We start from the raw sequence: 227,066 nt of genomic DNA, 5'->3' as shown, positions 1-227,066 counted from the left end.
ACAATATTCAACCCCAGGCCAAGCAGAACGTAGATCAGCCCAAGAATGGCCACGGTCAGCAGATATTTTGTGGCGAGAAACGGAAAGACAATGGCCAGCCCCACCAGCAGCGGTATTATCCAGCGCAGCCGCGAGCGGTAGCCCGGCGGCCGGACGTACACCCCGTCATCCGCCCCCTCAAAGCGGGCAATAAAGGCTTTTCCCCTGTGGCTCTGCAGCAGCAGACTGAGCGCCAGCCTGCCGGCCATCACCACCGCCACCAGAATCGCCACCCGCGCAGGCGCGAGGGTAAAACCATACCCTTTGAGCACCACGCCGACGATCGGGCCAAAGACAATTAACGCGCAAAGGCCGGCCAGTACGCTGTCGATCAGCGCGTTTTGGATAGCCCGCGCAGGCTGGCGCGTAATTTCACCCATAAAGCCTCCTTAGACCTTGGCCACCAGCGGACGTCCCAGCAGCCCCTGCGGGCGAAAAATCAGGATCGCCACCAGCAGCGCAAAGGAAAAGACATCTTTGTAATCCGAATTCACCAGCCCGGCGAACTGGGCTTCGGCCACCCCAAGCAGCAGACCACCCAGCATCGCGCCAGGCAGCGAGCCGATCCCGCCCAGCACCGCGGCGGTGAAGGCTTTGATGCCGATAATAAATCCGATATAGAAGTCGAAGGTGCCGTAGTTCATGGTCACCAGCACGCCGGCCAGACCGGCCATCGCCGCGCCGATGACAAACACCAGGGAGATCACCCGGTCGGTATTGATGCCAAGGATCGCCGCCATGCGCCGGTCCTGCTGGGTGGCGCGGCAGATGCGCCCCAGCCGGGTATACTGAATAATCCAGGTCAGGATAAGCATCCCCACCAGCGCCGCGACGAGAATAAACACCTTGGTCCAGGTGATCTGCACCACCCCATCGCCCACCGTCATGCGCAACGCGCCGCTAAGCAGCGTCGGGATCCCCTGCTGGTTCGGCCCCTGGCTCAGCTGGACATAGTTCTGCAGGATCAGCGACATCCCGATAGCCGAGATCAGCGGCGCCAGCCGCGTCGAGTTGCGCAGCGGCCGGTAGGCGATGCGCTCGATCGCCCAGCCGTATACGCCGGTGACCACGATGGTGAACACCAGGGTGGCGAAAATCAGCAGCGGAAAGGAGTGGATCCCGAAGAAAGAGAGCAGCGCCAGGCCGATGGCGCACAGGTAGGCGGAGACCATATACACCTCGCCGTGGGCGAAGTTGATCATGCCGATGATCCCATACACCATGGTGTAGCCGATGGCGATTAAGCCGTACACCGCGCCCAGCGTCAGCCCATTGATCAGTTGTTGCAGAAAAAACGCCGTCATAGCCCCTCCAGCCGCCAGGCAGACGGCCGCCGGGTTCCGTTCCCGGTCAACCGCCGTCATGTGACAATTCGCAAGTCAAAAGGACAGAGCGTCCTCAGGTCGTGGCCGATCAGAGCTGGTGATATTTGCCCTTGTCGTCCCACTGATAGACCACGTAGTCGGACACCTTGAGGTCGCCTTTGCCATCCCAGGCTTTCTTGCCCATCACCGTCTCGACGTCGTGGCTCTTCAGCCAGTCGCTGGCTTTGGCGTTATCGATACCGACGGCGTTCCAGGCCGCGGCGATAGCCTGAATAGAGACGTAGGCGTAGAGGGTATAACCTTCCGGCTCAAAGCCGCTGGCGCGGAACTTCTCGATCACCGCTTTGCCGTCCGGGAGGGTGCGCGGATCCTGACCAAAGGTCATCAGCACGCCGTTGGTGAACTGCGGCCCGCCGGCGGCCGTGACCAGCTCCTCGGTGACGATACAGTCGCCGGAGAAGAATTTGGCCTGCACCCCCTGCTCGCGCATCTGGCGCACCAGCGGGCCCGCTTCCGGATGGCAGCCGCCAAAGTAGACCACGTCCGGCTTGAGGGCGCCGATCTTGGTCACCAGGGCGTTAAAGTCTTTTTCACCGCGGGAAAGGCCTTCGTACAACACTTCTTTGGTACCCCGCTTCGCCAGCGCCGCGCGGGTGGCATCGGCCAGCCCCTGACCATAGGTGTCTTTATCGTGGATGACGGCGATTTTCTTCGCCTTCAGCACGTCCAGCATATACTTGGCGGCGATCGCCCCCTGCTGATCGTCACGACCACACATACGGAAGAGATCTTTCATGCCGCGCTCGGTGATCTGTGGGTTGGTCGAGCCGGGGGTAATGGTCAGGATCCCGGCTTCGTCATATATCTCGGAGGCCGGCATCGTTGAGGAAGAGCAAAAGTGCCCCACCACGGCGGAGACTTTCGCTTCATCCACCAGCCGGTTGGCCACCGCCACCGCCTGCTTCGGTTCGCACGCGTCATCCCCCTGCACCAGCACAATCTTTTCGCCTTTGATGCCGCCGGCGGCATTGATATCGGCCACCGCCTGCGAGGCCCCTTTCCAGTACTGGGCGCCGTAGGTGGCGTTGGGTCCGGTAAAGGGCCCGGCGACGCCGATCTTCACGTCTGCCTGGGCGTAAAAGGCCATGCTCATACAACCTGCTATCACAACATGAAGCGTCATTGTTTTCAGTTTCAAAGACATTCGGATATTCCTCAGCGATGTAAAGCCTGGCGTCATGGAATGACGCAGAAAATATCACTTACCGTGTGGTGCCGACGTTGGCGCAGCGCCAGGACGGCCAGGGTGGAAGAAGCAAAAATCCCGCCAGGAAGGAGTGGAACACCGGAGAACAGTCGCCCCGGTCGGTACGCACGCGACGGCAACCCGTGCCGCATCGGCAAGGGCGCATTCCCTTTCAGGTCAGGAGATCGGTTGCCATCACGTGGCGAGCCGGACAACGCGGTATCCGTACCGGCCCGTGAGCTAAACATAGATGCAGTTAGCGGTCGCTGCGCGCCGGCGTGGTGCAAAAATGCGAATATGATCAACAGTGGTGATTATTTTGTTGCGGTAATGTGAAGATGATAACAGGAGAGCCCAATAAAGGCTCTCCTGTGGCCCGGTGGCCGCTCAGAGTTGGCTGGTGAACGTTCGGGAGATCACATCCTGCTGCTGTTCGCGGGTCAGCGCGTTAAAGCGGACCGCATAGCCGGAGACGCGGATCGTCAGATTCGGATACTGCTCCGGGTGTTCTATCGCATCGAGCAGCTTTTCCCGGTTCAGTACATTGACGTTGAGATGCTGTCCCCCCTCCACCGTCTCCTCGTGATGGAAGTAGCCGTCCAGCAGGCCCACCAGGTTGTTTTCCTGCGCCGACGGGGCTTTGCCGAGGGCCGCCGGCACGATGGAGAAGGTATACGAGATGCCATCTTTGGCGTAGGTAAACGGCAGTTTCGCCACCGAGGTCAGCGACGCCACCGCCCCTTTCCGGTCGCGGCCATGCATCGGATTGGCCCCCGGGGCGAACGGCGTCCCCGCCCGACGTCCGTCCGGCGTATTGCCGGTTTTCTGGCCGTATACCACGTTGGAGGTGATGGTCAGGATCGACTGGGTCGGCACCGCCTGACGCCAGGTGGGGAGCGCCTGAATTTTGCGCATAAAGCGCTCCACCAGGTCGCAGGCGATGGCATCGACCCGATCGTCGTTGTTGCCGTACTGCGGATAGTCGCCTTCAATGACAAAGTCCACCGCCAGCCCGTGGTGATCGCGCACCGGCTTCACCCGGGCGTACTTTATCGCCGACAGCGAATCCGCCGCCACCGACAGGCCGGCGATGCCGCAGGCCATCGTGCGGTAGACGTCGCGATCGTGCAGCGCCATCAGCGCCGCCTCGTAGCTGTACTTATCATGCATGCAATGGATGATGTTCAGCGCGCTGATGTACTGCACCGCCAGCCAGTCCATAAAGTGGTCGAGGCTGGCCATCACGGTGTCGTAGTCCAGCACCTCATCACGCAGAGGGTCGGTTTTCGGCCCCACCTGAATCTTTAGTTTCTCATCCACCCCGCCGTTAATCGCGTAGAGCAGCGTTTTGGCGAGATTGGCGCGGGCGCCGAAGAACTGCATCTGCTTGCCGATCACCATCGGGCTGACGCAGCAGGCGATGGCGTAGTCGTCGCTGTGAAAATCGCTGCGCATCAGATCGTCGTTCTCATACTGCAGCGACGAGGTGGCGATAGAGACCCGGGCGGCATATTTTTTAAACGCCGCCGGCAGCGCTTGCGACCAGAGCACGGTCAGGTTCGGCTCCGGCGCCGGGCCCATGGTGTGCAGAGTATGCAGATAGCGGAAGGTGGTTTTGCTGACCAGGGTGCGACCATCCAGCCCCATGCCGCCCAGCACCTCCGTCGCCCAGATGGGATCCCCGGAGAACAGCGAATCAAATTCCGGGGTGCGCAGGAAACGCACCATGCGGATCTTCATGATGAAGTGGTCAATGAGCTCCTGGGCCTGCTCCTCATTCAATAAACCGGCGCGCAGATCGCGTTCGATATAGATGTCGAGGAAGGTGGCCGTGCGCCCCAGCGACATGGCGCCGCCGTTCTGCGACTTCACCGCCGCCAGGTAGGCGAAGTAGAGCCACTGCACCGCCTCCCGGGCAGTGCGCGCCGGGTGAGAGATATCGCAGCCGTAGCGGGCCGCCATCTCCTGCATCTGCAGCAGCGCGCGCCGCTGTTCGGCCAGCTCTTCGCGCAGGCGCAGGGTGGCCTCCAGCGCCTCGCCGCGCTCAAGGGCCGGCTGCAGGTCGGCAAACTGCAGCTCACGTTCGCGGACCAGATAGCGAATGCCGTACAGCGCCACGCGGCGGTAATCGCCGATGATCCGTCCGCGGCCATAGCCGTCCGGTAGCCCGGTCAGCACCCCGGATTTGCGGCAGCGCAGCATATCCGGGGAATAGACGTCAAAAACGCCCTGATTGTGGGTCTTACGCAGCGCCGTAAACTGATACTCAAAGTCAGGATCCATTTCGCGACCATAGGCCTCGAAGGCGCTTTTGATCATCTTGATGCCGCCAAAAGGATGCAGGGCGCGCTTCAGCGGCTGGTCCGTTTGCAGGCCGACGATCTTTTCCAGCGGCTGGTTGATATAGCCCGCCGCGTGGGCGGTGATGGAGGTGGCGACATTGGTGTCGAAATCCACCGGCGCATGGGTGGCGTTCTCGACGCGGATCCCGGCCATCACCTGCTCCCAGAGGGCGGTGGTCGCTGGCGTCGCGTCGGCGAGGAAAGACTCATCGCCCTCGTAAGGGGTGTAGTTATGCTGAATAAAGTCGCGAACGTCGATCTGCGTTTGCCACGCCGTACCGCGAAAGCCCAGCCAGGCGTCAGCGTATCGTACATCCTGGGTATCGATATCTAGTTTCATGAACATCGTCTCTCTACAGAATAAAAAGTCAGGCCAGCGCCGCCGCGGTGTGGATCCGGCCTAAGCGGATCGCATCGAGGGCAATCATGCGCTCTTCATTGGTAGGAATAACCGCGCAGCGCACCCGGCTGCCGTCGGCGGAGATCAGGCGCTCGCCGGCCGAATTGGGCTGCTGATTGCGGGCGGCGTCCATCGCAAGGCCAAAGACCCTCAGCCGCTCGCTCACCAGCCGACGGATCAGCACCGAGTTCTCGCCAATCCCGCCGGTGAAAATAATGCCGTCGAGACGCTGCAGCGCCGCGGCGTGGCCGGCAATATGGCGGGCGATACGATGGACAAAGGTTTTAATCGCCAGGCGGGCGCGGGCATGGCCCTCATGCCACGCCTGCTCCAGCACCCGCAGGTCGGAGGAAAGACCGGAGATCCCCAGCAGGCCGGAGGCGGTGTTGGCTACCCGCTCCAGGTCGCTGAGGGTCTGCCGGGTTTCCCCGGCAATCCACGCCATGGCGCCGAAGTCGACATCGCCGCTGCGGGTGCCCATCATCAGCCCCTCCAGCGGCGTCATCCCCATCGAGGTGTCCACGCTGCGGCCGTTACGCACCGCGCAGATCGAGGCGCCATTGCCCAGGTGGGCGATCACCAGGCCGCTCTCCTGCTCCGGCAACCCGAGCAGCGCCAGGGCGCGCTGGGACACATAGCGGTGCGAGGTGCCGTGGAAACCGTAGCGGCGTACCCCGAGATTCTGGTAATACTCCCACGGCAGACCATAGAGAAAAGCTTCCGGGGCCAGGGTCTGGTGAAAGCTGGTATCAAAGACCGCCACCTGCATCACCTCCGGGAACAGCCGCTGCGCCGAGGCGATGCCGCTGAGACTGGCGTAGTTATGCAGCGGGGCCAGGGACGATACCTGGCGAATGTTATTGATAACCTCCTCGCTAATAATGACCGACTCGGTGAACAGGTCGCCGCCGTGGGCGACGCGGTGGCCAATCAGGGCCACGCTGTCGATGAGGTCGCGTTGGGCTAATGCTCCGGCAATCGCCTGCAGGGCGCCTTCGTAGCCGCGCTGCGCCAGCGCCACCGGCTCGCCGCCGTTGAGCGAGAGAGACGCCCGTTCCGCGTTGATGCCCTCGGCCACGCCGTTGAGCAGGCAGTCGCAGCTGGCGGCGTCCAGGACGGAAAATTTGATTGACGACGAGCCGCAGTTAATCACCAGTACTACCGGAAATTCAGTCATGTTGTACTCCGCGTGGCCTGAGCCGGATTAGAACAGTTTGTAAACGATGTTGAGGATGGTCAGCAGACCAATGGCGGTCACAAAGAGGTTATCGAGACGGCCACGGTATTTGGCCAGCGAAGGCGCTTTACGAATGGCGTACATCGGCAGCAGGCACAGCAGCGAGGCGATAATCGGCGCGCCCATGGCCTCAATCAGGTCGAGGATATTGGGGTTAGCATAGGCCACCACCCAGGTCGAGCCCATGATGAACACCATGCTCAGGGTATTGAGCTTGCCGCTGGAGACCCGGGTTTTATCCCCTTTATAGCCAAAGCGCAGGATCAGACCGTTCAGCCCCTCGAGCGTGCCGAGATAGTGGCCGAAAAACGATTTGAAGATGGCCACCAGGGCGATGATCGACGCGCCATACTCCAGCAGGGTGGCAAAGGTGGATTTGGTGCCCGACATCGAGGCAAAGTGGTTCGCCAGATAGGAGAGCACCGGGATATTCTGCGCCTTGGCGTCCGCCATGTTCTGCGGTGAGAGGGTAAACAGGCAGCTGAAGGCGAAGAACATCACCACCGCCACCATCAGCATGCTGGCCCGGGAGATGATCTGGGAGCATTTGCGTTCGGTATACTCGCGGCCAAACTGCGCTTCATACTCTTCGCGTTTGGAGACCACAAACGAGGAGACGATCGGCGAGAAGTTGAAGGAGAACACCATGATGGAGATGCCCAGCCATACCGTCACCAGAATGCCGTCGTGACCGGTTAAGGCGATATCGCTGAGGTTGACCTGGTCAATCACCGCGCTATTCCAGTAGGGGATCAGGGACAGGGAGATCACCACCAGGCTGGCGATAAACGGCCACACCAGATAGCTCATCACCTTGACCATCAGGTCTTTACCAAACCAGATGACAAACGCCATCAGCAGCAGCAGGAGCAGCGCCACCACCCCGCGGTTGAGAGCCGGCATCTGCAGCTGGTTCTCCCAGAAAGTCATAAAGGTATTGGTGATCGTGACGCCATAAATCCACAGCAGTGGGCAGATGGCGAAGAAGTACAGAAAGGTGATCACCACCCCGCCGGTTTTGCCAAAATGCTCTTCCACCGTTTCGGTGATATTGCCGGAGGGGTTAGCCCCCGACAGGCATAGCCGGGCCAGCGCCCGATGGCAATAAAAGGCGATGGGATAGGCCAGCACCAGCATCACCAGGATCGGGATCAGCCCGCCGAAGCCGGCGCGGATCGGGAAAAACAGCACCCCGGCGCCGATAGCGGTGCCAAACAGGCCCAGGGTCCAGGTGGTGTCAGATTTACGCCAGGACGAAAGGCTTGTCTGGCTGGATGCAATGCTCTCAGTCGTACTCATATCCTGTCCTCACTTATGTATTGAATTAAGCGTCAACAAAACCGGTAATTTGCGATACCCGGGAGAGATCGATATTGCCCCCGGAAATCAGGCTGACCGTTTTGCGGTTCTGGATATAGCTGTCGAGTTTGCCGCTTAATAACGCGGCGCAGGCTAACGCCCCGGCCCCTTCGGTGATCACTTTATTGCGCTGAATTAAGGCGACCATGCTCTGGCGAATGTCGTCCTCACTCACCAGGACGATGTCATCCACCAGCTGGCGGGCGATTTCATAGGTCAGTTTCCCCGGGCGGGCGACGTCGCAACCATCGGCTAAGGTGCCGGCGTGGCGATGGCTGGTGATTTCCCCGGCATACCAGGAGGCGGCCATGCCGTGAACATTCTCCGACTGCACGCCGATAATGCGGATTGTCGGGTTAATGGATTTAATCGCAATCGCGATACCGGCAATTAAGCCGCCGCCGCCAATGGGCACGATGACATTATCCACGTCATACAGATCTTCTAATATTTCGAGTCCAATCGTCCCCTGCCCGGCGATAACCTGCGGGTCGTCATAGGGGGGAATAAAAATGCGGCCCTCAAGTTCAACAATATCGCTGGCTTTGGCAAGGGTATCGTTAAAGTTATCGCCATGTAGCACCACTTCCGCCGAATAATCACAGGTGGCGGCAACTTTCGATTTCGGCGCCCCTTTCGGCATCACTACTTTCCCGTCAATGCCTAGCATGGCGCAGGAGAGCGAGACGCCCTGGGCGTGGTTGCCCGCTGAGCAGGCCACCACCCCTTTGCGTTTTTCCGCCGCGGTTAAACCGCACAGTTTATTAAAGGCGCCGCGAATTTTAAATGAACCCGTGCGCTGCATATTTTCGAATTTAAGAAATATTTCGCCCTGGCAGCGCTCGCTAAAATAATTCGAACGGGGCATGCCTGTTTTATATATTTTTCCCGCGAGGCGTTGTTTCGCTTCGAGAATATCGTCAATAGATACCGGAAGATCGTAGGTAATATGCATTATGGCCTCTGTATCTTAATATAAAGTCAATGACCGGGCGTCATCCTGCTGATAACAGCGAGGACGTGTGTTGGATTATTTAACGACTTTCAGTTACGCAATAATTTGTAATGGCTGCCAGTGGCGGTTGCCCTGCCCCGAGGAATAGTGTTTCGCCATCTCCACCAGCGACGCCGCGGCGGTTTTTAACCGGTAATTTTTCGACCATACCGCCGCATAGCGCGCCACCGGCAAGGCCTCTTTAATGGGGATGGTGACAAACTGGCTCGAGCCAAACGGCGTGGTCATGTCGCAGGGGATCACCGTCAGAAAATCGGCATTGAGCACCAGGTTATAGATCGTCACCACCGAATCGGTATTAACGATATTTTCACGGCGGATACCGCTGCGCTGCAGGGTGGTCAGCAGTTCGCTGTAGTAGCCCATATTGGTCTCCGGCAGCACCCACTGCTCGTGCTGGAGCGAGGCCAGGCGGACGGTGCCGTTGCCGATCCGCGCCCGGTTCGCCACCAGCACAAACTCAGACTCAAACAGCGGCTCGACGTGCAGGTCCTGCAGTTTCATCTCATCGCTCAGCGTCCCGATGGCGAAGTCGAGGCGCCCGTCGCGGATTGCCGGCAAAAAGGCGGAGAGCTGCGCCTCATACATCGAGACCCGCGCCTTCGGGAAAGTCATTTTAAACTGATGCACCATCTCCGACATAAAGGTAAACCCGACCAGCGAAGGGAAACCAAAGGAGACATCCACCACCGCGCTGTTGGTCAGAGCATTCATTTCATTGACCATATTTTTCATTTCACGGGTGATCGCTTCTGACCAGTTGAGAAATACCTGCCCGGCCTCGGTGAGCGAGACGCCAGTATTTCGCCGGACGATTAATTCGCTGCCAAAATAACTCTCCATGTCGCCAATAATTTTACTGACCGCCGGCTGAGTGAGTCCTAACGCTTTTGCTCCGGCCCCGATTGACCCGCTGCGGATCACTTCCTGGAAAACTACCAGATGCTGTGTTTTAGGCAGAGAAAAATTATTCATCACGTCTCACTTTCATTCCTTTGTTGACGGCGGAAAGTGTAACAAATCGCAATTGCCGGGTTATGTGAGAGCTCTCACAAAGGCTCCGCCGCGGCGGATAAGCAGGATCCACGAGTCAGAATAAGTAAAGTAAAATCAATATATTAAAAGCATCATGAACGCTATTTGCGCGCCTTTTGCCGTGGCCGAATGCGGGGATAAAAATAATTGATGGCGATAACATCGACGGCGAAATGGCGATAAAAAATACGTCTTTTGTACGTTATTCGACCCGCGCTATCAGGGTGAGAAGAAAGCCGAAAATTAAATTAATGCTGTAAAGAATAAAAAGCAGACGTAATAAACGCCATTATTTAACGACAAGCTGGTCGGGCATCACATTTTATCCCCGGCGGTTGGGGAAAATGCACGGTCATTATTTACACCAAAGAAACATTAAATTCACAATTTTTCTTTTGGGTCGCGATAGGCAGCGATCTTTTTTCCGCCATAGCGCAGTTGGTCATACTTTGATTAAAATCAACCCTGGTAATTTATCTTTTACGACGGCCATTGGAGAGTCATTTGTGTTGCCGATCACAAATCCATAAAACAACGACCCGGCCTATCGTGAAGAGATGATCCCGCGGCTGCGCCAGCAGCTTAACGAGCAGCTGATGAGCGACCAGATGGCTGTCGACCTGCTCTCTTCCTATCTGCGAATGGATCTCAGCGCCCAGCCGTGGGACCAGCCGCTATAGCCCGCCCCGGCGCAGATCGCTGGCCCGGGCATTTCGCCTATAGCTGGCTGACCCCCAGCGCCGCGGCCTCATCCCGCCACGCCAGCAGCGGCGCATAGGCCTCCCGCGACATATCGCTATAGCCGCAGATCAGCAAGGCGTCGCACAGGGAACGATAGCGATCATCGCTTACCAGCTGCTGGAGCGCCTCGCGCAGGCTATTCAGCGTTGCCGCCGGGGTGGCGCCGGCGGTGATCAGCGGCAGCCCTGGCGCGGCCGGGCTCCAGCCGATCGCCACCAGGCCAGCCAGAGCCTGCGGCTGATGGCGCTGCAGCAGAGCGTAGGTCACGCAGTCGATGGCGGCGATATCGGCGTTTTCCTGCTGCAGTTCGCGCAGCGATTGCCGATGGCTGCCGCTGAACATCACCGCTGAAAAAAAACGCCCCTCCCGGGAGAGCGGCGCGACCATTTTACGCAGTACGTTGTAGCCGGACTGCGAGTGCTCGGCATTGCACACCGCCCGACGGCCAAAAAAGTCCCCCAGCATCCGGTGACTATCCGCTTCGCGGACCACCAGCAGGCTGCGATAGCGGCGCCCTTCGCAACCGGGCGCAGCGTAGTGGAAGCAGCCCACCGTCTGCACCTCCGGCAATTGGGTCACCAGCGGGTAGCCACAGGTCTGGCTCAGCAACAGCGTCGGCTGGCGCCAGTGAGCCAGCAGATCCCCGGGGTCAGCCGCCGGAGGGTCCCCCGCCACCATCACGCCGCGTTCGTCCAGCAGCGACTGCACCGCCTGCCACAGGGCCTGGGTCTGTTGGCGGTGGATGGCATACATCGGAAAAGTCATGCGTTCAGCCATGTTCTCCTCCCGCCTGCTCGCCAAAGCCCGGATGGGCGTTCACCGCCACCGCCCGGCGGCTAAAATGGCGTCGCCACTCGCCGTACCCGCGCACCAGGAACCCCTGATTACGCTGCAGATACGCCGCCTGGCGATGCAGATACAGTTGACGTAAAGCGTACCAGGGGACCCCTGGCAGATCATGATGCACCGCATGGTAGTTGAGATTGAGGAACAGCGCCCGCCAGGGGAGCCCGGCCTCGTTGATCACCGAGCGGGCCAGCGGGTCATCCGCGGCGCGGTGTTCGAGAAAAGAGCGTACTTTGGTCAGGGCCAGCGCCGGGTAGCTCACCGCCAGCACAAACCACAGCGGAGAAAAACCCTGCGCCGCCATCCAGGTCAGCAGGCCCGTCAGCAGCAACAGATGCAGACTCCACATGGCGATAGCGCGGCGGTCGCCCTCGTGGAAAGCCCGCAGCGCGCTGTTCAGGGTGTGAATAATATCCATCATCGGCGCCAGCAGCAGACGCCCCCAGAAGGTGTTGCGCAGGTGGATAAGGCGGCGCTGCCAGGCTGAGAAGCGCTGCCAGCTTTCCGCCGTTACGTAGTACGATTCGGGGTCATCCTCAGGGTGCGTCAGCAGATGGTTGCGATGGTGCGCCAGGTGGCTGTCGCGGTAGACGCCATAGGGATACCAGACCGCCAGCGGCAGCGTCCCCAACAGCTGGTTAAACCATGCCAGCCGGGTGGGATGCCCATGGATCAGCTCATGCTGTAAGGACATATACCAGGCGGTAAACCAGATCAACAGCAGCGTGGCCGGAAACAGTCCCAGCGTCCGCCAGCCCGCCACGCAGGCAAACCAGCCGCCGTAAACCGTCACAATCAGCAGCCAGGTCGGCAGCTCGCTGCGCCACAGCCAGCTGCGCGCCAGCTGGCGGATCAGGATGCGCTGTTGGTCATCCACATAGACAGCCGTCTTCTTTTCCGTCACTTCCGATACCTTGCCGTGTTGCCTCATTCCCACCGAAGATGTGAGATAACACGTTAAATAACAAAGTATTTAATTGACTTAGCTTTGCCAAAAAGCACGTTTGTGTTCAACAGGGCAAAGAGAATACCGTCCATGGCGCAACAGGTTGGCGGTGTTTAAACAGGTCCATCGCCCGGCGGCGCTGCGCTTGCCGGGCCTACGGGATAACCCCTCCCCGGGCCATCCAGGCCGGTGCAGGCGCAGCGCCGTCGGACAAGAACAGCGGCGTCGCTTTTGTGCCGGGCGGCGGCTGCGCCTTGCCCGGCCTACGATGCGTGCTGCCTGTCGTTAATTTTTTTACCGCTGTTGCTGAAATTTTACCGCCAGGTCGAGGATACTTAAGGACTCCAGCGCCTTACCCGCCTTCGCGCCGACGATACCGGCGGAGCGTCACAGCGACTACTCCTCTTCCCGCTCCGCTGGCGTCCAGGTCGGCAGAGTCTGGAAGGTGTGCAACAGCCCTTCGGACCACGCCTTGCGAATGCGGTTGAAGTAGGGATCGCTGTCGGTAATGCGATGCTGCCCGGCGCTGAAGCTGCCGCTGCGGTAGAGCAGCGTATCCAGCGGCAGGCCGACGGACAGATTACTGCGCAGCGTCGAGTCAATGGAGATCAACGCGCAGCACATCGCCTGCTCCAGCGGCGTGTCGATGGTCAGCACCCGATCGATGATCGGTTTGCCGTATTTGCTTTCGCCAATCTGGAAATAAGGCGTGTCGCGGGTGGCTTCAATAAAGTTGCCCTCCGGATAAATATGGAACAGACGATGGGTTTCGCCGGCGATCTGGCCGCCAAGCAGCAGGTTGCAGTTGAAGTTGGTGTTACTGCAGGTCTGCTGGTTGCTGCTGTCGCGCTGGATCACCTCCAGCAGCGTTTTACCGATCAGCATCGCGGCGTCGTAGAGGGAAGTGACCTGCATCAGATTCGGCTCCTGCTGGGTACGGATGCGCGCGCTGAGCAGGCTTATCACGCTCTGGGTGGTGGCCAGATTGCCGGCGGATTGCAGCACCAGCACCCGTTCCCCCTCCTGATGGAAAACGTGCAGCTTTTTAAAAGTGGCAATATGGTCGACGCCCGCATTGGTGCGGGAGTCGGAAGCAAACACCAGTCCATCCGCCAGGCACATGGCCACACAGTAGGTCATTGCGGTTATTCCCGTATTATTGCTGCTGCGCCTGCTGGCTGTGTTCGCGCACTTCAGCGTTAGTTAACATAATCTCCCCGCCGCCGCCCAGCCGGGTGCCCCGTACCGGGCAGGCATCGAGATAATCCAGCCCGGTCGCCAGCCGTAAATGCTGATTCAGGCGACGGGTATTATTGGTGATATCAAACGACAGCCAGCGGCCGTCGAGCCAGACTTCCGCCCAGGCATGCATCGCCACATGCTGGGCGTTATCGCTGTAGACATAGCCGCTGACGTAGCGCGCCGGGATCTCCAGCGCGCGGCAGCAGGCGAGAAAAACATGGGTATGATCCTGGCACACCCCCTTCGCGCGGGCGAAGGCGTCGGCGGCGGAGTCCTGCACCTGGGTCGCGCCGGGGGAGTATGGCATTCTTAACAGCAGATCCGCCATCAGTTGATTCAGACTCTCTTCCGCCGCATCGGGACGATAGAGGCGCTGGGCAAACTCACGGATCGCCGTATCGGCGCGGGTTAGCGGCGTACAGCGCAGAAAAACCAGCGGCGACAGCAGCTCGGCCTCTTCATCACGCGTCTCCTCCCCTTCGTCGGCGATATCGACAATCCCGCTGGCGCGGATGGTGATCTCCTTGTGCGGGTTATCCAGCGTCAGCACATGCAGCACATTGCCCCAGCCGTCGGTAGTGGTCACCGCCGCGCCGTCCGGCAGGGTCAGCGTCCAGGCGGTGATCGTCTGCCGGGCGGTACTGCGCGGCGTCAGGCGCAGATACTGGGTGGAAAACTTCACTTCTTCATCGTAGCCATAGCGGGTGAGATGATCGATGACCAGTTTCATAAGGCCTCCAGGTAGGTTTGTCTGATGCTGTCGGACAGCGCGTTAATTCTCGCCAGCAGCCCGTTAAGGGTGGTCTGCAGGTCCGCCTGCGCCAGGTCGTCACGGGTGCTGAAGCGCAGGTCAACGTTGAGCTGATGGGCGAGGCGCAACGGTTGATAGGAGCGATCGTTGGCGATCTTCTCCAGCTCGCCCACCAGGTCGGCAATGCTGGCGCGCAGCGAACGCGGAATATCGTTGCGCAGGATCAGCAGCTCCATCACCGTTTCGCGACTGACCGGCTGGCGATAGAGGCTGTTGTAAGCTTCGCGGGCGCTGACCGCATTGAGCAGGGTATCCAGCCGGTAGTATTCCCGCACCGGGTCCGGGTCGTTGGTCAGCTGTTGATCCTTAATCAGCAGCAGCTGGGTGGTGGCGAAGGCGCGCTCAATCAGGGTGCCGATACCGATAAAACTCAGGGCGTCGTTGCGCAGCAGCGTGCCGATCACTGCCCCGCGAAACAGATGCACCCGCTCTTTCACCCACTCAAAAAAGCCGTCGCTCCCCAGCTCGCCCAGCCCCTGCTGGCGGAGGGTCCGCAGTTCAATGCGGGTGGCATTGATGCTCTCCCACACTTCGGCCGACAGACTGCCGCGCACCGCGTGCGCGTTGTTCCACGCCATCTCCACGCAGCTGTAAATACTGCAGGGGTTGTTGCCATCAAGGGCAAAAAAGTTGAGCAGATTGCTCATGGTAAAGCGGGCATGGCGCGCCTGAAACAACTCGTGGGTCATCGACAAATTCAGCGGTAGCGCCAGATCCCGCGACTGCTGGCTGTGGCGGGGGATCATTGATAATTTCCAGGTCACGTCCAGCACCCGGGCGTAGCTCTCCGCCCGCTCGAGATAGCGGGCCATCCAGAACAGTTCACTCGCCGTACGACTTAGCATGATGCGTCATCCTCCATCACCCAGGTATCCTTGGTTCCGCCGCCCTGCGACGAGTTGACCACCAGCGACCCTTCGGTGAGGGCCACGCGGGTCAGGCCGCCGGGCACCAGCCGCATCTCCTGCCCGGACAGCACGTAGGGCCGTAAATCGATATGCCGCGGCGACAGACCTTCCTCAACGAAGGTGGGGCAGGTCGACAGCGCAAGGGTGTCCTGGGCGATATAGTTGGCCGGATTGGCCAGCAGGCGCTGGCGGAAGGCCTCCCGCTCCTCTTTAGTCGAACGCGGGCCAACCAGCATGCCGTAGCCCCCGGCGCCATGGACCTCCTTGACCACCATCAGCTCGAGATTGCTCAGCACGTAGCGCAGGTCCTCCGCTTTCCGGCACTGCCAGGTGGGGATATTGCTGAGGATCGGCTGTTCGCCGAGGTAAAAGCGGATCATCTCCGGGACGTACGGATAGATCGATTTGTCGTCAGCCACCCCGGTGCCGATGGCGTTGGCCAGCACTACGCCGCCGGCGCGATAGACGGACAGCAGCCCCGGGACGCCGAGCATCGAATCGGCGCGGAAGGCCAGCGGGTCGAGCCAGGCGTCGTCGATGCGGCGATAAATCACATCCACCCGCCGCGGCCCCTCGGTGGTGCGCATATACACCGCGCCGTTTTTAATAAACAGATCGGCGCTCTCCACCAGCTCGACCCCCATCTGCTGCGCCAGGAAGCTGTGCTCGAAGTAGGCGCTGTTGAAGCGACCCGGGGTCATCACCACGACGCAGGGATCATCCACCAGCGAGCTTTCGCGCAGGGTCTGCAGGAGGTAGCTCGGGTAGCGCTCCACCGGCGCAATGTGATGCTGCTCGAACATCTCCGGATAGAGGCGCATCATCATCTTACGGTTTTCGAGCATGTAGGAGACGCCGGACGGCGTGCGCAGATTATCCTCCAGCACGTAGTACTGACCGTCGTTATTGCGCACCATATCGACGCCGGTGATATGGGCATAGGTGTTGTTTGGCAGGTTGATGCCCTGCATGCACGGTTGATACTGCTCGTTGGCCAGCACCTGCTCGGCCGGGATCAGCCCCGCGCGCAGGATATTCTGCTCATGATAGATGTCATAGAGGAAGGCGTTCAGCGCTTTCACCCGCTGGCGTATGCCGCGGTCAATGCGCTGCCACTCCCCGGCAGGTATGATCCGCGGCACGCTGTCAAACGGGATCAGCCGCTCGGTCCCCTCATCCTCGCCGTAAACGTTAAAGGTGATGCCGATACGGTGAAAAAGCAGTTCCGCTTGCGCTTTTTTCTGCCGGATAGAGAATTGATCGGTGTTGCGAAACCATTGCCACCAGGCATTATAGTGCGGCCGCTGTGCACCCTGCGCGGTCAGCATCTCGTCATAATAATGCCCGTCAGGTAGCGTAATTTTAATCATGGCTATCCCCTCCGGTTGTACTCACTTTGTGGTAATCCCGCTAAGAGATAAGCATTAATTATGCCAGGTCCTCTGCCGCCGCGGCGTTGTGCAAATCGGTTCAGCCCCGCCGTCTGGTTGTGCAAAAAATCGCCAAAACAGCCGCCCGCGCCCGGCGGCGGCTGCACCGTCGTGAGGCAGGGCGACGTTTTTTGCGCCATCCTGGACGCCAGCGCCCTCAGCCAGGCGGCCCAGCCCGCGGCGGTCTCAGGAGACCAGGCAGGTAAATCCTCTGTTTTCGCGCAAAATGTTACCCCTGACACGCGCAGCGGCAGATATTCGTCTAAGGTTTTTGGATGGCCAAACGTCGTGGCCCGCAGTCGATAATGATAAGGAGAACTCCCCATGACGAGTACTGATGCACGTCGTCCCGCTGCTTTGTCCTGTTCCCTGCGCCTGGCGATCGGCGGCGCTCTGATCGCCCTGATGAGCCTGAACGCTCAGGCGGAAGACGGCAAAACCGCGCCGCCCCCCTCGCCGGATATTCTGCTGGGCCCGCTGTTTAATGATGTGCAAAGCGCGAAACTGTTTTCTGATCAGAAAACCTTCGCCGACGCTATCCCTAACAGCGATCCGCTGATGATCCTTGCCGATTACCGGATGCAAAAAAACCAGGCCAGCTTCGACCTGCGCCACTTCGTCGAACTGAACTTCACGCTGCCGAAAGAGAACGACACCTATGTGCCGCCCAAAGGGCAAACTCTGCGACAACATATCGATGGCCTGTGGCCGATCCTGACCCGCAGCACCGTCGAGGTGGAAAAATGGGACTCGCTGCTGCCGCTGCCTAAGCCCTACGTGGTGCCCGGAGGACGTTTCCGCGAAGTCTATTACTGGGACAGCTATTTCACCATGCTGGGTCTTGCCGAAAGCGGTCACTGGGATAAAGTCGAGGATATGGTCGCCAACTTCGCCGCAGAAATTGACGCCTGGGGCCATATCCCCAACGGCAACCGCACCTATTATCTCAGCCGTTCGCAGCCCCCCTTCTTCTCCTTTATGGTGAGCCTGCTGGCGACGCACGATGGCGACCAGGTGCTGAAAACCTACCAGCCGCAGCTGGAGAAAGAGTATCGCTACTGGATGGCCGGAGCGGACGCGCTGGCTCCCGGCAGCGCCGACAAACGGGCGGTGCGGATGGCGGACGGCGCGCTGCTCAACCGCTACTGGGACGATAACGACACTCCGCGTCCCGAGTCCTGGCTTGACGACGTCAAAACCGCCAAAAGCAACCCGAATCGTCCGGCAACCGAGATCTATCGCGACCTGCGCTCCGCCGCCGCCTCCGGCTGGGATTTCAGCTCCCGCTGGATGGACAATCCGCAGCAGCTCGCCACCATTCGCACCACCTCGATTGTCCCGGTCGATCTCAATGCCCTGATGTTCCATCTGGAGAAAACCCTCGCCCGCGCCAGCAAGGCATCCGGGGACAGCGCTGGCTCTACGCAGTACGATGCGCTGGCTAACGCCCGCCAGCAGGCCATCGAGAAATACCTGTGGAATGATAAAGAGGGATGGTACGCCGACTACGATCTGAAAAGCCACAAGGTGCGCAATCAGCTGACCGCGGCGGCGCTGTTCCCGCTGTACGTCAATGCCGCGTCACGCGAGCGGGCGACGAAAGTGGCCGCCGCCGCCGAGTCGCGCCTGCTTAAACCCGGCGGGCTGACCACCACCACCGTCAACAGCGGCCAGCAGTGGGACGCCCCCAACGGCTGGGCGCCGCTGCAGTGGGTGGCGGTCGAGGGGCTGCAAAACTATGGTCAGCAGAAGATCGCCATGGAGGTCACCTGGCGCTTCCTGACCAACGTGCAGCATACCTATGACAGTAAGCAAAAGCTGGTGGAGAAGTATGACGTGAGCTCGACCGGCACCGGCGGCGGCGGCGGGGAATATCCGCTGCAGGACGGCTTTGGCTGGACCAACGGCGTCACCCTGAAGATGTTGGATCTGATCTGCCCGCAGGAGAAACCCTGCGATGCGCTGCCCGCTACCCGTCCGGCGACAACCCCTTCACCGCAGGACAAACCTGTTGCGGCGCCCGCGGCTAACGACCCCGCCCCTGCGGAACCGCAAAAGACCGGCTCCTGACGCTTCCCCGCCCCCTACCAAAATCGGTAGGGGGAAGCGGTCTCCCTGGTCACTACCGTCCCGCGCAGACCCATTCTGCGGCTCGCGGGAAACACATCCCCACCCCCTCGCGTTGAACAGGTCACCTTTTCGCTTGATCGCACAAATACAAACAATAATAATTCGCATTACTTTTTAACGAATAATGACAGATTCGTTTTTCACGCGGCGGCGTACAGGAGTACCAGACCGCGTTGGTTCAGGATGATCTTATGAACGTGGCTATTTCTCGAAAACGCCCGGGGCTGCTGTATGCCCTTGCGGTCGCACTCCCCTTCACCGCGCAAGCCGAAGAGACGGTGGTGGTCACTGCCACCCCGCCGGCGTCCGCCAGCGCGCCGACGGAGGGCTACAGCGCCAGCACCTCGCTCGGGGCGACGAAAACCGACCAACCGTTAATCACTACCGCCCAGTCGGTGTCGGTGGTCACCCGCCAGCAGATGGCGGATCAGGGGGCGAATACCATCAGCCAGGCGCTGGAATATACCCCGGGGGTCTACTCCAGCTTCGGCGGCGGCGCCACCCGGTTCGACGCCATCTCCCTGCGCGGCTACCACGGCGGCGACGTCGATAACCTGTTCCTCGACGGCATGCGCCTGATGAGCGACGGCGGCAGCCATAACGTATTGCAAATCGACCCGTGGTTTATCGAACGCGTGGATGTGATCCGCGGCCCCTCCTCCGCGCTCTACGGGCAGAGCGTGCCGGGCGGCGTGGTCAACCTGACTTCCAAACGTCCGCAGTTCAGTCAGCAGGGCCACATCCGCCTGACTGGCGGCACGCAAAATACCAAAGGCGCGGCCTTCGATTACACCGACGCCATCAATGACCAGTGGGCATGGCGGCTGATCGGGATGACCCGCAGCAGCGACACGCAGTATGACCATACCCGCGAAGAGCGCTACGCGATTTCGCCTTCCCTGCTGTGGCAGCCGGACAGCGACACCTCGCTGCTGCTGCGCGCCTATCTGCAAAAAGATCCTTCCGGCGGCTACCACGGCTCTTTGCCGCTGGACGGCACCCGCTACGCGCACAATGGCCGTAAGCTCTCCCCCAGCACCAACGAAGGCGATCCGGGAGATGGCTATCAACGCCGCCAGCAGATCTACAGCTATGAGTTTGACCACCAGTTCACCGACGTCTGGTCGGTCTATTCCGCCGGGAGCTACACCCATACCAACGTCTCCCTCGATCAGGTCTACCAGGTCGGCTGGATAGATGACAGCGACATGCTGGCCCGCGGCTACAGCGGTTCGCGCGGTTCGCTGGACGGCTGGTCAAGCGATAACCGCCTGCGCGCCGATTTCAATACAGGCGACCTGGCGCACACCCTGATCCTCGGCGCCGAATATCATCGCTTCCGTAACGACCTGTGGACCGGCGCCGGCGGCGCGGCGCCCCTTAACCCGTTTAGCGGCTATACCGCGCAGACCGGACATACCGTTACCTACAGCGACGACAATAATCGCCGCTATTACCAGACCGGGCTGTATCTGCAGGATGAGACGGTCTGGAACCGCTGGCATGTGGATGTTTCCGCCCGCTACGACCGCATCGTTTCCCAGCAGGTCAGCGATACCCAGGGGACCTCAAACCGCCGTTCAGACGACCATATCAGCGGCCGCGCCTCGCTGTTGTACGCCCTGGACAACGGTCTGTCGCCCTACCTGAGCTACAGCCAGGCGATCACTCCGGCGATGCTGCCGGGCGCGGACGGCAAACCGTTGAAACCGACCACCGCCGAACAGGTTGAAGCCGGCCTGAAGTTCCAGCCGCCGGGCAGCAGCGATCTCTATAGCATCGCGATTTACGACCTGACGCAAAAGGATGTCGCCACTCGCGACCCGAACATCGCCACCGCCACCTATATTCCGGCGGGTAAGGTCCATTCCCAGGGCGTTGAGCTGGAAGCGCACCACCAGATCACCCCGCAGCTGAGTACTATCGCCTCGTATACCTGGAATCGTCTGCGTTTCCAGGACACCAAAGACGGGACCGACAATAACACGCCGCAGCTGACCCCGGATCAGATGGCCTCCTTCTGGGCGCGCTATCAGTTCCCGGCGGGGATCTCCGTTGGCGCCGGCGTCCGCTACATCGGTAAACAGTGGGCGGATGATGCCAACACCGCGCGGCTGCCGTCGGTCACGCTGATGGACGCCATGATGCGGGCCGACCTCGGCGTCTGGTCGCCAACGCTGAAAGGCGCATATGTGCAGGTTAACGCCAACAATATCGGCGACCGCGAGTATATTTCCGGCTGCTATGGCACCGGCAACTGTTACTGGGGAGCAGAGCGCAGCGTTATAGCCACCGTGGGCTACGATTTCTGAGGACGTGGCCTCCGGGAGACTACCGGAGGCCAAACGAGGGATTACATGGCGTCCAGCGCTTTCTGTAGTTTCCAGATATAGCGCGGCGCCTGCGGTGCCGGGTGTTTTTTCACCACATGTTCGAAGAACTCATCGGCGTCGAGATCGTTAATCTCCTCGATGGCGTCCTGGCGGTTCGAGGAGAAGGTACGCAGCAGCGCGCCAGCGCCGTTGGCATAGGAGACCACCACCGCATAGCGCATCACCTGCGGGTCTTTGATCCCCGCCAGCGGACCGTTCTCCAGAATGCTCAGATAGGCGGCCCCCATCGAGATATTACGTTCCGGGTTTTTCAGCTCACTGACCGACGGCTCGCCGCGCCACCCCATCCGCCGATAGACATCGCGTCCGGAGGTCGAGGGCTTGAGCTGCATCAGCCCGACAGCGCCGGATTTACTCACCACCGCAGGATTACCACCCGACTCGATGGCGATGATCGCCGTGATCAGCTGCGGATCCACGCCCCAGGCGGCGCCGGCTTTTTCACTGATCGGCATCCACTGCATCGCCCGCTTCACCGGGACCTCGGGGTTCCACGGCGGGTTAGTGTAATCATGTTTCGAACTACAACCGGCCAGAAAAACGACTAAAATAAGCAACCATCTCAATTTCACACATCTATCCTTATCTACCCAAACGCCATCATGCTACAGAACGACGGCCGCGGTACGTCTCCCGCCTGCCGACAACCTGAAGGATGACGGGTGCGGACTGAAGTTAGCCACCTGGAGATGACAATCGCCATTCCAGGCGGCATCATAACCCTTTCATTCATAGCAAGGAATTATCATGTCTCAGTTTTATCTGGTCGCGCCATCCGGGTATTGCATCAACCAGCAGGCGGCAGCCCGCGGCGTCGAGCGTCTGCAGCAGGCCGGACACGAGGTGGCCCACCAGCAGGTCATTCCCCGCCGGCAGCAGCGTTTCGCCGGGACTGAACATGAACGGCTGGCCGATATTAACCAGCTGGCCCAGTTGCCCGGCCGCAACCGGATCGTCCTCGCCGTGCGCGGCGGCTACGGCGCCAGTCGCCTGCTGCCGCATATCGACTGGCAGGGACTGGTTGCCCGCCAGCAGCGCGACCCGCTGCTGATTTGCGGCCACAGCGATTTCACCGCTATCCAGTCGGGCCTGCTGGCCATGGGCAACGTCATCACCTTCAGCGGGCCAATGCTCGCCGGCAACTTCGGCGCGGAGACACTCGACCCATTTACCGAGCACCATTTCTGGCAGGCGCTACGCCAGCCGGAATTCACCCTCGAATGGCCGGGCGAAGGGCCGAACTGCCGGGTGGAAGGCACCCTGTGGGGGGGAAATCTGGCGATGCTGACCTCGCTTATCGGCACGCCGTGGCTGCCGGCGATCCGCGACGGCATCCTGGTGGTGGAGGATATCAATGAGCACCCGTTCCGCGTCGAGCGCATGCTGCTTCAGCTGTTGCACAGCGGCGTGCTGGCGGCGCAGAAAGCGGTGATCTTCGGCAGCTTCACCGGCAGCGCGCCGAACGACTATGACGCGGGATACGATTTGCCGCAGGTCTTTGATTATCTGCGCCAGCAGCTATCCCTGCCGCTGATTAGCGGACTGGAGTTTGGCCACGAGCAGCGCACGGTGACCCTGCCGCTGGGCGCCCGCGCGCGCCTGGTGAATCAGGCGGCGGCCACCACCCTGACGATCGGCGGCCATCCGGTGCTGACAGAATAAATTTCCCGAACGCATAGGCGGATCCCCTGCGAATTGTTAAAATAGTGTCACTTTTAGCCATTTTTTCACGCCAGTCAGGGAGTACGTGAACATTGGACGCCGCTGCGGTCATTAGTCTGTTTATTCTGGGTTCTGTTTTAGTAACCTGCAGTATCTTATTGAGCTCCTTTTCTTCGCGCCTTGGCATCCCGATTCTGGTCATCTTTCTGGCCATCGGGATGCTGGCAGGCATTGACGGCATCGGCGGCATCCCCTTCGACAATTACCCCTTCGCCTATATGGTGAGTAACCTGGCGCTGGCGGTGATCCTACTGGACGGCGGGATGCGCACCCAGGCCAGCTCCTTTCGCGTCGCGCTGTGGCCCGCGCTGTCGCTGGCGACGGTTGGGGTGCTGATCACCTCGGCGCTGACCGGGATGATGGCGGCCTGGTTGTTCAAGCTGGATCTGATCGAAGGCCTGCTGATCGGCGCCATTGTCGGCTCCACCGACGCCGCGGCGGTCTTCTCGCTGCTCGGCGGCAAGGGGCTCAACGAGCGCGTCGGCTCGACGCTGGAGATAGAGTCAGGCAGTAACGACCCGATGGCGGTCTTCCTGACCATCACCCTGATCGAAATGATCCAGCAGCACCAAACCGGCCTCAGCTGGATGTTCGCCGTGCATATCATTCAGCAGTTCGGCCTCGGGATCGCCATCGGCCTCGGCGGCGGCTACCTGCTGCTGCAGATGATTAACCGCATCGTGCTGCCCGCCGGCCTCTATCCGCTGCTGGCGCTGAGCGGCGGGATCATGATTTTTGCCGTCACCACCTCCCTCGACGGCAGCGGTATCCTCGCCGTCTATCTCTGCGGCTTTCTGCTGGGCAACCGGCCGATCCGCAACCGGCACGGTATCCTGCAGAACTTCGACGGCCTGGCGTGGCTGGCGCAGATCGCCATGTTCCTGGTGCTGGGCCTGCTGGTGACGCCCTCCGACCTGCTGCCGATCGCCATCCCGGCGCTGCTGCTGTCGATGTGGATGATATTCATTGCCCGGCCCCTGTCGGTGTTTGCCGGCCTGCTGCCGTTTCGCGGCTTTAACCTGCGCGAACGGGTGTTTATCAGCTGGGTTGGCCTGCGCGGCGCGGTGCCCATTATTCTCGCGGTGTTCCCGATGATGGCCGGCCTGGACAACGCCCGCCTGTTCTTCAATGTCGCCTTCTTCGTGGTGCTGGTGTCGCTGCTGCTGCAGGGCACTTCGCTGTCGTGGGCGGCGAAAAAAGCCAAAGTGGTGGTGCCGCCCATCAGCTGGCCCATCTCCCGCGTCGGGCTGGATATTCACCCGGAAAACCCGTGGGAGCAGTTTGTCTACCAGCTGGGGGCCGATAAGTGGTGCATCGGCGCGGCGCTGCGCGACTTGCACATGCCACCGGAGACGCGGATTGCCGCGCTGTTTCGCAACAATGTCCTGCTGCACCCCACCGGCAGCACCCGCCTGCGGGAAGGCGATATCCTGTGCGTTATTGGTCGGGAGCACGACCTGCCGGCGCTCGGCAAAATGTTCAGCCAGTCGCCGCCGGTGGCGCTCGATCAGCGCTTTTTCGGCGACTTCATTCTTGATGCTGAGGCCCGCTTCGCCGATGTGGCGCAAATCTACGGTCTCGACGGCGGTGAGGAGTTCCGCGAGCATCAGCAGTCGCTCGGGGAAGTGGTGCAGCAGCTGCTGGGCGCCGCGCCGGTGGTGGGCGACCAGGTGGAGTTCGCCGGGATGGTGTGGACGGTAGCTGAAAAAGAGAACGATCACGTGCTGAAGGTTGGGGTGCGGGTCGCGGAAGACGAGGCGGAGTGATCCGCCCCGGAATAGGTTACAGGGTCACAACTGGCACCCGCGGCGCCAGGGCGCACATCAGCTCATAGCCGACGGTGCCGCTGCTGGCCGCCACGTCGTCGATTTTAATCTCTTTGCCCCACAGCTCGACCGGCGCGCCGATCCCGGCCTGCGGACAAGGCGTTAAATCGACCGCCAGCATATCCATCGATACGCGTCCAACGGTAGTGGTGCGTACGCCATCCACCAGCACCGGCGTGCCGCTCGGCGCCACCCGCGGATAGCCATCGGCATAGCCGCAGGCGACGATGCCGATCCGCTGCTCCTGGGTGGTGCGGTACAGGCCGCCATAGCCAATCGCCTCGCCGGGGCGCAGGTTCTGCACGCCGATGATTTCGCTGCGCAGCGTCATGACCGGCTTCAGCCCGGTGTTGGCGATGTCCTGCCACTGCCCGGAAGGCGACGCGCCATACAGCACGATGCCTGGACGAACCCAGTCAAAATGCGCTTCCGGATGCCAGAGGGTCGCCGCCGAGTTGGCCAGCGAGCGCGGGCAATCCAGCCCCTCCGCCGCCTGTTCGATACGGCGCATCGGCTCGACAATTCCCTGCGGGTTCTCCGCCTCCGCGAAGTGCGACATCAGCGTCATCTCGCCGACGTTGCTTATCGCCCGCAGCTGCTGCCAGACGGTGTGGACCCGCTCAGGCATAAAGCCCAACCGGTTCATGCCGCTGTTCACCTTGAGATAGATATCCAGCGGCGCGCGCAGCTTCGCCTGCTGCAGGGCCTTAATCTGCCAGTTGCTGTGGACGCTGGTGGTTAAACGATATTGATCCAGCACCGCCAGCTCATCGGCATGGAAGAAGCCCTCCAGCAGCAGGATCGGGCCTTTCCAGCCCTGCTCGCGCAGCAGGATCGCCTCTTCCAGGTTGAGCAAGGCGAAACCATCCGCCGCGCTTAACGCACTCCATACGCGCGCCACGCCGTGGCCGTAGGCGTTGGCCTTGACCACCGCCCACAGGCGCGACCCGGGGGCCGCGCGACGCACTATCTGTAAATTCTGCCGCAAGGCCAGCAGGTCGATGCTGGCCACTACCGGACGGGTCATGCAAGCTCCTTAGTTGTGTGCGCCGTGCAGGTGCTGCGGGCGCGCCGGGGTAAAACCGGGGCTGTAGCGGGCAACCGCCAGATCGTCGTAAGGGATCGCCGGCGTGCGGCCGGAGATCAGATCGCTGATAAGCTGCCCGGAGCCGCAGGCCATGGTCCAGCCAAGCGTGCCGTGGCCGGTGTTGAGCCACAGATTTTTATACGCTGTGCGGCCGACCACCGGCGTGCCGTCCGGCGTCATCGGCCGCAGGCCCGTCCAGAACGTCGCCTGCTCCACGTGGCCGCCGCGCGGGAACAGATCGCGCACCACCATCTCCAGGGTTTCGCGACGCGGCTGCAGCAGCGCTTTGTTAAAACCGACGATCTCCGCCATGCCGCCGACCCGAATGCGCTCATCGAAGCGGGTGATGGCGATTTTGTAAGTCTCATCAAGGATAGTTGAAACCGGCGCGCCGTCCTCCTGAGCGATCGGAATAGTCAATGAGTAGCCTTTCAGCGGGTAGACCGGTATATCCACCAGCCCTTTAAGCATCGCCGTCGAGTAGGAGCCGAAGGCCATCACATAGGCGTCGCCCTTAATAATCTCATCGCCGCATTTCACCCCGGCAATGCGATCGCCCTCGTGCAGCAGCGCATCCACTGCGGTGTTGAAGCGGAAGGTCACGCCGGCCTGTTCCGCCATTGCCGCCAGACGGGTGGTAAACAGCTGGCAGTCGCCGGTTTCATCATTTGGCAGGCGCAGGCCGCCGGTCAGTTTGTGGCTGACCTCCGCCAGCGCCGGCTCCACCTCCGCCAACCGCTTCGCTTCCAGCAGCTGATACGGCACGCCGGCGTCCTCCAGCACCGCGATGTCGCGGGTGGCATTTTCATACTGTTTGGCGGTACGGAACAGCTGCAGCGTCCCGCCCTGGCGCCCTTCATACTGAATGCCGGTGGTGTCGCGCAGCGCCTTCAGGCAGTCGCGGCTGTACTCCGCCAGGCGCACCATACGGCCTTTGTTCTCCATATAGTGGCGGGTGTCGCAGTTGCGCAGCATCTGCCACATCCACTTCAACTGGAACGAGGTGCCGTCAAGACCGATCGCCAGCGGCGCATGGCGCTGAAACATCCATTTGATCGCCTTCAGCGGCACCCCCGGCGCCGCCCAGGGCGCCGCATAGCCGGGAGAAATCTGCCCGGCGTTGGCCGCGCTGGTCTCCTCTGCCGGACCGGGCTGACGGTCGATGACCGTCACGTCATGACCCGCCTGACTCAAATACCACGCGCTGGCTACCCCAACCACCCCACTTCCCAGTATGACGACACGCATAGCGACTCCGTAACAGTTAAAGAACAATCATCTAATTACAAATTGATAACTCAGTTGAAAATATTATTCAACATACGCTTTATTTATGGTGACTTAACTCACAGCAAACCGCACCAGCCCTGCGCTGTGAGATTTACGATCTCATGCTGCGCTTTATTTTTACCCAGCATTAAATTCTGCAAACAAGGCAAAAAAACGGCTTTGAGATGGGGAAATCGCGAAGAAAAGCGATTGGCGTACAGCACAGTTTGCTGCACCGTGTTCTATGCTTGTTTAGAGGTTTTCCGTTCAGAGAAAACCAACAACAACGAGGGCGCGCTAATGGCTACGATTGACTCCATGAACAGGGACACCACCCGTTTAAGCGATGGACCCGACTGGACGTTCGAGTTACTGGAAACCTACCTGGCCGAAGTGGACCGGGTCGCCAAGCTCTATCGTCTTGACACCTACCCGCACCAGATCGAAGTCATTACTTCCGAGCAGATGATGGACGCCTACTCCAGCGTCGGCATGCCCATCAACTATCCGCACTGGTCGTTTGGCAAAAAATTTATTGAGACCGAGCAGGCCTATAAGCACGGTCAGCAGGGTCTGGCGTATGAGATAGTCATCAACTCCAACCCCTGTATCGCCTACCTGATGGAGGAAAACACCATCACCATGCAGGCGCTGGTGATGGCCCATGCCTGCTACGGGCATAACTCGTTTTTTAAAAATAACTATCTGTTTCGCAGCTGGACCGACGCCAGCTCGATCATCGACTATCTGATCTTTGCCCGTAAGTACATCACCGAGTGCGAAGAGCGCTATGGCGTCGACGAAGTAGAGAAACTGCTCGACTCCTGCCACGCGCTGATGAACTACGGCGTCGACCGCTATAAACGTCCGCAAAAAATCTCTCTGCAGGAGGAGAAAGCGCGGCAGAAAAGCCGGGAAGAGTATCTGCAAAGCCAGGTGAATATGCTGTGGCGCACCCTGCCGAAGCGCGAAGAGGAAAAAGCGATTGAATCGGCTCGTCGCTACCCTTCCGAACCGCAGGAGAACCTGCTGTACTTTATGGAGAAGAACGCCCCGCTGCTCGAACCGTGGCAGCGCGAGATCCTGCGCATCGTGCGTAAAGTCAGCCAGTATTTCTACCCGCAGAAACAGACCCAGGTGATGAACGAGGGGTGGGCCACCTTCTGGCACTACACCATCCTCAACCATCTCTACGATGAAGGGAAAGTGACTGAGCGCTTTATGCTGGAGTTTCTCCACAGCCATACCAACGTGGTGTTCCAGCCGCCGTACAACAGTCCGTGGTACAGCGGGATTAACCCCTACGCGCTGGGCTTCGCCATGTTCCAGGACATCAAGCGCATCTGTCAGTCGCCCACGGAAGAGGATAAGTACTGGTTCCCCGATATCGCCGGTTCTGACTGGCTGGAAACACTGCATTTCGCCATGCGCGACTTTAAGGATGAAAGCTTTATCAGTCAGTTCCTGTCGCCGAAGATCATGCGCGATTTCCGCTTCTTTACCGTGCTCGACGACGATCACAACAATTATCTGGAGATCTCGGCGATTCACAACGAAGAGGGTTATCGCGAGATCCGCAATAAGCTCTCCGCGCAGTATAACCTCAGCAATCTTGAGCCGAACATCCAGGTGTGGAACGTTGACCTGCGCGGCGACCGTTCGCTGACCTTGCGCTATGTGCCGCACAACCGCGTCCCGCTGGACAAAGGCCGGCGCGAAGTGCTGAAGCATGTGCATCGTCTGTGGGGGTTCGATGTGCTGCTGGAGCAGCAGAACGCCGACGGCAGCATTGAGCTGTTGGACCGCTGCCCGGCGCGGCCGAACGCGCTATAGCATTGCGGGGCGAGTAAAATAACAAAGGGGGCCATTGGCCCCCTTGTTCTGTATATCGATCGCGAAAAGCCCGCTTAACGCATATTCATGGCTAAATCACCGGGCAGCGATTTCTGCATCCGGTGCCAGATCTCGCCGCTGTCATGGCCGTAGCGACGAACCAGCTCGTAAACCTGGTCATGCAGACCGGCCTCACACACTTTCGCCAGCTGATGATAGAAACCGAGCGCCAGGCTGCGCGCTTCCGGGCTGGAGAAATAGTGGCGGCCGATGCGGGTATACAACCCCTTCATGCCGTTGAGGATCAGACCGTAGATCGGGTTGCCGGAGGCGAACGCCAGACCACGGAAAATATTATAATCAAGCTCGGCGAAGGCGTCGGCGTGATCCTCCACCTCCCGGGCGCTGTCCAGGACCGCCAGCGCTTTATCCGGATGCTGGCGAAACGCGGTGCGGATAAAAATCGTGGAAATGTTGGTGCGCACGGAGAGCAGATTATCAATCAACTGCGGCACGCTGTCGTGATCGAGGCGCGCCAGCGTTTCGAGGATATTCAGGCCGGAGGTTTCCCAAAAGTTATTCACTTTAGTGGGCTTACCATGCTGAATGGTCAGCCAGCCGTCACGGGCCAGACGCTGCAATACTTCGCGCAGGGTTGTGCGGGTGACACCGATCAGCTCAGAAAGCTCGCGTTCAGCGGGGAGAATCGATCCGGGAGGGAAGCGGTTATTCCAGATACTCTCAATGATGTACTCTTCCGCGAAACCCGCAGGGCTCTGCGCCTTAATGACCATAGTAAGATTTCCATTACACAGCGTTACAATTGCACTCATCATACCAGAGCCGCTATAGCGCAGATAGCATGGCAAGTGAATTAAAAAGGGATCGCCGTTTCATTTTCCGCTTTTACTTTGCGCTTTTCCTTATCTTCACAAACCGCCAGCGCGGCGCGAAGAAAGTTGCTTCTCATTTTGCTCAACTGGTACTCTTGCCAATCGTTATGCACAAAACCATGCACTCATTGACGGGGAAGGATTCTGTCGTGGAAATTTCTTATGGCCGCGCGCTGTGGCGCAATTTTCTTGGCCAGTCGCCGGACTGGTACAAGCTGGCATTAATCATTTTCTTAATCGTAAATCCGCTGGTGTTCGCCGTGGCGCCCTTTGTCGCCGGCTGGCTGCTGGTGGTCGAGTTTATCTTTACCCTTGCCATGGCGCTGAAGTGCTATCCGCTGCTGCCGGGTGGTCTGCTGGCTATCGAGGCGCTGCTGATCGGCATGACCAGCCCGGCGCACGTGCGGGAAGAGATCGCCGGCAATCTGGAAGTGCTGCTCCTGCTGATGTTCATGGTGGCGGGTATCTACTTTATGAAACAGCTTTTGCTGTTCGTGTTTACGCGCCTGCTGCTGGGGATCCGCAGCAAAATGCTGCTATCGCTGGCCTTCTGCCTGGCGGCCGCCTTCCTCTCGGCCTTTCTCGATGCGCTGACGGTGGTGGCGGTAGTGATCAGCGTCGCCGTCGGGTTCTACGGCATCTATCACCGCGTCGCCTCGGCGCGCCCGGACGATAGCGACCTGCTCGATGACAGCCATATCGAGCAGCACTACCGTGAGGTGCTGGAGCAGTTCCGCGGCTTTCTGCGCAGCCTGATGATGCACGCCGGCGTCGGGACCGCGCTCGGCGGCGTCATGACCATGGTCGGCGAGCCGCAAAACCTGATTATCGCCAAAGCCGCGGGCTGGCATTTTGGCGAGTTCTTTCTTCGCATGGCGCCCGTGACCCTGCCGGTGATGGTCTGCGGTCTGTTAACCTGTCTGCTGGTCGAAAAGTATCGCCTGTTTGGCTACGGCGAACCGCTACCGCCGACGGTGCGCAAGGTGCTGCAGGAGTTTGACGATCGCAGCCGCGCCCAGCGCAGTCGTCAGGAGCGACTGCGGCTGATTGCCCAGGCGCTCATTGGCGTTTGGCTGATCGTGGCCCTGGCTTTTCACCTGGCTGAGGTCGGCCTGATTGGCCTGTCGGTGATCATCCTCGCCACCACCTTTACCGGCGTTACCGATGAGCACGCCATTGGCAAGGCGTTCACCGAGGCGCTGCCCTTTACCGCGCTGCTGACGGTCTTCTTCTCCATCGTCGCGGTTATCATCGATCAGCAGCTGTTCACGCCGGTCATCGAATTTGTCCTGCAGGCCTCGCCGCACGCGCAGCTGTCGCTGTTTTATCTGTTCAACGGCCTGCTGTCGTCCATTTCGGATAACGTGTTTGTCGGCACGGTCTACATCAACGAAGCGAAAGCGGCGCTCGAACATGGCGCCATCAGCCTGCCCCAGTTTGAGATGCTGGCGGTAGCGATCAACACCGGCACCAACCTGCCCTCGGTGGCCACCCCGAACGGCCAGGCGGCGTTTCTCTTCCTGCTGACTTCCGCCCTGGCGCCGCTTATTAGGCTCTCCTATGGCCGTATGGTGTGGATGGCGCTGCCCTACACCATCGTACTGACGCTGGTCGGCCTGTTATGCGTCGAGTTCACCCTGATGCCAGTCACCGACTGGCTGCTGGCGCACGGCTGGCTGGTGACGCCCAGCCTGCCCTGAGTCAGTTTTTGCCCGGGTTCGCCCGGGCGCATCAATAACCCGTTACGGAATATTTTCCGCCGCGCCTCTGGCGTCGGTTCGGTTTTCGTTTACACTGCCATGATTTAGCATCTTCCAGGGAAATGATTATGTTGCAATATTTAAACCAGTGCTCAAGAGGACGCGGTGCCTGGCTCCTGATGGCGTTGACCGCTTTTATTCTCGAACTTGTCGCGCTGTGGTTCCAGCACGTGATGCTGCTGCAGCCGTGTGTCATGTGTATTTACGAACGCTGCGCGCTGTTCGGCATCATGGGCGCGGGACTGGTGGGCGCCATCGCCCCCAAAACGCCGCTGCGCTATGTCGCCATGGCAATCTGGTTGTACAGCGCGATACGCGGACTACAGCTGGCGTGGGAGCATACGATGATCCAGCTGCACCCTTCACCGTTCCAGACCTGCGATTTCGCCGCCCGCTTCCCAACCTGGCTGCCGCTGGATAAATGGCTGCCGCAGGTTTTCGTTGCGTCCGGAGACTGTTCAGTACGTCAGTGGCAGTTCCTGTCGCTGGAGATGCCGCAATGGCTGGTGGGGATTTTCGCCGCCTATCTGCTGGTCGCTATTCTGGTGATCGTTGCTCAGCCTTTCAAAGCGAAAAAACGCGATCTGTTTGGTCGTTAAGCCGCGGCGAGTACAGCCCACAATGAAACGCCCTGCGGGGCGTTTTTTTATGCCTCCTGCGCATCACTGAATCGTTTCATGTCTATGGTTGACCACAGCTGCCAAAAGGTGCATATTAAATACATCTTTTAAAACCCCACAGGAGCTCACATGTCATCTTTACTGATCCCCGCAGACTGGAAAGTTAAACGCTCCACCCCATTCTTTACCAAAGAGAATGTCCCTGCCGCCCTGCTGAGCCACCACAACACCGCGGCTGGCGTCTTCGGCCAGCTGTGCGTCATGGAGGGCACGGTCACCTATTACGGTTTTGCCAATGAACAGGCGACGGAGCCGGAGAAAAAAGTCGTGATTCATGCCGGGCAGTTTGCTACCAGTCCGCCGCAGTACTGGCACCGCGTCGAACTCAGTGACGACGCCCGCTTCAATATTCACTTCTGGGTGGCGGAAGAAACCGACGGTGAAAACGGGCTGTTCCACGCGAAGAAAGCGTGACGGCGCTTAGCGCGCCCTGTCAGGCAGATTAAGGATATGGTCCTGCCAGTCGACCACCGTGGACTCAGGCACCGCAATATGGCGAACGGAGATGCGTTCGCCGTGCATCGCCGCTTTTGAGCCAGTCAGCAGCGGGTGCCAGGCCGGCAGAGGCTTGCCTTCCGCCAGCAGGCGATAGGCACAGGTCGGCGGCAGCCATTCGAAGGTCGGCAGATTTTCGCGGGTAAGCTTGATGCAGTCCGGCTCATACTCAAAACGACGCGCGTAGTTACGACACTGGCAGGTTTTGATATTGAGCTGACGACAGGCGACGTTGGTGAAGTAGATCTCGTCAGTGTCTTCATCCATCAGCTTGTGCAGGCAGCACTGGCCGCAGCCGTCACACAGCGATTCCCACTCCGCGTCGCTCATGTCATCCAGTGTTTTTTGTTGCCAGAAAGGTTGTTCGCTCATCGGAGTGTCCGTCGTTGCCAGTTAAGGGTGCACCTTATAACCAGTCTGGCACGCCGATGCAAGTTTTGCCGCCCCAAAAGGCGGCAAATAGCGCTTACAGCACGCGGGTAGTGAGCGCCAGGCCGTTGAAGCCGACCTCCAGCTCGTCACCGCTGTGCAGCGGCCCCACGCCTTCCGGGGTGCCGGTGAGGATCACATCCCCGGCTTTGAGGGTAAAGAAGCGCGACATATAGGCGATCAGCGGCACAATCTTATGGATCATGTCGGCAGTGGTGCCCTGCTGGCGCACTTCGCCATTAATCTTCAGGCTTAACGACGTATTCTGCGGGTCGCCGTGGAACTCAGCGGCCGGGATAAAGCCGGAGATCGGACAGGCGTTATCGAAGCCTTTGGCCTTCTCCCAGGGTTGTCCCGCTTTTTTCATTTTCGCCTGCAGGTCGCGCAGCGTGAGATCCAGCGCGACGCCATAGCCGGCAATCCCTTTCAGCACATGCTCTTCCGTCGCCTGACGCAGCGTGCTGCCGATAAGCACCGCCAGCTCGACTTCGTGATGCACCGAGCCCAGCCCCTCAGGGAGCACCAACGGCTGACGAAGATCGCACAGCGCAGTCTCAGGTTTAATAAACAGCACCGGCTCTTCCGGCGTCGCACTGCCCATTTCCTTGATGTGTTTCGCATAATTACTGCCGACGCAAACCACTTTGCTTACTGGATAATCCAGAAGCGCACCCTGCCAGTTATGATGTTGGTACATTATTTTCCCTCGTGGGTTAATCGGATTGTTTCCCCTGTTCCGCCAGGTGTTTCTTTAGTAGATTTTCAGACGGCGGAGGCAGTTGCAGGTAATAGCCCTGTTCGCTTAACGCCTGTTTCACTTTTTCCAGATCGGCGTTAACCAGTTTTTTGCGCCCATCCAGCGGCAGCAGCATCGCCATTTGCGGCGTGCCAAAGCTGCGCATTAGCTCGTCAGGAACGCGCGAGAAATCGTCCTTTTTTTCGACGTATAAATAGGTTTGTTCACGTTTAGTACTTCGATAGATCACACAAAACATAGTTTTACTCGGAATTAGACCCGTGGTCACTTGCCTCAATATATGAGTGACTATAACATGCCTTTTAGTCTTCGGAATATCACCGCACTTCGGCGGTTGATAAACAGCAAATTGAGTAAGGCCAGGATGTCAAATACGCCAATCGAACTTAAAGGCAGTAGCTTCACGTTATCTGTCGTTCATTTGCACGATGCAAATCCCGAGGTTATTCGTCAGGCGTTAGAAGACAAAATCGCCCAGGCTCCCGCTTTTTTACGTCATGCTCCGGTGGTGGTGAATATCGCCAGCATCGAGGAGGAGGTGGAATGGCGCGCCATCAACGAGGCTATCGCCGCGACCGGTTTACGTATTATGGGCGTTAGCGGATGCAAAATTCCGCGCCTGAAAACCGAAATCGACCGCGCCGGCATCCCGTTATTAACCGAAGGGAAAGAAAAAGCCTCTCGTCCGGCACCGTCCGAACCCACCCCGCCGCCGCCAGTTGCTAGTCAGATCACAAAAACGCGTTTGATTGATCAGCCGGTACGTTCCGGTCAGCGCATTTATGCGCCACACTGTGATCTTATTGTTACAAATCATGTGAGTGCCGGTGCGGAACTTATCGCTGACGGAAATATCCATGTATATGGCATGATGCGAGGACGTGCGCTGGCAGGCGCCGGTGGCGACAGAGACGCCCAGATATTTTGTACCCACCTTGCGGCGGAGCTGGTCTCCATCGCCGGGGAATATTGGCTGAGCGATAACATCCCGGCCGAATTTTATGGCAAAGCGGCGCGCCTGCGTTTAGGTGAAAGCGCTTTGGCAATTCAACCGTTAAATTAATCCCTTTTTAACAAGGAATTTCTATGGCACGCATTATTGTTGTGACTTCGGGTAAAGGGGGCGTTGGCAAGACCACCTCCAGCGCGGCCATCGCTACAGGTTTGGCCCAGAAGGGAAAGAAAACCGTCGTTATCGACTTCGACATCGGCCTGCGTAACCTCGACCTGATTATGGGCTGCGAACGTCGCGTCGTTTATGATTTCGTCAACGTCATTCAGGGCGATGCCACACTGAACCAGGCGCTGATTAAAGATAAGCGCACGGAAAATCTCTACATTCTCCCGGCTTCCCAGACCCGGGATAAAGACGCTCTGACTCGCGAAGGCGTCGACAAGGTTCTCGAAGAACTGAAGAAAATGGAATTCGATTTCATCGTCTGTGATTCCCCGGCAGGCATTGAAACCGGTGCGCTGATGGCGCTTTACTTTGCTGATGAAGCCATCATCACCACTAACCCGGAAGTCTCCTCCGTTCGCGACTCCGACCGTATCCTTGGCATTCTCGCCTCTAAATCCCGCCGCGCGGAAAATGGCGAAGAGCCAATCAAAGAGCATCTGCTGCTGACCCGCTACAATCCAGGCCGCGTTAATAAAGGCGATATGCTGAGCATGGAAGACGTGCTGGAAATTCTGCGCATCAACCTGGTAGGCGTGATCCCGGAAGACCAGTCAGTCCTGCGCGCATCCAACCAGGGTGAGCCGGTGATCCTCGATGCCGCCTCGGACGCAGGCAAAGCCTATGCCGATACCGTTGAACGTCTGCTCGGAGAAGAACGCCCTTTCCGCTTCATTGAAGAAGAGAAGAAAGGATTCCTCAAACGCCTGTTCGGAGGATAAATTATGGCTTTACTCGACTTTTTTCTCTCGCGAAAAAAGAACACGGCTAATATTGCGAAAGAACGCCTGCAAATCATCGTCGCCGAGCGCCGCCGCGGAGACGCGGAGCCGCATTACCTGCCGCAGTTACGCAAAGATATCCTGGAAGTGATCTGTAAATACGTACAGATCGACCCGGAGATGGTCAGCGTGCAGCTGGAGCAGCGGGACGGGGATATATCCATTCTTGAGCTGAACGTGACCCTACCCGAAACGGAAGAGTCGAAATCCTGACCTGTCGCGCTATCGCGAAAAAAAACCGGCTACGCCACGCGCCGCCGGTTTTTTAATGCTCTGAACCTGGCCGCGAACTAGCGCGGATAGTCGTTTAACAGCCTCTTCAGCCGCTCGGCCATCAGCTCCCCGCGCCAACCAGAAATCAGCTCAGGTTCACCGGCTTGCGCTTTCAGCTGCCAGTGCCAGTTCAGCAGCTGGTTGATCTGCCGACGCGACGCCAGCAGCTCCGCGCTTACGCCCTTCTCCGTGCTCACTTCCTGCACCAGCGCTTTAATATCTTTAAAGGCTTTGCGGTAGCCCGGCATGTCGATCAGATTCTGCAGCGGCGCCGGCAGGGCCGACTCCGGCAGCGCCTGCGCTTTTTCGACCAGGCTAATCAGCGTTTTGCCGTGGAAGCGAATTTCGCTACCGGACAACCCGAGGCTGTCGAGCTCGCCCAGGCTGGTGGGCATATAGCGCGCCACGCTCCACAGATGCTCTTCCCGCACCACAAAGTTTACCGCCAGGTCGCGCTCGCGCGCTTTGCGCAGGCGCCACTCCGCCAACAGCTGCAGACAACCCAGCTGGCGGGTACGCAGCTGCCAGGCGTTGCCGATATCGCGCCAGGCCTCGGCCGGGTCGACCACCTCCTGACGACGCTGCTGCATCACGCGGCACTCGTCGAGCGCCGCCGGCAGCCAGCCAGCGCGATCGGTCTCCGCCATTAACTGGCTGGCGATCGGCAGCAGATACCAGACGTCGGCCGCGGCATATTCACACTGACGCTCAGTCAGCGGGCGCGCCAGCCAGTCGGTGCGGGATTCGCTTTTATCCAGCGCTACCCCGGAATACTCTTCCACCATTGAGGCGAAGCCCCAGGACATTGGGCGGCCGCAGAAGGCCGCCAGGATCTGAGTGTCAATCAGCGGCTGCGGCATCAGGTTAAATGCATTAAGGAAGACTTCTAAATCTTCGCTGCCGGCATGCAGGTATTTAGTCACATCCTGGTTGAGCAGCAGGTCGCGCATCGGCGCCCAGTCGTTAATCGTCAAGGGATCGATCAGAGAGACCTGCTGGCCGTCGAACAGCTGCAGCAGGCCCAGCTGCGGGTAATAGGTGCGGGTGCGGACAAATTCCGTATCCAGAGCGACGGCGGAGGCCGCGCTTGCCGCTTCGCAGACAGCGCGCAGGCCATCGTCGGTGGTGATCATCTGATAGTTCAAAGCATACTCTCTTAACTTGCGCCCATAAAAAACGCCGGCGTAGCCGGCGTCAGGCGACTCATTCGTTACTTAGCCTTTATTGTCCACTTTAGCGCGCGCTTCGTCACGCAGTTCTCGCCGCAAAATTTTCCCGACGTTGGATTTCGGCAGTTCATCACGGAATTCCACCAGCTTCGGCACCTTGTATCCGGTCAAATGGCGACGGCAGAACGTAATCAGCGCCTCTTCGGTTAACGCAGCATCTTTCTTGACTACGAAAATCTTCACCGCTTCGCCGCTGCTGCCGGACGGCACGCCGATGGCCGCCACTTCCAGCACCCCGCTATGCTGCATGACCACATCTTCGATTTCGTTCGGATAGACGTTAAAACCCGACACCAGGATCATATCTTTTTTGCGATCGACGATGCGCAGGAACCCCTCTTCATCCATCACCGCGATATCCCCGGTGTGCAGCCAGCCGTCTTTGATAATCTCATCCGTCGCGTCAGGGCGCTGCCAGTAGCCCAGCATCACCTGCGGCCCTTTAATACAGAGCTCGCCCGGCTGACCCGGCGCTACTTCGTTATCATCATCATCCACCAGTTTGGCTTCGGTGGAGGGCACCGGCAGGCCAATGCTGCCGCTGTGGTAGTCAATATCGTGCGGGTTAACGCTGACCAGCGGGGAACACTCTGTCAGGCCGTAGCCCTCCAGCAGATATTGCCCGGTCAGTTTTACCCAGCGCTCGGCCACCGCCTGCTGCACCGGCATCCCACCGCCGGCGGACAAATGCAGCGAGGAGAAATCAAGCTGCTGGAACTCTTTGTTGTTCAGCAAGGCGTTGAACAGGGTATTGACCCCGGTCATGGCGGTAAAAGGATACTTCGCCAGCTCCTTCACCAGCCCGGGGATATCGCGTGGGTTGGTGATCAGCAAATTTTGCCCGCCCAGTTCGATAAACAGCAGGCAGTTCATGGTCAGGGCGAAAATGTGATACAGCGGCAGCGCGGTCACCACGAACTCTTTGCCGCGATGCAGCAGCGGGCCGTAGGTGGCATTGACCTGCTCGAGGTTAGCCAGCATATTGCGGTGGGTTAGCATCGCACCTTTGGCCACGCCGGTGGTGCCCCCGGTGTACTGCAGAAACGCCAGATCTTCCGCAACGATCTCCGGCTTGACGTACTGCATGCGATAGCCGTGCTGCAACGCGCTGCGAAACGAGATGGCGTCCGGCAGGTGGTACTTCGGCACCAGGCGCTTAATGTACTTGACCACAAAGTTCACCAGCGTGCCTTTGGCGGTGGAAAGCTGGTCGCCCATGCGCGTCAGGATCACATGCTGGACCTGAGTTTTCGCCACCACTTTTTCCAGGGTATGGGCAAAGTTGGAGACAATGACGATCGCCGCCGCGCCGCTGTCGTTGAGCTGATGCTCCAGTTCGCGCGGGGTATATAAGGGGTTGACGTTAACCACGATCATCCCGGCGCGCAGGATGCCAAACAGAGCCACCGGATACTGCAGCAGGTTAGGCATCATCAGGGCCACGCGATCGCCCTTCTGTAACCCCAACCCCTCCTGAAGATAAGCGGCGAAGGCGCGACTACGCTCCTCCAGCTTACGGTAGGTCATCACTTCACCCATATTGATAAACGCCGGTTGGTCGGCGTAACGGGTGGTGGCATGTTCAAACAGTTCAACCAGGGATTGATAGCGGTCAGGATTTATCTCCGCCGGAACATCTGCGGGATAACGGTTTAGCCAAACCTTTTTCACTGCATCACCTCTGAAATAGTTATTCGTCGTCATCACAGCCCCTGGATAATACATTTTGTTAACATTATATTAACTCAGCGTACCAGTTTATTAATTAGGCAATGAGCAGGTTGCGAAGCGCGTCACTATTTTTTTTCTTATTCGACTGAAAACAAAGAAACAGCGGACCGGCCGCTGTTTCTTTGAACTAACATAAACAACAAAATCATTCGGTTACAACGTTTCTCACCTCAGCAGGGCCGGGATTGTACCAGCCCCAGCCGCCATAGCCGTAGCCCCAGGGGCGCGGACCCAGCATCCACGGGTCGATAGGTTGCGGAGGCATCACCACCTGCTGCACTACGTTCCAGCGCTTGTAGCCGGTGGCGTTCATCAGCATAAATTTATACGGCGTGCTGCCCACCTTGCCGTCAACCACCCCGGCGATCGGTCCGACCACGGTCACTAGTTGACCGCGGAAATCCACCGGATCGAGGAAGCCATTGACATCAGCAAAAATCCTTCCGCGGGACGGCTCGCCCAGCACTGGCCGCGCGCCGCTGTCCAGCGGTACGGTGGCGATTTCTAAGCGGGTTTTCCCCTGCTGGTTTTGTACATTGACCACCTTACCGCCAAAGCGCGCTTCCTGACCAACGTACAGCTGCGGGGCGTTCATCACCCGCACTAAATCCTGCTGCGGCGTCGGGCTGGTGCCTTTGATGGCATCCGGCACTGACACGCAGCCGCTTAGCGCAACGGCAACCGCCGCGGCTAACAGCCAGCGAACGCCCTGTTTTTGACCCGCCATGATGCGACTCCTTTTCTCAGTCTTCTTGTTACTGAGATTCACTCGCGGCCTGGAAGTTTCTTCCACGCCACCTCGTTTCGCAAATAAACCGGCTCCGCTTTCTCCACGGCCACGGTTTTCCCCGCCGCCAGCAGGTAACAGGCTAACGGCAGCATATCCTCCGCCGCCGGCAATTCAATTTCGCCGCTGCTTAAGGTCAGTCCGCTCGCTTTCGCCAGATCCGGCCACGCCTGCCAGCCGGTGCCGACGGTGGCCCATTCGCCGGAAAGCTGTGCCAGCCGTTCGGCTACCGCTTCCGGTTTGAGCACCGCTTCCGTCTCTTCGCCATGCCAGACGCCCTGCTCGTCGCGCTGGTACTCGGCCCAGTAGACTTCGCCCATACGCGCATCAATGGCCGCCAGCACACGGGTGGCGCCGGTTTTGCGCCAGGCGCCCTGCGCCATGGTGGCCAGCGTGGAAACGCCAATCATTGGCAGTTCGGCGCCCAGCGCCAGCCCCTGGGCGATACCGATGCCGATGCGCACGCCGGTAAAGCTGCCCGGACCGCGGCCAAAGGCCAGCGCGTCCAGCTCGCTCAGCGTGGTGCCGCTCTCGGTGAGGACCTCCTGCACCAGCGGCAGGATACGTTGGGTATGTTCGCGGGGACAAATTTCGAAATGAGCACTAAGGGTGCCATCATTCCACAGAGCCGCGGAGCAGGCCTCTGTGGCGGTATCGATAGCCAAAATTCGCATGGGTGGTCACGCTCTCGTTACATAGTTCAGGCCTTCAGGCAGCCTGATTTCCGGCAAACGGCCAACCCGCCGCCATGCCGCCCGAAGTCTATTGGGAACCGCTAATTAACAAAATGGCGCGCAGCTTAACACATTTTAGTGCGGATTACCTTGCCGGCGGTACGGCGAGAAAGCGCACCGCCCGACGGATATCGCGGGTTCGCGGCGCCGGCGGCAGACTGGCCAGGAACACCGCGCCGTAGGGGCGCATCACCAACCGGTTGTCGCAGATCACCAGCACCCCGCGATCGTCGATATCGCGGATCAGGCGACCCACCCCCTGCTTGAGGGTGATCACCGCATCCGGGAGCTGCACTTCATCGAAGGGATCGCCGCCGCGCAGCCGGCAATCTTCCATCCGCGCTTTTAGCAGCGGATCGTCCGGCGAGGTGAACGGTAGCTTATCGATAATCACCAGCGACAGCGCGTCGCCGCGCACATCGACTCCCTCCCAGAAGCTGCTGGTAGCCACCAGCAGCGCGTTGCCGGCGCTGACGAACTGCTGCAGCAGCTGGCCTTTACTGGTCTCGCCCTGCAGCAGCACCGGTAGCGTCATGGTGGCGCGGAACTGCTCCGCCAGATCGCGCATCATGGCGTGCGAGGTGCACAACATAAAGCAGCGACCATCGTTGGCCTCGATCAGCGGCTTGAGCATCGCCGCCAGGTGTCGCGCCGCGCCGGGCTGGTTCGGCAGGGGTAGGTTGCGCGGCACGCAGAGCAGCGCCTGGTGCTGATAGTCAAAAGGACTCGGCAGCAGCAGAGTCTGCGCCTCGTCGATCCCCAGCCGGGCGGTAAAGTGATGCAGATCGTCGTTCACCGACAGCGTCGCCGAGGTAAAGATCCAGCTCCCCGACTTCTGCGCCATCACCTCTTTAAACTTCTCGGCCACGGTCAGCGGCGTCAGCGCGAGAGTAAAGTGGCGCGAGGTACACTCATACCAGTAGCTGTAGCCCGGCTGGTTGATCTCTTTCAACCGCTTCAGGCGCCCGCGATAGAGGGTGGCGCGCTCAAAAGCGGCGTCGAGCAGCGCCGAGCGACCCAGCGAAAGTTTGGCGACGTCATAGCATAGTTCGAGCGCGTCATCGAGCAGCAGCAGCGCTCGCTGAATGTGGCTGTCCGCCAGCAGCTCGCGCAGATTGCCGCGGTAGCCCGGGTCTCCCAGCTGCAGGCGGAAATCCTGCGCGCTTTGCGCCAGGCGGTCGGCGCATTTTTGCAGCTGCTGAGTGTCTTTCAGTTCGGTGCGGTAGGCAATGGTGATGTCTTTCGCCAGGTCCAGCAGCTGGCGGCTGGAGAGCGACTGGCCAAAGTACTGACTGGCGATATCCGGCAGCTGATGGGCTTCATCGAAGATCATCACTTCCGCCTCGGGGATCAGCTCGGCAAAGCCGCTCTCTTTGACCACCATATCGGCCAGGAACAGGTGATGGTTGACCACCACCACGTCGGCGTCCATCGCTTTTTTACGCGCCTTCACCACGAAGCAATCTTTATACAGTGGGCAGTCGCTACCGAGACAGTTATCGTTGGTGCTGGTCACCAGCGGCCAGGCCTGAGAGTCTTCCGCGACGCTGGCGCAGGTGCTGATATCGCCATCCTGGGTTTGATTCGACCAGGAGCGCAGGAGGATCACATCGCTGAGGGTTTGCACCGGCAGATCGCCGCCCGCCAGCGCCTGCTGCTCAAGACGTTCGAGACACAGGTAGTTGGAACGCCCTTTGAGCAGCGCCAGTTTCCCGTTGAATTTGAGCGCTTTGGCGACGGTGGGCAGATCGCGGCTGTAAAGCTGATCCTGCAGCGCTTTCGAGCCGGTGGAGATAATCACCTTTTTTTTCGCCCGCAGCGCAGGCGCCAGGTAAGCGTAGGTTTTACCGGTTCCGGTCCCCGCTTCCACCACCAGCGGCCGGGAGGCCTCAATCGCTTCGCTGACCGCCACCGCCATCTGGCGCTGCGGCTCGCGCGGTTTAAATCCCGGTATGGCTTTGGCTAGCTGGCCGTCTGCTGCAAAATCGTCGATCACATTGCCCCCTGGTTATTTGGACAGTGATTATGTCAGGGAGGACGGCGTTTCGCCAGTCCGGGTAGTGACGCGAGCGGCACATTATGGCAGTCTTGCCGCAGCCGAATGGAATGCTTAAAGAGGAAAAAGCAATGACAATTACGCGTATTGATGCCGAAGCCCGTTGGTCAGACGTGGTGATCCACAACCAGACCCTGTACTACACCGGCGTGCCGGCAAATCTCGATGCCGACGCTTTCGAGCAGACCGCCAATACCCTGGCGCAGATTGACGCGGTGCTGGAAAAACAGGGCAGCGACAAGTCGCGTATTCTTGACGCCACCATCTTCCTCGCCGATAAAAGCGACTTTGCGGCGATGAATAAAGCCTGGGACGCGTGGGTGGTGGCTGGTCACGCCCCGGTGCGCTGCACGGTGGAAGCGACGCTGATGAACCCGCAGTATAAAGTTGAGATCAAAATTATCGCCGCGGTGTAATTACTCGTCCTCATCCTCATCTTCAAAGCGCGCGACGATCTGCTCGCCGGTATGCGTTGCGCGCAGCTCTTCCGCCACCAGGGCAATCGCCTGGCCGCTGCTTATCCCCTGAGCCATTAGCTCATGGATACGTTCGACCGCTTTTTGCTGTTGCTCGTGGCTCAGCGAAGGTAAACCTGCAAACATCTTTTACTCCTGCTACATTGTGGGGCGTAATTATTTCACGCCGTCCCCAACTACGCCAGAGGGGCGGCAACGTTCAGGATCGAGAAAGATGTTGTCCCCCGCGATTATTACCCTGCCCTGGCGCCCGGATGCGGCCGAACACTATTTTGCGCCGTTAAGCGCCCTGCCCTGGGCGATGCTGCTGCATTCCGGCTTTGCCGACCATCCGCATAACCGCTTTGATATTCTGGTGGCTGCCCCGCGCGCCACGCTGCTGACGCGCGGTGAACAGACGTGGGTCGACGACGGCGAAACCGTTGTTGTCTCAGCGGAAGATCCGCTGCAGCTCCTGCAGCAGCAGTTGGATCGTCAGCCGTTCACGCCGCAGCCCCATGACGATCTGCCGTTTCTCGGCGGCGCGCTGGGATTATTCGGTTACGACCTGGGCCGTCGCTTTGAGCGTCTCCCTTCGCACGCGCAGGCCGATATCGCGCTGGCGGATATGGCGGTGGGGATCTATGACTGGGCGCTTATCGTCGACCACCAGCGCCAACAGATATCGCTGCTCAGCTATGACGACCCGCAGCAGCGTCTACAGTGGCTGGAGGCGCAAACGCCGACGCCGGGTGAAACCTTCGCCCTGAGCTCTGCCTGGCAGTCAAATATGAGCCGCCAGCAGTACGGGGAAAAATTTCGCCAGGTACAGGCCTATCTGCACAGCGGCGACTGCTATCAGGTCAACCTCGCCCAGCGTTTTCAGGCCAGCTACGTCGGTGATGAATGGCAGGCCTTCCGCCAGCTGAACGCCGTCAACCGCGCCCCCTTTAGCGCCTTTATTCGCCTCGATGAAGGGGCGATTTTAAGCCTGTCGCCGGAGCGCTTTATCCAGCTGCGCCAGGGGGAGATCCAGACGCGGCCGATAAAAGGCACCCTGCCGCGGCTCGATTCGCCGCTGGCAGATGCGCAGCAGGCTGAGAAGCTGGCGAATTCGCCGAAAGATCGCGCCGAGAATTTAATGATTGTCGACCTGATGCGCAACGACATCGGCCGCGTCGCCGTCCCGGGCAGCGTGCGGGTCCCCGAGCTGTTCGTGGTGGAGCCGTTCCCGGCGGTCCATCATCTGGTCAGTACCATCACCGCCCGCCTGCCAATGACGCTGCACGCCAGCGACCTGCTGCGCGCCGCCTTTCCCGGCGGCTCGATCACCGGCGCGCCGAAAGTGCGGGCGATGGAGATTATCGATGAACTGGAGCCCCAGCGTCGCAACGCCTGGTGTGGGAGCATTGGCTACCTGAGCTATTGCGGCAATATGGATACCAGCATCACCATTCGCACCCTGACGGCATGGCAGGGACAGCTGTACTGCTCCGCCGGCGGCGGAATTGTGGCGGATAGCGAGGAAGCGGCGGAATATCAGGAAACTTTTGATAAAGTTAATCGTATCCTGCAGCAACTGGAGAATTAGACCATGGCGGATCGCGCCCTTAATCTGGATGATTTTCTGTCCCGCTTTCAGCTTCTGCGCCCGCAGCCTTCGCGCCATGCGCTCAATCAGCGGCAGGCGGCGGTGCTGGTGCCGATCGTGCGCCGGCCGCAGCCCGGCCTGCTGCTGACCCAGCGTTCGCCGCTGCTGCGCAAGCACGCCGGCCAGGTCGCCTTTCCCGGCGGCGCAGTAGATAATACCGACGCGACGCTTATCGCCGCCGCCCTGCGCGAAGCTCAGGAAGAGGTGGCGATCCCGCCGGAGGCGGTCGAGGTGATCGGCGTCCTGCCGCCGGTGGACAGCGTCACCGGCTTTCAGGTGACGCCGGTAGTGGGCATTATTCCCCCGGATCTGCACTACCACGCCAGCCAGGACGAAGTCTCCGCGGTATTTGAAATGCCGCTCGCCGAAGCCCTGCGCCTTGGGCGCTACCATCCGCTCGATATCCACCGCCGGGGCAACGACCACCGCGTCTGGCTCTCCTGGTACCAGCATTATTTTGTCTGGGGAATGACCGCCGGGATCATTCGCGAGCTGGCGCTGCAAATTGGCGCACGTCCTTAGCTATACTGATAATGAGAGGGCGCTCTCATTATTAGTAAAATCGCGGTTAGCCATTAGTTTAATTCATGTGAATAGTTGAACTGACAGGGCGCTTCCCTCTTACACTATGCGCAGTTATTACATCGTTACCGCACCCGCGGTAACCCTGTCAGGAGTATTATCGTGATTAGTCTATTCGACATGTTCAAGGTGGGGATTGGTCCCTCATCTTCCCACACTGTTGGCCCGATGAAGGCCGGAAAACAGTTCGTCGATGACCTGGTCGAAAAAGGATTGCTTAATGCAGTGACTCGTGTGGCGGTTGACGTCTACGGTTCACTGTCATTAACCGGCAAAGGCCACCATACGGACATCGCCATTATCATGGGACTGGCGGGCAATCAGCCCGATACGGTCGATATTGACGCGATCCCGGCTTTTATCCGTGACGTCGAAGCGCGCGGTCGTCTGCTGCTGGCCAACGGCCAGCACGAGGTCGACTTCCCGGCGGATGACGGCATGCGTTTTCGTAGCGACAACCTGCCGCTGCACGAAAACGGCATGACCATTCACGCCTGGGCCGGCGAGAAAGAGATCTACTGCAAGACCTACTACTCTATCGGCGGCGGCTTTATTGTCGACGAAGAGCACTTCGGCAAGGAAAACGCCAACGAACTGCAGGTGCCCTACCCATTTAAATCGGCGCAGGAAATGCTGGCCTACTGCAAAGAGACTGGCCTGTCGCTCTCCGGGATGGTGATGCAGAACGAACTGGCTCTGCACAGCAAAAAAGAGATCGAGGATTATTTCGCCAACGTCTGGCAGACCATGCGCGCCTGTATCGACCGCGGGATGAACACCGAGGGCGTGCTGCCTGGCCCGCTGCGCGTACCGCGTCGCGCCTCGGCGCTGCGTCGTCTGCTGGTGGCCAGCGATAAGCTCTCCAGCGATCCAATGAACGTTGTTGACTGGGTCAATATGTTCGCGCTGGCGGTCAATGAAGAGAACGCCGCCGGCGGTCGCGTGGTAACCGCGCCGACCAACGGCGCCTGCGGCATCGTTCCGGCGGTACTCGCCTATTACGATCACTTTATCGAGTCCGTCAGCCCGGAGATCTATATTCGCTACTTTATGGCCTGTGGGGCGATCGGCGCGCTGTATAAGATGAATGCGTCCATTTCCGGCGCGGAAGTCGGCTGTCAGGGCGAGGTGGGCGTCGCCTGCTCGATGGCGGCGGCGGGACTGGCTGAACTGCTCGGCGCCAGCCCGGAACAGGTTTGCGTGGCGGCGGAGATCGGCATGGAACACAACCTCGGCCTGACCTGTGATCCGGTCGCCGGCCAGGTGCAGGTGCCATGCATTGAACGTAACGCCATCGCTTCCGTCAAGGCGATCAACGCCGCGCGAATGGCGATGCGCCGCACCAGCGAACCGCGCGTCTCGCTCGATAAGGTGATCGAGACCATGTATGAAACCGGTAAAGACATGAACGCCAAGTACCGCGAAACCTCGCGCGGCGGCCTGGCGATTAAAGTTCAGTGTGACTAAACTTTTCGTGCCCCTCTGCGCCTGCAAAGCGCGCAGGGGGTTAACCCTGGTGACTGAAATCTCCCTGATGCGCCTTCAACGGCGCATTTTCTTTTTTCTATACCTGGCGATATTCTGCCACTACACTTGCTCTATAAAATAAGCCACGCTTAACCACTCGTCCTGTCGACAGGGTGTCGCACATGCAGACTGCACAAAAAGTCATTACGGCCTATCGTCACAAACGCATTATTGTCTGCCTGCTGGTAGCCCTGGCGACCCTGGGCGCCACATTAGCCATCCGATTTATTTCGCAGCGCAGCGTAAATGAAGATTATATTCGCACGGCCGCCAGCCAACGGGTGGCGGCGCTCAATGACATCTTGCGCCCGCTAAGCGCGCAGCGAGCCACCCTGCTCCCTCTGGTGGGCAAACCCTGCCCTGATATCCATCTGACGCTGCGCAAAATGGCGGCCTCGTTGCAAACCATTCGTTCCGTCGCCCTCGTCACGTCAGGTATCGTTTACTGTTCCAGTATTTTTGGCCCGCGACAGGCGGACTTACATCGCCTGCAGCCCGCGCTTCCTGCGCCCCGCCCTCTGCTGCTCTTCTCGAACGACAGCTCCTTGCTCAAAGGCTCGCCGGTACTGATCCAATGGTATCCAGCCGCGGAGAACGGCCTGGACGGCGTGATGCTGGTGGTGAATATTGAGCTGTTGGGAACCTTAATTCTTAATGAAAAATCGGCCCTGATCAGCGACGTCAGCCTGCAGGTTGGCGATCGTTATTTTAGCAGCCGCCATGGGCTTCTCGAAAAAGCGCATGTCCCGCAGGGCACGGTGATTTATCGCCAGCGCTCTACGGAGTTTCCGTTTACTGTCAATATTAACGGCCCTGGCGCCTCGGCGATTGCGCTTGAGGAGCTGCCCGGCGAGCTGCCGCTGGCGCTGATTTTTAGCCTGCTAATGACCGGCATCGCCTGGCTGGCCACCGCCGGCAGAATGAGTTTCTCGCGGGAAATAAGCCTTGGCATTTCGGCCCGGGAGTTTGCCCTCTGGTGCCAGCCGCTGCAGGATGCGCGCAGCGGCCGCTGCTGCGGGGTGGAGATCCTGCTGCGCTGGAATAATCCCCGCCGTGGGACGATTTCGCCGGAGGTATTTATCCCCATCGCCGAAGGCAATAATCTGATCATCCCTCTCACCCGCTATGTGATTGCCGAAACCGCTCGCCGCCTGGACGCTTTTCCTCGCGACCGCCATTTTCACATCGCGATCAATGTCGCCGCGCGCCATTTCGCTAACGGACTCCTGCTGCGCGACCTGCACAATTACTGGTTCAGCGTGGATCCGGTGCAGCAGCTGGTGGTCGAGCTAACCGAACGCGATGTCCTGCAGGATGGCGACCAGCATATGGCCGAACATCTGCACTTTAAGGGCGTACAGCTGGCGATCGATGATTTTGGTACCGGCAATACTTCGCTCTCATGGCTGGAAAAGCTACGCCCGGATGTTTTGAAGATCGACCGCTCGTTCACCAGCTCGGTCGGCATAGATAGCGTGAACGCGACGGTGACAGATATTATTATCGCCCTCGCCAACCGCCTGCATATTGTTACCGTTGCCGAAGGGGTGGAGACGCTGGAGCAGGAAAGCTACCTGCGTAGCCACGGCGTCGATGTGCTGCAGGGGTTTTATTATGCGCGGCCGATGCCGGTGGAGGCGTTCCCGGCGTGGCTGGCCAGCAGGGAGGAGAGTGAGGGTGAGAGCGAGACGACAGAATAACTCGCCGGCCGCAGCGGCCGGCGAGCCTGGCGATTACTCTTCTTCGTCGCTCGGCGGACGAGTGACCACCGCGCGCACCAGATCGACCCGGTAATCATTCGCTTCCACTACGGTAAAATGCAGCGGCGGAAGCGACACGACGTCGCCAATGCGCGGGATATGACCATTGGCGGAGATCACCAGCCCGGCAACGGTGGCAATATCCTCATCGTCATTGATCAGTGGATCCAGCCCCAGCGCCTGCTGCAGCGCATGCAGGTCGGTCGACCCCTTAATAAGCCAGCCATCGCCATCAATGACAATCTCTGGCGTCTCATCAGCGTCCGGGAATTCACCGGCAATGGCTTCAAGGACGTCCAGCGGCGTGACCAGCCCCTGCACCACGCCAAATTCATTAGTTACGATGACGAAGCTGCCGCGCGCCCGACGCAGGACCCCGAGCAGATTGATCGGGTCCAGCGTTTCCGGAACGACAATTGCCGGGGAGGCAGAAGCCAGCGCCGCGACGTTTTCCCCCGACTCCAGGGCCACCAGCATCTCTTTCGCCCGCACGATACCAATGATTTCATCCAGCTCTCCGCGGCAGACCGGGAAGAGGCTGTGCGGCGACGACAGCAGCTGACGACGAATTTCATCTTCACTCTGCTCAGCGTCGACCCAGCTGATTTCTCCGCGCGGGGTCATGATGCTGCGCAGGGAGCGCTGGGCCAGGGTCAGCACGCCATTAATCATGTAGCGCTCTTCTTCCGCAAAGGCGCCCTCAGGAACGGGCACCGCGGCTGGACTGTCTGCGTCATGGCTGACGGAGGCCTGTTTGCGGCCGCCCATCAGGCGCAGGATGGCATCCGCGGTACGAGCGCGCAGCGGCAGCGTCGACTGGTGGCGAACAAAGTTACGGCGCGCCACCTGGTTAAAGAACTCGATAATGATCGAGAAACCGATCGCCGCGTACAGATACCCTTTTGGAATATGGAAGCCAAACCCTTCCGCCACCAGGCTAAGGCCAATCATCAACAGGAAGCTCAGACAGAGCACGACCACCGTCGGGTGCTGGTTGACAAAGCGCGTCAACGGCTTGGAGGCCAGCAGCATCAAGATCATCGCGATCACCACCGCCGCCATCATCACCGGCAGATGGTTAACCATCCCGACCGCCGTGATCACGGCGTCCAGGGAGAAGACGGCATCCAGCACCACTATCTGCAATACTACTACCCAGAAACTGGCATAGCCTTTACCGTGACCGGCATCGTGCTGGCGGTTTTCCAGCCGTTCATGCAGCTCGGTTGTCGCCTTAAACAACAAGAAGATCCCGCCGAGCAGCATGATGAGATCGCGCCCGGAAAAGGAGAAATCGGCGATGGTAATCAGTGGTTTCGTCAGCGTTACCATCCAGGAGATGACCGACAGCAGCCCCAGGCGCATAACCAGCGCCAGTGACAGGCCAATCAGACGCGCTTTATCGCGCTGCTTCGGCGGCAGTTTGTCCGCCAGGATGGCAATAAACACCAGGTTGTCGATACCGAGCACAATTTCCAGAACGATAAGCGTCAACAGGCCGGCCCAGATTGAGGGATCCATTAACAATTCCATGTACGACTCCGGTTTGCGGCAAGGTCAGTCATCGCCATGCCATGCAGGGGCGCGACACCAGGTGCTGAAAGAAATGCGGGATACGTAGAGGTGGCAATCAGATGCCAGAAAGTGAAAAGACGTCGATGACGGTCCATACTGCGGGCTATGCCCTATACTCCTGAGTAATTAAACGGAAGTTAAACATAGCAAAATATAGATCGAAATTGGAAATAATTTACCTGAATTTGCAATAACTAAGGCTATTTTTTGCGCTGCAAAATTATTCGCAGACGATACGTGATTAACGGATCTTCATCACATTAATTATTTTTTCACTGTCTAAAATAATTCGCGGTAGTAACTATTTTCTATCTTACACCCTAACTGAATCGATTTTGTCCTCAAGAGTGATTCAGGATGTATCAAAGCAGATGATGCATTCACGATAATAAAGGAGGTAGCAAGTGACGATTGCTATTGTAATAGGCACACATGGTTGGGCTGCAGAACAGCTGCTGAAAACAGCAGAAATGCTGTTGGGCGAGCAGGAAAACGTTGGCTGGATCGATTTCGTTCCGGGTGAAAATGCCGAAACGTTGATCGAGAAATACAACGCCCAGTTGGCAAAACTGGATACCAGTAAAGGCGTGCTATTTCTCGTCGATACATGGGGAGGCAGCCCTTTCAACGCTGCGAGCCGCATTGTCGTCGATAAAGAGCATTACGAAGTTATCGCCGGCGTCAATATCCCGATGCTGGTGGAAACCTTCATGGCCCGCGACGACGATCCTTCCTTTGATGAACTGGTCGCCTTAGCGGTTGAAACCGGCAGCGAAGGCGTGAAAGCGCTTAAAGCCAAACCGGTGGAAAAAGCGGCCCCTGCGCCCGCGCCTGTCGCAGCGCCAAAAGCCGCCGCACCGGCCAAACCCATGGGCCCGGACGACTACATGGTAATTGGCCTTGCGCGTATAGACGACCGTCTGATCCATGGTCAGGTCGCCACCCGCTGGACCAAAGAGACCAACGTTACCCGCATCATCGTTGTCAGTGATGAAGTGGCCGCGGATACCGTGCGTAAAACTCTGCTGACCCAGGTTGCGCCGCCGGGCGTCACCGCTCACGTGGTGGATGTGGCCAAAATGATCCGCGTCTACAACAACCCCAAGTATGCCGGACAGCGCGTTATGCTGCTGTTTACTAACCCGACCGACGTTGAACGTATCGTCGAGGGCGGCGTGAAAATCACCAGCGTCAACATCGGCGGTATGGCGTTCCGCCAGGGTAAAACCCAGGTTAACAACGCGATTTCAGTCGATGCCAAAGATATTGAGGCGTTTAAAAAGCTGAACGCCCGCGGTATCGAGCTGGAGGCACGTAAAGTGTCCACCGACCCGAAACTGAAAATGATGGATCTGATCGCTAAGGTTGATAAATAACCCGGCGGATCGCGCCCCAGTTTTCACTTTAAGACTTAATCAACAGGAGAAGTACAATGGAGATTACCCTTCTTCAGATTGTGCTGGTGTTCATCGTCGCGTGTATTGCGGGTATGGAGTCGGTACTTGATGAATTTCAGTTCCACCGTCCCCTGATCGCCTGTACGCTGATCGGCGCCGTTCTCGGCGATATGAAAACCGGTATTATCATCGGCGGTACGCTGGAGATGATAGCCCTGGGCTGGATGAACATCGGTGCGGCGGTAGCCCCTGATGCCGCGCTGGCGTCCATTATTTCCACCGTCCTGGTTATTGCCGGCCATCAGAGCATCGGCGCCGGTATCGCGCTGGCTATCCCGCTGGCGGCGGCAGGCCAGGTGCTGACCATCATCGTGCGCACCATCACCGTGGCCTTCCAGCACGCGGCGGATAAAGCGGCGGAGAATGGTAACCTGACCGCCCTGTCGTGGCTGCACGTCTCGTCCCTGTTCCTGCAGGCGATGCGTATCGCTATCCCGGCCGTTATCGTGGCGATTTCCGTCGGCACCAGCGAAGTTCAGGGCCTGCTGAATGCTATCCCGGAAGTGGTCACCAGCGGTCTGAACATCGCCGGCGGTATGATCGTGGTTGTCGGTTATGCAATGGTCATCAACATGATGCGCGCAGGCTATCTGATGCCGTTCTTCTACCTCGGCTTCGTCACCGCCGCCTTCACCAACTTCAACCTGGTGGCCCTGGGTGTGATTGGTGCGGTCATGGCAATCCTCTACATCCAGCTGAGCCCGAAATATAACCGCGTCGCCGGTGCGCCGGCTCAGGCGGCTGGTAACAACGATCTCGATAACGAACTGGACTAACAGGTGAGCGAAATGGTTGATATGACTAAAAATACCACCGAGAAAAAACTCACACAGAGTGATATTCGTGGCGTGTTCATTCGTTCTAACCTGTTCCAGGGTTCATGGAACTTCGAACGTATGCAGGCGCTGGGGTTCTGCTTCTCTATGGTTCCGGCGATTCGTCGTCTGTACCCGGAGAACAACGATGCGCGTAAGCAGGCGATTAAGCGTCACCTTGAGTTTTTCAACACCCACCCTTACGTTGCCGCTCCGGTACTGGGCGTAACCCTGGCGATGGAAGAGCAGCGCGCCAATGGCGCAGAGATTGACGATGGCGCTATCAACGGCATCAAAGTCGGTCTGATGGGACCGCTGGCCGGCGTTGGCGACCCGATCTTCTGGGGTACCGTGCGTCCGGTGTTTGCAGCCTTAGGCGCCGGGATCGCGATGAGCGGTAGCCTGCTCGGTCCTCTGCTGTTCTTTATCCTGTTCAACGCGGTGCGTCTGCTGACCCGTTACTACGGTGTCGCCTATGGTTATCGCAAAGGCGTGGATATCGTTAAAGATATGGGCGGCGGCTTCCTGCAGAAACTGACTGAGGGGGCGTCAATCCTCGGCCTGTTTGTCATGGGGGCGCTGGTTAACAAGTGGACGCATGTGAACATTCCGATGGTGGTGTCAAAAATCACCGGCTCTGACGGACAGGTTCACGTCACCACGGTGCAGACTATCCTTGATCAGCTGATGCCGGGTCTGGTGCCGCTGCTGTTGACCTTCGCCTGTATGTGGCTGCTGCGTAAGAAAGTTAACCCGCTGTGGATCATCGTTGGCTTCTTCGTCATCGGTATCGCCGGCTACGCGGTCGGCCTGCTGGGTCTGTAATTTCCAGGCTGTACGCCGGGGGCTTGCCCCCGGCTTTTTTTTATCAGGAGAAACGCAAAGCAATGACCTTCACGGACCTGGTGATCATCCTGTTTATCCTTGCGCTACTGGCCTACGCGATATATGACCAGTTTATTATGCCGAGGCGAAACGGCCCGGTACTGCTGGCCATCCCCCTGCTTCGCCGCAGTCGCGTTGACGGCATGATCTTTGTCGGCCTCACCGCCATTCTGATCTATAACAACATCACCCAGCACGGCACGGCGATCACCACCTGGCTATTATCTGCGCTGGCGCTGATGGGGCTCTATTTATTCTGGATCCGTACGCCGAAAATCATTTTTAAACCGCGCGGCTTTTTCTTCGCCAACGTGTGGATAGAATATCAGCGGATTAAAGAGATGAATTTATCCGAGGACGGTGTGCTGGTGATGCAATTAGAGCAACGGCGGCTGCTGATACGCGTACGAAATATCGACGATCTGGAGAAGATATACAAACTTCTCATTACAACTCAATGACTTAAAAATATAGCCAGCGCTATATTATTCCCGTTAGCAGCGGAGAAATATTATAGCCACGGCTATATTTCCCGCCTAACCTTATCTTTTTTATTAACTATTTTTTCACTTATAAATTTAAATGAAAATCGTTATCATTTGGTTATTAAAAATAGCCCTCTTCTGTTATTGTTTTATATTCTAAAAATATGTTAAGGTTGCGCCCGTCGTTGGGGAGTAGCCGATTTCCTGCCCGCCAGGAAATGTACGTGTCAACATACTCGTTGCAAAACGTGGCACGTACGGGTTGAAGAGATTCAATCAGGCGAGACCATAGATACATCACTGCTGTACGTATTGCTCAGCCATTGAGCGGCTCCGCGTATGTTTACTGGGGGCAGCGATGTGTCATATGGATTATCCCCGGTCAGGACACGCACATGAATTTATCCGCTACCATTCTTCTCGCTTTCGGCATGTCAATGGACGCCTTCGCAGCCTCCATCGGCAAAGGCGCCACCCTGCATAAACCCAAATTTTCAGAGGCAGTACGCACCGGGCTGATTTTTGGCGCCATTGAAACCCTGACACCGCTGGTCGGCTGGGGGCTTGGCATGCTGGCCAGCCAGTTTATCCTCGAGTGGAATCACTGGATTGCCTTTATTTTACTGGTGTTTCTCGGCGGGCGAATGATCGTCGAAGGTTTTCGCGGCGACAGCGACGAGGCGTGCGAGGCGCCTCACCGACATGGTTTCTGGCTTCTGGTCACCACCGCCTTCGCCACCAGCCTTGACGCGATGGCCGTCGGCGTCGGTCTGGCCTTCCTGCAGGTCAGCATTGTGACCACCGCGCTGGCGATCGGCTGCGCCACCTTTATCATGTCGACGCTGGGGATGATGGTCGGTCGCTTTATCGGCCCGCTGCTGGGCAAACGAGCCGAAATTCTCGGCGGTATCGTGCTGATTGGCATCGGCAGCGAAATCCTCTGGAGCCATTTCGCCGGTTAAGCTTTACGCTTCGCGCTGCCAGCAGTGGATCATAAAATCGGTCTGGCAACCAAAGGTCGGCTGCTGACGCAGCGCGGCGTGCACTTCGGCTTTAGCCCGCCATGCGAACGGCGTCATCTGCAGCAGGGCCTGCGCTTCACTTCCCGTCAGGATCATCGGGTAAGCCAGCTGCTGCTGAGCCTCCAGGCGGAACCCAGGCATCGCTTCCGTCTTCAGCTCATGCAGGCGAACTTCATCGTAAATCAGCCCTTTCAGCTCCAGTAGGTGACGGGGACCCGGCGTGGCGGTGATTACCCAACCACCGGGACGCACCACCCGCGCCAGCTCTTCGGCGTTGCAGGGCGCGTAAATGCGCACTACCGCGTCGAAGCTAGCGTCGGAAAATGGCAGGCGCTGGCTGGAGGCCACGCAAAAATTCACCTGCGGGTAGCGTTTTGCCGCCGCGCGGATCGCCGGCTTCGACACGTCCAGCCCCCAGCTGCGGCTGGCGATGGCGGCAAACGCGTGGGTGTAATACCCCTCGCCACAGCCGATATCCAGTAAATCCGTAGGGGCGTAATGTCGCAGCCGCTCAGCGATAGCATCCCGTAGCGGCTGATAATGTCCAGCGTCGAGGAACGCCCGCCGGGCCTGCATCATTTCGGCGCTATCGCCGGGATCGCGCGACCGCTTGAACTGCACCGGTAGCAGATTGACGTACCCCTCTTTCGCCAGATCGAACTGGTGCCGCTGCGGGCAGGAATAGTGGTTGTCGCTACGGCTGAGCGGCGCGTGACAAAGGGGGCAACTGTATGACATGACGGCTCCGGTGTTGCTGAAAGGGCGAAAGTGTAGCGCTATTCGCCCCTGCAGACCACTGTTACAGCGCCGGCCCCTGTGGGTGGCTATCGTGCATTACGATCAGATTCTCCGCCCCTTGCGGCATGCCGTCCGGCATGACGTTCTCCAGCCGCAGGACATCGCCCATGATCTGGCTGAAGACCGGCGCGGACACAGCGCCGCCGTAATAGGAACCATTGCTCGGATCGTTCATCACCACCACCAGCGCGAACTGTGGTCGACTGGCGGGCGCCACGCCGGCGGTATAGGCCACATACTTATCGATATATTTGCCGTCCGGGCCGATTTTCTTCGCCGTGCCGGTTTTTACCGCCACCCGGTAGTCGCGTACCGCCGCTTTGGTACCGCCCCCGCCCGGGAGCGCCACGCTCTCCATCATATGTTCCACGCTATGCACAATACTCTCCGGCATCACCCGCGTGCCCATCACCGGCGGATCGATGCGGGTAATCGACAGTGGTCGCGCAATGCCGAAGCCGCCGATGGTGGCGTAGACGTGGGCGAGCTGGAGCGGGGTGACCATCAAACCATAGCCGAAGGCGAAGGTGGCGCGATCCAGTTGCCCCCAGTAGCGGCGATGCGGCATCAGCCCGGCGCTTTCGCCGGTCAACCCCAGCCCCGTCGGTTCGCCGAAGCCGAAAGCTTTATAGGTATCGATCAGATGCTGCACCGGCATGGCGAGCGAGAGGTGGGACACGCCGGTATCGCTGGATTTCTGCAGGATCCCGGTCAGGCTCAGCTCCGGATAATAGCCCACATCGCGAATACGATGGCCATCGAGGACGAACGGATGGGTATCCACCACGCTGTCTGGCTGGACAATCCCCTGCTGCAGCGCAGTCATGATCACCAGCGGTTTGACCGTCGACCCGGGCTCGAAGGTGTCGCTGATGGCCCGGTTGCGAAAATCATCCAGCGTCGCGCTATCGCGATTGTTCGGATTGAAGTCCGGATAGCTGGCCATCGCCAGGATCTCGCCGGTATCAATTTTGATCAATACCGCCGCCCCGGACTCTGCTTTGTTCCAGCGGACGGCGTTGTCGAGGGCGTCTTCCGTCACCGTCTGCAGGCGTTCATCAATACTCAGCTGCAGATTATGCGCCAGTACCGGCGGCACTTCGGTAATGTTCTCAATGACATTACCATGTTTATCTTTACGCACCAGACGTCGCCCGGGTTTACCGGTCAACTGGGCGTTAAAGCTTTTCTCCACCCCTTCGATGCCCTGATTATCAACATTGGTAAAGCCCAGCAGATTGGCAGCCACGTGGCCCGCCGGGTAGAACCGTCGCGATTCATCGCGCAGGTAGACGCCCGGCAGATGCAGTTTATCAATCCACTCTGCCTGCTCGGGATTGATCTGACGCGCCAGATAGAGAAAGCGAGCGTGGGGATGACTCTGTACCCGCTGGGCCAGCTCTCCGAGGTTGAGGTGCAGCGCTTCGGCCATCGCCTGCCAGCGGGGTCCATAGCCCACACCGCCCTTCTCCATAGTGGTCTGCGGGTCGATCCAGATAGCACTGACCGGAACGCTCACCGCCAGCGGCCGTCCTTCCCGGTCGCTGATCATCCCCCGCTCAACCGCTACGGGTTCTTCGCGCAGGGAGCGCATATCTTCTTGTTTTACCAGGTTATCGGGGGAGATAATTTGTAGCCAGCCCACGCGGACCAGCAGCAGCCCCAGACAACCGAGAATGGCCACACACAGTAACCCGAAGCGAATCGGGGTGAAACTGGCGGCGGACTTCGTTTTTTTCTTTAGCACCATAGCTCCGGCATTGTTTTGCAACCAACTGATTTAACAGAAAATTAGCAAAACAGACTGCTACACAATGCTAATAAAGATGAGTATTTGCAACAAGACGCGACGGGAGGGGGAAAAATGACATGCTTTGCAATAAAAATGCAAAAGCCCCGCGCAGGCGAGGCTTTTATACAAGAAGAGTGGTCTTGTATCAGATAGCAGTTACGTTAACTGCAGCCGGACCTTTCTGGCCGTCCTGAATTTCGAACTCAACGTTCTGGCCTTCAGCCAGAGTTTTGAAGCCGTTACCCTGGATAGCGGAGAAGTGTACGAACACGTCTTTGCTGCCATCAGCCGGAGTAATGAAACCAAAACCTTTAGACTCGTTGAACCACTTAACTTGACCTTTAATCTTTGCCATTTGCAAAATTCCTTAGACTGTTTTCTTCGCCTGCTGGCGTTTACCTAGATAAAACTGACACATAACTGCATGAGGCACTAATTTAAGGTTCGGCAGAGAAGCGGTATTCAACGACAACGTGTTTACTCAGGACTTCTTTACTGAAAATGCCACACATAAACAGAACTGTACCTCGTTTAACCCGAAACGTGTTATCACACACTACGTAAATAATGGCAAGCCATTTTTAAACGTGTCTCGATCGTTCGCACAAATTATAAGGTAATCATTTGATCGCCTGCACATTTATGCGTCTTTGCCGCCCCTGGCAAGGCGCTACAGCATCAGCCAATATCGCCCATTCGTTGCCTCATTACTGCAACTTTTTTACCATAGCTCAACAACTTCGCTTCGTCCAGGTATGTCCGTACACGAACTGCTGTGATGTAAGCGTCTGGTGGGCAACGGTGAATATTGATGCGCATAATTTGTTATAACTCCAGACTAAAAATCGCTAAGCCGTGCCAGTGTAGTGATAATAAAACCTGTTAGTCGTCACGCTAAAAATAGTGCTAATTCTGCACCTTAATAATGAAAAAAAGATGACAGTGTCACGTTACCCAACAATAAACGCGGCGAGAATGACTTTATTTACAGCGTGTAATAAAGAGGATATTGCACTAAGAAAGGAATAATGGAATAAGAATAAGATATTACCGCCCGCTATCATGCAGGTGCGCATCTTATGATGCACACCTGTCGGGTACCTTAACGTTCAGCTACCAGGCGGATAAACTCATCCTCCCCTTTCGCCTTGCCGGCGACGGTCGGCTCAGCCACATCCTCTTTCTCTGGCGCATTAGCTTCGCACAGGCGACGTAACAGCGCATTCTGCCGCTTTTGCTGATCCAGCAGCGCTTGCAGCAGCTCTATCTGCTCATTCGCCCGCGAACTGGCGCGGTTGACGAAGAACCATAACAACAGACCGACAAGCAGCAGCGCCACGGACACAGCCAGCGATGCCAGATTTAAAATCCCAGGATTTAGTAACTCACTCATTTCACCACCTCAAAGAGAAGGCGTTCATTCTACCACCCGCGGCGCAGAAGGAAATCAGTCGGCAGAAAAATGTCTTACCACGGAATAAATTTATTAATAGTGCAAATGCCGCTGAAAAACTGAACATCCTGGTCGCACATTACGTTAAGCATCTGAGTCCACAGCAACAGGCAGCCTGCTATGATGACTATCAGTAAAACCCACCGTAATTTTTTCACTCCACTCTCCGCATCAGTACGCAATGTCGCCAGGATAGCACGGCCTTCTTAAACCGCGGCTAACTGTATTACGAAAGGTAAGTTTAGGAATCATCGACTTGTTTCAAAACGTGTTCGTGTCAAAATCACGCCAGGTATCATACAAATAATGAGGCATCAATGCGATTAATCATTCGTACTATTATCTTGGTGGCTATCTTATGGATTGGCGTATTATTGAGCGGTTATGGGGTGTTATTCCACAGTGAGGAAAACGTCGGCGGTCTGGGTCTTAAGTGCCAATACCTCACCGCCCGCGGAGTCAGCACCGCACTTTATGTTCATTCCGACAGCGGAGTGATCGGCGTCAGCAGTTGCCCTCTGCTGCGTAAAAGCACAACCGTGGTTGATAACGGCTAACATCGAACCGGCGATCGCGACGTAGCGCCGCGGTCGCCAACCCGGTATCCGCCGCCTCAGAACGGATAGTCGTTGTATCCCATTTGTTCAGAAATCTTACGCGCCGCCTGGTGGAGCATCGCCACGTATTCATGCAAGCGTTCTTCAGAGAAACGTAGCGTTGGGAAAGAGATGCTCAGCCCGGCGATGACCACGCCGAAACGGTCAAACACCGGCACGCCAATGCAGCGCAGCCCCTCTTCCTGTTCCTCATTATCCTCGCCATAGCCCTGCTCGCGAACGCCATCCAGCACTTTTAGCAACTCCTCGGTGCTGGTAATGGTCCGCTCGGTGCTGCGCTTATACTCCACGCCGTCGAGGATCTGCTCCACTTCGCTACGATCGCGCCATGCCAGCAGCACCTTGCCAATCGCGGTACTGTACAGCGGGTTGCGGCGGCCAATACGCGAGTACATCCGCAGGTTATACATCGAGTCAATTTTATGGATGTAGACGATACTGTCTTCATCCAGCGCCCCAAGATGGATGGTCTCTTTCGTCAGTCGCGAAAGTTCGCGCATCTGAATATCGGCGCTGCGCACCAGGTCGACGTTCTGCAGCGCGCGCGCGCCCAGTTCGAACAGCTTGAGGGTGAGAGAGTATTTCTCAGACTCTCCTTCCTGTGCCACATAGCCCAGTGATTTCATGGTCTGTAAAAAGCGATAAACGGTGCTTTTCGACATCATGACGCGCTGGGACAGTTCGGTAATGCCAATTTCACGCTCTTCACCCAGCGCCTGTAGGATGCCGAAAACCTTCAATACCGAAGAGACAGAATCTGGCTGTTTATCCAAATCTGCACCTGCCATTTATCACCTCGTCGTAACTGTTTTATAAAAATTAGAACCGGTTTTTATTATAAATTCGCCGCCTCTGAGCCGCAATCATTCTTCTGCCACTTCGTTACAAATCTGCGACATACTGCGAATTAATCAATGCTAAACTCATCATTCAAAAAACCGTTTCATTTAAGACTCATATTCACCATGGATAAAAATTCTTCTGATGGCGTGCCGTTGCCGCAACGCTATGGCGCCATTCTGACCATCGTGCTTGGGCTGACCATGGCCGTGCTCGACGGGGCTATCGCCAACGTCGCGCTGCCGACTATCGCCAGCGATCTCAACGCCTCACCGGCGGCTTCAATCTGGATCGTTAACGCCTACCAAATCGCCATTGTCATCGCCCTGCTGCCGCTCTCCTTCCTCGGCGACATGGTCGGCTATCGGCGTATCTATAAGATAGGCCTGGTGGTGTTTATCTTTACCTCGCTGGCCTGCGCGCTGTCGCGTAGCCTCGAAATGCTAACCTTCGCCCGCGTCGCGCAGGGATTGGGCGGCGCCGCGCTGATGAGCGTCAACACCGCGCTGATCCGTCTGATTTATCCGCAGCGCTTTCTTGGTCGCGGCATGGGCATTAACTCCTTTGTCGTTGCCGTCTCTTCGGCGGCCGGCCCGACTATCGCCGCAGCGATCCTCTCCCTCGCCTCATGGCAATGGCTGTTTTTAATTAACGTGCCTCTCGGCATCGTCGCCTTTGTTCTGGCCATGCGCTTTCTACCGCCCAACAGCGCGCGCAGCAAAATCATCCGCTTTGATCTGCCGAGCGCCATTATGAACGCCCTTACCTTCGGGCTGCTAATCACCGCCCTGAGCGGTTTCGCCCAGGGGCAGTCCACTCAGCTGGTGCTGGCGGAGGTCGCCGCTATGCTGGTGGTGGGGTTCTTCTTCGTTCGCCGCCAGCTCACGATGCCCGTCCCCCTGCTGCCGGTCGACCTGCTGCGTATCCCACTCTTCTCTCTCTCTATCTGCACTTCCATCTGCTCCTTCTGCGCGCAGATGCTGGCGATGGTCTCCCTGCCCTTTTTTCTGCAGTCGATGATGGGGCGCAGCGAAGTGGAGACCGGTCTGCTGCTAACGCCTTGGCCGTTAGCGACCATGGTGATGGCGCCGCTGGCCGGCTATTTGATCGAGAAATGTCATGCCGGGCTGCTGGGGGCTATCGGTTTGCTGATTATGGCCTGCGGCCTGTTCGGCCTGGCGCTGCTGCCCTCGTCGCCCTCCGATCTGGATATCATCTGGCGCATGGCGCTGTGCGGCGCCGGCTTCGGGCTGTTTCAGTCGCCGAACAACCATACCATCGTCGCCTCGGCTCCGAGCCATCGTAGCGGCGGCGCCAGCGGCATGCTGGGCACCGCTCGCCTGCTCGGACAGAGCACCGGCGCGGCGCTGGTGGCGCTGCTATTCAATTTGCTCGGTAACAACGGCACCCACACCGCCCTGCTGCTGGCCGGCACCCTGGCTATCGTCGCCGCGCTAATTAGCGGTCTGCGGGTCACTCAGCCGCGCGCAGCCTGACGGACGGTAAAAAAAATCCGCAGCTTGCGGGCTGCGGATTGTCGTTTTCAGCGTCAGAAGATGGATTATTTCAGATATTCACCGCTACGCAGGGCTTCAATACGCTTATCCAGCGGCGGGTGAGTCATAAACAGTTCGCTCATGGATTTCGCTTTACCGTTAATGCAGAACGCCATCATGCTGCTGGCTTCCTGCGGCTCATAGCTGGTTTTCAGACGCTGCAGGGCTGCAATCATCTTCTCGCGGCCTACCAGACGCGCCGAGCCGGCGTCAGCATGGAACTCACGGTAACGCGAGAACCACATGGTGATTATGCTGGCCAGAATACCGAACACCAGCTCAAGCACCGTGGCGACCGCGAAGTAGATCAGCGGGTTGCCATTGCTGCTCTCCCCTTCATCTTCCCGGTTGCCGCCGAGGAAACCGGCCGCAATCTGCGCGATAACGCGGGAGATAAAGATAACGAAGGTGTTCACCACCCCCTGGATCAGGGTCATGGTAACCATATCGCCATTGGCGATGTGGCTGATTTCATGGGCAATGACCGCTTCCGCTTCATCACGGCTCATGTTTTGCAACAGCCCGGTGCTGACGGCGACCAGCGAGGCGTCACGACGCGCGCCGGTGGCGAAGGCGTTAATGTCAGGCGCGTGATAGATAGCTACCTGCGGCATGGCAATACCTACCTGCTGCGCCTGCTGCGCAACGGTATTCATCAGCCAGCGTTCCGTTTCGTTGCGCGGCTGCTCGATCACTTCCCCACCCACTGACTTCAGCGCCATCCACTTCGACATCATCAGCGAAACGATAGAACCACCGAAGCCGAACAGCAGGGCCATAATCAGAAGACCGGTCATGCTGCTGGATTGGATCCCCGTGAGGCTTAACACCAGCCCGAACACGACCATCACTGCCAGGTTCGTCAGCAGGAAAAGCGCGATTCGCATCATAATTTTCTTTTTACCTCAATTTAACAAAACGCACTATGCGATTACCCACATCGTATGGGTCAGGCTGCAATTTTCAACCATCAGCCCCCGCTAAGTCACGATAAAAACACAACTTTACATTTTGTAGCATCTTGCTGACAGCGGCAGCGCAGGTTGACATTTTGTTAGATAAGCTGAATGGCGATGACAACGCGCACAAAAAAAACGGGCACCTCTCAGGGTGCCCGTTAGCAACTTATTTGCTGGCCGGCGGTTCCACTGCCGGGCGCGCTTTCTCCAGATGCGCCAGGTCTACCGCGATATGGACCGTTTCATCAAGATACGGATCCGGCTCCTGGTAATCCTTCGGCAGATCGTCCAGTTTTTTCAGCGGCGGCTTGCCTTCGCGTTTCAGGCGATCGTTAATCCGCGCCAGACGAATCGCATCATCTTCTTCGTTCTCTTTCTCACGCTGGGCGTAGTTCAGAGAGACGATGTTACGTTTGTCCTTCATCGCGTTATAACGGGCAATATCCTTCATGATGTACTGGAATTCAGGATCCTGCGCAATACGCTCGTCGTGGCGCTTGAGCAGCTCCGGTCCAAACGGGGTCAGATCCCCGGACTTCACATAGGTGGCCGCGTTGATGCTATCCCACGGCAGCGCGTTGTCTTCATACTGCTCGCCGGTTTCGCGATCTTCATTGCCGGTTGGCATCATGATATCCGGCGTCACGCCTTTGCGCTGCGTACTGCCGCCGTTAATACGATAGAACTTCTGGATGGTGTACTGGACGGAACCCAACGCCGGCCACTCCGGACGCAGCATTTGATCGTAAATACGATTCAACGAGCGATACTGCTGTACCGTCCCTTTACCGAAGGTCGGTTCGCCAACGATCAGCGCGCGGCCATAGTCCTGCATCGCTGCGGCGAAGATCTCAGACGCCGAGGCGCTAAAGCGGTCAACCAGCACCACCAGCGGCCCTTTGTAATAAACCACGCCATCGTTGTCGCTGTCTTCGCGCACTTTGCCATTATTATCCCGCACCTGCACCACCGGACCGGACGGAATAAACAGACCCGAGAGCGATACCGCCTCTGTCAGCGCTCCGCCGCCGTTGCTGCGCAGGTCAATGATGATGCTGCTGACGTTCTGTTTTTCCAGCTTCTGCAGCTGCACTTTCACGTCATCGGTCAGGCCAACGTAAAAGCCTGGAATATCCAGCACGCCGACTTTTTCTTTCCCGACGGTTTTCACCGACATCTTCACCGCACGGTCTTCCAGACGAATGCGCTCGCGGGTCAGCGTTACAATACGCGTCTTGGCTCCTTTACCGGCCGGCAGGATTTCAAGACGAACCTTGCTGCCCTTCGGCCCTTTAATCAGCGCCACGACGTCATCCAGACGCCAGCCGATGACATCAACCATCGACTTCCCGGTCTGGCCAACGCCAACGATGCGATCGCCGACGCTGATCGCTTTGCTTTTCGCGGCTGGACCGCCCGCCACCAGCGAATTAATGACGGTATAGTCATCATCCATCTGCAGCACGGCGCCGATCCCCTCGAGTGAGAGGCTCATTTCGGTGTTGAACTGCTCGGTATTACGCGGCGACAGATAATTTGTGTGCGGATCGATTTCGCGAGCGAAGGCGGTCATCGCCAGCGAGAAGACATCTTCGCTGTTGGTTTGCGCCAGGCGACGGATAGCAAACTTATAGCGACGGGTTAAGGTGTCGCGGATCTCTTTATCGTCTTTACCCGCCAGCTTCAGGCTTAACTGGTCAAACTTAACCTTAGCGTCCCACAGCTTGTTCAGCTCGGCCTCGTCTTTTGGCCACGGCGCTTTGGAGCGGTCAAGATTGAAATTATCATTGCCGGTAAAGTCCATCGGACGTTCAAGCACCTTCAGCGCATACTGATAGCGCTCGAAGCGGCGCTGCTGCCCCAGGTTGTAGAGGTCGTAAAAGACATCCAGTTTCCCGCTGCGCAGCTCATCGCCAATTTGGTCTTTTTTAGCCGCAAACTTCGCCACATCGCTGGCCAGCAGCACATTGTGGCTGTAGTCCAGCAGGTTCAGATAACGGTCAAAAATCTTTGCCGAGAAGGCGTTGTCGAGATCAAACTGACGGTAATGAGAGCGGGTAAAGCGCGACGTCACGCGCTCGCTTACCGTCGCGTGCTGCGGCTCTTCTTTCAGCACGGGGATTTGATCTGCGCGGGTTATGTCATCAACAGCGAATGCATGGCCTGCTATTGCCAGCAGGCCCGCAAGCGCGGTGATTTTAAAAAATGTGTTCATGCCTGGCCCGGCCTCCGTTTCAGAACACCAGGTGTTCTGCGCGTACAATCATTGACATACCAGAAGTCAGCTGTACACGAACGCCATCTTTGGTGATTTCCAGAACGGTGGCGTCCATGGCGTTATTGCCTGCTTTTACCTTCAGCGCCTGGCCGACGGTCAGAACGGAAACATCCGATACCGGAGTAAGACGCTCTTCACGCGGGGCTTTGGCCGCAACAGGACGCGGTTTACGCTGTTCAGCGCCTTCTTTACGACGCGGCTGCTGAGGACGCGGTTTACGCTCGCGGCGAACGCCTTCATCCTGCTGGCCTGCGGCCGCAGCGGCTTCGCGTTTTTTCGCCTGCTGGGCTGCGCGCTGCGCCTGAACGCGAGCTTTCGCTTCTTCCAGCTGCTGACGCGCATGGGCAATGTGCTGCTCTTCCAGTTCGCCGCACGGATTGCCATCCAGGTCAACGCGAATAGCGCCGGCTTTTACGCCGTACAGATAACGCCAGCTGGACGTGTAGAGACGTAATGCAGCGCGAAGCTGGGTCTTGCTGAGATTCATCTCACCACCCACTCGCTCAACGAGATCCTGAAAAATTCCGATTTTCAGGGGGCGCGCTTCACCTTCAGCGCTAAAGCACTGCGGGAAACGTTCGGCCAGAAAGGCGATAACTTCTTTACTGCTATTCAACTTAGGTTGATTTTCCATGAAATTTCCTGATTACAACGGACGTAGCCAACAAGCCGCAGGCATGAACAGGCGACATTATAATGACGTCCTCGCTAAATGCTACGTTATCCGTTGATTATCCCACGACACGGGTAAAGATTTTTTGATAATCCGTGGCCGCAATGAGTTTTTCCAGATGCTCGACCAGCGTGCGCAACCCCTGCTCATCTTCAGCGGTGAAGCGCCCGTAAGCCGGACTATCGATATCCAGCACGCCGATAATCTGGCCATTCACGCGCAGAGGGAAGACAATTTCCGAATTACTGGCGGCATCGCAGGCAATGTGGCCGTCAAAGGCGTGGACGTCCTCGACGCGCTGGACCTGAGCCTGCGCCACCGCCGCGCCGCATACGCCTCGCCCGACCGGGATCCGCACGCAGGCCAGTTTGCCCTGGAACGGTCCCAACACCAGGGTATCGCCTTCCAGAAGGTAGAAACCGGCCCAGTTGACCTCGCTCAGCCGCTCGAACAGCAGCGCGCTGGTATTGGCGATCATCGCCAGAAAACTGGTTTCACCTGCCATTAATGCCTGGAAATCGCGGTTCAGATCCGCGTAAAATTCTGTTTTGCTCATTATATCTTCACTTTGTTGTCTTACTGCCTGATACGTACAGCCTACTAAAATAAGCATTAAATGCGCTTGGGCTCAAGATGAATTCATTCATAGGTTAAGATAGTGAGATACATTCATTCCTGTACGTAATAAATGCCGATAAAAACACCCACCCTCAAACCTGCGAAAAAGATGGTCGTGCATACCGTCAGCACGCCGCTTCCCTATGCGCATTATCAGCGCTGTACGCAGTGTGACATGCTCTTCCGCTTACCGGTGCTCAAACGCAACCAAAGCGCCTGGTGTCCGCGCTGTAACGCGAAGGTGCGCGATGGTCGCGACTGGTCGCTGACCCGCCTGGGCAGCATGGCCCTCGCGATGCTATTGCTCATGCCTTTCGCCTGGTCTGAACCTCTGCTGCGCCTGCATCTGTTGGGCGTACGCATCGACGCCAACGTCCTGCAGGGGATCTGGCAGATGACCGCGCAGGGCGATCCGATTACCGCCGCCATGGTGCTGTTTTGCGCGGTGGTCGCCCCGGTGCTGCTGGTGGTCTCCATCAGCTATCTCTGGCTGGGCAATGTGCTGGGGATGAACCTGCGGCCGGTGCTGCTGATGCTCGGCAAGCTTAAAGAGTGGGTGATGCTGGATATCTATCTGGTGGGCATCGGCGTCGCCTCCATCAAGGTGCAGGATTACGCCTTCCTGCAGCCGGGCATCGGTCTGGTGGCGTTTATCTCCCTGACGTTGTTGAGCATCCTGACGCTTATTCATATGAACGTCGAAGAGCTATGGGAGCGTTTCTATCCCGAGCGTCCGGCGACCCGCGCCGATAATAATCTGCAGGTGTGCACCGGCTGCCATTACACCGGCTATCGCGACGCGCGCGGCCGCTGCCGACGCTGCCACACGCCGCTGCATCATCGCCGACCGCAGAGCCTGCAGCGCAGCTGGGCGGCGCTGATTGCCTCGCTGGTTTTCCTCTTTCCGGCCAACCTGTTGCCAATCTCCATCATCTACGTCAACGGCGCGCGCCAGGACGACACGATCCTCTCGGGGATCATCTCCCTGGCCAGCAGCAATATCGCCATTGCCGGGGTCGTGTTTATCGCCAGTATTTTGGTGCCATTCACCAAAGTTATAGTGTTATTTACCCTGCTGCTCAGCATACAATTCAAGTGCGAGCAGGGATTGCGCACCCGCATCCTGCTGCTGCGGCTAATCACCTGGATTGGCCGTTGGTCGATGCTGGATCTGTTTGTTATCTCACTCACCATGTCGCTAATAAATCGCGATCAGCTCCTCGCCTTCACCATGGGGCCGGCTGCGGTTTACTTTGGCGGCGCGGTAATTTTAACTATTCTTGCAGTTGAATGGCTGGACAGCCGCTTACTTTGGGACGCACATGAGTCAGGAAACGCCCGCTTCGCAGACTGAAGCCAGAATAAAAACCAAACGCCGTATTTCGCCATTCTGGCTGCTGCCGGTCATCGCGTTGCTGATTGCCGCCTGGCTAATCTGGACCAGCTTTGACGATCGCGGATCGACGATTACGATTGATTTCCAGTCCGCGAACGGCATCGTGCCGGGACGGACGCCGATCCGCTATCAGGGGGTTGAAGTCGGCACCGTCCAGGATATTAGCCTCAGTAAAGATCTGAGTAAGATTGAGGTTTCGGCCAGCATCAAACGCGATATGAAAGATGCGCTGCGCAAAGAGACCCAGTTCTGGCTGGTCACGCCGAAAGCCTCTCTGGCCGGCGTATCGGGCCTCGATGCGCTGGTGGGCGGGAACTACATCGGCATGATGCCGGGCAAGGGTGAACCCGAAGATCACTTTGTCGCCCTTGACACCCAACCTAAATACCGCATCAACAACGGCGAGCTAATGATCCACCTGCAGGCGCCGGATCTTGGCTCTCTGAACAGCGGCTCGCTGGTCTACTTCCGAAAAATCCCGGTCGGGCGGGTGTATGACTATTCCCTGAATGCCAATAATCAGGGGGTGACCATCGATGTGCTAATTGAGCGCCGGTTTACCAATCTGGTGAAAAAAGGCAGCCGCTTCTGGAACGTCTCAGGCGTCAAGGCCGACGTCGGCCTGAGCGGGGCCAAAGTGCAACTGGAGAACCTGTCCGCGCTGGTGAACGGCGCCATCGCCTTTGACTCCCCCGCCGATTCGCATGTCGCCTCGCAAAACGATGAATATCACCTGTATGAAGATCTGGCGCATAGCCAGCGCGGCGTGGTAGTGACCCTCGATCTGCCTGATGGCGATGGACTGAAAGCGGGCTCGACGCCGCTCATGTATCAGGGGCTGGAGGTGGGCCAGTTAAGCAAACTGAATCTAAACCCCGGCGGCAAAGTTACTGGCGAGATGACCGTCGACCCGAGCGTGGTGACGCTGCTGCGAGAGAAAACGCTGATTCAGATGAAGAAGCCGAAGCTCTCCCTCGATAACCCCAGCATTAGCACCCTGCTCACCGGCAATACCTTTGAGCTGGTGCCCGGCGAAGGCGAGCCACGCAATCACTTCTCGGTAATGCCGGCGGATAAAGCGCTGCTGGATGAGCCCAACGTCGCCACCGTTACCCTCTCGGCGCCGGAGAGCTACGGCATCGACGGCGGTCAGCCGCTGGTGCTGCACGGAGTAAAAGTCGGCCAGGTGCTGGAGCGTAAACTGACGGCCAAAGGGGTAACCTTTCAGGTTGCCATTGACCCTGAATACCGCGATCTAATTCACGGCGACAGCAAATTTGTGGTTAACAGTCGTCTGGACGTCAAAGTGGGGCTCGACGGCGTGCAGGTGCTGGGCGCCAGCGCCAGCGAATGGGTGAACGGCGGGATCAGGGTGATCCCCGGCGAAAAAGGCAAAATGCAAAGCAGCTATCCGCTGTACGCTAACCTTGAAAAGGCGCAGGAAAATAGCCTGAGCGAAGTGCCGACCACTACCCTGAGCCTGTCTGCTGAGACGCTGCCTGACGTTCAGGCCGGCTCGGTGGTGCTGTATCGTAAATTCGCCGTCGGCGAGATCATCGCCGTCAAACCGCGCAAGGATGCATTCGATATCGATCTGCATATCAAGCCGGAGTACCGCTACCTGCTGACCAACAACAGCGTCTTCTGGGCGGAAGGCGGTGCGAAGGTCAAGCTTGACGGTAACGGACTCACCGTGCAGGCCTCGCCGCTGGCGCGCGCGATCAAAGGGGCGATCAGTTTCGATAACCTCAATGGCAGCAGCGCCGGAGCACGGCTGAATAACAAACGTATCCTTTATGCATCTGAAACGGCGGCGCGCGCCGTGGGCGGCCAAATCACCCTGCACGCGTACGACGCCGGGAAGATGGCGGCCGGGATGCCGATTCGTTATCTCGGCATCGACATCGGTCAAATCCAGTCGCTGGAGCTAATCACCGCCAAAAACGAAGTGCAGGCGAAAGCGGTGCTCTATCCGGAATACGTCGGCACCTTCGCCCGCGCCGGGACCCGCTTCTCGGTGATCACTCCGCAAATCTCCGCCGCGGGCGTGGAACATCTCGACACCCTGTTCCAGGCCTACATCAACGTTGAGCCCGGCCGCGGCCCGGCGCGACGCGATTTTGAGATCCAGGATACGACGATCAGCGATTCGCGTTATATCGACGGCCTGAACATCGTGGTGGAAGCGCCGGAGGCGGGGTCGCTTGGCATCGGTACGCCGGTCCTGTTCCGCGGACTGGAAGTCGGGACGGTTACCGGACTGTCGCTGGGGTCGATGTCTGACCGGGTGATGGTTAAGCTGCGCATCAGTAAGCGCTACCAGTACCTGGTACGTAATAACTCGGTGTTCTGGCTGGCCTCGGGTTATAGCCTCGACTTCGGCCTGATTGGCGGGGTGGTGAAAACCGGTACCTTCAATCAGTTTATCCGCGGCGGGATCGCCTTTGCCACGCCGCCGGGCACGCCGCTGGCGCCGAAGGCCCAGGATGGCAAGCACTTCCTGCTGCAGGAGAGCGAGCCGAAAGAGTGGCGGGAGTGGGGCACCGCTCTGCCGCAGTAATGCCCCCTTCTCCCGCCCCGGGCAACGCCGGGCGCGGGGAAAGGATAAACCGCACGCCCCGGTGTCACGCGCCGGGGCGTTTGTGCTAAACTGCGCACCCTTTTTTTCTGTGGTGCGCTGCCCGTGGCTGAAAATACTGTCTATTTCCCTGAAGCGTTTCTCGCTCAAATGCGCGCGGCGATGCCAGCGCATCTCTCTTTCGACGACTTTATCGCCGCCTGTCAGCGCCCGCTACGCCGCAGTATTCGCGTCAATACGCTGAAGATTAGCGTCGATGATTTCCTCTCTCTGGTTGCCCCCTACGGCTGGCAGCTCGCGCCGGTGCCCTGGTGCGCAGAGGGATTCTGGATCGAGCGAGAGGATGACGACGCGCTGCCGCTGGGCAGTACCGCCGAACATCTCAGCGGGCTGTTCTATATTCAGGAAGCCAGTTCGATGCTGCCGGTCGCCGCCCTGTTCGCCGATAACCGGCAGCCCGAACGGGTGATGGACGTTGCCGCCGCCCCGGGATCGAAAACCACCCAAATTGCAGCCCGAATGGGCAACGCGGGCGGCATTCTCGCCAATGAATTCTCCGCCAGCCGGGTGAAGGTGCTGCATGCCAACATCAGCCGCTGCGGCATCAGCAACGTCGCTCTGACCCACTTCGACGGCCGGGTTTTTGGCGCGGCCTTGCCCGAAACCTTCGATGCCATCCTGCTTGACGCCCCCTGCTCCGGCGAAGGGGTTGTACGTAAAGACGCCGACGCGCTGAAAAACTGGTCGCCGGAGAGCAACCTCGACATCGCCGCCACTCAGCGCGAGCTTATCGACAGCGCCTTCCATGCTCTGCGCCCTGGCGGGACGCTGGTGTATTCCACCTGCACCCTGAATCGTGAAGAAAATCAATCGGTCATTGAGTGGCTGCTGTCCCGCTATCCGCAGGCGGTGGAGATCCTGCCGCTGGGAGAGTTGTTTCCCGGCGCAGCCGACGCCTTAACCGCGGAAGGTTTTCTGCACGTTTTTCCGCAAATTTACGATTGCGAAGGCTTCTTTGTCGCGAGGTTGCGCAAAACTGCGGCGATCGATCCGCTCCCGGCGCCAGGCTATAAGGTCGGTAAATTCCCGTTTACGCCGCTGAAAGACCGGGAGGCCGCCGCGGTAACTGCCGCCGCCAGGGCTGTTGGCCTGGAGTGGGACGCAGGCCATACGCTGTGGCAGCGGGATAAAGAGCTGTGGCTGTTTCCGCTGGCTTTGGAGCCCCTGTTCGGCAAGGTGCGCTTTTCTCGCATCGGCGTGCGCCTGGCGGAGCTGCACAATAAGGGGTACCGCTGGCAGCATGAGGCGGTTATCGCCTTTGCCGCTCCGCAGCGCGCCTTCGAGCTGTCGCAGGAGGAAGCGGAGGAATGGTATCGCGGGCGCGACGTCTATCCGCAAACCGCGCCTGGGCAGGATGAAACCATTGTGACCTTCCAGGGCGTCCCGCTGGGCCTGGCGAAGCGCGTCGGCTCCCGACTGAAGAACAGCTATCCGCGCGAACTGGTGCGCGATGGAAAACTTTTTGCCGGCAAGGTGTGAGCCCGCGCAAAAAATGCGCACTTTTTGACTGGCGCTTTTCGCCCCATTGACTACGCTGAAAAATAACGGCCATAACTGGTCGTACCACAACTCAGCTGAAAAATGGGGTGAAGCGATGAGTAAAACCAATGTCCGCATCGGCGCGTTCGAAATAGACGATGCCGAACTGCACGGTGAGCATCAGGGTGAGCGAACGTTAAGCATACCCTGCAAATCCGATCCAGACTTATGTATGCAGCTTGACGCCTGGGATGCCGACACCAGCGTGCCCGCGATTCTCAATGGCGAACATTCCGTTCTCTACCGTAAACATTACGACCGCCAGTCCGATGCCTGGGTCATGCGCCTTGCCTGACACCAATGAACCCGTCGCCTGAGACGGGTTATTTATTTCCCCGTCCCGCCGTCATCCCCTACACTAAATAGTATGTGAACCCGAGCATGAGGCCAGGATGTTTGCCTTAGTGTTGTTTATTTGCTATCTGGATGGCGGCTGCGAGGACATTGTGGTTGACGTCTACCGCGAGGAAACGCAGTGCTTAGTGGCGATGGAGGATCAGCGGATCCGCCACGGTGGCTGCTACCCGATAGAAGATTTTATTGATGGCTTCTGGCAACCCGCCAGCGAATACAGCGACTTTTAGCCTGCCGACTGCAGCGCCACCAGCGTCAGCATCCCACCAAACACAGCGCCCGTATCAATATAGTGTTGATTATCGTGGTCATAACGCGCCTGAAGCGGCGTATGGCCAAACCAGAAATGGTCTGCGCCGGCAATAGCGCTATGGCGCCCCGCCAGGTGTTCACTCAAACGATGGCGGCTCCATAGTACCCGTTGGGGATCCACCGGCTGCTGCCAGCGATAGACCGGCGCCGGGTAATCGGCGTGGGCGATCACATGCCGCGCTTTCCCGCATTCCACTTCAATAATCAACGGTAGCCGCCGACAGTGCGCCAGCAGCCGATCGACGTCGGCCCGCTGCCGCGCATCGCCCTTGACGTACCAGTCGCCACCGTTCATCTGCCAGAGCCGCATATCTCCGCTCTCCAGCGCCTCCAGCGCCATCTGCTCATGATTCCCCCGAACGGTCCTGAACCAGCGACAGCGCAACAGGCCAAGACAATCGGCGCTCTGCGGCCCGCGATCGATCAGATCGCCCACCGAGATCAGCAGATCGGCCCAGGGATCAAAGCGCAGCTGACGCAGGCGATTCATCAGCAGCGCAAAGCAGCCATGCAGATCGCCCACCAGCCAGATATTACGCCAGTCGCTGCCGTTAATACGTTGATACATATAATTACCTCTCAGCGGTAATTATAGGTAATTCCAGCAAAGGTCCACGGAATTTAATTTACACCTCAATCAATTTTAAACAGACGGCAAATATAGTCCGCCAGAGGATTAAGCTTGTCAGTGGCTCGCTTTAAAATAGGGGGAAATCACAACGAGGTGTTTATCGTGACAGACAATAGCCTGCATTCATCTGGCGTGCTAGCGCCGCGCTCGCATCTTATTGCCGATCTGGTGATGGGCAGATTGACACCTGCCCCCATCTGGCGGCAAAAAAATTACCGCTTTAAGTTTTTGCTGCGCACGGCCTTATTTTATAACGCCACCAGAGCGATGCTGGAAGCGCTCAGCGCTCGGGATGATTTTAATCAGCTGCTGGCCGCACAGGCTACGCTGCCGGGCAAAGTACACCGTCAATATCTGACCCGCGATCTCAACGCCTGGCAGCGGGCGGTGGCGGTAATCAACCATTATCGCTATATCGACACCCTACGCGGATCGCGGCTGGCGCACGCTATGACCGCGGTGTCTGAGGTCCCGCTGCTGACGTTAAACGGAAAAGAGGACCGCCGGTTTACTCTTTATGCCTCCTCGGCAGGCAAAGCCGAACGTGAGGGTGAAACCACTCTGTGGCTGCGCGACAGCGACCACACCCTGCTGGCCAGCGCCACCTTCAGCGTAACCCGTGATCACGATGCCTGGCAGCTGGTTATCGGCGGTCTGCAGGGGCCACGACGTCACGTTTCTCATGAGGTGATTAAGCAGGCGACTCGCGCCTGCTACGGCCTGTTTCCGAAGCGCCTGCTGCTGGAGTTTATCTGGCAGCTGGCCGCGCGCAGCCAAATCGCGGCTATTTACGGCGTCAGCGATAATGGTCACGTGTTCCGCGCCCTGCGCTATCGCCTGAGCAAAGGCCGCCATTTCCACGCCAGCTACGACGAGTTCTGGCAGTCTATCGACGGCCAGCCAGAAAGCCCCTGGCGCTGGCGGCTACCGCTATGTCTGGAAAGAAAATCGCTGGAGAGTATCGCCAGTAAAAAACGGGCTGAATATCGGCGGCGATTCCAGCTGCTGGATCAGCTGACGGAGCAGGTGGCAATATTGACGCAGCGGCATGCCGGTGACTAAATTGCGCTGTCGGTGAAGCCGAATTACAACATGGCGTTTGCTTATTATGTCAATATTTCGCTACTATCAGGGTCCCCGAAGGCCACCGGATAGTCGCTTGCATAATGAGTAAAACCGAAATTTTTCTGCTGATTATTCTGGCGGTCATTCTGCTCGGGAGCATATGGTTTATTTTCAGCGATGAAATTTGGCTATTGCTCTGCTATCTGGAAAGCCAGATATACCCTACATTCAGCGTTCCGCAATAATATTTTCCGCCCGCAAAAGTGCTCGTGCTTATTATTTATGCCACCTCGTCAGCCGGCGAGGTGTAATCGCATGAATTGCCAAATCGTTTAGATTTTGCTTATTTTATTTATCATACAAATATGTATACTAGCAGGCTTCCGATGTTGGCCCGCCAGTTAACCTGCACGCCGGGCCTGTTTAGGTGCAGGTTTTTTCTTTTCTCCGCCCTCGTTTACGGTTCCACCTTTGCCACCTCCCCTTCCACAGGATGCGATTTATGTGTAAATGAATTGTGTATGCTAAAAACGGTGTGCTATAACGGGACATCCAGAGGCCAGCGGGTGTTTGACTGACAGGATGTCGCTGGCTATTGAGAAAGAAGACAGATAAAGATAAAAAGAGACCGAATACGATTCCTGTATTCGGTCCAGGGAAATGGCTCTTGGGAGAGAGCCGTGCGCTAAAAGTTGGCATTAATGCAGGCTAAGTCGCCTTGCACTATAAGAATAGTTTAACGCGTCAGCTTTTCCAGTCCGCGGCCAAAGTGGCTGCATAATTCCTGGAAAGGGGGCCTCTGCCAGCGAAAAAACCGCCACTGCCGTTGTCCGGTAAGGGCGGTTTTTTTAATGTTATTACAGCAGGATAGCGAGAAAGTTTAGCAGAGCTTCTGCGCTCGCTCGATAAAGGGCGCGAGGCTCATTTTTTGTCCCGGATGCTGCGGATCGTCGATCTGGATCACTGAGATCGGCTGCGCGGTAGTTTTGCCGGCTTTGACCTGCTGCTCAGCCACCTCATTGAGCGGATACTGAACCAGCGTGCTCGGGTTGATGGCGTAAAGCGCGTTACCCGGTCGACAGGTCAACATAACCTCTTCCCGGTTGAACGCCCAGCTCTCCTTCCCCACCTCAAAACGGCTCACGGTGATAATTTGCGGCGCTGCCAGAGCAGCCCCGGAGCTTGCCAGTAACAACATGGTCAGAACAATTTTTTTCATGATTTTGCCAGTTAATTCAATAAGGTTCCCAGGTGGCAAACAGACTGACGGCCAACAGCGCCAGCGCGCCCAGCCCTATTTCAGCCTGCGTGGTTCGCAGGATCAGGCTTTCCGCCCGCGAACCGCTTGCCGACATGCGCGGTACCAGAACATACCTGTTCACTAACGCAATTACCACCATCCCGGCGACCAGCGCACATTTGATCAACAACATGCGTCCCCACGGCGATGCGCCAATCAATCCTCCCTGGATCAACAGCGCATTGAGCGCTCCGCTGGCAATCGTGCCGGCGACGGCCAGATGCCCGTAACGTGAAAAGCGCGCCATGGTATAGACCGCGGCCGGCCGCCAGCGCCCCTGCGCCAGGCGCAGGCAATAGATAAAGGGCAACAGACCGCCGAACCAGCTGGCGACGCAGAAGAGATGCACAGCGTGGTTTGTCCGCTGCAGTACGCCGGTGAGACCATCGTGCATAGCGGCGTGCCCTACCCCGGCGGAAAGCAGCAGCTGTGCCGCCAGCAGGGCCACCAGCTGGCGGGCGCCGTGACGGGGACGGATCCACACTACCGCGAGTGCGATCCACGCCAGTAGGATCTGCCAGATCCACACTCCACCAAAGCGGGTCCCGGCCACCGCCTGCCACACGGCGGGTCGCCAGACATCCGTCCAGCCCTCGCCCATTATTCCTCCCTGCAGGAGATACAGCGCCAGCGTAGAGATCGCGCCGATCAGCAGCAGCGGGCGCAGTAGTGGATAAAAGCGCAGCATCAGCACGCGTCTCAGCGGTACCGGCGCCCACCAGGCGCCATACAGCACGCAGCCAAAAGCCAGCATCAGGGAGATAAAGTGCCCAAAGCGCAGGGTAATATAGAGCCCGGTCAGCATCGCTTACTTCACGCTAAAGGTATATTGCCCTTTGGTTTTATGACCATCCACCGAGACCACATGCCATGCCACGGTGTACTCTCCCGGCGGCAAGGCTTCCGCCAAAGGTAACGTGACCTCGGCCGGATTATCGGCGCTGCGGGTCAGTTTTCCGGTAGCCACCGCATGCTGCTGCGGACCGGTGACGGTCACGCCGCTGAATGCGGGTTCAATACCTTCGGAAAAACTGAGCGTCAACGTCTGTGGGGAAGCTGAAAGCTGCGCCCCGGCGGTCGGGATCTGCTGCTGCAGGTGAGCGTGGGCGAAGGCGCCCGCCGCGGTTAACATCCCGGCAAGCGCAACGGAGAGACGCAACGCGCGTCCAGCAAGAAGTCGCATATTCGTCATTCCCTTTTGTTATGTCTGTAGCACAGAGAATAACCCTGTATAATGCCAGAGTCGAGCCAGGCATCTGGCCCTGACCGGATTTATAAGCAGAGTGGAGTGGATGATGGAAAGAAATCTGGCCAAAATTTCGCAAGATGAGATGGATAAAGTCAATGTCGATCTCGCCGCCGCCGGCGTTGCTTTTAAGGAGCGGTACAATATGCCGGTGGTCGCTGATTTAGTCGAGCGTGAACAGCCTGCACATCTGCGCGACTGGTTCCGTGAACGACTGATCGCCCATCGGCTGGCCTCCGTCTCCCTTTCGCGACTACCGTGGGAGCCGAAACAGAAATAATGCGCGCTCGCCTCCTCCCCGTCGGTTGGCAAGCCCGGCCAATTCCATTACGCTTATTGTTTTGCTCTGGAGCGAGCCATGCTGCGCGTCATTGATACCGAAACCTGCGGCCTGCAGGGGGGCATCGTTGAAATCGCCTCGGTCGATATAGTCGACGGGCAAATTACCAATCCCATGAGCCATCTGGTGCGTCCCGATCGGCCCATCAGCCCGCAGGCAATGGCTATCCACCGGATCACGGAAGAGATGGTCGCCGATAAGCCGTGGATTGAGGAGATTATTCCGCACTATCATGGCAGCCCGTGGTACGTCGCGCATAACGCCAGCTTCGATCGCCGGGTGTTGCCGGAGATGCACGGCGAGTGGATCTGTACGATGAAGCTGGCCCGACGCCTGTGGCCGGGAATCAAATACAGCAATATGGGGTTATATAAATCACGTAAGCTGAACGTGACTACTCCGCCGGGACTGCATCACCACCGGGCGCTGTATGACTGCTATATCACCGCCGCGCTGCTGCTGGATATCATCAATGTTTCCGGCTGGACCCCTGACGAAATGGCCGATATCACCGGTCGGCCGGCGCTGCTGACTACTTTTACCTTCGGCAAATACCGGGGTAAGGCCGTCGCCGAGATTGCTGAAAACGATCCAGGCTATCTGCGCTGGTTATTCAACAATCTCGACCGCATGAGCCCCGAACTGCGCCTGACGCTCAGGCATTACCTCGGGGAATAGCGCCTACACTGCCGCTTTTCCCGGCAGTGTCCCCTGCGCCAGGGCGATGAAAAAGGCGTACTCCAGCGCCACCCCTTCATAGCTTTTAAAGCGCCCGGATTTTCCGCCATGTCCGGAATCCATATCGGTGCAGAGCAGCAGCAGGTTATCGTCGGTTTTCAGTTCCCGCAGTTTCGCCACCCATTTAGCCGGCTCCCAGTATTGCACCTGGGAATCATGCAGACCGGTAGTCACCAGCATGTGGGGATAGGCCTGCGCCCTCACGCCGTCATAGGGACTGTAGCTTTTCATATAGTGATAATAGGTTTCATCCTGCGGATTTCCCCACTCTTCAAATTCACCGGTGGTCAGCGGAATAGTTTCATCCAGCATGGTGGTCACCACATCGACGAACGGCACCTGGGCTATCACGCCATGGAACAGCTCTGGCCGTTCATTCACGGCCACGCCCATCAGCATTCCGCCGGCGCTGCCCCCCATGCCGTAGCAGAGCCGCGGATCGCCGTACCCCTGGGCAAGCAGCGCGTCACAGACGTCCAGATAGTCGTTGAAGGTATTTTTCTTACACAGGAATTTACCGTCTTCATACCATTGCTGACCCAGCTCGCCGCCGCCGCGGACGTGGGCGATGGCGTAGACAAAGCCGCGGTTGAGCAGGCTCAGCCGGCTGGCGCTGAAATCGGCATCGATACTCTCGCCATATGAGCCATAGCCATAGACCAGCAGCGGGTTGCTCCCTTTGCGAAAATGTTCGCGATGGTAGACCAGAGAGACCGGGACTTCGACGCCATCGCGGGCGGTCACCCACAGGTGTTCGCTCTGGTAGCAGCTCGTATCCAGCCCCTTTACCTCCTGCTGTTTGATCACTCTTCGTTCGCCGGTATCCATATCCAGTTCAAACAGCGTATCCGGCGTAGTCATGGAGGAATAGCCGTAGCGCAGTCGCGACGTTTCGGGCTCCGGATTATAGGCAAGCCAGGTGACATAGGCCGGATCGTCAAAAGCGATCCCCACCACCTCCCGGGTCTTGCGGTTAATTTGCCGCAGACTGGTCAGGCCACGCTGACGCTCTTCCACAACCAGCCAGTCGGTAAACAGGGTAAATCCTTCGAGCATAACGTCGTGACGCGGCGGGATCAGCGTGGTCCACTGTTCTTCATCACGCAGTACGGTACGGTAGAGGCCGAAATTCTTCCCCTCCCGGTTGGAACGAAGATAGAAAGCGTGCTGATAGTGATCAAGACTGTATTCATGATCTTTACGCCGTGGCAGAAAGCAGACCGGCTCGGCGTCTGGGAGTTCGGCGTTGAGCAGCAGCACTTCGCTGGTGGTGGCGCTGGAGAGATAAATTACCACGAACTGCTGGGAGGTGGTTTTATGCACGCTGACGTAGAAGGTCTCATCTTTTTCCTCGTAGACCAGCGCGTCGCTCTGCGCCGGTGTCCCGACGGTGTGGCGCCAGACCTGATAAGGGAGCAGCGTGGTGGGATGTTTACGCACATACCAAACAAAGCGTGAATCGTTGCTCCAGGCAAAGCCGGAGGTGACATTTTCGAGGATTTCCGGATACCACTCGCCGTTGCTGAGGTCGCAAAAGCGCAGGCCGTACTGGCGGCGGGAAAGGTAATCTTCCGCCACCGCCATTAGCTGGTTGTTGGGCGCAATGCCCAGTCCGCCCAGGGTGTAGAACTCGCTCTTCGCCGCCCGCTGGTTGGCATCGAGCAGGATCTCCCACTCATCCCACTCTTCTTTCAGCACCGACTGCCGCTGGTAGATAGCGTATTCGCAGCCCGGCTCATACACCTGACGGTAGCGAAAGCCGTTTTTACTGTAGGGGGCAGAGACTTCCCGCTGCGGAATGCGGTCGATAATCTCCTTCAGCAGACGCTCCTGCAGGCTGAGCTGCGAATCCATCACTTGCTTGCCGTAAGCGTTCTCCGCGTGCAGATACTCCAGCACGTCAGGTCGCGCGCGCTCATCGTCGCGCAGCCAGTAATAATTATCGATGCGTGTATCGCCATGCAAGGTCATGGCGTGAGGGATCCGTTTAGCTTTAGGTGGCATGTTATTCTTCTGCTGCTTTATCGTGACACAAGAGCATTCAGGCCGCAGGGTGGCGCCTGAATGATGACGTGTCTATAAGGGTGGCAAAAGACGCGAGCGATGCAAGCGAAACGTGATGATTTAGACGCTTAGCGCTTGTTTTTGTGACTGGATATCCTGTTCTATATCGGCCCGGACATCTTTCGGCAGCGCCAGGGCGTCTCCCAGCGCATTAAGGTAGCTACGCTCCATAAAATGGTCGATATCAATCACCGCGCAGCTGACGTAGTAGATCTCCAGCGCCTCCTGCGGGTCGATGATGCCCTCGGCGAGACGCTGCGGATCCAGCGGCTGAGCCAGCGCCTGGTCAATTAGCACCCGGGCCTGAACGTCAATATTGGCCGCCCGCAGCTGAGTTTCAATATTCGCCCGCTCGTGGTCATCAATATGACCGTCGCTTTTCGCGGCAAATACCAGGGCCGTGATCAGCCGCACGCTACGCGGATCGACCTCCGCCGGCGCCGCTGCCGTCTCAGGCGCCTGGGCGGATGTATTCTGCGCGCGCATTTTCTGCTGATACTTGTTCCATAACACCGTGCCCGCCACCGCCCCGCCGCCTGCCAGCAGCGCGCTAGTGCCATATTTCGCCAATAATTTGCGTGACGATTTGCTGGCCACCAGCAATCCGGCCAGCCCACCGATGGCGCCGGGCAGCAGGCCGCTCCCTTTTGACGACTCGCCGGACGGTGACGCACCCTGCTGCCCGAGCAGCGACTGCAGTTGATGTAGCCAGTTAGCCATGGTTTTCCTCTCAGGTGACAAACACTGTTATCAGCCTAAACGACGCGATGTCAGGAAATGTTAGATATGGCTAAAGATGCGCAAAGGTACGTGCGACGGCAGCATCGGGGCCGACCGACCAGTGACTGACCGCCAGCGTTCAGGCTGCCTTGGCTTTGCGCGCTTTGGCCGCCGGCACGGCGTCATCACCCGCCGGAGAAGTCTCGGCGGTAGCCGACGGCGCGGAGGCGTCCTGTGCAGGCGTCTCTTGCTCCGGCAGTCGGCCAACTCGCAGGATATGCTGCAGCGCTTCTTTACGCTCAGCCAGCCACATCGCCATGGTATCGCGCTGGACGTCATCCATCTCCAGCGGGGATGCCACCAGCCAATCATTCAGCACCTCTGCCAGATCGAGCATTTTGTCGTAAGCGTCGGCCTCTTTTTTGCTGGCAAAAGACATTTTTTCCTCACCTTCGCGGATCACCACATATTTAATTTCAACCGCCATACTGCAGCCTCTCAACACTGTATTTTTATACAGTATAGCAAATTTCCCTCCCGGACTCAACTCACGCGCGTTACGCGCGTAAAGACATACGCAAACGTTTTCGTTTATAATCGCTGCCATCTTTTTTTACTGCGGATGAGAGTTATGACTGTATTAGGCACCGCGCTGCGCCCGGCAGCCACCAAAGTTATGCTGTTAGGTTCCGGCGAGTTGGGTAAAGAAGTCGCTATTGAATGTCAGCGTCTGGGCATTGAAACCATCGCCGTAGACCGCTACCCCGATGCCCCGGCGATGCAGGTCGCCCACCGCGCCCACGTCATCAATATGCTGCACGGCGAGAGCCTGCGCGCCCTGATTGAACAGGAAAAACCCGATTACATCGTCCCGGAGATCGAAGCTATCGCTACCGACACCCTGGTCGAACTGGAACAGGCCGGACAGAAAGTGGTCCCCACGGCGCGGGCGGCAAAGCTCACCATGAACCGCGAAGGCATTCGCCGCCTGGCGGCGGAAGAGCTGCAGCTTCCCACCTCCCGCTATCGTTTTGCCGACAGCGAAGAAGGCTTCCGCGCGGCGGTCACCGACATCGGTTTGCCATGCATCGTTAAACCGGTGATGAGCTCCTCCGGCAAAGGCCAGAGCTTTATCCGCTCAGCTGACCAGCTCAGCGAAGCCTGGCGCTATGCGCAGCAGGGCGGCCGCGCTGGCGCCGGACGGGTGATCGTCGAGGGGGTGGTGAACTTCGATTTCGAAATCACCCTGCTCACCGTCAGCGCTGTCGATGGCGTGCATTTCTGCGCTCCGGTTGGTCATCGTCAGGAAGACGGCGACTACCGCGAGTCCTGGCAGCCGCAGCAGATGAGCGACCTGGCCCTCGAGCGTGCCCAGACCATCGCCCGCAAGGTGGTGCTGGCGCTGGGAGGTTATGGTCTGTTTGGCGTGGAGCTGTTCGTATGCGGCGACGAGGTGATCTTCAGCGAAGTCTCCCCGCGACCACACGACACCGGGATGGTGACGCTTATCTCCCAGGATCTCTCGGAATTCGCCCTGCACGTTCGCGCCTTCCTCGGGCTACCCGTCGGCGCTATCCGCCAGTATGGTCCGGCCGCCTCCGCGGTGATCCTTCCGCAGTTGTCCAGCCAGAACGTCAGCTTTGGCCAGCTGCAGTCGGCCGTCGGGGCTGGCCTGCAGCTGCGTCTGTTCGGCAAGCCGGAGATTGACGGTACCCGCCGCCTGGGGGTAACCCTCGCCGTCGCCGATTCGGTTGAGGAGGCCGTGGCGCGGGCTAAAGCCGCCGCCGCGGCGGTCATCGTCGAAGGGTAAAGACAAAAAACCCGGTCGCGTTGCCGCAGACCGGGTTGTTGACCTGGAGGCGTGGTTTATTTCGCGCCTTCCACCGCTTCTCGCGCGAGGGTGGTGATGCGATCGTAGTCGCCGGCTTCGAGGGCGTCGGCTGGCACCAGCCAGGAACCGCCGATGCACAGTACGCTGTTCAGCGCCAGGTAGTCACGGTAGTTGGCCGGAGAGATACCGCCGGTCGGGCAGAAACGAATGTGGCCGAACGGACCCGCAATCGCCTGCAGGGCTTTCACGCCGCCGTTGGCTTCCGCCGGGAAGAATTTAAACTCTTTCAGGCCATACTGCATACCCAGCATCAGCTCAGATACCGTGCTGATCCCCGGGATCAGCGGGATGGTGCCGTCTTCGGTCGCCGCTTTCAGCAGGGATTCGGTAAGACCCGGGCTGATAGCGAACTGCGCGCCGGCTTCCGTTACCGCTTTCAACTGCTCAACGTTGGTAACCGTGCCCGCGCCGACAATCGCGTCCGGAACTTCTTTGGCAATCGCGCGGATCGCCTCCAGGGCGCACTCGGTGCGCAGGGTAACTTCCAGCACGCGAACGCCGCCCGCCACCAGCGCTTTCGCCATCGGTACCGCGTGTTCCAGCTTTTTCACTACGATAACCGGGACAACCGGACCGGAGGTGAGGATTGCTTCTGCTGTTGTTTTCCAGTTTTTCATCAGGATTTTCTCTCGCCAGATCTAGAAATTAAATCGTCTTAAAAAGTGATGCAGGTTGCGCCCTGCTCCGCGCCAGAGAGCTTCTCACGCAGCGCCCCAAACATCTCCCGACCGGTTCCCACGCGCGACGCGCTGAGGTCAGGGATATGCGGCTGACGCGCCGCCAGTTCGGCCTCATCCACCAGCAGCGTCAGTTCCCCCGTCTGTCCGTTCACGCGAATAAGATCGCCATCGCGCACTTTCGCCAGCAAGCCGCCATCATACGCTTCAGGCGTGACGTGAATGGCTGACGGGACTTTACCGGAGGCGCCAGAGAGTCGGCCATCGGTCACCAGCGCTATTTTGAAACGGCGGTCCAATAATACACCAAGTGGCGGCATAAGTTTATGTAATTCTGGCATCCCGTTCGCTTTTGGCCCCTGATGACGGACCACCACCACGCAGTCTTTGTCCAGCAGCCCCGCTTCAAAGGCCGGCAACACGTCGTGCTGGCTCTCGAATACCACCGCCGGCGCTTCAATCACCTGGTTCTCCACCGGGACCGCCGAAGTTTTCATCACCGCGCGTCCCAGGTTGCCGCTCAGCACCTTGGTGCCGCCGTGGCGGGAGAATGGTTTTTCAAAGGTCGCGATGACCTGGTCGTCCAATGGCGCTGTCGCCCCTTCGCGCCAGTCCAGCTCGCCGTTATTCAGCCATGGCTCCAGGGTGTAGCGCGACAGGCCAAAGCCGGCCACGGTGTGAACATCCTCATGCAGCAGGCCGCCTTTCAGCAGCTCGCGCACCAGTACCGGAACGCCGCCTGCCGCCTGGAAGTGGTTGATATCCGCCGGGCCGTTGGGATAGAGGCGCGCCAGCAGCGGCACCACGTCTGACAGGTCGGAGAAATCGTCCCAGTTAATGATAATTCCCGCCGCGCGGGCCATCGCCACCAGGTGCATAGTGTGGTTGGTGGAGCCACCGGTCGCCAGCAGCGCCACTATGCCGTTGACCACCACTTTTTCGTCAAACATTTTGCCCAGCGGCATCCACTCATTGCCGTTGCCGGTCATGCGGGTGACCTGGCGCGCGGCGGCGGCGGTCAGCGCTTCCCGCAGCGGAGCATCCGGATGGACAAAGGACGAGCCCGGCAGCTGCATGCCCATAAATTCGACCACCATCTGGTTGGTGTTCGCCGTTCCGTAGAAAGTACAGGTCCCCGGCGCGTGATAAGAGGCGGCTTCGGACTCCAGGAGCGCCATACGGTCAACTTTCCCTTCTGCATACAGCTGGCGAATGCGAACCTTCTCTTTATTCGGCAGGCCGCTGGCCATCGGACCGGAGGGAATAAAGACCGACGGCAGATGGCCAAATGAGAGCGCCGCCATGGTCAGACCGGGAACAATTTTATCGCAGACCCCGAGATACAGGGCCCCGTCGAACATGTTATGCGACAGACCGATGGCGGCGGACATAGCGATCACCTCGCGGCTCAGGAGTGAAAGCTCCATCCCGTCCTGCCCCTGCGTTACGCCGTCGCACATCGCCGGCACGCCGCCGGCGACCTGGCCGACCGCATTGGCGCTGTGCAGCGCTTTGCGGATGATCTCCGGGTAGTGTTCATAGGGCTGGTGAGCGGACAACATGTCGTTGTAGGAGGTGATGATGGCAATGTTGTTGCGCAACATGCTCTTCAGGGAGGCTTTGTCGTCAGCCTGGCAGGCCGCGAATCCGTGAGCCAGATTGCCGCAGGCCAGTTGCGCACGATGCACGGTGTCGGTTTTGGCCTGGTTAATCCTTGCGAGGTAAGCCGCGCGGGTGTCACGCGACCGTTCGATAATGCGATTTGTTACCCGTAACATTGTCGAATTCATAAAGGCTCCTCAAATTTTTATCTGTCCGGCCGCTGCGTGATGACGTGTTGACGTGGTAAAGGCCACAAACACCAGCGCTCAGGGGCAAAATGTCTGCAGGCAGTGTAATAAAAAAAGCCCCGTGGGTGAATCCTCACGGGGCTTAAAAGATTAAAAAGCGTGCGACTTTCTGCGTCAGATCATGTTACCGGTAAAATAACCCTGACGGATTAGCCTCCAGCCTTACTCGAACTCGTTCCATGAACGACCGTCGCGAGTGATCATGGCCACCGACGCAACCGGTCCCCAGGTCCCGGCCTGATACGGTTTCGGCGCATCGCGGTCGGCTGCCCAGGCTTCGGTAATGGAGTCAACCCATTTCCACGCCTCTTCTACTTCGTCGCGGCGAACAAACAGCGCCTGAATACCACGCATGGTCTCCAGCAGCAGACGTTCATAGGCATCGGCCAGATGCGTCTGGTTGAAGGTTTCGGAGTAGCTCAGATCCAGTTTAGTGATCTGCAGGTTATGTTTATGATCGAGGCCCGGCACTTTGTTCAGTACCTGGATATCTACCCCTTCGTCCGGCTGCAGGCGAATGGTCAGCTTGTTCTGCGGCAGCTCCTGCCAGGTCTCTTTAAACAGATTCAGTTCCGGGGTTTTGAAGTAAACCACTACCTCTGAGCATTTGGTCGGCAGACGTTTGCCGGTGCGCAGATAGAACGGTACGCCAGCCCAGCGCCAGTTATCGATATCGACGCGGATCGCCACGAAGGTTTCAGTGTTGCTGGTCTTGTTGGCCCCCTCCTCTTCGAGATAGCCAGGCACTTTTTTGCCCTGGGCAAAGCCGGCGGTATACTGGCCGCGAACGGTTTTCTCGCGCACGTTGGAGCGGTCAATACGGCGCAGGGATTTCAGCACCTTGACCTTTTCATCACGGATGCTGTCGGCGCTGAGATCGGACGGCGGCGACATGGCAATCATGCACAGGATCTGCAGCAGGTGGTTCTGGATCATGTCGCGCATCTGCCCGGCCTGGTCGAAGTAACCCCAGCGCCCTTCAATACCCACCTCTTCCGCGACGGTGATTTCGACGTGATCGATGGTGCGGCAGTCCCAGTTATTGACGAACAGGGAGTTGGCGAAGCGCAGCGCCAGCAGGTTGAGGACCGTCTCTTTACCGAGATAGTGGTCGATACGGTAGACCTGACACTCTTCAAAAAACTCGCCGACCTGGTCGTTGATTTCACGGGAGGTTTCCAGCGAGGTGCCGAGCGGTTTTTCCATGACCACGCGCGCAGGCTTGGCATTAAGCTTCGCTTCGCCCAGCCCTTTACAGATCGCGCCAAAGGTGCTCGGCGGCATAGCGAAATAGTTGATGGTGACACGGTTCTTTTGATCCAGCATCTCACCCAGGCGGGTGAAGCCGCTGGTGTCATTGACGTCAAGATTACAGAACTCCAGGCGTCCGCTCAGGGTATCCCACAAACCTTCATCAATTTTTTCCTTCATGAAGGTTTCCAGCGCTTCGCGCACGACTTTGGTATAAGCCGCTTTATCCCAGTCGGCACGGCCGACGCCAATGATTCTGGTGTCAGCGTGGATCTGGCCCGCCTTTTCAAGCTGATACAGGGAAGGCAACAATTTACGCCGCGCCAGGTCGCCCTTCGCGCCGAAAATGACCAGGTCGCATGCCTGGGCCGTTTGCGTTACCGCCATGTCATTCTCCTCAGTTGATAGTCTGGTGCTTTTGCCAGGCTATATTTGTAATTTTCTTACACTGCACTGTACTGTGTTTACGTATTTCCCGAAAGCCTTCCCCTTCGTTTGCGGCGGTAAAACCGCACAGGGTGAAAACATTCGGCGATGATTTGGGCATTCGGCCGTTATTGTTCGTTGTTTGTACCTGGTTCAGGTCAGTAAAATACGACCCTGATCATGTAATGAAAAAAAACAACATCATTTCACGTCATTCCTCACCGCTTGCGCTTGCGGAGGGGTATATTCTTGCTAAAACGCCCAATGATTTCACCCATTAATGAAATCGTTTCCATTGATGAGCGCCCTGTTACTAATGAACATGCTGGAAAAAATCCAGTCCCGACTGGAACACCTTAGCAAATCTGAACGCAAAGTGGCGGAAGTGATCCTCGCCACCCCCGAGCAGGCCATTCATTCGAGCATCGCCGCCCTCGCCCTTGAGGCCGGGGTTAGCGAACCGACCGTCAATCGCTTCTGCCGTAGTCTCGAAACCCGCGGATTCCCTGACTTCAAACTGCATCTGGCCCAGAGCCTTGCGCACGGCACGCTCTATGTTAACCGGAATGTCGATGAAGACGACAGCGTTGAGTCATACACGGGAAAAATATTCGAATCGGCCATGGCGAGTTTAGATCAGGTGCACCATTCTCTCGACATGTCGGCGGTAAATCGCGCAGTGGATCTGCTGACTCAGGCCAAAAAAATCGCCTTTTTCGGCCTCGGCTCCTCAGCGGCGGTCGCTCACGACGCGATGAACAAATTTTTCCGCTTTAACGTGCCGGTCATCTATTCCGACGACATTGTCCTGCAACGGATGAGCTGTATGAATTGCGATGACGATGATGTGGTGGTGATTATCTCGCATACCGGAAGAACCAAGAGCCTGGTGGAGCTGGCGCAGCTGGCTCGTGAAAACGATGCCATGGTGATCGCTCTCACCTCCGCCGGTACGCCGCTAGCCAGGGAAGCCACGCTCGCCATTACCCTTGATGTGCCGGAAGATACCGACATCTATATGCCGATGGTCTCCCGTTTGGCCCAGTTGACCGTCATTGACGTGTTGGCGACTGGCTTTACCTTGCGTCGGGGGGCAAAATTCAGAGATAACTTGAAGAGGGTCAAGGAAGCGCTGAAGGAATCGCGTTTTGATAAAGAACCATTCGTACCCAGTGATAATCAATAAAAGTTGATAACAAGCAGTACCCCATTACACCTTCGATAACGATCCGGCTGTGCGACGTTGCAGGCTGGCGCTACCGAATCCATGTTCACGCAACACCAAAGTTGTATCAGTCAACGGAGTATTACATGTCCAGAAGGCTTCGCAGAACCAAAATCGTTACTACCTTAGGCCCGGCAACTGACCGCGATAACAACCTGGAAAAGGTTATCGCCGCGGGCGCAAACGTAGTACGTATGAACTTCTCTCACGGCACCCCGGAAGATCATCAGCTCCGTGCCGACAAAGTGCGTGAGATTGCGGCAAAACTGGGCCGTCATGTGGCCATCCTCGGCGACCTCCAGGGACCAAAAATTCGCGTATCGACCTTCAAAGAAGGCAAAATTTTCCTCAACGTCGGCGATAAATTCCTGCTCGACGCAAACCTTGGCAAAGGCGAAGGCGACAAAGAGAAAGTCGGGATCGACTATAAAGGCCTGCCGGCGGACGTCGTGCCGGGCGATATCTTATTGCTCGACGATGGTCGCGTGCAGCTGAAAGTCCTCGAAGTTCAGGGGATGAAAGTGTTCACTGAAGTGACCGTCGGCGGCCCGTTGTCCAACAACAAAGGGATCAACAAGCTGGGCGGCGGCCTGTCTGCCGAAGCGCTGACCGACAAAGATAAAGCTGATATCGTCACCGCCGCTAAAATCGGCGTCGACTACCTGGCCGTCTCTTTCCCGCGCTGCGGCGAAGACCTGAACTACGCCCGTCGCCTGGCGCGCGATGCCGGCTGCGATGCGAAAATCGTCGCCAAAGTTGAGCGTGCCGAAGCGGTTTGCGATCAGGATGCGATGGACGACGTGATCCTCGCCTCCGATGTGGTAATGGTTGCCCGTGGCGACCTCGGCGTCGAGATCGGCGATCCTGAGCTGGTGGGCATCCAGAAAGCGCTGATCCGTCGTGCCCGTCAGCTGAACCGTTCCGTCATCACCGCCACCCAGATGATGGAGTCGATGATCACCAACCCGATGCCGACTCGCGCGGAAGTGATGGACGTGGCCAACGCCGTGCTGGATGGTACCGATGCGGTGATGCTCTCCGCGGAGACCGCTGCCGGTCAGTATCCTTCGGAAACCGTGGCCGCGATGGCGCGCGTGTGTCTGGGCGCGGAAAAAATCCCTAGCCTCAACGTCTCCAAACACCGTCTGGACGTCCAGTTCGACAACGTGGAAGAAGCGATTGCCATGTCGGCGATGTATGCCGCCAACCACCTGAAAGGCATCACCGCCATCATCACCATGACCGAATCGGGCCGTACCGCGCTGATGACTTCGCGCATTAGCTCCGGTCTGCCGATTTTCGCCCTCTCCCGCCACGAGCGCACCCTGAACCTGACCGCCCTCTACCGCGGGGTGACGCCGGTGTTCTTCGACAGCCAGAATGACGGGGTGGCCGCCGCGCACGACGCCGTCAATCTGCTGCGGGACAAAGGCTATCTGGTCTCCGGCGACCTCGTGGTCGTGACCCAGGGTGACGTGATGAGCACCATCGGCAGCACCAACACCACCCGTATCCTCACCGTCGAGTAAGCACGGTAGAGATAAAAAAGCCTCCTGACGGAGGCTTTTTTTATTTCTTTTTCGGGAACAGCTCTTTGCGTTTGTAGGGCTCAATTTCACCCGGCTTGCGCGTTTTCAGCAGCTTCAGGATCCAGGTATACTGCTCGGTGTGCGGCTTAACAAACACTTCCACTTCTTCGTTCATCCGCCGGGCGATGGTCGTATCGTCAGCGTCCAGCAGATCGTCCATCGGCGGGCGCACCAGCACCGTCAGGCGATGCGTCTTGCCATCGTAGACCGGGAACAGCGGTACGACGCGGGCGCGGCATACTTTCATTAAGCGGCCAATCGCCGGCAGCGTGGCCTTGTAGGTGGCAAAGAAATCCACAAACTCGCTGTGTTCGGCGCCGTGATCCTGATCGGGCAGATAGTAGCCCCAGTAGCCCTGGCGCACCGACTGAATAAACGGTTTGATCCCATCGTTGCGCGCGTGCATACGCCCGCCAAAACGACGACGCACGGTATTCCACACGTAATCGAACACCGGGTTACCCTGGTTATGGAACATCGCCGCCATCTTCTGCCCGCCGGAGGCCATCAGCATCGCCGGGATATCCACACCCCATGCATGCGGAACGAGAAAAATCACCTTCTCATTATTGCGCTGCATCTCGTCGATGATCGCTTTCCCCTGCCAGTCAACGCGGGCAAGGATTTTCTGCGGATCGCGCAGGCCCAGCTCGGCCATCATCACCATCGCCTGCGGCGCCGAGGCATACATGGCGTCGATAATCGCTTCCCGCTCGTACTCGCTTTTTTCCGGGAAGCAGTACAGCAAATTAATCTGCGCCCGGCGGCGCGAGCTTTTCGCCAGACGCCCCACCAGACGACCGAGTTTGCCGAGGAGCGGATCGCGAAAGGATGGCGGCGTCAGCGCAATACCGGCGAAGGCAAAGACCCCCAGCCAGGCGCCCCAGTAGCGCGGCAGTAAAAAGGATTTTTCAAACTTAGGGATAAACTCAATATTATTTTTTTTCGTTTCCATGCCCAATCCGCAGATCGACTGCTTAATCAAGATAATGGGATAGTGTAGCGAGACGTCGGGTATCCTACAAAAGAAAAAGCCGGCGCCCTGGGGCACCGGCTTTCCACTGACCGGTGGTTAGTCAAACCGCAGCTGCGGAACGACCTCTTTGACCTGCGCCAGATAGTCGGTCCGGTCGGAACCGCTCAGCCCTTCGGTACGCGGCAGCTTAGCCGTCAGCGGGTTGACCGCCTGCTGGTTGATCCACACTTCGTAGTGCAGGTGTGGCCCGGTAGAGCGTCCGGTATTCCCCGACAGCGCAATGCGATCCCCGCGCTTCACTTTCTGCCCCGGCTTCACTAACAGCTTACGCAGGTGCATGTAGCGAGTGGTATAGGTGCGACCGTGGCGGATCGCGACGTAATACCCGGCAGCGCCGCTGCGTTTGGCCACGACTACTTCACCATCGCCCACCGCCAGCACTGGCGTTCCCTGCGGCATCGCGAAATCGACGCCACGGTGCGGCGCGACGCGGCCGGTGACCGGGTTCAGACGACGCGGATTAAAGTTAGAGGAGACGCGGAACTGACGCGCCGTTGGGAAGCGCATAAAGCCCTTCGCCAGACCCGTGCCGTTGCGGTCGTAGAATTTGCCGTCTTCGGCGCGGATGGCATAGTAATCCTTACCGTCAGAGCGAAGACGCACGCCGAGTAACTGGCTTTGCTCACGTTTGCCGTCGAGCATTTCGCGCGACATCAATACCGAGAATTCGTCGCCTTTCTTCAGCTTACGGAAATCCATCTGCCACTGCATGGCCTTGATCACCGCGCTGATTTCCGTGCTGGTCAGCCCGGCATCACGCGCGCTGGAGACAAAGCTGGCGCCGACGGTGCCCTTCAGCACGCTGTTGACCCAATCGCCTTTCTGCAGCTCGCTGCTCATTTTAAAACCGTTATCCACACGGGTATAGGTGCGGGTCTCGCGGCGGGACATCTCCCAGGTCAAGCTCTGCAGATCGCCGTCGGCGGTCAGGGTCCAGGAGAGCTGCTGGCCAATCTTCAGGTTGCGCAGCTCTTTATCGGCGGAGGAAAGCTGGGCGATATCGCCCATATCGATACCGTACTGGTTCAGAATACTGCTGAGCGTATCGCCGGTCGACACCACATATTCGTGCCCGCCGGCATCGCTATCGGCTTTTTCGTCGAGCTCATCCTGAGGAATGGCTTCTTCTTCCTGCGGGGCCTGATCGATCGGCTCGGAGGCTTCCGGCAGCAGGGAGCGGATCTCGCTTTTTTCCAGTTCAATGGTTCTGACGATGGGGGCGGATTCCGGGTGGTAAATATAGGGTCGCCAGACGGCGACCGCTAAGGTAAGAACGCTAAGCGACCCCAGCATAACGCGATGAGGTCGTGGCAGATTGTTGAATGCCTGAGTGACAGCGCGGGCTATCTGTTGCACGTATTCACTTCCTCGTTAATCTCCTTTCAGGCAGCTCGAATACTGATTCGCCAGTTGGGTGAGGAATTGCGGGTAACTCGTTTTACCCAGCGTAATTCCTGTCCCCAGTGGATCCAGGGTCCCCATGCGCACAGACGTGCCCCGGGCAACAGCTTCGATAACCGCTGGCCTGAACTGTGGCTCAGCAAAAACGCAAGTGGCTTTCTGCTCAACCAGTTGTGTTCTGATTTCGTGTAAACGCTGCGCACCGGGCTGTATTTCAGGGTTGACGGTAAAGTGCCCCAGCGAGGTCAAACCGTAGTGTTTTTCAAAGTAACCGTAGGCGTCATGAAAAACGAAATAGCCCTTCCCTTTCAGCGGTGCCAGCTCATTGCTCACCTGCTTGTCGGTCGCCGCCAGCGCGGTCTCGAACTGCTGCAGGTTGCTGTCGAGTTTGGCTCGACTCTGCGGCATAAGTTCCAATAATTTATCGTGGATTGCAACCGCCGAAAGCCGCGCTATCTCTGGGGATAACCACAGATGCATATTGTAAATACCGTGATGGTGATCGCCGTCACCTTTTTCTGCTGCGCCATGGTCATGATCATGGTGATCGTCATCGTCGTCCGCCCCGGTGATGAGCAGCGGTTTGACCCCATCCAGCTCGGCAATCGTCACCTTTTTATTCGCCGCAATGCTTTGCGTCGACTTATCCATAAAGGCTTCCATTTCCGGACCAATCCACACCACTAAGTCTGCGTTCTGTAAGCGTTTTACATCAGAAGGACGGAGGGAATAATCATGCTCGGAGGCGCCATCGGGCAGCAGCACCTGGGTCTCGGTAACCCCATCGGCGATGGCCGCCGCAATAAAGCCCAGCGGTTTCATAGAAGTCACCACGGCGGCGCTGGCCAGCGGTACCTGCGCGAACAAAAAAACAGCGCCAAGTCCAGCGCAAAGAAGCGTATTTTTATGTAACATAATGCGTCTAGTCATCGAAATAAGTGAGTGTGATGTGATATTATAACATTCACTAGCTTGTGCAACCCCTAAATTACTATGACAAACCTTGTAACGCTGGAAAATGTCTCGGTGGCCTTTGGCCAACGCCGCGTGTTGTCTGACATCTCGCTGGCTCTCACGCCAGGCAAAATCTTAACCCTGCTGGGCCCCAACGGCGCCGGCAAATCGACCCTTGTGCGGGTGGTTCTCGGGCTGGTAGCACCGACAGAGGGTGTTATCAAGCGTGACGCACGCCTGCGCATCGGCTATGTGCCGCAGAAACTGCATCTGGACGCCACGCTGCCGCTGACCGTCAGCCGCTTCCTGCGTTTGCGCCCGGGCACCCGTAAAGACGACATCCTGCCGGCGCTGAAGCGCGTGCAGGCGGGGCATCTGATCGATGCGCCGATGCAAAAGCTCTCCGGCGGTGAAACGCAGCGCGTACTGCTGGCCCGCGCCCTGCTCAACCGTCCGCAGCTGCTGGTGCTGGATGAACCGACCCAGGGTGTTGACGTCAACGGCCAGGTGGCGCTCTACGATCTTATCAACCAGCTGCGCCATGAACTGGACTGCGCGGTGCTAATGGTATCCCACGATCTGCATCTGGTGATGGCCAAAACCGACGAAGTTCTGTGCCTGAACCAGCATATCTGCTGCTCTGGCGCACCGGAGGTGGTCTCCATGCACCCGGAGTTTATCTCCATGTTCGGCCCGCGCGGCGCGGAACAGCTGGGGATATACCGCCACCACCATAATCACCGCCACGACCTACAGGGGCGAATTGTACTGCGTCGGGGAAACAGCCGCTAATGATTGAACTTCTGTTACCTGGCTGGCTTGCCGGGATGATGCTGGCCTGCGCCGCTGGTCCGCTGGGCTCCTTTGTGGTCTGGCGCCGCATGTCTTATTTCGGCGACACGCTGGCGCATGCGTCTCTGCTCGGCGTCGCTTTCGGTTTATTGCTTAACGTCAATCCGTTCTATGCGGTGATCGTCGTGACCCTGCTGCTGGCCGGCGGGCTGGTGTGGCTGGAAAAACGACCGCATCTGGCGATCGATACCCTGCTGGGCATCATGGCGCACAGCGCGCTGTCCCTGGGGCTGGTGGTGGTCAGTCTGATGTCTAACGTCCGCGTCGATCTGATGGCGTACCTGTTCGGCGATCTGCTGGCGGTTACGCCGCAGGACCTGATCGCCATTGCCACTGGCGTGGTGATTGTGATTGGCATTCTGCTCTGGCAGTGGCGAAATCTGCTGGCGATGACCATCAGTCCGGACCTGGCGTTTGTCGACGGCGTGAAGCTGCAGCGGGTCAAGCTGCTGTTGATGCTGGTCACCGCCCTGACTATCGGCGTGGCGATGAAGTTCGTCGGGGCGCTGATCATCACTTCCCTGCTGATTATCCCGGCCGCCACCGCCCGCCGTTTTGCCCGCACGCCGGAGCAGATGGCCGCCGTGGCGGTGGGCGTGGGCATGCTGGCCGTTACCGGCGGGTTAACCTTCTCGGCTTTCTACGATACCCCGGCCGGGCCGTCGGTGGTGCTCTGCGCCGCGGTGCTGTTTATTCTCAGCATGACGAAAAAAGCCGCCAGCTGAAAATGAAAAAGCCCGGTCACGCTGCTGACCGGGCTTCACCATGAACTGCTCAACCGCAACGCGCTACGGCATCTCCGGCGGCGTAATCCCGAAATGATTCCAGGCGCGCACCGTCGCCATTCTTCCCCGCGGCGTACGCTGCAGAAAGCCCTGCTGAATTAAGTAGGGCTCCAGTACATCTTCAATGGTTTCCCGCTCTTCGCCAATCGCGGCGGCGAGGTTGTCCAGCCCCACCGGACCGCCAAAGAACTTATCTATCACCGCCAGCAGCAGCTTACGGTCCATATAGTCGAACCCTTCCGCATCGACGTTAAGCATATCCAGCGCCTGGGCGGCAATATCGGCGGAGATGGTGCCGTCGTGGCGCACTTCCGCAAAGTCACGCACCCGGCGCAGCAGACGGTTGGCAATACGCGGCGTGCCGCGTGAACGGCGGGCTACTTCCAGCGCGCCCTCGTCGCTCATCTCCAGCCCCATATGGCGGGCGCTGCGGCTGACAATATGCTGCAGATCGGGGATCTGATAGAACTCCAGACGCTGCACGATGCCAAAGCGGTCGCGCAGCGGCGAGGTCAACGAACCGGCGCGGGTGGTGGCGCCGATCAGGGTAAACGGCGGCAGATCGATCTTGATGGAACGCGCCGCGGGACCTTCGCCAATCATAATATCCAGCTGGTAGTCTTCCATTGCCGGATAGAGCACCTCTTCCACCACCGGCGAGAGGCGATGGATCTCATCGATAAACAGAACATCGTGCGGTTCGAGGTTGGTGAGCATCGCGGCGAGATCGCCCGCCTTCTCCAGCACCGGGCCGGAGGTGGTACGCAGATTCACCCCCATTTCATTGGCGACGATATTGGCCAGGGTGGTTTTCCCCAACCCTGGCGGGCCAAAAATCAGCAGGTGATCGAGGGCGTCGCCGCGCAGCTTCGCCGCCTGGATAAAGATCTCCATCTGCGAACGCACCTGCGGCTGGCCGACATACTCTGCCAGCAATTTTGGGCGGATGGCGCGGTCAGCGGCCTCTTCAAAGCCGCTGCTGTCTGCCGATACCAGCCGGTCTGCTTCAATCATCCCTTACCTCACAACGCAGCGCGCAGCGCTTCGCGAATTAGCATTTCACTGTTGGCGTCCGGACGCGCGATCTTGCTGACCATCCGGCTGGCCTCCTGCGGTTTATAGCCCAGCGCGACCAGCGCGGCAACCGCTTCCTGCTCGGCATCGTCCGCCGTTGGGCCTGCCGGCGAGGTCAGCACCAGATCGGCCGCCGGGGTGAACAGGTCGCCGTGCAGCCCTTTGAAGCGATCTTTCATCTCAACGATCAGACGTTCAGCGGTTTTTTTGCCAATCCCCGGCAGCTTCACCAGCGAGGCGACCTCTTCCCGTTCAACGGCGTTGACGAACTGCTGCGCCGACATGCCGGAGAGGATCGCCAGCGCCAGCTTGGGCCCCACGCCGTTGGTTTTAATCAGCTCTTTAAACAGGGTACGTTCCTGTTTGTTGTTAAACCCATACAGCAGCTGGGCATCTTCACGCACCACAAAGTGGGTGAAGACGATCGCCTCCTGCCCGGCCTCCGGCAGCTCATAGAAGCAGGTCATTGGCATATGCACTTCATAGCCGACGCCCGCCGTTTCCAGCAACACCAGCGGGGGTTGTTTTTCGAGAATGATGCCTCTGAGTCTGCCTATCACGTGGGGCTCCTGCGTTATGGTCTAAGTATCAGGCGGTATCATAAAAAAAGGCTGGATAGATATCCAGCCTGATTTGCGATTATCGTAAGCGCCCCCGCGCCAGATTGAGCCGGGTCTCGCTGATCTGAGCGGCATTCTGGCTGACATGGCAATGGGTGATGGCGATCGCCAGCGCATCCGCCGCATCCGCCTGCGGATTAGCGGGCAGCTTGAGCAAGGTGCGCACCATATGCTGGACCTGGCTCTTTTCGGCGCTGCCAATCCCGACAACGGTCTGCTTGACCTGACGGGCGGCGTATTCAAACACCGGCAGCGCCTGATTGGTCGCTGCGACGATCGCCACCCCGCGCGCCTGCCCGAGCTTTAACGCCGAGTCGGCATTCTTGGCCATAAAGACCTGCTCAATGGCGAAATAGTCGGGCTGGAACTGGGTGATGATCTCCGTCACCCCGGCGTAGATGAGCTTCAGCCGCGACGGCAGATCGTCCACTTTGGTGCGGATGCATCCGCTGCCCAGATAGCTCAGCTGCCGCCCAACCTGGCGGATCACGCCATAACCGGTAACGCGCGACCCCGGGTCAATGCCGAGAATAATAGCCATCACGCGCCTCCGGTTAACCGTGGATGCGGCTGCATCACAGGGTGGCTGCGACCTCGTCGGAGATCTCGCCGTTATGGTACACTTCCTGCACGTCGTCGCAGTCTTCGAGCATATCGATCAGACGCAGCAGCTTCGGCGCCGTCTCGGCATCCATATCCGCTTTGGTGGACGGAATCATTGAGACTTCGGCAGCGTCGGCTTTCAGGCCGGCGGCTTCCAGCGCGTCGCGCACAGCGCCCATCTCTTCCCAGGCGGTGTAGACGTCGATGGCGCCGTCGTCATAGGTCACCACGTCTTCTGCGCCTGCTTCCAGCGCCGCTTCCATGATAGTGTCTTCATCGCCTTTCTCGAAGGAGATAACGCCTTTCTTGCTGAACAGGTAGGAGACGGAACCATCGGTGCCGAGGTTACCCCCGGTTTTGGTGAAGGCGTGACGCACTTCCGCAACGGTACGGTTACGGTTGTCGGACAGACATTCCACCATCACCGCGGTGCCGCCAGGGCCGTAGCCTTCATAAATGATGGTTTCCATGTTCGCGTCTTCATCGCCGCCGACGCCGCGCGCGATGGCGCGGTTCAGGGTGTCGCGAGTCATGTTGTTAGACAGCGCTTTATCAACGGCCGCACGCAGACGCGGGTTGGAAGCCGGATCGCCGCCGCCCAGACGCGCGGCGGTGACCAGCTCGCGAATGATTTTCGTAAAGATTTTACCGCGTTTGGCATCCTGTGCCGCTTTGCGGTGTTTGGTGTTGGCCCATTTACTATGACCTGCCATAAAAAACTCTCCAAAAAGCGCGCCCTTTCAGGCGGCGTTAATTACAAATTCTTCAATCGCCTGCCGGTTGCTCCACGACTTGGTCAGCGCAGCGGCTTCCGTCGCGCTGACCCAGCGATAGGCCAGATGTTCGGTGAAAGTAATCTCCCGCTCATGAGGCAGCGCAAGACAGAACCAGAATTCCGTATTGCGCTCTACACCCGGCGCATAGCGATGACGCAAATGAGAAAATATCTCGAACTCCACCGTGCGCTGACAGTCGATTAAGGTCAGTTGCTCGCAGGCAACGTCAATGGCGACCTCTTCCTTTACTTCACGCGCGGCGGCCTGCAGCGCGGTCTCTCCAGCTTCCAGGCTGCCGGTGACCGACTGCCAGAACGCGGGATCGTCGCGCCGCTGCAACATCAGCACCCGTTTCGTATCTTCGGCGTAAATGACCACCAGCACCGAAACGGGCAGCTTAAATGACATATTACTTGTTCTCCAGAGACGCTTTTGCCTCTTTCTCCACAACCTGAATACCCAGCTCACCGAGCGCCGCCGGATTGGCGAAGCTTGGCGCTTCGGTCATCAGGCAGGCGGCCGCGGTGGTTTTCGGGAAAGCGATAACGTCGCGGATGTTATCGGTACCGGTCAGCAGCATGGTCAGACGGTCAAGACCGAAGGCCAGACCTGCATGCGGCGGCGTACCGTACTTCAGCGCATCCAGCAGGAAGCCGAATTTCTCACGCTGTTCCTGTTCGTTAATGCCCAGAATACCAAATACGGTCTGCTGCATCTCGCCGCGGTGGATACGCACCGAACCGCCGCCGACTTCATAACCGTTAATAACCATATCGTAGGCGTTGGCTACAGCCTCTTCCGGCGCGGCTTTCAGCTCATCCGCGGTCATATCTTTCGGCGAGGTGAACGGATGGTGCATCGCCGTCAGGCCGCCTTCGCCGTCGTCTTCGAACATCGGGAAGTCGATCACCCACAGCGGCGCCCATTTGCTCTCGTCAGTCAGGCTCAGATCTTTACCCAGCTTCAGACGCAGCGCGCCCAGCGCGTCGGCCACTACTTTCTTGTTGTCGGCGCCGAAGAAGATCATGTCTCCATCCTGCGCGCCGGTGCGGTCAAGGATCGCTTCCACGATTTCAGCGGTCAGGAATTTGGCCACCGGGCTGTTGATCCCGTCCATGCCTTTGGCACGCTCGGTCACTTTAATATAGGCCAGCCCTTTCGCGCCGTAGATCTTCACAAAGTTGCCGTATTCGTCAATCAGCTTGCGGGTCAGAGAGGCCCCGCCCGGGACGCGCAGGGCCGCCACGCGCCCTTTCGGATCGTTGGCCGGGCCGGCAAAGACCGCGAATTCCACAGACTTCAGCAGGTCGGCGACGTCCACCAGCTCCATCGGGTTACGCAGATCCGGTTTATCGGAGCCATAGCGACGTTCGGCTTCGGCGAAGGTCATGATCGGGAACTCGCCCAGGTCGACGCCTTTCACTTCCAGCCACAGCTGACGCACCATCGCCTCCATGATCTCACGCACCTGCGGCGCGGTCATAAAGGAGGTTTCCACGTCGATCTGGGTGAATTCAGGCTGACGGTCGGCACGCAGGTCTTCATCGCGGAAGCATTTGACGATCTGATAGTAGCGATCGAAGCCGGACATCATCAGCAGCTGTTTGAACAGCTGCGGCGACTGCGGCAGCGCGTAGAATTTGCCTTTGTGCACGCGGGAAGGCACGAGGTAATCGCGGGCGCCTTCCGGGGTGGCTTTAGTCAGCATCGGGGTTTCGATGTCGAGGAAGCCATGGTCGTCCATAAAGCGGCGCACAAAGCTGGTAATTTTCGCGCGGGTTTTCAGGCGCTGCGCCATCTCCGGACGACGCAGGTCGAGGTAGCGGTATTTCAGACGCGCTTCTTCGGTGTTGACGTGATTGGAGTCCAGCGGCAGCGATTCTGAGCGGTTAATGATCGTCAGATCGGAAGCCAGCACTTCGATAGCGCCGGTGGCCATGTCCGCGTTGATGTTTTTCTCTTCACGCGCGCGAACGGTACCAGTGACCTGAATGCAGAACTCATTACGCAGTTCAGAGGCTAACTTCAACGCATCCGCACGATCCGGATCGAAAAACACCTGAACGATGCCTTCGCGGTCGCGCATATCGATAAAAATGAGGCTACCGAGATCGCGACGGCGGTTGACCCAACCACACAGAGTCACCTGCTGCCCAACGTGGGACTGTCGAAGCTGTCCGCAATATTCTGTACGCATGAGATATCCCTTAACTTAGCCGTCGGCGGATTGTCGTCTGCCCTGCAGGCGACGAGGTCGCAGCTTTAGCTGATGTCACAACTGAATGAAAAAAGGCGGCTATTATACTGGAAATTCTGTCGTTCGATAAGTCCGACGCACGATGTACGCTGCTTTGCTGCGCGCTTAACGTCCACACTCACATAAATTAACAAAATTTGTTACTCTTTTGCTGAAGCCGCAAAGGTATTGTAGCCGCCTGACAACAGATGAAGATACGGGGATACCATGTTAGAACTCAATGCAAAAAACACGGCGCTGGTGGTAATCGATCTGCAGGAAGGCATTCTGCCTTTCGCCGGCGGCCCGCATCGGGCTGACGAGGTGGTGGCGCGCGCCGCTCGCCTGGCAGACAAGTGCCGGCAACAGGGTTCGCCGGTCATCATGGTCCGCGTGGGCTGGTCGGCCGATTTCGCCGAAGCGCTGAAACAGCCTGTCGACGCTCAGGCCGGGGCGCATACGCTGCCCGAAAACTGGTGGACCTACCCGGCCACGCTGGGTAAGCAGGAGAGCGATATCGAAGTGACCAAACGCCAGTGGGGCGCGTTCTATGGCACCGACCTTGAGCTTCAGCTGCGCCGCCGCGGGATCGACACCATTATTCTCTGCGGCATCTCCACCAACATCGGCGTCGAATCCACCGCCCGCAACGCCTGGGAGCTGGGTTTTAACCTGGTCATCGCCGAAGATGCCTGCAGCGCCGCCTCCGCCGAGCAGCATCAGGGCAGTATGACGCATATTTTCCCGCGCATCGGCCGGGTGCGCAGTACCGAGGAGATCCTCACGGCGCTATGATTTATATTGGGCTTCCCCAGTGGTCGCACCCGAAATGGGTGCGCCTTGGCATCACCAGCCTTGAAGAGTACGCCCGCCACTTTAACTGCGTGGAGGGCAACACCACCCTGTATGCGCTACCAAAGCCGGAGATTGTCGCCCGCTGGTACGAACAGACCCACGATGACTTCCGCTTCTGCTTCAAATTCCCGGCCACCATCTCGCACCAGGCCGCCCTGCGCCATTGCGACGAGTTAAGCAGCGAATTTTTTGCCCGCCTGGCGCCGCTGGCCTCGCGCATCGGCCAGTACTGGCTGCAGCTGCCGGCGACGTTCGGTCCTCGCGATCTCCCCGCGCTATGGCATTTTCTCGACGGACTGCCGAAGGATTTCACCTACGGCGTCGAAGTTCGTCATCCCGAGTTTTTCGCCAAAGGGGAAGCGGAACAGCAGCTCAACCGCGGGCTGCACGAGCGTAACGTCAACCGCGTGATCCTCGACAGCCGCCCGGTCCATAGCGCTGCGGCCACCAGTCCGGCGATGATCGATGCCCAACAAAAGAAACCGAAGGTGCCGGTACATGCGGTGATGACCGCCCGGCAGCCAATGGTGCGGTTTATCGGCGGTGACGATATGGCCCATAACCGGGAACTGTTTCGCGTCTGGCTTCAGACCCTGGCGAAGTGGCATCAGTCGGGGACCCCGTGGTTGTTCCTGCATACTCCGGACATTGCTTTCGCCCCGGCGCTGGTGGATACCCTGTGGGGTGACCTGCGCGCTGCCCTGCCGGCGGCAGGAAATGCGCCGTCGATTCCGCAGCAATCTTCTCTTTTCTGATATCCTGCTATCATATCCGGAGCCATCTGCCAGAGTTAAAGGGAGTTTTCGTATGGTCAGCGCGCTGTATGCCGTTTTAGGTGCGTTATTGTTAGTGAAGTTCTCATTTGACGTGGTGCGTCTGCGCACCCAATACCATGTAGGCTACGGTGACGGCGGCTTTAGCGAGCTGCAGGTTGCCATCCGTGTTCACGGCAATGCCGTCGAATATGTGCCGATTGGCCTCATTTTGCTGTTATTTATGGAGATGAACGGCGCTCTGACCTGGATGGTGCACGTTTGCGGGATTTTATTGATTGTCGGGCGACTGATGCACTCCTGGGGTTTTCATCACCGCGTCTACTACTGGCGCCGCTCCGGCATGAGCGCCACCTGGTGCGCGTTGTTGCTAATGGTGCTGGCCAATCTTTGGTATATGCCCTGGGAGTTGGTTTTCTCCCTCCGTTAGCGCACAATACGCCGTTTTCGTTTTTTCGGGTTTAACGTTATGTCTCACCGCGATACGCTTTTTTCCGCGCCGATTGCCAGCCTCGGCGACTGGACCTTTGATGAACGGGTTGCTGAAGTCTTCCCCGATATGATCCAGCGTTCTGTGCCCGGCTACTCCAATATCATCTCGATGATCGGCATGCTGGCCGAGCGCTTCGTTCAGCCCAACACTCAGGTTTACGATCTTGGCTGTTCGCTGGGCGCCGCCACCCTCTCCGTGCGCCGCAATATTAGCCATCCGGGCTGTCGCATTATCGCTATCGATAACTCGCCCGCGATGGTGGAGCGCTGCCGTCGCCATATTGACGCTTATAAAGCGCCGACGCCGGTCGAAGTGATTGAAGGGGATATCCGCGACGTGACCATTGAAAACGCCTCGCTGGTGATCCTGAACTTTACTATTCAGTTCCTTGAGCCGGGCGATCGCCAGGCGATCCTCAATAAAGTCTATCAGGGGCTGAATCCGGGCGGCGCGCTGGTGCTCTCGGAAAAATTCAGCTTCGAAGACGCCCACGTTGGCGAACTGTTGTTCAATATGCATCATGACTTTAAGCGCGCCAACGGCTACAGCGAACTGGAGATCAGCCAGAAACGCAGCATGCTGGAAAATGTGATGCTGACGGACTCTGTCGAAACCCATAAAGCCCGCCTGCGTCAGGCTGGGTTTGAACATGCCGAACTGTGGTTCCAGTGCTTTAACTTTGGCTCGCTGGTGGCCGTGAAAGCCGGGGAGCAGGCATGATCGACTTCAGTAACTTCTATCAGCTGATCGCCAAAAGCCCGCTGTCTCACTGGCTGGAGACGCTGCCTGCCCAGGTAGCCGCCTGGCAGCGCGATGCCCTGCACGGCAAGTTTCGTGAATGGGAGCGCGCCGTAGAATTTCTGCCGGAGCTAACGCCCTGGCGTCTGGATCTTCTGCACAGCGTCACCGCCGAGAGCGAAACGCCGCTCAGCGAAGGCCATCAGCGGCGGATCGAAAATCTGCTTAAAAACCTGATGCCGTGGCGCAAAGGCCCTTATTCGCTGTACGGCATCAATATCGATACCGAATGGCGATCCGACTGGAAATGGGAGCGCGTTCTGCCGCACCTGTCCGATCTCACTGGCCGGACTATCCTCGACGTGGGCTGCGGCAGCGGCTATCACATGTGGCGGATGATCGGCGCCGGCGCACATCTGGCGGTCGGTATCGATCCCACCCAGCTGTTCCTGTGCCAGTTTGAAGCGGTGCGTAAGCTGCTCGGTAACGACCAGCGGGCGCATTTGCTGCCGCTGGGCATCGAGCAGCTGCCGGCGCTGGAGGCCTTCGACACCGTGTTCTCGATGGGCGTGCTCTACCACCGCCGCTCGCCGCTGGACCATCTGTGGCAGCTGAAAGATCAGCTGGCGCCAGGGGGCGAGCTGGTGCTGGAGACGCTGGTGGTTGAAGGAGATGAAAATACGGTGCTGGTTCCGGGCGACCGCTATGCGCAAATGCGCAACGTCTATTTTATCCCCTCGGCGGCGGCCCTGAAAATGTGGCTGGAGAAGTGCGGGTTTATTGACGTGCGCATCGTCGACGCCTGCGTCACCTCGACAGAGGAGCAGCGACGCACCGAATGGATGACGACCGAATCGCTGGCCGATTTCCTCGACCCACAGGATCAGCGCAAAACGGTGGAAGGCTATCCGGCGCCATTACGGGCTGTGATCATTGCCACCAAACCGGAAACCCAGCAGTCGCTGGCGAAAAAAGCGAGATAAAAAAAGGCCCCTGTTTAATGGGCAGGGGCCTGGTACGGGCAATCATCATATTGGGCGACATGATGTGCAGCAAAAAACCGTTTAACTTCTCCAGGCGGAGATAATCCTTTTCATCTCCGCCACCGCTGCGCCATTCACGGCGTAGCGTCTGTATTCATCGGCATCGGGATCGGCTGACATCGAAACGCCCGGATGACGAAAGCGCATTTCCGACGGCAACCAGTGGCCAGCCGAGCTATGGACCTCTTTCACCCCCGCCTGCAGAAACAGCGGCAGGTTCGCGGCGCGGACTCCCGCACCGGCCATAATGATTGGAGTATCCCCTGCGGCAATAAGTTCCGTAATTAATGAAATACCTTTCTCCGCCGAGGATTGCTGACCGGAAGTCAGGATACGTTTGACCCCCAGCTCACCCAGCGTTTTCCAGGCCTGACGCGGGTCGGCGCACAGATCGAACGCCCGATGAAAGGTCACCGCCAGCGGCCCGGCCGCGGCCATTATTTTTTTCATCCGCGGGATATCGACCTGGCCATCAGCATCCAGCACGCCGGTCACCAGCCCGGGGAAGCCCAGATCCCGCACCATGCGAATATCGTTAAGCATCGCGGCGAACTCTTCCTCGGTGTAGCAGAAATCGCCGCCGCGCGGGCGAACGATCGGATGCACCGGGAGGGTAATCGCCCCGCGGGCCGAGACCAGCACCCCATAAGAGGGGGTTAATCCCCCTTCCTGCGGCGCGGCGCAGAGCTCAATACGATCGGCGCCGCAGCGCTCAGCCTCCCGGGCGCACGCCATGCTGTAGCAACACACTTCCAGTACCGCCATTCCTCTCTCCCTGATCCAGACAACCTTTGCAGCATGTCACGATTTCACGCGGCAGACGCCGCGCGGCTTCACACTGTTACGTATCGGCTTGCTCGCTGGCGACGATTTGTTCAATAGACCACGGATGAAATTTGACCGTCACGCTGCCGTCGGTCACCGCCAGGGTGGGATTCGGCAGGCGCTCATGCTCCCCTTTCGGCGAGCTGGTTTTGACCACGATCCCTGGCTGGCTGAGTCCGTCATCGGCCAGCAGCGCCAGCGCGCGGGCATTTAAGGTTGCCGGATCGCCGGGCAGGACGATTTCGATATGCTCCCAGCCTTCATGGGGATAACGCTTTTCACCCGGCCACGGCAGCTCAACGATATGGAAGCGCCAGTGCGCCACGCAGACCGGCTCCGTCAGTTTGAACAGGCAAATGGGCCGGCCGTTGATCATATTCTCCGACAGCAGGGTGCCGCACTGCTCCAGACCGCGGCGCCAGCGTTCCGCAGTGGTATTCTGATGACAGCGCAGGGAGATATGGTCGGCGTCGAGCCCGGCGATCTCCAGTCCCAGTCGCGCAGTGAAGCGCTGAAGCGCATCGGAAAATCGCGGGAGATCCGCCGTAATATCGGCCAGTGGTTCAATTTGCTGCCAGTTTGCCATGGGTTTGCTCGTCAATAATGCTCGTCAGTAATGAAAAGGTAATTTACCGTGTTTCGGCCTGCGGACCAACCGCCGCCCCGCTGATGGGCAACTGACCGGCGATGGATTGCGCACGCCGGCGCGCCGCGCGCAATGCTGACGGACGGGGACAAATGCAGTATACTCCCGCCCTAATTTGTCCACATTATGGCGCCGCCTCCCTCGGGGGCAGGCGCATTACACTTAAGGTATTCCGGTGAATATTCAGGCTCTTCTCTCAGAAAAAGTCAGCCAGGCCCTGATCGCGGCAGGCGCGCCTGCCGATTGCGAACCCCAGGTCCGCCAGTCAGCAAAAGTTCAGTTCGGCGACTATCAGGCCAACGGCGTGATGGCTGTCGCCAAAAAGCTGGGTATGGCGCCGCGACAACTTGCAGAGCAGGTACTGTCTCATCTTGACCTCAACGGCATTGCCAACAAGGTTGAAATCGCCGGGCCGGGCTTTATCAATATTTTCCTCGACCCCGCGTTTCTGGCGGACAACGTCAACCGCGCGCTGCAGTCTGAGCGCCTGGGCGTCACGAAACCGCAGGCGCAGACTATCGTCGTCGACTACTCGGCACCCAACGTAGCGAAAGAGATGCACGTCGGCCATCTGCGTTCGACCATCATTGGCGATGCTTCAGTCCGTACCCTGGAGTTCCTGGGTCATAAGGTGATCCGCGCCAACCACGTCGGCGACTGGGGCACCCAGTTCGGGATGCTGATCGCGTATCTGGAAAAACAGCAGCAGGAAAACGCCGGCGAAATGGCCCTGGCCGACCTCGAAGGTTTCTATCGCGAAGCGAAAAAGCACTATGACGAAGACGAAGCCTTCGCCGAGCGCGCGCGCAGCTACGTGGTTAAGCTGCAGGGCGGTGATGAGTATTTCCTGCAGATGTGGCGTAAGCTGGTCGACATCACCATGTCGCAAAACCAGATCACCTACGATCGCCTGAACGTCACCCTGACCCGCGATGACGTGATGGGTGAGAGCCTGTACAACCCGATGCTGCCGGGGATCGTCGCCGATCTGAAAGCCAAAGGGCTGGCGGTTGAGAGCGAAGGCGCCACCGTGGTCTTCCTTGATGAGTACAAAAACAAGGAAGGCGAACCGATGGGCGTCATCATCCAGAAAAAGGATGGCGGCTACCTCTATACCACCACCGATATCGCCTGTGCGAAGTATCGTTATGAAACGCTGCACGCCGACCGCGTGCTCTACTACATCGACTCTCGTCAGCACCAGCACCTGATGCAGGCTTGGACCATCGTGCGTAAAGCTGGCTATGTGCCGGACTACGTGCCGCTGGAGCACCATATGTTCGGTATGATGCTTGGGAAAGACGGCAAGCCGTTTAAAACCCGCGCCGGCGGTACCGTGAAGCTGGCGGATCTGCTGGACGAAGCGCTGGAGCGCGCCCGTCGCCTGGTGGCCGAGAAGAACCCGGATATGTCGGCTGACGAGCTGGAAAATCTGGCGAAAGTGGTGGGTATCGGCGCGGTTAAATATGCCGACCTGTCGAAAAACCGCACCACCGACTACGTCTTCGACTGGGATAATATGCTGGCGTTCGAAGGCAACACCGCGCCGTATATGCAGTATGCCTATACCCGCGTGCTCTCCGTGTTCCGCAAAGCCGGCATCGACGAAAACGCGATGATCGACGCGCCGGTGGTCATCGCCGAAGATCGCGAAGCTCAGCTGGCCGCGCGCCTGCTGCAGTTTGAAGAGACCCTCTCCGTGGTCGCTCGCGAAGGGACGCCGCACGTGATGTGCGCCTACCTCTACGATCTGGCGGGCCTGTTCTCCGGCTTCTACGAGCACTGCCCGATCCTCAGCGCGGAAAGCGAAGAGACCCGCAACAGCCGTCTGAAGCTGGCGCTGCTCACGGCGAAAACCCTCAAGCTGGGTCTCGATACCCTCGGTATCGAGACCGTCGAGCGTATGTAACAAGCAACCCGGCGAAAGCCGGGTTAGTTTTATTCGGCGCCTCGCCAGCGGGGCGCCCTGCTCAGAAGTACTTGCGTAGATACTCCGTCAGACAAAGGATCGCCATCGCCTGACCGTAGGGCATCGAGGTAAGCGGGATCTGGCGATAAAAGTCGAGGTCTGACCCCATCCCGGTGCCAAATGAGGTCTGCAGCAGCTCCCCCTGCGGCGAAATATTCTGCACAATCCCGCGAATCGCTTTTTCAGCCACCCCGGCGTAGTGCTGCCCGACGTAACGCTTGCGCACCGCTTTGAGAATGCCGTAGGCAAAGCCGGCGGTCGCCGAGGCCTCAAGATAAGAGTGCGGGTCGTCCAGCAAGGTATGCCACAGGCCGCTGTCGTCCTGGCATTCTGCCAAGGCGGCAATCTGTGCGTCGAGGACTGTAATCAGATAGCGCCGTACCGCGTTCCCCTCGGGGAGATCCACCAGTTCCAGAAAATCCGGGATCACCATGGTGAGCCAGCTGTTGCCCCGCGCCCAACGCGCCCGGGCAAAGTTATGCCGCCCCTCATAGTTCCAGCCGTGAAACCACAGCCCGGTCTCCCGGTCCATCAGGTTCTGCACATGGAGCAGGAACTGGTAGGTTGCCTCCTCCACATACTGCGGGCGGTTAAGCAGCTTGCCAATTTTGGCTAACGGCAACACGGTCATCATCAGCGTGTCATCCCACATTTGCTGATGGTTCTCCTCCGCCAGAGTCATGTGCTGCATACCGCCCTGCTCGGTGCGCGGCATCTCGTGCATCGCCCACTCCGCCCAGCTCTCCAGCCACGGCAGATACGCCATACGGCCGGTCTCTTCAAAGCGGTAAGCCAGGGTCAGAAACGGGGCCATAGTATTGACGTTTTTGGTCGTTGCCCCCTCGGCGAAGCGGTCGGCAAACCAGCGATCGATGATATCACGCATCTCGATATCGCCGGTTTGCTGGTAATACTGATAGATGCCGTACAGCCCAACGCCGTGGGTCCACTCCCAGCCGGCCCAGCCTTTGGTATCGATCACGCGCCCGTCATCCAGGCGTAGTAAAAATTGCCCGCTCTCATCCTTAATATTCACCAGGTTTTGCGTCACGTTGCGGATTAGCGCCTGCAGTTCGCTGCGGGCGATAAAACGCTCAGGCTGACGCAGTAATGGGCTATGTTTGACCGGCCAAACTTTCATGTTGTTAACCTCGGGTATATGTCGAATTCAAAGCGCCGCCCTTAATGAGCGCCGGGGCAGCAGGTTTATGACGATTCAGATAGCCAATATTGTTATTGCCCCACAGACAGTCGTAAGGCATCCCCGCCAGCAGCTCGACCACCGCACGGTGTTCCGCACTGGTCTGTTCCGACTGAGCGTAGCCGAGCTCGCGCATTCTGAGGGTCTCGCTGCGCAGGACGCTGTGGGTGTGCAGGTTGAGCTTGAAGCGCAGCGAGACGAGGAAGCCGCAGGCTAACACCACCAGAGTGCCGACGCTGAGGATCAGCAGAATGGTATGGCTGACCCCTTCAGGCTGTATTTTTTGCCCGGAAACAAACCCCGACAACTGCATAATGATCCCCACCAGCATCACCGCCCCCGCCTGCGAGGCTTTGCGGGTCAGGGTCATGATGCCGGCAAAAATCCCCTCCCGGCGCTGGCCGGTGATCGCTTCGTCGACGTCGGCAATATAGGTGTAGGTATTCCACGGTACGTAATTTATCCCGCCGCGTCCCAGTCCGGCGACAGCAGAGATGAGCAGCAATAAGGAATAGACGTCGCTCAGTCCGGCGTAATAGAGCAGCGCGTAGGAGAGTGAGCTCAGGCCAAACAGGACCACCACCATGCGGTACGACGGCGCGGGGCCAAAACGAATGCACAGCGGGATCATGGCGATTACTGCAATAAACTGGAAGATGGCCATCGTCCCCAGCAGGTTCGAGGCGACGGCGGCTTCCTGCATCAGAACAAAGACCACGTAATAGGTAAACACGGCATTGAAGACGTCCTGGGCGATATAGCCCCCCAGATACATGCCGAGGTGCTGGCGGAAAATTTTTATCCGCAGCGTAGAACTCAGCTCAATCACCAGGCGATTGAGGCTCTGAGCAAGGGTTAAGTTTTGTTTTTCCGCTTCCGCCCGCAGGGCCGCTTCCGACCACGCCTCCCGCGGTCGTTCCCAGGTGAAACACCAGACCAGAGTCAGCATCACCGCGCACAGCACCGAGAACACCAGACTGGCATAGAAGAACGAGCTGGCATTATCTTTGCCGAGCCAGGAGAGAAGGATCCCCGGCAGGAAGGAGGCTAAAATCGCCGACATCTGCGCCATCGAAATGCGCGCGCCGGAGAATTTGGTTTTCTGTTTAAAGTCATCGGTCATCTCCGGCACCAGCGTCTCATAGGGCACCAGAATCATGGTATAGACCATATCAAACAGCAGATAGGTCGCCAGGTAGTACCAGAAGCCCATCTCGCCGACCCACATCGCTGAATAGCTGAATACGCAGGGGATGCCGAGCAGAATAAAGAATTTTCTGCGGCCGAAGCGCTTACCAAGCCAGGTGGTGCCAAAGTTATCGGTGAGAAAGCCCATCAGCGGGCTTACCACCGCGTCCAGCACGCGGGCGGCAGCAAAAATAAGCGTGGCCTCAATCGGGGTCAGTCCGCAAAAGGTCGTGTAAAAGTAGAGCAGCCATGCGGCGGTTAGCGCCGTCGTGCCGGCGCCGAGAAAATCGCCCGCGCCGTAGGCCAGATAGTTAGCCAGTCCAATTTTTCGTGTTTTCATCGCCGTGATCCTGTGTCTTTTTTTAAAAGAACGCCGACAATCGTTCCGGATTTGCCACCGGAAGGGAGTGGGTACCTGGCTACACTAAAAGCTGTGAAAGGAGGTTACCTTTGTACTTTTGCCACGGAACAGTCGCCGGTGGCAAAATGACAAAGAGATGACGTCGCCACTTCACTCATTTATAAAACAGCATTTCTTTTTAATCAAAAGACAGGTTCATTGATGTGATCTGGCTGGAAGGTCGCCGACTAACGAACAGGCTCGCAAATCCCGGGATCGGCCCTTGCGCAGTCGGGGAAACAGGAGTAAAGAATGGAAGAAAGGGTTATTCCGCGTATCTCAAGGAGGCCAGATGCCTTATACCCATCTGCTGGTTGCCGTCGCGCCAACGCCGGAGAGTCAGGTATTAATTAAAAAAGCGGTGTCGATAGCCCGCCCCGTTAACGCGAAGGTGAGCTTAATCACTCTCGCTACGGATCCGGAGCTGTATAACCAGTTCGCCGCACCGATGATGGAAAATCTGCGCGAAGTGATGCAGGAAGAGACGCGGGAGTTTCTCAATGAGCTGGCTCGCCACGCGGACTACCCAATAGAAAGAATGACCATCGCCTGCGGCGAGCTAGGCCATCATATTAAGGACTTCTGCCGGTCACACCGTGTTGATCTGGTGATCTGCGGCAATCACAACCATTCCCTCTTCTCACGCGCCACCTGCTCGGCGAAAAATATCGTCGGCAGCTGCGGCGTTGATGTCCTGTTGGTTTCCCTTGAAAAGGGCTAACGCCGGTTAGCCCTTTTCCTGAACTAGGCCAGTTTAGGGAAGGTGGCTATCTTCCCCCGCAGACGGCTCTCCTCGCTGCGCGGTGAAATATGCTGCAGATCCTCGACAAAGCGCGCCTGCCAGTTATGAATATCATTTTCTCTGATCACGTCCAGCATCGCTGAATGACGGGCGATACGTTCCGCCAGCGGCATGCTGAGCGCGCGATCCAGCGCGGCGGCAACCTCGTCGCGATCGTAAGGATTGACGATCAGGGCGCTGGTCAGCTCCTGCGCCGCCCCGGCAAACTGCGACAGGACCAGTACGCCAGGGTTATCCGGATCCTGCGCCGCGACGTACTCCTTCGCCACCAGATTCATACCATCGCGTAGCGGCGTCACCAGCCCGACGTCAGAGTAGCGGAAGACCTTCATCAGCAGCTTACGATCAAAATGCTGATTCAGATAGTAGAGCGGTGTCCAGCCAAGCTGACCAAACTGTCCGTTGATGCGTCCGGCTGCGGTTTCCAGCTGGTGGCGGATATCCTGATAGGCCTGCACATCGCCGCGGGAGGTCGGCGCGATCTGGGTATAACGGATTTTGCCGTGGTGCTGAGGGTACTTCTCGAGCAGCGTCTCGTAGGCGAGGAATCGCTCCGGCAACCCTTTCGAATAGTCAAGACGCTCCACGGAGAAGATATTCTTCACATTTTTCAGCTCGTTCTTCAGTTGGGCCAGCTTCGGCGGCAGCGGACCTTTAGCGTTGCGCGTAATTTCGTCCGGATCGATCCCTATCGGATAAACCTCGGTACTGAACGCCTTACCCCATGCCTGATAGCGTTTATCGCCGAGGTCGGATAGGCGAGTCTGCATAGCAATGCTGTCGAGAAAAGCGGTTCTGTCGCTTTCGGTCTGGAAGCCCAGCAGATCGTAATCGCACAGTTGCTCCAGCAGCTCAGCGTGCGGCGGCAGAGCGTTAAAAATCTCCGGCGTCGGGAACGGAATATGTAAGAAAAACCCGATGCGATTGTTCACCCCGCGCTTGCGCAGCTCGCTGGCGAAGGGCAGAAGATGGTAATCATGGATCCACAGCGTATCGTCTGGCTCAATCAGCGGCAGAAGCTTGTCCGCCAGCATGGCGTTAACCCGCAGATATCCCTCCCAGGCTTCGCGCTGAAAGCTGACCAGATCAAGGCGATAGTGGAAAGCCGGCCACAGCACGGCGTTAGAGAACTGGTTGTAGTATTCATCATGGTCCCGTTCATTAAGGTTGAACGACGCCCAGGAAATATTCCCGCGGGAGACCTGCTTGAGCGGCTGCTGGTCATCGCCAATCTCGCCGCTCCAGCCAAACCACAGACCCCCCGCCGCTCTCAGTGCCCCCAGGATGCCGACGGCCAGACCGCCAGCGCTCGATTTTTTATCGTCCGGTAAGGCGATACGGTTAGAGACTACGACTAAACGACTCATGGTCATCCCTCCTTTCGGTTTGCGCGTCATACGCCAGATGTTGCAACCACGTCCTTACAGCGGCGGCATCCGCCAACCGCCAGTGCGCCTGAGTTTCCCCGGCGCCAACTTTTACCGACATTCCCTGCAGTTGATTAACGACGCTGAATCCCGCCTCGTCGGTCAAATCATCGCCGACAAAAACCGGTTCGCGGCCGGCGAATGGCGCCTCCTGCATGAACGCGGTAATCGCCTCCCCTTTGTTGACGCCGCGGGGTTTAATCTCCACCACGCACTTGCCAAGCTGTAACGCCAGCAGCGGATAGCGCTGAACAATCCGCTGCGCCAGCTCCAGCACGGCGCTCTGCTGCTGCGGGGCCTGGCGATAGTGGAGCGCGAAAGCCATCTCTTTACTCTCCAGCTCACATCCCGGGAGCGCTTCCAGCGCCGACGTCAGCTCAGCCGCGATCTCATCGCGCAGCGCTGTCGGCAGAGAGACGATGTAGGTTTTACCATTGATATCACGGCGCTCGGCCCCGTGAACGCCGGCCAGCGGTAGCCGCCAGGGATGGGTTAGCGCGTCAAGTTCAGCCATTGAGCGCCCTGAAATCAATGCCACCGCGCCCCCCTGCTGCTGGGCCAGCGCATTGAGCGCCTGCAGCGTGCTGTCGGGTATCACCACCTGATCGGGGTGCGGCTGGATATCGGCAAGAGTACCGTCGAGGTCAAAGAAAAAAGCGTAGTTTCCGGTTAGCGCAGGCGGTACAGATATCTGGTTATCCACCCTGTTTCCTCCTTATCATGGCCAGCCGAAGCTGGTTGTTAATTATATGTGAGCCATGTAAGTATAGACAGTGTGACCAACCTCGCCATTTTTGATAGTTACCGCCAGCGAAACGGGCGCTGGCGGCAATTACTCTGTAAACTAAAAAGTTCGGTTTAAATTCAGGCCGCACGTTTGGCTTTTTGTTTGTAGCGGTCGAAGATCACCGCCGCCAGCAGGATCACCCCGCGCACGACGTATTGTGAGAATGGCGAGATATTCAGCAGGTTCATCGCATTTTCCACGGTTCCGAGGATCAGGATCCCGGCCACCACGTAGGAGATCTTGCCGATCCCGCCCTTCAGCGACACCCCGCCCAGCACGCAGGCCGAAATAACAATCAGCTCATAGCCAATCGAGGTCATCGGCTGGCCGCTGGTCATGCGCGACGCCAGAATGATCCCCGCTGCGGCCGATACCAGACCGGAGAGCACAAAGATAATAATCTTGGTGCGCACCACCGGGACGCCGGCCAGGCGCGCCGCCTCTTCATTGCCGCCAATAGCCAGCGTATTACGGCCAAAGGTGGTTTTGTTTAGTAATAATCCGAAAACCACCAGGCAGGCGACGGTCAGCCAGATCGGCGCCGGCAAACCAAACCAGTTGGCATAGCCGAGGGTGAAGAAACGTTCATCTTCGATCCCCACCGCTTTGCCGTCGGAGATAATATAGGCCAGGCCGCGGACAATCTGCATGGTGGCCAGCGTGGTGATCAGCGCGTTGATCTTAAGGCGCGCAATGACAAAGCCGTTAACCAGGCCACTAAGCGCCCCCAGCAACAGGCCTGCGGCGATCCCCAGCCACAGGCTTTCGCTGAGATTAATCACCACCGCGGTGGTGACCCCGGCGCAGGCGATAACCGACGCCACCGACAGGTCAAAATCGCCGGAGGCCAGGCAAAACAGCATGCCGCAGGCCACCATCCCGGACATCGAGATCGCCAGCCCCAGCCCTTTCATATTGACGAATGAAGCAAAGTTGGGCACAAAAATCACACAGCCGATAAACAGCACCGCAAACACCACCAGCATGCCAAACTGATCCCAGATGCGGGCAAAGCTAAAGGTTGAGCGGGTAGCCCCGGACGTAGTCACTGATGACATCATTTACTCCTTACTCAGGCGACAGCCTGGCTCACTGTTGGCATCGCAAGGCTTAACGCCTGCTGTTCATTGGCTTCTTCATGCAGCAGTTCGCCGGCGATTTGTCCTTCGCGCATCACCACGATGCGGTCAGCGACGCCCAGCACTTCCGGCAGGTCGCTGGAGGCAAACACCACGGCGACACCGGAGGCGGCGAGGCCATAGATCACATTGTAAATTTCATGTTTGGCGCCGACGTCGATGCCGCGGGTTGGCTCATCAAGCAGGATCACCTTCATCTCTTCCGACAGCCAGCGGCCAAGGATCGCTTTCTGCTGGTTGCCGCCCGACAGGTTCATAATCAGCTGTTCCGGGCCCGGCGTTTTAATATTCAGCGACTGGATATGTTGATCGGCGTTGTCCGCCTCCCAGGCGTTGTTGATCAGGCAGCCAGCGTGAATATGCTTGCGCCGGGCGCTGATATTGATGTTATCGCGAACGGAATGCACCGGAATAATCCCCTCCGCTTTACGATCCTCCGGGCACAGCATCATCCCGGCCTGGATGGCCTGGGCCGGTTTGCGAATGGAGACGGGCTGGCCATCGATATACACCTGACCGCCGGTTATCTGCGTGCCGCCAAACAGGCCTTTCATTAGTTCGCTGCGCCCGGCACCCACCAGTCCGAACAAACCGACAATTTCACCGCTGCGCACCGAGAGACTAACCGGCGTGCGCACGCCCGGCGCTTTGACCTCCTCCAGGCGCAGCCGCTCCTTGCCATAGGGGCGAGGCTTCCAGCCATAAATATCGCCCAGATTGCGGCCTACCATTGCCTGGACCAGGGCGTCGTGGCTGACGCTCGGCATATCGTCAAAGGTGCAAACGTAGCGGCCATCTTTAAAGACGGTGATGGCATCGCTGAGGGCAAAAATCTCTTCCATCCGGTGTGAAACATAGATGATGACCCTTCCCTCCTCCCGCAACTCGCGGATGACGCGAAACAGGTTGTCGATCTCTCTGGCGGAGAGCGAGCTGGTCGGCTCATCGAACGCGATAATCTTGGCGTTACGCGCCAGCGCTTTGGCAATCTCCACCATCTGCCATTGACCAATGGAGAGATATTTCAGCGGCGTCTCCGGGTCGATATCCAGACCCAGATGCTCCAGCTGCAGGCGGGCCTCATAGTTGAGCAGCGAGCGATTGACGATGCCGCCTCTGTGCGGCAGCTGACCGAGATAGATATTTTCGGCGACGGTCATCTCCGGGATCAGATGCAGCTCCTGGTAGATAATTGCCACGCCGGCGTTCAGCGCCTCCATGGTATTGGCGAATGCCATCTGCTGGCCGCCGATCTGCAGATGGCCCGCGGTCGGGATATAGTTGCCGCTGAGAATTTTCAACAGCGTCGATTTGCCTGCGCCATTTTCGCCCATCAGCGCGTGGATCTGTCCCGGGTAGCAGTCAAAACTGATATCGGACAAGGCCTTTACGCCAGGGAACGTCATGGTGATGCCGCGAAATGAGAGATAAGGGGTAGACTGTTGCATAACGACTCCGCTCTTCTGCACTCAGCCCCCGCGCCGCGGCGGGGGCCAGTTTAATCAGGCTGTTACAGCCCTTTTTTCGCCAGCTCTTCTTTGAAGTTATCGCGGGTAATCAACACCACATCGGTCACCGCCGTGAACTTCGGCGGCTCGACGCCCTTGGTGACCCAGTTGTAGAGCATTTCGCTGGTTTTGTAGCCGTGGATATCCGGGCTTGGCAGCAGAGAACCATAGAAGCCGGTCGGCTGCGCCTTCGACAGTTCGTTAACGGCATCCACGCCGTTGATGCCGATGCCAATCACATCGGGAGCTTTAAAGCCCTGACCTTCGGTCGCGCGCACGCCGCCGAGGACGGTGTTGTCGTTCATCCCGACGATCAGCCAGTGTTTAACCTGCGGATGCTGGACCAGCATCGAGTTACCGGCGTCGAACGCTCCCGGGATATCGTTGGATTTTGTCGGCACGCGGTAGATTTGCGCGTCCGGGAAGCCGGCCGCCTTCAGGGCATCGATGGAGCCGGTGGTGCGACGGCGCGCGGTATCCAGCTCATCGGCGGTGATCGCCATTACGGCGGTGTCTTTGACATCCCAGCCGCGCTTTTGCATCTCTTTATAGAGTTCCTGCCCCTGACGGGCGCCAATTTCGCTCGCCGCCATCATCACCAGCGGTACGCTCTCCATCGGTTTGCCTTTCGCATTGACGAACTGGTCATCGACGGTAATCACCTTCATGTCATAGCCACGCGCTTTGGCGACAATCGCCGACCCGAGCTTGGGATCGGGGGTACAGATGACAAAGCCCTTCGCGCCGCTGGCCGCCAGGCTGTCAATGGCATTCAGGGTTTTCTCCCCATCCGGAACCGCAATTTTAATAACGTCAAAGCCTAAATCTTTTCCTGCTTTATCAGCAAATTTCCACTCAGTCTGAAACCATGGCTCTTCCGGCTGTTTCACCAGAAAACCCAGTTTAAGATTTTCCGCCATAGCTGATTGTGACATAACCGCAGCGAGACCAATGGCCGCCAGCGCTTTAGTAAATTTGTGCATGGTAAACTCCAGCTTTAATTCGCTTTCATGTAGGGAAAAATCGGAATTAACAATTTAATCGGCATCAAAACAAGGCATTAGAAAAATCGCATTCCCCACTGCCGTTGTTAGAGTAGTAATACCCGGAAATTATTTCTCCATACGAGAGCATTATCACATCGCGGAATTACAGTAATTGCGTACATACATTTAGCAAAAAATGACATAAAAAATGACACAATTGTCATACAATTTTACCGGGGCATAGCAGGATCATCTATACCATCAGCAGGCTTATCCTTGTGTTGTCAGAGGATGTTTAACGGTGGGTTACAGCACTGTTATCATCAGCGATTGACGGCGTTGCTGCGGGCGATCGCCTGTGCGCCACTCAAATGGCAACCCACCTCGCACCGCTGAGCCACATGGCCCGCTTAATATCGCGAAAAAACGGATCTTTGGGGTAATTTATTCCGAATAGAAAAAATATATTCCTCTTGATAAAAGCGCCTGCAACAAAAAATAAAAATAATGATCATCAACCTGAAACATTACTAATGAAATAACTTATTCCGTTCTCTTCTACGACGAATCTCGTAGTCAAATACTTATATCTTATAACCAATCTGAAACCAGCGAGCCCCTGCCAACGGCGCACAATCTCAGCCCTGGTAGTTTGCACAAATAATGGTGTAACAAAACGTAAATTACCGCGCTTGAGAGTTTTCTTAATTTCGTTGAGCGAGTATTCTTAAATCGTCGGCAAATGGAAAAAATACCCGACTCATACGGAATGTGTAGAGTTTTATTATTCTGCAACAGTGCCGCGTGTCACTATTTTATCTTGTAGTTATCCGCAGGATCCGCTGACGCGCACCAGTAACCCCTTCCCGGTTAATAAGGATATTTTTTATGGCAGTTCCAGGAATGGCACAAAAGCTAAACACCCAAATGAATCTTGAGTTTCACGCCTCTAACGTTTACCTGAACTTAAGTGAGTGGTGCGCCCGGCATCGCTTCGACGGCGCCGCGACGTTTCTGCGCACCCGCGCGCAAAGCAGCATCACCCTCACCATGCGCGTATTTGACTACCTGAAAAAAGCCGGCAGCTGGCCGATCGTCAATCCCGACCACGCCTGTAACCCTGAGTGCACCTCGCTGGAAGATCTGTTTACCCAAACCCTGAGCGATTACCAACAGCGCAGTCGTCTGCTGAGCGGTCTCGCTCAGGAAGCCAAAGCGCAAAGCGATGACAGTACCTGGCGGTTTCTCACGCTGTTGGCGGAAGAGCAGCAGCAGGATGGCCTGCTATTGCAAAGCGTGCTTGAGGAAATTCGTAATGCCGATAAAGCCGGTCTCGGGATGGAGCAGACCGATCGGCGTCTGATGGCTATCGTTGGAGAAGCGCAGAAAGCGCATTAATCAAGCCTTTATCGCTCTGCCAGGGGGAGCGCGTCTGCGCTGCCCCGCCCGGTTTATTAATCCATTACGTCTATTTTTTCTCACCTATTATTCCTTTCAAGAATAAAAAAGTTTTAACTCGATCCCATTCCCTCATCACCGTTACCCCATAAGGGGGATTAGTGAGCGCGGTCACTTTTTGACGAACCATAAAGAAATATAAAAACAGTGTTTCAAAAATATAAAACACGAGGTTTATTTTTTATGGCTAGATACACGGCTTCAGCCTCTGAAGGGCTGCAGGGAAGACCGATCTTGTTACGCCATCAGTTAGCCTACGGCGGCGGAAATCTGTTAGGGAGCGGCGCACTGGCGATAAGCGGCGCATGGCTACTCTATTTTTATACGACCTTTTGCGGCCTGACGCTGATCGAGGCCTCATTTATCTTCTCCGTCGCCAGCATCATTGACGCTATCAGCAACCCGCTGATGGGCTATCTGACGGATAATTTTGGCAAAACGCGCCTGGGCAAGCGCTTCGGCCGCCGGCGTTTCTTTCTGCTAATCGGTATTCCGCTGATGATGTTCTACCCGCTGCTGTGGGTGGAAGGCCTGAGTTTCTGGTACTACCTTAGCACCTATGTGGTGTTTGAGATCATCTACACCTCTATCATGGTGCCTTATGAAACGCTGGCGACAGAGATGACCGATGATTTCTCACTGCGTTCAAAACTGACCGGCTATAAAGCTATCTTTGGTAAGCTGGCCAACTTCCTCGCGGCGTTTATTCCCGGCCAGTTCATTCTGCTGTATGGCAAAGATTCTGCCACCCCTTTCTTCCTCACCGGTCTGACCTATGGCGCGATCCTGATCGTCGCTATTTCCTGCCTGTGGTTGTGCAGCTGGGAGCGTGAGCGCGGGGAAGAGGTGGAAACCAGCGCGAAAAAAGGACTGCTGAGCACCCTGCTGTCGCTGGCGAAAGATATGCGTTCGACTTTTTATCTACGCGTATTCCGCAAACATCTTGGTATGTACCTGTGCGGCTTTGGCGCGGAATGGCTGTTTGCCTCCATCTTCACCTATTTCGTGATCTTCGTTCTACAACACGATCCAGCGATGGTGGCCGGGCTGAACAGCCTGAACTCGATTCTGCAGCTGATCTCTACGGCGCTGTTTATCGGCCTGTGCGTGAAAAAGGGCTTCAGCAAACCCTATATCCTGGCGCTGGGGATCGTCATTTTCGCGGTTCTGCTGTATACCTCGCTGTGGTTTTTCCATCTACCGTCCGGCCTGGCGACAGTGCTGATGTTCGGCATTACCGTGCTGTTCGGCCTGGGTACCGGCGGGGTTTACTATATACCCTGGACCGTTTACACCTTCCTGGCCGATGTCGATGAGATCTACACCGGACGCCGGCGGGAAGGGATCTATGCCGGCGCCATGACCTTCTCAGGAAAAATTCTGCGCTCGATTGTGGTGTTCTCGATGGGGGCGATCCTGAGCTTCTACGGTTTCCAGTCAAAAGCGCACAGCCAACCGGAAAGCGCGGTGACCGCTATCGCAGTGGTATTCTGCGTCGGGGTGATCGCATTAGCCCTGGCCGCCATCGTCTTCAGCAAGCAGATGAAGCTAGACCGGAAGGCCCATCTGGTGGTGCTGCAGGAAGTCGCGCGGATAAAAGCGGGCGGCAAAATTAGCGATATTGCGCCGGACGTGCGGGTTATCGTGGAGGATCTGGTCGGCCATCGCTACGAAGAGTGCTGGGGCAACAGCAAATTGTTCAAAGATGCTGCCCCTGCGCCTGCGCAGACCGTCGTTTCCCATTAAAGAAGAAGGCCCCGCCGGTATCCGGCGAGGCCTGGTATTAATGCGTTTCTTCCTGTGGAGTAAACTTCAGCTCAATCAACGCGATCGCTTTTTGCACCGCGCGAAGGGTCACCGGATCGGCAGAGGCCGGATGGCTGGCGAAGTCGATAGCTTTCAGCTGAGTGGTCATTTTTTCACGCACTTCCACCGGCGCAATGACGTCAATGACATCGAGGATCTGTTTGATAACCAGCTGGCAGGCAACCACATCGGAAACCAGCTCGTCGTGTTCGGTAAGATGTTGAGACATTAATTACTCCTTTTTTCAGGAGCGTAATAGTACCCTAAATCGTTAACGATAATAAAACCTGCCGTCGCAGGTTTTTTTATCTACCCTACTGGCTGGCGGGTCGTCTCCTGCCGCTTTGCACAGGATCACACTCTTGATGGCAGTGACAACATGAATACCGCGATCTCTTCCCGCGATGAACGTGCTTTTTCAGCGCCGGCGCTGCTGGTGGCAGGTGCCTTTTTTATGGAGTTTCTCGACGGGACGGTGATCGCCACCGCCCTGCCCGATATGGCGAGGGATTTTGGCGTCACCGCGGTCGAACTGAATATCGGCATCAGCGCCTATCTGATTACCCTTGCGGTCCTGATCCCGGCCAGCGGCTGGATCGCCGATCGCTTCGGCGCCCGGGCTATTTTTACTCTCGCCCTGGCGATCTTTACCCTTGCCTCGGTCTTCTGCGGCCTCTCCACCGAGGTGCATATCTTTGTCGCCATGCGTATCCTTCAGGGAGTCGGCGGCGCGCTGATGGTCCCCGTTGGTCGCCTTGCGGTGCTACGCACCACGCCGAAACACCAGCTGATCAAGGCCATCGCCACCCTGACCTGGCCGGCGCTGGTGGCCCCCATTATCGGCCCGCCTTTGGGCGGCTTTATAACCCGCTACGCCAGCTGGCACTGGATCTTCTTTATCAATGTCCCGCTGGGCCTTGCCGCCATCATCCTTTCGCTGCGCATTATCCCTGATATTCGCGAAACGGAACGGCGCTCCTTCGATCTCAGCGGATTTATCACTACCTCGGTCGCGATGGTCAGTCTGGTAACCGCGATGGAGCGGCTCGGCGATCGCCAGCCGCAGATCTGGCCGACGCTGGCTCTCGCCGCGCTTGGCTTCGGCTGTCTGTTATATTCCATTCGTCATTTCCGCCGGGCGGCGGCGCCTATGGTTCGTCTCGACGCCCTGCAGGTGCCGACGTTCCGGGTGACAATGTACGGCGGCTCGTTGTTCCGGGCCTCCATCAGCGCGGTGCCTTTTCTGCTCCCCCTGCTGTTCCAGGTGGGATTCGGTATGGATCCTTTTCATTCCGGCCTGCTGGTGCTGGCGGTGTTTGTCGGTAATTTAACCATTAAACCCGCCACCACACCGCTCATTCGCTGGCTGGGCTTTCGTCGGCTACTGCTGATCAATGGCGCGTTGAACGTCTGTTCGCTGCTGGCTTGCGCGCTGCTTACGCCGCAGACGCCGGTCTGGGCCATCATGCTGATCCTTTATCTCGGCGGTGTGTTTCGCTCAATCCAGTTTACCGGTGTAAGCACGCTGGCCTTCGCCGATGTCCCCGCCGCGCAGATGAGTGATGCTAATACGCTGTTCAGTACCGCGTCGCAGCTGGCGGTAGGGCTGGGGATCACGCTCGGGGCGATTGGCATTCGCCTGGGCGAGCAGGTCGGCGACTGGCTGCATCTTACTGAACTACCGGGGATCAGCTTCCGCCTGTCGTTTGTGTTTATCGCCTTGATATGTCTGGTAGGGATGATCGACAGCCTGCATCTGGCCAAAACGGCCGGCAGCAGCGTGTCGGAGAAGAAGAAATAGAAGAAAAAATAAACGACGGAAGGGCCAGCGGCGCTGGCCCTGATGACGGTTAAGCGACGATCTGGCGAACAAAGTCTTCGATTGCTTTATCCTGGCAGTTTTCGAAGAAGCACTGCTGGAAGCGTGGGCCGGAGACTGCGGTTTTCACCAGCTGCGGATCGATGGCGCGCAGGGTATCGAGGTAGTTCTCTTTTACTACTGCTGCTTTGACCTGGTTGAGGATCCCGGCATTGCGCACCTGCGGTTCTTTGCGCTCCGGCGGATAGCCTTCGCCGTTGCGGCCGGTAAAGGCTTTTTCAAAGATAAACCGCACATTCAGTTCGGCGCCCCAGCCGAAGCCTTTGGCAAACGGCAGCGACAGCGCATTACCGTTGTTGATCTGGGCAAACAGGAACGCATCCGCCGGATCGATACAGTAGCCGCAGACCACGCCCGGATGGATGTTCAGCGACATCAGCGCCCCCTGACCGGTACCGCAGCCGGTGACCACGAAGTCAACTGCTTTCGAATTCAGCAGAATACTGGCCATGATCCCAAGATGGATGTAGGTCAGATGATGATCGTTCTCATCGCTCATGCCGACGTTATAGACCGGGAATCCTTTTTCGTCGGCAACCGCGTTAAGCTCCTTGAGGATGATGGCGTTTTTGTTCGCCTGGCTGTTCTCCATCATCAGTGCAATCTTCATGGTTTACTCTCCTGAATGCTGTGCGGGCCTGCCCGCAGAATGTCATTGGCGTTGACTGCACTCTACTACCTTGAAAACAAACTTTCAAATTTTATGAAAAGTTGTTTTAAAATTTACGCAGTGCTTCACACTTTCGCAGGCTCCCCCTGTCTGTTGACCTCAGCCCTCTGCATGCTGGCGCATCCGCTTCGTCCTCCCTTACCACCCGCCGGCGACAAAGTCCTGACCGCCCAGGCAATAATGAATAATAAATTAAAAGCATTCTCATTTATTATTAAACTGCCAATGCGTGTTATTCCCATTAGCATTTTAAATAAAACATTTTTAAATTTACTTTTTGCAAATAATTAAATAACAAATTATAGTGGCAGCCAATAACATCTATTATTTAATTCCAGGAGTGCAACGATGCTGAAAACGGACATGATTGACAAACTCAATGAACAGATGAATCTTGAACTCTATTCTTCTCTTCTTTATCAGCAGATGAGCGCCTGGTGCAGTTACCACAGTTTTGAAGGCGCCGCGGCCTTCCTGCGTCGCCATGCTCAGGAAGAGATGACCCATATGCAGCGCCTGTTCGACTATCTAACCGACACCGGCAGCCTGCCGCGGATCAACGCTATCGCCTCCCCGTTTGCCGAATATACCTCACTCGACGAGCTGTTCCGCCAGACCTACGAGCATGAGCAGCTGATCACGCAAAAAATAAATGAACTGGCGCACGCGGCCATGACCAGCCAGGATTACCCGACCTTTAATTTCCTGCAGTGGTATGTTGCTGAACAGCATGAAGAAGAGAAATTATTTAAATCGGTGATCGATAAACTGACCCTCGCTGGAAAAAGCGGCGAAGGTCTGTACTTTATCGATAAAGAGCTGGCTACCCTCGACGCGCAGAATTAATCCCCCGCGCCGCGACAGTCCGTGTCGCGGCCCTCTTAATGTCGGCAGATCTTATTTTCTGCGGTAGTAAAACCTTCCTCTCTGGCAATAAATTTGCCTTTTTTCTCTAAAAACGCCACCAGCTGTGCGGCGCTTAGATTCTCTGCTGAACAGGTGTGAAACCGCGCCTCTTCGCCAAAGCGGCGGCGAATGGCGGCCTCCAGCGAGGCGACCGTCCAGGATTCACCCGAGGCGAGCATCATCTGTAAAACTTCATGACCATGAATAGAAGACATAACCCCTCCTGCAAAAACCGCCAGCTTAGGCCAGACCATCAACCCGCGCCTTGCGCCAGCGCAGGCTTTCGCCCTCTTATTATGTAAACATTTCATTACACAACTTGTAATCCCGATTTGACGAAAGCCGTAATATCCCCTACTCTGCGCGGCATAATTTATTGTTATTTGCTGTAGGGATAGCGAAAAGCGTGAAAAACCGCACTCTGGGCAGTATTTTAATCGTAGCTGGCACCACCATCGGTGCAGGAATGTTGGCAATGCCATTGGCCGCCGCAGGCGTCGGCTTTACCGTCACGTTGGGTTTACTTTTCACCCTGTGGGCATTGATGTGCTATACCGCCCTTTTGCTGCTGGAAGCCTACCAGCATGTCCCTGCCGATATGGGGCTCGGTTCTCTGGCGGCGCGCTATCTGGGCCGTTATGGGCAGTGGGTTACCGGATTCTGCATGCTGTTTCTGCTGTACGCCCTCACGGCAGCCTATATCAGTGGCGCCGGTGAATTACTCGCTTCCAGCCTCAACCAGTGGCTGGACTGGCAGCTACCGCCGGCCGCAGGCGTACTGATCTTCACCCTCCTCGGCGGGGCGGTAGTGTGCATTGGCACCGCGCTGGTGGATCTGTTCAATCGCTTCCTGTTTAGCGCCAAAATCGTCTTCCTGGTGATTATGCTGGCCCTGCTGATGCCGCACATTCATCAGGTGAACCTGCTGACGCTGCCGGTTGAGCAAGGCCTGGCCCTGTCGGCCATTCCGGTGATTTTCACCTCCTTTGGTTTTCACGGCAGCGTCCCGAGCATCGTCAGCTATCTGGGGGGGGATATTCGCAAATTGCGCCGGGTATTTATCATCGGCAGCTTTATTCCGCTGGTGGCCTATATTTTCTGGCAGCTGGCGACGCTGGGCAGTATCGACGCCCCGGCCTTTACCGCCCTGCTGGCAAATAACGCTGGTCTGAACGGCCTGCTGGAGGCGATCCGCGAAGTGGTGGCGTCACCGCATGTGGAGCTGGCCGTTCACCTGTTTGCCGACCTTGCGCTGGCGACGTCATTCCTCGGCGTCTCGCTCGGCCTGTTTGATTATCTGGCGGATATGTTTCAGCGTAAAAACAGCGTCGGCGGGCGTCTGCAGAGCGGGATAATCACCTTCCTGCCGCCGCTGGCGTTCGCCCTGTTCTATCCCCGCGGTTTCGTCATGGCCCTCGGCTACGCCGGGGTGGCATTAGCCGTGCTGGCGCTGATAATGCCGGCCCTGCTGGTCATGAAGAGTCGCCGAGAGCATCCGCAGGCTACCTGGCGGGTCGCCGGCGGCGCACCGACGCTATGGCTGGTTCTGCTGTGCGGGATCGGCATCGTGGCTATTCAGTTCAGCATCGCTGCCGGGTTGTTGCCCGCGGTGGGATAAAAAAGGGGCCTGCTGGCCCCTTGTTCATTTCGCTAAGCAACACTGCTTATACTTTTTACCGCTGCCGCATGGGCAGGGATCGTTGCGTCCGACTTTCGCTTCATTTCTTATTGGCTGCGGGGCCTCCACCGGCTGCGGATTCGCTATCCAGTACTGGTAAAGCGCCAGCGCCGCCGGCGTGATACGCTCGATGCTGGCGATAAATTCATCCGCCGTCAGATTATCCAGCGCGCTAAACTGTTCTTCGCTGCCGTGGAGCGCGATAGCGTCCAGCTCCGGCTGGAGTTCAGCGGGCAACGTCGACCAGTCGCTCAGCGCCACGCCGCGCAGATAGCCAAAGCACCACTCCTCAACTATGGTCAGCTCATGACCTTCCGCTTCGCGGGTGCCGAACAGCGGTTCGAACTGATCGGGATAAGACTCCAGCCGTTCGGCGATATCGCTCATATGCTGCAGCGTCAGATTGACAAAGCGATCGCGCTCGCGATCGTTGGCCCAGCGCGGGACATTATCCGCCCCGCCCCAAATCGCCAGCAGCCACTGAGCGGGTTCGATGTCGGTCGGCGCAGAGAGGATCGCCGTCAGCAGGCCATCCAGTTCAGAGACATCCAGAATGGCGCCTTCGGCGGCGTATTTCGCCAGAGTGTCATCCAGCCATTCCAGTTCGTTTTCGTTCAAAGGTCCGGTATTCATTCACAGGCTCGCATGGTAAAAATCGGGCCTACAGTAGCCGAATTGCCGACAGAAAGCCACCCGGCGATACCTATTGCGCCGGTGTCAACGATACGCGATCAGGCCAGGCCGCGCAGCGCCGACGCCACCTCACGACAGGCCTCCTCCCCTAACGAAAGCAAAGGACGGGGAAGCGAGTCTGGATCGCAGAGTCCGAGCATCGCTGCGGCGCTGGCTATCACTCGCAGGCTACCACCATAGCGATCAAAGCATCGCCATAGGGGGGCCAGATGCTCATTCAGTGCCGCAGTCTGCGCCACATCACCGCTACGTATCGCTCTTACCAGCGCCAGTGAGCAGCGGGGAAAGAGTCCGCCGCAGACCGAATACCAGGCTTCGCAGCCGGCCTGCAACCCGGCAGTGGCCCATGCATCGCCGCTGACGCCAAGCGTAACGCGAGAGGGAAGATGCTGACGCAGGGCCGCTACACGTTCGCTCGCCTGTGGCGCGGGCAGGCCGGGAATTTTAATCGAGGCAATGGCCGGTAAGGCGGCGATGCGCCCCTGCAGCTCATCCGCCAGCATTACGTGGGTAGTGCGGGGATTGTCATACAGGCAAACCGGCACCGAGACATGCCGGCAAACTTCTTCGTAAAAGGCAAAGATCTCCTCCGCGGAAAGCGGCTGATAGGACATCATCGGCAGTAATAACGCATCCGCCCCTGCCTCCTGAGCATCCTCCACCAGGCGTAGCACCTCGTTAGTCGCAATGGCGCCGACGCCGACCATCATCGGGATCGACCCCGCATGCGCCTTCGCCACCTGCACCACTCGTCTGCGCTGCTCACGGCTGAGATAAGCGTAGCTACCGGTTGAACCTAAGATGCCCAGAGAGTCGACTCCGGCATCGGTAAGACGGGCGAGAATACGAATAAACGCTTTTTCATCAAAATCTTGCTGATGCAAAGGTGTCAAAGGAAATGCGCAAAGTCCACTGAACATGCTGCCTCCGGCAGGCTGGGCTGAGAGTCCGTTTGATAGTAGCAAGGCGCGATCGTTTTGTCCTGGGACAAATGAGAAATTGACTGTAAGGCAAGAGTTAACCGAAAAACGCCGTGGCGTCAGGCTGGCGGGAAAAGTATCAGAAGGCGAAAGTACAGAAACAAAAAAACCACCCGTAGGTGGTTTCACGACACTGCTTATTGCTTTGATTATTCTGTATTTCCCAATGGTACCCGGAGCGGGACTTGAACCCGCACAGCGCGAACGCCGAGGGATTTTAAATCCCTTGTGTCTACCGATTCCACCATCCGGGCTCGGGATATAAAGTGGAGGCGCGTTCCGGAGTCGAACCGGACTAGACGGATTTGCAATCCGCTACATAACCGCTTTGCTAACGCGCCTTTAATACTGAAGCACCCGCAACTGCCGATGCTGTTAATCTGGAGCGGGAAACGAGACTCGAACTCGCGACCCCGACCTTGGCAAGGTCGTGCTCTACCAACTGAGCTATTCCCGCATCATCAAGTTATTTGCTAATCACTTGATTTTGTTATCGTCTGGAAGACTGTGCCGCCGTTCGATGCGTTGCATTCTACTTATCTCTCGCGGTGAGTCAACGGTATTTTTCGCAACTTTGTATCGTTTGCTGAAAATAACGGCGAAACGATCACTGATCAAGCAAATCGCCGCGCGCCGCGTTCAAATACTGCAGCATCGACCACAGCGTCAGCACCGCCGCCACGAGGAAAAGCGCGATCCCGGCCCACTCCACCCACGGATAAGGACGCCACAGCATCCATACCAGGGCGGTCATCTGGGCGGTCGTTTTCACTTTGCCAATCCACGAGACCGCCACGCTGCTGCGTTTCCCCAGCTCCGCCATCCACTCACGCAGCGCGGAGATAATGATCTCACGGGCAATCATGGTCGCCGCCGGTAGCGTGACCCACCAGGTGTGATAGTGTTCGGCAACCAGCACCATGGCGATAGCCACCATGACTTTATCGGCAACCGGGTCGAGGAAGGCGCCAAAACGGGTGCTCTGATTCCAGCGACGAGCGAGGAAACCATCAAACCAGTCGGTTACCGCGGCAACAAAGAAGATCAGCGCGCAGGCAAACGGCGCCCAGCTAAAGGGCAGATAAAACGCCAGCACAAAAAACGGGATCAGGATGACGCGAAACAGAGTAAGCAACGTAGGGATATTAAATTGCATAGTGACGGGTAACTATCTGTTGTAAGTAAAAATTAGCCCTATGTTGCTACAGAGCCCCTAATGTTTCAACGAGTAGAAGATCTTTTCTGCCAGAGCGTGAGAGATGCCCGGCACTTTAGCAATTTCTTCGACGCTGGCCTGCTGTAGCCCCTGCAGCCCACCCATATACTTCAGCAGCATCTGACGACGCTTCGGCCCCACCCCCTCGATAGTCTCAAGCGAGCTGGTGCTCTTCACTTTCGCCCGTTTTTTGCGATGCCCGGAGATCGCATGATCGTGCGATTCATCGCGAATATGCTGGATCACATGCAGGGCCGGCGAATCCGGCGGCAGGCTAAACCCTTCCCCTTCCGGCTCAAAGAATAACGTTTCCAGACCCGCTTTTCGATCGCTACCTTTCGCCACGCCCAGCAGCAGCGGATGATGTTTATCCCAGGGGACGTCCAGTTCAGCAAACACGGCTTTCGCCTGGGCCAGCTGTCCCTTGCCGCCGTCTATCAGGATCACATCCGGGATCTTGTTGTCATCAATCGCTTTACCATAGCGACGGCGCAGGACCTGATTCATCGCCGCATAGTCATCGCCAGGGGTAATGCCGGTGATGTTGTAGCGCCGATACTCCGCGCGCAGTGGGCCATTGCTGTCAAACACCACACAGGATGCTACGGTCTGTTCGCCCATGGTGTGGCTGATGTCAAAACACTCCATTCGCTTGACGGCCGGCAGCTCCAGTACGCTGGCCAGCGCCTGCAAACGCTGATGAATGGTCGATTGCTGAGACAATTTGGTCGTTAACGCTGTCGCGGCGTTGGTCCGCGCCAGCTTAAGATAACGCGCTCTGTCGCCGCGCGGCTTAGTCTGCACATTGATTCGACGACCCGCCAGCTCCGACAGCGAGTCGGCCAGCAGCGTCTTATCCCCAAGGTTAAAGTCGAGCAAAATCTCCCCCGGCAGCGTGCGCATTTGGCTGCCCTGCAGGTAGAACTGGCCGACAAAGGTCTCCACGACCTCTCCCAGCTCGGTGCCGCCCGGCACTTTCGGGAAGTAGCTTCGGCTGCCCAGCACTTTGCCCTGACGGATAAACAGCACATGCACGCAGGCCATGCCGGCATCGAAGGCGACGCCGATCACGTCGAGGTCGTCACCGGTGTTGGAGACAAACTGTTTCTCCGTCACGCGGCGGACGGCCTGAATCTGGTCGCGGATGCGCGCCGCCTCTTCGAACTCCAGGTTCTGGCTCGCCTTCTCCATCCGCGCGATGAGCTGGGTCAGCACCTGGTCATCCTTGCCGGCGAGAAACAGCCGCACATACTCTACCTGCTGAGCATACTCTTCTTCGCTGACCAGCCCGGCCACGCACGGCCCCAGGCAGCGACCAATCTGATACTGCAGACAGGGGCGGGAGCGATTGCGGTAGACGCTGTTTTCACACTGACGGATGGGAAAGATTTTCTGCAGCAGCGCCAAGGTCTCGCGCACGGCATAGCCGTTGGGAAAAGGACCAAAATATTCGCCCTTCGCATGTTTGGCGCCGCGATGCATCGCCAGACGCGGATGAGTATCGCCGCTGAGAAAAATAAAAGGATACGATTTATCGTCGCGTAACAGCACGTTGTAACGTGGCTGGTACAGCTTAATATAGTTGTGCTCAAGCAGCAGCGCTTCCGTCTCGGTGTGGGTGACGGTCACGTCGATTTGCGCGATCAGCGCTACCAGCGCTTCCGTTTTACGCGACGCAAGGTTGCTGCGGAAGTAGCTACTGAGCCGCTTTTTCAGATCTTTGGCTTTGCCAACATAGATGACGGTTCCGCCAGCATCATACATCCGATACACACCGGGCTGGCTGGTCACCGTTTTCAGGAAAGCTTTTGCGTCAAAAACATCACTCACTGGCTTGCTAACGACTCCGCATTACACAGGCCATGGCGAATTGCCAGGTGGGTCAGCTCGACATCGCCATGAATGTTTAATTTACTGAACATCCGATAGCGGTAGCTGTTAACCGTTTTAGGACTCAGATTTAGCTGCTCTGAGATCTCATTCACCTTCTGACCTTTGGTGATCATCAGCATAATCTGCAATTCGCGTTCAGACAAACTGGCAAACGGCGATTCTGTCTTTTCGGGTTCAATCTGACTTAACGCCATTTGCTGGGCAATATCGGAGGCAATATAGCGCTGCCCGGACGCGACGCAGCGGATGGCATTCACCACTTCCTGCGGCGCGGCGCCTTTACTGAGATAGCCTGCCGCGCCCGCCTGCATGACCTTGGCAGGTAAAGGATTCTCGGTATGCACGGTCAACATGATCACTTTGGTGCCCGCCACGGAGCGCGCGATTTTGCGCGTCGCTTCAAGACCACCGATCCCAGGCATGTTCATGTCCATCAGGACGACATCTGCGGAATTAGCCCGGCACCACTTGACGGCGTCCTCGCCGCAGCAGGCTTCGCCAGCGACTTTAATCCCTTTTATATCTTCCAGAATGCGTCGTATCCCTGCGCGCACCAGTTCGTGGTCATCAACAAGAAGAACGTTGATCAAAGGAATAATCTCCAGAATGAGGGATAACGCTACTGATACTTTATCTCCCACATATTACCGGGTTTTATTGCTATTTTAAAAGGCAAAAAAATGCCCTCGCCTCGATTTGGCTCTCATTTATGGCAATGTCTGTGCACACTAAGTGGAAAGTCATTGAGAACAGTCAGTTGCCCGGCTCTTATTTTTTAACAATACTCATACAGAAGGCACAAAAAACACAACAGATTACGTAGCGCATAAATACGAAGCAAAATATGTAACAATTATTAACGAGCTAAATAGATGGGGGAAATTATTGGCTTGCCGACGGCTATTACGTATTATCCGAAGCATCAAAACATTCACAGCTCAGATGAGAGAACAGAAATTAAGCACACCTTTTTTTTCTGTCGCTTGTGGTATACTGCGCGGCCTTCACATTGAGTAGAGCGCAATAGCGCAGCGAGTAAACGAGGATATCGATGAGCACACCAGATTTTTCCACTGCAGAAAATAAGCAGGAACTGGCGCAGGAAGTCTCCTGCCTGAAAGCGATGATTACGCTGATGCTGCAGGCGATGGGCCAGGCGGATGCGGGGCGCGTGATTATTAAAATGGAAAAGCAGATTGCACAGATGGAAGATGAGGCTCAGGCCGCCGTATTCTCCAGCACCGTTAAGCAGATTAAACAAGCCTATCGGCAGTAATCCTGTGCCGGCTGAAAGTATCACTGACAGCCGGTATCACGTCTGACACGCAGAACGGCAGGCGCATTCAGATTAGCCCAGTCGCCACGGCGTAGCAGGCAATTTGCGTTTTATTCGGCGCATTAAATTTCCGCTGCATATTCTTCTGATGGAAATTCACCGTATTTTCCGAAATCGAGAGAATCATCGCCACCTCCGCCGAAGTCTTTCCTTCCGCCGTCCATTTGAGGATTTCCAGTTCGCGGCGGCTGAACTTCATCTCCGGCGGCATCACCATCTCATCTTCCAGACGCAGCAGCGTCAGCAAGCTTAGTTCAGTCAGCGTTCGCAGACGCAGCTCAAGCTCATCTTCAGGGTAACCGCCCGGCAGACGATTGTTCGCGGAGACAGAGAGAAATCCCTGAGCATGGTTTGGCAACGTCAGGCACTGCGTCACGCCCTTTTGCAGACCATGGTCACGCGCCCCGTCCCACAGTGCCGGCGCATCACGAAACAGGCTGTCGTTCCATGGCAGATGGCCACGCATAAAATTCTCCGGCCGTAACACAGGATCTATCGCGAAATAATTTTCTGCCTGATAGTGCGACATCCATGCGCGGGGGTAAGTCGACTGGAACGTAACGCGGGGGCGGGTGAAAGGCACCGGGTGGCGCACACAAAGCGTGTAGTAATCATATTCCAGCGCTTCGGTTTCACGTTGCAGGAGATTATAAACCTCCTCGCCGGTGGCCATGGACTGAAATTGGTGCAGCATATCCCGCCGCCAGCTGAAAAAATCATTGTCCCTCATAGCTGTGCAAATAACTCCTGATTGATAATCATTATTATAAATACAGAAAACTAACACATAAATCTTATTTATATGTATAAAATATCGTAGCTGTCGCATTTATTAGTCTGAAGGCTTGCCATTTTCCCGCTCGCCGCACAGAAACATAGCGTTTTTCTCCCATCATGTTCTACACCCTGCCAAGGGCGATGGGAAGCGGTGTATACGGCCGTGGGAGTCAATAGCGCAAAGACGTGTCGCGGGGGCGTTACCCCGCCGCGAGAGTGGGCTAAACGCGGCGGCTCCCGCGAAGCTGAGCCGCCGCGCCAGCCCATGCTTTACTGCATCAGGAATTTTTCAAGGAACTGACGGGTACGCGGCTGCTGGGGCGAAGCGAACAACGCTTTTGCCTCGCCTTGTTCGACAATGCGTCCCTGATCCATAAATATCGCCCGATCGGCAACGTCGCGGGCGAAACTCATTTCATGGGTCACGATCACCATGGTGCGTTTTTCCTGCGCCAGCTGACGGATGGTGTTGAGCACCTCCCCCACCAACTCAGGATCGAGAGCCGAGGTGGGTTCATCAAACAGGATCACGTCCGGACGCATAGCCAGCGCGCGGGCAATAGCCACTCGCTGCTGCTGCCCGCCGGAGAGACGGCGCGGATAGCTATTCTCTTTTCCGCTGAGCCCCACCTTCGCCAGCAGTTCGCGCGCCCGCGCCATGGACTCCTGCTTATCTTCACCTTTTACGATGACCGGCCCTTCAATAATGTTCTCCAGCACCGTACGGTGGGGAAACAGATTAAAGTTCTGGAAGACAAAGCCGACGTGCTGGCGCAGCTGGCGAATGAGCCCTTTCTGCGGCCCGAGGCTGCGACCGGCGTCGATCGTCACATCGCCGACGCGGATAGTGCCGCTCTCCGGTTGCTCCAGCAGGTTGATGCTACGCAGCAGGGTGGTTTTGCCCGAGCCGCTGGGGCCGATGATCGCCACCACTTCCCCTTTCTGTACCTCCAGGTCGATACCATGGAGCACCGTCTGGCCATGGAATTTTTTTACCAGGCTTTTCACTTCTATCGCACTCATTTCGGATCACGCTCCTGGCGGTTCAGCTGGTTTTCAAAATAATTCTGCAGCGAGGAGAGCACTGTCGCCATTACCCAGTAGATCAGGGAGGCCGCCAGATACATGGTGAAGACCTCCAGGGTTCGCGAGGTAATTAGCTGCGCCTGACGGAACAGCTCCGGCACCTGGATCGTTGCCGCCAGCGAGGTATCTTTTACCAGGCTGATAAAACTGTTCGACAGCGGCGGCAAAGCGACCCGCGCCGCCTGGGGTAAAATGGCCCGACGCATCGTCTGCCAGGGCGTCATACCGATACTGGCCGCCGCTTCCCATTGCCCTTTATCAATCGAGGCGATGGCCGCGCGCAGCGTTTCCGCCGCATAGGCCGCAGTATTCAACGACAGGCCGATCATCGCCGCCGGGATCGGGTCAAGCTCAATGCCGAACTGCGGCAAGCCGTAGTAGATCATAAACAGCTGGGCGATAAGCGGCGTGCCGCGGAAAATAGAGATATACATGCGCGCCAGCCATTTTACCGGCCAGACTGGCGACATGCGCATCAGCGCCAGGATAAAGCCCAGCACCAGGCCGAAAAACATCCCGCCAATGCTCAGCTGCAGCGTAAAGACGGCCCCTTTCAGCAGAAAAGGGGCGGAATCAATGACCAGTTGGATACTTTCTTGCATGCTGTCGTTTCTGTATTAGAGGTGAGGATGATAGGCAAACAGCGCCGGCGCTCCGCCGGTATGGACGAACAGTATCGGCCCTTCATCCTTAAAGCGCTTCTGCGTGATGCCGTCGATAAGCCCAGCCATCGCTTTGCCGGTATAGACCGGGTCGAGCAAAATACCTTCCAGCTGCGCCAGCAGCTTCACGGCGGCCATCCCATCTTCGTTTGGCGTACCGTATCCTGGGGCAAAGTAGTCATCCCACAGTATAATTTCAGCCTTCGCCTGTAGCTCGAGACTGTTGGCCACGGCCTGCTGCAGCGCCACCACTTTCGGCAACTGGTCAGCGACCGAGCGCGACACGGTCACCCCAATCAGTTCCGCCTGCGGCATCAGCTGTTCAAGGCCGACCGCCAATCCGGCATGGGTGCCGGCGCTGCCGGAGGCGACCACGACTGACGAGATCGCCACCGCGTCTTCGCACTGCTGGCTGATTTCCAGTGCGCTTTCCACATAGCCTAACGCGCCGAGGGCATTGGAGCCGCCGACCGGAATAACATACGGACGATACCCCTGCGCCTCAATGCGGGTCGCCAGCTCATCGAGCTGGGCGGCGGGATCGGTCAGGGCATCACACATCTCAACCTGGGTGTTAAAGAGATCCAGCAGCAGACGGTTGCCATTGCTCAGATAGTTCTCCGCCCGGGTGCCGATGGGATTTTCCAGTAGCGCCACGCAATGCAGTCCCAGTTTCGCAGCGACTGCCGCCGTCTGACGCACATGGTTAGACTGGATCGCGCCGGCGGTGATTAAGGTATCCGCGCCCTCGCGCAGCGCATCGGCGGCGAGAAACTCCAGCTTACGCAGTTTGTTGCCCCCCATCGCCAGCGGCGTCGTATCATCACGTTTAATAAAAATTTCGCGCCCAAGGTGATCGGACAGACGCGGGAGATACTCCAGCGGCGTCGGCGCGCCGATCAATTCCAGGCGCGGAAAGCGGGTTAAGTTTTGCAGTGACATGGCCCCTCCTGACTCAGTTATGCTTCATTATGCACACAGTTACGCGCTAAATAAAAAAAGGCGCTTCCAGGAGCGCCTTTTTTCACCGCTGTCCGTTATTTCGTCACGTCAGCGCCAAACCATTTCTCGGACAGCGCCTTCAGGCTGCCATCTTTCTGCATGTCTGCAATCGCGCCATCTACCGCTTTCAGCAGGTCGTCGTTGCCTTTACGCAGCGCAACGCCAGCTTCCTGACGAGAGAAGGCTTCGCCGGTTACCGCCAGCGTATTGTTGGTTTTCTTCACCAGATCCAACGCCGCCAGACGGTCTACCAGAATGGCGTCAATACGGCCTACACGCAGATCCTGGTATTTGGTGGGATCGTCATCATAGGTACGGACGTCCACGCCCTGGACATTCTGACGCAGCCACTCTTCATAGTTAGTGCCCAGTCCGACGCCCACTTTCTTGCCTTTCAGATCCGCCGCGGTTTTAATCACGCCTTCGTTACCCTTCTTCACCAGCGCCTGCACGCCGGAGACGGTATATGGGGTGGAGAAATCGTATTTCTTCTTACGTTCGTCAGAGATAGTGACCTGGTTAATCACCACGTCGATACGCTTGGAGTCCAGCGAGGCCAGCATACCGTCCCACTTGGTCGGTTTGAGATCGGCCTTCACGCCAAGATGTTTCGCCAGTTCGTTAGCGAATTCCACTTCAAACCCGGTCAGCTTGCCGTCATCCCCCTGGAAACTAAAGGGAGGGTAGGTGCCTTCGAGGCCCACGCGTAGGGTGCCGCGCTCTTTAATCTGATTGAGCAGGTTTTCCGCCGCAAAAGTTTTCACGCTGACGCCAGCCATCAAAACAACGGCCATCGCGCCCATCATCGCCTGACGACCCAGAAGTGCTAATTTCATAGATACCCCGAAGGTTAGGATTTTCCTGTAGTGTAAGGCGCTTAATGCCCTGACACCAACATCGTTACGCTACATCTTATGCAAATTTATTATATATGATCCGCTTTAGGGTATAGCGAAAATCAGGGCTTTCCTCACCCTTTTTGCTGGATATCTCCCATACTGCAAAGGTCAGCCTGTTGACGTCTGGAGCATGGAAGATGAAAAACCCCACCTTATTGCAATGTTTTCACTGGTACTACCCCACCGGCGGCGAGCTGTGGCCTGAGGTCGAAGCGCTGGCGCCCAGCCTGAATGAAATCGGCATCAATATGGTCTGGTTGCCACCCGCCTACAAAGGCGCCTCGGGCGGTTACTCCGTCGGCTATGATACCTACGATCTCTTTGACCTCGGCGAGTTTGATCAAAAAGGGTCTGTCGCCACCAAATATGGCGACAAAGCGCAGTTGCTGGCGGCGATCAACGCCCTGAAGGAGCACAATATCGCCGTGCTGCTGGATGTGGTGGTCAACCATAAAATGGGCGCTGATGAAAAAGAGGCTCTGCGCGTTCAGCGCGTCGATGAGCAGGATCGTACGCAAATTGACGAGGAGATCATCGAGTGCGAGGCATGGACTCGCTACACCTTCCCGGTGCGCGCCGGACAGTATTCGCAGTTTGTCTGGGACTACAAATGTTTTAGCGGCATTGACCACATCGAGAACCCGACGGAAGACGGTGTGTTTAAAATCGTCAACGATTACACCGGCGAAGGCTGGAATGAACAGGTCGATGATGAGCTCGGCAACTTTGACTATCTGATGGGCGCCAATATCGATTTCCGCAATCATGCAGTGACCGAGGAGATCAAATACTGGGCGCGCTGGGTAATGGAGCAGACCGGCTGCGACGGTTTTCGTCTTGACGCGGTCAAGCATATCCCCGCCTGGTTTTATAAAGCGTGGATCGAGCATGTTCAGGAGGTGGCCCCGCAGCCGCTGTTTATTGTAGCGGAATACTGGTCCCATGAAGTGGAGAAGCTCCAGCAGTATATCGACCTGGTCGAGGGCAAAACGATGCTGTTTGATGCCCCACTGCAGATGAAATTTCATGAAGCGTCGCGCCAGGGCCGCGATTATGACATGAGCCAGATTTTCAGCGGGACGCTGGTGGAAGCCGACCCTTTCCATGCCGTCACTCTGGTCACCAATCATGATACGCAGCCGCTGCAGGCCCTCGAGGCGCCGGTTGAACCCTGGTTCAAGCCCCTCGCCTATGCGCTGATCCTGCTGCGGGAGAATGGCGTGCCCTCGGTCTTTTATGCCGATCTCTTCGGCGCTTCCTATGAGGATACCGGCGGCGACGGAGAGACCTATGCCATTGAGATGCCCGTTATCGAACAACTCCACGAGCTGATCGACGCCCGTCAGCGTTTTGCCCATGGCGTGCAAACCCTTTGGTTCGATCATCCTAACTGCATCGCCTTTAGTCGTAGCGGTACTGACGACGATCCAGGCTGCGTGGTGATCATGTCCAATGGCGATGAGGGCGAAAAGACGCTGACGCTGGGCGAAAACTATGGCAACAAACGCTGGCGGGATTTTCTCGGTAACCGGGAAGAGATTGTCGAAACCGATGGCGAAGGCTGCGCGACCTTTACATGTAACGGGGGGAGCGTGAGCGTGTGGGTGTTAGAGGAGGTATTGTAGTCCTCTGACGCCGGGCGGGCCAGCTATGGCCCGCCAAAATCTCAGCGCGTGGAGGCCGGCGCGCTGACGGGCCCCGTCGCTCGCGCTTTGGCCCACGCCTTCTCGCACTCCGGAGTGAGACGTTCAACACGGGACAACGTCATCCGATCGTAGGAGATCGTGTTGCCCTCGCGCTCGACAGGATAGATGTCCAGGGAAGCGGTCACGTTGTAGATCTCACTGTCACGATTCATCAGTTTCCCCGGCTGCGCAATCACGCGCTGCCACTGGCGGCAGTCGAAGGTGTCCCCTTCTTTGGTGACAATCAGGCTGGCAATGGCGTCAGGACTCATCATCGCGCTCTGCGGCCCTTTCGTTTGCCAGAAACCTGCAAGGCCAGCCGGCGCCGGCGCTTTAACGACGTCCTCATAACGATCAACCTGTACGCAACCGGCCAGCGCCACCACCATGCCAGCAAAAAATAACTTTTTCATCATTCATCCCACAAGCCGATAAAAAAGTATTGTGGCATTAAAGCGTTAAGCCTTCCACCCCCACCGCAAAGGGATAAGCGAGCAAGCCAGCAACCGCTAACGTGGGTTTCATTTGAAGTAAGGAAATTCTGAAAGTAAAAGAATACTGGGCGCGTAACCATAGCATCTATGGGCACTTTTTGTTTTTAATTCGGTCACACTACCGGTTCTTGACTTTACTTTAAGAGTTTTCCTGGCAAATTATATGCATAGATGCGGAATAGTTTAATGGAGCTAATGGGTTCTTTCTAAACCTACTATTATTATCGCCCGCAAGGACTGCTTCGCACAGCCAGTGCGAAGTGTATATCGTTACGTGTTGATTGAGGATGGGTCATGTCAACGATGATTATGGATTTGTGCAGCTATACCCGGTTGGGATTGACGGGATATCTGACCAGTCGGGGAATTAAAAAACAGGAAATCATTGAGGTCAACAGTGCTGCGGATCTGCAGAAACACTGTACGTCGTGTTGCCCGGCGGTGGTGTTTCTGAATGAAGACTGTTTCGTGCATGATGATGAAAGTAATGGCATTATTCGCCAGATCATTACGCAAAACCCGGCGACGCTGTTTGTTATCTTTATGTCGCTGGCGAACATCCATTTTGACCGCTATTTGCGGGTACGGAAGAATCTGCTAATCAGTTCAAAATCGATAACCCCAAAAGACCTTGATGTTATTCTGGTTAATTATCTTAAATACAAAAACACCAGTGTAGGGCAGTTAACTTTACCGACATTGTCACTGAGTAAAACAGAATCAAATATGCTGCAAATGTGGATGGCCGGGCATGGTACTTCGCAAATCTCAACGCAAATGAACATCAAAGCGAAGACGGTATCGTCGCATAAAGGCAATATTAAAAAGAAAATACAAACGCATAATAAGCAGGTGATTTATCATATCGTTCGGCTGACCGAAAACATCACCTCCGGTATTCAGGTAAATATGCGCTGAAACAAACTGGCGGCGCTCCCGCCAGTTCAGTTTTACGAGACCTCTTTTTCCACGAAAATCCCATCCGGGTGGCCTATTTCATTAAAAAACCAGATCCCCAGAGGATAGTCTTCCAGTGAAACCAGATACATCGTTCCTTCACTAAACGACTCAATCGCCAGCACTACCCCCGATCGACGTGGGCCACCGTCGGTCTTCACCGTGACACGATCGTTCACCTGCATAATCATCTCCTCTATATTTTCAGCCAGTGTAGAACAAAACCACGCAACTCGCAGCGTCGCGGCACGTGACTGGCGCTTTTTTAGACCGGCTATACTTAGAGAGGCTTGAGCAACGCTCAGCGAGGGGGTAATGATGAAGCACCAATTAACAGGCCAGACCGGGGACGACCTTGACGTCAACGTAGATGCCCTGCTGGCGGCGATAAATGAGATCAGCGAAAGCGAAGTCCATCGCACGCTGGACGACCCGCAGCGCGCCAGCATCGATGGCCGCGGGTCACATACCTGGCGTGAGCTGGCGGAGGCATTCGAACTCGATATTCACGATTTCAGCGCCAGTGAAGCCAACCGTTAGCGGCAGGCGAAAAAAATCCCGACTCGCAGGAGTCGGGATCAAACTTGCTAATGCAAGAAGCACTTGAAAATTCGTTACACCGGGAAATCCGATGCGTTGAAACATTATCCTCAATTATTTTGCATGACAAGAGATATTCATGACGCAAAATATTGAGAATGTTGGCGCCTGGTGACTGACCGGGCTGCAAGGCTGATGTGAGAAGGCTTAGCCGCAAACCGGTTTCATTCGATAGCGCGATCGCCTGCGATCACTTTAAGATAATTCTCATTTTGCCAATCGACATCGAAACGTTTTACTCACGCTGCGCTGCGAAAACAGACCTGGTTACGCCCATTTTGCTTGGCCAGATAGAGTCGCCCATCGGCCACCGACTGCAGCGCTTCAAACTGATACTCCCCCCGCTCTTCGCTGGCGCTCACCCCTAACGAGGCGCTAACCCGCAGCGTCACGTTGTTATGCAAAAAGACTTCCCGTCCCTGAATACGCTGGCGCAATCGCTCCGCCACCGCCGCCGCTTCCTGCAGGGTGGTATTCGGCATCACGATACAAAACTCTTCTCCGCCCACTCTGCCCAGCAGATCGCCCTGCCGAACCGCGCTGGACAGCGTACTGGCCACCATCGACAGCACCCTGTCCCCCGCCTGATGACCATAGCGATCGTTGATGTGCTTAAAATGATCCAGATCGAGCTGGATCACCGCCAGCGGCCGTCCGCTGCGCTGGCAGTCGCTGGCTACCGCCATCGCCTGTTCAAACAGCGCCCCGCGATTGAGCAGGCGGGTCAAGGCATCGTGCCATGCCTGCCACTCCAGAGAGGTTTGCAGAACGCTCATGTTGCGGACCATGCGGCGGATCACCAGCCAGGAGAGCAACAGCATCAAGGTGAAGAGGACCCACATCAGGGTCAGGGCGATGGTGATGGTGCCAAAGTTCCCGCGGACGCCTTCCCGCAGAGTGTGGATCCGCAGCAGCACGCCGTCAAAATTGCGCAGTTTGGCCCAGCTGATATAGCGCGTCAGCAGACGCAGCCCTCCCTGGTTATCATGGACAAACGCGCGGCTCAGCAGCTCCTGCTCGCGCGGGGACAGCAGGGTCAGGACATTCCCCGGCGCGGAAGAAGCCAGCAGGTTCAAATGGCTATCATAAAGTTGGTACTCTCCCTCTTGTCCCCCCTGCATGGCGCTAACCAAAAACGCTTTGATTTCACTGACTGAGAAATCCATCGCCAACACGCCGCGCCAGTAACCGGCAAAATCCAACGGTATCGAAGCGGTGACCACCTGCTCTTCCAGCTGCGGGTCATCGTCAGGAAAGGTTTGCCAGATAACGCCTCGCCCCGGATTATTTCGCTGGGTCTGGCGGGTAAACCACGGAGCGCCGAGGGCTTGGGAATAGTGCGTTATCACCTGCGACTCATCCCGCAGCGGCAGGGTCGAGGTAAAAAAGCCGCTACGAGAGATATACTGCATCCGCTCGGCGAAATCGCGATCGTGCTGCGTCAGATTTAGCAGATAACCCAGCTCGAGCGTCGCCATTAGTTCATCAGCCGCCAGCGGATCGTCCACCAGCAGGATAGGGTTGTGGCCAGCGACGCTGCCTGAGATGCCAAACACCGGCAGCGTACGCCGATTCGGTAGCGCCACCCGCCAGGCCTGCTGATGGCGCTGGCTCAGATAGCGTTGGCTGGCCTTACGCAATACATCGATATCAAGCGGCTGTTCGAGCGCCGCCTGCATCCCATGGCGAAAAAACATCATTCTGTCGATGTTGAACTGCAACAGCCCATCCATTTCATGAGCGACGTTAGCCAGATTGTTACGCTGGTTGGCCACGTAGGCCTCTTCCAGGACATTGATTTCACGCCAGATCAGCAGCGTGGAGAAAAACAGTACTGCGATAAAACAAGCGTTAACCACATGCGCCGGGCGAGCCAGGTGGTAGCACTTTTTTAACTTCAACCGCAGTGGCTTATCCATCTTTCTCTCGCAGTACGTTGCGCAAACCTCGCGGCGTCAGCGCCCCGGTCTCTGTCGATACCCGGGGCGTTTTCAGGGTAGAACACGCGGCGCCGTTACGCTGCGTTTCGCCATGCTACTTTCCAGCGCCACGCAGGCTGCTCACCGCCTTAACGCCCGCCAGCACCACCGCGCCGATGATAAAACCCAGCACCAGGTTGGCGACGACCGGCAGCGTGGAGGCCATCACCCCACCCAACCCCGCGCTCCAGTGCTCGATGGCATGATGCAGCGGCGCAATACCGTGAACGACTATCCCCCCGCCGACGAGGAACATGGCCAGCGTCCCGACGATGGACAACACCTTCATCAGCCGGGGAGCGACGGCCAGGAGCCCTTTACCCAGCCACTGCGCCAGCGCACTACGTTTTTCCGCCAGCCAGTAACCCATGTCGTCCAGCTTGACGATCACCCCCACCAGGCCATACACCCCGATAGTGACCAGAATCGCAATCCCCGAAAGAATAAGGATTTGGTTAAGCAGCGGAGCTTCCGCCACGATGCCGAGGGTAATGGCGACAATTTCCGCGGACAAAATAAAATCGGTGCGAATCGCGCCTTTTACTTTGTCACGCTCAAAGGCCAGCGGATCGCGCTCCGCCAGCGCGGCGAGACGCTGCTGCCGCCGTTCAGGATCCTCTTTGTGTTTCCGCGCTTCCAGACTGTGCAGTACCTTCTCCACCCCTTCGAAACAGAGAAACGCGCCGCCCAGCATCAACAATGGCGTAATCGCCCAAGGGATGAAGGCGCTGATCAACAAAGCCAGTGGCACGAGGATCACTTTGTTAACGAACGACCCTTTCGCCACTCCCCAGACCACGGGCAACTCGCGATTCGCCCGCACGCCGGTAACCTGTTGGGCATTGAGAGACAAATCGTCGCCCAGCACCCCCGCCGTTTTTTTCGCCGCTACCTTGCCCATCACGGAAATATCGTCCAGCAGCGTGGCGATATCATCAAGTAATGTTAAAAGACTACTTCCTGCCAAAATGATTTTCCTTCTCTTTTCATCAATGTCTCCCTCGAGTATGCGTTAAAAAACGGCCGGTGCCCAAGGTACAATTAGTCAATATAAATTTAACAACCTGACGCAAATTAACCACTCGCCAGCACGATAGTTTTCACGTTTACTATATGTCCCCTTTCTATCTCTGCACCGTCGTGAGGAAGTATGTCTACCCGTCAGCTTTTACCGCTCATCGGGGCGCTGTTTGCGCTGTATATCATCTGGGGCTCTACCTATTTCGCTATCGCCGTCGGGGTCGCCAGCTGGCCGCCGCTAATGATGGCCGGCATTCGTTTTCTCGCTGCCGGCGTGCTGTTGCTGGGGTGGCTACTGGCCACCGGCCATAAGCTACCGGCGCGTCGTCCGCTGCTTAACGCTGCGCTGATCGGCGTGTTGCTGCTTGCGGTTGGCAACGGCTTCGTGACGCTGGCTGAACATCAGCACGTCCCCTCCGGCATCGCGGCGGTGATGGTCGCCACCGTACCGCTGTTCACCTTATGCTTCAGCCGCTTTTTCGGCATCGCCACCCGTAAACTGGAGTGGCTGGGCATTGCCATTGGCCTTGCGGGTATCGTGATGCTCAACAGCGGAGGCAACCTGAACGGCAACCCCTGGGGCGCACTGCTGATCCTGATTGGTTCCCTAAGCTGGGCCTTCGGCTCGGTTTACGGTTCGCGAATCGTATTGCCGACCGGCATGATGGCGGGGGCAATCGAGATGCTCGCCGCCGGGATCGTCCTGCTGGCGGCCTCATGGCTGAGCGGTGAAACCTTAACCCGCGTCCCTTCCTGGTCCGGGATCGCCGCCCTGGCCTATTTGGCCATCTTTGGCTCGCTGATCGCCATTAACGCCTACATGTTTTTAATCCGCAATGTCACCCCGGCGGTCGCCACCAGCTACGCCTATGTTAATCCGGTGGTCGCGGTGCTCCTCGGTACTGGGTTCGGCGGCGAGAGCCTGTCGCTCATTGAGTGGCTGGCGCTGGCGGTGATTATTTTCGCCGTAGTGCTGGTGACGCTGGGGAAATATCTCTTCCCCGTCCGCAGCGAGGCTACTCCTTGTAAGGCGTCGAAGTAGTCGTCAGTTCGCGGATCCCCTGCGTATCGATCTGCGCGTCGTGTCCGGCGCCGCAGATCCACTCTTCCAGACGTTCGGTGAGCGCCGCATCACTCAGCCTGAGGCGCCCGCGCAGGGCGCATTCCCAGATGATTAATACCCGCCAGCCCTCTTCGGCCAGCTTTTGCCGGTCGCGGGCGTCGCGCGCCACGTTACCGGCGATTTTGTCCAGCCAGAATGCCGTGCGGGTGGCCGGCACCTTAAACAGATAACAGTCATGGTGATGCCAGAAACAGCCGTGAGTAAAGATAACGCAGCGGTAGTCGGGTAAGGCGAAATCGGGGCGTCCCGGCAGCGCGCGATCCTGGGCGACAAAGGTGAATCCCGCCCCGGTCAGCAGCGCCGCTATCCGCTTTTCGATCGCCGTATCGCGCGTGGCGATCGCCCGCATATTTTTACTGCGCGTCGCTTTATCGTGAACATCCGCCATCATTATCATCCGCTTCGCGGCGCGCCACCGCCTGAGCGATGCGCGGCGCCAGGAGTTTCGCCACCGCGGCGAAGACCGGAACCACCACCGAGTTGCCAAACTGACGATAGGCCTGCGTATCCGATACCGGGATGCGAAAACGCGCCCCCTGCGGGGATTCAAAGCCCATCAGCCGGGCGCATTCGCGCGGCGTCAACCGGCGAGGCCGCCGCTGTTGATTCAGCGGATCGTCAAAATGCTTCTCACCGAGCGGCCGGTCCCAGCCGCGATCGACGAGAATTTCGGCACCATCTTTATAGTAGCGGGCAGAAAGCGTCCGGGCCACGCTGTGGGGATTGGCGGGGTCAACCAGGCCATAACCAAAGCCATTGCCCCGCGCCTGATGCTTGCGGGCATAACGATAAAGATATTTCCACAGCACCGGCGTAAGAATAAATTTCGCATCGACCGTCGGCTCCAGCAGCTCGCCAAATGTTGGCCGCACTGCCGGGTACTGCGCCGCGATGTCGCGCAGCGTAAATCCAGCATGCAGCTGCAGATCGCGACGGAAACCCACCAGCACGATGCGCTCCCGGTGCTGAGGCAAGAAATGGCGCCCGTCAATCACCTTCGGGTCATCCGGCCCGGTATGCCCCGCGTCAGCTACTTCATATCCCAGCTCATCCAACGTCTGCATGATGATACGGAAGGTGCGCCCCTGATCGTGGCTTTTGAGGTTTTTGACATTCTCCAGCACAAAAATCGCTGGCTGACGAGCCGCGATAATTCTCACCACGTCAAAAAACAGCGTTCCCTGGGTTTCGCAGGCAAAGCCATGCGCACGGCCCATCGCATTTTTCTTAGAGACGCCGGCAAGCGAGAAAGGCTGGCAGGGGAAGCCAGCCAGCAGCACATCATGCTGAGGGATAGATTCGCGAATATGCCGCGCCGCCTCCTCGTCGCTAACGTCAGAGCGTTGGCTGAGGGTAATATCGCGGATATCTTCATTAAAACGGTGCTGCTGCGGATCACAGTACCAGTTGGCCTTATAGGTGCGTACCGCGTGCTTGTTCCACTCGCTGGTGAAAACGCACTGCCCGCCGATGGCTTCAAAACCACTGCGGATCCCGCCAATACCGGCAAACAGATCGATAAAACGGAACCCATAGTGCGGATGATGGGCCGGCGGCGAAGGCAGGAGCGTCGCCAGATGAGCAACTTCCTGCGGGCGCAAACGCTCCGCCACGCGGCCAAGCGCCACCACGCGCTTGAGGATCGCCGCGCTCCAGTGCTGTTCGCCGACGCTCACCAGTTCGGCAACCAGCGTTTTTACATCGTAGATCGTCATCAGCTGACGCAGCAGCGCCTCAGCGTCTTCCCCGGCCTGTTCAGCCAACGACAACGACCTGTGTTCCTTGCTTAACTTTTGCGGCATATCCTCAACCAACGCGGACGATTTTGGCAGAGAGTACCATAAATCACCGGTCGGTTGACGCCTGCGGTGCAAAGCGGCGCAAAACCGCTTCATCCAGCGCCAGCGGCTCCCCCTGCAGCTCCGCGCTGAGCTTAGCCATAAATTCGACGAGAAAACGGGCATTATGCTGCGCCATCGCTTTCCCCTTGTCAGTTTGCATGGTTTCCGGCAGGCGCAGAAGTTTGCACTGGAAATGGTCGAGGGCATATTTGCGGTCATCCAGCGCCCTCCGATCAGCAAAAGGATCTTCGGCATCAAACAAGATGGTATTCAGGGCGCCGGCGACAGCGAAGACCCTCGCCAGACCAATGGCTCCCAGCGACTCGAGTCGATCGGCATCCTGAACTATTTTCGCCTCCAGCGTGCGCGGTGGGATCGCCGCGCTGAAGCTGTGCGCCTCGATGGCATGGCTGACCGCCGGGTAACGATCCGCAGGAAAATCAGCAAAGGCCGACTGCAGAATGGCGAGGGTTTTCTCGGCGGCCATCATCGAGGATCGACTTCGCTCCGGATGATTTTTTGGCAAGCTGACGATGTCATGAAAATAGCAGGCCGTGAGGAGTACCAGCCGGTCGACTTCCTCCCCCGCGGCCAGCTGAGTGGCGGTCGCCCAGACGCGACGAAAATGGGACAGATCGTGTGCGGCGTCATCCTGCGCATGGTGCGTCAGTATCCAGCGCTCAAATCGTTGCTGCCAGTCAACCAGGTCCATAGGCTTTCCTTTAACTGAGGGTCAGCCTCGAGCATAGCAATTTTAGCGCTGATGATCCTGCTCGCCGCGGGATGGACGCGTATACCAGACGACCGCGCCAAGAATAGAGCCAATGCCGCCGAGGACCAGCATGCCCAACAGGGCGCCAAGCCATTTCCCGGCCGTTGTTCCAAAATCACCCTCCACGCTGGCGCCGGGAACGCTGTGAATTTTTCCCACTACCCACCAGTAACGCACAATGACCCAGACACAATATCCGCAAAAAGCATACAACGCCCAGAGCGCAAGTTTCCCTCCCGGGCTGCGTTTTGCCTGCTCTTCCATCTCATTCCTCTCCGTGACACAACAGACTATTGTCACTCAAAACGTGACACGCATCACATTATACCGCTAACCTGCGTCTCAGGCAGCAGTTTCATCTTCGTCTTCTGCGCCTTCTCGCGACTTATGCTGCCAATGCGCACAGGCTGAAGAGATGTCCTTATTATCTCCCGTACGCTTAAAGCTATTCATTCCTTAATTATCGCAAGCTGGGTTGATAATCCCCTGGATATTTACATTCACACAAAATAAATTCCCATAATGAATAATGTACTTGATTATTATCTGTGCAATTTATTTCATAAAATTAACAACGACCTGCAAAATATACAATAAAGCATTGCTATATAAGAAAATAATGAATTTTGCACAAACATCAAAATTTAATATAAAGAACCACTTAGAAATATTTTGAAATGTTTAACATTATTTATTTACATATTTTATTTTAAATAAAGATGAACTTAGTCGTTAGTATCGGATCGTCATTCCGGAGGGATTGTCATAATTCATAGAAATTATTATTAAAAGGGAATATATAATGAAAAGAAAAGTACTGGCACTCATGGTTCCGGCATTATTAATGGCTAGCGCCGCTAATGCCGCCGAAATCTATAACAAAAACGGTAATAAACTGGACCTCTACGGGAAAGTTGACGGCCTGCATTACTTCTCTGACGACGCTTCAGAGGACGGCGACCAGACCTATGTTCGCTTTGGTCTGAAAGGCGAAACGCAGATTACTTCCGAGTTAACCGGCTACGGTCAGTGGGAATACAACATTCAGGCGAACACCAGCGAAAAAGAAGGCGCGAATTCCTGGACCCGTCTCGGCTTTGCCGGCCTGAAGTTTGCCGACTGCGGGTCGCTGGACTATGGCCGTAACTACGGCGTGGTCTACGACATTGAATCCTGGACCGATATGCTGCCGGAATTCGGCGGCGATACCTACACCCAGACCGACGTTTACATGACCGGTCGTACTAACGGCGTGGCCACCTACCGTAACAGCGATTTCTTCGGCCTCGTCGACGGCCTGCATTTCGCCCTGCAGTATCAGGGTAATAATGAGAACGCCGGTTCTGGCGAAGGCACTAATAACGGTGGGAAACGTAAGCTGGCGCGGGAAAATGGCGACGGTTTTGGTATCTCCAGCTACTACGATCTCGATATGGGCATCAGCTTCGGGGCAGCGTATTCGTCTTCTGACCGTACCCATAACCAGCTGGCGGCCGCGCGTAGCAGCCAGCGTTATGCCAACGGCGATAAAGCCGATGCCTGGACCGTCGGCGCGAAATATGACGCCAATAACATCTATCTGGCCGCCATGTATGCTGAGACCCGCAACATGACCTTCTATGGCAACGATAGTTTTGGCGGAATTGCCAACAAAACGCAGAACTTTGAAGTGGTCGCGCAGTATCAGTTCGACGACTTTAATTTACCGCTGCGTCCGTCGGTGGCCTATCTGCAGTCGAAGGGTAAAGATCTCTACGCCTATTCTCGCTACGGCGACAAGGATCTGGTCAAGTATGTCGACGTGGGCATGACCTACTACTTCAACAAAAATATGTCCACCTATGTGGATTATAAAATCAACCTGCTGGATGAAGACGACCGCTTCTACAAAAACAGCGGTATCGCGACCGATGATATCGTCGCCCTCGGCCTGGTCTATCAGTTCTGATCCCCGTCAAAGCCCGCGTTCAGCGGGCTTTTTTATGTTCCCGCTCCGTTGAGATCACTCTTTTCGACATTGCCGCTTTCCAGGCGTACCTTCCCTCTTTATGATGCGTTTAAGCTCGTTCGGGCTAAAAGCGGCGATAAGGTGCCAAAAGGATAAAGCGCGCTACCGCGACTCTACGCTGAAACCAGGACGATGATGATGGTGATACCCCAGCGCAGGCGTTATACCTGAAGCTAACGGTGTTATTGAAGGGAAGGTTAGAGCAAGAAAAGTGGCGGAGAGAGGGGGATTTGAACCCCCGGTAGAGTTGCCCCTACTCCGGTTTTCGAGACCGGTCCGTTCAGCCGCTCCGGCATCTCTCCGCTGTGATGGTTGCTATAATGCCAGGATCTTTGGCATTTTAATAGCTCCCGTTTCGGTAATTGTGTTCAAGTGACGACTTTGCGAGCAATATGATGTTTAAATGGCCCTGGAAAGCAGATGATGAGTCCGGCAACGCAGAGATTCCCTGGGAGCAAGCGCTTGCCATTCCGGTTTTAGCCCATCTTTCGTCCACTGAGCAGCACAAGCTCACGCAGATGGCTGCCCGTTTTTTACAGCAAAAGCGGCTGGTGGCATTGCAGGGGCTGGAGCTGACCCCGCTGCATCAGGCGCGCATTGCTATGCTCTTTTGTCTGCCGGTGCTTGAGCTGGGCATTGAGTGGCTGGATGGCTTCCATGAAGTGCTGATCTACCCTGCCCCTTTCATCGTCGATGATGAATGGGAGGATGATATTGGTCTGGTCCACAACCAGCGGGTGGTACAGTCGGGACAAAGCTGGCAACAGGGTCCTGTAGTGCTGAACTGGCTGGATATTCAAGACTCTTTTGATGCGTCAGGCTTTAACCTTGTGGTGCATGAAGTGGCGCATAAGCTTGATACGCGGAACGGCGACCGGGCCAGCGGCGTGCCGCTTATCCCGTTGCGTGAAGTTGCCGGCTGGGAGCACGATCTCCACGCCGCGATGAACAACATTCAGGATGAGATCGATCTGGTCGGCGAAAGCGCCGCCAGTATTGACGCCTATGCCGCCACCGATCCCGCAGAGTGCTTTGCTGTCCTCTCGGAATATTTTTTCAGTGCGCCTGAACTGTTCGCGCCTCGCTTCCCGGCCCTGTGGCAGCGTTTTTGCCACTTTTACCGCCAGGATCCGCTGGCGCGTAGACGTGAGAATGGCCTGCAGGACGAAGGCGATCGGCGCATTGTTCACTAAAACAACGTGTTGAGCTAAATTTAGCCATTTGAATCAGCAGGTTAATTTTAGTGTTGACACAAAAATGCGAGGCCAGTAGTATGCGCCTCGTTCACACGATTCCTCTGTAGTTCAGTCGGTAGAACGGCGGACTGTTAATCCGTATGTCACTGGTTCGAGTCCAGTCAGAGGAGCCAAATTTAAAAATCCCGCTCAGGGAAACCTGAGCGGGATTTTTGCTTTCCGTGATCCTCTCCGCTCCCCAAGCATGCAATCTCATCCTGGTGTAGGTGCTATTTTCTTGCTATGAGGCAAGCTGAACGGCCGTGAGCCCCACGCTCCCGCAAAGGCTTAAATAAAGGCGGTTTAACCGTGCCGGACCATACCTGGGTGTAAGGCAATAATGCGCGGTTCCAAAAAAGATCGGCAACACCGCCGCTTCTGACATCTCTCCGCCAGCGGGTATAAGCAGCATCGTACCGTAGGTACCGTCCAAGGTTCCGTATGTGATCCCCGCAGGTGAAAAGCAGCGATGCTGCTCCCAACCTTATGGCTACAGACTTTCGATCCGGCGGTAACCGCTGGGTCTGCCGCTGCGTAGCAGACGATCCCGATCCGGCAGTTACCATTACAGACAGCGCGGGCTGCCCAAATGCATTTTCCACTGGCGGAAAGACCCGTAACGCTTAGGGTAGCCTGGCAATAACCTTAATCTCGAACTTAAATCCATAAAGCCACGTCACGCCGATCCCGGTCAGCGTAGGGTAAGGCGCTTCTCCCCAATATTCTGGCAGGATACTCCAGATAGCGTCGAGATTTGACTCAGGATCGACGACAAAGAGGGTAACATCAACCACGTCCTCAAACGTGCAGCCCGCCGCTGCGAGCACAGCATTAAGATTCTTGAACGCCAGCCTGACCTGTGCTTTCAGATCGTGCTCAGGCGAACCATCCTCGTGGCTACCCACCTGCCCCGAAACAAACAAGAAACCATTGGATTTGATGGCCGGTGAATAACGATTGCGCTCATAGAGCGCCTGACGACCGAAGGGAAAAACGGCTTCGCGTGCTGTCATGTTTGTACCTTTATGGTGGGGCGAAATCAGCCCGGTGAATGTAAAGACACTGTACAACGACGAGATCGGGCGGATAAACAAGCGACTTTGTCCCTCATTGTTTGTAATATCCAAACAATCGATGAAAGACAGGATAAGAAATGGATCGTTTCGATGCAATGCGCGCCTTTGCTCGAGTGGTAGAGGCAGGGAGCTTCACGAAGGCTGCCCAAACGCTTCATATGAGCAAAACCACGGTGACGCAACTCATTCAGCAGCTGGAATCGCGCCTGCGCGTCAGATTGCTCCATCGCACCACCCGCAAGCTCGGTGTGACTCCCGATGGCGCGGTCTACTACGAACGCGTCATCCGTCTGCTGGCGGACATGGAGGATGCTGAAAACAGCCTGTCCAGTGCGGCGATGACGCCCAGGGGACGGCTACGGGTGGATGTACCGAGTCCGCTGGCCCGCCTTATTCTGGTGCCGGCGCTACCGGCTTTCCACGCCCGCTACCCTGATATCCAGATCGACATGGGTGTGAGCGACCGGGTAGTGGATCTGATCGGCGACAACGTGGATTGCGTTCTGCGCGGTGGTCAAATCACCGACCAGTCCCTAATCGCACGCCATGTCGGCGATTTGCAAATCGGCGTCTACGTCGCCCCCAGCTATGTGGAACGCCTTGGCGCTCCCGCACACCCGCGCGAGCTGCAAAATACTGACCATTGCATAGTGGGATTCTTGTCCTCACGCACCAGTAAGATTGATCCTTTGGTACTGTGCAGTGAGAATGAACGTATTGAAATCACGGGCAACTACGTACTTGCCGTGGATGATGGCAATGCTTACCTCGAAGCTGGGTTAGTTGGCTTAGGCGTGATTGCGCTGCCCAGCTATATGGCGGCAGCGCATCAGGCCGTTGGCGCTTTGATTCCATTATTTACACAATGGCGGATTAGCCCAATGCCTCTGTACCTGGCGTTTCCACCGAACCGCCATGTCAACGCCAAGCTGCGCGTTTTTATTGACTGGATCGTTGAATTGATGCAGCAGCATGTCCCCATTGCCAACAATCAGTGACGCCATCCCCTGATTCGCTTATCAGCGGCGATGGGGTTCAGCGGTAGTGACTGTGGTTAGGCGTGTTTTGACAATAGGGATTCAGCACAACTCATCCGTCTTATATTCTGGATAATGGCTATCATAAAGGGGATCTTCGCTTTCATGGACAATGGCAGCCCCAAAAAAAATCCTCAGTAATAAGATTAAGTCCATAGGCATATTTGCAGACTTTATCATCCCCTCCTGAGCATCTCCTGGCGCCCTCATTAAAACACCATCACAGCCACTGTTGATAAGTTAAGGATCGGTTTCCCGATCCTTATTCCCAACAACGTTGAATGCATCGTCAGCAAAAGAGCCTTCTTACAATAGCCGTTAATCAGACTAAACGACCCGCTACAAACTTCCCTGCGCCGCTGTGGCGCTGATATTCACCGGCATGCCGGAGCGGCGCTGCAGGGTCTGCTCGACCTGGGCAGGGCTCACTCCCGGCCCCTGGGTAAAGTCGCGCAGCGCCGAGGTCATCGGCAAGGGGACTTTTCTGTCGGATTCAAACTCCGCGCGGTTGCGCGACAGCGGCTCGTGCACCTCCAGCCAGTGACTGCCGTCCGGCTCCACGCTGTACTTCACCGGCTGATCGATCAGCTGAACCCGCGTCCCAACCGGCACGTTATCAAACAGGAATTTAATATCGTCATTGCGCAGGCGGATGCACCCCTGGCTGACACGCAGCCCGATACCAAAGTTGGCGTTGGTACCGTGGATGGCGTACAGCCTGCCGATGTAGATCGCATACAGCCCCATCGGGTTATCGGGCCCGGGAGGCACCAGCGCCGGCAGGGTTTTGCCCTCTTTCGCATACTCGCGGCGGGTATTGGCGGTTGGCACCCAGGTGGGGCCTTCCTGCTTACGCTCTACTGCCGTCACCCAGTTACGCGGCGTTTCGCGTCCGGCCTGGCCAATGCCGATTGGCAGCACTTCGACGCTGTTGCCCAGCGGCGGATAATAATAGAGACGCATTTCGGCGACGTTGATCACGATCCCTTCGCGCACGGTGTCGGGCAGGATCAGCTGTTGCGGAATGGTCAGCGTCGAACCGGAGCGTGGCAAATAGACATCGACCCCGGGGTTGGCTTCCAGCATATTGCTTAACCCCTGGCCGTACTGGGCGGCAAAACTTTCCAGCGGCTGGGTGTTATTGTCCGGAACGGCAATGGTAAATGCGCTGCCCACCAAACGGCTCCCCTCCGGCGGCAGCGGATAGCTGACGGCCAGCGCGCCGTGGCTGGCAAGCAGCATCAGCGCCGTACAGAGTAATTTCACACGCCGCATCGTCATTTTCCCTTCCTCAGTCGCGACTCACGTGTGTGAATTATAGCGTTATTTCCACTCCCCGACCCGCTGGCCAGCATTTCCTTAAATCTGATAGTCGATTGCGGCCTCTTCCGGCTCCATCGCCTGACGCTTAATCTCATCCAGCGACAGTCCGGCATTGCACAATTCGATAAAGCGCCAAACGTAATTCCGCTGCAGCTGGCCCCGCTTCAGTCCCAACCACACGGTATTGGCATCGAACAGATGGCGGGTATCAAGACGCGTAAAGGTGTCCGCTTCCCGGGCATCACCGGACTGCTCGGCGACCAGCCCGACGCCCAGCCCCAGCTCCACGTAGGTCTTGATCACATCGGAATCCTGCGCGCTCAGCACGATATCCGGCATCAACCCCTTGCGGTTGAACGCCTCATCAATGCGCGAACGGCCAGTGATCCCCTGGCGGTAGGTGATTAACGGCCAGCGGGCGATCGCCTCCAGCGTCAGGGGAGAAACCTGCGTCAAAGGATGATCCTTCGGCACCAGCAGGCTGTGATGCCAGCGGAACCAGGGGAAAGCCGCCAGCGTCGGATCGTTGCTCAGGCGCTCGCTGGCGATGCCGATATCCGCTCCGCCGTTATGCAGCAGCGCTTCGATTTCCTGCGGGGTACCCTGCACCAGCTCGACGCGAACATCTGAGAACAGCTCGCGGAAAGCTTTAATGACCGGCGGCAGGCTGTAGCGCGCCTGAGTATGGGTGGTGGCGATGGTTAAGACGCCTGACGCATCGTTAGTGAAGAGATCCGCCAGCCGCCGAACGTTACTGGCTTCATTGAGGATCCGCTCGGCAATCGATAACAGCGCTTTACCCGGCTCGGTCATGCCTAACAGGCGTTTGCCGCGGCGGATAAAGATCTCAATCCCCAGCTCCTCTTCCAGTTCCCGGATATGGCGACTGACGCCTGACTGCGAGGTATAGAGCATATTCGCGACTTCCGTCAGGTTGTAATCCTGACGGGCCGCCTCACGGATAATTTTCAGCTGCTGGAAGTTCACCCTTTCCTCCGGGCCAATGGACTTAACGTATCTGCTATTGTTAAAGTCTGTTGTCCCAGGTAACAAATAATAAAAACCAGCAACTTATTCCTTAAGAGAATATACCCTAACTGACCAGCTGCAGTTCACGGTTTTCCAGCGATGGGCGGCTCACCAGAGACAGCAGGATCTCTTTCACCGCCTGCGCCTGCGGCGACAGACTGCCGCGAGCCGACATGTTCAGCGACAGCGACAGGCTCATTGAAGGCGTGCTGATCCGCGCCATCCAGCCGTTCGCCGCCCCGCACAGGGAACGGGCAGCGGATTCCGGTAACACCGTCGCCCCCATGCCGCTGGCGATGGCCGCGGTCAGGGTGGTAATGGATTCGATCTCGCCGATAATTTTCGCCGACAGACGACGCAGGGTGAATGCCTCAGTGACCCGCGCCCGCACTGCGCTGTAATCGCGCGGCAGGAACAGGTTCATCTCCGCCACCGCCGTGAGATCCACGCTCTGCCCCGGGCAGTCGCGGGTGCCGACCAGGTAAAGGTCTTCTTTCAGCAGCGGCTGGCTGACGATGCCTGCCACCGGCGAACGCTCATAAAGCACCGCCATATCCAGCTGGCCCGCCAGCAGCTTGTCATTCAGCGCTGTGCCGCTGCTCTCCTGCAGATAGACCATCACCTCGGGCAACTCATTGCGCACCGTTTGCAGCAACGGCATGGTAATGGCGGAGGCCGCGGTGCCCGGCGCCAGGCCGATCGACACCTGACCACGCAGCGTCTGGCCGACGTTATTGACCGCCAGCTGCGCCTGCTCGCACTGGCGCAGGATAGTGCGCGCATGGGTGTAGAGAATTTTACCGGCTTCCGTTGGCGTGACCCCTCGCTTGGTGCGTATCAGCAACTGCTGGTCCATTTCACCTTCCAGGGTCGCGACCTGTTGGCTGAGGGCCGGTTGGGCGATATGCAAGACTTCAGCGGCCTGGGTCAGACTGCCGATATCGACGATTTTCACAAAATATTTCAGTCGTCTTAAGTTCATTTTGCCTCCTGTAAGGAACGCCAGCGTCAACGCTGGGAGTATGATGCACTGGCTTTTGCAATTTGCTTGCCAGCTTTGCATTTCCTCGGCTGTCGCCCGCCACAGGCAGTGTTATAAGGGATAGTGATAGCAATTCGGTTTTTATTTGCCCGGTAAGCAGATTGTGGTATGCCCCATTAGGGGTACATTCGCACTACAACGGTGCAACATGGTGAAAAAAACAGCGCATGGGTGGCGATTGCTGAAATTGTCAGCAGTCGAACGCAATTCTTTGAATCAGGCTTTGACAAGGCCGGATGGCATCGTTAATATGCGCCCCGTTCACACGATTCCTCTGTAGTTCAGTCGGTAGAACGGCGGACTGTTAATCCGTATGTCACTGGTTCGAGTCCAGTCAGAGGAGCCAAATTTAAAAAAGCCTGCTTTCGAGCAGGCTTTTTGCTTTTCAGCGCCGGTACTTCTGCCGGAAGGCGAATGGCCACCCTCCGGCGATTGCGGCTTTAGCGTAAACTCTCTTCCTTCAGATCTATCTCCCGCAGCACCTCATAAAAAGTGATATCGCTGATGTTATGGGCGCGGCGCAGCCGGAACAGCTCCTGACGCTGGGCGATAATGACCTCTCGTTGCATATATTTCTCCAGCCTGGCGCGCTTAGCCAGCTCCAGCCCGACATCCTGCCCCTCGTCATTGTCGTTATAGTGAAGCCGCCGCTGATAGGTTTCGAGCAGCATATTGCCGGCATCGGCCCGCAGGGCCTGCTCACTGGGATCCTCCACCGGCTCGTCCAGTAGCGCGTTAAGACGGTTAATGGCCACCTCGGTCATCACGGCGCCAATGTCGTCCTTACCGGTGTCATGCGGTAGATCATCGGCAAGATAACGGGTCATAAACGGCAGACCGACAGCCGCCACCACCAGCGACATCAGGATCACCGCCATCGAAAGAAAGATCAGTAGTTCACGGCCCGGGAACGGCGAACCATCTGCCAGCACCACCGGCAGCGTCAGAATACCAGCGAGGGTCACAGAGCCCTTCACTCCCGCCAGCGCCATGACGGCGAGGATACTGAATCGTGGACGGACGGTGATGGCCTTGCCTCGACGTTTGCGGCGAAAAATTGTCAGCTTCATCGACAGCCATACCCAGGCGAAGCGCATCAGACCAAGCGCCAGGGTGATGGCCACGGCGTACAGCAGCAGATACCAGGGCGAAGAGACGCCGGCCTGGCTGGCTACCGCCGGCAGCGTCCTGAGCATGCGCGGCAGCTGCTCGCCCAGCATCAGAAAGATCATCCCGTTGAGGGTGGTCTGTAGCATGGACCATACCGCGCTGCTTTTCATGCGCGTCGCCGGAAGCCGGGGCCCCGACAGCTGCTCATAATGCATCGCAATGCCGGCGGCGACGGCGGCAAGAATGCCCGAGACATGGAACGCCTCGGCCAGCAGGTAGGCGGCGAAAGGGATAAGCAGGCTGATCAGGATCTGGATGGCTGGCTCCTCGCGGGTGCGCCGAACCAGAAAGTTATTACATTTGCCGGTGACCCACACCACCACGAGGCCACTGAGGATTCCCCCGAAGGCCATCAGGAAAAATTTCACCACCGCGTCTCCCGGGGAGAAGCTGCCGGTCAGCACCGCGGCGATGGCGAAGTTAAAGGCGACGAGGCCTGAAGCATCGTTTAACAACGACTCCCCTTCGAGAATATGCGCCATCCTTGAGGGAAGCGGCGAGCTGGCGGTCATTGCCGATACCGCCACCGGATCGGTAGGCGACAGAATAGCCGCGAGGGCGAACCCTGCCGCCACGGTGATAGCCGGGATCAGCCAGTGAATAAACAGGCCAATACCGAGAATAGTCACCATCACCAGGCCTATCGCCAGCGATAAAATCGGCTTCATATCGCGGAAAAAAGCGTCTTTGGGGATGCGCCAGCCATCGAGGAACAGCAGCGGCGGGATAAACAGCAGTAAAAAAATATGCGGGTCAAAATCGACCTGAAAGCCACTGGCGGCCAGCGCGGCGCCCGCGGCGATTTGGATCAGCGGTAGCGGCACTTTAACGGGCAGAAGATGGGACAGGAACACGGTCACCACGATGGCCATGATAAAGACCAGCACGATAGCAATTAGCGACATTCATCCCCTCCTCTGACGGCAATATTCATTCTGTACATCAGGCTGTTAATCCTTTTTCGCAGGTGTTGTTTCGGTAACAGATTATTTACCCAGTCACCGATAATTAAAGACAGACGTCATTGTCTGCCGGCGATAATATTTAAACTGAGGTGGCAACCGGTGCCGGATCAGGGGTGACAATGTCTTTTATCAAGCCGCGTTTGTCAATCCGCTATCGTCTGCAAATCATCGCCGGCCGGCATTCCGGGGAGAAGTCCTCACGGGACTGTCGACCGGGTACTTCGCAAATTAGCCTCTTCACATGGACAAAACCACTCAACCGCTCCAGCCCCCCGCTGTTTATATATTCCCAATATTATTAATTCGTATTATGCATTGTGAATATGGATATTAATGACCAGTCTAATATACCCGGCAGAGTTATATTTCGTGCCCCCGCCGGCAGTACGAACCATGTATTTGCGATAAATAATTCTTAACGCCCCCAGCCCAGAATGATTCGTCAGCCAGCCTTACGCTACGCGCAATGCTTGCCCTACCTCTGAATTGGGCGTACCCTGACCAACAATTAAACCACACGGTCTAAATCATGAATCCCGATACCTCCGCCGTCCTGAAGCCCCGCCGCGGCCGTCCACCCAAGGTCGATCGCCAGTTTGACGATACGCGTCAGGCGCTGATTCGCTCAGGCCTTGAAGTGCTGACCGAAACGGGCTATCTCGCGGCGGGTATTGATGCGGTGATCAAGAATATCGCCGTGCCAAAGGGGTCGTTTTATCATTGCTTTAAAAGCAAAGAGGCCTTTGGCCTCGCCGTGCTTGCCGCCTATGGCGACTTCTTTGCGCATAAATTAGATAAATTCCTGCTGGACGACGCCGTGCCGCCGCTGGAACGGATGGCGGCCTTTGTGCGTCATGCCGGTCAGGGAATGGAGAAATTCCAGTTTCGCCGCGGCTGCCTGGTGGGCAACCTGCTGCAGGAAGCCCCGTTGTTACCCGAGACGTTTCCCCAACGGTTGATGGCTATCCTGGCGGCATGGGAGTCGCGCGTGGCGCGCTGCCTGCGCGAAGCGCAGGCAGCCGGGGCCATCGCCAGCGACGCCTCACCGCAGGCGCTGGCCCAGGTGTTCTGGATCGGCTGGGAAGGCGCGGTGATGCGCGCCAGGCTGGTCCAGTCTGCCGCACCGCTTAACCAGTACTGGGATTTTTTTGCGCACAGTATGACAACAAAAACACCTGCACAGGACGGCGCTAGCGCCGATAACCCCCTTCCGACGAGGAATACTCTGTCATGAAAGCATTAGTTCTGGACCAGATCGACAACCGCACCGTCGCCACCGTCAAAGATATCGACCTGCCCGCTCTTGCCGAAGGCGACGTCCGGGTCGCCATCGACTGGTCGAGTCTCAATTATAAAGACGCCCTGGCGATCACCGGCAAAGGCAAAATTATCCGTCAGTTTCCGATGGTGCCGGGCATTGATTTTGCCGGTCAGGTGAAAGAAAGCCGCGATCCGCGCTTTGTTCCCGGCCAGGCCGTGATCCTCACCGGCTGGGGCGTGGGCGAAAACCACTGGGGTGGCCTGGCCACCGAAGCCTGCGTTAAAGGCGACTGGCTGGTTGCTCTGCCGGAGACGCTCAGCGCGCGCCAGGCAATGATCATCGGCACCGCCGGCTTTACCGCGATGCTATGCGTTGATGCTCTCGTTAGCGCGGGTGTCACCCCTGATAGCGGGGATATCCTGGTCACCGGCGCCAGCGGCGGGGTCGGCAGCACCGCCGTGGTGTTGCTGAAAGCCCTTGGCTACCGGGTGACGGCCGTATCGGGCCGGGAATCGACACACGATTACCTTCGCCAGCTGGGCGCCGATACGATCCTGCCGCGCAGCGACTTCGCGGAGACCCGTCCGCTGGAGAAACAGCTGTGGGCGGGCGCGGTGGATACCGTTGGCGGCCCGGTGTTGGCCAAAGTGCTGGCGCAAACGCAATATCGCGGCTGCGTCGCCGCCTGCGGTCTGGCCGGGGGCTTCGATCTGCCGACCACCGTGATGCCGTTTATTTTGCGCAATGTGCGTCTGCAGGGGGTGGATTCGGTGATGGTGCCGACCGCTGAACGCGACGCCGTCTGGCAGCGTCTGGCCCAGCTTCTGCCGGAGAGCTACTACCAGCAGGCGGCCACTGAAATCACGCTGGAGCAGGCGCCAGCGTATGCCGCAGATTTCCTCAGCAATAATATTCATGGTCGGACGCTGGTCAATATCGGTCAGTAATCCTCTTCTCCCGGCGCCCGTGCGGCGCCGGATCCCGAGAGGGATCAAGGCATATCATTTCCTTCCCCACGGGATTATGATGACGCGAACGAATAGCTCTGCGAGTGGTAAAAAAAGTAAATGGATGTCATAAGCATCATTATGGCGGCGGGCAAGTCATCCGTTGACGTCGCGCTGTATACGCTGTTGCCGATCATGGTGATCATGCTGATCATCATGAAATACCTTGAGGTCCGCGGTATCCTCGATGTGATTGTTCGCTGGGTGGCCCCTCTGCTGAAGCCCTTCGGCTTAACCGGGATGAGCGCCTTCGCCCTGATCCAGATTAACTTTGTCAGCTTTGCCGCCCCGCTGTCGATTATGGATAAACGCGGCGTCTCGGACCGACAAATGGCCGCCACGCTGGCCATGGTGTTCGCCATGGGGCAAGGCAACGTCTTCTATCCTCTTACCCCTTTTGGTCTGCACTGGCTGGCCTCGATCGTTATCTCGGTGGTCGGCGGCCTGTGCGCGGCCGCCGTCGCCTGGCACGTCACCGGACGGCGCTTATCGGTCGCCGAGAACCCCCGCGCGGAAGCGCTGCCGAACGCCGAGCAGAACAGCCAGGGAATTCTGGCCGTGATTAATAGCGCCGGCTCCGACGCCATCCGCCTGGCGCTCGGCGCGGTGCCAATGCTGATCCTGTCGTTAACCATCGTCGGGCTGCTGCAGGGCGCCGGGGCTATCGACCTGCTGCAGCAGCTGCTGAAGCCGCTTCTCAGCTGGCTGCACATCCCCCAGAACTTTGTGCTGCCGGCGCTGGTGAAGTGCGTTGCCGGGGGCACCGCCTACTTTGGCGTCATTTCCGAGCTGATCCAGCAGGGCAAAGTCACCGTCGGCCAGGTCAACGCCTCGGCAGGTCTACTGATCCAGACCTTTGATCTTCCCGGTATTGGCATTTTTCTTGGCATCAGCTCAAGGTTTGTCCGCCTGTTCCGCTTCGTGGCTCCCGCGGCGATCGTCGGTATCCTGCTGCGTACCGTTCTGCACCTGATCCTGTTTTAACGCCTCTGCTCTGGCCTGCGCTTTCAGGCAGGCCGCCACCGCCGCCTGTTCGCCGCAGGCGATGCGCTCATCGACGCGCGTCATCATCCATGGAAAGAATGGATTGGAGGTGACGCGCATTAACGTCTCCAGCCCCACGCTCAGCGTCCCGGTCTCTCCGCGCAGTGAAATGGTGCCCAGGCTAATGCCGTAGCGGTTCTTCTCGTCCGGCTCGCGACCATACAGCGAGTCGCTCAGGGGAAACGGCACCGCCACATGCGACAAAGAGTACATATCCGCCGGCCAGGCCAGGTGTAAAGGATAACGATGCTCTTCCCGTTCCTGGGCCAGCGTGGTCCGGGCGACGGTCTGCAGCGTGTGCGCCGTCGCGTTGGTCACCACCGTGGTGGTATAGGCCCGCGGCGCCGGGGGCAGCAGCGTATTCACCGCCGCATAGAGCGCAGGGCGAAACAGGACCCGGAGATCCGCCGCCTGGTTAATATCGAACACCACCAGCTCGCTGCCGTTATCCGGCAGATAGCGATACAGGGACTCCACCACCGCGCGGGTGCTGACCGTGGAATCCATCACCGACTGAAAGGTGAGGATCGGCGGCAGCGCTTTCAGCTCGCCCTGCCGGGCCGCGCGGATAATCTGCTGCTGCAGCGCCTGGCTCAATAACCACGATTGTCTCGCCGCCTTGACCGGAAAGGAGTTGTACTTGAACGGATTAAACTCAGGCGCCACGTTCAGCCAGGCCGCGCGGGCGAACGCCGGGAAGACGGACGGTAGCCCGGCGAGGCCGGCGAAACGGGCAAACGCGGTCACGCCGATCATCGGCGACAGCAGAATGATCTGCTGCGGCTGACGCAGGTGGCTATCCTCCAGGCTATCGAGGGCATACTTGAGCGCCAGCGCGCCGCCGTTAGAGTAGCCGACCAGATCGAGCGGCACGTCCGCCCCGGCAAGACGGGTCGCTTCGCGTACCGCCAGACGCGTCGCCGCCAGCCAGGTCTCCCAGTCAACCGCCGTTAACGCCCCCGGCGCGGTGCCGTGTCCCGGCAAACGCGGCACCACCGCCACATAACCCCGCTGCTGCCAGAGTTGCGCCAGATAGCGCACGCTGTAGGGCGAATCGGTCAGGCCATGGAGGAGCACCACGCTGCCGCGCGGCTTGCCCAGCGGCAGCAGCACAAAAGAACGGTTCCAGTCCTGCTGAAACTGCCCCGGCCAGACCCGGCTGTGACGATAAAAGCGGTTGACCGGAGTTTTATCTTCCTCCGGCAAAGCCTCTGTCACCTCACGCTGGAGATCGGCGAAAATCGTCTTCTCCCGCGCCAGATACTGGGCAAAGGTCGCCTGGTCTATCTCTTCGGCCGACATCTCGTTGCCACTCCAGGTATGCCAGCGATGCAGGGCCGGGCCGCGCTGGGACTCATAGATCCGCCCGGCGAGAAAGACCACCAGCAGCGCCAGTACCGCAATGCTCCCTTTTTTCAGCAGTGAGCCGATAACGGCGCCCGACGTTCGCCAGTGTCGAAATAGATGCTTCATGACGCTCTCTCTTATATTTATTGCGTAGCCGGACTTATCAGCCCTCTTCCTGACAGGCTATTCTCACGGACTGCTTTTCAGCATAGTCATCGCTTCCTGCAAATTAAACCCGGCAGATCATTGCCCCCCGGCATAAAAAAACCTAGCGCACAGATCAACAATTGGTTGCGTATTTTTAAACACTGCATAAACCAAGGGGATAATCTTATTGTCAGATTTTTAAGAAACATGAATTATCGACGCACATGTCGCTATGAGAGGATAAAAAACAGATGGAGTGGTGGGTAAAAAAAGTACAGGACAACGCTTCGGCCAGCCTCTGCCGCGTCGTGCTTCAGAGCGGTGCGCTGGAGATGATCGCAGAGATTGAAGCCTGTCGCCTCCGCCTGCGGGAAGGGGATAAACTCACTCCGCTGGCCGATGCGCGCTATTGTCTGAATAATAATCCGACGCAAACTTTGAAGATCCGCAACGCCACTCATTATAGCAGCGAGCGTTGGACAAACGCCGGCAAATAACACGAGCCCGCTCCTTTTACTGGTTATGGTCTGAGTATCGTCGCATTTGACAGATAAATTCTCCTTCGCCCTTTTCCCGCTGTGACATACTATCGGGAATGTCAGCAGACCTGAAACAAGGAGCGAATCATGAATATCAAGGCCGCCAGTCTGACCCCGGAACAAGCGCTTGCCGAGCTGGAAGCACGCTATGAAGCCTCGGTCACGGCGTTACGCAAAGCCATCGGCGACTATATCGACCATAATACGCTCCCCGATACCGAAGCCCGCGCGGAAGGTCTTTTTGTCTATCCGCAGCTGTCGGTCTCCTGGGACGGCGCCGATCATAAAGCCCTCAAAACGCGCGCCTGGGGACGTTTCACCCATGCCGGTTGCTATACCACCACCATTACGAATCCGAAACTGTTCCGCAACTATTTGCTGGAACAGCTGACCCTGCTGTATCAGGACTATGGCGCGCATATCAGCGTCGAGCTGTCGCAGCATGAGATCCCCTATCCTTACGTGATAGATGGTTCCACCCTGACACTCGACCGCTCGATGAGCGCCGGTCTGACGCGCTATTTCCCTACCACCGAGCTGTCACAAATTGGCGATGAGACCGCGGATGGCCTGTTCCATCCCACCGAGTTCTATCCGCTGTCGCACTTTGACGCCCGCCGCGTCGATTTTTCGCTGGCGCGTCTGCGTCACTACACCGGCACGCCGGCGGAACACTTCCAGCCCTACGTGCTGTTCACCAACTATACCCGCTACGTGGATGAGTTCGTCAGCTGGGGCTGCAGCCAGATCCTCGATCCCGACAGCCCCTATATCGCTCTCTCCTGCGCCGGCGGGATCTGGATCACCGCCGAGACCGAAGCGCCGGAACAGGCCATTTCCGATCTGGCGTGGAAGAAGCACCAGATGCCGGCCTGGCATCTGATCACCCACGACGGCAAAGGGATCACCCTGATTAACATTGGCGTCGGCCCGGCCAACGCCAAAACCATCTGCGATCATCTCGCGGTACTGCGGCCGGACGTCTGGTTAATGATCGGCCACTGCGGCGGCCTGCGCGAAAGCCAGGCCATCGGCGACTATGTGCTGGCCCACGCCTATCTGCGTGACGATCATGTACTGGATGCGGTGCTGCCGCCAGATATTCCGATCCCCAGCATTGCCGAAGTGCAGCGCGCCCTCTACGACGCCACCAAGCAGGTGAGCGGGATGCCCGGCGAAGAGGTTAAGCAGCGGCTGCGTACCGGGACGGTGGTCACCACCGACGACCGTAACTGGGAGCTGCGCTATTCCGCTTCGGCGCTGCGCTTTAATCTCAGCCGGGCGGTAGCTATCGATATGGAGAGCGCGACCATCGCCGCCCAGGGCTATCGCTTCCGCGTCCCCTACGGCACGCTGCTCTGCGTCTCGGACAAGCCGCTGCACGGTGAAATCAAGCTCCCCGGCCAGGCTAACCGCTTTTACGAGGGCGCTATCTCCGAGCATCTGCAGATAGGCATCCGGGCGATTGACCTGCTGCGCGCCGAGGGAGATCACATGCACTCGCGTAAGCTGCGCACCTTCAACGAGCCGCCGTTCCGTTAATCGTCGATGACGTGGGAATCGTGAGATAAACGCTGACGTTACCCGCCAGGGAGCGTCAGCGTCCGGATAAGCGAAACAAACGACCCGGCGGTGTTTGTCCACGGAAGAAAGGCGGTAGACAGAAAAGCAAAAAGCCTGCTCGAAAGCAGGCTTCTTAAATTTGGCTCCTCTGACTGGACTCGAACCAGTGACATACGGATTAACAGTCCGCCGTTCTACCGACTGAACTACAGAGGAATCGTGTGAACGGGGCGCATATTATCGATGACGCCCGGCGCTGTCAAAGCCTGTTTTCAATAAAATGAATCGTTTGCCGAATTATTCTTCACTTTGCGCAAAAAATGGCGTTTAGCCTCGCAAACGACTCAGCTTTCCTCCGATGAAGCCTTTACGCGCGGATATTTCCACAGCCAGCGGCCGCTCACCATGCGGAAATAAAACAGCACGCCGCGCACCGCCCAGTCGAGCACCATCCCTAACCAGACGCCAATCACCCCCATCCCCAGCACGATGCCCAGGGTATAGCCCGCCACCACCCGGCAGCCCCACATGCCGAGCATCGACACCCACATGGTGTAGCGTACGTCACGGGCGCCTTTAAAAGCGCAGGGTAAAGTCCACGACAGCGACCAGATCGGCATAAACAGGGCGTTGAGCCACAGCAGCTGTTTAACCACTTCTTTTACATCTTCTTCATGGGTGTAGAACGAGGCGATAAAGCCGGCGAAGGGGGCGCTGCCCCAGGCGATCAGCGTCAGAATGATCGTCGACAGCCAAAATACGTGCCAGGCCTGGAATTCAGCCTGACCAATCTGCCCTTTTCCCAGCCGCTTGCCGGTAATGATCGTCGAGGCCGAGCCGAGGGCGTTGCCCGGCAGGTTAATTAGCGAGGCCACCGAAAAGGCGATAAAGTTGCCGGCGATAACGTTGGTGCCCATCCCGGCGACAAACATCTGGGTCAGCAGCTTGCCGCCATTGAACAGGACCGATTCGATACTGGCCGGGATGCCGATCCCCATCACCTCCCAGATAATGGCGAAGTTAAAGGGTTTGAAGTAACCCTTCAGCGACAGCCGCAGCGCCGGATTGAGGCCCACCATCAGCACCCAGATCGTGGCTATCGCGCCAATATAGCGGGCAATGGTCAGCCCAAGCCCGGCGCCGACAAACCCCAGCCCCGGCCAGGAGAAGATGCCGTAGATGAGCACGCTGCTGATTAAGATATTGAGGATATTCATCCCGCCGTTGATCAGCAGCGGGATTTTGGTGGTGCCGGCGCCGCGCAGCGCCCCGCTGCCGATCAGCGCAATCGCCGCCGCCGGGTAGCTCAGCGCCGTCAGTTCCAGATAGGTCAGCGCCAGGTCCTTGACCTGGGCGGTGGCATCGCCGGCGACAAAATCAATAATCTCCTGGCCAAAGGCATGGATCACCCCCGCCAGCAAAATGGAAAACAGGGTCATAATGGCCAGCGACTGGCGCGCGGCCGCCCTCGCCCGCCGCCGATCGCGCTTGCCGAGGCTAAAGGCCACCACCACCGTGGTGCCCAGGTCGATGGCGGCAAAGAAGGACATGATGACCATGTTAAAGCTATCGGCCAGCCCCACACCGGCCATGGCCTCTTTTCCCAGCCAGCTGACAAGGAAGGTGCTCAACACCCCCATCAGCAGCACACAGGCATTTTCCAGCAGAATGGGCACAGCGAGAGGGCTGATTTCGCGCCAGTACAGCACACGATAACGCTGACGTTTTTTAAACCAGGATGTCCGTTCGACAGCCTGGCGTACGGCGGAGGTGACGTTCAAGAGAGACCTTAGTGAGAGATGTTGAAACAACATTTCAAATGATGATTGAGAAATGGATATACTGCAAAGTATTTTCCGTAATAATTGTCGGAAATGACAACAAATTGTCGATGGAAGCGGCAGTTGCACCTGAACAGGCGAATTGATGTTTGACAAAAGTTTTTTCGCCGCTAAGATACGACTCCACACGATTCCTCTGTAGTTCAGTCGGTAGAACGGCGGACTGTTAATCCGTATGTCACTGGTTCGAGTCCAGTCAGAGGAGCCAAATTTAAGAAGCCTGCTTTCGAGCAGGCTTTTTGCTTTTTTGCGTCGCTGACGTTAACTCAGCATCGCATCCAGCCTGGCAAGCACCTCGTTGACAACGACGTCAGGTATGCGTTCCAGACGCTTGCCTTTCCCTACCGCCTCCCTACGCCCCGCGTGTCCTCCGTGAACGCACCCCAGCTCAGCCTGAAAAAGCGCCTGCCAGTAGGATGAATTCACTATCGTTTGCGGGTGAGATAGCGTGGATTATCCACTCTGTCTAACGTTATACCCGGAGGCACCATGAACCTCAGACAACAGCAACAGCAGGCGTTCGATCGCAGCGGGGAACCTCTTATCGTCGGCAACGTCAGCCACTGCCCGCTGCCGCCGGAGACCCTCGCCGCACTGGGCCCCGATTCCCCCTATGTGGTGCAGGTATACGGCTCAGGCCTGACCGGCGAGGTTTATCGTCTGCGCATCGCCGGCAAGGAGTACAATTTAAAGAAACGTCGCGCCGTCGCCGGCGTTGCCAACCTCAACGGCCAGCTGTCGTTTTTAAATGAGGTACAGCGTCGGCAGGCATTGCAACAGCTGAAGGATGACCCGGTCACCGCGCCGCGCTTCACCCACATCGTCCCAACGCTGTATGCCGATTATCGCCTCGGCATCCTGCTCTCCCCCTGGATCGATGGCGAGCCGATACACCAGTTAACCCCGCCGCTGATCGCCCAGCTATTTACTACTCTGGAAGCCTGCGAAGAACAGGGGCTGATGGAGTGGGATCTCTGTAGCGGGAATCTGCTGGTGGACCGGCAGGAGCAGCTATGGCTGTTCGATTTTGGCTATATGTATCCCTTCGACCCGCTGAGAGAATTCAACAGCAATGGTCTGGCCGACCCGCTGTTCCACTTTGTCGAACGTTTTGAGACTCGCTTCTTTTTTAGCTGGCTGATGACCCGGCTCCCTGACGCCGAACAGCAGCTGGCGCACTATCGCGAGATGAAGCGGCTGGCGGTCGAAAGCTACCGCCGGAAGCTCGTCTGGCTTCGCGCCCGGCGCGCTGACCCGCTGGTGCTGGCTCACTTTCAGCAGTTGACGGCGCGCTGGGAGTCGGCGCTGGCGGACCCTGCCGCGCTGAGCCGGCTGTTTGCCGTAGAGGCCTTTCGCTCACATGTGCTGGATATTGAAGACGACCTGCATGGTCAGTCCTGTACCTTACTCACCCTGCAACGCATTGACTGGGTGATAAACCAGCTGGAACAGCATTATCGCTTTATCGCCGACGAAGGCGGCCTGTTTTACGATAACGAAGGGAAATCGCAGCAGGCGCTGCTCAGCAGCTATGCGCAGAAGCGGCAGCAGGCGCAGCAGTACCTGTTGAATGCCACCGCCGCGAAGGATTAACGGCGCTCGCGCCCCTGCTTCTGCTTCGCCTGGTACATCAGGCGGTCGGCGGTGGCCACCAGCGCGTTGAGACTGGGGTGGTGGGCGGGATCGTACTCGACGCAGCCCCAGGAGAACGCCAGCTGCCAGGGGTGAGCCGCCTGCTGGTTGAAACGCGCCACGTTGTGGCTGAGCGTCTCCATCGCCGTCGCGGCATCGTGGCGGCTGGTATTGGCGAACAGAATGATAAATTCGTCCCCCCCCTGCCTCGCGAGGATATCGGACTCGCGGAAGGCCGCTTTCATCAAGTCGGCGATGGCGATCAGCGCGCGATCGCCCTCTTCATGCCCCCAGGTATCATTGATGTGCTTGAAGCGATCGAGATCTACAAACGCCAGGCTCACCGGCTCATGGCGGCGCTGGGCCGTCAGCAGGGCATACTCTGCCAGGGTGAGGAACCCCCGGCGATTAAACAGTCCCGTCAGCTCATCCGAGGTTGCCGCATCCAGCACCTTGAACTCATCCTCCACGATCGCCGCCAGATCGCTTAAGATCTGCATTTCATGGGCGGAAAACGATCGCGGCTGGTGATCCATCAGACAGAACGACCCGACGGTCGCGCCATCCGGCAGTTGCACCGGATACCCGGCGTAAAAGCGGATAAACGGCGCCTCAATGACCAGCGGGTTATCGTGAAAGCGCTCGTCCTGCTGCATGTCGTTGACGATAAGCGGGTCGGTTTGCAGAATGGTATGGGCGCAAAATGAAATATCTCTCGGCACCGTGTCCACATCGAGACCGGCACAGGACTTGATATGCAGGAGATCTTCCCCCACCAGACTGATGGACGCCACCGGCAGGTTATACAGCGAACGGGCAAGCCTGGTCAGGCGATCGAAGCGTTCTTCTTTTCCGCTATTCAACAGCCCGGAAGAGCGTAGCGATTGCAGGCGACGCTGCTCGTCGGGATGAAGTCCGGCTAATTTCATTGTCTCTCACTTGTCTCTTGCGCAGAATTCCGCCGGGTTTCCGCAGAGAAACCCGGCGTTTTATCCTGCGAGGGGAAAATAGTCGTCAGGTACCCCATGAGTTAAGCAGATTTCCTCTGCACGTCAACCGGCGCGCCCCAGGCGACTGGCGCCCAGGGCGCTGGCGGAATGCCATTAACAGCACTCTGCCCGGCAAAGAGGGCAGATCAGGCGCGAATAAACGCCAGCAGATCGGCGTTGATAGTATCGGCGTGGGAGGTATGCATCCCGTGCGGGAAGCCAGGATAAATTTTCAGCTGGCTGTTCGGCAGCAGCTTGTCCTGCAGGATGGCCGCATTTTTATAGGGCACCACCTGGTCGTCATCTCCCTGCATCACCAGCACCGGCAAGGTGATCGACTTAAGGTCTTCCGTCTGGTCGGTCTCTGAAAACGCCTTAATGCCTTCATAATGGGCTTTGGCGCTGCCGATCATCCCCTGTCGCCACCAGTTCTGGATCGTCCCCTGAGATATCTCTGCTCCATCACGATTGAAGCCATAGAACGGGCCAGAGGCGACGTCGAGATAGAACTGGGCGCGGTTCGCCGCCAGCGCTTTGCGGAAACCGTCAAACACCTCGATCGGCGTCCCGCCCGGATTCTGCTCGGTTTTCACCATTAGCGGCGGGACGGCGCTAATTAACACCGCCTTCGCCACCCGCCCCTGCGGCTGGCCGTAGCGGGCGACGTAGCGGGCGACCTGGCCGCCGCCAGTGGAGTGCCCGACGTGGACCGCATTGTGCAGATCCAGATGTTCCACCACCGCCGAAACGTCCGCCGCGTAATGGTCCATATCGTGCCCCTCGCTAACCTGATCGGAGCGGCCATGACCCCGACGATCGATAGCGATGACCCGGAACCCTTCGGCAAGGAAAAATAACATCTGGTTATCCCAGTCGTCAGCGCTTAACGGCCAGCCGTGATGAAAGACAATCGGCTGAGCTTCCTTTGGTCCCCAGTCTTTAAAGTAAATGTTGACGCCGTCTTGGGTGGTGACAAATGCCATATTACAGACTCCTCTTTCAGGATAACCAGCCTGCAGGCCCGTGCCTGGGCTGAACGCCGACGGCGGCCGGCAGGAGTGCCGACCGCACAGGAATGTGATGCCTGTAACAGTGTAGAAGATATTTAACGCCGGGCGGGACAACTTACCCTGTCTCGCTTGATTCGCCGATCCTGGACCAGACCGCGTCTGGTATCAGGCCGCACTCTCCTGCTGGCGGATCCGCACCATCAGCGCGCCGAGCAGCGCCCAGTCAAGCAGCACGGCGAAGGCAAAGCAGACGCCATGGCGTCCTCCTCCCGCAGTATGCCAGGTCAGCAGCGTCGCCGCGATGGCGATAGCTACGCTCAGCACCGTGGCGCCGCTGACCCGCATCCCCGGCAGCGCCGTCCTACCCGCCGCAATGCGCCAGGCGACAGCCGCTCCCGCCCCACCGCACGCCACGCCCGGCAGCAGTGCCGGCCAGTCCTGCCCGCCATACCAGGCCACCAGCGCCAGCAGCCAGCCGGCCGCTGACAGCAGAAAGGCCCAGCGCGTCGCCGCCAGAGGTGAGCGATAAAGCCAGGATTGTCCGCGAGTGAATCCCCACCCGACGCCAAAGGCCGCAATCAGCGCCGTCAGCAGACTCAGCGTGCCGGTCACCCCGATAACCGGGGGCATGATTAACAGCAAGGCCCCGGCGGCGATGACCACGCTAAGGGCGATAGCGCGGCCGCGGGGGTCGATCGTTGCCGCGGCTTCCGCGGCGGTGTAGCGGCTTACAACGTGCATAGTTGACTCCTGACAGGCGAAGCTGCATGAATTTAATTCATGTCATTGTCTTTACATGCCCGTAGCCTATCGCCACAATATCGCTTTACACAAACGCATAGTTTTCAGCCATAGATGAGAAAAACTCAGCCATGAGACCGCCCCGTCTGCCGCCGCTGGGGGCGCTACGCGCTTTTCATGCCGTCGCCCGCCACCGCAGTTTTAAACAGGCCGCCGAGGCGCTCGGCGTCAGCGCGACGGCGGTCAGCCATCAGATTAAACTGCTGGAGTCGGTGCTGGAGTGCCGGGTCTGCGAACGCAGCGCGCAGGGCGTCAGTCTGACCGCTGATGGCGAGATCCTTTACGCCGCCACCCAACGCGCCTTTAGCGCCCTGGAACAGGCCGTCGTCCAGATCGCTCATGCCCGTCAGCCGCCATCCTTAACCGTCACCACCACCTCCAATTTTCTCACCCACTGGCTGGTGCCGCGGCTGGCGGATTTCACCGCCCGCTTTCCGGCTATCGACCTGCGGCTACACACCAGCGTCGAACGAGTGGATCTGCATCTGGGCACGGTAGACGCCGCGATTCGCTATCGTGAAACGTCGGAGCGGGACCTGTACTGCACGCTGCTGTATGAGGATCGCTTTATCGTGGTCGCCAGCCCAACTCTGGGCCTCAGCCGGCCTGAAGATCTGCAGCGGGTGACGCTGTTTCACGTTGCCAACCGGCGCGTGCCAGCTGATTCGCCGAGCTGGGAGAACTGGCGTCGGCGCTATGGACCGCCGACGCTGAATATTGATGCGGGGTTAACCTTTAGCGATGAGACCCATGCCCTACAGGCGGCGGTGGCCGGTCAGGGAGTGGTGATCGCCAGCGAACTGCTGGCGCGGGATCTGCTGCAGCGCGGGGTATTGTCCGCGCCGTTCAGCAACGCATTGCCTGGCGCCCGCTACTACCTGGTCACCACCGAGGCTGCGGCGCAGCGGGCGGATATTATCGCTCTGCGGGAGTGGCTGCTCAGCCAGATGGCGTCGGGCGACGGCGGCCATCCGACTGCGGGATAGCGGGCTTACCAGCCGCAGACGTTGGTCTCTTCATCGGACTCGTAGCCGCGAACGATATTGATCAGATCCTTCACCGCATCAGCCGCGGTGAGTGGGTCGCGCAGCGCCGCCAGCGAGGAAAAGGTTTTATCAACCGAGACGCCGTTATTGTTATTGGTGACCGTCAACAGAAACTCCCCCTCTTCCCTGTCGTCCGGCAACTTGCTCAGCAGGTCATTAACGGCCTCCACCGCCTGCTGTGGAATATACAACACCATTGGTTTGAGAAATATTTTTTCCTGCTTCTGGTGAAGTCGGCCATTCTCTAGCGCTAAGGTATAACCTTTATTTTCACTGGTCATCTCTTGTTATCCCTCGATGAGAATTTTTGGATCAACATAAAAGTCGACATTAAAAACCGTGTCCTCTGAGAGGGCCTCAATACAGTGCCACTTCTCCGGCGGAAAGACGCCAAACTGGCCGGCTTCAATAGTCAGGGTTTCAACGGGCTCGGGGCTGATTTCATCGGCATAGCCGAGATAGCGGATCGCCCCCTGCATCACCGAGAGACGAGGGTAGACGCCCTGCCGGGTGCCGGCATCCAGATGGCGGCGCCAGATAGAGGCCGGGGCGGTCTCTTTGGTCCACAGCGGCGTGCTGCGGGTGTGAACGTAATGGGTGGGAATAATGATTCGCTGCATGATTGTGCCTCACTTTACCGTCTCAAATGCGACGTTCAGAAATAGCCTATATGATGCATATCATATACCCCTTTTAAACGTTAAGGATATTATTTTGTTGTAGAATTTTACGCCTACTACTTTTTATACCTCGCAGGGATTAGCGCTAAGAGAAAATAAAAAAGGCGATTTCAGGATCCTGAAATCGCCCGGGAGAATAAAAATAAACGCGTTAAAAATTTGTTAGCACAGCGGACTCGGTTTGCCGATTAAATATCCCTGAACCAGGTCACATCCCAGCGCCTGCAGCGAAGCCAACTGCTCTTCGGTCTCTACACCTTCCGCCACAATGCGCATATGCAGGCTCTTTCCCATGCTGATAATCAGGCGGACGATATCCAGATCGTCTTTTTGTTCCGGAATATTGATGACAAACGAGCGGTCGATTTTAATTTTATCGAACGGGAAGTAGCTTAAACGGGACAGGGAAGAATAGCCGGTACCAAAGTCATCGATGGAGATCTGAATGCCCTGCTCGCGCAGCTGGCTGAGAATTTCCAGCGAACGGGTGTTCTCATTGAATACGTCCGACTCGGTGATCTCCAGATCAAGACGTCGCGGATCGAGGCCGGTCTGATGCAGCACCTCGATAATGGTGTCGGTCAGCGATGTATTCATCAACTGAATTGGTGAAACGTTGACCGAGACCTTCAGCGGCGTCGCCCAGCTGGCCGCTTCGGCACAGGCGGTTTTCAGCACCCATTCGCCAAGGGCATTAATAAGACCGATTTTCTCTGCCACCGGAATAAAGACCGTCGGCGGCACGGCGCCGCGCACCGGATGGAACCAGCGAACCAGCGCTTCATAGCCGTAGATTTCGCGCGTGACGGTATCGGCGATCGGCTGATAGTAGACTTTGAACTCGTCATGGGCCAGGGCCTGCAGCAGATCGTCTTCAAACGATTTGTTCTCCTGCAGGCGCTGCAGCATCCCCGGCCGGAAGATTTGCACATGGCCGCTACCCTCTTTTTTCGCCTCATACAGCGCGAGGTCGGCGCACTTGTACAGATAATCGGTACGACTTTCACCGTCAGAGATCACGATCCCAATGCAGGCGTCGATATTAATCTGCGCATCGTAGATCTGATAGGGCTGGCTGATCTTCTCCCGGATAACATTGGCCCGCTCAAGGGCCATTTCTTCAGTGAGATCGTAGGAGAGCATCGCAAACTCATCACCGCCAAGGCGATACAGCGTCTCGGAGGTTTTGCGGAAAAAAGAGAGGCGACTGGCCAGATCCTGCAGCAGCTTATCGCCAGCATCATGGCCAAGGGTATCGTTCACATCCTTAAAGCTGTCGAGGTCGAAAAGCATCACCACGGCGCATCCCTTATAGGGACGCACCTGGTTGACGATCTCCTGCAGCCGCTGCCAGAAAGAGAGACGGTTGGGCATACCGGTCAGCGAATCATGGTAGGCGTCGTACTGCAGCCGGCGGTTCTGCACCTGCAGCTTCTCTTTCGAGGCCTGCAGATCGTTGGCCAGCGTTTTCATACGAACATGGGCGCGACGCAGATTATTATTCTGTCGGAGCATCAGCAGACCGAGAGTTATACACATGGCGATCAGCAGAATGGAGATCACCGAGTAGATATAATAGAGATGCTGGATTTTATCATGGGTGATATTAACGATATTGATATCTTGCGTCAGGGTGGCGGCGGCCATTGAGGTCAGCGGACCATCAAGCTCGCTTAACACCGGCAGGATCTGTCTGACCTGCTCCGGCGTCATGGTATCAACTTGTTTATCGAGCAGATGAAGATTACGAATCAGCGTCGCAACCACCGTCTTCCGCTGCTCGCTTTTATTGATAAATTTACCCAGATCGCCCTCCTGCAGAAGCTCGATCTGGCTCATCATGATCTCAAGACGCAGGCGCACCTCATCGTGGTCCGCCCCTTCGGCCCCAATCGCCATTCCCGCCAGACGAGACTCCAGCCGCATATATTCCGACACCATCTGCGACATTGACCACGAGTCCGTATAGCGGGTAAATTTTTGCAACTCACTTTGTCGCTCATGCACCAGATAAGTAATATATCCGGTGACAACAAATAACGACAAAATAATAGCCGTGAGTATTCGATTCAAGATCCAACCCTTATTCTATAATCATCTTTGAAACTTGCCAGGCCGATCGGGAATAATAGATCTGGTTCTGTAATTCAGCACTGCTGTCGTAAGGGTAGACAATAAATAACGGGCCTTTATCACGAATGCGCATATATTGACCGTTCATTTTTAACGCCATAATGACCGGGAATTTATAAAAATCATCAATCGGGATAATGGTGGTGTAGTCGTTCAGCGCCAGCACGCGGGCCGATGTGCCTTTCGCGCCGACTAAATCCATGAGTTTATTAAGGGGAATACCGTCAAAACGAACCTTGCCGGTGTACCAGGGGGTGGTGGTTTCTATCGTCTTCATCCCCAGTTTTTCCAGCATTGCGAGATCAAAAACGGCCTTGTCGCCGACATTCATATTTCCGATTTTTCCGGAAATGGTCAGTACAGGTTTTCCTGTCGGCGCAGGCAGTTTTTCAGCATAAGCAGAAGGCAACATGACAGAACAAAATAAAACTGCAAGAAGTAGACGCATTTTACTCACCATTCCAGAGAGGGAGACACGTTAAGTGTAAACCATTTACGTCGATTCTTAAAAGGTGTCCATCTTTGTTATCCGTTGATTTAATTAAAAGTATAAGCTGGATGGCAAATTGCCAGAATGTTAAGTCCAGGGTGTGATTTCGGCCGCCTTTCCCATCGATTCTTTTTTGCGCCATCTCCCCCGCTTAGCAGGCAAACTACTTTCCTCCACGGCCGCTGCGCGGTAGTCTCAGAGCAGACGCAACGGTAAAAGCGTCTCATTCCAATAACAATGAAGTACGTGACTGACAGGACAGGGTATGGATTCAACAATAAGCGTGCAGCCCGGCGAGGCGCCAGATTCACTACATCGGGCCCGGCGGGCGGCCTGGGGTAGTTTTGCCGGCGCGGTGGTCGACTGGTACGATTTTCTTCTCTATGGCATTACCGCCGCGCTGGTGTTCAACCGCGAATTTTTCCCGCAAATCGGCCCGGCGATGGGAACGCTTGCCGCCTTTGCCACCTTCGGCGTTGGGTTTCTTTTTCGCCCGCTCGGCGGAATTATTTTTGGCCACTTCGGCGATCGCCTCGGGCGGAAACGGATGCTGATGATGACCGTCTGGATGATGGGTATCGCCACTGCCTGCATCGGCCTGCTCCCCTCGTTCAACCAGATCGGCTGGTGGGCGCCGGTGCTGCTGGTGTTCCTGCGAGCGGTTCAGGGATTCGCCGTCGGCGGCGAATGGGGCGGCGCGGCGCTGCTCTCGGTGGAGAATGCCCCGCAGGGGAAAAAAGCCTTTTACAGCAGTGGGGTGCAGGTGGGCTACGGCGTCGGCCTCCTGCTCTCTACCGGGCTGGTATCGCTGATTAGCAGCCTGACCAGCGACCAGCAGTTCCTCAGCTGGGGCTGGCGCTTACCGTTCCTGTTCAGCGTGGTGCTGGTCCTTATTGCGCTGTGGATCCGTAACGGCATGGCGGAATCGCAGGAGTTTGAAGCGCAGCAGAGCCAGGACAACGCGCCGCAGATGAAAAAGCGGCTGCCGGTAGTGGAAGCGCTGCTTCGCCATCCGGGAGCGTTTTTACTGATTATCGCCCTGCGGCTGTGTGAACTGCTGACGATGTATATCGTCACCGCCTTCGCCCTCAACTACTCCACGCAAAACCTCGGCCTGCCGCGCGAGCTGTTTCTCAACATTGGCCTGCTGGTGGGCGGTCTTAGCTGCCTGACTATCCCCTGTTTCGCCTGGCTGGCAGACCGCTTTGGCCGTCGGCGGATCTATATCACCGGGGCGCTGATCGGCACTTTGAGCGGTTTCCCGTTCTTTATGGCGCTGGAGAGTCAGTCCGTTTTCTGGATCCTGTTCTTCGCCCTGATGCTGGCCAATATCGCCCATGATATGGTGGTCTGCGTCCAGCAGCCGATGTTTACCGAGCTGTTCGGCGCTAGCTATCGCTATAGCGGCGCCGGCGTCGGCTACCAGGTGGCGAGCGTGGTCGGCGGCGGCTTTACCCCGTTTATTGCCGCGGCGCTGGTCACCTTCTCCGGCGGATCGTGGCACAGCGTGGCCCTCTATCTGACCGCAGGATGCCTGCTGTCAGCGCTCACCGCGCTGCTGATGAAAAAGCACCCCGTCGACTGACCCACCAGCGGAGGGCGTAACCCGCGCCCTCCGGTAAGGAGAATGCATGTCTCAGTTAACCCTGGCCGACTGCTGGCCTCGCCGTTTTTCCCCCTCCTCGCTGGCGCTGCAGTTTTGCGAGGATCCCACCCAGGCCGAACAGCCGCTGTTTGCCAAAGCCAGCGCCGGCGAGGCCGTCGCCCAGCTCTGGCAGGCGCCGCAGGGATTGGTGGTGCCGGGGAGCTATCGTCAGTTTACGGATCTGCCGACGGTCAGCGCGCATTTTGCCGCGCGCGGCTGGCCGGTATGGCTTCGCCGCTCCGGCGGCGGTCTGGTGCCCCAGGGGCCGGGCATTATCAACCTTAGCCTCGCCTGGCCGGTGCAGCAGCCGCTCGGCGAAGCCGCCGAACCGATCTATCATTCGCTGTGCGCTGTGCTGCAGCGCACCCTCGCGCGCTTCGGCGTTGCCAGCCACCCCCGGGCGGTGAGCGGTTCCTTTTGCGATGGCCGGTATAATCTTGCCTGCGGAGAAGGCGCGGAGGCGCGCAAGATTGTCGGTACCGCCCAGTACTGGCGGCCGCTGGCGGCGGGCGGCGGCCACGTGGTGCTGGCCCATGCGGTGATCCTTATTGACGCCGATCTGAGCGCGGCGCATCAGGCGGCGAACGCCTTCGAAGCGCAGCTCGGCAGCGAGCGGGTCTATTGCACTGACAAGACCGTTACTCTCGCGCAACTGCTTCCCGGCGAGCGCCATCTGCTGCCCCGCTTTAGCGAGGCGCTGGCGCAGGAGCTGGACGCGTCTCGCTGAAGGTCGCTTTCAGATAGCGGCTGAAGGTTTCCACCGCGCGTGACACGCGCGGGGTATAGGGCCGAATGACGTATAGCCGGTCGGCAAACACCTCCACCGGCTGCCACGCCGGCAGCAGCTCCTGCACCAGCCCGCGGCCAATGGCCTCCCGGGCGCTGAAATCCGGCAACAGCGCCACCCCAAGCCCCGCCAGCACCGCATCACGTAGCGACTCGCTGTTATTGGTGGCGAATGGCCCCTGCACGTTGATGGTCACCCGAGCATCGGGCGACTGACGGGAGGCGAACGTCCACTGCGGGCGCTGTGGCCCACGGGGATAGGTCAGGCACTGGTGGTGGCGCAGATCTTCGGGGGTCTCCGGGCGGCCATGGCGGCGAATATAGTCTGCGGACGCGACGGTAAGCGTCGCGGTGTGACACAGCGGCCAGGCGACGTGGGTATCGGGGAGCGCCTCGCGCCGACAGTGGCGGATGGCGAGATCGAACCCTTCGCTGGCCAGAGAGACCAGCCGGTCGGTGACCTCAAGCTGCAGATGCAGCTGGGGATGCTGATGCAAAAAAGGCGCGATTGCCGGGACCAGCTGCTGGCGGGAAAAGGCCACCGGCGCGGTCAGGCGCAGCGTTCCCCGCAGCGGCCCGCCCTCATCGCAGGCGCCGGTGAAAATATCCCGCAGCTGACCAAACGGCTCGTTGAGCTCCGCCACCAGCCGCAGTCCGTCGTCGCTGAGGCTCACGCTGCGGGTGGTGCGATGGACGAGGGTTTTACCGGTCACCCGCTCCAGCTCGCTGATTTTCTGGCTGATAGCCGACTTGCTGATCCCCAGTTTTTCCGCGGCCCGGGTATAGCTTTTTTGTTCTTCCAGCACCGTCAGCCAGTACAGATGGAGCCAGTAACTCTCCGGACGACTCTCGCTCATGTGATTGTTCACCAGTAAAAACAATGTATTCAACTATAGCGGTTTTTGCCGGCGGCGGCATCGGCTAGCATCTTGTTGAGCCCATCATTATTCCCTAACGATAAGGAGCACCTGCATGCCATTACTGACATTTGACCTGATTGAAGGCCGTACGGAACAGGAGGTCAAAACCCTGCTGGATGCCGCCCATCGCGCCGTGCTGCGCGCCTTCGAGGTACCAGAACGCGACCGTTACCAGATTGTTCATGAAAACAAAGCCCACCATATGGTGATTGAAGATACCGGCCTCGGACTGACCCGCTCGCGGGATCTGGTGGTGGTGCGGGTCTATACCAGCCCGCGCAGCGAGGCGCAGAAGCAGCGCTTCTTCGCCATTTTGCAGGAGGAGCTGGCGGAACACTGCGGCCTGAGCGGCGATGATCTGATGGTGTCGATTATCAGTAACCAGAAAGGCGACTGGAGCTTTGGCCGCGGGGTCGCGCAGTATCTTACCGGCGATCTGTAACCCGCAGCCCGCAGTACACCCTTAGCGGCGGGCTGCCGTCGCGATACGCTGCCGCGCCTGCTGCTCGATATTCTCCAGCAACTCCTGGACATCGTCTTCATCAATGTCGAGGAACTGGCCTTCCAGCAGCGCGGCGTGAATATCTTCCCGGGTGACCGAAATACCCAGCGGCACCGCCCTGGATTTGACCTCCTCTGCCGCCAGCGGATGCGGATAACGGCGGCCAACCAGGTTATTAAACACAATAGCCAGCAGCGCCAGCATCAGCGAGTTGAGGAGCACCGGGGTCAGCACAAAGTGATAGCCTTCGCTGTGCACCCCGGCGCCGCCGAGGATCGCCGTCAGGGCCACCGCGCCGCCGGGGGGATGCAGACAGCGCAGAAAATACATCCCGGCGATGGCCAGAGCCGCCGCCAGACCGCAGGCCAGCGCCGCATCGGGGACCAGCATACCCACCGTGACACCGATCAGCGCCGACAGCACGTTGCCGCCGACAATCGACCACGGCTGCGCCAGCGGGCTGCTCGGTACGCCAAACAGGAGTACCGCCGAAGCCCCCATCGGGGCAATAAACCACAGATTGACTTCGCCGAGCAGCCAGTGGCTGAACATGCTGGTCACCGCCAGTCCGGTGCCGGCGCCAATGGATCCCAGCACGATATGCCGGCGGGCCACCGGCAGCGCGTGCGGCTTCAGGCGGCCAAGGAAAATCCGCAGCCGTGAAAATATCCCCGCAGGAATAACACTCAACATCGCTTCATCGCTCAAATCATAGGAATTACTTATATTTTATTTTCTTTTTTTAACCTTAAATTAACAACCCTGTCTTTCGCAGGGGATAGCGCGGGCGGCGATGTCCGACGGCATTGTGCTGTGAATTCTCGCGGGGACTGATAGAATCCCTTTTCGGTCAGGGGGATACCCCTTTTGCGAATTGAAGGTCATAACCCAGTGAATAATAAAATCTCTTTAGCGAAAGAAGTGGCATGGGCCAGCCAGAATATGCCGCGTACCCTGCGTCAGGTCGCCGCGCTGCCCGACCTCAGCGGCGTGCGTCTGGCCTGCTGTATGCACCTCGACATGAAAATGATCCCGCTGGTGCAGGGGATCCTCGACAAGGGCGCTCAGGTCTTTTTAACCACCTGTAACCCCACCACCGTGCAGGACGACGTGGTGGCCTGGCTGGTGGAGCGCGGCGCCGAGGCCTGCGCGTGGCGCAATATGAGCGATGCCGACTGGCAACAGTCATGGGAAAAAGCGATTGCCTGGCAGCCCACTCACCTGTGCGAGATGGGCGCCGATATCACCACCCTGCTCCACCAGCGCGGCGAGTTTGGGAACATCGTGGCGGGTCTGGAAGCCACCGGCTCGGGCGTCAATCGGCTGGGGGATATTCAGCCAGGCTATCCGATCTTTAACTGGGACGATCTGCCGGTCAAAGAGGGGCTGCACAACCGCCATATGGTCGGTCTCACTGCCTGGCACACCTTCTTCCAGACCACTCACCTCACCCTGCATGAGAAAAAAGTGCTGGTGATCGGCTACGGCCTGGTCGGCCAGGGCGTCGCGGCGGCGGCAAAAGCTTTTGGCGGTCAGGTGATGGTGGCGGAGATCGATCCTGCCCGCCGTCTGCAGGCGGCCTACGACGGCTGGCACGTGGTGGACCTCCAGGAGGCTATCGCCTCGGCGGACGTGGTGGCCACAGCGACAGGCGGTAAAAACGTGGTTAATCGCCAGGCGCTGGACCGCGCGAAAGCGGGAGTATTTATCCTTAACGTCGGCCACGTGGCGGAAGAGATCGACGGCGAGTACCTGCGCCAGTACCCCCAGGAAGAGGTGATGCCGTATATCAACGCCTACCGCATGGCCGACAAAACCGTCTATCTGCTGGCCAATGGTTCAATGCTCAATCTGACCGCTGGCTTCGGCGACAGCCTGAACGCCTTTGACGTTACCCTCGCGGTGATGGCCAGCGGCATCCGCCATATTGTCACCGACGGCATGCGCGCCCCGGCGAAGGTTTATCTCCTGCCCCAGGCGGTCTGGCAGCAGGCCCTGTAAACACGGCGCATCGCCCCCATCGCGGGACGATGCGCTTTACCATCAGGATGACGGCGCGCTATCGGGCAACACAATATTGCTCTGCGCCAGCGTTCCCATCTGGTTGTACATCACGCTGGCGGCATCCAGCAGGTGCATCGCCAGCGCGGCGCCGCTGCCCTCTCCCAGGCGCATGTCCATATCGAGATACGGCCGCAGACCCAGCGCGTCGAGGGCGATCTGCGCTCCTTTCTCCGCCGACAGGTGTGAAGGAATAAGATAAGGGTGCGCCGACGGGGCCATGCGGCAGGCGGCCAGGGCAGAGGCATAGGAGAGGAAGCCATCCAGCACCACCGGCAGGCCACAGGAGGCCGCCCCGAGGATCACCCCGGTCATGCCCACCAGATCGTAACCCCCCACCTTCGCCAGGACATCCAGCCCGTCGGCCGGGTTCGGCTGATTATGGGCTATCGCCTGGCGCACCACCGCCACCTTATGGCCCCGCTGCGCCAGCGGCAGATTGGCCCCACAGCCCACCACCGCGTCAGGGTCGCTGCCCGTCAGGACACTGATCGTCGCTGCGGCCGGGGTGGTATTGGCCATTCCCAATTCGCCGACGCCGAAGGCTTTCACCCCGTCGGCAGCGAGCTGGCGGGTGAGCTGCATGCTGGCCAGCAGCACCGTCTCCGCCTGCTGGCGGCTCATCGCCGCCGTCCGGGCGATATTCCCGCTACCGCGGGCCACTTTGAGGTTAATCAGGCCCGGCAGCGGGTCGGCATCGATGCCGACATCCACTACCTGCACCCTGGCCCCGGCCTGCGCCGCCAGCACGCAGACGCCGGTGTTGCCCCGCACCATATTGCCGGCATGAATGGCAGTCACCCCCTGCGGCGAAGGGGTCACGCCTTCATGCCAGACGCCATGGTCGGCGCACATGACCACAATCGCTTTCTCCGCCAGCGCCAGCTGCCCCTGCAAGCCAGGCAGACCGGCCAGCTGCACCGCCAGCGCCTCCAGACGGCCAAGGCTGCCGGGCGGCTTTAACAGGCCATCAATATGCTGCTGAGCGCGCGCCATGGCCGCCACATCGGGCTGCGGAATGGCAGCCAGTAACGCCGAAAGTGTTTCCATTCTGTTCCTCACCGTTGGCGTCAGGCCTTACAGCAGCGCCAGTAAAAAGAGTAATTCGCCCAGCTCAATCGCCGCCCCGAGGGTATCCCCGGTCTGCCCGCCGAGGGTTCGCTTCAGCGCCCATCCCAGACCCCAAATCAGCACCAGGGTGATCAGCGCGGCGCGCAGCCCCTGCAGCCCCAGCAGGGCGGTGGCCAGCGCGATCGCCATCGCCATCGTCACCAGCGTCTGCTGCAGGCTAATTTTGCCGATAAACAGATTGCCCAGCCCCTTTTCCCGCGCATAGCGATGACGATACATCAGCAGCACCGCCATCCCGCGACCGACGGCGCAGGCCGCCGCCAGGGCTGCGATGGGGTGGATATCACGCAGCAGCAGCTCGCCAACCACCAGCACTTTCGCCACCAGCACGAAGATCAGCGCCAGCCCGCCGTGGGTGCCCAGCCGGCTGTCGCGCATGATCTCCAGCATCCGATCGCGGGTGCGGGCGGAGAAAATGCCGTCGCAGGTATCAGCCAGCCCGTCAAGGTGGAATCCGCCGGTGAGCAGCGCCAGCGCCAGCACGCCGAACAGCGCCGCCAGCGGGACGCCGCACCACGGCTGCAGGAGGAGCGCCACCGCGCCGGCGATGGCGCCAAGCAGTAAACCGACCAGCGGAAAGGTGACGATACTGCGCTGGTACTGTTCGATCTCCAGGCCCTGAGATAACCGCGCCGGGACCGGCAGGCGGCTGATAAACGAGAGTGCAGCAAAGAATGACTTAATCACGTGAGGTTGACTCCTGTCGGCGAAAGCAGCGGAAGAGTTCTGTCTCGCCCGGTCAGCACCTGAGTTTGTCTTCTGGCGAATCGATCGTCGGAGAGGTGAGAGGTGTTGAGATATCGCCCTGACGCCGCTGCGTCAGATGCCCGGCCAGGATGAGAGAAACCTTTCCGATATCAATACGTTTTTCGCGGGCCAGTATAGCAAAGTGTCGGTGAGGAGAGGCAGTTGCCGGAACAAAGTTTTCGCAGAAAAAAGCAGGGAAGAGAGGGAAACGCGGAACAGCCCGGCGACGCTTAACGCCGCCGGACCGGCAGGGTTTAGCCTTCGACTTTGGCTTCGCCCATCACTTTCAGTTTTTTCGAGATGTCGCGGCGCTCTTTGGACAGCTCGGCATTTTTGATGATGTAATCATCAACGCGATCTTCGTAATCGCTCTTCATGCTGGCGATGATGCCCTGGATGGCTTCCACGCTCATGCCCGGTTTGATGTAGTCGCTGAGGTTGTCCAGCAGCAGAACGCGCTTCTGGTTATCACGGATCTTTTTCTCAACGTCCTGAATTTCACGCTGCAGTTTGTTCTTACGACGGTACAGACGAACAAACTCCAGTACGTCCTGGAAAGAAGGCTTAGTTGTTTCCATTTTTACACCCCTAATAATTGAGATTCGGATTCGTAAAGCGACTGCGTTATAGGGCTAACATAACTGCTAGCAGCCGCTGATGACAATGTTTTTTCCTTTGCGTTTATCATAACCCTAAACGCTGCTGAATCGAAACAACCCATGTGGTTACCCGGTGCATCTGGTGTTTATTTGCGCAATGCGCGGCAGATCAGATGCGAGAGCAGCTCCAGCTGGCGCGCCAGTTCGATTGAGAGCCAAACATAGCCATGGACCGGGGTTTCCGCCAGGCCGTCATCACCCTGCTCTTTCAGCAGCTGGCGCAGTTCGAGGACGATCTCAGTCAGCTTTTCATTGTTGGCGCGCACAGGCTGAGGGTTCCCTTCGTACAGCGCGTGGGCGATGGACAACAGCGTCTGCTGGGTCATCTGCTGCGTCTCCCGCAGGGTGTGCGCATTGAGCATCACGAAGTGACCCGGACGCGTTGCCCACCAGGCGTTGATCTGCAGCTCCAGCATGCAGACGAGGTTGCGGCTGACGGTCTGGATAGCCTCGAAGATCGCCTTCTGGATGTGCGTCTCTTTGCTGGCGGGGGTGATCAGCCCGCGCATTTTAACCACGTCGTTCAGCGCCTGCTGGAGATGCTTTTCCAGCCGCGGTCGATCCACCAGATTTGGCGAGAAGCCGGCCTGGTAGAGGCGGTTAAAGTTGGTGACATAGCTGGCCATCTGGATGCGCCAGTGGATGAATGCCCGCTGCGGCCAGATGCCGGTAAACAGCATCGCCAGCAGCGAGCCGAAGATCACATCGCCGCTTCGCCACAGCGCGGTATGCATATCGCCGGGCGGCGCCCCGACCACCACCGACAGAGTGATGCCGATCAGCAGCGCCTGATAGGGTTTCTTGCCCAGCGCCAGCCAGCCGCAGAGGAACATCGCCGCCGCGCACCAGAGGACCATCAGCGGCAGAGAGATGAGCTCAAGCTTCAGCGCCACCAGCCCCAGCGCCGAACCGAGGATCGTGCCGCCGATACGCTGAAACGCCCGCGGCACGACGTTACCCCAGAAGGAGATCGGCCCCATCACCACCACCAGAGTGATGAGAGGCCAGGTTCCCTCAGGCACGTTCAGCAGCCGCACCAGCAAAAAGGTGAGCACAAAGGCCAGAGCAATCCGCACACCATGCACCACCCGATAATGGCGATACAAGCGGATCTCAAATGGCTTGAGTGATTTATCAGCGCGCACAACCCTCTCCGGCAAAACGAAAAGGCCAATTGTAACTGCTTTTTCGCCCGGAGCATGCCGGGAATGTAAAAAACCTTGTCCGGAACAGGGGTAAACCGCTACGACGCGACGCGCTCAACGGGAACATACATGTCGATATCCCAGTAGCCGTCGTGGTTGCCGTCGTTAAGATAGACCTCAAAGCAGGGCTGGGGGGCGATGCGATACGCCGTGCTCTGCTGCAGGCTGTCAAAAAACTGCATCCACGGGGTGGCGAAGTCGTAATCCACCACCCGCGCGCGGGCGCAGGCGTAATCCCCGCCGGCAATCGCCGCCAGGATCACCCCTTCGCTGTTGGCGGGAATGACATAATCCTCATCCACGGTGACCGCCGTCGCGCAGCGCAGTTTTTCCGCCGGCACTTCCTCCGGGTTATCGTAGTAGACGGCCACCCATTCGCGGGCGGGCACCTGGTGGTTCTCAACCCACATCATCAGTTGCTCAAACCCCTGCTTGACGGTGTGATCCCAGGGCCCGACCAGATGGAAACCGGCGATGGTTTTCTTGCCGAGGGTGGTGATGCTGTAGTTCATCTTGCCTCCTTTGGAGATAAACTGCTGTATGAATATACAGTTAATTTAACAGGAGATCCCCCCTCAGTATGTGCGCGAATTCACAGAGTCGCCACCACACTGCTGTAAAAACAGGCGCCCCGCCAGCACGAGCGACAGACGAAAAAAACCGCCTGCAAAGAGGCGGTTGGCGTGGTTACAGCTCGTGATGCAGGTAATCGCTCATTCGCGAGAACACTCCGCCTTTATTGATGCTTTCGAGGGTGACCAGCGGATAGTGCCCCACCACCTTGTCGCCGTCATACAGTGAAATCTCGCCAACCCGCTGATTGGCGGCGATCGGCGCCTCAAGATCCTTCTTATCCAGCACATATTTCGCTTTAATGCGCGACACTTCCGCCTTCGGCAGGGCTAACCAGAAATCCTGATCGGTGCCGAGCTTAATCTGCTCTTTATCGCCGTACCAGATACGCTCGGTGCCGACCTTCTGCCCCTTCTGCAGCACCTGCACGGTGTCGAAGTTCTGCTGCCCCCAGTGCAGCAGTTTAGCGGCCTGCTGCTCGCGGCCTTTCGGACTGTCCGCCCCCATCACCACGGCGATCAGCCGGCGCTGGCCATCCACCGCCGAGGCGATCAGGTTGAACCCGGCGCCCGAGGTGTGGCCGGTTTTCAGGCCATCGACGTTCATGGTTTTATCCCACAGCAGACCGTTACGGTTTTGCTGGGTGATCCCGTTCCACGTCAGGCTTTTCTGGCTGTACATGTGGTAGACGTCTGGTTCGCCATGAATAATCGCCCGCGAGAGCACCGCGAGGTCATAGGCCGAACTGTGCTGGCCCGGGGCGTCGAGGCCGTGGACGGTTTCGAAATGGGTGTCCCGCAGGTGCAGTTTTTCGACATACTGATTCATCAGGGCGACAAACTGCGGCTGGCCGCCGGCGACATAGTCGGCCAGCGCGACGCAGGCGTCGTTACCGGAGTCGACAATCAGCCCACGGCTGAGGTCGCGAACGCTGACGCGATCCCCTGGCTTTAAGAACATCAGCGATGATCCGTCGAACACCGGGTTGCCCTTCGCCCAAGCGTCTTTACCCACGGTGACGATATCATCAAAGGTGATACGATGGCTGTCGATGGCGCGATCGACCACGTAGCCGGTCATCAGTTTGGTCAGACTGGCAGGATTACGCTGCTGATGCTCGTTACCCGCGGTCAGAACCTGACCGGTGGTGTAATCCATCAGCACCCAGGAGCCAGCCTGAATGGAAGGCGGCGCGACCGTAGCAGGTAAGTCGACGGCAAATGCGCAGGAAACGCTCGAAGCGAGCAAAGATACAGCAATAAACAAACGGCCTTTCAACGGCATATCCTCTAGATTTACAGATCCGCCGTCCTTTTTACGGAACTTCGCGTTTCATATCAGGGTTTAATTGCAAGAAAATATGACACAGCAGAGGAAGTTGCTTGCCGCGACCCTTCTGATGACCGGGCAAATCGTTTACCATACCGGTCGCACGCCACCACGGATAATGAACAGACTATGCAAGATAGCGTCAACCAGCCCGGATTTTTATTCCACGATTATGAAACCTTCGGCACCAGCCCTTCCCTCGACCGGCCGGCGCAGTTCGCCGCCATCCGCACCGACGCGGAGCTGAATGTGCTCGGCGAGCCCGAAGTGTTTTACTGCAAACCCGCTGACGATTACCTGCCGCAGCCGCAGGCGGTGATGATCACCGGGATCACGCCGCAGGAAGCGCTGGCCAAAGGGGATAATGAGGCCGCGTTTGCCCGCCGCATCCACGATCTGTTCACGGTGCCGCAAACCTGTATCGTCGGCTATAACAACGTGCGCTTTGATGACGAAGTGACGCGGAATATCTTCTATCGCAACTTCTATGACCCTTATGCCTGGAGCTGGCAGCACGATAACTCGCGCTGGGATCTGCTCGACGTGATGCGCGCCTGCTATGCCCTGCGCCCGGAAGGGATCGCCTGGCCGGAGAATGACGAAGGGTTGCCGAGCTTCCGGCTTGAACATCTGACCGTCGCCAACGGTATTGAACACCAGAACGCCCATGACGCGATGGCCGACGTATACGCCACCATCGCCATGGCGAAGCTGGTGAAAACCCGGCAGCCGCGGCTGTTTGATTATCTCTACAGCCACCGCAATAAGCGCAAGCTGGCGACGCTTATCGACGTGCCGCAGATGAAGCCGCTGGTGCATGTCTCCGGCATGTTTGGCGCCGCGCGCGGCAACACCAGCCTGGTGGCGCCCCTGGCCTGGCATCCGGAAAACCGCAATGCGGTGATTATGGTCGATCTGGCGGGCGATATGGCGCCGCTGCTGGAACTGGATGCCGATGCCCTGCGCGAGCGGCTTTACACCCCGCGCGCCGAGCTTGGCGATCTGCCGGCGGCGCCGATCAAGCTGGTGCATTTAAATAAATGTCCGGTACTGGCCCAGGCCAATACCCTGCGCCCGCAGGATGCCGACCGGCTGGGGATCTCCATTCAGCGCTGTCTGGAGAATGCCCAGCTGCTGCGGGCGAATCCGCAGGTGCGCGAGAAAGTGGTGGCGGTCTATGCCGAAGCCGAGCCGTTCGTGCCGTCCGAAAACGTCGACGCCCAGCTTTACAATGGGTTCTTTAGCGATGCCGACCGCGCGGCGATGAAAATCGTGCTGGAAACCGAACCGCGCAATCTGCCGGCGCTGGATATTACCTTCGCCGATAAGCGTATCGAACGCCTGCTGTTTAACTACCGGGCGCGCAACTTCCCCGGCACGCTCGATGAACATGAGCAGCAGCGCTGGTTAGAGCACCGTCGTCAGGTGTTTACGCCAGAGTTTTTGCAGGCCTATGCCGATGAGCTGCAGATGCTGTATCAGCAGTATGCGGATGATAAAGAGAAGCTGGCGCAGTTGAAGGCGCTGTGGCAATACGCACAGGATATTGTCTGATTGGCTGAAATTCCCGGGTTGCGGCTAACGCCTTACCCGGGCTACAAACGATGACCAGAGAGGACGCCTGACCGTAGGCCCGCGCAAGCGCAGCCCCGCCGGGCATTGCGTCCCCAGTTCACGCTTACCTTTTTGCCCGGTGGCGGCTTCGCCTTACCGGGCCTGGGCGCTGGTACCAGAGTAGCCCGGGTAAGACGCCTCGCGTCGCACCCGGGAACGTTGCTTAGCTTTTCGCGCGGCTGGCGATGATTTCATCCGCCACATTACGCGGCGCTTCCGCGTAATGGTGGAACTCCATGCTGTAGGTTGCCCGTCCCTGCGACATCGAGCGCAGCGTGGTGGAATAACCAAACATCTCCGCCAGCGGCACGTCGGCGCGGATGATCTGGCTGCCGAAGCGCTCTTCCATCCCCTGCACCATCCCGCGACGGGAAGAGAGATCGCCCATAATATTCCCGGCGTACTCTTCCGGCGTCTCCACCTCGACGTGCATCACCGGCTCAAGGATCACCGGATCCGCTTTGCGCGCGCCCTCCCGGAAGCCAAAGATCGCCGCCATGCGGAACGCCATCTCCGAGGAGTCCACGTCGTGGTACGATCCAAAGGTCAGGGTCGCTTTCACGTCAACCACCGGATAACCCGCCAGCACGCCGGTGCCCATCGCTTCGCGCAGCCCTTTCTCCACGGAAGGGATGTACTCGCGCGGCACCACGCCGCCTTTGGTGGCGTCCTCGAAGACGAAACCGCTGCCCGGCTCCAGCGGCTCCAGGGTCAGCACAACGTGCCCGTACTGCCCTTTGCCGCCGGACTGGCGCACAAATTTGCCTTCCACGTCCGTCACTTTCTTGCGCAGGGTTTCGCGGTAGGTGACCTGCGGACGGCCAATGTTGGCCTCGACGCCAAACTCGCGCTTCATCCGGTCGACAATGATCTCCAGATGCAGCTCACCCATGCCGGAGATAATCGTCTGGCCGGACTCTTCATCGGTATGCAGACGGAACGACGGATCTTCCGCCGCCAGCCGCTGCAGCGCGATGCCCATTTTCTCCTGGTCCGCTTTGGTCTTCGGCTCAATCGCCAGCGAAATCACCGGCTCCGGAAACTCCATCCGTTCGAGGGTAATCACCGCATCCGGATCGCATAACGTATCGCCGGTGGTCACATCCTTCAGACCGACGCAGGCCGCGATATCCCCGGCGTGCAGTTCGTCAACTTCGTGACGGTCGTTGGCCTGCATCAGCACGATACGCCCGATGCGCTCTTTCTTGCCCTTCACCGGGTTCCACACCGCATCGCCTTTCTTCAGCGTCCCGGAGTAGACGCGGATAAAGGTCAACTGGCCGACGTAGGGGTCGGTCATCAGTTTGAACGCCAGCGCCGACAGCGGCTCATCGTCGCTCGGATGGCGTTCCGCCGGCTGGCCTTGCTCATCAACGCCCTGTATCGCCGGAATATCCAGCGGCGACGGCATCAGCTCCACCACCGCATCGAGCATGCGCTGCACGCCTTTGTTTTTAAAGGCGCTCCCGCAGAGCACCGCCTGGATCTCTCCCTTCACCGTGCGCTGGCGCAGACCGGCGACGATCTCCGCCTCGTCCAGCTCACCGGTTTCCAGGTATTTATCCATCAGCTCATCGCTGGCTTCCGCCGCCGCCGAGACCATTTTCTCCCGCCACTGCTGCGCCGTCGCCAACAGATCGTCAGGGACTGGCCCATAGCTAAAGGTCATGCCCTGGGTGGCGTCATCCCACAGGATGGCGCGCATTTTCACCAGGTCGACGACGCCGGTGAAATGCTCTTCAGCGCCAATGGGGATCACAATCGGCACCGGGTTAGCCTTCAGGCGGTCGATCATCATCTGCACCACGCGGAAGAAGTCCGCCCCCGGGCGGTCCATCTTGTTGACGAAGGCCAGCCGCGGAACGTGGTATTTATTCGCCTGGCGCCAGACGGTTTCCGACTGGGGCTGCACCCCACCGACGGAGTCATACACCATCACCGCGCCGTCGAGCACGCGCATGGAACGTTCCACCTCAATGGTGAAATCCACGTGCCCCGGGGTGTCGATGATATTGATCCGGTGCGGCTCGAAGCTGCGGTCCATCCCCGGCCAGAAGCAGCTTACCGCCGCCGAGGTAATGGTGATCCCGCGCTCTTGCTCCTGGGCCATCCAGTCGGTGGTTGCCGCGCCATCGTGTACTTCACCCAGCTTATGGCTCATCCCGGTATAAAACAGGATGCGCTCGGTGGTGGTGGTTTTACCGGCATCGATATGCGCGGAGATACCGATGTTGCGATAACGTTCGAGAGGGATGGGTCGGGGCATGATGCGTCCTTAGTCGTTTTGACGGTCAGTCTGCGGTCGGAATGATCCGCAGTTCATTTAACTGCGTCTATCTTAGTACAACTGTACGAGTATATTCGAACTATTTTTGCTATCATTACGATTGGGCAGGTTGCGGCGGCGCGCGTGGTATCAGAACCGGAGTTTGGGTATAGTAGCCGCCAGCCGCCGATATGGGCTGCGGCTGCGATGCGCCGCGCCACCGCCGACACAGGATTATTATGATCGCCAATCACCCCGAACGAGAACAAATTCGCCTGGAAAATGTCCTTTCCGCGCTCGGAAACCCGCTGCGACTGGAGATCATTCGTACGCTGGCCGACGGCAGCGAGCTGAGCTGCAACGCCCTGCGCCAGGAGGAGGTGGCCAAGTCCACCATGACCCACCACTGGCGCGTCCTGCGCGACAGCGGTGTGATCTGGCAACGGCCTCAGGGACGGGAGAACATGATTTCGCTGCGCCGGGAAGATCTGGACGCCCGTTTTCCCGGCCTGCTGGATACGCTGCTGAAAGTTATGGTGCAGGCAGGATAAGCTCTTCTGCCGGGTGGCGCTTCGCTTACCCGGCCTACATAACCATTAAATTTCAGAAGGTTAACCATCACCGTAGGCCCGCGCAAGCGCAGCGCCGCCGGGCAAAAGATATCGCACCGAGCCAAACGAAAAAAAAGCCGGAGGTTTCCCTCCGGCTTTTCTCAATCACATCACGCTATGCCTTAGGCCACGTCTTCGTACTGCGGCACCGGGTTGCGGAAGCTTTTGGTCACGCAGGCCAGGTAGACCAGACCGATACCGGCCCAGATCAGGCCCAGAATCATCGAGCTCTCTTCCAGGTTGACCCACAGCGCGCCAACGGTCAGGGCGCCGCACATCGGCAGGAACAGATACTGGAAGTGGTCTTTCAGCGTCTTGTTGCGTTTCTCACGGATCCAGAACTGGGAAATCACCGACAGGTTAACGAAGGTAAACGCCACCAGCGCACCAAAGTTAATCAGCGCCGTCGCCATCACCAGGTCGAAGTTAATCGCCAGCAGCGCAATCGCGCCGACCAGGATGATGTTCATCGCCGGAGTGCGCCAGGTCGGGTGCACGTAGCCGAAGAAGCTTTTCGGGAACACGCCGTCGCGGCCCATAACGTACATCAGACGCGCCACGCCAGCGTGCGCCGCCATACCGGACGCCAGTACGGTGATGGTGGAGAAGATCAGCGCGCCAACCTGGAAGGCTTTACCTGCCACGTAGAGCATAATTTCCGGCTGTGACGCATCCGGATCTTTAAAGCGCGAGATATCCGGGAAGTACAGCTGCAGGAAGTAGGTGGCAAAGATGAAGATCAGGCCGCCGATCAGCGCGGTCAGGAAGATCGCGCGCGGAATGACGCGCTCTGCATCTTTGGTCTCTTCAGACAGGTTGCTGATGCCGTCGAAACCGGTAAACGAGAAGCACAGGATCGTCGCCCCGGTAATCATCGGGATCACGTGCGCGTCACCGGACCAGAACGGACGGCTGCTGGCCAGCGTACCGGCGCCCTCGCCTTCAAACACGCCATAAATCACCATGCCGAGGATAACGGCAATCAGCACCACCTGCAGCACCACGATCACGGTGTTGAAGTTGGCCACGGATTTAATGCTGCGCAGGTTAAAGGCGGTCATAAAGGCGACCAGCGCGATAACAAACACCCACGACGGAATCGAAGGCACCAGCGCTTCAAAATAGATTTTCGCCAGCAGAATGTTGATCATCGGCGCGAACAGGTAGTCAAGCAGCGAGGACCAACCCACCATAAAGCCAACGGTCGGGCTGATGGATTTCTGCGCATAGGTATACGCCGAGCCGGCAGAAGGGTAACGACGTACCAGCTTGCCATAGCTCAGGGCAGTAAACAGGATAGCGATTAACGCAAAGGCGTAGGCCGTCGGCACGTGACCGTCGGTCATACCAGAGACGATACCAAACGTATCGAACAGCGTCATCGGCTGCATATAGGCCAGGCCCATCATTACAACCGGAACTAACGTAAGCGTTTTACGTAATTCCACGCGAGAGGTATTTGGAGTAGCGTTATGCGACATAGTTATCCCCTTTTACGGTGAACGCCAGCGCGTAAGCAAAAAATTGCCCCATTTCTTTCTATTCCTCAGCGACAACGACTGTCGGTTTTTAGTAAATATCTATCCGGTACGAAGCCCGGCCTCTTGGTATTGAATGATGTGTCTTTCGACCAAAAAAATAACCGACACTTTAAAAAAAAGCGTCGGCTAGTCTCTGGTTTTCAGGCCGCATATTTTGCAACAAATTCAACGGCGTTGACAAGATGTTATGAAGTTCATTGCGTAAGCATAATTTTTAACGTGCTAATATCTATACGGTTTCCGTATGATAAATTGTAAAAATAGCACTATTTGCTAATAACGTTTCCCGCCACCATTTGCCAGCCAAACCGCAGGTGGCGTCATTCCAGGCGATCCACGCGCGTTGACGAGGCGAAAGCCCGCGCACGGTCATGCAGACCAGCTCGCCGCTGTCCAGCAGACCCTGCACCTGATAGCGCGGCAGGCACCCCCAGCCCAGCCCCAGGCGCAGCAGCGCCAGCTGCCCCGCGGCGTCACACACCGTCAGGGTCTCCTGATCGCTGAGTAGCGCCCCGCCCTCGCCGGTGGCCACCGCCCGGTAACGGCGCAGGGTTCGCCAGCTCAACGGTGCGCGGTGTCGCGCCAGCGGATGCTGTGGGGCAACGACCAGCAGCAGCTCCAGCTCGCCGAGGGGGAGATAGTCATAACCGCTCAGCGGCGGCGGTTCGCCGAGCGCCCCCAGCAGCAGATCGGCCTGCCCGTCAGTCAGCGGCCGCCAGTCCAGCAGGGAGGGGTTCAGCGTGAAGTGCAGCCGGGTCAGCGGCTGTTGTTGATAAAATGCAGCGATTGGCGGCGAGAGCAGCGCCACGGGAAAGGTGCTGTCCACCGCCAGACGAAGGCTATTCTCCCACCCCTGCTGCAGCTTAACCGCCCGGTTCTCCAGTTCGCGGGCGATATGCAGCACCTCCCGCCCTTTCTCCAGCAGCATCTGTCCGCTGGGGGTAAAGCGCGCGCGATGGCCGCTGCGGTCGAGCAGCTGAATATTGAGATCGCTTTCCAGGCGGTGAATGGTGTAGCTCAGCGCCGAGGGCGTTTTAAAGAGCTTTGCCGACGCCGCGGCAAAGCTCCCCTCTTTTTCCAGAGCATCCAGGATCACGAGGACATCCAGCAGTGGTTTCATCGCTACCCCCTTACGGTATGCGAATCACCGCTGGCGGATCACTCCATCGGCATCACCAGCGGATCGGGGTACTGGTACTCAAACCCCAGCTCATTGCAGATTCGATTGCCATCCACAATCTTGCCCTGGCCGCCGTCCGGGCTGTCGCTGAACACCGGCGGCGGCAGACCGAGCTCGCGGGCCATCTGCGGATAAAAGAGGCCGCGCGCCGGATGGCGGGGCGCACATAGATTATAGATGTGCCCGCCCTTCGGGGCCTGCAGCAGCAGTTCGATAGCGGCCACCACATCCTGCAAATGCACCAGATTGACCACGTGCTGGCCATCCGGCGCCGACTTGCCGGCGAAAAAACGTCCCGGATGGCGGGAAGGCCCCACCAGCCCGGCCAGGCGCAGAATATCTACCGACGTCCCCGGCAGGTTGTGCAGCCAGTCCTCCAGCTCCTTGAGCACCTGTCCGCTGGCGGTTTGCGGCAGACGCGGGGAATTCTCCTTCACCGTACCGTTGACGTTGCCATACACCGAGGTGGAGCTGGTGAAGACGATCCGCGGAATATGGTACGCCAGCGCGGTATCGACGATCTCCTGCACCGCCTGTAGATAAAACCCTTCCCCTGCCCCGGTACGCCGGGCCGGCAGGGTGATCACCAGCGCATCGACGTTCATCAGCGCGTCGAGGTCCTCGGTATCACAGACCAGCTGCGGCTCCAGGCGCAGCGGATAGCTGTCGATCCCGCACATCCGCGCCGCCTCCACGCCATCCTGCGTAGTTTTACTGCCGGTAACCTGCCAGCCTCGCGCCGTCAACGACAGCGCCAGCGGCATCCCCAGCCATCCCAAACCGACTATCGCGACCTTTTTCATCCCAGGCTCCTGACTCTTTCGCTGTGCTGATTACAGGCTACGCCAGCCAGCGGCAACTGACAATTTCTTCGCTCAATATGAAATGAATTAATGATAGAAAAAAGCCCTTGCTTTCTGCGGCGGAAGTGGTTTAGGTTAAAGGACATCAAATGCATAGTCATTCACAGAGAATTTTTATGAACCGCGTTCAATTTAAACACCACCATCATCACCATCATCCTGACTAGTCTTTCAGGCGATGTGTGCTGGAAGACGTTTGGATCTTCCAGTGGTGCATGAACGCGCAGAGAGCCCCCGGAAGATTCACTTCCGGGGGCTTTTTTTTGGACCAAATTCGGACAGATTCAGACAGGTATTCAGAGGAAAAGAACAATGTTAGACAACACCCGTTTACGCATAGCTATTCAGAAATCAGGCCGTTTAAGCGAAGATTCACGCGAATTACTCAGCCGCTGCGGCATTAAAGTCAATTTGCACACCCAGCGTCTGATTGCGCTGGCGGAAAATATGCCAATCGATATTCTGCGCGTGCGTGATGACGATATCCCGGGCCTGGTGATGGACGGTGTTGTCGACCTCGGTATTATCGGCGAAAACGTGCTGGAAGAAGAGCTGCTCAGCCGCCGCGCCCAGGGCGAAGACCCGCGCTACTTCACCCTGCGCCGTCTCGACTTCGGCGGCTGCCGCCTGTCGCTGGCGACTCCGGTGGATGAAGCCTGGAACGGCCCGGCGGCGCTGGACGGCAAACGTATCGCCACCTCTTACCCGCACCTGCTGAAGCGCTACCTCGATCAAAAAGGTATCTCCTTTAAATCCTGTCTGCTGAACGGCTCCGTGGAAGTGGCGCCGCGCGCCGGCCTCGCCGACGCTATCTGCGACCTCGTCTCCACCGGCGCCACCCTGGAAGCCAACGGCCTGCGCGAAGTGGAAGTGATCTACCGCTCCAAAGCCTGTCTGATCCAGCGCGACGGCGAAATGGCCGACGCCAAACAGCAGCTGATTGACCGCCTGCTGACCCGTATTCAGGGCGTGATTCAGGCCCGCGAGTCGAAATACATCATGATGCACGCCCCGACCGAACGCCTGGAAGAAGTGGTTGCCCTGCTGCCGGGCGCCGAGCGGCCGACTATTCTGCCGCTGGCAGGCGACAAGCAGCGCGTGGCGATGCACATGGTCAGCAGCGAAACCCTGTTCTGGGAGACCATGGAAAAACTGAAGGCGCTGGGCGCCAGCTCCATTCTGGTGCTGCCGATTGAGAAAATGATGGAGTAATCGGCCAGCCGGTCACGGGACACACAGGGGAATACAATCATGAGCTTCAACACAATCATCGACTGGAACGGCTGTAGCGCAGACCAACAACAGCAACTCTTAACGCGCCCGGCGATTTCCGCCTCCGACAGCATCAGTAAAACGGTGACGGAGATCCTGAATAACGTCAAAGCCAACGGCGACGCGGCGCTGCGCGAATACAGCGCGAAGTTTGATAAAACCACCGTCGCCGCGCTGCAGGTGAGCGAGGCGGAGATCGCCGCCGCCGGCGAGCGCCTCAGCGATGAGCTGAAGCAGGCGATGGCGGTGGCGGTGAATAACATTGAGACCTTCCACAACGCGCAACAGCTGCAGGCGGTGGATGTCGAAACGCTGCCGGGGGTGCGCTGCCAGCAGGTCACCCGCCCTATCGCCTCCGTCGGACTGTACATTCCCGGCGGCTCAGCGCCGCTGTTCTCCACGGTGCTGATGCTGGCGACGCCGGCGCGCATCGCCGGCTGTCAGCAGGTGGTGCTCTGCTCGCCGCCGCCGATTGCCGATGAGATCCTCTATGCCGCGCAGCTGTGCGGCGTAAAAACCATCTTTAACGTCGGCGGCGCCCAGGCCATCGCCGCCCTCGCCCTCGGTACCGAGTCGGTGCCGAAGGTGGATAAAATCTTTGGCCCGGGCAACGCTTACGTCACGGAAGCCAAACGCCAGGTCAGCCAGCGTCTGGACGGCGCAGCCATCGACATGCCGGCCGGCCCGTCGGAAGTGCTGGTCATCGCCGACAGCGGCGCCAACCCGGACTTTGTCGCCTCCGACCTGCTGTCGCAGGCGGAACACGGCCCGGACTCGCAGGTGATCCTCCTGACCCCGGACGCCGACATGGGCAGCCGCGTCGCCGAAGCCGTGGAGCGCCAGCTGGCCACCCTGCCACGCGCCGAAACTGCCCGCGTGGCGCTCTCCGCCAGCCGGATCATCGTGGCCCGCGATCTGGCGCAGTGCGTGGCTATCTCCAACCAGTACGGCCCGGAGCACCTGATCATTCAGACCCGTCAGGCCCGCGAGCTGGTGGATAGCATCACCAGCGCCGGTTCCGTTTTCCTTGGCGACTGGTCACCGGAATCCGCGGGCGACTACGCCTCGGGCACCAACCACGTCCTGCCGACCTATGGTTACACCGCCACCTGCTCAAGCCTCGGTCTGGCCGACTTCCAGAAGCGGATGACCGTGCAGGAGCTGTCGCGCGACGGCTTTGCCGCCCTCGCCTCAACGATTGAGATCCTGGCCGCCGCCGAGCGCCTTGACGCCCACAAAAACGCCGTAACGCTGCGCGTTGCCGCCCTGAAGGAGCAAGCATGAGCATTGAAGATTTAGCCCGCGCCAACGTCCGCGCGCTGACCCCGTATCAATCCGCTCGCCGGCTGGGCGGCAAAGGCGACGTATGGCTCAACGCCAACGAATTCCCTACCGCCGTAGCCTTCCAGCTTACCGAACAGACGCTAAACCGCTATCCGGAGCCGCAGCCGAAGGCCGTGATTGAGAGCTATGCCCGCTACGCCGAGGTCAAACCGGAGCAGGTGCTGGTCAGCCGCGGCGCCGACGAAGGCATCGAGCTGCTGATCCGCGCCTTCTGTGAGCCCGGCGAAGACGCGGTGCTCTACTGCCCGCCGACCTACGGCATGTACAGCGTCAGCGCCGAGACCATCGGCGTCGAGTGCCGCACCGTGCCGACGCTGGCCGACTGGCAGCTCGACCTGCCGGGCATCGAGGCGCGGCTGGACGGCGTGAAGGTGGTCTTCGTCTGCAGCCCGAACAACCCGACCGGGCAGATTATCGACCCGCAGTCGATGCGCGACCTGCTGGAGATGACCCGCGGCAAAGCCATCGTGGTGGCCGACGAAGCCTATATTGAATTCTGCCCGCAGGCGACGCTCGCCGGCTGGCTCAGCGACTATCCGCACCTGGTGGTGCTGCGCACGCTGTCCAAAGCCTTCGCCCTCGCCGGCCTGCGCTGCGGCTTCACCCTCGCCAACGCCGAGGTGATCAACGTGCTGCTGAAAGTGATCGCCCCGTACCCGCTCTCCACGCCGGTGGCCGATATCGCCGCCCAGGCCCTGAGCCCGGAGGGGATCGCCGCGATGCGCCAGCGCGTGGCGCAGATCCTTGACGAGCGCCGCTACCTGGTGGAACAGCTGCGCGGCATCGCCTGCGTGGAGCAGGTCTTCGATTCCGAGACCAACTATGTGCTGGCGCGGATAACTGCCTCCAGCGCAGTGTTTAAATCTTTGTGGGATCAGGGCATTATCTTACGTGACCAGAATAAACAACCTTCATTAAGCGGCTGTTTGCGTATCACTATCGGTACCCGTGCCGAGAGCCAGCGCGTGATTGACGCCTTGACTGCGGAGAATGTATGACCCAGAAGTATCTCTTTATTGACCGTGACGGCACCCTGATTTCCGAACCGCCGGAGGATTTCCAGGTGGACCGGTTCGACAAGCTGGCGTTTGAGCCGCAGGTGATCCCAGCGCTGCTGAAGCTGCAGCAGGAAGGCTATAAGCTGGTGATGATCACCAATCAGGATGGCCTGGGAACCGACAGTCTGCCGCAGGAAGCGTTTGATGGCCCGCACAACCTGATGATGCAGATCTTCGCCTCGCAGGGCGTTAACTTTGAAGAGGTGCTGATTTGTCCGCACTTCCCGGGCGACAACTGCGCCTGCCGCAAGCCAAAAACGCAGCTGGTGCTGCCGTGGCTGGAAGAGGGCGTGCTGGATAAAGCCCACAGCTATGTGATTGGCGACCGGGCCACCGACCTTGAGCTGGCGGATAACATGGGAATTACCGGTCTGCGTTATGACCGCGAGACGCTCGACTGGCCGACCATCTGCGAGCAGCTGACCCGCCGCGACCGCTATGCCCATGTCGAGCGCATCACCAAAGAGACCCAGGTGGATGTGAAAGTGTGGCTGGACCGCGAAGGCGGCAGCAAGATCCATACCGGCGTCGGCTTTTTTGACCATATGCTCGACCAAATCGCCACCCACGGCGGCTTCCGCATGGAGGTTAACGTCGGCGGCGATCTGTACATCGACGATCACCACACGGTGGAAGATACCGGCCTGGCCCTCGGCGAAGCCCTGAAGCTGGCCCTTGGCGACAAGCGCGGCATCAACCGCTTCGGCTTCGTGCTGCCGATGGACGAGTGTCTCGCCCGCTGCGCGCTGGATATCTCCGGCCGTCCGCACCTGGAGTATAAGGCGGACTTCACCTATCAGCGCGTCGGCGATCTGAGCACCGAGATGGTGGAACACTTCTTCCGCTCGCTCTCCTACACCATGGCGGTGACCCTGCACCTGAAAACCAAGGGCAAGAACGATCACCACCGCGTGGAGAGCCTGTTCAAAGCCTTTGGCCGTACGCTGCGCCAGGCGATCCGCGTCCAGGGCGATGCCCTGCCGTCTTCCAAAGGGGTGCTGTAATGAATGTGGTGATCCTTGATACCGGCTGCGCCAACCTCAATTCGGTGAAATCGGCGATTGGCCGCCACGGCTATGAGCCGGTGGTCAGCCGCGATCCGGAAGTGGTATTGCGTGCCGATAAACTGTTTCTTCCCGGCGTCGGCACCGCCCAGGCGGCGATGGATCAGCTTCGCGACCGGGAGCTGATCGACCTGATCAAAGCCTGTACCCAGCCGGTGCTGGGGATTTGCCTGGGCATGCAGCTGCTCGGCAAGCGCAGCGAGGAGAACAACGGCGTCGATCTGCTGGGCATTATCGAAGAAGAGGTGCCGAAGATGACCGACCACGGTCTGCCATTGCCGCACATGGGCTGGAACCGGGTATATGCCAAAGCAGGCGATCGTCTGTTCCGCGGCATTGAAGAAGGCGCGTATTTCTACTTCGTGCACAGCTACGCCATGCCGGTCAACCCGTACACCATCGCCCAGTGCAATTACGGCGAGGCGTTCACCGCCGCGGTGCAGAAAGATAACTTCTTTGGCGTGCAGTTTCACCCGGAGCGCTCCGGGAGCGCCGGGGCGCAGCTGCTGAAAAACTTCCTGGAGATGTGATGATTATTCCTGCTTTAGATTTAATCGACGGCACCGTCGTTCGTCTCCATCAGGGCGATTACGGCCAGCAGCGCGACTATGGCAGCGATCCGCTGCCGCGCCTGCAGGCCTATGCCGCTCAGGGGGCGGAAGTCCTGCACCTGGTCGACCTGACCGGGGCGAAGGATCCGGCGAAACGCCAGATCCCGCTGCTGAAATCGCTGGTCGCCGGGGTTGACGTCCCGGTGCAGGTCGGCGGCGGCGTGCGGACCGAAGCGGATGTCGCGGCCCTGCTTGAGGCCGGCGTCGCCCGCGTGGTGGTCGGCTCCACCGCGGTGAAATCCCCGGAGGAAGTGAAAGGCTGGTTCAAACGCTTTGGCCCAGAACGGCTGGTGCTCGCCCTCGACGTGCGTATCGACGCCGACGGCAATAAGCAGGTGGCGGTCAGCGGCTGGCAGGAAAACTCCGGCGTGACGCTGGAGGAGCTGGTGGAAAGTTATCTGCCGGTCGGCCTGCAGCACGTGCTGTGCACCGATATCTCCCGCGACGGCACGCTGGCAGGCTCTAACGTCTCGCTGTACGAGGAAGTCTGCGCCCGCTACCCGCAGGTGGCGTTTCAGTCATCCGGCGGCATCGGCGATCTCAATGATATTGCCGCCCTGCGCGGCACCGGGGTGCGCGGCGTGATTGTCGGTCGCGCGCTGCTGGAAGGTAAATTCAACGTAACGGAGGCCATTCAATGCTGGCAAAACGGATAATCCCCTGCCTCGACGTCCGCGACGGCCAGGTAGTGAAAGGCGTGCAGTTCCGTAATCACGAGATCATTGGCGACATCGTCCCGCTGGCCAAGCGCTATGCCGACGAAGGGGCCGACGAACTGGTGTTCTATGATATCACCGCCTCCAGCGACGGTCGGGTGGTCGACAAGAGCTGGGTGTCGCGGGTAGCGGAAGTGATTGATATTCCTTTCTGCGTGGCGGGCGGGATCAAGTCGCTGGAAGACGCGGCGCAGATCCTCTCCTTCGGCGCCGATAAGATCTCGATTAACTCCCCTGCTCTCGCCGACCCGACGCTGATCACCCGCCTTGCCGACCGCTTTGGCGTGCAGTGTATCGTGGTGGGGATTGATACCTGGTTTGATGCAGAGACCGGCAAGTATCACGTCAACCAGTATACCGGCGACGAGAGCCGCACCCGGGTGACGCAGTGGGAAACCCTCGACTGGGTGGAGGAAGTGCAGAAGCGCGGCGCAGGCGAGATCGTTCTCAATATGATGAACCAGGACGGGGTGCGCAACGGTTACGACCTGCAGCAGCTGGCGAAGGTTCGCGCGGTGTGCCACGTCCCGCTGATCGCCTCCGGCGGCGCGGGCACTATGGAACACTTCCTCGAAGCCTTCCGCGACGCCGACGTTGACGGCGCGCTGGCGGCCTCGGTATTCCACAAACAGATTATTAATATTGGCGAACTGAAAGCGTACCTGGCGGCACAGGGCGTGGAGATAAGGGTATGTTGACTGAACAGCTGGACTGGGAAAAAACGGACGGCATGATGCCGGCCATCGTGCAGCACGCCGTATCCGGCGAAGTGCTGATGCACGGCTACATGAACAAGGAGGCGCTGGAGAAAACCGAAGCCACCGGCAAGGTCACCTTTTACTCGCGCACCAAGCAGCGGCTGTGGACCAAGGGTGAAACCTCGGGCCATGTCCTCAATGTAGTGAGCATCACGCCGGACTGTGACAACGATACGCTGCTGGTGCTGGTAAACCCGATCGGACCGACCTGCCACAAAGGCACCACCAGCTGCTTCGGCGAAACCGGCCACCAGTGGCTGTTCCTCTATCAGCTGGAGCAGCTGCTGGCCGAGCGTAAACACGCCGACCCGGAGAGTTCCTACACGGCGAAGCTGTATGCCAGCGGCACCAAGCGTATTGCGCAGAAAGTGGGGGAAGAAGGCGTGGAGACCGCGCTGGCCGCCACGGTGAACGACCGCTTCGAGCTGAAGAATGAGGCGTCGGACCTGATGTATCACCTGCTGGTGCTGCTGCAGGACCAGGGGCTGGATCTCGGGGAAGTGATTGATAATTTAAGAGCACGGCATAGGTAATATAAGACATGGCGGTTATAAAGCCGCCATTAATTACTCTTTCTAAATGAACCCTTCACGCAGCACTCGAAATACCTCCCAATATCCTTTACAACCTAATATTTGAGATGTGAATTGGATTCACATGATAGATGTAGTTTGTTAGAATGCTGCCGCTTTTAACATCCAATTGGAACGCTAGCGGAGTATATAATGCCAAGTTCAGGCCCATTATGGCAACTAATGAAATATGGGTTAGTTGGGATAGTCAATACACTAATTACGGCAGTTGTAATTTTCCTGCTAATGCATTTGGGTCTTGGCATTTATCTGTCCAATGCGATGGGTTATGTTGTAGGTATTGTTTTCAGCTTTATAGCAAACACAATATTTACATTTACGCAACCAATCAGTATCAATAGACTAATAAAATTTTTATGTGTTTGCTTCATTTGTTATGTGGCAAATATCATTGTCATAAAAATATTTTTCGTTTTTATGCCAGAAAAAATATATTCAGCACAAATCCTTGGGATGTTCACATACACTATCACAGGTTTTATTTTAAACAAGTTCTGGGCGATGAAATGACAACCTCAACTGATATAAAAAGCACTCCTTCTTTAGCTATTGTGGTACCTTGCTATAATGAACAAGAGGCTTTTCCTTTCTGTCTCGAAAAGCTTTCGAATGTAATAAATTCATTGATAGCCAGAAATAAAATTAATAACAATAGTTATCTTTTGTTTGTCGATGATGGTAGTCGTGACAATACTTGGGCACAAATTAAAGATGCCTCGACCGCTTATCACTATGTGCGAGGAATAAAATTATCAAGAAATAAAGGACATCAAATTGCGTTGATGGCAGGGTTACGCTCGGTCGATACAGACGTAACCATTAGCATCGATGCGGATCTACAAGACGATGTAAATTGCATCGAAAAAATGATTGACGCTTACAGCCAGGGATATGACATAGTATACGGCGTAAGAGGTAATCGAGACAGTGACACGTTTTTTAAACGTACAACAGCTAATGCATTTTACGCAATAATGTCCCACTTGGGAGTAAATCAAACTCCAAATCATGCAGATTATCGATTATTAAGTAATCGAGCATTGGAGGCTCTTAAACAATATAAAGAGCAAAATATATATTTACGTGGATTAGTGCCTCTTGTGGGATACCCCTCGATCGAGGTGCAATATAGCCGTGAAGAAAGAATTGCAGGTGAATCAAAATATCCAATTAAAAAAATGCTTGCGCTGGCTCTCGATGGAATTACCTCATTATCAGTTACACCGTTACGAATTATAGCTATGACAGGTTTTATAACTTGCATCATATCTACCATCGCTGCGATTTATGCTTTAATTCAAAAAACAACAGGTACTACAGTTGAGGGATGGACATCAGTCATGATCGCTATATTCTTTCTTGGCGGCGTGCAAATGCTATCTTTAGGTATTATAGGAGAATATGTCGGAAAAATTTATATAGAGACGAAAAATAGACCTAAATATTTCATTGACGAAAGCGTAGGTAATGATAGCAATGGAAAATAACATGCAAAATCTGATCAATCCTTTAGCAGAGGGAAATAAAAAAAACATTTACATTTTTTATTTCTTTTTGCTTATGTTAACATTTTCACCGGTAATTTTCTTTTCATATGCATTTTCAGACGACTGGTCAACACTCTTTGATGCTATAACAAGAAACGGCTCTTCGTTTCAGTGGGATGTCCAATCTGGTCGTCCCGTTTATGCTGTGTTCCGTTACTATGGAAAAATGTTAATTAATGATATTTCTTCATTTTCGTATTTGCGGCTTTTTAATATATTAAGTCTTGTTGTCTTGAGTTGTTTTATTTACAACTTCATAGACAGCAGAAAAATATTTAATAACCCCGTATTCAAAATAATATTTCCGCTGTTAATTTGCTTACTCCCTGCGTTTCAAGTTTATGCTTCATGGGCAACATGTTTCCCGTTCACTATTTCAGTATTGCTGGCAGGTATTAGTTATAATAAATGTTTCCCACATTCGAAGCAGCGGTCGTCATTGCCAGAAAAATTAGCATCCATTGTTGTCTTATGGGTGGCATTTGCAATATATCAACCGACAGCAATTACATTCTTATTCTTTTTTATGCTTGATAGTTGTATAAAAAAAGAAAGTAGTTTAACTGTGAAAAAAGTTGGGACATGTTTTATCATTTTAGTTATCGGTGTTGCAGGCAGTTTTATAATGTCAAAAGTACTTCCTGTCTGGCTATATGGGGAATCATTATCGAGAGCCGAGTTAACCGCAGATATCGGTGGAAAGATGAAATGGTTCATAAATGAATCACTAATAAACGCTGTAAATAACTATAACATACAACCAGTAAAAATATATTCTTGGTTCTCCTCGCTTGCAATTTTAATCGGCTTATACACTATTTTTGTGGGAAAATCAGGCAGATGGAAAACGTTCATAGTCATAGCGATCGGGATAGGTTCCTACGCTCCAAATTTAGCGACAAAAGAGAATTGGGCAGCATTCCGCTCGTTAGTGGCCTTAGAACTTATTATATCAACTCTATTTCTTATTGGCATAAATAGCCTTGTCAGTAGAATTTTTAAGCAAGCATTTGTCTGGCCTCTTATCGCTTTAACAATTATGATAATAGCTCAGTATAATATTATAAATGGATTTATTATTCCTCAACGCTCTGAAATTCAGGCACTTGCTGCGGAAATAACTAATAAAATACCTAAGAATTACACAGGAAAATTAATGTTCGATCTCACAGATCCTGCTTACAATGCCTTTACAAAAACACAGAGATATGATGAGTTTGGGAATATTTCATTAGCAGCGCCCTGGGCGCTCAAAGGTATGGCTGAAGAGATCAGAATTATGAAAGGATTTAATTTCAAACTATCTAACAACGTTATAATTTCTGAGACCAATCGATGTATTGATGATTGTATGGTTATCAAAACGTCAGATGCAATGCGAAGGTCAACGATAAATTATTAGTAATTTCTGTGCCGCCCTCATTTTTTATGGGGGCACTATTACAGTAATCATAAAATACGCTTTTAAATACTAGTCTTTGCTTGAGAGTAGTTTAAGAAACTTTGTTTGAACAGTCTTTAGTTCTTCATTGTAATTTTCGAGAATTTTATTATCTGCTTTAATAGCTAAATTCTCCCTATTCATAGAAGCAATCATTTCGTCCTTTTGTTGAAGCTGCTGTTTTATCTCCTCAACTTCGTTTTGTAAGGTCAAAATATTTCGTTGGGCATCCTCTAATTCATTAAGAACCCGATCTTTTAAAGAAAAAAGATACTCTTCAGCAGACATATCAGCGATTCGTCGATAAGCAGAAAGAATAAACTCATCATAAAAGTCTTCATTATTGATATCAAAACTGCTGATGAATAATTTGACATCTTGAAACAGTTTATTAAAGGCTTCACCCGATAGCGTATTTAAGTGCCACTCAAGGAATACGACAATGTAATTATAAAAATCCCGTTGTCGCTTTTGCATCATGCCATTTTTAAAGAGAAAATCCCTTAGAGCAACAAGAGCATCAAGTGCGCAATGATAGGAAACGGAGCGAGTTGAAGACAATGATGTTTTTCGATTAATCGTATGAGCAATCAATATTTCATCAAGAATAGTTACCTTTTCGGCACTAAGCATAGATGCACACACAAAAAACAGATCATTTGATGTTCTTAAATCTTGATAGCTCAACGAGTGCTGAATAATAAATTCACGTCGGAATAGTTTGTCCCATGGCCACCATATAAATGCTCTGAAAAAGTCTCGCTCAATATCTCCAGGCGAGAAAACTGCTTTTTCAGGTAATAAATCTTTTCGAATTGAATCTGGCATTGGAGCATACTGGAGAGATTGTAGATTAAATGAGCGGCTTCTGCATACAACGATATCTGCCCCTGATAGCTCCGCACAATCAGACATATGCTTCAACATGTTCGTATCGACATAATCATCATCATCAAGAAATATTATATATTCTCCCTTTGCTTCTGAAAGACCTATATTACGTGATATGCCAGCTCCAATATTTACAGCGTTATCAATAATTCGTATTCTTTCATCGCTGGATGCTATCTCCTTAAGAATATCTAATGTATTATCACTCGAATGATCATTGATTATTATAATTTCAATTTCATACAATGACTGTGAAACAATGTTTTTTAGAGTATCTGCAATATACTCTTCGGCGTTGTAAACAGGAATAACGACCGAAACAATTATATCACTTTTTTCATGAGCCATAAAAATACCATTAGTAGTAAATTGAATTACATTATATAAAGTTTAGTATTATCAATGAAGGTTTTTCGCAATAATAAATGTGAAACTTACACATCATCGAACTACATCATGATATATTTGCAATGTTTTATCGATAATCATAACACTAGAAAATTTATCTTGTATACGTTTCCTCCCCTTAATACCCATTTCAACGCGTGCTTTAGGATTGCTAAGCAAAAAGGCAAGTTTATCAGCCAGCTCTTCAGGTGAATTGCTTTTGACAATAATTCCATTATCGTTATCAATAATAAGGCTATCACAACCACCAACATCATAAGCAATACAAGCGCGACCCACAGAAGATGCTTCCAGAAGAATTCGCGGAACACCTTCAGAATAAACTGACGGCAAAGCAACGATATTTGATTGCTCAATAAGATCGCAAACGTTATTCGAACGACCTAACCAGTTAATTAATCCTTGCTGATGCCAATTTTCAATGACCTGAAGGGAAATTGCATCTTTATCATTTTCGACCAGAATTCCAGCAACATTCAAAGTAAAGTGAATATTCTTACTGCGTAATATTTTCTTCGCTTCAATTAAGTCGCCCAGTCCTTTACTCCACAACATACGGCTGGCAAACAATACAACAGGGACATCGTGATCCTGTTCAAGAGAATATTTGTATATCTCTGGATTAATGCCTGCACCATCAATAACAATAGTCTGTTGTTCTTCGAGTCCAACCAACTTAGCCAGTTTTTTTCTGTCACGGTCATGTTCAAACATAAATATACAGCGCTTATTACTGGCAATATATTTATATGCAGCAATAGTAAACTGCCGCAATAATTTTAAAGGCATGCTGTCTGAAGAAAATACTCTTCCAAGCCCAACAAAACTTACGATGACCGGCAGATTAAATTTCTTCGCGAGCACACCACCAATCAAACATGGCTTGATAGTGATGCAATGCAAGAGATCCGGTTTTATATTTTTAATAATTTTTTGCACATCATGGTAAGTACGAAAGAAAACTAATGCATTAAAAGATTGAGCATCAAGAGTAACATTATGGCAAATAAAGCCAAATGTTTTGAATTTATTTATTATGTTGTCATCAATAAAATGGCTGATGATGTGAATCTCATAACCTGCATCACGGGAGGCGATGGCACGATCGATCCAGTGTAAATCGAAGTACCAATCCGAATTTATGAAATAACACAGTTTTCTCATTGCTATGCCCACTTAATGATACTTACCACTAATACCTTTTATGCCATGTGAAATTCCACGAAGAATAAATTTCATATAGGAATATTTTTGACGTTGCCATGGCAGGATTAATATATATTTTAGGATGCGTATCGCTATCGCTGAATTGCTATACACGCCATTTTTCTGGAATATTTTCTTGGACAGGATCAAATTACGGCATAGATAGTAAACCTTCCATTCAGGTGCAATAAGTTTGCCCTGAATACTCACATCATGATAAAAAAGCAACTCTGGGCTATACATAATTTGCTCACCAGCTAATGATAGCTGATAGCCAAAGTAAAGATCATCAAAGTAGATAAAGAGCTGTTCGCGAATGTAGTCAAGACTGGTCGCGAGCAGATCACGATGTATGACCATCCCAACAAATGAAACCGTTTGTACGAACATAGAACGATTAGCTGCCGGGATAAACTTTCCAGGGTAGCGTAAATAGCGTACAGTGTCGCCAAGGGAAGTTGGCACACGCGAGAACGGCATATTCATCGGACACGGTTTTCCTTGCGGATCTTTCACCAGTCCACTAAATACCCGACATCCCCGCTTATCCAGCTGTGAAAAGGACTTCAACGTGTCTGGATAGGGGTAAGCATCATCATCGTAGAAAAATACCCAATCACTTGCCAGCTGTTCACAGATATACTGACTACCGGTTTTAAAGCCCCCCGCCCCACCGGTATTCTCGGTGAGGGTTAATACAATGACTCGTGTATCAACAATTGACGAAAGCCAGGCTTGGGTCCCATCCGTGGACCCGTTATTGACAATAACAATATTAGTGAATTCAAGTTTGAGGGTCTCTTCAACCGTTTTTTTCAGTTTGCCGAGACGATTGAATGTCACTATCAATGCCGTATATTTCATCGTACAGAAACCGTAAAAACAGGCATTGGCTGATTTTCAGTGAGTGAATTTAAATAGACTTCTGCCGTTTTCAATGCTTCGGCGATGGTCACATCCATATCAAGGTAACGGTAGGTTCCAAGACGACCGACAAAAGTGATGTTGGTTTCATTCTCGGCCAATGACAAATATTTTTCAAGAAGAGCCATCTCTCCCATCTGGCGAATAGGATAGTAAGGAATATCATTTTCTTCACAAGCACGGCTATACTCTTTATAACAAACAGAGCCGTCGTGTTGTTCCCAGGGAGAAAAATATTTATGTTCAGTGATGCGAGTATAGGGCACATCCACAGAACAATAGTTCATCACTGCGCATCCCTGGTAATCACCCTGATAGATAAACTTTTTAAAATCTAATGTTCGATAGCCCAGACGGCCATATTGGTAGCCATAAAACGCATCTAATGGACCGCTATAGAATACGTGATCGTAATGAGTTCGCTCGTCAACGATAAATTCCCGCTGTAAGTCAACCTTGATATTCTCATGATTGAGAATTGACTTTATCATCTGCGTATAACCACATTTCGGCATGCCCTGAAATTTGTGGTTAAAATAATTATCATCATAGTTAAAACGAACAGGAAGACGTTTAAGAATAGATGCGGGCAGTTCCGAGGGTTGCATCCCCCACTGTTTAATCGTATAGCCTTTAAAAAAGGCCTCATATAACTCTTTACCAATAAAGCGTAACGCTTGCTCTTCAAAAGTTTGTGGATCAGCAATAGTGCTGTCCCCTTTCTCAGCAATGAGCGCTCTGGCCTCATCAGGCGAACAAGTTTTTGAGAAAAACTGATTGATAGTATGTAAATTAATAGGCAGGGAAAATACCTGACCATTAACTGTCGCTTTAACCCGGTTCACATAGGGCATCATCTCTGCATGCTTGTTGACATAGTTCCACACTGTTTCATTGTCAGTATGGAAAATATGGGGTCCATAAACATGTACCATCACATTCGTTTCAGAGTCGCGTGCATCATAGGAATTCCCCCCAATATGATCACGCTGATCGATAATATGGACTTGATGTCCCTTCTCAGCAAGTTGGCGACCGATAACTGCACCAGAGAAACCAGCGCCTACGATCAATATTTTTTTTCTTTTCATCTGTTGTCTCTTTTATTATCCAAGAATAGCACGGCGTACTTTGTAATAATATTTAGTCATCATGTTTCTTCTTGGCGTGCCTATTGGTGCATATTTATTAACATAAGGCATCAGTACGTTCTTGATTTTGGTCTGGAACAAGATTTGTTGTTGCGGCTCGCTATGGGTTAAACCAATCGAAGCCGCTAACGACATCTGACGTTTATAGATTTCCATCTCCCATGGAGTGTTAGCGATGTTTTCAATAAAGTCATCATAAAAATCGACTTTTTCGGTATTCCATGGTTTGTTCTCACCCGCATAATGAATCATTTTAGGCTTCTTGCGAGCTGCTAAAAATTTCATATACGTTGCAAACTTAAGATTAGGGAAGAAATCATCCGTATTGCCATTACCATGATAAACGTTCCACTCTAATGGCAGAAATGTGACTCGAGAGTAGAATACTTTATTCATGATATCCTGGTCGAGGAACCAGTATTTTTTTGCCTTTAATACCCGCATCAATTCAGCAAAAGTATTTTCTTCGACCATTTGTTTGACATTAAAAACAATAATCCCTGCCTGAAAATATTCATCAGGGTTATTCATGTTTAAGGTTTTCTGTAAATATTCGCCTGCCGGCATAACGCCATCATCTGATGCCGACATTGCAGAAAATTTTACAAAACCTTCCATGACGATATCCTTAACCGCTGCAACTAAATTGTTGCCCAGAGGGACATCAAGCAGTTCACCCAGGTCAGCCTTTACAACGGTATCCGAATCAATAAATACGACTTTATCGTATCGTCTGAACAGTTGAGGAATAAAAAGACGGGCATACGTTGATGCGCTAAAATGCGCTCGGGTATGCACACCGTTAATTTCAGTGAAGGCATTAACGTCAAAAAAACGAAGAGAAATATTCGGATGAGCAGAGGTTAGATTTACCAACCGCGTTTTATTCAAATAGCTAACTTTGTTTTCGAGTACGACGATATCATAATTTTTATTTTTGTCCGCATGTCGGATAATGGAATTAATTAATGCGCCACCGCTGATTGCGTAATTATCATCGAAACTGATAACCACTGGAACCGCAGAATCAAAAACTGGATTCAGTGCACCATTGAATGTTTCATTGCTGACAAAGGTACGCTGTAATTCTTTTACCTTAAGCTCACCATCTTGTTGCAACTTAATAATGTAAATATTAAACAGCCGTTCAGCTATATGCCCAATAACGCGTTTTTCCTGAGCATTATAATTGTTCATCGAGATGGCATCTTCGAGATTATCCAGAATGGAAAAGAGCCACTCAGAATAGTCAACAAAAATATCTTTGCGCATGACAAACATATTTGTGTAATAGCCATCACTGGCATCATTAAACGTTTTTATTGCCGTGCTATACTCTGGATATAGTTTTTCAACGATGGCAATGGCAGCCTGATAATCACGAATGTGTAAGTATTCACCTCGTTCATAGTGATCGTAATTATTTTTACTTCCCGCCGCAGTGACAGACCATTTTTTGGGCAGCAAGATGTCAATACCTTCGACACACCGTTGAATTGTTTCTTCGTTTAATCCAAAGATCTTCTCATATTCTTCATCAATGCATGGATGGTTCACGACCCCCCAGGTATCCTCAGAAAAAGTTTGTTTTTCGGAAAAATTAAGATGACGGCGATAGTGCATGAAACCGACATAGTCTGCCAGCTCTTCGTTTTTCCAAACCCAATAATGCGCAGTTAGTTCGCAATAAAACGGATTCTTAAAGGAAATATTATCGCCAGTGTCATCTCCTGGACAACCAATTTCATTACAAGAATTAGCTTTGCCGACATGCAGAGGTTTGATAATTGCAGCATTAAGAAAAGCACTAGGCTTATGGTGGCTGGTATAGATTTTAACGCTATTGTTCATTATATTACCCACTGATTAAGCCATTGCTTGCTTGTACAGTTCAATGATTCGCTCTGCAGACCCCACTTCTCTGAGCCTATGATTTTCGATCCAGATGACTCTGTCGCAGATTTTTTCAACGTCACTCATATTGTGGCTAACAAACAATATTGTTACGCCTCTTTTCTTAAAATCTCTGATGGTCTGAATACATTTGGCCTGAAAAGCGATATCACCTACTGCCAGAACTTCATCAATAATTAAAATATCCGGTTCAACCTGACTGATGACCGAAAAACCTAACTTAGCTAGCATTCCGCTTGAGTACACTCTGATTGGCTCGTCTATGAATTCTCCCAGTTCCGAAAATTCAATAATACGTTCCATACGTTGCTGGACCTCTTTACGCCGAAGGCCCAGCAGAGTAGCATTCAGGTAAATATTCTCACGCCCGGTAAGTTCCGGATGAAAGCCTCCGCCGAGTTCAAGCATCGATGCCACCCGTCCTTCAGTGGTGACGGTTCCCTTAGTTGGCTTAATCACGCCGGCAACCAGGCCAAGCGAGGTACTCTTTCCTGCCCCATTACGTCCAATCAGGGCAACAGCCTCACCTTTGCCAACTGTAAAGGATACGTCTTCGATAGCTAAATATTTCCGCCCCTTCAGCAATTGAAAAGCGCGTTTCGGATGGAAAATTAAATCTTTGATTCCTGAGCCAATATGATGGTACAGAGGATACTCTTTTGTAACATGACTGAAGTTAATAACTGGGTGCATTACAAGATCTCTGCAAATCGATATTTTAATTTATTGAAAATAGACAAACCGACAACCGTCAAAATGATTCCCGTAAAATAGAGTATAGAAATATACTCATAATTAAGAGTCCCATTCATGAATAAATCACGCCAACTAAGAATCATACTCGCTAGCGGATTGTAGGTAATTATCCAGCTAAATTTTTCCGGAATCATATCAGACGCATATAAAATCGGCGTACAATAAAACATCAGCATAATCCCCAGACTGACAAAGCGCTCCAGGTCACGGAAAAACAGGTTCAGCGTTGAAAAGATGATTGAAACACCAAAGGTGAAAATCACCTGGCCAATAGCAATGAGAGGTATACCCCAAACCCAGGACAAGGACGGCGTCATGCCATAAACAAAAAGAAAGACAACAATAACCGGGATGGTGCAAAGAAAATGCAAGCCTTCCATCATCACATTACTTAGCGGAATCACGGACCGGGGAAAAACTGTCTTCTTGATAATTTGAGCGTTAGCGATGAATGAAAATAATGAGTTAGTGGCCGAACTGGCAAACCATTGCCACGGAAACAAGCCGGTAATGAGGAAAACGGTATAATTTGGAATTTGTACTCTCATTACCAGCTTAAATATAAAATAATAAATCATGGCAAAAAGCAATGGATTTGCTACTGACCATAAATAGCCTAGCATGCTGCTCTTATAGCGCACTTTTAGATCTTTATTTGTTATGACAACAAGTAAATCAAATAAATACCCTAAATTGTACTTCATCTTTATACTCATAAATTATTCTGCAAATATCCACTGAATGAGTTAGTCATACCAGGTCTACCTCGCCGATCCTGTCAGGCTCAACAATCGAGAAACTGACTGCTTTGTGCTGCGGGCAAAGTTTATCAGGTCAGCTGCCATTCATCGACTGCAACCGATGATTTGAACGGAAGCGCAAGCGACACCCCAGCCATAAAACGATAAAAAGCCTTTTAATTCAATAAATTAAAAAATCACCTTATGTTTTCTTCCACGCTACCGCCATTGGCTATCGCAACCAAAATGCGTGATCCACCGAGTTTTTAGCACTCACATCCGTTCAAACCGCACTGCAGATGGCATTACTGTCCAGTACAGCCATGCATCTCGTTACCTTAGCTACAAAAAGGCTTTACTCTGGCGTTTCCCTTCTCCGTTAGCTATCAGGACTTTCTCATTTCCGCAAGCAGCATGCCTGGCGTAGCACTCCCCTCACCTGCTCATCACGCCCTTACATTCAAAAGAACCATCTAAGGACAGCATGAAATTCTGAAATAATTTCTTGCATATTAATAACAACTTTTGGTGATGATTTATCAAGCAATACCTAAGTCTGCCAAATAGAACGGCAGCGTATTATAACTCTGCAAGTAAGGAATTAAAGTAAAAATCCGGTGCATTGCTTTCTCATTGTAAAAATGGACACACTTTAGACGATATGATGGCATTATCGCTAAATGAGCTCTCGGGAAACAAACACACCGGGCAAACCAAAGTAACAATCTTTACTCTACGAGGCCAGACCGCGTCTAAAACCTAGCAATACTCGATAAAACCGAAACAAACATATAACCCATTGTTTATATTGGTTTTTATAGTGCTTTTCATCTTCTGAATGGCTTAATACCTTTCACGAATGATAATTAATTACATGGCATTTACTCTCAGACGCCGCTGTTTACAGTTACTTGCATATCTTGTCATGGCAAAGCAAGTGATCCCAACCGCAAGCCAGTGTAAAATCGGCACTTATGTAGAACGGGATATCCACACCCCGGAGGAAAAATATGAAGTTTTTGGTCACTGGTGCCGCAGGTTTTATCGGCTTCCATATCGCGCAGCGCCTGCTGAATGAAGGGCATGATGTTGTCGGAATCGACAACATGAACGACTATTATGACGTCAGCCTGAAGCAGGCCCGTCTGGATCGCCTGGCATCTCCGGCATTCCATTTCCAGCAGCTGGATCTGGCCGACCGTGAAGGTATGGCAAAGCTGTTCGCCACAGAGCAATTTGACCGCGTGATCCACCTGGCCGCCCAGGCCGGGGTGCGCTACTCGCTGGAAAACCCGTATGCCTACGCAGACGCTAACCTGATGGGGTACCTGAACATTCTGGAAGGCTGCCGTCATACCAAGGTGAAACACCTGGTGTACGCCTCCTCCAGCTCGGTTTACGGCCTTAACCGTAAAATGCCGTTCTCCACCGAAGATTCCGTCGATCATCCGGTCTCCCTGTATGCCGCCACCAAGAAAGCCAATGAGCTGATGGCGCATACCTATTCCCACCTGTACGGCATCCCGACCACCGGGCTGCGCTTCTTTACGGTTTATGGTCCGTGGGGTCGCCCGGATATGGCGCTGTTCAAGTTCACGAAAGCGATGCTGGAAGGAAAAAGTATCGACGTTTACAACTACGGCAAAATGAAGCGCGACTTCACCTATATCGACGACATCGTCGAGGCGGTGGTTCGGGTGCAGGATGTAATCCCGCAGGCCAATGCCGACTGGACCGTTGAGAGCGGTTCCCCGGCAACCAGTTCCGCGCCGTATCGGGTATATAACATTGGCAACAGCTCACCAGTGGAACTGATGGACTACATCACCGCTCTGGAAGAAGCGCTTGGAATGGAAGCGCAGAAGAATATGATGCCGATTCAGCCGGGCGATGTGCTGGACACCAGCGCAGACACCCAACCGCTGTATGACCTGGTGGGCTTTAGGCCGCAAACGTCAGTGAAGGAAGGCGTGAAGAACTTCGTGGAGTGGTACAAGGATTACTATCAGATCTAGTCCCCCTGCCCTGCCGCAATCGTCAGATTGCGGCACCTCTTCTATGGAACCTCCGTTATCCGGGCTATATGTCGACTGAATGCACATTCATTGTTTTATATATAATATTTTGTGCTATAGACGGTATTTTTGCCTTTTTACTCGCACGCCTGAAACCAGTTTCATCCAGCCTTTTTCAGAAAAGCAAATATCCGCACGCCAGGCACTCAAACTTTCCTGATATCCAAACCAATTTGGCTAGCGAAAACAGCATTATATGCTGATAGATAAAAAACATTACTCTCTGTAGGAATTTTCCTAAATCCAGGATATGTTAGAGCAAGCCATGCAACAGCACAAAACTGATGTATTGCTTATCAAACTAATAATTCAATCAACATACGCCCTGTGGTAGATATTATGGAAAACCTATTTTTCTTAGTGGTCGCTGCCATACTACTTGCTGTTTCCGTTTATTTCTTAATTTCTTATTTAAAAGACAGAAAGAAAACGAAACTGACGTTTAATAAACGCAAGTGGTAAGGCCCGCTTCATATTGCAATTAGATTAAGATAATATTAAGAGATAAAAAAATGATATGACAGAATGACTATTCATTCTGCGTTTTGGCATGGCCTTAAGGCAAGAAAAAATAACGCTACTCGCGCCCTATCCCTCGTTTTTTCATAGGACATAAATAACAAAAGCCTGCGTTGCAGGCTTTGTTTTACCTCCCGGCGCTTATCTCCGGCATCTACATCACAGTGACGGTAGCTCTTCACAAGGTAAGTTTAACTTATCGGAGCTGTTTTCAACCCGCAACGGCTTTTGAGCAGGATCGTAATGTCCATCACAATTTATTGAGCTTAATCTGAATGTTCGAGAAATACGCGTAGTGAGGGATATAGCGGGGAGATAAAGAAGAACACTGGCGGCAGGGAACCGCCAGTGTCAGACAGGCAGAATTAATCGTTACCAAACAGATCGCGGGTGTAGACCTTGTCCGCCACATCCGCCAACTCTTCCGCCATACGGTTAGAAATGATCACATCAGCTTCTTGCTTGAAGGCATTCAGGTCGCGCACGACACGGGAGTTGAAGAACTCATCTTCCTGCATCACCGGTTCATAGATAATAACCGGAATACCTTTCGCCTTGATGCGCTTCATAATGCCCTGAATAGAAGAGGCACGGAAGTTGTCCGAACCACTCTTCATGATCAGGCGATACACACCCACTACTTTCGGCTTACGAGCGAGAATAGAATCCGCGATAAAGTCTTTACGGGTACGGTTGGCATCGACGATAGCCGCGATGATATTGTTCGGGACCGATTCGTAGTTCGCCAGCAGCTGCTTGGTATCTTTTGGCAGGCAGTAGCCGCCGTAGCCAAAGGACGGGTTGTTATAATGATTGCCGATACGCGGATCCAGGCATACCCCTTCGATAATCTGCTTGCTGTTCAGCCCCTGGCTTTCAGCATAGCTGTCGAGCTCGTTGAAATAGGCAACGCGCAGCGCCAGATAGGTGTTAGCGAACAGTTTGATCGCTTCCGCTTCGGTAGAGTCGGTAAACAGGGTCGGGATATCCTGCTTGATCGCGCCTTCTTTCAGCAGATCAGCGAAACGTTCGGCACGCGCGGAGCGCTCACCGATGACAATACGCGACGGGTGCAGGTTGTCGTACAGCGCACGTCCTTCACGCAGGAACTCAGGAGAGAAAATAACATTATCAATCCCTAAACGTTCTTTGATGTCGCGGGTGAACCCCACCGGGATGGTCGATTTAATGATCATTACCGCGTTCGGGTTGATCTCTGTGACATCGCGAATAACCGCTTCCACCGTAGAGGTGTTGAAGTAGTTAGTTTTGGGATCGTAATCGGTCGGCGTCGCAATGATCACGTAGTCGGCATTGCGGTACGCGTCGTGCTTATCCGTGGTGGCACGGAAATTTAACGGTTTTTCTGCCAGATATTCCTGAATCTCTTTATCGACAATCGGAGAGATCTTCTGGTTAAGCATATCCACTTTGGCCTGTACGATATCCAGGGCCACCACTTCGTGGTTTTGCGCGATCAGGACACCGTTCGATAAACCAACATAACCTGTACCGGAAATAGTAATTTTCATGAGATTACACTTTAATCAGTTAACTGGATAATGGCGGATAGCCACGAAATTAAATAATTCTGTGGGCGGTTTTACGCTTTGACCAGTGGGATGTCAAGAATAAGCCATAAGGTCAAAAATACGATTAAAATCTAACCCTATGGCTTCCATTATGGATAATGCATTACTTGAGAAGAGCTAAAATCTCTTCGGTTTTTGCATTCATTAACGCAGTATCCGCTCTGGACTCAACGTTCAGACGCACCACCGGCTCGGTATTGGACGTGCGCAGGTTAAAGCGCCACTCAGGGTATTCAATACTGATACCGTCCGTTGTGTCGATGTGTGCGGCCGCCGGCTCATACTGCGCCCGGATGCGCGCTATCGCCTCCGCTGCATTTCCCAGCTTGCGGTTGATCTCCCCCGACGCCGGGAACGCCGCCTGGCGGTCCGCCACCAGCGATTTCAGCGAGCTGTTCTTCAGGCACAGCAGCTCAGCCACCAGCAGCCACGGGATCATCCCGCTGTCGCAGTAGGCGAAGTCGCGGAAGTAATGGTGCGCGCTCATCTCCCCGCCGTAGATGGCGTCTTCCTGGCGCATCCGCTCCTTGATGAACGCATGCCCGGTCTTCGACATCACCGGCTGGCCGCCGCTGCGGGTCACGATGTCCACCGTGTTCCATGTCAGACGCGGGTCGTGAATGATTTTCGCCCCCGGCTGCTTCTGCAGGAACGCTTCCGCCAGCAGGCCGACAATGTAGTACCCCTCGATAAACGACGCTTCGTCATCGAACAGGAAGCAGCGGTCGAAGTCGCCGTCAAAGGCGATCCCCATGTCCGCCTGATGCGCACGCACCGCGTCGGCGGTGTCCTGGCGGCACTCCGGCAGCAGCGGGTTCGGGATACCGTTCGGGAAATGGCCGTCCGGCTGGTGATGCACCTTGATAAAGGTCACCGGCGCCCCGGCCGCCGCGAAGCGTTTCTCCACCTCATCAATCACGTGCCCCGCCGCCCCGTTGCCGGAGTTCACCACCAGCTTCAGCGGACGGGTGAAGTTCGCCAGGTCCACGTAGCCCATCAGGTGGTCGACGTACTCCTTCAGCACCGATATCTGACGCAGGGTCCCGCGACGCGCCGGGTCCACCGGCGGGAACTGGTTCTCCTCCGCCAGGCGCTGGATATCCCGCAGCCCGGTGTCGCCGCTGATGGGCTTCGCGTTCTCGCGCACCAGCTTCATGCCGTTGTAGTTCATCGGGTTATGGCTCGCCGTCACCTCGATACCGCCATCCACCCCGAGGTGGAAAGTGGCGAAGTAAATCTCTTCCGTGCCGCTCAGGCCGATATCCAGCACGTCGGTGCCGGCGTCCATCAGCCCGCGGGCCAGCGCCAGCTTCAGCGACTCGCTGGTGAGGCGCACATCGCCCCCCACCACTATCTTCCCGGGTTTCAGAAATTCGCCGTAGGCGCGGCCGATACGGTAGGCGATGTCCTCGTTCAGCTCCTCGCCCAGTTCACCACGGATGTCATAAGCCTTAAAGCATGTTAACTGTGTCATTCTGCGTTTTGTCCCGAAAAAATTAGCAACGACCATACTGGTCTTTAATACGAATAATGTCGTCCTCGCCGAGGTACGACCCCGACTGGATCTCCAGCACTTCCAGCGGAATGCGGCCCGGGTTTTCCAGGCTGTGCTCGGCGCCAATCGGAATAAAGGTGGACTGGTTCTCGGTCAGCAGGAACTGCTTGCCGTTGACGGTCACCTGGCCGGTGCCGGCGAGAATGACCCAGTGCTCGGCGCGGTGGTGATGCATCTGCATCGAGAAGGCGCCGCCCGGTTTCACCGTAATGCGGTTGACGTTGAAGCGCGGGGTCTGGACCACCACGTCGCAGCGGCCCCAGGGACGGTAAATCTCGCGGTGGCGCTTGTACTCGCTGCGCTGGTTCTGCTTGAGAAACTCGACCGCCTTCTTCACGTCCTGGGAACGCTCGCGGTTCATCACCAGCACGGCGTCCTTGGTGCTGATAATCACCAGATTCTCCACGCCGATGGCCGCCACCAGCTTCTCGTCGCTGTTGATGTAGCAGTTTTCGCTGTTGTGCACCCACGCGTCGCCGCTGAGGACGTTACCCTGCCCGTCTTTCGGGCTGACCTCCCACAGGGCGGACCAGGAGCCGACGTCGCTCCAGTCGGCATCGAGACCGACCACCACCGCGTCGGCGGTTTTCTCCATCACCGCGTAGTCCACAGACTCGTCCGGACACTCGCAGAAAATGTCATGCGGGATGCTGATGAAGTCGCTGCCGTTATCGGCGGCATTGACCGCGGCCTGGCAGGCTTCGAGGATATCCGGGCGGAATTTGGCCAGCTCGGAAAGGTATTTTTTGGCGCGGAACATAAACATGCCGCTGTTCCAGTAGTACTCCCCGGAGGCGAGGTAAGCCTCGGCGCGCTCGCGGTCCGGCTTCTCCACGAAGCGGGCCACCTGGTACGGAGTATGGGCGCTGTCGGTGAGGGCCACGCCGCGCTGGATGTAGCCGTAGCCGGTTTCCGGGGCGTTCGGCACGATACCGAAGGTGACCAGATGGCCTTCATCGGCATACTGCTCGGCGACGCGGATGGCGTCGTGGAAGACCGGCTGGTTATTGATGATATGGTCGGCGGCGAGGACCAGCATCAGCGGGTCGTCGCCGTGGCGGGTGGCCTGGAGGGCCGCCAGGGCGATGGCCGGGGCGGTGTTGCGCCCGACCGGCTCAAGAATAATGTTGTTGGACAGCTTGTTGAGCTGGCGCAGCTGTTCGGCCACCAGGAAGCGGTGCTCTTCGTTACAGATGACCATCGGTTCATGGATTTCAAGGCCCGAGAGTCGGGTGATGGTTTCCTGCAGCATGGAGTTCTGCCCGAACAGGCGGAGGAACTGTTTCGGATAAAGCTCGCGAGACATCGGCCAGAGACGACTGCCGGTACCACCAGCCATTATCACAGGAAGCAACATATTAATATCCTTTAATTAAGACCCTGTTATTAAACACCCAGATATATTCTGAGGCCAGAAGCAGCTTATTATAGATGTACAGAAGTATAAATATGGCAAATTCTTAAAAGATCAGCACTTGGTTATTAGAGCTGAAAATAATGAGGACGTGCAAATAAGATGACTTTGATCAGTTTATTGTAGAAAAAAAATAGATAACAGTCAGGCTAATTGGCCTGACTGTAGTATATAAAGATTATTCCAACCACTCGGTATGGAATATACCTTCTTTATCAGTACGCTTATAGGTGTGCGCACCAAAGTAATCACGCTGCGCCTGAATCAGGTTAGCTGGCAGAACTGCGGAACGGTAACTGTCGTAGTAGGCAATTGCGGCAGAGAACGTCGGTACCGGAATACCATTCTGCACGGCATAAGCCACCACATCACGCAGCGCTTGCTGATAGTCATCAGCGATCTGTTTGAAGTATGGCGCCAGCAGAAGGTTAGCAATGCCAGCGTTTTGCGCATAAGCATCAGTGATCTTTTGCAGGAACTGCGCACGAATGATGCAGCCAGCACGGAAAATCTTAGCGATCTCGCCGTAGTTAAGATCCCAGTTGTATTCATCAGAAGCAGCACGCAGCTGGGAGAAGCCCTGAGCATAGGAGACGATTTTACCGAGGTACAACGCGCGACGCACTTTTTCGATAAATTCAGCTTTATCACCGGCCGGCTGGGCCTGCGGACCACTCAGCACTTTCGACGCGGCTACACGCTGGTCTTTAAGCGAAGAAATATAGCGAGCAAATACGGACTCGGTTATCAGAGACAGAGGTTCGCCGAGATCCAGTGAGCTCTGGCTGGTCCACTTACCGGTACCTTTGTTTGCTGCTTCATCAAGAATGACATCAACGAGGTACTTACCTTCTTCATCCTTCTTGGTGAAGATATCTTTGGTAATGTCGATCAGGTAGCTGCTTAGCTCACCTTCGTTCCATTCGGTGAAGGTTTGCGCCAGCTCTTCGTTGGAAAGTGCCAGACCGCCTTTCAAAAGCGCATAAGCTTCAGCAATCAGCTGCATGTCACCATACTCGATGCCGTTATGAACCATCTTCACATAATGGCCTGCACCGTCAGCACCGATATAGGTGACACATGGCTCACCGTCTTCAGCAACCGCAGCAATCTGCTTCAGAATCGGAGCAACTAACTCATAGGCTTCTTTCTGCCCACCAGGCATGATGGAAGGCCCTTTCAGAGCCCCTTCTTCACCACCGGAAACACCGGTACCGATAAAGTTAAAACCTTCGGCAGATAGCTCACGGTTACGACGGATGGTGTCCTGGAAGAAGGTGTTGCCGCCATCAATGATGATGTCGCCTTTATCGAGGTAAGGCTTCAGGGAATCGATGGCGCTGTCGGTGCCAGCCCCGGCCTTCACCATCAACAGGATACGGCGTGGTGTTTCGAGGGATTCAACAAACTCTTGTACTGTATAGTAAGGAACCAGCTTCTTGCCTGGATTTTCGGCAATAACTTCTTCGGTCTTTTCACGGGAGCGGTTGAAAACGGAGACGGTATAACCGCGGCTTTCGATGTTCAGCGCAAGGTTACGCCCCATCACAGCCATACCGACAACCCCGATCTGTTGCTTGGACATTACATACTCCTGTCTGGTGTGGTCACTGCGACACGTTCGCAGCTGAAATGTGATGATAATGTTAGCCCAAAGTACATAGAGCTCATAGTGAAAATTTGTTAACTAGCACAACATATAAATTTTGGACTATAAATGCACAATGCTTATCTTAAGCAGCATCTTATCAATAAGCAGATTTGTTAATAAATCCTTTAAAAACAGTAAGGAATATTATTTTTAGATCTAACCAAATGCTCCAACCTCTGATATATAACAAATCATATTCGATTCTTTTTTCCATTTTTTCTAAAGTATCAGTTTCACCACGCCAACCATTAATTTGTGCTAAGCCTGTGATACCTGGCTTAACCTTATGACGAAGCATATACCCCTGAATTAAGGACCGATATTGCTCATTATGAGAAACTGCATGTGGTCGAGGTCCTACAACGGACATCTGTCCAAAAAGTACATTAAAGAACTGCGGAAGTTCGTCTAAGGAAGTGCTGCGTAAAAACTTGCCGACTTTAGTCACGCGGATATCATTTTTTGTAGCCTGAATAACATTATCGTCGTTTTCCATAACAGTCATCGAGCGAAATTTCCAGACTTTAATAGGTTTCCCGTCCATACCATAACGCACTTGCCGAAAAATGACAGGGCCCTTCGAGGTCGTTTTAACAGCAGTAGCAATAACAAGAAGAATTGGTGATATCAGAATAAGAATCAAAGATGATACAATAATATCCTCCAAACGTTTAAACACCATATTGATCCCATTCAGCGGTGAATCAAACAAAGGAACAACTGGCACTCCATTTATTTCTTCAGTACGTGACTGAAGAATATTAAAAGTAAAGATATCAGGAATTAACAATACGGAACAAGTAGTATCAGTTAATTGTCTCACAATGTCCTTAATTTTGGATTCATCATGCATGCTCATCGCGATGTAAATACGATCGATTTTTCCATCACGAGCTTCCTGAATAAGCTTGTCTATATTGCCAGCATAAGGTACATTGTCATATTCGGAAGTATCGAGTTGAATGTTATCATAAACACCTTTTACAACAAAACCTAACCATGGTTCTTCAATAAAACTTTTTAATAAATTAATACCCGCAGGTAAAGAACCAACAACTGCAACCTTCCTGGTGTTGTAACCAAACTTGCGAAGCAAACCAGAAATAAGTCTAATGATAGAGCGACAAACAAGAAAACCAATATCAACTAATAGATACCATTGAAAGAAAAAAAAGAAACGCGTATCAATTGAAGAATCGAGGGACAAAAGACCAAGAGCAATTAATAAACTAAGCGTCCAATTTTTAAGTATTAAAATATACTCAGTAGAAAAAGCAACTCCGCGCCATGAGCGATAGAAATCAGTTATGCCCCCTATCATCTGAAAAATAACCAGAGATAGCAATGACATCAAAGCATGTCGGTATTCAAACGAGACTGAATTCATAACGCAAACTAAATACAATCCCAAAAAAATTATGACCACATCGGAGAAGCGTTGAGCCATTGAAATCAAGGAAGCATTCGCATTCGAGCGAGTCCGATGATACAAGGTTGCCATGAAGATTTCCTTAAAATATTGAACCTTATGAAATAATAATTTGCAATAGAAATCCTGAAGTTCAGTAGATTAAAGATATATTATTTCATTAATCTCGAACTCTTTCACCTATATTATTAAAAATATAAACGTCAACAAGAGAAAAAGAAAGGCCTATAACATTAAGTTAAGAAACATCAATATTCTTAATTAAATAGTTAAACGAACCTAAAATAGGCCTAGATAATGGTTGACGTTGTAAAAATAGGGAATCCATTCCACCTAACGTAATCTAATTGCTAATCCCTTGTTGATATAAATTTTAGTTTTGTATATCTACTATAAAATTTGAAAGTACATTATTCATATCAAGTGATGCGTTGGCATATTCAATTGCTATATTGTTTTGCCGAGGCATCAACAAACACTGTTCAATACCAGATATAAGGGCATCAACAGATTCAGGTTCTACACATTGCGCTATACCTGGGTTATTTTTGCATAACTGACCAAGTTCAGTATTTTCTTCTGCCGTAATGACTGAATTACCGCCTACGGCGAGAATATTCGTAAGCTTGGATGGCAAAACAGCATCAGCTGCACCTTTCTTTTGAACAACAAGATGACAATCAGCAAGATTTAATAATGCTGGTAATAGATCATAAGGCTGTAGAGGTTTAAAAATGACATTATCCAAATTCAGGTCCGAGCTCATTTTTTTTAAATTTTCTTTACCACCTCCTTGACCAACAAACAAGAATACATAATTTTTCATTGCCAACTTTTGTGCAGCAGCGATGACAATCTCAAGTCCTTGTTTTTCACCAATATTGCCAGAGTAAAGTATAACTTTTCTGTCATCGGCTATTCCAAACTCTTCTTTCAGCATGACTGATTGGTCACTTTTAACATTTTTAAACCTTTCAAGCTCAGACCAGTTAGGGAAAAAAATTAGATTTTTTCGCGGCACTCCTTTACCAGAGGCATTCAATAACATCGTTTTAGATATAGTGGATACTTTGTCTGCAGACGTTAAACACCATTTTTCAAACTTTTTGGCAAATTTCGCAAACACACCTTTCTTTGCCATCCCTAGGCCGAGCATAGCATCGACCTCGAAATCTTGTATATGAATTATTACTTTAGCACGCGTTAGTTTTCTTAATAACAGGGCTCCCGGCACACAGAATAATGTGGGGACAATACAAATAACATAATCGGGTTTCCAACGTGCTTGCATTAAAAGAGGGAAAAGAGAACTAAATGCAAAACTAGACAAATGCAATAAACGCTTTATCGTTGAAGGTTTATTAGGAACATAAAGTGGACATCTATATACTACTTCAGGAAGTTTTTCTTTAGCGTATTTCCATCCAGAATAATTATCAGCAACCTTCCACGCAGGATAATATGGTGGAGCAGTAATGACCCTAACGTCAAGACCATTTTCAACAAACCACTTCACCATTTCACCACTATACTTGCCAATACCAGTTAATTCAGGACGATAATTGATTCCATATACAAGTAATTTCATACCTAAAAGTCCTAAGAAACATCCATAAAATAAGCTTTAGTATTAAAATGCACTAAATCATTATTAAGGATTTCATCCGCACTCATCCAGAGATATTCATTATGCTGTTCATGCGGAAATACTAAGCCATTGGATAAAATAGATATTTTATAAGCCAATACTATATAGTGAGTACTAAATTCACTATTAAAGTAATTATCATCATAGAAATGTTCAAAAACACCGAGAAAAGTGGCTTCATTTCTCAGCATCTCAATACCAATTTCATTTTGAATTAATCTGGTGAAGCCATTATTTAATGTCTCATTTTTTTGTATGCGACCTCCAGGAACAAACCAAAAGCCCCTTGCGGGGCGGTTGTTTCTTTTACCAACTAAATACTCACCTTTCTCATTTTGTATGATCAAATCAATTGAGATTAGCGGCGTATTCTTTATTACATTTTTAAATGCATCATCATCTAAAAACATATTAACTCCGGAAGCTTTGCTGATTCTTTAAAAACCACTCATAAGTCCGAGTTAAACCTGCCTCAAGCTTAATTTGATACTTCCAACCTAAGCCTTCCAATCTCGAAACATCTAATAATTTTCTTGGAGTGCCATCAGGTTTGGTTGAATCAAAAACTACCTCTCCGCGATAACCAACCACTTTTGATATGGTTTCGGCTAATTCCCTAATAGAACAATCAACTCCAGTACCAACGTTAATATGTGACAACATTGGTTGTGTTTGCTCCTGCCAAATAGATTTATCAAGGTCCATGACATAAATAGATGCAGCAGCCATGTCATCAACATGTAGAAACTCACGCATCGGCGTTCCACTACCCCAAACAACGACTTGTGGTAGTCCTTCTAACTTTGCCTCATGAAAGCGCCGCAATAATGCAGGAATTACATGCGAGTTAGAAGGATGGAAATTATCATTTTCTCCATATAAATTAGTTGGCATTACTGAACGATAATCTCTATTATGTTGCCGATTATAAGACTCGCAGAGTTTTATACCGGCAATTTTTGCTATAGCATACGGCTCATTTGTAGATTCAAGTGTTCCTTGCAGTAATTCAGACTCGCTTATCGGTTGCTTAGCAAATTTAGGGTATATACATGATGAGCCTAAAAACATTATTTTATTTACATCATTAACATGTGCAGCATGTATGATGTTTGCTTCAATAAGAATATTTTCATAAATAAAATCAGCCGGATAAGTGTTATTCGCGACTATTCCGCCAACTTTTGCAGCAGCTAAATATACTTCATTAATACGCTCATTAGCGAAAAAATGATTTACGTCTTGAGCATTAAGCAGGTTGAGCTCCTGACGTGAACGCAGTACGAGTTCAATGTCGTCTCTATTTTTCAATTGTCTTACGATTGCTGAACCAACCATACCATTATGCCCAGCAACAAAAACTCTCTTCTTAATAGTCATTTCTTTACTCCAGAGAAATTGAAACCTCGTAACCATGTGATTTGAGAAGAGAATGCTTTTTAGCTGCCTCAAGATCCTTTCTTACCATTTCGACAACCATTTCTTGTAATGTTGTTTCAGGTTTCCATCCTAATTTATCGTGGGCTTTCGAAGGGTCTCCAAGCAAGGTTTCCACTTCAGCAGGACGGAAATATCGTGGATCAACAGCTACAATTATATCACCTACTTTAACTGCAGGTGCGTCTTCACCAGAAACACTTTCTACAATCCCCACTTCATCAACGCCATGCCCCTCAAAACGCAATTTAATACCCAACTCTGATGCAGCAAAATCTACGAATTGACGTACAGAGTATTGGACGCCGGTCGCAATAACATAATCTTCCGGTTGTTCTTGTTGAAGCATTAGCCATTGCATTTTAACGTAATCTTTCGCATGACCCCAATCTCGCAAAGAATCCATGTTACCAAGATAAAGACATTTTTCTAATCCTTGAGCAATATTGGAAAGCCCACGTGTAATTTTTCTTGTTACAAACGTTTCACCACGGCGTGGCGATTCATGGTTAAACAGAATACCATTACACGCGTACATTCCATATGACTCACGATAGTTAACAGTAATCCAATATGCATAAAGCTTGGCAACTGCGTACGGAGAACGCGGATAGAATGGAGTTGTCTCTTTTTGCGGAATTTCCTGCACTAAACCATAAAGTTCAGAAGTTGATGCTTGATAGAAACGAGTTTTCTTCTCTAGTCCCAGAAAACGAATAGCCTCTAAAAGACGTAATGTGCCAATAGCATCGACGTCCGC

At 56.2% G+C, this 227,066-nt stretch carries 221 protein-coding genes, 8 tRNA genes, 7 pseudogenes and 1 other annotated feature (2 of these 237 running past the window's edge); of the genes and pseudogenes, 93 read left to right on the top strand and 143 right to left on the bottom strand.

All coding sequences use genetic code 11. From position 1 onward, the window contains the following. From livM to ACR809_RS09885, 3 genes are all read right to left on the bottom strand, one after another. Positions 1-419, bottom strand: the beginning of a protein-coding gene (livM, locus tag ACR809_RS09895; protein ID WP_004148804.1) for a high-affinity branched-chain amino acid ABC transporter permease LivM. 868 nt of this gene lie to the left of the window's left edge; 419 of the gene's 1,287 nt are visible here — the first part of the coding sequence; its start codon is at positions 417-419; its stop codon lies beyond the left edge, outside the window. Between the two features lie 9 nt (positions 420-428). After that, complete coding sequence (locus tag ACR809_RS09890) at positions 429-1,343, bottom strand: ABC transporter permease subunit (RefSeq protein WP_004175489.1); 915 nt, start codon at positions 1,341-1,343, stop codon at positions 429-431. A gap of 109 nt (positions 1,344-1,452) precedes the next feature. Further along, positions 1,453-2,511 (bottom strand): branched-chain amino acid ABC transporter substrate-binding protein, encoded by a 1,059-nt coding sequence (locus tag ACR809_RS09885; RefSeq protein WP_162992572.1) that lies wholly within the window; start codon positions 2,509-2,511, stop codon positions 1,453-1,455. 288 nt (positions 2,512-2,799) lie between these two features. Here ACR809_RS09885 and ACR809_RS09880 point away from each other — a divergent pair, with 288 nt between their 5' ends. Beyond that, complete coding sequence (locus ACR809_RS09880; protein ID WP_004225356.1) at positions 2,800-2,946, top strand: hypothetical protein; 147 nt, start codon at positions 2,800-2,802, stop codon at positions 2,944-2,946. Between the two features lie 51 nt (positions 2,947-2,997). On the opposite strand, the gene pflB is transcribed toward ACR809_RS09880, so the two are convergent. The 5 genes from pflB to tdcA form a co-directional block, all read right to left on the bottom strand. Beyond that, entirely contained in the window at positions 2,998-5,292 is a 2,295-nt protein-coding gene (gene pflB, locus ACR809_RS09875; RefSeq protein ID WP_122051210.1) for a formate C-acetyltransferase, read from the bottom strand. Positions 5,293-5,320: 28 nt separating this feature from the next. After that, positions 5,321-6,529, bottom strand: a complete 1,209-nt coding sequence (gene tdcD / locus ACR809_RS09870; RefSeq protein WP_122051209.1) for a propionate kinase — start codon at positions 6,527-6,529, stop codon at positions 5,321-5,323. A gap of 27 nt (positions 6,530-6,556) precedes the next feature. Then, positions 6,557-7,888 (bottom strand): threonine/serine transporter TdcC, encoded by a 1,332-nt coding sequence (gene tdcC, locus ACR809_RS09865; RefSeq protein WP_004200322.1) that lies wholly within the window; start codon positions 7,886-7,888, stop codon positions 6,557-6,559. A gap of 25 nt (positions 7,889-7,913) precedes the next feature. Beyond that, positions 7,914-8,903, bottom strand: a complete 990-nt coding sequence (gene tdcB, locus ACR809_RS09860; protein WP_002910762.1) for a bifunctional threonine ammonia-lyase/L-serine ammonia-lyase TdcB — start codon at positions 8,901-8,903, stop codon at positions 7,914-7,916. A 93-nt stretch (positions 8,904-8,996) separates the two neighbouring features. After that, positions 8,997-9,938: a transcriptional regulator TdcA gene (gene tdcA / locus ACR809_RS09855; RefSeq protein WP_117045281.1), complete on the bottom strand. Its 942-nt coding sequence runs from the start codon at positions 9,936-9,938 to the stop codon at positions 8,997-8,999. 176 nt (positions 9,939-10,114) lie between these two features. On the opposite strand from tdcA, the gene ACR809_RS09850 reads away from it, so the two are divergent. Both ACR809_RS09850 and ACR809_RS09845 read left to right on the top strand, forming a co-directional pair. After that, positions 10,115-10,258 (top strand): hypothetical protein, encoded by a 144-nt coding sequence (locus ACR809_RS09850; RefSeq protein WP_004148810.1) that lies wholly within the window; start codon positions 10,115-10,117, stop codon positions 10,256-10,258. A gap of 297 nt (positions 10,259-10,555) precedes the next feature. After that, positions 10,556-10,678 (top strand): nitrilotriacetate monooxygenase component A, encoded by a 123-nt coding sequence (locus ACR809_RS09845; RefSeq protein WP_004211068.1) that lies wholly within the window; start codon positions 10,556-10,558, stop codon positions 10,676-10,678. A gap of 37 nt (positions 10,679-10,715) precedes the next feature. On the opposite strand, the gene ACR809_RS09840 is transcribed toward ACR809_RS09845, so the two are convergent. The 7 genes and pseudogenes from ACR809_RS09840 to ACR809_RS09810 all read right to left on the bottom strand — a co-directional run. Then, positions 10,716-11,516 (bottom strand): phosphate/phosphite/phosphonate ABC transporter substrate-binding protein, encoded by an 801-nt coding sequence (locus ACR809_RS09840; RefSeq protein WP_004189318.1) that lies wholly within the window; start codon positions 11,514-11,516, stop codon positions 10,716-10,718. Further along, on the bottom strand, positions 11,509-12,489 hold the full coding sequence (locus ACR809_RS09835) for a fatty acid desaturase (RefSeq protein WP_004200323.1): 981 nt from the start codon (positions 12,487-12,489) through the stop codon (positions 11,509-11,511). Before ACR809_RS09835 ends, ACR809_RS09840 begins: the two co-directional genes overlap by 8 nt. A gap of 438 nt (positions 12,490-12,927) precedes the next feature. Further along, a complete protein-coding gene (locus ACR809_RS09830; protein WP_015958643.1) occupies positions 12,928-13,671 on the bottom strand; it encodes a proteasome-type protease in 744 nt (247 codons plus the stop codon). Between the two features lie 16 nt (positions 13,672-13,687). Beyond that, positions 13,688-14,503 carry a transglutaminase family protein gene (locus tag ACR809_RS09825; RefSeq protein ID WP_002910832.1) on the bottom strand — a complete coding sequence of 272 codons (816 nt, stop codon included), beginning with the start codon at positions 14,501-14,503 and terminating at the stop codon, positions 13,688-13,690. After that, complete coding sequence (locus ACR809_RS09820; protein ID WP_002910835.1) at positions 14,500-15,429, bottom strand: alpha-E domain-containing protein; 930 nt, start codon at positions 15,427-15,429, stop codon at positions 14,500-14,502. Before ACR809_RS09820 ends, ACR809_RS09825 begins: the two co-directional genes overlap by 4 nt. Continuing rightward, a complete protein-coding gene (locus tag ACR809_RS09815) occupies positions 15,423-16,862 on the bottom strand; it encodes a circularly permuted type 2 ATP-grasp protein (protein WP_019725309.1) in 1,440 nt (479 codons plus the stop codon). Before ACR809_RS09815 ends, ACR809_RS09820 begins: the two co-directional genes overlap by 7 nt. Before the next feature lie 71 nt (positions 16,863-16,933). After that, positions 16,934-17,062 (bottom strand): annotated as a pseudogene (locus ACR809_RS09810) (biopolymer transporter TonB); the annotation flags it as partial. Between the two features lie 184 nt (positions 17,063-17,246). Here ACR809_RS09810 and ACR809_RS09805 point away from each other — a divergent pair. After that, positions 17,247-18,992: an alpha,alpha-trehalase gene (locus ACR809_RS09805; protein WP_122051208.1), complete on the top strand. Its 1,746-nt coding sequence runs from the start codon at positions 17,247-17,249 to the stop codon at positions 18,990-18,992. Positions 18,993-19,243: 251 nt separating this feature from the next. Continuing rightward, positions 19,244-21,364, top strand: coding sequence for a TonB-dependent siderophore receptor (locus ACR809_RS09800; protein ID WP_122051207.1), 2,121 nt, complete (start codon positions 19,244-19,246; stop codon positions 21,362-21,364). 41 nt (positions 21,365-21,405) lie between these two features. On the opposite strand, the gene emtA is transcribed toward ACR809_RS09800, so the two are convergent. Further along, positions 21,406-22,017 carry a membrane-bound lytic murein transglycosylase EmtA gene (gene emtA, locus ACR809_RS09795; RefSeq protein WP_002910846.1) on the bottom strand — a complete coding sequence of 204 codons (612 nt, stop codon included), beginning with the start codon at positions 22,015-22,017 and terminating at the stop codon, positions 21,406-21,408. A gap of 175 nt (positions 22,018-22,192) precedes the next feature. On the opposite strand from emtA, the gene ldcA reads away from it, so the two are divergent. Next, complete coding sequence (gene ldcA, locus ACR809_RS09790) at positions 22,193-23,107, top strand: muramoyltetrapeptide carboxypeptidase (protein WP_002910883.1); 915 nt, start codon at positions 22,193-22,195, stop codon at positions 23,105-23,107. Between the two features lie 92 nt (positions 23,108-23,199). Continuing rightward, positions 23,200-24,933: a potassium/proton antiporter gene (locus ACR809_RS09785; RefSeq protein ID WP_002910885.1), complete on the top strand. Its 1,734-nt coding sequence runs from the start codon at positions 23,200-23,202 to the stop codon at positions 24,931-24,933. A 16-nt stretch (positions 24,934-24,949) separates the two neighbouring features. Here ACR809_RS09785 and dadX read toward each other — a convergent pair whose 3' ends face one another. The 3 genes from dadX to ACR809_RS09770 form a co-directional block, all read right to left on the bottom strand. Then, the gene (gene dadX, locus ACR809_RS09780; protein WP_002910887.1) at positions 24,950-26,020 is read right to left on the bottom strand and encodes a catabolic alanine racemase DadX; all 1,071 of its coding nucleotides are present in this window, start codon (positions 26,018-26,020) and stop codon (positions 24,950-24,952) included. A gap of 9 nt (positions 26,021-26,029) precedes the next feature. Further along, the gene (locus ACR809_RS09775) at positions 26,030-27,328 is read right to left on the bottom strand and encodes a D-amino acid dehydrogenase (protein WP_032417301.1); all 1,299 of its coding nucleotides are present in this window, start codon (positions 27,326-27,328) and stop codon (positions 26,030-26,032) included. Positions 27,329-27,426: 98 nt separating this feature from the next. Next, positions 27,427-27,573: a hypothetical protein gene (locus ACR809_RS09770; protein WP_004145506.1), complete on the bottom strand. Its 147-nt coding sequence runs from the start codon at positions 27,571-27,573 to the stop codon at positions 27,427-27,429. Positions 27,574-27,649: 76 nt separating this feature from the next. Between ACR809_RS09770 and ACR809_RS09765 the strand changes: the two genes are divergently transcribed. Next, positions 27,650-29,182, top strand: coding sequence for a SpoVR family protein (locus ACR809_RS09765; protein WP_002910889.1), 1,533 nt, complete (start codon positions 27,650-27,652; stop codon positions 29,180-29,182). A gap of 74 nt (positions 29,183-29,256) precedes the next feature. Here the strand turns inward: ACR809_RS09765 and fadR are convergent, their stop codons facing one another. Next, on the bottom strand, positions 29,257-29,976 hold the full coding sequence (fadR, locus tag ACR809_RS09760; protein ID WP_002910890.1) for a fatty acid metabolism transcriptional regulator FadR: 720 nt from the start codon (positions 29,974-29,976) through the stop codon (positions 29,257-29,259). 80 nt (positions 29,977-30,056) lie between these two features. After that, positions 30,057-30,188 carry a hypothetical protein gene (locus tag ACR809_RS09755; RefSeq protein WP_004163532.1) on the bottom strand — a complete coding sequence of 44 codons (132 nt, stop codon included), beginning with the start codon at positions 30,186-30,188 and terminating at the stop codon, positions 30,057-30,059. A 36-nt stretch (positions 30,189-30,224) separates the two neighbouring features. On the opposite strand from ACR809_RS09755, the gene nhaB reads away from it, so the two are divergent. From nhaB to ACR809_RS09740, 3 genes are all read left to right on the top strand, one after another. Next, complete coding sequence (gene nhaB, locus ACR809_RS09750; RefSeq protein ID WP_004180420.1) at positions 30,225-31,775, top strand: sodium/proton antiporter NhaB; 1,551 nt, start codon at positions 30,225-30,227, stop codon at positions 31,773-31,775. A gap of 128 nt (positions 31,776-31,903) precedes the next feature. Then, positions 31,904-32,434, top strand: coding sequence for a disulfide bond formation protein DsbB (gene dsbB / locus ACR809_RS09745; protein WP_002910894.1), 531 nt, complete (start codon positions 31,904-31,906; stop codon positions 32,432-32,434). Between the two features lie 150 nt (positions 32,435-32,584). Further along, positions 32,585-32,929 (top strand): DUF1971 domain-containing protein, encoded by a 345-nt coding sequence (locus tag ACR809_RS09740; RefSeq protein ID WP_002910895.1) that lies wholly within the window; start codon positions 32,585-32,587, stop codon positions 32,927-32,929. 6 nt (positions 32,930-32,935) lie between these two features. On the opposite strand, the gene ACR809_RS09735 is transcribed toward ACR809_RS09740, so the two are convergent. The 3 genes from ACR809_RS09735 to ACR809_RS09725 form a co-directional block, all read right to left on the bottom strand. Further along, complete coding sequence (locus tag ACR809_RS09735; RefSeq protein ID WP_002910896.1) at positions 32,936-33,382, bottom strand: YcgN family cysteine cluster protein; 447 nt, start codon at positions 33,380-33,382, stop codon at positions 32,936-32,938. Positions 33,383-33,476: 94 nt separating this feature from the next. Beyond that, entirely contained in the window at positions 33,477-34,136 is a 660-nt protein-coding gene (locus ACR809_RS09730; RefSeq protein ID WP_004189297.1) for a fumarylacetoacetate hydrolase family protein, read from the bottom strand. 16 nt (positions 34,137-34,152) lie between these two features. Beyond that, complete coding sequence (locus tag ACR809_RS09725) at positions 34,153-34,434, bottom strand: YcgL domain-containing protein (RefSeq protein ID WP_002910898.1); 282 nt, start codon at positions 34,432-34,434, stop codon at positions 34,153-34,155. A 126-nt stretch (positions 34,435-34,560) separates the two neighbouring features. Here ACR809_RS09725 and minC point away from each other — a divergent pair, with 126 nt between their 5' ends. From minC to minE, 3 genes are read left to right on the top strand one after another with little or no spacing between them, the layout of a single operon-like run. Beyond that, entirely contained in the window at positions 34,561-35,259 is a 699-nt protein-coding gene (gene minC, locus ACR809_RS09720; RefSeq protein WP_002910899.1) for a septum site-determining protein MinC, read from the top strand. 23 nt (positions 35,260-35,282) lie between these two features. Next, positions 35,283-36,095 (top strand): septum site-determining protein MinD, encoded by an 813-nt coding sequence (gene minD / locus ACR809_RS09715; protein ID WP_002910900.1) that lies wholly within the window; start codon positions 35,283-35,285, stop codon positions 36,093-36,095. A 3-nt stretch (positions 36,096-36,098) separates the two neighbouring features. Next, positions 36,099-36,368 (top strand): cell division topological specificity factor MinE, encoded by a 270-nt coding sequence (gene minE, locus ACR809_RS09710; protein ID WP_002910902.1) that lies wholly within the window; start codon positions 36,099-36,101, stop codon positions 36,366-36,368. Positions 36,369-36,445: 77 nt separating this feature from the next. On the opposite strand, the gene rnd is transcribed toward minE, so the two are convergent. The 5 genes from rnd to ACR809_RS09685 all read right to left on the bottom strand — a co-directional run bounded on the left by rnd (position 36,446) and on the right by ACR809_RS09685 (position 42,905). After that, positions 36,446-37,561 (bottom strand): ribonuclease D, encoded by a 1,116-nt coding sequence (gene rnd / locus ACR809_RS09705; RefSeq protein WP_162992571.1) that lies wholly within the window; start codon positions 37,559-37,561, stop codon positions 36,446-36,448. Between the two features lie 81 nt (positions 37,562-37,642). Next, positions 37,643-39,328 carry a long-chain-fatty-acid--CoA ligase FadD gene (gene fadD / locus ACR809_RS09700; protein WP_002910904.1) on the bottom strand — a complete coding sequence of 562 codons (1,686 nt, stop codon included), beginning with the start codon at positions 39,326-39,328 and terminating at the stop codon, positions 37,643-37,645. 205 nt (positions 39,329-39,533) lie between these two features. Continuing rightward, entirely contained in the window at positions 39,534-40,115 is a 582-nt protein-coding gene (locus ACR809_RS09695; protein WP_002910905.1) for a Slp family lipoprotein, read from the bottom strand. Between the two features lie 38 nt (positions 40,116-40,153). Further along, on the bottom strand, positions 40,154-40,849 hold the full coding sequence (tsaB, locus tag ACR809_RS09690) for a tRNA (adenosine(37)-N6)-threonylcarbamoyltransferase complex dimerization subunit type 1 TsaB (protein ID WP_004180426.1): 696 nt from the start codon (positions 40,847-40,849) through the stop codon (positions 40,154-40,156). Positions 40,850-40,994: 145 nt separating this feature from the next. Beyond that, positions 40,995-42,905, bottom strand: coding sequence for an ATP-dependent DNA helicase (locus ACR809_RS09685; RefSeq protein ID WP_117373307.1), 1,911 nt, complete (start codon positions 42,903-42,905; stop codon positions 40,995-40,997). A gap of 131 nt (positions 42,906-43,036) precedes the next feature. On the opposite strand from ACR809_RS09685, the gene ACR809_RS09680 reads away from it, so the two are divergent. Then, entirely contained in the window at positions 43,037-43,381 is a 345-nt protein-coding gene (locus ACR809_RS09680) for a RidA family protein (RefSeq protein ID WP_002910910.1), read from the top strand. On the opposite strand, the gene ACR809_RS09675 is transcribed toward ACR809_RS09680, so the two are convergent. Continuing rightward, positions 43,382-43,567 carry a YoaH family protein gene (locus tag ACR809_RS09675; protein WP_004145519.1) on the bottom strand — a complete coding sequence of 62 codons (186 nt, stop codon included), beginning with the start codon at positions 43,565-43,567 and terminating at the stop codon, positions 43,382-43,384. Between the two features lie 88 nt (positions 43,568-43,655). Between ACR809_RS09675 and pabB the strand changes: the two genes are divergently transcribed. The 4 genes from pabB to ACR809_RS09655 all read left to right on the top strand — a co-directional run bounded on the left by pabB (position 43,656) and on the right by ACR809_RS09655 (position 48,880). After that, positions 43,656-45,011 carry an aminodeoxychorismate synthase component 1 gene (pabB, locus tag ACR809_RS09670; protein WP_004180428.1) on the top strand — a complete coding sequence of 452 codons (1,356 nt, stop codon included), beginning with the start codon at positions 43,656-43,658 and terminating at the stop codon, positions 45,009-45,011. A gap of 3 nt (positions 45,012-45,014) precedes the next feature. After that, the gene (locus ACR809_RS09665) at positions 45,015-45,593 is read left to right on the top strand and encodes a CoA pyrophosphatase (protein ID WP_004180429.1); all 579 of its coding nucleotides are present in this window, start codon (positions 45,015-45,017) and stop codon (positions 45,591-45,593) included. A 162-nt stretch (positions 45,594-45,755) separates the two neighbouring features. After that, positions 45,756-47,120: an L-serine ammonia-lyase gene (gene sdaA, locus ACR809_RS09660; RefSeq protein ID WP_004151445.1), complete on the top strand. Its 1,365-nt coding sequence runs from the start codon at positions 45,756-45,758 to the stop codon at positions 47,118-47,120. A 182-nt stretch (positions 47,121-47,302) separates the two neighbouring features. Next, on the top strand, positions 47,303-48,880 hold the full coding sequence (locus ACR809_RS09655) for an EAL domain-containing protein (RefSeq protein ID WP_042938013.1): 1,578 nt from the start codon (positions 47,303-47,305) through the stop codon (positions 48,878-48,880). A 33-nt stretch (positions 48,881-48,913) separates the two neighbouring features. Here ACR809_RS09655 and yoaE read toward each other — a convergent pair whose 3' ends face one another. Beyond that, on the bottom strand, positions 48,914-50,473 hold the full coding sequence (gene yoaE / locus ACR809_RS09650; protein ID WP_004145524.1) for a CNNM family cation transport protein YoaE: 1,560 nt from the start codon (positions 50,471-50,473) through the stop codon (positions 48,914-48,916). A 446-nt stretch (positions 50,474-50,919) separates the two neighbouring features. Here yoaE and manX point away from each other — a divergent pair, with 446 nt between their 5' ends. The 5 genes from manX (at position 50,920) to mntP (ending at position 55,119) form a co-directional block, all read left to right on the top strand. Next, positions 50,920-51,891 carry a PTS mannose transporter subunit IIAB gene (gene manX / locus ACR809_RS09645; RefSeq protein WP_023313380.1) on the top strand — a complete coding sequence of 324 codons (972 nt, stop codon included), beginning with the start codon at positions 50,920-50,922 and terminating at the stop codon, positions 51,889-51,891. 56 nt (positions 51,892-51,947) lie between these two features. Further along, positions 51,948-52,748, top strand: a complete 801-nt coding sequence (locus ACR809_RS09640; protein WP_002910918.1) for a PTS mannose/fructose/sorbose transporter subunit IIC — start codon at positions 51,948-51,950, stop codon at positions 52,746-52,748. 12 nt (positions 52,749-52,760) lie between these two features. Then, on the top strand, positions 52,761-53,612 hold the full coding sequence (locus tag ACR809_RS09635) for a PTS mannose transporter subunit IID (RefSeq protein ID WP_004145526.1): 852 nt from the start codon (positions 52,761-52,763) through the stop codon (positions 53,610-53,612). 62 nt (positions 53,613-53,674) lie between these two features. Next, entirely contained in the window at positions 53,675-54,133 is a 459-nt protein-coding gene (locus ACR809_RS09630) for a DUF986 family protein (RefSeq protein WP_002910920.1), read from the top strand. A 419-nt stretch (positions 54,134-54,552) separates the two neighbouring features. Continuing rightward, the gene (mntP, locus tag ACR809_RS09625; protein ID WP_002910921.1) at positions 54,553-55,119 is read left to right on the top strand and encodes a manganese efflux pump MntP; all 567 of its coding nucleotides are present in this window, start codon (positions 54,553-54,555) and stop codon (positions 55,117-55,119) included. 3 nt (positions 55,120-55,122) lie between these two features. Here the strand turns inward: mntP and rlmA are convergent, their stop codons facing one another. The 6 genes and pseudogenes from rlmA to mgrB all read right to left on the bottom strand — a co-directional run bounded on the left by rlmA (position 55,123) and on the right by mgrB (position 59,380). After that, positions 55,123-55,917 (bottom strand): 23S rRNA (guanine(745)-N(1))-methyltransferase, encoded by a 795-nt coding sequence (rlmA, locus tag ACR809_RS09620; RefSeq protein ID WP_002910922.1) that lies wholly within the window; start codon positions 55,915-55,917, stop codon positions 55,123-55,125. A gap of 61 nt (positions 55,918-55,978) precedes the next feature. Further along, positions 55,979-57,727 (bottom strand): peptidoglycan glycosyltransferase FtsI, encoded by a 1,749-nt coding sequence (ftsI, locus tag ACR809_RS09615; RefSeq protein ID WP_122051205.1) that lies wholly within the window; start codon positions 57,725-57,727, stop codon positions 55,979-55,981. 187 nt (positions 57,728-57,914) lie between these two features. Next, positions 57,915-58,124: a transcription antiterminator/RNA stability regulator CspE gene (gene cspE / locus ACR809_RS09610; RefSeq protein WP_001062678.1), complete on the bottom strand. Its 210-nt coding sequence runs from the start codon at positions 58,122-58,124 to the stop codon at positions 57,915-57,917. 85 nt (positions 58,125-58,209) lie between these two features. Further along, positions 58,210-58,281, bottom strand: a pseudogene (locus ACR809_RS09605) (DUF2627 domain-containing protein); the annotation flags it as partial. 590 nt (positions 58,282-58,871) lie between these two features. Then, a complete protein-coding gene (locus ACR809_RS09600) occupies positions 58,872-59,162 on the bottom strand; it encodes a YebO family protein (RefSeq protein ID WP_002911374.1) in 291 nt (96 codons plus the stop codon). A 74-nt stretch (positions 59,163-59,236) separates the two neighbouring features. Continuing rightward, positions 59,237-59,380, bottom strand: coding sequence for a PhoP/PhoQ regulator MgrB (mgrB, locus tag ACR809_RS09595; protein ID WP_002911375.1), 144 nt, complete (start codon positions 59,378-59,380; stop codon positions 59,237-59,239). Positions 59,381-59,539: 159 nt separating this feature from the next. Here mgrB and ACR809_RS09590 point away from each other — a divergent pair, with 159 nt between their 5' ends. Next, the gene (locus ACR809_RS09590) at positions 59,540-59,779 is read left to right on the top strand and encodes a YobH family protein (protein ID WP_004145533.1); all 240 of its coding nucleotides are present in this window, start codon (positions 59,540-59,542) and stop codon (positions 59,777-59,779) included. A gap of 56 nt (positions 59,780-59,835) precedes the next feature. Here ACR809_RS09590 and kdgR read toward each other — a convergent pair whose 3' ends face one another. Then, positions 59,836-60,627, bottom strand: coding sequence for a DNA-binding transcriptional regulator KdgR (gene kdgR, locus ACR809_RS09585; protein WP_002911378.1), 792 nt, complete (start codon positions 60,625-60,627; stop codon positions 59,836-59,838). Positions 60,628-60,804: 177 nt separating this feature from the next. On the opposite strand from kdgR, the gene ACR809_RS09580 reads away from it, so the two are divergent. Then, positions 60,805-62,175, top strand: a complete 1,371-nt coding sequence (locus tag ACR809_RS09580) for an MFS transporter (protein WP_002911379.1) — start codon at positions 60,805-60,807, stop codon at positions 62,173-62,175. A gap of 65 nt (positions 62,176-62,240) precedes the next feature. Here ACR809_RS09580 and htpX read toward each other — a convergent pair whose 3' ends face one another. From htpX to ACR809_RS09560, 4 genes and pseudogenes are all read right to left on the bottom strand, one after another. After that, positions 62,241-63,125, bottom strand: a complete 885-nt coding sequence (gene htpX, locus ACR809_RS09575; protein ID WP_002911381.1) for a protease HtpX — start codon at positions 63,123-63,125, stop codon at positions 62,241-62,243. A 235-nt stretch (positions 63,126-63,360) separates the two neighbouring features. After that, complete coding sequence (gene prc / locus ACR809_RS09570) at positions 63,361-65,409, bottom strand: carboxy terminal-processing peptidase (protein WP_004145536.1); 2,049 nt, start codon at positions 65,407-65,409, stop codon at positions 63,361-63,363. A 19-nt stretch (positions 65,410-65,428) separates the two neighbouring features. After that, positions 65,429-66,106 (bottom strand): RNA chaperone ProQ, encoded by a 678-nt coding sequence (gene proQ, locus ACR809_RS09565; RefSeq protein WP_002911385.1) that lies wholly within the window; start codon positions 66,104-66,106, stop codon positions 65,429-65,431. Between the two features lie 81 nt (positions 66,107-66,187). Beyond that, positions 66,188-66,701, bottom strand: a pseudogene (locus ACR809_RS09560) (GAF domain-containing protein). Positions 66,702-66,833: 132 nt separating this feature from the next. Here ACR809_RS09560 and yebS point away from each other — a divergent pair. From yebS to ACR809_RS09535, 5 genes are all read left to right on the top strand, one after another. Beyond that, positions 66,834-68,117 (top strand): membrane integrity lipid transport subunit YebS, encoded by a 1,284-nt coding sequence (gene yebS / locus ACR809_RS09555; protein ID WP_002911387.1) that lies wholly within the window; start codon positions 66,834-66,836, stop codon positions 68,115-68,117. Further along, on the top strand, positions 68,086-70,719 hold the full coding sequence (locus tag ACR809_RS09550) for a PqiB family protein (protein WP_002911388.1): 2,634 nt from the start codon (positions 68,086-68,088) through the stop codon (positions 70,717-70,719). The genes yebS and ACR809_RS09550 overlap by 32 nt, the downstream gene beginning before the upstream one ends. Before the next feature lie 123 nt (positions 70,720-70,842). Beyond that, positions 70,843-72,276, top strand: coding sequence for a 16S rRNA (cytosine(1407)-C(5))-methyltransferase RsmF (gene rsmF / locus ACR809_RS09545; protein ID WP_004148845.1), 1,434 nt, complete (start codon positions 70,843-70,845; stop codon positions 72,274-72,276). A 115-nt stretch (positions 72,277-72,391) separates the two neighbouring features. Beyond that, on the top strand, positions 72,392-72,631 hold the full coding sequence (locus ACR809_RS09540; protein WP_002911393.1) for a YebV family protein: 240 nt from the start codon (positions 72,392-72,394) through the stop codon (positions 72,629-72,631). Positions 72,632-72,728: 97 nt separating this feature from the next. Further along, positions 72,729-72,920 (top strand): YebW family protein, encoded by a 192-nt coding sequence (locus ACR809_RS09535; protein WP_002911395.1) that lies wholly within the window; start codon positions 72,729-72,731, stop codon positions 72,918-72,920. Here the strand turns inward: ACR809_RS09535 and pphA are convergent. Beyond that, entirely contained in the window at positions 72,917-73,570 is a 654-nt protein-coding gene (gene pphA, locus ACR809_RS09530; RefSeq protein ID WP_122051203.1) for a protein-serine/threonine phosphatase, read from the bottom strand. The two genes, ACR809_RS09535 and pphA, sit on opposite strands and share 4 nt — an antisense overlap. A gap of 156 nt (positions 73,571-73,726) precedes the next feature. Here pphA and ACR809_RS09525 point away from each other — a divergent pair, with 156 nt between their 5' ends. Both ACR809_RS09525 and ACR809_RS09520 read left to right on the top strand, forming a co-directional pair. After that, complete coding sequence (locus ACR809_RS09525; RefSeq protein ID WP_004151446.1) at positions 73,727-74,695, top strand: VirK/YbjX family protein; 969 nt, start codon at positions 73,727-73,729, stop codon at positions 74,693-74,695. A gap of 104 nt (positions 74,696-74,799) precedes the next feature. After that, entirely contained in the window at positions 74,800-74,943 is a 144-nt protein-coding gene (locus tag ACR809_RS09520; protein WP_002911398.1) for an Ecr family regulatory small membrane protein, read from the top strand. A 635-nt stretch (positions 74,944-75,578) separates the two neighbouring features. Here the strand turns inward: ACR809_RS09520 and ACR809_RS09515 are convergent. Genes ACR809_RS09515 through yobA form a run of 3 tightly spaced genes read right to left on the bottom strand, consistent with a single transcriptional unit; the run spans position 75,579 to position 77,181 of the window. Beyond that, a complete protein-coding gene (locus ACR809_RS09515) occupies positions 75,579-75,917 on the bottom strand; it encodes a YebY family protein (protein ID WP_002911404.1) in 339 nt (112 codons plus the stop codon). Positions 75,918-75,933: 16 nt separating this feature from the next. After that, positions 75,934-76,803, bottom strand: a complete 870-nt coding sequence (gene copD / locus ACR809_RS09510; protein ID WP_023282759.1) for a copper homeostasis membrane protein CopD — start codon at positions 76,801-76,803, stop codon at positions 75,934-75,936. Between the two features lie 3 nt (positions 76,804-76,806). Beyond that, positions 76,807-77,181: a CopC domain-containing protein YobA gene (gene yobA, locus ACR809_RS09505; protein ID WP_004151448.1), complete on the bottom strand. Its 375-nt coding sequence runs from the start codon at positions 77,179-77,181 to the stop codon at positions 76,807-76,809. A gap of 112 nt (positions 77,182-77,293) precedes the next feature. On the opposite strand from yobA, the gene ACR809_RS09500 reads away from it, so the two are divergent. Then, positions 77,294-77,524, top strand: coding sequence for a DNA polymerase III subunit theta (locus ACR809_RS09500; RefSeq protein WP_002911406.1), 231 nt, complete (start codon positions 77,294-77,296; stop codon positions 77,522-77,524). Positions 77,525-77,602: 78 nt separating this feature from the next. After that, positions 77,603-78,262: an exodeoxyribonuclease X gene (gene exoX / locus ACR809_RS09495; protein ID WP_002911407.1), complete on the top strand. Its 660-nt coding sequence runs from the start codon at positions 77,603-77,605 to the stop codon at positions 78,260-78,262. Between the two features lie 3 nt (positions 78,263-78,265). Here exoX and ptrB read toward each other — a convergent pair whose 3' ends face one another. The 3 genes from ptrB to ACR809_RS09480 form a co-directional block, all read right to left on the bottom strand. Further along, positions 78,266-80,326, bottom strand: coding sequence for an oligopeptidase B (gene ptrB, locus ACR809_RS09490; RefSeq protein WP_004151449.1), 2,061 nt, complete (start codon positions 80,324-80,326; stop codon positions 78,266-78,268). Positions 80,327-80,446: 120 nt separating this feature from the next. Next, positions 80,447-81,106, bottom strand: a complete 660-nt coding sequence (locus ACR809_RS09485; RefSeq protein ID WP_004180434.1) for a tellurite resistance TerB family protein — start codon at positions 81,104-81,106, stop codon at positions 80,447-80,449. Positions 81,107-81,245: 139 nt separating this feature from the next. Further along, positions 81,246-81,593, bottom strand: coding sequence for a YebG family protein (locus ACR809_RS09480; RefSeq protein ID WP_004175424.1), 348 nt, complete (start codon positions 81,591-81,593; stop codon positions 81,246-81,248). 144 nt (positions 81,594-81,737) lie between these two features. Between ACR809_RS09480 and purT the strand changes: the two genes are divergently transcribed. After that, the gene (gene purT, locus ACR809_RS09475) at positions 81,738-82,916 is read left to right on the top strand and encodes a formate-dependent phosphoribosylglycinamide formyltransferase (RefSeq protein WP_020803738.1); all 1,179 of its coding nucleotides are present in this window, start codon (positions 81,738-81,740) and stop codon (positions 82,914-82,916) included. A 56-nt stretch (positions 82,917-82,972) separates the two neighbouring features. Here purT and ACR809_RS09470 read toward each other — a convergent pair whose 3' ends face one another. The 4 genes from ACR809_RS09470 to ACR809_RS09455 all read right to left on the bottom strand — a co-directional run bounded on the left by ACR809_RS09470 (position 82,973) and on the right by ACR809_RS09455 (position 87,322). Next, positions 82,973-83,614 carry a bifunctional 4-hydroxy-2-oxoglutarate aldolase/2-dehydro-3-deoxy-phosphogluconate aldolase gene (locus ACR809_RS09470; protein ID WP_002911423.1) on the bottom strand — a complete coding sequence of 214 codons (642 nt, stop codon included), beginning with the start codon at positions 83,612-83,614 and terminating at the stop codon, positions 82,973-82,975. Positions 83,615-83,652: 38 nt separating this feature from the next. Continuing rightward, positions 83,653-85,464: a phosphogluconate dehydratase gene (gene edd / locus ACR809_RS09465; protein WP_002911425.1), complete on the bottom strand. Its 1,812-nt coding sequence runs from the start codon at positions 85,462-85,464 to the stop codon at positions 83,653-83,655. A gap of 222 nt (positions 85,465-85,686) precedes the next feature. Beyond that, positions 85,687-87,162: a glucose-6-phosphate dehydrogenase gene (gene zwf, locus ACR809_RS09460; protein ID WP_002911427.1), complete on the bottom strand. Its 1,476-nt coding sequence runs from the start codon at positions 87,160-87,162 to the stop codon at positions 85,687-85,689. Positions 87,163-87,172: 10 nt separating this feature from the next. Then, positions 87,173-87,322 (bottom strand): hypothetical protein, encoded by a 150-nt coding sequence (locus ACR809_RS09455; protein ID WP_004145554.1) that lies wholly within the window; start codon positions 87,320-87,322, stop codon positions 87,173-87,175. 159 nt (positions 87,323-87,481) lie between these two features. Here ACR809_RS09455 and ACR809_RS09450 point away from each other — a divergent pair, with 159 nt between their 5' ends. Continuing rightward, on the top strand, positions 87,482-88,387 hold the full coding sequence (locus ACR809_RS09450; protein ID WP_004145555.1) for a MurR/RpiR family transcriptional regulator: 906 nt from the start codon (positions 87,482-87,484) through the stop codon (positions 88,385-88,387). Positions 88,388-88,512: 125 nt separating this feature from the next. Further along, entirely contained in the window at positions 88,513-89,955 is a 1,443-nt protein-coding gene (pyk, locus tag ACR809_RS09445) for a pyruvate kinase (RefSeq protein ID WP_002911440.1), read from the top strand. Between the two features lie 40 nt (positions 89,956-89,995). Here pyk and lpxM read toward each other — a convergent pair whose 3' ends face one another. The 3 genes from lpxM to znuA form a co-directional block, all read right to left on the bottom strand. Further along, positions 89,996-90,970, bottom strand: a complete 975-nt coding sequence (lpxM, locus tag ACR809_RS09440; protein WP_004175421.1) for a lauroyl-Kdo(2)-lipid IV(A) myristoyltransferase — start codon at positions 90,968-90,970, stop codon at positions 89,996-89,998. Between the two features lie 117 nt (positions 90,971-91,087). After that, positions 91,088-92,407 carry a murein DD-endopeptidase MepM gene (gene mepM, locus ACR809_RS09435; RefSeq protein ID WP_004148858.1) on the bottom strand — a complete coding sequence of 440 codons (1,320 nt, stop codon included), beginning with the start codon at positions 92,405-92,407 and terminating at the stop codon, positions 91,088-91,090. 15 nt (positions 92,408-92,422) lie between these two features. Next, entirely contained in the window at positions 92,423-93,367 is a 945-nt protein-coding gene (znuA, locus tag ACR809_RS09430; protein WP_122051202.1) for a zinc ABC transporter substrate-binding protein ZnuA, read from the bottom strand. Positions 93,368-93,478: 111 nt separating this feature from the next. Between znuA and znuC the strand changes: the two genes are divergently transcribed. Together znuC and znuB are read left to right on the top strand one after the other, a co-directional pair. After that, complete coding sequence (gene znuC, locus ACR809_RS09425) at positions 93,479-94,198, top strand: zinc ABC transporter ATP-binding protein ZnuC (RefSeq protein WP_004197828.1); 720 nt, start codon at positions 93,479-93,481, stop codon at positions 94,196-94,198. Further along, positions 94,198-94,983, top strand: a complete 786-nt coding sequence (znuB, locus tag ACR809_RS09420) for a zinc ABC transporter permease subunit ZnuB (RefSeq protein ID WP_004175419.1) — start codon at positions 94,198-94,200, stop codon at positions 94,981-94,983. Before znuC ends, znuB begins: the two co-directional genes overlap by 1 nt. Before the next feature lie 63 nt (positions 94,984-95,046). Here znuB and ruvB read toward each other — a convergent pair whose 3' ends face one another. From ruvB to aspS, 6 genes are all read right to left on the bottom strand, one after another. Next, positions 95,047-96,057 carry a Holliday junction branch migration DNA helicase RuvB gene (gene ruvB / locus ACR809_RS09415; protein ID WP_004148860.1) on the bottom strand — a complete coding sequence of 337 codons (1,011 nt, stop codon included), beginning with the start codon at positions 96,055-96,057 and terminating at the stop codon, positions 95,047-95,049. An 8-nt stretch (positions 96,058-96,065) separates the two neighbouring features. After that, positions 96,066-96,677, bottom strand: coding sequence for a Holliday junction branch migration protein RuvA (ruvA, locus tag ACR809_RS09410; protein ID WP_023285317.1), 612 nt, complete (start codon positions 96,675-96,677; stop codon positions 96,066-96,068). A gap of 79 nt (positions 96,678-96,756) precedes the next feature. After that, positions 96,757-97,278, bottom strand: coding sequence for a crossover junction endodeoxyribonuclease RuvC (ruvC, locus tag ACR809_RS09405; protein ID WP_002911456.1), 522 nt, complete (start codon positions 97,276-97,278; stop codon positions 96,757-96,759). A gap of 34 nt (positions 97,279-97,312) precedes the next feature. Next, positions 97,313-98,053, bottom strand: a complete 741-nt coding sequence (locus ACR809_RS09400; RefSeq protein WP_002911459.1) for a YebC/PmpR family DNA-binding transcriptional regulator — start codon at positions 98,051-98,053, stop codon at positions 97,313-97,315. A gap of 27 nt (positions 98,054-98,080) precedes the next feature. Beyond that, positions 98,081-98,524, bottom strand: coding sequence for a dihydroneopterin triphosphate diphosphatase (nudB, locus tag ACR809_RS09395; RefSeq protein ID WP_002911477.1), 444 nt, complete (start codon positions 98,522-98,524; stop codon positions 98,081-98,083). A gap of 1 nt (position 98,525) precedes the next feature. Continuing rightward, positions 98,526-100,313, bottom strand: coding sequence for an aspartate--tRNA ligase (gene aspS, locus ACR809_RS09390; protein WP_002911479.1), 1,788 nt, complete (start codon positions 100,311-100,313; stop codon positions 98,526-98,528). 267 nt (positions 100,314-100,580) lie between these two features. Between aspS and ACR809_RS09385 the strand changes: the two genes are divergently transcribed. The 5 genes from ACR809_RS09385 to cmoB are packed head-to-tail and all read left to right on the top strand — an operon-like array spanning position 100,581 to position 104,194. Further along, positions 100,581-101,147 (top strand): hydrolase, encoded by a 567-nt coding sequence (locus ACR809_RS09385; protein WP_004145564.1) that lies wholly within the window; start codon positions 100,581-100,583, stop codon positions 101,145-101,147. Continuing rightward, entirely contained in the window at positions 101,144-101,962 is an 819-nt protein-coding gene (locus ACR809_RS09380; protein ID WP_002911483.1) for a DUF72 domain-containing protein, read from the top strand. The genes ACR809_RS09385 and ACR809_RS09380 overlap by 4 nt, the downstream gene beginning before the upstream one ends. 52 nt (positions 101,963-102,014) lie before the next feature. Beyond that, positions 102,015-102,410, top strand: coding sequence for an MAPEG family protein (locus tag ACR809_RS09375; protein ID WP_023157964.1), 396 nt, complete (start codon positions 102,015-102,017; stop codon positions 102,408-102,410). A gap of 39 nt (positions 102,411-102,449) precedes the next feature. Beyond that, the gene (gene cmoA / locus ACR809_RS09370; RefSeq protein WP_002911486.1) at positions 102,450-103,193 is read left to right on the top strand and encodes a carboxy-S-adenosyl-L-methionine synthase CmoA; all 744 of its coding nucleotides are present in this window, start codon (positions 102,450-102,452) and stop codon (positions 103,191-103,193) included. Further along, a complete protein-coding gene (cmoB, locus tag ACR809_RS09365; RefSeq protein WP_004151451.1) occupies positions 103,190-104,194 on the top strand; it encodes a tRNA 5-methoxyuridine(34)/uridine 5-oxyacetic acid(34) synthase CmoB in 1,005 nt (334 codons plus the stop codon). Before cmoA ends, cmoB begins: the two co-directional genes overlap by 4 nt. 81 nt (positions 104,195-104,275) lie before the next feature. On the opposite strand, the gene cutC is transcribed toward cmoB, so the two are convergent. Then, on the bottom strand, positions 104,276-105,019 hold the full coding sequence (cutC, locus tag ACR809_RS09360; protein WP_044245909.1) for a copper homeostasis protein CutC: 744 nt from the start codon (positions 105,017-105,019) through the stop codon (positions 104,276-104,278). 76 nt (positions 105,020-105,095) lie between these two features. Beyond that, positions 105,096-105,665 carry a VOC family protein gene (locus ACR809_RS09355; RefSeq protein ID WP_032435976.1) on the bottom strand — a complete coding sequence of 190 codons (570 nt, stop codon included), beginning with the start codon at positions 105,663-105,665 and terminating at the stop codon, positions 105,096-105,098. A gap of 235 nt (positions 105,666-105,900) precedes the next feature. Here ACR809_RS09355 and argS point away from each other — a divergent pair, with 235 nt between their 5' ends. After that, the gene (gene argS / locus ACR809_RS09350) at positions 105,901-107,634 is read left to right on the top strand and encodes an arginine--tRNA ligase (RefSeq protein ID WP_064186053.1); all 1,734 of its coding nucleotides are present in this window, start codon (positions 105,901-105,903) and stop codon (positions 107,632-107,634) included. Positions 107,635-107,695: 61 nt separating this feature from the next. On the opposite strand, the gene bglB is transcribed toward argS, so the two are convergent. Then, the gene (bglB, locus tag ACR809_RS09345) at positions 107,696-108,835 is read right to left on the bottom strand and encodes a beta-galactosidase BglB (protein ID WP_002911497.1); all 1,140 of its coding nucleotides are present in this window, start codon (positions 108,833-108,835) and stop codon (positions 107,696-107,698) included. A 4-nt stretch (positions 108,836-108,839) separates the two neighbouring features. Continuing rightward, entirely contained in the window at positions 108,840-110,423 is a 1,584-nt protein-coding gene (locus ACR809_RS09340) for an MFS transporter (RefSeq protein WP_002911499.1), read from the bottom strand. 352 nt (positions 110,424-110,775) lie between these two features. On the opposite strand from ACR809_RS09340, the gene uspC reads away from it, so the two are divergent. Next, entirely contained in the window at positions 110,776-111,204 is a 429-nt protein-coding gene (uspC, locus tag ACR809_RS09335; RefSeq protein WP_004175415.1) for a universal stress protein UspC, read from the top strand. Between the two features lie 23 nt (positions 111,205-111,227). Here uspC and otsA read toward each other — a convergent pair whose 3' ends face one another. The 5 genes from otsA to ACR809_RS09310 form a co-directional block, all read right to left on the bottom strand. Continuing rightward, a complete protein-coding gene (gene otsA / locus ACR809_RS09330; RefSeq protein WP_004175414.1) occupies positions 111,228-112,652 on the bottom strand; it encodes an alpha,alpha-trehalose-phosphate synthase in 1,425 nt (474 codons plus the stop codon). Then, entirely contained in the window at positions 112,627-113,415 is a 789-nt protein-coding gene (otsB, locus tag ACR809_RS09325) for a trehalose-phosphatase (protein ID WP_002911505.1), read from the bottom strand. Before otsB ends, otsA begins: the two co-directional genes overlap by 26 nt. Before the next feature lie 161 nt (positions 113,416-113,576). Further along, positions 113,577-114,557, bottom strand: a complete 981-nt coding sequence (araH, locus tag ACR809_RS09320; RefSeq protein WP_002911507.1) for an L-arabinose ABC transporter permease AraH — start codon at positions 114,555-114,557, stop codon at positions 113,577-113,579. 14 nt (positions 114,558-114,571) lie between these two features. Further along, the gene (gene araG / locus ACR809_RS09315) at positions 114,572-116,086 is read right to left on the bottom strand and encodes an L-arabinose ABC transporter ATP-binding protein AraG (protein WP_009307527.1); all 1,515 of its coding nucleotides are present in this window, start codon (positions 116,084-116,086) and stop codon (positions 114,572-114,574) included. A gap of 62 nt (positions 116,087-116,148) precedes the next feature. Next, positions 116,149-117,129 carry an arabinose ABC transporter substrate-binding protein gene (locus ACR809_RS09310; RefSeq protein ID WP_002911518.1) on the bottom strand — a complete coding sequence of 327 codons (981 nt, stop codon included), beginning with the start codon at positions 117,127-117,129 and terminating at the stop codon, positions 116,149-116,151. A 361-nt stretch (positions 117,130-117,490) separates the two neighbouring features. On the opposite strand from ACR809_RS09310, the pseudogene ACR809_RS09305 reads away from it, so the two are divergent. Both ACR809_RS09305 and ACR809_RS09300 read left to right on the top strand, forming a co-directional pair. Beyond that, positions 117,491-117,586 (top strand): annotated as a pseudogene (locus ACR809_RS09305) (hypothetical protein); the annotation flags it as partial. A gap of 434 nt (positions 117,587-118,020) precedes the next feature. Next, positions 118,021-118,530: a non-heme ferritin-like protein gene (locus ACR809_RS09300; protein WP_004175413.1), complete on the top strand. Its 510-nt coding sequence runs from the start codon at positions 118,021-118,023 to the stop codon at positions 118,528-118,530. A 70-nt stretch (positions 118,531-118,600) separates the two neighbouring features. Here the strand turns inward: ACR809_RS09300 and ACR809_RS09295 are convergent, their stop codons facing one another. Beyond that, positions 118,601-118,759 carry a succinate dehydrogenase gene (locus ACR809_RS09295; RefSeq protein WP_004148869.1) on the bottom strand — a complete coding sequence of 53 codons (159 nt, stop codon included), beginning with the start codon at positions 118,757-118,759 and terminating at the stop codon, positions 118,601-118,603. A gap of 65 nt (positions 118,760-118,824) precedes the next feature. Here ACR809_RS09295 and ACR809_RS09290 point away from each other — a divergent pair, with 65 nt between their 5' ends. Continuing rightward, the gene (locus tag ACR809_RS09290) at positions 118,825-120,336 is read left to right on the top strand and encodes an MFS transporter (protein ID WP_002911522.1); all 1,512 of its coding nucleotides are present in this window, start codon (positions 118,825-118,827) and stop codon (positions 120,334-120,336) included. A 37-nt stretch (positions 120,337-120,373) separates the two neighbouring features. On the opposite strand, the gene ACR809_RS09285 is transcribed toward ACR809_RS09290, so the two are convergent. Next, entirely contained in the window at positions 120,374-120,625 is a 252-nt protein-coding gene (locus ACR809_RS09285; RefSeq protein WP_002911524.1) for a DUF2766 family protein, read from the bottom strand. A 150-nt stretch (positions 120,626-120,775) separates the two neighbouring features. On the opposite strand from ACR809_RS09285, the gene ACR809_RS09280 reads away from it, so the two are divergent. After that, positions 120,776-122,197: an MFS transporter gene (locus ACR809_RS09280; protein WP_004148871.1), complete on the top strand. Its 1,422-nt coding sequence runs from the start codon at positions 120,776-120,778 to the stop codon at positions 122,195-122,197. Between the two features lie 49 nt (positions 122,198-122,246). Here ACR809_RS09280 and ACR809_RS09275 read toward each other — a convergent pair whose 3' ends face one another. Next, positions 122,247-122,885 carry an RpiB/LacA/LacB family sugar-phosphate isomerase gene (locus tag ACR809_RS09275; RefSeq protein WP_002911528.1) on the bottom strand — a complete coding sequence of 213 codons (639 nt, stop codon included), beginning with the start codon at positions 122,883-122,885 and terminating at the stop codon, positions 122,247-122,249. A 171-nt stretch (positions 122,886-123,056) separates the two neighbouring features. Between ACR809_RS09275 and ACR809_RS09270 the strand changes: the two genes are divergently transcribed. Together ACR809_RS09270 and ftnA are read left to right on the top strand one after the other, a co-directional pair. Continuing rightward, the gene (locus ACR809_RS09270; RefSeq protein WP_020801895.1) at positions 123,057-123,236 is read left to right on the top strand and encodes a hypothetical protein; all 180 of its coding nucleotides are present in this window, start codon (positions 123,057-123,059) and stop codon (positions 123,234-123,236) included. Positions 123,237-123,293: 57 nt separating this feature from the next. Next, complete coding sequence (ftnA, locus tag ACR809_RS09265) at positions 123,294-123,791, top strand: non-heme ferritin (protein ID WP_110247766.1); 498 nt, start codon at positions 123,294-123,296, stop codon at positions 123,789-123,791. Positions 123,792-123,826: 35 nt separating this feature from the next. Here the strand turns inward: ftnA and ACR809_RS09260 are convergent, their stop codons facing one another. Continuing rightward, complete coding sequence (locus ACR809_RS09260; protein WP_004175410.1) at positions 123,827-124,066, bottom strand: YecH family metal-binding protein; 240 nt, start codon at positions 124,064-124,066, stop codon at positions 123,827-123,829. 191 nt (positions 124,067-124,257) lie between these two features. On the opposite strand from ACR809_RS09260, the gene tyrP reads away from it, so the two are divergent. Beyond that, positions 124,258-125,469 (top strand): tyrosine transporter TyrP, encoded by a 1,212-nt coding sequence (gene tyrP / locus ACR809_RS09255; RefSeq protein ID WP_080851237.1) that lies wholly within the window; start codon positions 124,258-124,260, stop codon positions 125,467-125,469. Between the two features lie 24 nt (positions 125,470-125,493). Here the strand turns inward: tyrP and ACR809_RS09250 are convergent, their stop codons facing one another. The 8 genes from ACR809_RS09250 to uvrY all read right to left on the bottom strand — a co-directional run bounded on the left by ACR809_RS09250 (position 125,494) and on the right by uvrY (position 130,901). Continuing rightward, a complete protein-coding gene (locus tag ACR809_RS09250; RefSeq protein ID WP_019705172.1) occupies positions 125,494-126,162 on the bottom strand; it encodes a YecA/YgfB family protein in 669 nt (222 codons plus the stop codon). A 98-nt stretch (positions 126,163-126,260) separates the two neighbouring features. After that, a complete protein-coding gene (locus ACR809_RS09245; protein WP_023280300.1) occupies positions 126,261-127,142 on the bottom strand; it encodes a dihydrodipicolinate synthase family protein in 882 nt (293 codons plus the stop codon). A gap of 227 nt (positions 127,143-127,369) precedes the next feature. Then, a tRNA-Leu gene (locus ACR809_RS09240) sits at positions 127,370-127,456 on the bottom strand. Between the two features lie 13 nt (positions 127,457-127,469). Further along, positions 127,470-127,543 (bottom strand) — tRNA-Cys (locus tag ACR809_RS09235). 40 nt (positions 127,544-127,583) lie between these two features. Then, positions 127,584-127,659: transfer RNA gene (locus tag ACR809_RS09230), tRNA-Gly, on the bottom strand. 150 nt (positions 127,660-127,809) lie between these two features. After that, positions 127,810-128,358, bottom strand: coding sequence for a CDP-diacylglycerol--glycerol-3-phosphate 3-phosphatidyltransferase (gene pgsA / locus ACR809_RS09225; RefSeq protein WP_004141115.1), 549 nt, complete (start codon positions 128,356-128,358; stop codon positions 127,810-127,812). A gap of 57 nt (positions 128,359-128,415) precedes the next feature. Further along, on the bottom strand, positions 128,416-130,248 hold the full coding sequence (gene uvrC / locus ACR809_RS09220; RefSeq protein ID WP_002911538.1) for an excinuclease ABC subunit UvrC: 1,833 nt from the start codon (positions 130,246-130,248) through the stop codon (positions 128,416-128,418). Then, positions 130,245-130,901 (bottom strand): UvrY/SirA/GacA family response regulator transcription factor, encoded by a 657-nt coding sequence (uvrY, locus tag ACR809_RS09215; protein ID WP_002911539.1) that lies wholly within the window; start codon positions 130,899-130,901, stop codon positions 130,245-130,247. Before uvrY ends, uvrC begins: the two co-directional genes overlap by 4 nt. A gap of 461 nt (positions 130,902-131,362) precedes the next feature. Between uvrY and ACR809_RS09210 the strand changes: the two genes are divergently transcribed. Next, the gene (locus tag ACR809_RS09210) at positions 131,363-131,587 is read left to right on the top strand and encodes a DUF2594 family protein (RefSeq protein WP_019705174.1); all 225 of its coding nucleotides are present in this window, start codon (positions 131,363-131,365) and stop codon (positions 131,585-131,587) included. A gap of 67 nt (positions 131,588-131,654) precedes the next feature. On the opposite strand, the gene sdiA is transcribed toward ACR809_RS09210, so the two are convergent. The 5 genes from sdiA to tcyJ all read right to left on the bottom strand — a co-directional run bounded on the left by sdiA (position 131,655) and on the right by tcyJ (position 136,010). Then, complete coding sequence (sdiA, locus tag ACR809_RS09205; RefSeq protein ID WP_002911542.1) at positions 131,655-132,377, bottom strand: transcriptional regulator SdiA; 723 nt, start codon at positions 132,375-132,377, stop codon at positions 131,655-131,657. Between the two features lie 317 nt (positions 132,378-132,694). Next, positions 132,695-133,447, bottom strand: coding sequence for an L-cystine ABC transporter ATP-binding protein TcyN (tcyN, locus tag ACR809_RS09200; protein WP_004151455.1), 753 nt, complete (start codon positions 133,445-133,447; stop codon positions 132,695-132,697). Continuing rightward, positions 133,444-134,112 (bottom strand): cystine ABC transporter permease, encoded by a 669-nt coding sequence (gene tcyL / locus ACR809_RS09195; protein ID WP_002911547.1) that lies wholly within the window; start codon positions 134,110-134,112, stop codon positions 133,444-133,446. Before tcyL ends, tcyN begins: the two co-directional genes overlap by 4 nt. 15 nt (positions 134,113-134,127) lie before the next feature. Continuing rightward, complete coding sequence (gene dcyD, locus ACR809_RS09190) at positions 134,128-135,114, bottom strand: D-cysteine desulfhydrase (protein WP_004180445.1); 987 nt, start codon at positions 135,112-135,114, stop codon at positions 134,128-134,130. Between the two features lie 95 nt (positions 135,115-135,209). Next, positions 135,210-136,010: a cystine ABC transporter substrate-binding protein gene (gene tcyJ, locus ACR809_RS09185; RefSeq protein WP_004141135.1), complete on the bottom strand. Its 801-nt coding sequence runs from the start codon at positions 136,008-136,010 to the stop codon at positions 135,210-135,212. A gap of 200 nt (positions 136,011-136,210) precedes the next feature. On the opposite strand from tcyJ, the gene amyA reads away from it, so the two are divergent. Beyond that, positions 136,211-137,698 (top strand): alpha-amylase, encoded by a 1,488-nt coding sequence (amyA, locus tag ACR809_RS09180; RefSeq protein ID WP_004189225.1) that lies wholly within the window; start codon positions 136,211-136,213, stop codon positions 137,696-137,698. Positions 137,699-137,739: 41 nt separating this feature from the next. Here amyA and yedD read toward each other — a convergent pair whose 3' ends face one another. Beyond that, a complete protein-coding gene (yedD, locus tag ACR809_RS09175; protein ID WP_004189223.1) occupies positions 137,740-138,174 on the bottom strand; it encodes a lipoprotein YedD in 435 nt (144 codons plus the stop codon). A gap of 372 nt (positions 138,175-138,546) precedes the next feature. Here yedD and rcsA point away from each other — a divergent pair, with 372 nt between their 5' ends. After that, entirely contained in the window at positions 138,547-139,170 is a 624-nt protein-coding gene (rcsA, locus tag ACR809_RS09170) for a transcriptional regulator RcsA (RefSeq protein WP_023316165.1), read from the top strand. A gap of 32 nt (positions 139,171-139,202) precedes the next feature. Here the strand turns inward: rcsA and dsrB are convergent, their stop codons facing one another. Beyond that, positions 139,203-139,394, bottom strand: a complete 192-nt coding sequence (dsrB, locus tag ACR809_RS09165) for a protein DsrB (protein ID WP_002911586.1) — start codon at positions 139,392-139,394, stop codon at positions 139,203-139,205. A 133-nt stretch (positions 139,395-139,527) separates the two neighbouring features. Here dsrB and ACR809_RS09160 point away from each other — a divergent pair, with 133 nt between their 5' ends. After that, entirely contained in the window at positions 139,528-139,749 is a 222-nt protein-coding gene (locus ACR809_RS09160; protein ID WP_002911589.1) for a YodD family protein, read from the top strand. 299 nt (positions 139,750-140,048) lie between these two features. Here the strand turns inward: ACR809_RS09160 and dgcQ are convergent, their stop codons facing one another. Both dgcQ and ACR809_RS09150 read right to left on the bottom strand, forming a co-directional pair. Then, positions 140,049-141,728: a cellulose biosynthesis regulator diguanylate cyclase DgcQ gene (gene dgcQ, locus ACR809_RS09155; RefSeq protein ID WP_004175394.1), complete on the bottom strand. Its 1,680-nt coding sequence runs from the start codon at positions 141,726-141,728 to the stop codon at positions 140,049-140,051. Between the two features lie 115 nt (positions 141,729-141,843). Further along, positions 141,844-142,755: a DUF808 domain-containing protein gene (locus ACR809_RS09150; RefSeq protein ID WP_002911591.1), complete on the bottom strand. Its 912-nt coding sequence runs from the start codon at positions 142,753-142,755 to the stop codon at positions 141,844-141,846. A gap of 183 nt (positions 142,756-142,938) precedes the next feature. On the opposite strand from ACR809_RS09150, the gene yedA reads away from it, so the two are divergent. Further along, positions 142,939-143,850 (top strand): drug/metabolite exporter YedA, encoded by a 912-nt coding sequence (yedA, locus tag ACR809_RS09145; RefSeq protein ID WP_004184683.1) that lies wholly within the window; start codon positions 142,939-142,941, stop codon positions 143,848-143,850. On the opposite strand, the gene ACR809_RS09140 is transcribed toward yedA, so the two are convergent. The 4 genes from ACR809_RS09140 to drpB form a co-directional block, all read right to left on the bottom strand. Next, positions 143,825-144,319 carry a very short patch repair endonuclease gene (locus ACR809_RS09140; protein WP_015874955.1) on the bottom strand — a complete coding sequence of 165 codons (495 nt, stop codon included), beginning with the start codon at positions 144,317-144,319 and terminating at the stop codon, positions 143,825-143,827. The genes yedA and ACR809_RS09140 overlap by 26 nt on opposite strands. Then, positions 144,300-145,700: a DNA cytosine methyltransferase gene (locus tag ACR809_RS09135; RefSeq protein ID WP_004175390.1), complete on the bottom strand. Its 1,401-nt coding sequence runs from the start codon at positions 145,698-145,700 to the stop codon at positions 144,300-144,302. The genes ACR809_RS09140 and ACR809_RS09135 overlap by 20 nt, the downstream gene beginning before the upstream one ends. A gap of 76 nt (positions 145,701-145,776) precedes the next feature. Beyond that, on the bottom strand, positions 145,777-146,484 hold the full coding sequence (locus tag ACR809_RS09130; RefSeq protein ID WP_002911594.1) for a phosphohydrolase: 708 nt from the start codon (positions 146,482-146,484) through the stop codon (positions 145,777-145,779). Between the two features lie 42 nt (positions 146,485-146,526). Continuing rightward, on the bottom strand, positions 146,527-146,808 hold the full coding sequence (gene drpB / locus ACR809_RS09125) for a cell division protein DrpB (RefSeq protein WP_004151461.1): 282 nt from the start codon (positions 146,806-146,808) through the stop codon (positions 146,527-146,529). Between the two features lie 538 nt (positions 146,809-147,346). On the opposite strand from drpB, the gene ompC reads away from it, so the two are divergent. Then, positions 147,347-148,492: a porin OmpC gene (gene ompC, locus ACR809_RS09120; protein ID WP_002911596.1), complete on the top strand. Its 1,146-nt coding sequence runs from the start codon at positions 147,347-147,349 to the stop codon at positions 148,490-148,492. Between the two features lie 272 nt (positions 148,493-148,764). Here ompC and ACR809_RS09115 read toward each other — a convergent pair. Beyond that, positions 148,765-148,854 (bottom strand) — tRNA-Ser (locus ACR809_RS09115). A 90-nt stretch (positions 148,855-148,944) separates the two neighbouring features. Here ACR809_RS09115 and mtfA point away from each other — a divergent pair. Together mtfA and ACR809_RS09105 are read left to right on the top strand one after the other, a co-directional pair. Then, on the top strand, positions 148,945-149,745 hold the full coding sequence (mtfA, locus tag ACR809_RS09110) for a DgsA anti-repressor MtfA (RefSeq protein ID WP_074440761.1): 801 nt from the start codon (positions 148,945-148,947) through the stop codon (positions 149,743-149,745). 100 nt (positions 149,746-149,845) lie between these two features. Further along, positions 149,846-149,921: transfer RNA gene (locus tag ACR809_RS09105), tRNA-Asn, on the top strand. 489 nt (positions 149,922-150,410) lie between these two features. On the opposite strand, the gene ACR809_RS09100 is transcribed toward ACR809_RS09105, so the two are convergent. Next, positions 150,411-150,800 (bottom strand): RidA family protein, encoded by a 390-nt coding sequence (locus ACR809_RS09100; RefSeq protein ID WP_002911718.1) that lies wholly within the window; start codon positions 150,798-150,800, stop codon positions 150,411-150,413. Positions 150,801-150,940: 140 nt separating this feature from the next. On the opposite strand from ACR809_RS09100, the gene ACR809_RS09095 reads away from it, so the two are divergent. Continuing rightward, positions 150,941-151,861, top strand: coding sequence for a LysR family transcriptional regulator (locus ACR809_RS09095; protein WP_122051201.1), 921 nt, complete (start codon positions 150,941-150,943; stop codon positions 151,859-151,861). A 378-nt stretch (positions 151,862-152,239) separates the two neighbouring features. Here the strand turns inward: ACR809_RS09095 and ldtA are convergent, their stop codons facing one another. From ldtA to nac, 3 genes are all read right to left on the bottom strand, one after another. After that, positions 152,240-153,181, bottom strand: a complete 942-nt coding sequence (ldtA, locus tag ACR809_RS09090) for a L,D-transpeptidase (protein WP_004227147.1) — start codon at positions 153,179-153,181, stop codon at positions 152,240-152,242. Positions 153,182-153,259: 78 nt separating this feature from the next. Beyond that, complete coding sequence (gene cbl / locus ACR809_RS09085) at positions 153,260-154,210, bottom strand: HTH-type transcriptional regulator Cbl (RefSeq protein WP_004180456.1); 951 nt, start codon at positions 154,208-154,210, stop codon at positions 153,260-153,262. Between the two features lie 106 nt (positions 154,211-154,316). Next, positions 154,317-155,234 (bottom strand): nitrogen assimilation transcriptional regulator NAC, encoded by a 918-nt coding sequence (gene nac / locus ACR809_RS09080; protein ID WP_002911729.1) that lies wholly within the window; start codon positions 155,232-155,234, stop codon positions 154,317-154,319. A 330-nt stretch (positions 155,235-155,564) separates the two neighbouring features. Between nac and ACR809_RS09075 the strand changes: the two genes are divergently transcribed. Beyond that, positions 155,565-155,640, top strand: a tRNA-Asn gene (locus tag ACR809_RS09075). Between the two features lie 94 nt (positions 155,641-155,734). Here ACR809_RS09075 and ACR809_RS09070 read toward each other — a convergent pair. Beyond that, the gene (locus tag ACR809_RS09070) at positions 155,735-157,369 is read right to left on the bottom strand and encodes a Na+/H+ antiporter (protein ID WP_122051200.1); all 1,635 of its coding nucleotides are present in this window, start codon (positions 157,367-157,369) and stop codon (positions 155,735-155,737) included. A gap of 589 nt (positions 157,370-157,958) precedes the next feature. Between ACR809_RS09070 and acuR the strand changes: the two are divergent. The 3 genes and pseudogenes from acuR to ACR809_RS09055 all read left to right on the top strand — a co-directional run bounded on the left by acuR (position 157,959) and on the right by ACR809_RS09055 (position 160,681). Then, positions 157,959-158,784, top strand: a pseudogene (gene acuR / locus ACR809_RS09065) (acrylate utilization transcriptional regulator AcuR). Then, positions 158,675-159,637, top strand: a complete 963-nt coding sequence (locus tag ACR809_RS09060) for an MDR family oxidoreductase (protein WP_223174639.1) — start codon at positions 158,675-158,677, stop codon at positions 159,635-159,637. The pseudogene acuR and the gene ACR809_RS09060 overlap by 110 nt, the downstream one beginning before the upstream one ends. 120 nt (positions 159,638-159,757) lie before the next feature. Continuing rightward, positions 159,758-160,681 (top strand): nucleoside recognition domain-containing protein, encoded by a 924-nt coding sequence (locus tag ACR809_RS09055; RefSeq protein ID WP_122051199.1) that lies wholly within the window; start codon positions 159,758-159,760, stop codon positions 160,679-160,681. Here the strand turns inward: ACR809_RS09055 and ACR809_RS09050 are convergent. Further along, on the bottom strand, positions 160,592-162,214 hold the full coding sequence (locus tag ACR809_RS09050) for an alpha/beta hydrolase (protein ID WP_122051198.1): 1,623 nt from the start codon (positions 162,212-162,214) through the stop codon (positions 160,592-160,594). The two genes, ACR809_RS09055 and ACR809_RS09050, sit on opposite strands and share 90 nt — an antisense overlap. A gap of 272 nt (positions 162,215-162,486) precedes the next feature. Between ACR809_RS09050 and pmrD the strand changes: the two genes are divergently transcribed. Both pmrD and ACR809_RS09040 read left to right on the top strand, forming a co-directional pair. Further along, complete coding sequence (pmrD, locus tag ACR809_RS09045; RefSeq protein WP_004141189.1) at positions 162,487-162,732, top strand: signal transduction protein PmrD; 246 nt, start codon at positions 162,487-162,489, stop codon at positions 162,730-162,732. Positions 162,733-162,861: 129 nt separating this feature from the next. After that, positions 162,862-164,316 (top strand): AMP nucleosidase, encoded by a 1,455-nt coding sequence (locus ACR809_RS09040; protein WP_004148975.1) that lies wholly within the window; start codon positions 162,862-162,864, stop codon positions 164,314-164,316. A 161-nt stretch (positions 164,317-164,477) separates the two neighbouring features. Here the strand turns inward: ACR809_RS09040 and ACR809_RS09035 are convergent. From ACR809_RS09035 to ACR809_RS09025, 3 genes are all read right to left on the bottom strand, one after another. Beyond that, positions 164,478-164,553: transfer RNA gene (locus ACR809_RS09035), tRNA-Asn, on the bottom strand. 128 nt (positions 164,554-164,681) lie between these two features. After that, positions 164,682-166,118 (bottom strand): EmmdR/YeeO family multidrug/toxin efflux MATE transporter, encoded by a 1,437-nt coding sequence (locus ACR809_RS09030; RefSeq protein ID WP_004151469.1) that lies wholly within the window; start codon positions 166,116-166,118, stop codon positions 164,682-164,684. Positions 166,119-166,152: 34 nt separating this feature from the next. Beyond that, positions 166,153-166,305, bottom strand: a complete 153-nt coding sequence (locus ACR809_RS09025) for a DUF5951 family protein (protein WP_162992529.1) — start codon at positions 166,303-166,305, stop codon at positions 166,153-166,155. A gap of 5 nt (positions 166,306-166,310) precedes the next feature. Here ACR809_RS09025 and ACR809_RS09020 point away from each other — a divergent pair. Further along, positions 166,311-166,386: transfer RNA gene (locus ACR809_RS09020), tRNA-Asn, on the top strand. Positions 166,387-166,439: 53 nt separating this feature from the next. Here the strand turns inward: ACR809_RS09020 and ACR809_RS09015 are convergent. Beyond that, positions 166,440-166,526: pseudogene (locus tag ACR809_RS09015) on the bottom strand (type II toxin-antitoxin system PemK/MazF family toxin); the annotation flags it as partial. A gap of 141 nt (positions 166,527-166,667) precedes the next feature. On the opposite strand from ACR809_RS09015, the gene ACR809_RS09010 reads away from it, so the two are divergent. Then, complete coding sequence (locus ACR809_RS09010; protein WP_122051197.1) at positions 166,668-167,771, top strand: AarF/UbiB family protein; 1,104 nt, start codon at positions 166,668-166,670, stop codon at positions 167,769-167,771. Here ACR809_RS09010 and ACR809_RS09005 read toward each other — a convergent pair. The 3 genes from ACR809_RS09005 to ACR809_RS08995 form a co-directional block, all read right to left on the bottom strand. Continuing rightward, positions 167,768-168,739: a sensor domain-containing diguanylate cyclase gene (locus ACR809_RS09005; RefSeq protein ID WP_032446270.1), complete on the bottom strand. Its 972-nt coding sequence runs from the start codon at positions 168,737-168,739 to the stop codon at positions 167,768-167,770. The two genes, ACR809_RS09010 and ACR809_RS09005, sit on opposite strands and share 4 nt — an antisense overlap. A gap of 206 nt (positions 168,740-168,945) precedes the next feature. Beyond that, positions 168,946-169,782: an alpha/beta fold hydrolase gene (locus ACR809_RS09000; RefSeq protein WP_004180471.1), complete on the bottom strand. Its 837-nt coding sequence runs from the start codon at positions 169,780-169,782 to the stop codon at positions 168,946-168,948. Positions 169,783-169,974: 192 nt separating this feature from the next. Further along, positions 169,975-170,550 carry a hypothetical protein gene (locus ACR809_RS08995; RefSeq protein ID WP_004175291.1) on the bottom strand — a complete coding sequence of 192 codons (576 nt, stop codon included), beginning with the start codon at positions 170,548-170,550 and terminating at the stop codon, positions 169,975-169,977. 131 nt (positions 170,551-170,681) lie between these two features. On the opposite strand from ACR809_RS08995, the gene ACR809_RS08990 reads away from it, so the two are divergent. Next, positions 170,682-171,596, top strand: a complete 915-nt coding sequence (locus tag ACR809_RS08990) for a LysR substrate-binding domain-containing protein (RefSeq protein ID WP_020324331.1) — start codon at positions 170,682-170,684, stop codon at positions 171,594-171,596. Between the two features lie 5 nt (positions 171,597-171,601). Here ACR809_RS08990 and ACR809_RS08985 read toward each other — a convergent pair whose 3' ends face one another. Both ACR809_RS08985 and ACR809_RS08980 read right to left on the bottom strand, forming a co-directional pair. After that, positions 171,602-171,937, bottom strand: a complete 336-nt coding sequence (locus ACR809_RS08985; protein ID WP_002911862.1) for a DUF1869 domain-containing protein — start codon at positions 171,935-171,937, stop codon at positions 171,602-171,604. A 6-nt stretch (positions 171,938-171,943) separates the two neighbouring features. Continuing rightward, complete coding sequence (locus ACR809_RS08980; protein WP_122051196.1) at positions 171,944-172,276, bottom strand: DUF1971 domain-containing protein; 333 nt, start codon at positions 172,274-172,276, stop codon at positions 171,944-171,946. A gap of 103 nt (positions 172,277-172,379) precedes the next feature. On the opposite strand from ACR809_RS08980, the pseudogene ACR809_RS08975 reads away from it, so the two are divergent. Further along, positions 172,380-172,502, top strand: a pseudogene (locus ACR809_RS08975) (hypothetical protein); the annotation flags it as partial. Here the strand turns inward: ACR809_RS08975 and ACR809_RS08970 are convergent. Both ACR809_RS08970 and ACR809_RS08965 read right to left on the bottom strand, forming a co-directional pair. Then, a complete protein-coding gene (locus ACR809_RS08970) occupies positions 172,499-174,409 on the bottom strand; it encodes a putative bifunctional diguanylate cyclase/phosphodiesterase (RefSeq protein WP_122051195.1) in 1,911 nt (636 codons plus the stop codon). The pseudogene ACR809_RS08975 and the gene ACR809_RS08970 overlap by 4 nt on opposite strands. 10 nt (positions 174,410-174,419) lie before the next feature. Then, the gene (locus ACR809_RS08965; RefSeq protein WP_016831857.1) at positions 174,420-174,917 is read right to left on the bottom strand and encodes a molybdopterin-dependent oxidoreductase; all 498 of its coding nucleotides are present in this window, start codon (positions 174,915-174,917) and stop codon (positions 174,420-174,422) included. A gap of 307 nt (positions 174,918-175,224) precedes the next feature. Between ACR809_RS08965 and shiA the strand changes: the two genes are divergently transcribed. Together shiA and ACR809_RS08955 are read left to right on the top strand one after the other, a co-directional pair. After that, positions 175,225-176,544 (top strand): shikimate transporter, encoded by a 1,320-nt coding sequence (gene shiA, locus ACR809_RS08960; RefSeq protein ID WP_004158843.1) that lies wholly within the window; start codon positions 175,225-175,227, stop codon positions 176,542-176,544. 46 nt (positions 176,545-176,590) lie between these two features. Beyond that, on the top strand, positions 176,591-177,331 hold the full coding sequence (locus tag ACR809_RS08955) for a lipoyl protein ligase domain-containing protein (protein WP_019725474.1): 741 nt from the start codon (positions 176,591-176,593) through the stop codon (positions 177,329-177,331). Here ACR809_RS08955 and ACR809_RS08950 read toward each other — a convergent pair. After that, complete coding sequence (locus ACR809_RS08950) at positions 177,291-178,247, bottom strand: LysR family transcriptional regulator (protein ID WP_002911877.1); 957 nt, start codon at positions 178,245-178,247, stop codon at positions 177,291-177,293. The genes ACR809_RS08955 and ACR809_RS08950 overlap by 41 nt on opposite strands. A 115-nt stretch (positions 178,248-178,362) precedes the next feature. Here ACR809_RS08950 and ACR809_RS08945 point away from each other — a divergent pair, with 115 nt between their 5' ends. Further along, a complete protein-coding gene (locus tag ACR809_RS08945; protein ID WP_102014243.1) occupies positions 178,363-178,752 on the top strand; it encodes a tautomerase family protein in 390 nt (129 codons plus the stop codon). 21 nt (positions 178,753-178,773) lie between these two features. Here the strand turns inward: ACR809_RS08945 and ACR809_RS08940 are convergent, their stop codons facing one another. After that, positions 178,774-179,505: an HPP family protein gene (locus tag ACR809_RS08940; protein WP_002911879.1), complete on the bottom strand. Its 732-nt coding sequence runs from the start codon at positions 179,503-179,505 to the stop codon at positions 178,774-178,776. 198 nt (positions 179,506-179,703) lie between these two features. On the opposite strand from ACR809_RS08940, the gene ACR809_RS08935 reads away from it, so the two are divergent. Then, a complete protein-coding gene (locus ACR809_RS08935) occupies positions 179,704-180,813 on the top strand; it encodes an adenosylhomocysteinase (protein ID WP_004184774.1) in 1,110 nt (369 codons plus the stop codon). A gap of 42 nt (positions 180,814-180,855) precedes the next feature. Here the strand turns inward: ACR809_RS08935 and cobT are convergent, their stop codons facing one another. From cobT to dacD, 6 genes are all read right to left on the bottom strand, one after another. Then, complete coding sequence (cobT, locus tag ACR809_RS08930) at positions 180,856-181,923, bottom strand: nicotinate-nucleotide--dimethylbenzimidazole phosphoribosyltransferase (RefSeq protein WP_122051194.1); 1,068 nt, start codon at positions 181,921-181,923, stop codon at positions 180,856-180,858. Positions 181,924-181,950: 27 nt separating this feature from the next. Next, positions 181,951-182,691 carry an adenosylcobinamide-GDP ribazoletransferase gene (gene cobS, locus ACR809_RS08925; protein WP_004180482.1) on the bottom strand — a complete coding sequence of 247 codons (741 nt, stop codon included), beginning with the start codon at positions 182,689-182,691 and terminating at the stop codon, positions 181,951-181,953. Between the two features lie 314 nt (positions 182,692-183,005). Further along, the gene (locus ACR809_RS08920) at positions 183,006-183,329 is read right to left on the bottom strand and encodes a DUF496 family protein (protein ID WP_002911883.1); all 324 of its coding nucleotides are present in this window, start codon (positions 183,327-183,329) and stop codon (positions 183,006-183,008) included. 167 nt (positions 183,330-183,496) lie between these two features. Continuing rightward, complete coding sequence (locus tag ACR809_RS08915; RefSeq protein WP_002911885.1) at positions 183,497-184,555, bottom strand: FUSC family protein; 1,059 nt, start codon at positions 184,553-184,555, stop codon at positions 183,497-183,499. A 98-nt stretch (positions 184,556-184,653) separates the two neighbouring features. Continuing rightward, positions 184,654-185,127, bottom strand: a complete 474-nt coding sequence (sbmC, locus tag ACR809_RS08910; protein WP_002911889.1) for a DNA gyrase inhibitor SbmC — start codon at positions 185,125-185,127, stop codon at positions 184,654-184,656. A 175-nt stretch (positions 185,128-185,302) separates the two neighbouring features. Then, on the bottom strand, positions 185,303-186,466 hold the full coding sequence (dacD, locus tag ACR809_RS08905; RefSeq protein ID WP_004153104.1) for a serine-type D-Ala-D-Ala carboxypeptidase DacD: 1,164 nt from the start codon (positions 186,464-186,466) through the stop codon (positions 185,303-185,305). A gap of 180 nt (positions 186,467-186,646) precedes the next feature. On the opposite strand from dacD, the gene sbcB reads away from it, so the two are divergent. Then, the gene (gene sbcB / locus ACR809_RS08900) at positions 186,647-188,071 is read left to right on the top strand and encodes an exodeoxyribonuclease I (RefSeq protein ID WP_021313318.1); all 1,425 of its coding nucleotides are present in this window, start codon (positions 186,647-186,649) and stop codon (positions 188,069-188,071) included. A 223-nt stretch (positions 188,072-188,294) separates the two neighbouring features. On the opposite strand, the gene fusA is transcribed toward sbcB, so the two are convergent. Beyond that, complete coding sequence (gene fusA / locus ACR809_RS08895) at positions 188,295-190,397, bottom strand: elongation factor G (protein ID WP_002912106.1); 2,103 nt, start codon at positions 190,395-190,397, stop codon at positions 188,295-188,297. Between the two features lie 239 nt (positions 190,398-190,636). On the opposite strand from fusA, the gene ACR809_RS08890 reads away from it, so the two are divergent. Then, a complete protein-coding gene (locus tag ACR809_RS08890) occupies positions 190,637-190,948 on the top strand; it encodes an ArsR/SmtB family transcription factor (RefSeq protein ID WP_002912109.1) in 312 nt (103 codons plus the stop codon). 182 nt (positions 190,949-191,130) lie between these two features. Here the strand turns inward: ACR809_RS08890 and plaP are convergent, their stop codons facing one another. The 4 genes from plaP to ACR809_RS08870 all read right to left on the bottom strand — a co-directional run bounded on the left by plaP (position 191,131) and on the right by ACR809_RS08870 (position 194,532). Continuing rightward, the gene (plaP, locus tag ACR809_RS08885) at positions 191,131-192,489 is read right to left on the bottom strand and encodes a putrescine/proton symporter PlaP (RefSeq protein WP_004148994.1); all 1,359 of its coding nucleotides are present in this window, start codon (positions 192,487-192,489) and stop codon (positions 191,131-191,133) included. Further along, on the bottom strand, positions 192,479-192,541 hold the full coding sequence (gene yoeI / locus ACR809_RS08880; protein ID WP_096335043.1) for a membrane protein YoeI: 63 nt from the start codon (positions 192,539-192,541) through the stop codon (positions 192,479-192,481). Before yoeI ends, plaP begins: the two co-directional genes overlap by 11 nt. 237 nt (positions 192,542-192,778) lie before the next feature. After that, entirely contained in the window at positions 192,779-193,669 is an 891-nt protein-coding gene (locus ACR809_RS08875; RefSeq protein ID WP_004184781.1) for a LysR family transcriptional regulator, read from the bottom strand. A gap of 38 nt (positions 193,670-193,707) precedes the next feature. Further along, positions 193,708-194,532, bottom strand: a complete 825-nt coding sequence (locus ACR809_RS08870; RefSeq protein ID WP_004152513.1) for an SDR family oxidoreductase — start codon at positions 194,530-194,532, stop codon at positions 193,708-193,710. 176 nt (positions 194,533-194,708) lie between these two features. Between ACR809_RS08870 and hisL the strand changes: the two genes are divergently transcribed. The 12 genes from hisL (at position 194,709) to ACR809_RS08810 (ending at position 204,957) form a co-directional block, all read left to right on the top strand. After that, positions 194,709-194,759, top strand: coding sequence for a his operon leader peptide (gene hisL, locus ACR809_RS08865; RefSeq protein WP_004899375.1), 51 nt, complete (start codon positions 194,709-194,711; stop codon positions 194,757-194,759). Next, positions 194,735-194,857: a sequence feature (His leader region), on the top strand. (Overlaps the previous gene by 25 nt.) A 47-nt stretch (positions 194,858-194,904) precedes the next feature. Continuing rightward, on the top strand, positions 194,905-195,804 hold the full coding sequence (gene hisG / locus ACR809_RS08860; protein ID WP_002912152.1) for an ATP phosphoribosyltransferase: 900 nt from the start codon (positions 194,905-194,907) through the stop codon (positions 195,802-195,804). 39 nt (positions 195,805-195,843) lie between these two features. Further along, the gene (gene hisD, locus ACR809_RS08855) at positions 195,844-197,148 is read left to right on the top strand and encodes a histidinol dehydrogenase (RefSeq protein ID WP_122051193.1); all 1,305 of its coding nucleotides are present in this window, start codon (positions 195,844-195,846) and stop codon (positions 197,146-197,148) included. Then, entirely contained in the window at positions 197,145-198,206 is a 1,062-nt protein-coding gene (hisC, locus tag ACR809_RS08850) for a histidinol-phosphate transaminase (protein WP_004149000.1), read from the top strand. The genes hisD and hisC overlap by 4 nt, the downstream gene beginning before the upstream one ends. After that, positions 198,203-199,270: a bifunctional histidinol-phosphatase/imidazoleglycerol-phosphate dehydratase HisB gene (gene hisB / locus ACR809_RS08845; protein ID WP_004144133.1), complete on the top strand. Its 1,068-nt coding sequence runs from the start codon at positions 198,203-198,205 to the stop codon at positions 199,268-199,270. The genes hisC and hisB overlap by 4 nt, the downstream gene beginning before the upstream one ends. Further along, the gene (hisH, locus tag ACR809_RS08840; RefSeq protein ID WP_002912227.1) at positions 199,270-199,860 is read left to right on the top strand and encodes an imidazole glycerol phosphate synthase subunit HisH; all 591 of its coding nucleotides are present in this window, start codon (positions 199,270-199,272) and stop codon (positions 199,858-199,860) included. The genes hisB and hisH overlap by 1 nt, the downstream gene beginning before the upstream one ends. Continuing rightward, on the top strand, positions 199,860-200,597 hold the full coding sequence (gene hisA, locus ACR809_RS08835; protein ID WP_004175272.1) for a 1-(5-phosphoribosyl)-5-[(5-phosphoribosylamino)methylideneamino]imidazole-4-carboxamide isomerase: 738 nt from the start codon (positions 199,860-199,862) through the stop codon (positions 200,595-200,597). Before hisH ends, hisA begins: the two co-directional genes overlap by 1 nt. After that, entirely contained in the window at positions 200,579-201,355 is a 777-nt protein-coding gene (hisF, locus tag ACR809_RS08830; protein ID WP_004180497.1) for an imidazole glycerol phosphate synthase subunit HisF, read from the top strand. The genes hisA and hisF overlap by 19 nt, the downstream gene beginning before the upstream one ends. Further along, a complete protein-coding gene (gene hisIE / locus ACR809_RS08825) occupies positions 201,349-201,948 on the top strand; it encodes a bifunctional phosphoribosyl-AMP cyclohydrolase/phosphoribosyl-ATP diphosphatase HisIE (protein ID WP_004144136.1) in 600 nt (199 codons plus the stop codon). Before hisF ends, hisIE begins: the two co-directional genes overlap by 7 nt. A gap of 192 nt (positions 201,949-202,140) precedes the next feature. Continuing rightward, positions 202,141-202,518, top strand: a complete 378-nt coding sequence (locus ACR809_RS08820) for a GtrA family protein (protein ID WP_004198893.1) — start codon at positions 202,141-202,143, stop codon at positions 202,516-202,518. Beyond that, positions 202,515-203,495, top strand: a complete 981-nt coding sequence (locus ACR809_RS08815) for a glycosyltransferase family 2 protein (protein WP_025987647.1) — start codon at positions 202,515-202,517, stop codon at positions 203,493-203,495. Before ACR809_RS08820 ends, ACR809_RS08815 begins: the two co-directional genes overlap by 4 nt. Position 203,496: 1 nt before the next feature. After that, positions 203,497-204,957, top strand: a complete 1,461-nt coding sequence (locus ACR809_RS08810; RefSeq protein ID WP_122051192.1) for a glucosyl transferase GtrII family protein — start codon at positions 203,497-203,499, stop codon at positions 204,955-204,957. Positions 204,958-205,026: 69 nt separating this feature from the next. Here ACR809_RS08810 and ACR809_RS08805 read toward each other — a convergent pair whose 3' ends face one another. The 7 genes from ACR809_RS08805 to rfbA all read right to left on the bottom strand — a co-directional run bounded on the left by ACR809_RS08805 (position 205,027) and on the right by rfbA (position 212,950). Next, the gene (locus ACR809_RS08805; protein WP_046043635.1) at positions 205,027-206,235 is read right to left on the bottom strand and encodes a glycosyltransferase family 2 protein; all 1,209 of its coding nucleotides are present in this window, start codon (positions 206,233-206,235) and stop codon (positions 205,027-205,029) included. A gap of 93 nt (positions 206,236-206,328) precedes the next feature. Beyond that, positions 206,329-207,471, bottom strand: coding sequence for a glycosyltransferase family 4 protein (locus ACR809_RS08800; protein ID WP_074160401.1), 1,143 nt, complete (start codon positions 207,469-207,471; stop codon positions 206,329-206,331). Continuing rightward, a complete protein-coding gene (locus ACR809_RS08795; RefSeq protein WP_122051191.1) occupies positions 207,472-208,365 on the bottom strand; it encodes a glycosyltransferase in 894 nt (297 codons plus the stop codon). After that, positions 208,362-209,516, bottom strand: coding sequence for a UDP-galactopyranose mutase (gene rfbD / locus ACR809_RS08790; protein WP_004890861.1), 1,155 nt, complete (start codon positions 209,514-209,516; stop codon positions 208,362-208,364). The genes ACR809_RS08795 and rfbD overlap by 4 nt, the downstream gene beginning before the upstream one ends. A gap of 15 nt (positions 209,517-209,531) precedes the next feature. Then, complete coding sequence (locus ACR809_RS08785) at positions 209,532-211,427, bottom strand: DUF4422 domain-containing protein (protein ID WP_004214006.1); 1,896 nt, start codon at positions 211,425-211,427, stop codon at positions 209,532-209,534. Positions 211,428-211,442: 15 nt separating this feature from the next. Next, positions 211,443-212,183, bottom strand: a complete 741-nt coding sequence (gene rfbB, locus ACR809_RS08780) for an O-antigen export ABC transporter ATP-binding protein RfbB (protein ID WP_004175264.1) — start codon at positions 212,181-212,183, stop codon at positions 211,443-211,445. Next, complete coding sequence (gene rfbA, locus ACR809_RS08775) at positions 212,183-212,950, bottom strand: O-antigen export ABC transporter permease RfbA (RefSeq protein WP_002912373.1); 768 nt, start codon at positions 212,948-212,950, stop codon at positions 212,183-212,185. The genes rfbB and rfbA overlap by 1 nt, the downstream gene beginning before the upstream one ends. Positions 212,951-213,996: 1,046 nt before the next feature. On the opposite strand from rfbA, the gene ACR809_RS08770 reads away from it, so the two are divergent. Continuing rightward, a complete protein-coding gene (locus ACR809_RS08770) occupies positions 213,997-215,001 on the top strand; it encodes an NAD-dependent epimerase (protein ID WP_014907235.1) in 1,005 nt (334 codons plus the stop codon). Between the two features lie 399 nt (positions 215,002-215,400). Continuing rightward, the gene (locus ACR809_RS08765) at positions 215,401-215,523 is read left to right on the top strand and encodes a small membrane protein (RefSeq protein WP_004144151.1); all 123 of its coding nucleotides are present in this window, start codon (positions 215,401-215,403) and stop codon (positions 215,521-215,523) included. A 422-nt stretch (positions 215,524-215,945) separates the two neighbouring features. Here the strand turns inward: ACR809_RS08765 and ugd are convergent, their stop codons facing one another. From ugd to gmd, 9 genes are all read right to left on the bottom strand, one after another. Continuing rightward, the gene (gene ugd / locus ACR809_RS08760; protein ID WP_004175261.1) at positions 215,946-217,112 is read right to left on the bottom strand and encodes a UDP-glucose 6-dehydrogenase; all 1,167 of its coding nucleotides are present in this window, start codon (positions 217,110-217,112) and stop codon (positions 215,946-215,948) included. A gap of 163 nt (positions 217,113-217,275) precedes the next feature. Then, entirely contained in the window at positions 217,276-218,646 is a 1,371-nt protein-coding gene (gene rfbK, locus ACR809_RS08755; RefSeq protein WP_004899416.1) for an O9 family phosphomannomutase RfbK, read from the bottom strand. A gap of 22 nt (positions 218,647-218,668) precedes the next feature. Next, entirely contained in the window at positions 218,669-220,084 is a 1,416-nt protein-coding gene (locus ACR809_RS08750; protein ID WP_014907234.1) for a mannose-1-phosphate guanylyltransferase/mannose-6-phosphate isomerase, read from the bottom strand. Positions 220,085-220,319: 235 nt separating this feature from the next. Further along, the gene (gndA, locus tag ACR809_RS08745) at positions 220,320-221,726 is read right to left on the bottom strand and encodes an NADP-dependent phosphogluconate dehydrogenase (protein ID WP_014907233.1); all 1,407 of its coding nucleotides are present in this window, start codon (positions 221,724-221,726) and stop codon (positions 220,320-220,322) included. Positions 221,727-221,889: 163 nt separating this feature from the next. Then, positions 221,890-223,293: an undecaprenyl-phosphate glucose phosphotransferase gene (gene wcaJ, locus ACR809_RS08740; RefSeq protein WP_048291666.1), complete on the bottom strand. Its 1,404-nt coding sequence runs from the start codon at positions 223,291-223,293 to the stop codon at positions 221,890-221,892. 301 nt (positions 223,294-223,594) lie between these two features. Further along, positions 223,595-224,809 (bottom strand): glycosyltransferase WbuB, encoded by a 1,215-nt coding sequence (locus ACR809_RS08735; protein ID WP_115223853.1) that lies wholly within the window; start codon positions 224,807-224,809, stop codon positions 223,595-223,597. An 11-nt stretch (positions 224,810-224,820) separates the two neighbouring features. Next, positions 224,821-225,279 carry a GDP-mannose mannosyl hydrolase gene (locus ACR809_RS08730; RefSeq protein ID WP_014907229.1) on the bottom strand — a complete coding sequence of 153 codons (459 nt, stop codon included), beginning with the start codon at positions 225,277-225,279 and terminating at the stop codon, positions 224,821-224,823. Between the two features lies 1 nt (position 225,280). Next, positions 225,281-226,249, bottom strand: coding sequence for a GDP-L-fucose synthase (gene fcl, locus ACR809_RS08725; protein ID WP_014907228.1), 969 nt, complete (start codon positions 226,247-226,249; stop codon positions 225,281-225,283). A gap of 4 nt (positions 226,250-226,253) precedes the next feature. Next, on the bottom strand, positions 226,254-227,066 hold the 3' portion of the coding sequence (gene gmd, locus ACR809_RS08720) for a GDP-mannose 4,6-dehydratase (protein ID WP_014907227.1). 312 nt of this gene lie beyond the right edge of the window; 813 of the gene's 1,125 nt are visible here — the last part of the coding sequence; its start codon lies beyond the right edge, outside the window; the stop codon is at positions 226,254-226,256.

Origin of the sequence: Klebsiella sp. CD33 (assembly GCF_051992865.1) — a bacterium.
Classification (GTDB): Bacteria; Pseudomonadota; Gammaproteobacteria; order Enterobacterales; family Enterobacteriaceae; genus Klebsiella; species Klebsiella pneumoniae.
The sequence above is the reverse complement of the archived record's forward strand: the minus strand, read 5'-3'. Positions and strand labels throughout refer to the sequence as shown.

What these genes read in the sequence shown, in the direction of transcription:
- ACR809_RS09890 (WP_004175489.1), bottom strand. Translation starts at nt 1,343, where the DNA reads ATGACGGCGTTTTTTCTGCAACAACTGATCAATGGGCTGACGCTGGGC.
- ACR809_RS09885 (WP_162992572.1), bottom strand. Translation starts at nt 2,511, where the DNA reads ATGGCCTTTTACGCCCAGGCAGACGTGAAGATCGGCGTCGCCGGGCCC.
- pflB (WP_122051210.1), bottom strand. Translation starts at nt 5,292, where the DNA reads ATGAAACTAGATATCGATACCCAGGATGTACGATACGCTGACGCCTGG.
- tdcD (WP_122051209.1), bottom strand. Translation starts at nt 6,529, where the DNA reads ATGACTGAATTTCCGGTAGTACTGGTGATTAACTGCGGCTCGTCGTCA.
- tdcC (WP_004200322.1), bottom strand. Translation starts at nt 7,888, where the DNA reads ATGAGTACGACTGAGAGCATTGCATCCAGCCAGACAAGCCTTTCGTCC.
- tdcB (WP_002910762.1), bottom strand. Translation starts at nt 8,903, where the DNA reads ATGCATATTACCTACGATCTTCCGGTATCTATTGACGATATTCTCGAA.
- tdcA (WP_117045281.1), bottom strand. Translation starts at nt 9,938, where the DNA reads ATGAATAATTTTTCTCTGCCTAAAACACAGCATCTGGTAGTTTTCCAG.
- ACR809_RS09845 (WP_004211068.1), top strand. Translation starts at nt 10,556, where the DNA reads ATGATCCCGCGGCTGCGCCAGCAGCTTAACGAGCAGCTGATGAGCGAC.
- ACR809_RS09840 (WP_004189318.1), bottom strand. Translation starts at nt 11,516, where the DNA reads ATGGCTGAACGCATGACTTTTCCGATGTATGCCATCCACCGCCAACAG.
- ACR809_RS09830 (WP_015958643.1), bottom strand. Translation starts at nt 13,671, where the DNA reads ATGACCTACTGTGTGGCCATGTGCCTGGCGGATGGACTGGTGTTTGCT.
- ACR809_RS09825 (WP_002910832.1), bottom strand. Translation starts at nt 14,503, where the DNA reads ATGAAACTGGTCATCGATCATCTCACCCGCTATGGCTACGATGAAGAA.
- ACR809_RS09820 (WP_002910835.1), bottom strand. Translation starts at nt 15,429, where the DNA reads ATGCTAAGTCGTACGGCGAGTGAACTGTTCTGGATGGCCCGCTATCTC.
- ACR809_RS09815 (WP_019725309.1), bottom strand. Translation starts at nt 16,862, where the DNA reads ATGATTAAAATTACGCTACCTGACGGGCATTATTATGACGAGATGCTG.
- ACR809_RS09805 (WP_122051208.1), top strand. Translation starts at nt 17,247, where the DNA reads ATGACGAGTACTGATGCACGTCGTCCCGCTGCTTTGTCCTGTTCCCTG.
- ACR809_RS09800 (WP_122051207.1), top strand. Translation starts at nt 19,244, where the DNA reads ATGAACGTGGCTATTTCTCGAAAACGCCCGGGGCTGCTGTATGCCCTT.
- ldcA (WP_002910883.1), top strand. Translation starts at nt 22,193, where the DNA reads ATGTCTCAGTTTTATCTGGTCGCGCCATCCGGGTATTGCATCAACCAG.
- dadX (WP_002910887.1), bottom strand. Translation starts at nt 26,020, where the DNA reads ATGACCCGTCCGGTAGTGGCCAGCATCGACCTGCTGGCCTTGCGGCAG.
- ACR809_RS09775 (WP_032417301.1), bottom strand. Translation starts at nt 27,328, where the DNA reads ATGCGTGTCGTCATACTGGGAAGTGGGGTGGTTGGGGTAGCCAGCGCG.
- ACR809_RS09765 (WP_002910889.1), top strand. Translation starts at nt 27,650, where the DNA reads ATGGCTACGATTGACTCCATGAACAGGGACACCACCCGTTTAAGCGAT.
- fadR (WP_002910890.1), bottom strand. Translation starts at nt 29,976, where the DNA reads ATGGTCATTAAGGCGCAGAGCCCTGCGGGTTTCGCGGAAGAGTACATC.
- dsbB (WP_002910894.1), top strand. Translation starts at nt 31,904, where the DNA reads ATGTTGCAATATTTAAACCAGTGCTCAAGAGGACGCGGTGCCTGGCTC.
- ACR809_RS09740 (WP_002910895.1), top strand. Translation starts at nt 32,585, where the DNA reads ATGTCATCTTTACTGATCCCCGCAGACTGGAAAGTTAAACGCTCCACC.
- ACR809_RS09735 (WP_002910896.1), bottom strand. Translation starts at nt 33,382, where the DNA reads ATGAGCGAACAACCTTTCTGGCAACAAAAAACACTGGATGACATGAGC.
- ACR809_RS09730 (WP_004189297.1), bottom strand. Translation starts at nt 34,136, where the DNA reads ATGTACCAACATCATAACTGGCAGGGTGCGCTTCTGGATTATCCAGTA.
- ACR809_RS09725 (WP_002910898.1), bottom strand. Translation starts at nt 34,434, where the DNA reads ATGTTTTGTGTGATCTATCGAAGTACTAAACGTGAACAAACCTATTTA.
- minC (WP_002910899.1), top strand. Translation starts at nt 34,561, where the DNA reads ATGTCAAATACGCCAATCGAACTTAAAGGCAGTAGCTTCACGTTATCT.
- minD (WP_002910900.1), top strand. Translation starts at nt 35,283, where the DNA reads ATGGCACGCATTATTGTTGTGACTTCGGGTAAAGGGGGCGTTGGCAAG.
- minE (WP_002910902.1), top strand. Translation starts at nt 36,099, where the DNA reads ATGGCTTTACTCGACTTTTTTCTCTCGCGAAAAAAGAACACGGCTAAT.
- rnd (WP_162992571.1), bottom strand. Translation starts at nt 37,561, where the DNA reads ATGATCACCACCGACGATGGCCTGCGCGCTGTCTGCGAAGCGGCAAGC.
- ACR809_RS09695 (WP_002910905.1), bottom strand. Translation starts at nt 40,115, where the DNA reads ATGGCGGGTCAAAAACAGGGCGTTCGCTGGCTGTTAGCCGCGGCGGTT.
- tsaB (WP_004180426.1), bottom strand. Translation starts at nt 40,849, where the DNA reads ATGCGAATTTTGGCTATCGATACCGCCACAGAGGCCTGCTCCGCGGCT.
- ACR809_RS09680 (WP_002910910.1), top strand. Translation starts at nt 43,037, where the DNA reads ATGACAATTACGCGTATTGATGCCGAAGCCCGTTGGTCAGACGTGGTG.
- ACR809_RS09675 (WP_004145519.1), bottom strand. Translation starts at nt 43,567, where the DNA reads ATGTTTGCAGGTTTACCTTCGCTGAGCCACGAGCAACAGCAAAAAGCG.
- pabB (WP_004180428.1), top strand. Translation starts at nt 43,656, where the DNA reads ATGTTGTCCCCCGCGATTATTACCCTGCCCTGGCGCCCGGATGCGGCC.
- ACR809_RS09665 (WP_004180429.1), top strand. Translation starts at nt 45,015, where the DNA reads ATGGCGGATCGCGCCCTTAATCTGGATGATTTTCTGTCCCGCTTTCAG.
- ACR809_RS09655 (WP_042938013.1), top strand. Translation starts at nt 47,303, where the DNA reads ATGCAGACTGCACAAAAAGTCATTACGGCCTATCGTCACAAACGCATT.
- yoaE (WP_004145524.1), bottom strand. Translation starts at nt 50,473, where the DNA reads ATGGAATTGTTAATGGATCCCTCAATCTGGGCCGGCCTGTTGACGCTT.
- ACR809_RS09640 (WP_002910918.1), top strand. Translation starts at nt 51,948, where the DNA reads ATGGAGATTACCCTTCTTCAGATTGTGCTGGTGTTCATCGTCGCGTGT.
- ACR809_RS09635 (WP_004145526.1), top strand. Translation starts at nt 52,761, where the DNA reads ATGGTTGATATGACTAAAAATACCACCGAGAAAAAACTCACACAGAGT.
- ACR809_RS09630 (WP_002910920.1), top strand. Translation starts at nt 53,675, where the DNA reads ATGACCTTCACGGACCTGGTGATCATCCTGTTTATCCTTGCGCTACTG.
- mntP (WP_002910921.1), top strand. Translation starts at nt 54,553, where the DNA reads ATGAATTTATCCGCTACCATTCTTCTCGCTTTCGGCATGTCAATGGAC.
- rlmA (WP_002910922.1), bottom strand. Translation starts at nt 55,917, where the DNA reads ATGTCATACAGTTGCCCCCTTTGTCACGCGCCGCTCAGCCGTAGCGAC.
- ftsI (WP_122051205.1), bottom strand. Translation starts at nt 57,727, where the DNA reads ATGGTGCTAAAGAAAAAAACGAAGTCCGCCGCCAGTTTCACCCCGATT.
- cspE (WP_001062678.1), bottom strand. Translation starts at nt 58,124, where the DNA reads ATGGCAAAGATTAAAGGTCAAGTTAAGTGGTTCAACGAGTCTAAAGGT.
- ACR809_RS09600 (WP_002911374.1), bottom strand. Translation starts at nt 59,162, where the DNA reads ATGAGTGAGTTACTAAATCCTGGGATTTTAAATCTGGCATCGCTGGCT.
- ACR809_RS09590 (WP_004145533.1), top strand. Translation starts at nt 59,540, where the DNA reads ATGCGATTAATCATTCGTACTATTATCTTGGTGGCTATCTTATGGATT.
- kdgR (WP_002911378.1), bottom strand. Translation starts at nt 60,627, where the DNA reads ATGGCAGGTGCAGATTTGGATAAACAGCCAGATTCTGTCTCTTCGGTA.
- ACR809_RS09580 (WP_002911379.1), top strand. Translation starts at nt 60,805, where the DNA reads ATGGATAAAAATTCTTCTGATGGCGTGCCGTTGCCGCAACGCTATGGC.
- htpX (WP_002911381.1), bottom strand. Translation starts at nt 63,125, where the DNA reads ATGATGCGAATCGCGCTTTTCCTGCTGACGAACCTGGCAGTGATGGTC.
- prc (WP_004145536.1), bottom strand. Translation starts at nt 65,409, where the DNA reads ATGAACACATTTTTTAAAATCACCGCGCTTGCGGGCCTGCTGGCAATA.
- proQ (WP_002911385.1), bottom strand. Translation starts at nt 66,106, where the DNA reads ATGGAAAATCAACCTAAGTTGAATAGCAGTAAAGAAGTTATCGCCTTT.
- yebS (WP_002911387.1), top strand. Translation starts at nt 66,834, where the DNA reads ATGCCGATAAAAACACCCACCCTCAAACCTGCGAAAAAGATGGTCGTG.
- ACR809_RS09550 (WP_002911388.1), top strand. Translation starts at nt 68,086, where the DNA reads ATGAGTCAGGAAACGCCCGCTTCGCAGACTGAAGCCAGAATAAAAACC.
- ACR809_RS09540 (WP_002911393.1), top strand. Translation starts at nt 72,392, where the DNA reads ATGAGTAAAACCAATGTCCGCATCGGCGCGTTCGAAATAGACGATGCC.
- ACR809_RS09535 (WP_002911395.1), top strand. Translation starts at nt 72,729, where the DNA reads ATGTTTGCCTTAGTGTTGTTTATTTGCTATCTGGATGGCGGCTGCGAG.
- pphA (WP_122051203.1), bottom strand. Translation starts at nt 73,570, where the DNA reads ATGTATCAACGTATTAACGGCAGCGACTGGCGTAATATCTGGCTGGTG.
- ACR809_RS09520 (WP_002911398.1), top strand. Translation starts at nt 74,800, where the DNA reads ATGAGTAAAACCGAAATTTTTCTGCTGATTATTCTGGCGGTCATTCTG.
- ACR809_RS09515 (WP_002911404.1), bottom strand. Translation starts at nt 75,917, where the DNA reads ATGAAAAAAATTGTTCTGACCATGTTGTTACTGGCAAGCTCCGGGGCT.
- copD (WP_023282759.1), bottom strand. Translation starts at nt 76,803, where the DNA reads ATGCTGACCGGGCTCTATATTACCCTGCGCTTTGGGCACTTTATCTCC.
- yobA (WP_004151448.1), bottom strand. Translation starts at nt 77,181, where the DNA reads ATGCGACTTCTTGCTGGACGCGCGTTGCGTCTCTCCGTTGCGCTTGCC.
- ACR809_RS09500 (WP_002911406.1), top strand. Translation starts at nt 77,294, where the DNA reads ATGGAAAGAAATCTGGCCAAAATTTCGCAAGATGAGATGGATAAAGTC.
- exoX (WP_002911407.1), top strand. Translation starts at nt 77,603, where the DNA reads ATGCTGCGCGTCATTGATACCGAAACCTGCGGCCTGCAGGGGGGCATC.
- ptrB (WP_004151449.1), bottom strand. Translation starts at nt 80,326, where the DNA reads ATGCCACCTAAAGCTAAACGGATCCCTCACGCCATGACCTTGCATGGC.
- ACR809_RS09485 (WP_004180434.1), bottom strand. Translation starts at nt 81,106, where the DNA reads ATGGCTAACTGGCTACATCAACTGCAGTCGCTGCTCGGGCAGCAGGGT.
- ACR809_RS09480 (WP_004175424.1), bottom strand. Translation starts at nt 81,593, where the DNA reads ATGGCGGTTGAAATTAAATATGTGGTGATCCGCGAAGGTGAGGAAAAA.
- purT (WP_020803738.1), top strand. Translation starts at nt 81,738, where the DNA reads ATGACTGTATTAGGCACCGCGCTGCGCCCGGCAGCCACCAAAGTTATG.
- ACR809_RS09470 (WP_002911423.1), bottom strand. Translation starts at nt 83,614, where the DNA reads ATGAAAAACTGGAAAACAACAGCAGAAGCAATCCTCACCTCCGGTCCG.
- edd (WP_002911425.1), bottom strand. Translation starts at nt 85,464, where the DNA reads ATGAATTCGACAATGTTACGGGTAACAAATCGCATTATCGAACGGTCG.
- zwf (WP_002911427.1), bottom strand. Translation starts at nt 87,162, where the DNA reads ATGGCGGTAACGCAAACGGCCCAGGCATGCGACCTGGTCATTTTCGGC.
- ACR809_RS09455 (WP_004145554.1), bottom strand. Translation starts at nt 87,322, where the DNA reads ATGCCCAAATCATCGCCGAATGTTTTCACCCTGTGCGGTTTTACCGCC.
- ACR809_RS09450 (WP_004145555.1), top strand. Translation starts at nt 87,482, where the DNA reads ATGAAATCGTTTCCATTGATGAGCGCCCTGTTACTAATGAACATGCTG.
- pyk (WP_002911440.1), top strand. Translation starts at nt 88,513, where the DNA reads ATGTCCAGAAGGCTTCGCAGAACCAAAATCGTTACTACCTTAGGCCCG.
- lpxM (WP_004175421.1), bottom strand. Translation starts at nt 90,970, where the DNA reads ATGGAAACGAAAAAAAATAATATTGAGTTTATCCCTAAGTTTGAAAAA.
- znuA (WP_122051202.1), bottom strand. Translation starts at nt 93,367, where the DNA reads ATGTTACATAAAAATACGCTTCTTTGCGCTGGACTTGGCGCTGTTTTT.
- znuB (WP_004175419.1), top strand. Translation starts at nt 94,198, where the DNA reads ATGATTGAACTTCTGTTACCTGGCTGGCTTGCCGGGATGATGCTGGCC.
- ruvB (WP_004148860.1), bottom strand. Translation starts at nt 96,057, where the DNA reads ATGATTGAAGCAGACCGGCTGGTATCGGCAGACAGCAGCGGCTTTGAA.
- ruvC (WP_002911456.1), bottom strand. Translation starts at nt 97,278, where the DNA reads ATGGCTATTATTCTCGGCATTGACCCGGGGTCGCGCGTTACCGGTTAT.
- ACR809_RS09400 (WP_002911459.1), bottom strand. Translation starts at nt 98,053, where the DNA reads ATGGCAGGTCATAGTAAATGGGCCAACACCAAACACCGCAAAGCGGCA.
- nudB (WP_002911477.1), bottom strand. Translation starts at nt 98,524, where the DNA reads ATGTCATTTAAGCTGCCCGTTTCGGTGCTGGTGGTCATTTACGCCGAA.
- aspS (WP_002911479.1), bottom strand. Translation starts at nt 100,313, where the DNA reads ATGCGTACAGAATATTGCGGACAGCTTCGACAGTCCCACGTTGGGCAG.
- ACR809_RS09385 (WP_004145564.1), top strand. Translation starts at nt 100,581, where the DNA reads ATGTTAGAACTCAATGCAAAAAACACGGCGCTGGTGGTAATCGATCTG.
- ACR809_RS09380 (WP_002911483.1), top strand. Translation starts at nt 101,144, where the DNA reads ATGATTTATATTGGGCTTCCCCAGTGGTCGCACCCGAAATGGGTGCGC.
- ACR809_RS09375 (WP_023157964.1), top strand. Translation starts at nt 102,015, where the DNA reads ATGGTCAGCGCGCTGTATGCCGTTTTAGGTGCGTTATTGTTAGTGAAG.
- cmoA (WP_002911486.1), top strand. Translation starts at nt 102,450, where the DNA reads ATGTCTCACCGCGATACGCTTTTTTCCGCGCCGATTGCCAGCCTCGGC.
- cmoB (WP_004151451.1), top strand. Translation starts at nt 103,190, where the DNA reads ATGATCGACTTCAGTAACTTCTATCAGCTGATCGCCAAAAGCCCGCTG.
- cutC (WP_044245909.1), bottom strand. Translation starts at nt 105,019, where the DNA reads ATGGCGGTACTGGAAGTGTGTTGCTACAGCATGGCGTGCGCCCGGGAG.
- ACR809_RS09355 (WP_032435976.1), bottom strand. Translation starts at nt 105,665, where the DNA reads ATGGCAAACTGGCAGCAAATTGAACCACTGGCCGATATTACGGCGGAT.
- bglB (WP_002911497.1), bottom strand. Translation starts at nt 108,835, where the DNA reads ATGAAAGTTTGGCCGGTCAAACATAGCCCATTACTGCGTCAGCCTGAG.
- ACR809_RS09340 (WP_002911499.1), bottom strand. Translation starts at nt 110,423, where the DNA reads ATGAAAACACGAAAAATTGGACTGGCTAACTATCTGGCCTACGGCGCG.
- uspC (WP_004175415.1), top strand. Translation starts at nt 110,776, where the DNA reads ATGCCTTATACCCATCTGCTGGTTGCCGTCGCGCCAACGCCGGAGAGT.
- otsA (WP_004175414.1), bottom strand. Translation starts at nt 112,652, where the DNA reads ATGAGTCGTTTAGTCGTAGTCTCTAACCGTATCGCCTTACCGGACGAT.
- araH (WP_002911507.1), bottom strand. Translation starts at nt 114,557, where the DNA reads ATGTCATCAGTGACTACGTCCGGGGCTACCCGCTCAACCTTTAGCTTT.
- araG (WP_009307527.1), bottom strand. Translation starts at nt 116,086, where the DNA reads ATGCAACAGTCTACCCCTTATCTCTCATTTCGCGGCATCACCATGACG.
- ACR809_RS09310 (WP_002911518.1), bottom strand. Translation starts at nt 117,129, where the DNA reads ATGCACAAATTTACTAAAGCGCTGGCGGCCATTGGTCTCGCTGCGGTT.
- ACR809_RS09300 (WP_004175413.1), top strand. Translation starts at nt 118,021, where the DNA reads ATGGCAGTTCCAGGAATGGCACAAAAGCTAAACACCCAAATGAATCTT.
- ACR809_RS09285 (WP_002911524.1), bottom strand. Translation starts at nt 120,625, where the DNA reads ATGTCTCAACATCTTACCGAACACGACGAGCTGGTTTCCGATGTGGTT.
- ACR809_RS09280 (WP_004148871.1), top strand. Translation starts at nt 120,776, where the DNA reads ATGAATACCGCGATCTCTTCCCGCGATGAACGTGCTTTTTCAGCGCCG.
- ACR809_RS09275 (WP_002911528.1), bottom strand. Translation starts at nt 122,885, where the DNA reads ATGAAGATTGCACTGATGATGGAGAACAGCCAGGCGAACAAAAACGCC.
- ACR809_RS09270 (WP_020801895.1), top strand. Translation starts at nt 123,057, where the DNA reads ATGCTGGCGCATCCGCTTCGTCCTCCCTTACCACCCGCCGGCGACAAA.
- ftnA (WP_110247766.1), top strand. Translation starts at nt 123,294, where the DNA reads ATGCTGAAAACGGACATGATTGACAAACTCAATGAACAGATGAATCTT.
- ACR809_RS09260 (WP_004175410.1), bottom strand. Translation starts at nt 124,066, where the DNA reads ATGTCTTCTATTCATGGTCATGAAGTTTTACAGATGATGCTCGCCTCG.
- ACR809_RS09250 (WP_019705172.1), bottom strand. Translation starts at nt 126,162, where the DNA reads ATGAATACCGGACCTTTGAACGAAAACGAACTGGAATGGCTGGATGAC.
- ACR809_RS09245 (WP_023280300.1), bottom strand. Translation starts at nt 127,142, where the DNA reads ATGTTCAGTGGACTTTGCGCATTTCCTTTGACACCTTTGCATCAGCAA.
- pgsA (WP_004141115.1), bottom strand. Translation starts at nt 128,358, where the DNA reads ATGCAATTTAATATCCCTACGTTGCTTACTCTGTTTCGCGTCATCCTG.
- ACR809_RS09210 (WP_019705174.1), top strand. Translation starts at nt 131,363, where the DNA reads ATGAGCACACCAGATTTTTCCACTGCAGAAAATAAGCAGGAACTGGCG.
- sdiA (WP_002911542.1), bottom strand. Translation starts at nt 132,377, where the DNA reads ATGAGGGACAATGATTTTTTCAGCTGGCGGCGGGATATGCTGCACCAA.
- tcyN (WP_004151455.1), bottom strand. Translation starts at nt 133,447, where the DNA reads ATGAGTGCGATAGAAGTGAAAAGCCTGGTAAAAAAATTCCATGGCCAG.
- tcyL (WP_002911547.1), bottom strand. Translation starts at nt 134,112, where the DNA reads ATGCAAGAAAGTATCCAACTGGTCATTGATTCCGCCCCTTTTCTGCTG.
- dcyD (WP_004180445.1), bottom strand. Translation starts at nt 135,114, where the DNA reads ATGTCACTGCAAAACTTAACCCGCTTTCCGCGCCTGGAATTGATCGGC.
- tcyJ (WP_004141135.1), bottom strand. Translation starts at nt 136,010, where the DNA reads ATGAAATTAGCACTTCTGGGTCGTCAGGCGATGATGGGCGCGATGGCC.
- amyA (WP_004189225.1), top strand. Translation starts at nt 136,211, where the DNA reads ATGAAAAACCCCACCTTATTGCAATGTTTTCACTGGTACTACCCCACC.
- yedD (WP_004189223.1), bottom strand. Translation starts at nt 138,174, where the DNA reads ATGATGAAAAAGTTATTTTTTGCTGGCATGGTGGTGGCGCTGGCCGGT.
- rcsA (WP_023316165.1), top strand. Translation starts at nt 138,547, where the DNA reads ATGTCAACGATGATTATGGATTTGTGCAGCTATACCCGGTTGGGATTG.
- dsrB (WP_002911586.1), bottom strand. Translation starts at nt 139,394, where the DNA reads ATGCAGGTGAACGATCGTGTCACGGTGAAGACCGACGGTGGCCCACGT.
- ACR809_RS09160 (WP_002911589.1), top strand. Translation starts at nt 139,528, where the DNA reads ATGAAGCACCAATTAACAGGCCAGACCGGGGACGACCTTGACGTCAAC.
- dgcQ (WP_004175394.1), bottom strand. Translation starts at nt 141,728, where the DNA reads ATGGATAAGCCACTGCGGTTGAAGTTAAAAAAGTGCTACCACCTGGCT.
- yedA (WP_004184683.1), top strand. Translation starts at nt 142,939, where the DNA reads ATGTCTACCCGTCAGCTTTTACCGCTCATCGGGGCGCTGTTTGCGCTG.
- ACR809_RS09140 (WP_015874955.1), bottom strand. Translation starts at nt 144,319, where the DNA reads ATGGCGGATGTTCACGATAAAGCGACGCGCAGTAAAAATATGCGGGCG.
- ACR809_RS09130 (WP_002911594.1), bottom strand. Translation starts at nt 146,484, where the DNA reads ATGGACCTGGTTGACTGGCAGCAACGATTTGAGCGCTGGATACTGACG.
- drpB (WP_004151461.1), bottom strand. Translation starts at nt 146,808, where the DNA reads ATGGAAGAGCAGGCAAAACGCAGCCCGGGAGGGAAACTTGCGCTCTGG.
- ompC (WP_002911596.1), top strand. Translation starts at nt 147,347, where the DNA reads ATGAAAAGAAAAGTACTGGCACTCATGGTTCCGGCATTATTAATGGCT.
- mtfA (WP_074440761.1), top strand. Translation starts at nt 148,945, where the DNA reads ATGATGTTTAAATGGCCCTGGAAAGCAGATGATGAGTCCGGCAACGCA.
- ACR809_RS09100 (WP_002911718.1), bottom strand. Translation starts at nt 150,800, where the DNA reads ATGACAGCACGCGAAGCCGTTTTTCCCTTCGGTCGTCAGGCGCTCTAT.
- ACR809_RS09095 (WP_122051201.1), top strand. Translation starts at nt 150,941, where the DNA reads ATGGATCGTTTCGATGCAATGCGCGCCTTTGCTCGAGTGGTAGAGGCA.
- ldtA (WP_004227147.1), bottom strand. Translation starts at nt 153,181, where the DNA reads ATGACGATGCGGCGTGTGAAATTACTCTGTACGGCGCTGATGCTGCTT.
- nac (WP_002911729.1), bottom strand. Translation starts at nt 155,234, where the DNA reads ATGAACTTAAGACGACTGAAATATTTTGTGAAAATCGTCGATATCGGC.
- ACR809_RS09070 (WP_122051200.1), bottom strand. Translation starts at nt 157,369, where the DNA reads ATGTCGCTAATTGCTATCGTGCTGGTCTTTATCATGGCCATCGTGGTG.
- ACR809_RS09055 (WP_122051199.1), top strand. Translation starts at nt 159,758, where the DNA reads ATGGATGTCATAAGCATCATTATGGCGGCGGGCAAGTCATCCGTTGAC.
- ACR809_RS09050 (WP_122051198.1), bottom strand. Translation starts at nt 162,214, where the DNA reads ATGAAGCATCTATTTCGACACTGGCGAACGTCGGGCGCCGTTATCGGC.
- pmrD (WP_004141189.1), top strand. Translation starts at nt 162,487, where the DNA reads ATGGAGTGGTGGGTAAAAAAAGTACAGGACAACGCTTCGGCCAGCCTC.
- ACR809_RS09040 (WP_004148975.1), top strand. Translation starts at nt 162,862, where the DNA reads ATGAATATCAAGGCCGCCAGTCTGACCCCGGAACAAGCGCTTGCCGAG.
- ACR809_RS09010 (WP_122051197.1), top strand. Translation starts at nt 166,668, where the DNA reads ATGAACCTCAGACAACAGCAACAGCAGGCGTTCGATCGCAGCGGGGAA.
- ACR809_RS09005 (WP_032446270.1), bottom strand. Translation starts at nt 168,739, where the DNA reads ATGAAATTAGCCGGACTTCATCCCGACGAGCAGCGTCGCCTGCAATCG.
- ACR809_RS09000 (WP_004180471.1), bottom strand. Translation starts at nt 169,782, where the DNA reads ATGGCATTTGTCACCACCCAAGACGGCGTCAACATTTACTTTAAAGAC.
- ACR809_RS08995 (WP_004175291.1), bottom strand. Translation starts at nt 170,550, where the DNA reads ATGCACGTTGTAAGCCGCTACACCGCCGCGGAAGCCGCGGCAACGATC.
- ACR809_RS08990 (WP_020324331.1), top strand. Translation starts at nt 170,682, where the DNA reads ATGAGACCGCCCCGTCTGCCGCCGCTGGGGGCGCTACGCGCTTTTCAT.
- ACR809_RS08985 (WP_002911862.1), bottom strand. Translation starts at nt 171,937, where the DNA reads ATGACCAGTGAAAATAAAGGTTATACCTTAGCGCTAGAGAATGGCCGA.
- ACR809_RS08980 (WP_122051196.1), bottom strand. Translation starts at nt 172,276, where the DNA reads ATGCAGCGAATCATTATTCCCACCCATTACGTTCACACCCGCAGCACG.
- ACR809_RS08965 (WP_016831857.1), bottom strand. Translation starts at nt 174,917, where the DNA reads ATGCGTCTACTTCTTGCAGTTTTATTTTGTTCTGTCATGTTGCCTTCT.
- shiA (WP_004158843.1), top strand. Translation starts at nt 175,225, where the DNA reads ATGGATTCAACAATAAGCGTGCAGCCCGGCGAGGCGCCAGATTCACTA.
- ACR809_RS08955 (WP_019725474.1), top strand. Translation starts at nt 176,591, where the DNA reads ATGTCTCAGTTAACCCTGGCCGACTGCTGGCCTCGCCGTTTTTCCCCC.
- ACR809_RS08950 (WP_002911877.1), bottom strand. Translation starts at nt 178,247, where the DNA reads ATGAGCGAGAGTCGTCCGGAGAGTTACTGGCTCCATCTGTACTGGCTG.
- ACR809_RS08945 (WP_102014243.1), top strand. Translation starts at nt 178,363, where the DNA reads ATGCCATTACTGACATTTGACCTGATTGAAGGCCGTACGGAACAGGAG.
- ACR809_RS08940 (WP_002911879.1), bottom strand. Translation starts at nt 179,505, where the DNA reads ATGTTGAGTGTTATTCCTGCGGGGATATTTTCACGGCTGCGGATTTTC.
- cobT (WP_122051194.1), bottom strand. Translation starts at nt 181,923, where the DNA reads ATGGAAACACTTTCGGCGTTACTGGCTGCCATTCCGCAGCCCGATGTG.
- ACR809_RS08920 (WP_002911883.1), bottom strand. Translation starts at nt 183,329, where the DNA reads ATGGAAACAACTAAGCCTTCTTTCCAGGACGTACTGGAGTTTGTTCGT.
- sbmC (WP_002911889.1), bottom strand. Translation starts at nt 185,127, where the DNA reads ATGAACTACAGCATCACCACCCTCGGCAAGAAAACCATCGCCGGTTTC.
- sbcB (WP_021313318.1), top strand. Translation starts at nt 186,647, where the DNA reads ATGCAAGATAGCGTCAACCAGCCCGGATTTTTATTCCACGATTATGAA.
- fusA (WP_002912106.1), bottom strand. Translation starts at nt 190,397, where the DNA reads ATGCCCCGACCCATCCCTCTCGAACGTTATCGCAACATCGGTATCTCC.
- ACR809_RS08890 (WP_002912109.1), top strand. Translation starts at nt 190,637, where the DNA reads ATGATCGCCAATCACCCCGAACGAGAACAAATTCGCCTGGAAAATGTC.
- plaP (WP_004148994.1), bottom strand. Translation starts at nt 192,489, where the DNA reads ATGTCGCATAACGCTACTCCAAATACCTCTCGCGTGGAATTACGTAAA.
- ACR809_RS08875 (WP_004184781.1), bottom strand. Translation starts at nt 193,669, where the DNA reads ATGAAACCACTGCTGGATGTCCTCGTGATCCTGGATGCTCTGGAAAAA.
- ACR809_RS08870 (WP_004152513.1), bottom strand. Translation starts at nt 194,532, where the DNA reads ATGAAAAAGGTCGCGATAGTCGGTTTGGGATGGCTGGGGATGCCGCTG.
- hisG (WP_002912152.1), top strand. Translation starts at nt 194,905, where the DNA reads ATGTTAGACAACACCCGTTTACGCATAGCTATTCAGAAATCAGGCCGT.
- hisD (WP_122051193.1), top strand. Translation starts at nt 195,844, where the DNA reads ATGAGCTTCAACACAATCATCGACTGGAACGGCTGTAGCGCAGACCAA.
- hisC (WP_004149000.1), top strand. Translation starts at nt 197,145, where the DNA reads ATGAGCATTGAAGATTTAGCCCGCGCCAACGTCCGCGCGCTGACCCCG.
- hisB (WP_004144133.1), top strand. Translation starts at nt 198,203, where the DNA reads ATGACCCAGAAGTATCTCTTTATTGACCGTGACGGCACCCTGATTTCC.
- hisH (WP_002912227.1), top strand. Translation starts at nt 199,270, where the DNA reads ATGAATGTGGTGATCCTTGATACCGGCTGCGCCAACCTCAATTCGGTG.
- hisA (WP_004175272.1), top strand. Translation starts at nt 199,860, where the DNA reads ATGATTATTCCTGCTTTAGATTTAATCGACGGCACCGTCGTTCGTCTC.
- hisF (WP_004180497.1), top strand. Translation starts at nt 200,579, where the DNA reads ATGCTGGCAAAACGGATAATCCCCTGCCTCGACGTCCGCGACGGCCAG.
- hisIE (WP_004144136.1), top strand. Translation starts at nt 201,349, where the DNA reads ATGTTGACTGAACAGCTGGACTGGGAAAAAACGGACGGCATGATGCCG.
- ACR809_RS08820 (WP_004198893.1), top strand. Translation starts at nt 202,141, where the DNA reads ATGCCAAGTTCAGGCCCATTATGGCAACTAATGAAATATGGGTTAGTT.
- ACR809_RS08815 (WP_025987647.1), top strand. Translation starts at nt 202,515, where the DNA reads ATGACAACCTCAACTGATATAAAAAGCACTCCTTCTTTAGCTATTGTG.
- ACR809_RS08810 (WP_122051192.1), top strand. Translation starts at nt 203,497, where the DNA reads ATGCAAAATCTGATCAATCCTTTAGCAGAGGGAAATAAAAAAAACATT.
- ACR809_RS08805 (WP_046043635.1), bottom strand. Translation starts at nt 206,235, where the DNA reads ATGGCTCATGAAAAAAGTGATATAATTGTTTCGGTCGTTATTCCTGTT.
- ACR809_RS08795 (WP_122051191.1), bottom strand. Translation starts at nt 208,365, where the DNA reads ATGAAATATACGGCATTGATAGTGACATTCAATCGTCTCGGCAAACTG.
- rfbD (WP_004890861.1), bottom strand. Translation starts at nt 209,516, where the DNA reads ATGAAAAGAAAAAAAATATTGATCGTAGGCGCTGGTTTCTCTGGTGCA.
- ACR809_RS08785 (WP_004214006.1), bottom strand. Translation starts at nt 211,427, where the DNA reads ATGAACAATAGCGTTAAAATCTATACCAGCCACCATAAGCCTAGTGCT.
- rfbB (WP_004175264.1), bottom strand. Translation starts at nt 212,183, where the DNA reads ATGCACCCAGTTATTAACTTCAGTCATGTTACAAAAGAGTATCCTCTG.
- rfbA (WP_002912373.1), bottom strand. Translation starts at nt 212,950, where the DNA reads ATGAAGTACAATTTAGGGTATTTATTTGATTTACTTGTTGTCATAACA.
- ACR809_RS08770 (WP_014907235.1), top strand. Translation starts at nt 213,997, where the DNA reads ATGAAGTTTTTGGTCACTGGTGCCGCAGGTTTTATCGGCTTCCATATC.
- ACR809_RS08765 (WP_004144151.1), top strand. Translation starts at nt 215,401, where the DNA reads ATGGAAAACCTATTTTTCTTAGTGGTCGCTGCCATACTACTTGCTGTT.
- ugd (WP_004175261.1), bottom strand. Translation starts at nt 217,112, where the DNA reads ATGAAAATTACTATTTCCGGTACAGGTTATGTTGGTTTATCGAACGGT.
- rfbK (WP_004899416.1), bottom strand. Translation starts at nt 218,646, where the DNA reads ATGACACAGTTAACATGCTTTAAGGCTTATGACATCCGTGGTGAACTG.
- ACR809_RS08750 (WP_014907234.1), bottom strand. Translation starts at nt 220,084, where the DNA reads ATGTTGCTTCCTGTGATAATGGCTGGTGGTACCGGCAGTCGTCTCTGG.
- gndA (WP_014907233.1), bottom strand. Translation starts at nt 221,726, where the DNA reads ATGTCCAAGCAACAGATCGGGGTTGTCGGTATGGCTGTGATGGGGCGT.
- wcaJ (WP_048291666.1), bottom strand. Translation starts at nt 223,293, where the DNA reads ATGGCAACCTTGTATCATCGGACTCGCTCGAATGCGAATGCTTCCTTG.
- ACR809_RS08735 (WP_115223853.1), bottom strand. Translation starts at nt 224,809, where the DNA reads ATGAAATTACTTGTATATGGAATCAATTATCGTCCTGAATTAACTGGT.
- ACR809_RS08730 (WP_014907229.1), bottom strand. Translation starts at nt 225,279, where the DNA reads ATGTTTTTAGATGATGATGCATTTAAAAATGTAATAAAGAATACGCCG.
- fcl (WP_014907228.1), bottom strand. Translation starts at nt 226,249, where the DNA reads ATGACTATTAAGAAGAGAGTTTTTGTTGCTGGGCATAATGGTATGGTT.